Annotated in this window: 201 protein-coding genes and 5 riboswitches (2 of these 206 only partly in view); of the genes, 73 read left to right on the forward strand and 128 right to left on the reverse strand. The window is 68.6% G+C overall.

From position 1 onward, the window contains the following. Together EV655_RS00520 and EV655_RS00525 are read right to left on the reverse strand one after the other, a co-directional pair. A protein-coding gene (locus EV655_RS00520; RefSeq protein WP_132540177.1) for an EI24 domain-containing protein crosses the window boundary here: on the reverse strand, positions 1-101 show its 5' portion. It extends 601 nt beyond the left edge of the window; only the first 101 of its 702 coding nucleotides appear in the window; the start codon lies at positions 99-101; the stop codon falls past the left edge of the window. Beyond that, on the reverse strand, positions 98-676 hold the full coding sequence (locus EV655_RS00525) for a nitroreductase family protein (protein ID WP_132541103.1): 579 nt from the start codon (positions 674-676) through the stop codon (positions 98-100). The genes EV655_RS00520 and EV655_RS00525 overlap by 4 nt, the downstream gene beginning before the upstream one ends. A 95-nt stretch (positions 677-771) precedes the next feature. Here EV655_RS00525 and EV655_RS00530 point away from each other — a divergent pair, with 95 nt between their 5' ends. Further along, positions 772-1,020, forward strand: coding sequence for a DUF167 domain-containing protein (locus tag EV655_RS00530; protein WP_132540179.1), 249 nt, complete (start codon positions 772-774; stop codon positions 1,018-1,020). Between the two features lie 80 nt (positions 1,021-1,100). Here the strand turns inward: EV655_RS00530 and EV655_RS00535 are convergent, their stop codons facing one another. From EV655_RS00535 to meaB, 5 genes are all read right to left on the reverse strand, one after another. Then, complete coding sequence (locus tag EV655_RS00535) at positions 1,101-1,571, reverse strand: copper chaperone PCu(A)C (protein WP_132540182.1); 471 nt, start codon at positions 1,569-1,571, stop codon at positions 1,101-1,103. A 45-nt stretch (positions 1,572-1,616) separates the two neighbouring features. After that, positions 1,617-1,967 carry a hypothetical protein gene (locus EV655_RS00540; RefSeq protein ID WP_132540185.1) on the reverse strand — a complete coding sequence of 117 codons (351 nt, stop codon included), beginning with the start codon at positions 1,965-1,967 and terminating at the stop codon, positions 1,617-1,619. Between the two features lie 126 nt (positions 1,968-2,093). After that, positions 2,094-2,381: a 50S ribosomal protein L28 gene (gene rpmB / locus EV655_RS00545; protein ID WP_132540188.1), complete on the reverse strand. Its 288-nt coding sequence runs from the start codon at positions 2,379-2,381 to the stop codon at positions 2,094-2,096. A gap of 120 nt (positions 2,382-2,501) precedes the next feature. Continuing rightward, complete coding sequence (locus tag EV655_RS00550) at positions 2,502-3,242, reverse strand: glutamine amidotransferase (RefSeq protein WP_132540191.1); 741 nt, start codon at positions 3,240-3,242, stop codon at positions 2,502-2,504. Continuing rightward, positions 3,239-4,222: a methylmalonyl Co-A mutase-associated GTPase MeaB gene (gene meaB, locus EV655_RS00555; protein ID WP_132541106.1), complete on the reverse strand. Its 984-nt coding sequence runs from the start codon at positions 4,220-4,222 to the stop codon at positions 3,239-3,241. Before meaB ends, EV655_RS00550 begins: the two co-directional genes overlap by 4 nt. Before the next feature lie 121 nt (positions 4,223-4,343). Here meaB and hrpB point away from each other — a divergent pair, with 121 nt between their 5' ends. After that, a complete protein-coding gene (gene hrpB, locus EV655_RS00560) occupies positions 4,344-6,785 on the forward strand; it encodes an ATP-dependent helicase HrpB (protein WP_132540194.1) in 2,442 nt (813 codons plus the stop codon). A gap of 229 nt (positions 6,786-7,014) precedes the next feature. Here the strand turns inward: hrpB and argF are convergent, their stop codons facing one another. From argF to EV655_RS00595, 7 genes are all read right to left on the reverse strand, one after another. After that, positions 7,015-7,941: an ornithine carbamoyltransferase gene (gene argF, locus EV655_RS00565; RefSeq protein WP_132540197.1), complete on the reverse strand. Its 927-nt coding sequence runs from the start codon at positions 7,939-7,941 to the stop codon at positions 7,015-7,017. After that, the gene (locus tag EV655_RS00570; protein WP_132540200.1) at positions 7,938-9,128 is read right to left on the reverse strand and encodes an aspartate aminotransferase family protein; all 1,191 of its coding nucleotides are present in this window, start codon (positions 9,126-9,128) and stop codon (positions 7,938-7,940) included. The genes argF and EV655_RS00570 overlap by 4 nt, the downstream gene beginning before the upstream one ends. Before the next feature lie 205 nt (positions 9,129-9,333). Next, on the reverse strand, positions 9,334-10,245 hold the full coding sequence (locus EV655_RS00575) for an N-carbamoyl-D-amino-acid hydrolase (protein ID WP_132540203.1): 912 nt from the start codon (positions 10,243-10,245) through the stop codon (positions 9,334-9,336). Next, entirely contained in the window at positions 10,242-11,504 is a 1,263-nt protein-coding gene (locus EV655_RS00580; RefSeq protein WP_132540206.1) for a diaminopropionate ammonia-lyase, read from the reverse strand. Before EV655_RS00580 ends, EV655_RS00575 begins: the two co-directional genes overlap by 4 nt. 76 nt (positions 11,505-11,580) lie before the next feature. After that, a complete protein-coding gene (locus EV655_RS00585) occupies positions 11,581-12,618 on the reverse strand; it encodes a TRAP transporter substrate-binding protein (protein ID WP_243644934.1) in 1,038 nt (345 codons plus the stop codon). Between the two features lie 32 nt (positions 12,619-12,650). Further along, entirely contained in the window at positions 12,651-13,934 is a 1,284-nt protein-coding gene (locus EV655_RS00590; RefSeq protein ID WP_132540209.1) for a TRAP transporter large permease, read from the reverse strand. Next, positions 13,934-14,467 carry a TRAP transporter small permease gene (locus EV655_RS00595; RefSeq protein WP_165905224.1) on the reverse strand — a complete coding sequence of 178 codons (534 nt, stop codon included), beginning with the start codon at positions 14,465-14,467 and terminating at the stop codon, positions 13,934-13,936. Before EV655_RS00595 ends, EV655_RS00590 begins: the two co-directional genes overlap by 1 nt. 109 nt (positions 14,468-14,576) lie before the next feature. Between EV655_RS00595 and EV655_RS00600 the strand changes: the two genes are divergently transcribed. After that, positions 14,577-15,440, forward strand: coding sequence for a MurR/RpiR family transcriptional regulator (locus tag EV655_RS00600; RefSeq protein ID WP_243644935.1), 864 nt, complete (start codon positions 14,577-14,579; stop codon positions 15,438-15,440). 4 nt (positions 15,441-15,444) lie between these two features. Here EV655_RS00600 and EV655_RS00605 read toward each other — a convergent pair whose 3' ends face one another. The 4 genes from EV655_RS00605 to cobT form a co-directional block, all read right to left on the reverse strand. After that, on the reverse strand, positions 15,445-15,711 hold the full coding sequence (locus EV655_RS00605; RefSeq protein ID WP_132540215.1) for a hypothetical protein: 267 nt from the start codon (positions 15,709-15,711) through the stop codon (positions 15,445-15,447). Positions 15,712-15,808: 97 nt separating this feature from the next. Further along, positions 15,809-16,360 carry an alpha-ribazole phosphatase family protein gene (gene cobC, locus EV655_RS00610; protein ID WP_132540218.1) on the reverse strand — a complete coding sequence of 184 codons (552 nt, stop codon included), beginning with the start codon at positions 16,358-16,360 and terminating at the stop codon, positions 15,809-15,811. Beyond that, positions 16,351-17,118, reverse strand: coding sequence for an adenosylcobinamide-GDP ribazoletransferase (cobS, locus tag EV655_RS00615; protein ID WP_132540221.1), 768 nt, complete (start codon positions 17,116-17,118; stop codon positions 16,351-16,353). Before cobS ends, cobC begins: the two co-directional genes overlap by 10 nt. Then, a complete protein-coding gene (gene cobT / locus EV655_RS00620) occupies positions 17,115-18,122 on the reverse strand; it encodes a nicotinate-nucleotide--dimethylbenzimidazole phosphoribosyltransferase (protein WP_132540224.1) in 1,008 nt (335 codons plus the stop codon). The genes cobS and cobT overlap by 4 nt, the downstream gene beginning before the upstream one ends. A 136-nt stretch (positions 18,123-18,258) precedes the next feature. Here cobT and cobU point away from each other — a divergent pair, with 136 nt between their 5' ends. Then, on the forward strand, positions 18,259-18,804 hold the full coding sequence (gene cobU, locus EV655_RS00625) for a bifunctional adenosylcobinamide kinase/adenosylcobinamide-phosphate guanylyltransferase (RefSeq protein WP_132540227.1): 546 nt from the start codon (positions 18,259-18,261) through the stop codon (positions 18,802-18,804). Positions 18,805-18,813: 9 nt separating this feature from the next. Here the strand turns inward: cobU and EV655_RS00630 are convergent, their stop codons facing one another. Then, entirely contained in the window at positions 18,814-19,470 is a 657-nt protein-coding gene (locus EV655_RS00630; RefSeq protein ID WP_132540230.1) for a TetR/AcrR family transcriptional regulator, read from the reverse strand. A 165-nt stretch (positions 19,471-19,635) separates the two neighbouring features. On the opposite strand from EV655_RS00630, the gene EV655_RS00635 reads away from it, so the two are divergent. Both EV655_RS00635 and EV655_RS00640 read left to right on the forward strand, forming a co-directional pair. Next, the gene (locus EV655_RS00635) at positions 19,636-20,784 is read left to right on the forward strand and encodes an efflux RND transporter periplasmic adaptor subunit (protein WP_132540232.1); all 1,149 of its coding nucleotides are present in this window, start codon (positions 19,636-19,638) and stop codon (positions 20,782-20,784) included. 19 nt (positions 20,785-20,803) lie between these two features. Next, a complete protein-coding gene (locus tag EV655_RS00640) occupies positions 20,804-23,908 on the forward strand; it encodes an efflux RND transporter permease subunit (RefSeq protein ID WP_132540235.1) in 3,105 nt (1,034 codons plus the stop codon). A gap of 18 nt (positions 23,909-23,926) precedes the next feature. Here EV655_RS00640 and EV655_RS00645 read toward each other — a convergent pair whose 3' ends face one another. From EV655_RS00645 to EV655_RS00660, 4 genes are all read right to left on the reverse strand, one after another. After that, positions 23,927-24,958, reverse strand: a complete 1,032-nt coding sequence (locus tag EV655_RS00645) for a diguanylate cyclase domain-containing protein (protein WP_243644936.1) — start codon at positions 24,956-24,958, stop codon at positions 23,927-23,929. Beyond that, positions 24,955-25,542: a heme NO-binding domain-containing protein gene (locus EV655_RS00650; RefSeq protein ID WP_132540238.1), complete on the reverse strand. Its 588-nt coding sequence runs from the start codon at positions 25,540-25,542 to the stop codon at positions 24,955-24,957. The genes EV655_RS00645 and EV655_RS00650 overlap by 4 nt, the downstream gene beginning before the upstream one ends. 111 nt (positions 25,543-25,653) lie before the next feature. Then, positions 25,654-27,426, reverse strand: a complete 1,773-nt coding sequence (locus EV655_RS00655) for a DUF4153 domain-containing protein (RefSeq protein WP_165905225.1) — start codon at positions 27,424-27,426, stop codon at positions 25,654-25,656. A gap of 126 nt (positions 27,427-27,552) precedes the next feature. Then, positions 27,553-28,956 carry a diguanylate cyclase gene (locus EV655_RS00660; protein WP_132540244.1) on the reverse strand — a complete coding sequence of 468 codons (1,404 nt, stop codon included), beginning with the start codon at positions 28,954-28,956 and terminating at the stop codon, positions 27,553-27,555. Positions 28,957-29,067: 111 nt separating this feature from the next. Here EV655_RS00660 and EV655_RS00665 point away from each other — a divergent pair, with 111 nt between their 5' ends. Next, the gene (locus EV655_RS00665) at positions 29,068-29,343 is read left to right on the forward strand and encodes a DUF3572 domain-containing protein (RefSeq protein ID WP_132540247.1); all 276 of its coding nucleotides are present in this window, start codon (positions 29,068-29,070) and stop codon (positions 29,341-29,343) included. A 48-nt stretch (positions 29,344-29,391) separates the two neighbouring features. Continuing rightward, positions 29,392-30,099, forward strand: a complete 708-nt coding sequence (locus EV655_RS00670; protein WP_132540250.1) for an HAD family hydrolase — start codon at positions 29,392-29,394, stop codon at positions 30,097-30,099. Positions 30,100-30,297: 198 nt separating this feature from the next. Here EV655_RS00670 and EV655_RS00675 read toward each other — a convergent pair whose 3' ends face one another. The 4 genes from EV655_RS00675 to EV655_RS00690 all read right to left on the reverse strand — a co-directional run bounded on the left by EV655_RS00675 (position 30,298) and on the right by EV655_RS00690 (position 32,659). Further along, positions 30,298-30,819: a periplasmic heavy metal sensor gene (locus EV655_RS00675; RefSeq protein WP_132540253.1), complete on the reverse strand. Its 522-nt coding sequence runs from the start codon at positions 30,817-30,819 to the stop codon at positions 30,298-30,300. Between the two features lie 2 nt (positions 30,820-30,821). Then, on the reverse strand, positions 30,822-31,178 hold the full coding sequence (locus EV655_RS00680; RefSeq protein WP_132540256.1) for a hypothetical protein: 357 nt from the start codon (positions 31,176-31,178) through the stop codon (positions 30,822-30,824). A gap of 7 nt (positions 31,179-31,185) precedes the next feature. Then, the gene (locus EV655_RS00685; RefSeq protein WP_132540259.1) at positions 31,186-31,770 is read right to left on the reverse strand and encodes an RNA polymerase sigma factor; all 585 of its coding nucleotides are present in this window, start codon (positions 31,768-31,770) and stop codon (positions 31,186-31,188) included. A gap of 73 nt (positions 31,771-31,843) precedes the next feature. Continuing rightward, on the reverse strand, positions 31,844-32,659 hold the full coding sequence (locus tag EV655_RS00690) for an EF-hand domain-containing protein (protein ID WP_132540262.1): 816 nt from the start codon (positions 32,657-32,659) through the stop codon (positions 31,844-31,846). 205 nt (positions 32,660-32,864) lie between these two features. Here EV655_RS00690 and EV655_RS00695 point away from each other — a divergent pair, with 205 nt between their 5' ends. Together EV655_RS00695 and EV655_RS00700 are read left to right on the forward strand one after the other, a co-directional pair. Continuing rightward, positions 32,865-33,263: a DUF983 domain-containing protein gene (locus EV655_RS00695; RefSeq protein WP_132540265.1), complete on the forward strand. Its 399-nt coding sequence runs from the start codon at positions 32,865-32,867 to the stop codon at positions 33,261-33,263. Further along, positions 33,224-33,931, forward strand: a complete 708-nt coding sequence (locus tag EV655_RS00700; protein WP_132540268.1) for an NUDIX hydrolase — start codon at positions 33,224-33,226, stop codon at positions 33,929-33,931. The genes EV655_RS00695 and EV655_RS00700 overlap by 40 nt, the downstream gene beginning before the upstream one ends. Positions 33,932-33,972: 41 nt before the next feature. Here the strand turns inward: EV655_RS00700 and pgeF are convergent, their stop codons facing one another. The 3 genes from pgeF to lgt are packed head-to-tail and all read right to left on the reverse strand — an operon-like array spanning position 33,973 to position 36,679. Continuing rightward, positions 33,973-34,728, reverse strand: a complete 756-nt coding sequence (gene pgeF, locus EV655_RS00705) for a peptidoglycan editing factor PgeF (protein ID WP_132540271.1) — start codon at positions 34,726-34,728, stop codon at positions 33,973-33,975. After that, positions 34,725-35,795: a class I SAM-dependent methyltransferase gene (locus tag EV655_RS00710; protein WP_132540274.1), complete on the reverse strand. Its 1,071-nt coding sequence runs from the start codon at positions 35,793-35,795 to the stop codon at positions 34,725-34,727. Before EV655_RS00710 ends, pgeF begins: the two co-directional genes overlap by 4 nt. Beyond that, positions 35,792-36,679, reverse strand: coding sequence for a prolipoprotein diacylglyceryl transferase (lgt, locus tag EV655_RS00715; RefSeq protein ID WP_132540277.1), 888 nt, complete (start codon positions 36,677-36,679; stop codon positions 35,792-35,794). Before lgt ends, EV655_RS00710 begins: the two co-directional genes overlap by 4 nt. Positions 36,680-36,777: 98 nt before the next feature. On the opposite strand from lgt, the gene EV655_RS00720 reads away from it, so the two are divergent. Further along, positions 36,778-37,020, forward strand: coding sequence for an accessory factor UbiK family protein (locus EV655_RS00720; protein WP_132540280.1), 243 nt, complete (start codon positions 36,778-36,780; stop codon positions 37,018-37,020). Between the two features lie 137 nt (positions 37,021-37,157). Here EV655_RS00720 and EV655_RS00725 read toward each other — a convergent pair whose 3' ends face one another. The 3 genes from EV655_RS00725 to EV655_RS00735 all read right to left on the reverse strand — a co-directional run bounded on the left by EV655_RS00725 (position 37,158) and on the right by EV655_RS00735 (position 40,906). Then, positions 37,158-38,903 (reverse strand): sugar phosphorylase, encoded by a 1,746-nt coding sequence (locus EV655_RS00725; RefSeq protein ID WP_132540283.1) that lies wholly within the window; start codon positions 38,901-38,903, stop codon positions 37,158-37,160. 132 nt (positions 38,904-39,035) lie between these two features. Then, positions 39,036-40,334, reverse strand: a complete 1,299-nt coding sequence (locus EV655_RS00730; RefSeq protein WP_243644937.1) for a glycerate kinase type-2 family protein — start codon at positions 40,332-40,334, stop codon at positions 39,036-39,038. Positions 40,335-40,462: 128 nt separating this feature from the next. Beyond that, positions 40,463-40,906, reverse strand: a complete 444-nt coding sequence (locus EV655_RS00735; RefSeq protein WP_132540286.1) for an RrF2 family transcriptional regulator — start codon at positions 40,904-40,906, stop codon at positions 40,463-40,465. A gap of 211 nt (positions 40,907-41,117) precedes the next feature. Here EV655_RS00735 and cydD point away from each other — a divergent pair, with 211 nt between their 5' ends. The 5 genes from cydD (at position 41,118) to cydX (ending at position 47,470) form a co-directional block, all read left to right on the forward strand. Further along, positions 41,118-42,752: a thiol reductant ABC exporter subunit CydD gene (cydD, locus tag EV655_RS00740; protein ID WP_243644938.1), complete on the forward strand. Its 1,635-nt coding sequence runs from the start codon at positions 41,118-41,120 to the stop codon at positions 42,750-42,752. Further along, complete coding sequence (locus tag EV655_RS00745; RefSeq protein WP_132540292.1) at positions 42,749-44,410, forward strand: amino acid ABC transporter ATP-binding/permease protein; 1,662 nt, start codon at positions 42,749-42,751, stop codon at positions 44,408-44,410. The genes cydD and EV655_RS00745 overlap by 4 nt, the downstream gene beginning before the upstream one ends. A gap of 166 nt (positions 44,411-44,576) precedes the next feature. Next, positions 44,577-46,175: a cytochrome ubiquinol oxidase subunit I gene (locus tag EV655_RS00750; RefSeq protein ID WP_132540295.1), complete on the forward strand. Its 1,599-nt coding sequence runs from the start codon at positions 44,577-44,579 to the stop codon at positions 46,173-46,175. Positions 46,176-46,180: 5 nt separating this feature from the next. After that, the gene (gene cydB / locus EV655_RS00755; RefSeq protein WP_132540298.1) at positions 46,181-47,332 is read left to right on the forward strand and encodes a cytochrome d ubiquinol oxidase subunit II; all 1,152 of its coding nucleotides are present in this window, start codon (positions 46,181-46,183) and stop codon (positions 47,330-47,332) included. 15 nt (positions 47,333-47,347) lie between these two features. Continuing rightward, positions 47,348-47,470, forward strand: coding sequence for a cytochrome bd-I oxidase subunit CydX (gene cydX / locus EV655_RS00760; RefSeq protein WP_132540301.1), 123 nt, complete (start codon positions 47,348-47,350; stop codon positions 47,468-47,470). 79 nt (positions 47,471-47,549) lie between these two features. Here cydX and EV655_RS00765 read toward each other — a convergent pair whose 3' ends face one another. From EV655_RS00765 to EV655_RS00785, 5 genes are read right to left on the reverse strand one after another with little or no spacing between them, the layout of a single operon-like run. Beyond that, complete coding sequence (locus EV655_RS00765) at positions 47,550-48,242, reverse strand: ABC transporter ATP-binding protein (protein WP_132540304.1); 693 nt, start codon at positions 48,240-48,242, stop codon at positions 47,550-47,552. Beyond that, the gene (locus EV655_RS00770; RefSeq protein WP_132540307.1) at positions 48,239-48,994 is read right to left on the reverse strand and encodes an ABC transporter ATP-binding protein; all 756 of its coding nucleotides are present in this window, start codon (positions 48,992-48,994) and stop codon (positions 48,239-48,241) included. The genes EV655_RS00765 and EV655_RS00770 overlap by 4 nt, the downstream gene beginning before the upstream one ends. Then, a complete protein-coding gene (locus tag EV655_RS00775; protein ID WP_132540310.1) occupies positions 48,987-49,970 on the reverse strand; it encodes a branched-chain amino acid ABC transporter permease in 984 nt (327 codons plus the stop codon). The genes EV655_RS00770 and EV655_RS00775 overlap by 8 nt, the downstream gene beginning before the upstream one ends. 1 nt (position 49,971) lies before the next feature. Continuing rightward, entirely contained in the window at positions 49,972-50,880 is a 909-nt protein-coding gene (locus tag EV655_RS00780; RefSeq protein ID WP_424511292.1) for a branched-chain amino acid ABC transporter permease, read from the reverse strand. A 57-nt stretch (positions 50,881-50,937) separates the two neighbouring features. Next, entirely contained in the window at positions 50,938-52,077 is a 1,140-nt protein-coding gene (locus EV655_RS00785; protein ID WP_132540315.1) for an ABC transporter substrate-binding protein, read from the reverse strand. Positions 52,078-52,271: 194 nt separating this feature from the next. On the opposite strand from EV655_RS00785, the gene EV655_RS00790 reads away from it, so the two are divergent. Both EV655_RS00790 and EV655_RS00795 read left to right on the forward strand, forming a co-directional pair. Continuing rightward, positions 52,272-53,135 carry a hypothetical protein gene (locus EV655_RS00790; RefSeq protein ID WP_132540318.1) on the forward strand — a complete coding sequence of 288 codons (864 nt, stop codon included), beginning with the start codon at positions 52,272-52,274 and terminating at the stop codon, positions 53,133-53,135. After that, positions 53,132-54,016, forward strand: coding sequence for an FkbM family methyltransferase (locus EV655_RS00795; RefSeq protein WP_132540320.1), 885 nt, complete (start codon positions 53,132-53,134; stop codon positions 54,014-54,016). The genes EV655_RS00790 and EV655_RS00795 overlap by 4 nt, the downstream gene beginning before the upstream one ends. Before the next feature lie 6 nt (positions 54,017-54,022). Here the strand turns inward: EV655_RS00795 and EV655_RS00800 are convergent, their stop codons facing one another. The 14 genes from EV655_RS00800 to EV655_RS00865 form a co-directional block, all read right to left on the reverse strand. Then, on the reverse strand, positions 54,023-54,880 hold the full coding sequence (locus tag EV655_RS00800; protein ID WP_132540323.1) for a hypothetical protein: 858 nt from the start codon (positions 54,878-54,880) through the stop codon (positions 54,023-54,025). 123 nt (positions 54,881-55,003) lie between these two features. Then, the gene (locus EV655_RS00805; RefSeq protein WP_243644939.1) at positions 55,004-57,271 is read right to left on the reverse strand and encodes a glycosyltransferase family 2 protein; all 2,268 of its coding nucleotides are present in this window, start codon (positions 57,269-57,271) and stop codon (positions 55,004-55,006) included. Positions 57,272-57,275: 4 nt separating this feature from the next. Beyond that, positions 57,276-58,340: a glycosyltransferase family 2 protein gene (locus EV655_RS00810; RefSeq protein WP_165905226.1), complete on the reverse strand. Its 1,065-nt coding sequence runs from the start codon at positions 58,338-58,340 to the stop codon at positions 57,276-57,278. A gap of 55 nt (positions 58,341-58,395) precedes the next feature. Further along, the gene (locus EV655_RS00815; protein WP_132541122.1) at positions 58,396-59,838 is read right to left on the reverse strand and encodes a cobyric acid synthase; all 1,443 of its coding nucleotides are present in this window, start codon (positions 59,836-59,838) and stop codon (positions 58,396-58,398) included. Between the two features lie 16 nt (positions 59,839-59,854). Next, entirely contained in the window at positions 59,855-60,685 is an 831-nt protein-coding gene (locus EV655_RS00820) for an ABC transporter substrate-binding protein (RefSeq protein WP_243644940.1), read from the reverse strand. Further along, on the reverse strand, positions 60,672-62,456 hold the full coding sequence (locus EV655_RS00825; protein WP_132540332.1) for a TonB-dependent receptor plug domain-containing protein: 1,785 nt from the start codon (positions 62,454-62,456) through the stop codon (positions 60,672-60,674). The genes EV655_RS00820 and EV655_RS00825 overlap by 14 nt, the downstream gene beginning before the upstream one ends. Before the next feature lie 143 nt (positions 62,457-62,599). After that, positions 62,600-62,810: riboswitch (cobalamin riboswitch) on the reverse strand. 63 nt (positions 62,811-62,873) lie between these two features. Then, entirely contained in the window at positions 62,874-63,662 is a 789-nt protein-coding gene (locus EV655_RS00830) for a hypothetical protein (RefSeq protein WP_132540335.1), read from the reverse strand. Continuing rightward, the gene (locus EV655_RS00835; RefSeq protein ID WP_132540337.1) at positions 63,634-64,023 is read right to left on the reverse strand and encodes a hypothetical protein; all 390 of its coding nucleotides are present in this window, start codon (positions 64,021-64,023) and stop codon (positions 63,634-63,636) included. The genes EV655_RS00830 and EV655_RS00835 overlap by 29 nt, the downstream gene beginning before the upstream one ends. 150 nt (positions 64,024-64,173) lie before the next feature. Further along, positions 64,174-65,115, reverse strand: a complete 942-nt coding sequence (locus EV655_RS00840) for a dynamin family protein (RefSeq protein ID WP_132540339.1) — start codon at positions 65,113-65,115, stop codon at positions 64,174-64,176. A 26-nt stretch (positions 65,116-65,141) separates the two neighbouring features. Further along, positions 65,142-67,193, reverse strand: a complete 2,052-nt coding sequence (locus EV655_RS00845; RefSeq protein ID WP_132540342.1) for a dynamin family protein — start codon at positions 67,191-67,193, stop codon at positions 65,142-65,144. Positions 67,194-67,346: 153 nt separating this feature from the next. Beyond that, entirely contained in the window at positions 67,347-68,501 is a 1,155-nt protein-coding gene (locus tag EV655_RS00850) for a hypothetical protein (protein ID WP_132540344.1), read from the reverse strand. Then, positions 68,498-69,451 carry a PP2C family protein-serine/threonine phosphatase gene (locus EV655_RS00855; RefSeq protein WP_165905227.1) on the reverse strand — a complete coding sequence of 318 codons (954 nt, stop codon included), beginning with the start codon at positions 69,449-69,451 and terminating at the stop codon, positions 68,498-68,500. Before EV655_RS00855 ends, EV655_RS00850 begins: the two co-directional genes overlap by 4 nt. Next, the gene (locus tag EV655_RS00860) at positions 69,438-70,481 is read right to left on the reverse strand and encodes an FHA domain-containing protein (RefSeq protein ID WP_132540349.1); all 1,044 of its coding nucleotides are present in this window, start codon (positions 70,479-70,481) and stop codon (positions 69,438-69,440) included. The genes EV655_RS00855 and EV655_RS00860 overlap by 14 nt, the downstream gene beginning before the upstream one ends. A gap of 48 nt (positions 70,482-70,529) precedes the next feature. Further along, positions 70,530-71,834 carry a serine/threonine-protein kinase gene (locus EV655_RS00865; RefSeq protein WP_132540352.1) on the reverse strand — a complete coding sequence of 435 codons (1,305 nt, stop codon included), beginning with the start codon at positions 71,832-71,834 and terminating at the stop codon, positions 70,530-70,532. 372 nt (positions 71,835-72,206) lie between these two features. On the opposite strand from EV655_RS00865, the gene EV655_RS00870 reads away from it, so the two are divergent. The 5 genes from EV655_RS00870 (at position 72,207) to EV655_RS00890 (ending at position 77,412) form a co-directional block, all read left to right on the forward strand. Continuing rightward, a complete protein-coding gene (locus tag EV655_RS00870; RefSeq protein WP_341540291.1) occupies positions 72,207-72,968 on the forward strand; it encodes an endonuclease/exonuclease/phosphatase family protein in 762 nt (253 codons plus the stop codon). Between the two features lie 43 nt (positions 72,969-73,011). Further along, on the forward strand, positions 73,012-74,433 hold the full coding sequence (cls, locus tag EV655_RS00875; protein ID WP_132540355.1) for a cardiolipin synthase: 1,422 nt from the start codon (positions 73,012-73,014) through the stop codon (positions 74,431-74,433). 284 nt (positions 74,434-74,717) lie between these two features. Beyond that, entirely contained in the window at positions 74,718-76,037 is a 1,320-nt protein-coding gene (locus EV655_RS00880) for an NAD(P)/FAD-dependent oxidoreductase (protein WP_132540358.1), read from the forward strand. Positions 76,038-76,049: 12 nt separating this feature from the next. Further along, positions 76,050-76,409: a DUF5368 domain-containing protein gene (locus EV655_RS00885; RefSeq protein ID WP_132540361.1), complete on the forward strand. Its 360-nt coding sequence runs from the start codon at positions 76,050-76,052 to the stop codon at positions 76,407-76,409. Between the two features lie 19 nt (positions 76,410-76,428). Further along, positions 76,429-77,412 carry an SLAC1 anion channel family protein gene (locus tag EV655_RS00890; protein ID WP_132540364.1) on the forward strand — a complete coding sequence of 328 codons (984 nt, stop codon included), beginning with the start codon at positions 76,429-76,431 and terminating at the stop codon, positions 77,410-77,412. A 193-nt stretch (positions 77,413-77,605) separates the two neighbouring features. Here EV655_RS00890 and EV655_RS00895 read toward each other — a convergent pair whose 3' ends face one another. From EV655_RS00895 to EV655_RS00905, 3 genes are read right to left on the reverse strand one after another with little or no spacing between them, the layout of a single operon-like run. Beyond that, entirely contained in the window at positions 77,606-78,391 is a 786-nt protein-coding gene (locus EV655_RS00895; RefSeq protein ID WP_132540367.1) for a metal ABC transporter permease, read from the reverse strand. After that, a complete protein-coding gene (locus EV655_RS00900) occupies positions 78,381-79,187 on the reverse strand; it encodes a metal ABC transporter ATP-binding protein (protein ID WP_132540370.1) in 807 nt (268 codons plus the stop codon). The genes EV655_RS00895 and EV655_RS00900 overlap by 11 nt, the downstream gene beginning before the upstream one ends. Further along, on the reverse strand, positions 79,184-79,696 hold the full coding sequence (locus tag EV655_RS00905; protein WP_132540373.1) for a Fur family transcriptional regulator: 513 nt from the start codon (positions 79,694-79,696) through the stop codon (positions 79,184-79,186). The genes EV655_RS00900 and EV655_RS00905 overlap by 4 nt, the downstream gene beginning before the upstream one ends. A 77-nt stretch (positions 79,697-79,773) precedes the next feature. Here EV655_RS00905 and EV655_RS00910 point away from each other — a divergent pair, with 77 nt between their 5' ends. After that, positions 79,774-80,772, forward strand: a complete 999-nt coding sequence (locus EV655_RS00910; RefSeq protein ID WP_132540376.1) for a zinc ABC transporter substrate-binding protein — start codon at positions 79,774-79,776, stop codon at positions 80,770-80,772. A 23-nt stretch (positions 80,773-80,795) separates the two neighbouring features. Here the strand turns inward: EV655_RS00910 and bhcD are convergent, their stop codons facing one another. The 4 genes from bhcD to bhcA all read right to left on the reverse strand — a co-directional run bounded on the left by bhcD (position 80,796) and on the right by bhcA (position 85,210). Then, on the reverse strand, positions 80,796-81,761 hold the full coding sequence (bhcD, locus tag EV655_RS00915; protein WP_132540379.1) for an iminosuccinate reductase BhcD: 966 nt from the start codon (positions 81,759-81,761) through the stop codon (positions 80,796-80,798). A gap of 112 nt (positions 81,762-81,873) precedes the next feature. Next, entirely contained in the window at positions 81,874-83,037 is a 1,164-nt protein-coding gene (gene bhcC / locus EV655_RS00920; RefSeq protein ID WP_132540382.1) for a 3-hydroxy-D-aspartate aldolase BhcC, read from the reverse strand. A 15-nt stretch (positions 83,038-83,052) separates the two neighbouring features. Further along, positions 83,053-84,024 (reverse strand): beta-hydroxyaspartate dehydratase BhcB, encoded by a 972-nt coding sequence (gene bhcB / locus EV655_RS00925; RefSeq protein WP_132540385.1) that lies wholly within the window; start codon positions 84,022-84,024, stop codon positions 83,053-83,055. A 7-nt stretch (positions 84,025-84,031) separates the two neighbouring features. Beyond that, a complete protein-coding gene (gene bhcA / locus EV655_RS00930) occupies positions 84,032-85,210 on the reverse strand; it encodes an L-aspartate--glyoxylate aminotransferase BhcA (RefSeq protein WP_132540388.1) in 1,179 nt (392 codons plus the stop codon). Between the two features lie 186 nt (positions 85,211-85,396). Here bhcA and bhcR point away from each other — a divergent pair, with 186 nt between their 5' ends. Further along, positions 85,397-86,212, forward strand: a complete 816-nt coding sequence (gene bhcR / locus EV655_RS00935; RefSeq protein WP_132540391.1) for an HTH-type transcriptional regulator BhcR — start codon at positions 85,397-85,399, stop codon at positions 86,210-86,212. On the opposite strand, the gene EV655_RS00940 is transcribed toward bhcR, so the two are convergent. Further along, positions 86,209-89,805 carry a hydantoinase B/oxoprolinase family protein gene (locus EV655_RS00940; RefSeq protein ID WP_132540394.1) on the reverse strand — a complete coding sequence of 1,199 codons (3,597 nt, stop codon included), beginning with the start codon at positions 89,803-89,805 and terminating at the stop codon, positions 86,209-86,211. The genes bhcR and EV655_RS00940 overlap by 4 nt on opposite strands. Before the next feature lie 148 nt (positions 89,806-89,953). Between EV655_RS00940 and EV655_RS00945 the strand changes: the two genes are divergently transcribed. Next, positions 89,954-90,439, forward strand: a complete 486-nt coding sequence (locus tag EV655_RS00945) for an Lrp/AsnC family transcriptional regulator (RefSeq protein ID WP_132540397.1) — start codon at positions 89,954-89,956, stop codon at positions 90,437-90,439. On the opposite strand, the gene EV655_RS00950 is transcribed toward EV655_RS00945, so the two are convergent. The 10 genes from EV655_RS00950 to hemP form a co-directional block, all read right to left on the reverse strand. After that, on the reverse strand, positions 90,436-90,873 hold the full coding sequence (locus tag EV655_RS00950) for a universal stress protein (protein ID WP_132540400.1): 438 nt from the start codon (positions 90,871-90,873) through the stop codon (positions 90,436-90,438). The genes EV655_RS00945 and EV655_RS00950 overlap by 4 nt on opposite strands. 22 nt (positions 90,874-90,895) lie before the next feature. Continuing rightward, complete coding sequence (locus EV655_RS00955) at positions 90,896-92,182, reverse strand: TRAP transporter large permease (RefSeq protein ID WP_132540403.1); 1,287 nt, start codon at positions 92,180-92,182, stop codon at positions 90,896-90,898. 3 nt (positions 92,183-92,185) lie between these two features. Next, positions 92,186-92,815 (reverse strand): TRAP transporter small permease, encoded by a 630-nt coding sequence (locus tag EV655_RS00960; protein ID WP_424511290.1) that lies wholly within the window; start codon positions 92,813-92,815, stop codon positions 92,186-92,188. An 85-nt stretch (positions 92,816-92,900) separates the two neighbouring features. Continuing rightward, complete coding sequence (locus EV655_RS00965; protein WP_132540409.1) at positions 92,901-93,923, reverse strand: TRAP transporter substrate-binding protein; 1,023 nt, start codon at positions 93,921-93,923, stop codon at positions 92,901-92,903. A 357-nt stretch (positions 93,924-94,280) separates the two neighbouring features. Next, positions 94,281-95,852 carry a GMC family oxidoreductase gene (locus tag EV655_RS00970; RefSeq protein WP_132540412.1) on the reverse strand — a complete coding sequence of 524 codons (1,572 nt, stop codon included), beginning with the start codon at positions 95,850-95,852 and terminating at the stop codon, positions 94,281-94,283. A 21-nt stretch (positions 95,853-95,873) separates the two neighbouring features. After that, positions 95,874-96,398 (reverse strand): Twin-arginine translocation pathway signal, encoded by a 525-nt coding sequence (locus EV655_RS00975; RefSeq protein WP_132540415.1) that lies wholly within the window; start codon positions 96,396-96,398, stop codon positions 95,874-95,876. 52 nt (positions 96,399-96,450) lie between these two features. Beyond that, positions 96,451-96,846, reverse strand: coding sequence for a VOC family protein (locus EV655_RS00980; RefSeq protein ID WP_132540418.1), 396 nt, complete (start codon positions 96,844-96,846; stop codon positions 96,451-96,453). A 97-nt stretch (positions 96,847-96,943) separates the two neighbouring features. Then, positions 96,944-97,234 (reverse strand): ribbon-helix-helix domain-containing protein, encoded by a 291-nt coding sequence (locus EV655_RS00985; protein WP_132540421.1) that lies wholly within the window; start codon positions 97,232-97,234, stop codon positions 96,944-96,946. Positions 97,235-97,359: 125 nt separating this feature from the next. After that, positions 97,360-97,821: a hypothetical protein gene (locus EV655_RS00990; protein WP_132540425.1), complete on the reverse strand. Its 462-nt coding sequence runs from the start codon at positions 97,819-97,821 to the stop codon at positions 97,360-97,362. Then, positions 97,818-97,967, reverse strand: a complete 150-nt coding sequence (gene hemP / locus EV655_RS00995) for a hemin uptake protein HemP (protein ID WP_207901922.1) — start codon at positions 97,965-97,967, stop codon at positions 97,818-97,820. The genes EV655_RS00990 and hemP overlap by 4 nt, the downstream gene beginning before the upstream one ends. Positions 97,968-98,653: 686 nt before the next feature. Between hemP and EV655_RS01000 the strand changes: the two genes are divergently transcribed. After that, complete coding sequence (locus tag EV655_RS01000) at positions 98,654-101,326, forward strand: Hint domain-containing protein (protein ID WP_132540431.1); 2,673 nt, start codon at positions 98,654-98,656, stop codon at positions 101,324-101,326. A gap of 7 nt (positions 101,327-101,333) precedes the next feature. Here the strand turns inward: EV655_RS01000 and EV655_RS01005 are convergent, their stop codons facing one another. The 3 genes from EV655_RS01005 to EV655_RS01015 form a co-directional block, all read right to left on the reverse strand. Further along, positions 101,334-102,539: a glycosyltransferase gene (locus tag EV655_RS01005; RefSeq protein WP_132540434.1), complete on the reverse strand. Its 1,206-nt coding sequence runs from the start codon at positions 102,537-102,539 to the stop codon at positions 101,334-101,336. Between the two features lie 78 nt (positions 102,540-102,617). Then, the gene (locus EV655_RS01010; protein WP_132540437.1) at positions 102,618-104,531 is read right to left on the reverse strand and encodes a cation:proton antiporter domain-containing protein; all 1,914 of its coding nucleotides are present in this window, start codon (positions 104,529-104,531) and stop codon (positions 102,618-102,620) included. A 127-nt stretch (positions 104,532-104,658) separates the two neighbouring features. Further along, positions 104,659-107,172 (reverse strand): cation:proton antiporter, encoded by a 2,514-nt coding sequence (locus tag EV655_RS01015; RefSeq protein WP_132540440.1) that lies wholly within the window; start codon positions 107,170-107,172, stop codon positions 104,659-104,661. 226 nt (positions 107,173-107,398) lie between these two features. On the opposite strand from EV655_RS01015, the gene EV655_RS01020 reads away from it, so the two are divergent. Then, on the forward strand, positions 107,399-109,564 hold the full coding sequence (locus tag EV655_RS01020) for a malate synthase G (protein ID WP_132540443.1): 2,166 nt from the start codon (positions 107,399-107,401) through the stop codon (positions 109,562-109,564). On the opposite strand, the gene hisD is transcribed toward EV655_RS01020, so the two are convergent. The 6 genes from hisD to EV655_RS01050 form a co-directional block, all read right to left on the reverse strand. Then, positions 109,561-110,892, reverse strand: coding sequence for a histidinol dehydrogenase (gene hisD / locus EV655_RS01025; RefSeq protein ID WP_132540446.1), 1,332 nt, complete (start codon positions 110,890-110,892; stop codon positions 109,561-109,563). The genes EV655_RS01020 and hisD overlap by 4 nt on opposite strands. A gap of 14 nt (positions 110,893-110,906) precedes the next feature. Continuing rightward, on the reverse strand, positions 110,907-111,707 hold the full coding sequence (locus EV655_RS01030; protein ID WP_132540449.1) for an ABC transporter permease: 801 nt from the start codon (positions 111,705-111,707) through the stop codon (positions 110,907-110,909). Continuing rightward, positions 111,704-112,630 carry an ABC transporter permease gene (locus EV655_RS01035; RefSeq protein ID WP_132540452.1) on the reverse strand — a complete coding sequence of 309 codons (927 nt, stop codon included), beginning with the start codon at positions 112,628-112,630 and terminating at the stop codon, positions 111,704-111,706. The genes EV655_RS01030 and EV655_RS01035 overlap by 4 nt, the downstream gene beginning before the upstream one ends. Positions 112,631-112,681: 51 nt before the next feature. Beyond that, positions 112,682-113,767: an ABC transporter substrate-binding protein gene (locus EV655_RS01040; protein ID WP_132540455.1), complete on the reverse strand. Its 1,086-nt coding sequence runs from the start codon at positions 113,765-113,767 to the stop codon at positions 112,682-112,684. After that, positions 113,764-114,897 (reverse strand): ABC transporter ATP-binding protein, encoded by a 1,134-nt coding sequence (locus EV655_RS01045; protein WP_132540458.1) that lies wholly within the window; start codon positions 114,895-114,897, stop codon positions 113,764-113,766. Before EV655_RS01045 ends, EV655_RS01040 begins: the two co-directional genes overlap by 4 nt. Positions 114,898-115,025: 128 nt before the next feature. Further along, positions 115,026-115,796 carry an SDR family NAD(P)-dependent oxidoreductase gene (locus tag EV655_RS01050; RefSeq protein WP_243644941.1) on the reverse strand — a complete coding sequence of 257 codons (771 nt, stop codon included), beginning with the start codon at positions 115,794-115,796 and terminating at the stop codon, positions 115,026-115,028. Positions 115,797-115,971: 175 nt separating this feature from the next. Between EV655_RS01050 and EV655_RS01055 the strand changes: the two genes are divergently transcribed. The 3 genes from EV655_RS01055 (at position 115,972) to EV655_RS01065 (ending at position 118,314) form a co-directional block, all read left to right on the forward strand. Further along, positions 115,972-116,982 carry an NAD(P)H-binding protein gene (locus EV655_RS01055; protein ID WP_132540464.1) on the forward strand — a complete coding sequence of 337 codons (1,011 nt, stop codon included), beginning with the start codon at positions 115,972-115,974 and terminating at the stop codon, positions 116,980-116,982. A gap of 89 nt (positions 116,983-117,071) precedes the next feature. After that, entirely contained in the window at positions 117,072-118,022 is a 951-nt protein-coding gene (locus EV655_RS01060) for a DMT family transporter (RefSeq protein WP_243644942.1), read from the forward strand. Positions 118,023-118,119: 97 nt separating this feature from the next. Further along, the gene (locus tag EV655_RS01065) at positions 118,120-118,314 is read left to right on the forward strand and encodes a heavy-metal-associated domain-containing protein (RefSeq protein ID WP_132540467.1); all 195 of its coding nucleotides are present in this window, start codon (positions 118,120-118,122) and stop codon (positions 118,312-118,314) included. Positions 118,315-118,330: 16 nt separating this feature from the next. On the opposite strand, the gene betA is transcribed toward EV655_RS01065, so the two are convergent. The 3 genes from betA to betI are packed head-to-tail and all read right to left on the reverse strand — an operon-like array spanning position 118,331 to position 122,067. Beyond that, on the reverse strand, positions 118,331-119,989 hold the full coding sequence (gene betA, locus EV655_RS01070) for a choline dehydrogenase (RefSeq protein ID WP_132540470.1): 1,659 nt from the start codon (positions 119,987-119,989) through the stop codon (positions 118,331-118,333). A gap of 9 nt (positions 119,990-119,998) precedes the next feature. After that, complete coding sequence (gene betB / locus EV655_RS01075; RefSeq protein ID WP_132540473.1) at positions 119,999-121,456, reverse strand: betaine-aldehyde dehydrogenase; 1,458 nt, start codon at positions 121,454-121,456, stop codon at positions 119,999-120,001. Between the two features lie 26 nt (positions 121,457-121,482). Then, positions 121,483-122,067, reverse strand: coding sequence for a transcriptional regulator BetI (gene betI / locus EV655_RS01080; RefSeq protein ID WP_132540476.1), 585 nt, complete (start codon positions 122,065-122,067; stop codon positions 121,483-121,485). Between the two features lie 91 nt (positions 122,068-122,158). Here betI and choX point away from each other — a divergent pair, with 91 nt between their 5' ends. The 5 genes from choX (at position 122,159) to EV655_RS01105 (ending at position 127,525) form a co-directional block, all read left to right on the forward strand. Further along, on the forward strand, positions 122,159-123,085 hold the full coding sequence (choX, locus tag EV655_RS01085) for a choline ABC transporter substrate-binding protein (RefSeq protein ID WP_132540479.1): 927 nt from the start codon (positions 122,159-122,161) through the stop codon (positions 123,083-123,085). A gap of 174 nt (positions 123,086-123,259) precedes the next feature. Beyond that, positions 123,260-124,093: a choline ABC transporter permease subunit gene (choW, locus tag EV655_RS01090; protein WP_132540482.1), complete on the forward strand. Its 834-nt coding sequence runs from the start codon at positions 123,260-123,262 to the stop codon at positions 124,091-124,093. Then, positions 124,090-125,112 (forward strand): choline ABC transporter ATP-binding protein, encoded by a 1,023-nt coding sequence (gene choV, locus EV655_RS01095; RefSeq protein ID WP_132540485.1) that lies wholly within the window; start codon positions 124,090-124,092, stop codon positions 125,110-125,112. Before choW ends, choV begins: the two co-directional genes overlap by 4 nt. A gap of 93 nt (positions 125,113-125,205) precedes the next feature. Continuing rightward, the gene (locus EV655_RS01100) at positions 125,206-126,216 is read left to right on the forward strand and encodes a 2-hydroxyacid dehydrogenase (RefSeq protein ID WP_132540488.1); all 1,011 of its coding nucleotides are present in this window, start codon (positions 125,206-125,208) and stop codon (positions 126,214-126,216) included. A gap of 166 nt (positions 126,217-126,382) precedes the next feature. Next, positions 126,383-127,525: an ATP-dependent Clp protease proteolytic subunit gene (locus EV655_RS01105; RefSeq protein WP_132540491.1), complete on the forward strand. Its 1,143-nt coding sequence runs from the start codon at positions 126,383-126,385 to the stop codon at positions 127,523-127,525. A gap of 1 nt (position 127,526) precedes the next feature. On the opposite strand, the gene EV655_RS01110 is transcribed toward EV655_RS01105, so the two are convergent. The 8 genes from EV655_RS01110 to EV655_RS01145 form a co-directional block, all read right to left on the reverse strand. Then, positions 127,527-129,536, reverse strand: coding sequence for a putative 2-aminoethylphosphonate ABC transporter permease subunit (locus EV655_RS01110; protein ID WP_243644943.1), 2,010 nt, complete (start codon positions 129,534-129,536; stop codon positions 127,527-127,529). Next, the gene (locus tag EV655_RS01115) at positions 129,533-130,663 is read right to left on the reverse strand and encodes a putative 2-aminoethylphosphonate ABC transporter ATP-binding protein (RefSeq protein WP_132540494.1); all 1,131 of its coding nucleotides are present in this window, start codon (positions 130,661-130,663) and stop codon (positions 129,533-129,535) included. The genes EV655_RS01110 and EV655_RS01115 overlap by 4 nt, the downstream gene beginning before the upstream one ends. A gap of 85 nt (positions 130,664-130,748) precedes the next feature. After that, entirely contained in the window at positions 130,749-131,768 is a 1,020-nt protein-coding gene (locus EV655_RS01120) for a putative 2-aminoethylphosphonate ABC transporter substrate-binding protein (protein ID WP_132540497.1), read from the reverse strand. A 258-nt stretch (positions 131,769-132,026) separates the two neighbouring features. Then, on the reverse strand, positions 132,027-133,382 hold the full coding sequence (gene pbfA, locus EV655_RS01125; protein WP_132540500.1) for a (R)-1-hydroxy-2-aminoethylphosphonate ammonia-lyase: 1,356 nt from the start codon (positions 133,380-133,382) through the stop codon (positions 132,027-132,029). Continuing rightward, complete coding sequence (gene phnY, locus EV655_RS01130; RefSeq protein ID WP_132540503.1) at positions 133,379-134,824, reverse strand: phosphonoacetaldehyde dehydrogenase; 1,446 nt, start codon at positions 134,822-134,824, stop codon at positions 133,379-133,381. Before phnY ends, pbfA begins: the two co-directional genes overlap by 4 nt. A 10-nt stretch (positions 134,825-134,834) precedes the next feature. Beyond that, positions 134,835-136,085 carry a phosphonoacetate hydrolase gene (gene phnA, locus EV655_RS01135; RefSeq protein WP_132540506.1) on the reverse strand — a complete coding sequence of 417 codons (1,251 nt, stop codon included), beginning with the start codon at positions 136,083-136,085 and terminating at the stop codon, positions 134,835-134,837. 28 nt (positions 136,086-136,113) lie between these two features. Then, a complete protein-coding gene (locus EV655_RS01140; protein ID WP_132540509.1) occupies positions 136,114-137,301 on the reverse strand; it encodes a 2-aminoethylphosphonate--pyruvate transaminase in 1,188 nt (395 codons plus the stop codon). Positions 137,302-137,410: 109 nt separating this feature from the next. Continuing rightward, positions 137,411-139,078 carry a Na/Pi cotransporter family protein gene (locus tag EV655_RS01145; protein ID WP_243644944.1) on the reverse strand — a complete coding sequence of 556 codons (1,668 nt, stop codon included), beginning with the start codon at positions 139,076-139,078 and terminating at the stop codon, positions 137,411-137,413. Positions 139,079-139,229: 151 nt separating this feature from the next. Between EV655_RS01145 and EV655_RS01150 the strand changes: the two genes are divergently transcribed. Then, on the forward strand, positions 139,230-140,102 hold the full coding sequence (locus EV655_RS01150; protein ID WP_132540515.1) for a LysR substrate-binding domain-containing protein: 873 nt from the start codon (positions 139,230-139,232) through the stop codon (positions 140,100-140,102). Between the two features lie 76 nt (positions 140,103-140,178). On the opposite strand, the gene EV655_RS01155 is transcribed toward EV655_RS01150, so the two are convergent. Then, the gene (locus EV655_RS01155) at positions 140,179-140,595 is read right to left on the reverse strand and encodes a nuclear transport factor 2 family protein (protein ID WP_132540519.1); all 417 of its coding nucleotides are present in this window, start codon (positions 140,593-140,595) and stop codon (positions 140,179-140,181) included. Positions 140,596-140,825: 230 nt separating this feature from the next. Here EV655_RS01155 and EV655_RS01160 point away from each other — a divergent pair, with 230 nt between their 5' ends. Beyond that, on the forward strand, positions 140,826-143,285 hold the full coding sequence (locus tag EV655_RS01160; protein WP_132540522.1) for a GcvT family protein: 2,460 nt from the start codon (positions 140,826-140,828) through the stop codon (positions 143,283-143,285). A gap of 111 nt (positions 143,286-143,396) precedes the next feature. Here EV655_RS01160 and EV655_RS01165 read toward each other — a convergent pair whose 3' ends face one another. The 8 genes from EV655_RS01165 to pheS form a co-directional block, all read right to left on the reverse strand. Next, positions 143,397-143,849, reverse strand: coding sequence for a DUF411 domain-containing protein (locus EV655_RS01165; RefSeq protein WP_424511293.1), 453 nt, complete (start codon positions 143,847-143,849; stop codon positions 143,397-143,399). Between the two features lie 157 nt (positions 143,850-144,006). Then, positions 144,007-145,050, reverse strand: coding sequence for a phosphotransferase family protein (locus EV655_RS01170; protein WP_132540528.1), 1,044 nt, complete (start codon positions 145,048-145,050; stop codon positions 144,007-144,009). Beyond that, the gene (locus tag EV655_RS01175) at positions 145,047-146,255 is read right to left on the reverse strand and encodes an acyl-CoA dehydrogenase family protein (protein ID WP_132540531.1); all 1,209 of its coding nucleotides are present in this window, start codon (positions 146,253-146,255) and stop codon (positions 145,047-145,049) included. Before EV655_RS01175 ends, EV655_RS01170 begins: the two co-directional genes overlap by 4 nt. 102 nt (positions 146,256-146,357) lie before the next feature. After that, positions 146,358-146,807 carry a YtoQ family protein gene (locus EV655_RS01180; RefSeq protein ID WP_132540534.1) on the reverse strand — a complete coding sequence of 150 codons (450 nt, stop codon included), beginning with the start codon at positions 146,805-146,807 and terminating at the stop codon, positions 146,358-146,360. Positions 146,808-146,816: 9 nt separating this feature from the next. Next, entirely contained in the window at positions 146,817-147,470 is a 654-nt protein-coding gene (locus tag EV655_RS01185) for a phosphoribosyltransferase (protein WP_132540537.1), read from the reverse strand. Positions 147,471-147,502: 32 nt separating this feature from the next. Further along, the gene (pheT, locus tag EV655_RS01190) at positions 147,503-149,902 is read right to left on the reverse strand and encodes a phenylalanine--tRNA ligase subunit beta (protein WP_132540540.1); all 2,400 of its coding nucleotides are present in this window, start codon (positions 149,900-149,902) and stop codon (positions 147,503-147,505) included. Next, complete coding sequence (locus EV655_RS01195) at positions 149,899-150,321, reverse strand: DUF2513 domain-containing protein (protein WP_165905229.1); 423 nt, start codon at positions 150,319-150,321, stop codon at positions 149,899-149,901. The genes pheT and EV655_RS01195 overlap by 4 nt, the downstream gene beginning before the upstream one ends. Beyond that, positions 150,318-151,391 (reverse strand): phenylalanine--tRNA ligase subunit alpha, encoded by a 1,074-nt coding sequence (gene pheS / locus EV655_RS01200; protein WP_132540546.1) that lies wholly within the window; start codon positions 151,389-151,391, stop codon positions 150,318-150,320. The genes EV655_RS01195 and pheS overlap by 4 nt, the downstream gene beginning before the upstream one ends. A 276-nt stretch (positions 151,392-151,667) precedes the next feature. Here pheS and EV655_RS01205 point away from each other — a divergent pair, with 276 nt between their 5' ends. Both EV655_RS01205 and EV655_RS01210 read left to right on the forward strand, forming a co-directional pair. Next, positions 151,668-152,300: a nitrogen fixation protein NifQ gene (locus EV655_RS01205; RefSeq protein ID WP_132540549.1), complete on the forward strand. Its 633-nt coding sequence runs from the start codon at positions 151,668-151,670 to the stop codon at positions 152,298-152,300. Between the two features lie 59 nt (positions 152,301-152,359). Further along, a complete protein-coding gene (locus EV655_RS01210; protein ID WP_132540552.1) occupies positions 152,360-153,220 on the forward strand; it encodes a hypothetical protein in 861 nt (286 codons plus the stop codon). Positions 153,221-153,269: 49 nt separating this feature from the next. Here EV655_RS01210 and rplT read toward each other — a convergent pair whose 3' ends face one another. From rplT to pyk, 4 genes are all read right to left on the reverse strand, one after another. Then, positions 153,270-153,632 carry a 50S ribosomal protein L20 gene (gene rplT, locus EV655_RS01215; protein ID WP_132540554.1) on the reverse strand — a complete coding sequence of 121 codons (363 nt, stop codon included), beginning with the start codon at positions 153,630-153,632 and terminating at the stop codon, positions 153,270-153,272. A gap of 12 nt (positions 153,633-153,644) precedes the next feature. Continuing rightward, a complete protein-coding gene (gene rpmI, locus EV655_RS01220) occupies positions 153,645-153,845 on the reverse strand; it encodes a 50S ribosomal protein L35 (RefSeq protein ID WP_132540556.1) in 201 nt (66 codons plus the stop codon). Between the two features lie 133 nt (positions 153,846-153,978). After that, on the reverse strand, positions 153,979-154,203 hold the full coding sequence (locus EV655_RS01225) for a hypothetical protein (RefSeq protein WP_132540558.1): 225 nt from the start codon (positions 154,201-154,203) through the stop codon (positions 153,979-153,981). Between the two features lie 32 nt (positions 154,204-154,235). Next, positions 154,236-155,681: a pyruvate kinase gene (pyk, locus tag EV655_RS01230; RefSeq protein WP_132540561.1), complete on the reverse strand. Its 1,446-nt coding sequence runs from the start codon at positions 155,679-155,681 to the stop codon at positions 154,236-154,238. A gap of 142 nt (positions 155,682-155,823) precedes the next feature. Here pyk and EV655_RS01235 point away from each other — a divergent pair, with 142 nt between their 5' ends. Beyond that, entirely contained in the window at positions 155,824-156,564 is a 741-nt protein-coding gene (locus EV655_RS01235) for an N-formylglutamate amidohydrolase (protein ID WP_132540564.1), read from the forward strand. Between the two features lie 15 nt (positions 156,565-156,579). Then, positions 156,580-156,897, forward strand: a complete 318-nt coding sequence (locus EV655_RS01240) for a DUF1244 domain-containing protein (RefSeq protein ID WP_132540567.1) — start codon at positions 156,580-156,582, stop codon at positions 156,895-156,897. Between the two features lie 70 nt (positions 156,898-156,967). Here EV655_RS01240 and EV655_RS01245 read toward each other — a convergent pair whose 3' ends face one another. The 3 genes from EV655_RS01245 to cobO form a co-directional block, all read right to left on the reverse strand. After that, on the reverse strand, positions 156,968-158,422 hold the full coding sequence (locus EV655_RS01245; RefSeq protein ID WP_132540570.1) for a cobyric acid synthase: 1,455 nt from the start codon (positions 158,420-158,422) through the stop codon (positions 156,968-156,970). Beyond that, on the reverse strand, positions 158,419-159,894 hold the full coding sequence (locus EV655_RS01250) for a cobyric acid synthase (protein WP_424511294.1): 1,476 nt from the start codon (positions 159,892-159,894) through the stop codon (positions 158,419-158,421). The genes EV655_RS01245 and EV655_RS01250 overlap by 4 nt, the downstream gene beginning before the upstream one ends. 158 nt (positions 159,895-160,052) lie before the next feature. Continuing rightward, on the reverse strand, positions 160,053-160,679 hold the full coding sequence (cobO, locus tag EV655_RS01255; RefSeq protein ID WP_132540576.1) for a cob(I)yrinic acid a,c-diamide adenosyltransferase: 627 nt from the start codon (positions 160,677-160,679) through the stop codon (positions 160,053-160,055). A 113-nt stretch (positions 160,680-160,792) separates the two neighbouring features. Further along, positions 160,793-161,001: riboswitch (cobalamin riboswitch) on the forward strand. A 157-nt stretch (positions 161,002-161,158) separates the two neighbouring features. On the opposite strand from cobO, the gene EV655_RS01260 reads away from it, so the two are divergent. From EV655_RS01260 to EV655_RS01280, 5 genes are read left to right on the forward strand one after another with little or no spacing between them, the layout of a single operon-like run. Further along, positions 161,159-161,932, forward strand: a complete 774-nt coding sequence (locus EV655_RS01260; RefSeq protein ID WP_132540579.1) for a DUF4198 domain-containing protein — start codon at positions 161,159-161,161, stop codon at positions 161,930-161,932. A 10-nt stretch (positions 161,933-161,942) separates the two neighbouring features. After that, complete coding sequence (cbiM, locus tag EV655_RS01265; protein ID WP_132540582.1) at positions 161,943-162,560, forward strand: cobalt transporter CbiM; 618 nt, start codon at positions 161,943-161,945, stop codon at positions 162,558-162,560. Then, complete coding sequence (locus tag EV655_RS01270; protein WP_132540585.1) at positions 162,557-163,099, forward strand: cobalt ABC transporter permease; 543 nt, start codon at positions 162,557-162,559, stop codon at positions 163,097-163,099. The genes cbiM and EV655_RS01270 overlap by 4 nt, the downstream gene beginning before the upstream one ends. Positions 163,100-163,102: 3 nt before the next feature. After that, a complete protein-coding gene (gene cbiQ, locus EV655_RS01275; RefSeq protein ID WP_132540588.1) occupies positions 163,103-163,870 on the forward strand; it encodes a cobalt ECF transporter T component CbiQ in 768 nt (255 codons plus the stop codon). Further along, positions 163,857-164,504, forward strand: a complete 648-nt coding sequence (locus tag EV655_RS01280) for an energy-coupling factor ABC transporter ATP-binding protein (protein WP_132540591.1) — start codon at positions 163,857-163,859, stop codon at positions 164,502-164,504. The genes cbiQ and EV655_RS01280 overlap by 14 nt, the downstream gene beginning before the upstream one ends. A gap of 15 nt (positions 164,505-164,519) precedes the next feature. Here the strand turns inward: EV655_RS01280 and cobF are convergent, their stop codons facing one another. The 6 genes from cobF to cbiE are packed head-to-tail and all read right to left on the reverse strand — an operon-like array spanning position 164,520 to position 169,633. Next, positions 164,520-165,266 carry a precorrin-6A synthase (deacetylating) gene (gene cobF, locus EV655_RS01285; RefSeq protein ID WP_132540594.1) on the reverse strand — a complete coding sequence of 249 codons (747 nt, stop codon included), beginning with the start codon at positions 165,264-165,266 and terminating at the stop codon, positions 164,520-164,522. Continuing rightward, positions 165,259-165,990, reverse strand: a complete 732-nt coding sequence (gene cobA, locus EV655_RS01290) for a uroporphyrinogen-III C-methyltransferase (RefSeq protein ID WP_132540597.1) — start codon at positions 165,988-165,990, stop codon at positions 165,259-165,261. Before cobA ends, cobF begins: the two co-directional genes overlap by 8 nt. Then, on the reverse strand, positions 165,987-167,303 hold the full coding sequence (locus tag EV655_RS01295; RefSeq protein ID WP_132540600.1) for a cobyrinic acid a,c-diamide synthase CobB: 1,317 nt from the start codon (positions 167,301-167,303) through the stop codon (positions 165,987-165,989). Before EV655_RS01295 ends, cobA begins: the two co-directional genes overlap by 4 nt. Then, positions 167,293-168,072 (reverse strand): precorrin-4 C(11)-methyltransferase, encoded by a 780-nt coding sequence (gene cobM, locus EV655_RS01300; RefSeq protein ID WP_132540603.1) that lies wholly within the window; start codon positions 168,070-168,072, stop codon positions 167,293-167,295. The genes EV655_RS01295 and cobM overlap by 11 nt, the downstream gene beginning before the upstream one ends. Beyond that, on the reverse strand, positions 168,069-168,437 hold the full coding sequence (locus tag EV655_RS01305; RefSeq protein WP_132540606.1) for a cobalamin biosynthesis protein: 369 nt from the start codon (positions 168,435-168,437) through the stop codon (positions 168,069-168,071). Before EV655_RS01305 ends, cobM begins: the two co-directional genes overlap by 4 nt. Beyond that, positions 168,434-169,633: a precorrin-6y C5,15-methyltransferase (decarboxylating) subunit CbiE gene (gene cbiE, locus EV655_RS01310; RefSeq protein WP_132540609.1), complete on the reverse strand. Its 1,200-nt coding sequence runs from the start codon at positions 169,631-169,633 to the stop codon at positions 168,434-168,436. Before cbiE ends, EV655_RS01305 begins: the two co-directional genes overlap by 4 nt. Here cbiE and EV655_RS01315 point away from each other — a divergent pair. Continuing rightward, a complete protein-coding gene (locus EV655_RS01315; protein WP_132540612.1) occupies positions 169,632-170,387 on the forward strand; it encodes a cobalt-precorrin-6A reductase in 756 nt (251 codons plus the stop codon). The two genes, cbiE and EV655_RS01315, sit on opposite strands and share 2 nt — an antisense overlap. Here the strand turns inward: EV655_RS01315 and cobJ are convergent. The 8 genes from cobJ to EV655_RS01355 all read right to left on the reverse strand — a co-directional run bounded on the left by cobJ (position 170,360) and on the right by EV655_RS01355 (position 180,623). Beyond that, positions 170,360-171,112 carry a precorrin-3B C(17)-methyltransferase gene (gene cobJ, locus EV655_RS01320; protein ID WP_132540615.1) on the reverse strand — a complete coding sequence of 251 codons (753 nt, stop codon included), beginning with the start codon at positions 171,110-171,112 and terminating at the stop codon, positions 170,360-170,362. The two genes, EV655_RS01315 and cobJ, sit on opposite strands and share 28 nt — an antisense overlap. Beyond that, complete coding sequence (cobI, locus tag EV655_RS01325) at positions 171,109-171,837, reverse strand: precorrin-2 C(20)-methyltransferase (RefSeq protein WP_132540618.1); 729 nt, start codon at positions 171,835-171,837, stop codon at positions 171,109-171,111. Before cobI ends, cobJ begins: the two co-directional genes overlap by 4 nt. Continuing rightward, positions 171,834-172,463, reverse strand: coding sequence for a precorrin-8X methylmutase (locus EV655_RS01330; RefSeq protein WP_132540621.1), 630 nt, complete (start codon positions 172,461-172,463; stop codon positions 171,834-171,836). Before EV655_RS01330 ends, cobI begins: the two co-directional genes overlap by 4 nt. A gap of 122 nt (positions 172,464-172,585) precedes the next feature. After that, complete coding sequence (gene cobN, locus EV655_RS01335; protein ID WP_132540624.1) at positions 172,586-175,882, reverse strand: cobaltochelatase subunit CobN; 3,297 nt, start codon at positions 175,880-175,882, stop codon at positions 172,586-172,588. A 6-nt stretch (positions 175,883-175,888) separates the two neighbouring features. Then, entirely contained in the window at positions 175,889-176,926 is a 1,038-nt protein-coding gene (cobW, locus tag EV655_RS01340; RefSeq protein ID WP_132540627.1) for a cobalamin biosynthesis protein CobW, read from the reverse strand. After that, complete coding sequence (locus EV655_RS01345; RefSeq protein WP_243644945.1) at positions 176,923-177,303, reverse strand: DUF1636 family protein; 381 nt, start codon at positions 177,301-177,303, stop codon at positions 176,923-176,925. Before EV655_RS01345 ends, cobW begins: the two co-directional genes overlap by 4 nt. A gap of 118 nt (positions 177,304-177,421) precedes the next feature. Further along, a riboswitch (cobalamin riboswitch) is annotated at positions 177,422-177,635 on the reverse strand. Between the two features lie 35 nt (positions 177,636-177,670). Next, positions 177,671-180,202, reverse strand: coding sequence for an FAD-dependent tricarballylate dehydrogenase TcuA (tcuA, locus tag EV655_RS01350; protein ID WP_279389322.1), 2,532 nt, complete (start codon positions 180,200-180,202; stop codon positions 177,671-177,673). A 46-nt stretch (positions 180,203-180,248) separates the two neighbouring features. Next, complete coding sequence (locus tag EV655_RS01355; protein ID WP_132540633.1) at positions 180,249-180,623, reverse strand: hypothetical protein; 375 nt, start codon at positions 180,621-180,623, stop codon at positions 180,249-180,251. Between the two features lie 34 nt (positions 180,624-180,657). Next, a riboswitch (cobalamin riboswitch) is annotated at positions 180,658-180,866 on the reverse strand. Between the two features lie 117 nt (positions 180,867-180,983). Between EV655_RS01355 and metH the strand changes: the two genes are divergently transcribed. The 6 genes from metH to EV655_RS01385 all read left to right on the forward strand — a co-directional run bounded on the left by metH (position 180,984) and on the right by EV655_RS01385 (position 189,876). Beyond that, positions 180,984-184,745, forward strand: a complete 3,762-nt coding sequence (metH, locus tag EV655_RS01360) for a methionine synthase (protein WP_132540636.1) — start codon at positions 180,984-180,986, stop codon at positions 184,743-184,745. A 28-nt stretch (positions 184,746-184,773) separates the two neighbouring features. Continuing rightward, a riboswitch (cobalamin riboswitch) is annotated at positions 184,774-184,954 on the forward strand. 42 nt (positions 184,955-184,996) lie between these two features. Then, positions 184,997-185,683, forward strand: a complete 687-nt coding sequence (bluB, locus tag EV655_RS01365) for a 5,6-dimethylbenzimidazole synthase (RefSeq protein ID WP_132540638.1) — start codon at positions 184,997-184,999, stop codon at positions 185,681-185,683. Positions 185,684-185,762: 79 nt separating this feature from the next. Beyond that, a complete protein-coding gene (locus tag EV655_RS01370; RefSeq protein WP_132540641.1) occupies positions 185,763-187,025 on the forward strand; it encodes an MgtC/SapB family protein in 1,263 nt (420 codons plus the stop codon). Positions 187,026-187,209: 184 nt separating this feature from the next. After that, positions 187,210-188,058, forward strand: coding sequence for an amino acid ABC transporter permease (locus EV655_RS01375; protein WP_132540644.1), 849 nt, complete (start codon positions 187,210-187,212; stop codon positions 188,056-188,058). Between the two features lie 36 nt (positions 188,059-188,094). Next, positions 188,095-188,928 carry a transporter substrate-binding domain-containing protein gene (locus tag EV655_RS01380; RefSeq protein ID WP_165905231.1) on the forward strand — a complete coding sequence of 278 codons (834 nt, stop codon included), beginning with the start codon at positions 188,095-188,097 and terminating at the stop codon, positions 188,926-188,928. Between the two features lie 54 nt (positions 188,929-188,982). Next, a complete protein-coding gene (locus EV655_RS01385) occupies positions 188,983-189,876 on the forward strand; it encodes an amino acid ABC transporter permease (RefSeq protein ID WP_132540647.1) in 894 nt (297 codons plus the stop codon). Between the two features lie 9 nt (positions 189,877-189,885). Here the strand turns inward: EV655_RS01385 and EV655_RS01390 are convergent, their stop codons facing one another. The 4 genes from EV655_RS01390 to EV655_RS01405 all read right to left on the reverse strand — a co-directional run bounded on the left by EV655_RS01390 (position 189,886) and on the right by EV655_RS01405 (position 194,696). Beyond that, a complete protein-coding gene (locus EV655_RS01390; RefSeq protein ID WP_132540650.1) occupies positions 189,886-191,388 on the reverse strand; it encodes a glycerol-3-phosphate dehydrogenase in 1,503 nt (500 codons plus the stop codon). Between the two features lie 2 nt (positions 191,389-191,390). Continuing rightward, complete coding sequence (locus EV655_RS01395; protein WP_132540653.1) at positions 191,391-192,119, reverse strand: class II aldolase/adducin family protein; 729 nt, start codon at positions 192,117-192,119, stop codon at positions 191,391-191,393. Between the two features lie 85 nt (positions 192,120-192,204). After that, on the reverse strand, positions 192,205-192,906 hold the full coding sequence (locus tag EV655_RS01400; protein WP_243644946.1) for a GntR family transcriptional regulator: 702 nt from the start codon (positions 192,904-192,906) through the stop codon (positions 192,205-192,207). A 107-nt stretch (positions 192,907-193,013) separates the two neighbouring features. Further along, positions 193,014-194,696 (reverse strand): glycerol-3-phosphate dehydrogenase/oxidase, encoded by a 1,683-nt coding sequence (locus tag EV655_RS01405; protein ID WP_243644947.1) that lies wholly within the window; start codon positions 194,694-194,696, stop codon positions 193,014-193,016. Positions 194,697-194,947: 251 nt separating this feature from the next. Here EV655_RS01405 and EV655_RS01410 point away from each other — a divergent pair, with 251 nt between their 5' ends. The 18 genes from EV655_RS01410 to EV655_RS01495 all read left to right on the forward strand — a co-directional run bounded on the left by EV655_RS01410 (position 194,948) and on the right by EV655_RS01495 (position 214,710). Beyond that, a complete protein-coding gene (locus EV655_RS01410) occupies positions 194,948-196,495 on the forward strand; it encodes an FGGY-family carbohydrate kinase (RefSeq protein WP_132540662.1) in 1,548 nt (515 codons plus the stop codon). Beyond that, positions 196,488-197,573 carry an ABC transporter ATP-binding protein gene (locus EV655_RS01415; RefSeq protein ID WP_132540665.1) on the forward strand — a complete coding sequence of 362 codons (1,086 nt, stop codon included), beginning with the start codon at positions 196,488-196,490 and terminating at the stop codon, positions 197,571-197,573. The genes EV655_RS01410 and EV655_RS01415 overlap by 8 nt, the downstream gene beginning before the upstream one ends. A 7-nt stretch (positions 197,574-197,580) precedes the next feature. Further along, on the forward strand, positions 197,581-198,669 hold the full coding sequence (locus tag EV655_RS01420; protein WP_132540668.1) for an ABC transporter ATP-binding protein: 1,089 nt from the start codon (positions 197,581-197,583) through the stop codon (positions 198,667-198,669). Further along, positions 198,669-199,544: a carbohydrate ABC transporter permease gene (locus tag EV655_RS01425; protein WP_132540670.1), complete on the forward strand. Its 876-nt coding sequence runs from the start codon at positions 198,669-198,671 to the stop codon at positions 199,542-199,544. Before EV655_RS01420 ends, EV655_RS01425 begins: the two co-directional genes overlap by 1 nt. Before the next feature lie 56 nt (positions 199,545-199,600). Further along, a complete protein-coding gene (locus EV655_RS01430; RefSeq protein ID WP_243644961.1) occupies positions 199,601-200,413 on the forward strand; it encodes a carbohydrate ABC transporter permease in 813 nt (270 codons plus the stop codon). 61 nt (positions 200,414-200,474) lie between these two features. Continuing rightward, positions 200,475-200,876 (forward strand): DUF2160 domain-containing protein, encoded by a 402-nt coding sequence (locus EV655_RS01435; protein ID WP_243644948.1) that lies wholly within the window; start codon positions 200,475-200,477, stop codon positions 200,874-200,876. A gap of 119 nt (positions 200,877-200,995) precedes the next feature. After that, positions 200,996-202,711 (forward strand): ABC transporter substrate-binding protein, encoded by a 1,716-nt coding sequence (locus EV655_RS01440; protein WP_207901911.1) that lies wholly within the window; start codon positions 200,996-200,998, stop codon positions 202,709-202,711. Positions 202,712-202,899: 188 nt separating this feature from the next. Then, entirely contained in the window at positions 202,900-204,687 is a 1,788-nt protein-coding gene (locus EV655_RS01445) for a thiamine pyrophosphate-binding protein (RefSeq protein WP_132540676.1), read from the forward strand. A 300-nt stretch (positions 204,688-204,987) separates the two neighbouring features. Continuing rightward, positions 204,988-206,877 (forward strand): methyl-accepting chemotaxis protein, encoded by a 1,890-nt coding sequence (locus tag EV655_RS01450; protein WP_132540679.1) that lies wholly within the window; start codon positions 204,988-204,990, stop codon positions 206,875-206,877. Positions 206,878-207,391: 514 nt separating this feature from the next. Next, complete coding sequence (locus EV655_RS01455) at positions 207,392-207,823, forward strand: hypothetical protein (RefSeq protein ID WP_132540682.1); 432 nt, start codon at positions 207,392-207,394, stop codon at positions 207,821-207,823. Further along, the gene (locus EV655_RS01460; RefSeq protein WP_132540685.1) at positions 207,820-208,473 is read left to right on the forward strand and encodes a MotA/TolQ/ExbB proton channel family protein; all 654 of its coding nucleotides are present in this window, start codon (positions 207,820-207,822) and stop codon (positions 208,471-208,473) included. The genes EV655_RS01455 and EV655_RS01460 overlap by 4 nt, the downstream gene beginning before the upstream one ends. Next, complete coding sequence (locus EV655_RS01465) at positions 208,466-208,852, forward strand: biopolymer transporter ExbD (protein ID WP_132540688.1); 387 nt, start codon at positions 208,466-208,468, stop codon at positions 208,850-208,852. The genes EV655_RS01460 and EV655_RS01465 overlap by 8 nt, the downstream gene beginning before the upstream one ends. After that, the gene (locus EV655_RS01470) at positions 208,849-209,232 is read left to right on the forward strand and encodes an ExbD/TolR family protein (RefSeq protein ID WP_132540691.1); all 384 of its coding nucleotides are present in this window, start codon (positions 208,849-208,851) and stop codon (positions 209,230-209,232) included. Before EV655_RS01465 ends, EV655_RS01470 begins: the two co-directional genes overlap by 4 nt. Beyond that, positions 209,229-210,062: an energy transducer TonB family protein gene (locus EV655_RS01475; RefSeq protein ID WP_132540694.1), complete on the forward strand. Its 834-nt coding sequence runs from the start codon at positions 209,229-209,231 to the stop codon at positions 210,060-210,062. Before EV655_RS01470 ends, EV655_RS01475 begins: the two co-directional genes overlap by 4 nt. A 360-nt stretch (positions 210,063-210,422) precedes the next feature. Further along, positions 210,423-212,423 carry a TonB-dependent receptor domain-containing protein gene (locus EV655_RS01480; protein ID WP_132540697.1) on the forward strand — a complete coding sequence of 667 codons (2,001 nt, stop codon included), beginning with the start codon at positions 210,423-210,425 and terminating at the stop codon, positions 212,421-212,423. Positions 212,424-212,442: 19 nt separating this feature from the next. Further along, positions 212,443-212,739: an iron transporter gene (locus tag EV655_RS01485; protein WP_132540700.1), complete on the forward strand. Its 297-nt coding sequence runs from the start codon at positions 212,443-212,445 to the stop codon at positions 212,737-212,739. A gap of 20 nt (positions 212,740-212,759) precedes the next feature. Then, positions 212,760-214,361: a PepSY-associated TM helix domain-containing protein gene (locus EV655_RS01490; RefSeq protein ID WP_207901912.1), complete on the forward strand. Its 1,602-nt coding sequence runs from the start codon at positions 212,760-212,762 to the stop codon at positions 214,359-214,361. A 4-nt stretch (positions 214,362-214,365) separates the two neighbouring features. Continuing rightward, positions 214,366-214,710, forward strand: a complete 345-nt coding sequence (locus EV655_RS01495; protein WP_132540706.1) for a DUF3325 domain-containing protein — start codon at positions 214,366-214,368, stop codon at positions 214,708-214,710. A 139-nt stretch (positions 214,711-214,849) separates the two neighbouring features. On the opposite strand, the gene EV655_RS01500 is transcribed toward EV655_RS01495, so the two are convergent. Then, complete coding sequence (locus tag EV655_RS01500) at positions 214,850-216,652, reverse strand: GGDEF domain-containing protein (protein ID WP_165905232.1); 1,803 nt, start codon at positions 216,650-216,652, stop codon at positions 214,850-214,852. Between the two features lie 249 nt (positions 216,653-216,901). Here EV655_RS01500 and EV655_RS01505 point away from each other — a divergent pair, with 249 nt between their 5' ends. After that, positions 216,902-218,440 (forward strand): bifunctional aminoglycoside phosphotransferase/ATP-binding protein, encoded by a 1,539-nt coding sequence (locus tag EV655_RS01505; RefSeq protein ID WP_132540712.1) that lies wholly within the window; start codon positions 216,902-216,904, stop codon positions 218,438-218,440. A 30-nt stretch (positions 218,441-218,470) separates the two neighbouring features. On the opposite strand, the gene EV655_RS01510 is transcribed toward EV655_RS01505, so the two are convergent. The 3 genes from EV655_RS01510 to EV655_RS01520 all read right to left on the reverse strand — a co-directional run. Further along, positions 218,471-219,226 (reverse strand): VPLPA-CTERM sorting domain-containing protein, encoded by a 756-nt coding sequence (locus EV655_RS01510; protein WP_165905233.1) that lies wholly within the window; start codon positions 219,224-219,226, stop codon positions 218,471-218,473. Between the two features lie 46 nt (positions 219,227-219,272). Beyond that, positions 219,273-226,181 (reverse strand): ExeM/NucH family extracellular endonuclease, encoded by a 6,909-nt coding sequence (locus EV655_RS01515; protein WP_207901913.1) that lies wholly within the window; start codon positions 226,179-226,181, stop codon positions 219,273-219,275. Positions 226,182-226,613: 432 nt separating this feature from the next. Beyond that, positions 226,614-226,836: the final stretch of an esterase-like activity of phytase family protein gene (locus EV655_RS01520; protein ID WP_132540721.1), read on the reverse strand. The gene runs 1,934 nt beyond the window's last position; only the last 223 of its 2,157 coding nucleotides appear in the window; its start codon lies off the right edge, out of view — the gene reads right to left on this strand; its stop codon occupies positions 226,614-226,616.

A 226,836-nucleotide genomic window follows, 5' to 3' on the forward strand; every position in this document is an offset into this window, starting at 1 on the left:
GCCAGCAGCAGCACCGACAGCCCGATACCGAGCAGCAGAACCTTGCGGAAGGCACGGTCGCCAAACTGGCCAAGCGTCTTGAGAAAAGCGGTCAGGATCATTCGGACACCCATGTGGTGATCGTGTCGAGATCGGGGCGCGGGCGATCCGGCGGCGCGGCGGTCTCGGTCCCGATATGGATCACGCCCGCCACCCGTTCATGGGCGGCCAGGCCCAGCCCCTCGCCCGCGAATCCGGCGTCATGGGCGGGCCAGCCCGACAGCCAGTTCGCCCCCCAGCCCGACGCAAGCGCCGCGTTCAGCAGCGCAAGGCAGACGGCCCCCGCGGAATAGACCTGTTCGATCTCGGGGATCTTGTCGGATGGTTTCGGGGCCGAGATCACCGCGACCGCAAGGGGGCTGTCCTCGTAGGCCGACGCGGCCTTGTCGATCGCCTCCCGGGTCTGGCCCAGTGCCGCGCCGCGCTGGCGAACCAGCGCCGCAAGGCGCCGCAGCGCGGGCGCCTCCAGCACGATGAACCGCCAGGGTTCCAGCTTGCCGTGGTCGGGGCTGCGGGCGGCGGCGGTCAGGATCGGGATCAGCGCCTCGCGCGTGGGTGCGGGCGGGCGCAGAGTCTTGGCCGGACGCGAGCGGCGGGTCAGCAGGAAATCGAGCACGTCGGGGCGCGGGGCGGGCATCGGCATCTCCTTGGTCCTGCCCTTCATGTCGGCCATTGCCGCCGCGGGTTCAAGCCCGCTTGACGGACCCCGCGCGATGGGCCAGCAAGTTGCCCATGGACCTGACGCATCTTTCTGCGCCCGGCACCGAGATCGCGCTGCGCGTGACCCCCAAGGCGTCGCGCGACCGGATCACGCTGGAGGCCGGCGTTCTGCGCGTCTATGTCACCTCGGTGCCCGAGGACGGCAAGGCGAACGCGGCGGTGCTGAGACTGCTGGCCAAGGCGGTGGGCGTGCCGAAATCACGGCTCGAGATCGTGCGCGGACAGAGTTCGCGCGACAAGCTTGTGCGCGTGCTGGGCTGAGGGCGCGGGGCAAGGCCCCCTGTCGCCCGTCGGGTTTCGCCCCGGCAACAGCAAGGGCGAAACCCTGACATGCCCGGCTGTCAGTTCCCCATCTTCATCTGGCCACCCATCGCGTCGCGGGTCAGGTCGACGGGTATCTCTACCACCATCTCGCCCGCCTTCTCGAAGGTAAGCGTGACCGTGACCAGATCGCCCTGCGCCAGCGGCCGGGTAAGGCCCAGGAACATCACGTGGTCACCGCCACGTTCAAGCGCGCGGTTGCCACCGGCCGGGATCGGGAATCCTTCCTCGACCTCGACCATCTTCATCACGCCATTCGCGTCGGCCAAGTGGGTGTGCAACTCGACCTTCTCGGCGACGTCCGACGCCGCAGCGACCAGGCGGTCGTCGGCGGTGCCGGAATTGACGATGGTCATGAAAGCCGCCCCCGATTTCGACATCATCGTCGATGCCCGGGCATAGGGGGCCTGGATGGAGATGTCGCCGGCCAGCGCCGGCAGGGCGGGAACGAGCGCGAGAACGCCCGCGAAAAGTTTGGATTTCAGGGACATGATGTCCTTCCTTCGGGTGAAAGCCGGTTGGTCGGTGCGAAACGGTCAGGCCGCGCGCCACGGCGGGCCGCGCGCCCGGGGCGCCAGGGCCGTTCGGCCCGTCCGGCACGTTGCGGTGCGCGGTGGCTCCACGCCGGTCCAGCTTTCTGCCGGGCCGGGTAGCACCTGCCGGTCCAGCGCCAACACGGCCAGCGCTGCCAGCCCATCGGGACAGGGATGGGGCGGTCCGACCGGGTTACCCTCGGCATCGACCGCGATCGTCTGAAGCCCCATCCCGGTACAGACCACCACGACGCCCGCGGGCCCGGCCTCGCCGCGCGCGGCCGCAAGGCCCAGCGAAGCGACCGCGAGACCGAGCGCAAGGCTCAGGGCAAGGACAAGGCGCACATGTCGCATCGTCCTTGTTCTAGGGCCAGGATCGCCCAATGGGCAAACGGAAATCACGCCCGACCAGAAATGGCAGAAACGCGAAAGGCCCCGCGCGCATGCGCGGGGCCGTCATGGGATCGGAAAAGGCAGCGGTCAGGCGGTTGCCTGGGCCTTTTCGATATCTTTCTTGATCTTCAGCGCCTTGGGCGACAGTTCGGCATCAGCCGCCTTGGCGAGGAAGGCGTCAAGCCCGCCGCGGTGGTCGACAGTCCGCAGCGCCGCGGCCGACACGCGCAGCTTGAACGACCGGCCCAGCGCGTCGGAAATCATCGTGACGTCGTTCAGGTTCGGCAGGAACCGGCGCCTGGTCTTGTTGTTGGCGTGGCTGACATTGTTGCCGACCATCGGACCTTTTCCGGTCAGTTCACAGAGGCGCGACATGGGCGTGTTTCCTTGTCTCGAATAAAGCAATCGGCGCCGCATGCGCAGCACCGCGAATTCCGTCGCGGTGCAATACGGGCAATCCCGGGGGGCGTCAAGCAATTCATGGACCGCGGCGGCTCAGTCGCGGGCATAGCGCGCCACAAAGCGGTCCAGGATCGTCTCGGGCACATGCACATCCTCGGCCCGGCACATCGCGACCAGATCGGCGGCGGTTTCCGGTGGAAAATAGCCCCGGTCCTTGTAGATGCGGATGCGAAGCTCGAATCCCGCGCTGTCGGCCTCCGGGTGAAACTGGGTGGCGTAGACGTTCCGCCCGTGCCGGATCATCTGGAACGGGCACGGATCGGACGCCAGCAGGTGCACACAGCCCGGCGGCAGGTCCTGCACCGCCTCCTTGTGGCCGACGAAGGCACGGAACGTGCCGGGCAGGCCCGCCAGCAGCGGGTCGGCGCGGCCGGCCTCGGTCAGGCGGCAGGTCGTGGCGCCGACGGGTTCGCCATAGCGGCGCTTGCTGACCTCGGCGCCCAGGTGATGGGCGAGGATACCGATGCCGTAGCAGCAGCCCATGAAGGGCACGTCGCGGGCGGTGATCTCGGGCATGAGGCCCATAACCGCGGCCTCGATCCGCTTTTCGACGGGGGATTTCGCGTCCTCGGAGTCCGACACGCAGCCCGGGCCACCGCCCACGATCACCCCCGAAAAGGTATCGAGGTCAAGCCCCGACGGCAGGCCCTCGCGGTCGAGGCGAATCCGCAGAACCTGATCCGCACCCAGCCCGCCCTTGCGCAGGATCGCGGCGAATTCATCGTCGGAGGCCTCGGCCTCGGGGCGAAGCTGGAGGACCAAAAACGGCCTCAAGGCGCCGTCCCCAGCAGCGCCAGCATCTCGGCCGCGGCACGGGCAACGGGAATCTCGCCCGCCGCCACCGCGTCGCCCATACGCGCCATCCGCGTGCGCATCGCGGCGTCGTGGTCCAGACGGGCGAGCAGGCCGCGGCGCACCTCTTCGGCGAACCAGTAGCGCGCCTGTTCCGCCCGGCGGGCGTCGAAATGCCCGGTCTCCCGGCGCCAGGCAGCCAGCGCCTGCATCTCGCGCCACGCCTCGGCGAGCCCCGCCTCTTGCAGCGCCGAGACGCAGATCGCCTTGGGAAACCCGTCGGGATCCTGCGGGCGGCGGCGCAGCAGTTTCAGCGCGCCCGCGTAATCTGCCCGGGTGCGTTCGGCGGCGGGTTTCAGGTCGCCATCGGCCTTGTTGACGAGGATCAGGTCGGCCATCTCCATGATGCCACGCTTGACCCCCTGCAACTCGTCGCCGCCGCCGGGCGCCATCAGCAGGATGAAAAGGTCGGTCATCTCGGCGACCATGGTTTCCGACTGGCCCACGCCCACCGTCTCGATCAGCACGATGTCGAACCCGGCCGCCTCGCACAGTGTCACCGCCTCGCGGGTGCGCCGCGCGACGCCGCCCAGTGCCGACTGGCTGGGCGAGGGGCGGATGAAGGCGGCCGGATCGCGGGACAGCCGCTCCATCCGGGTCTTGTCGCCGAGGATCGAGCCGCCCGAGCGCGCCGATGAGGGGTCCACCGCCAGCACGGCAACCTTGTGACCCTGCCCGGTCAGCATCGTGCCAAAGCTTTCGACAAAGGTCGACTTGCCCACCCCCGGCGTGCCCGAGAGCCCGATGCGCAGCGCCGACCCGGGCGTGGCCGCCAGCGCATCCAGCAGCGCCTGCGCCTGCGCCCGGTGATCGGCGCGGCCGCTCTCGATCAGGGTGATCGCGCGGGCCAGCGCCCGGCGTTCGCCGGCGCGGATGCGCGCTGCAAGCTCGTCGGTCTCCATCGGCGGCTCCAGGTTGTGGGCGGGCCTGTCATGCCGCGTGCGGACGGGGCTGTCCACCCCTTTGCCACCCCCTTCCCCACCCCTCTGGCAGGTGCTCGCGAATTCGCGCATAACCCGGGCCATGATCCCCTTGCCCATCGACGACGCCCTGCCCGACCTGATCGCGGCGCTTGCCCGCGACCGGCGCGCCGTGCTGCAGGCCCCCCCGGGGGCGGGCAAGACGACGCGGGTACCGCTGGCGCTGCTGGATGCCGGGCTGACCGCGGGCCGGATCGTGATGCTGGAACCCCGCCGGCTGGCCGCGCGGGCCGCCGCCGAACGGATGGCCGAGACGCTGGGCGAAGAGGTCGGCCAGACCGTCGGCTACCGCATCCGCGGCGAAAGCCGGGTGGGCCGCGCGACCCGGATCGAGGTGGTGACCGAGGGAATCCTGACCCGGATGATCCAGTCCGATCCCGGCCTCGACGGTATCGGCGCGGTGATCTTCGACGAATTCCACGAACGCTCGCTGACCGCCGATCTGGGCCTGGCGCTGGTCTGGGAGGTGCGGGGCGCGCTGCGCGAGGATCTGATCCTGCTGGTCATGTCCGCGACGCTGGACGCCGCCCCGGTCGCGGCGATGATGGACGATGCGCCGGTGGTGACATCGCAGGGGGTCAGCTTTCCGGTAGACACCCGCTGGATCGGGAAACCCTTGGCCAAGGGCATGCGGATCCCCGAGGCAACCGCCAACCTGGTCGTGCAGGCGGTAACCGAAACCGAAGGCGGCGTGCTGGTCTTCCTGCCCGGCGAAGGCGAGATTCGCCGCTGTGCCGCGGCGCTTGCGGGCCGCCTGCCGGCCGACTGTCACATCCGCCCCCTGTACGGCGCCCTGCCCTTTGCCGAGCAGCGCGCGGCGATCCGGCCGGCGGGAACCGGGCGCAAGATCGTGCTCGCCACCTCGATCGCGGAAACCTCGCTGACCATCGAGGATGTCCGGGTGGTGGTTGATGCGGGCCGCGCCCGGCGGTCGCGATTCGACCCCAACTCTGGCATGGCGCGCCTGATGACCGAGCGCGTCACCCGCGCCGAGGCCGACCAGCGCCGCGGCCGCGCGGGCCGGGTCGCGCCGGGGATCTGCTACCGGCTCTGGACCCGCGGCGAAGAGGGGGGGCTTGCCCCCTATCCGCCGCCCGAGATCGAGGCGGGCGACCTTGCTGGGCTCGCCCTGGACCTGGCCGCCTGGGGCACCGACGATCCCGGCGCTTTGGCTTTCCTGACACCGCCGAACCCCGGCGCCTTCGACGAGGCGCGCACCTTGCTGGCCGGGCTTGGCGCGCTGGACGGGCGGGGGCGGATCACCGGTCACGGCCGCGCGCTGGCCGCGCTGCCCGTGCACCCGCGGCTTGGCCACATGCTGCTGGCAGCGGGCCGGCAGGCCGCTCCCCTCGCCGCGCTGCTGGAAGAGCGCGATCCGCTAAGGTGTGCGGGCAGCGACGTCGCGCTGCGGCTGCGGGCGCTGGAAGGACGGCGGGCCGATCTGCCGGTTCCGCCCGACCACGGCACCTTGGCCCGTATCCGTGCCGAGGCGCAGCGCCTGGCCGCCCGCGCCCCGGAAAGCCCCCGCGTCATGGGCCCGGGCGAGATGGCCGCGCTGGCCTATCCCGACCGGGTGGGCCTGCGGCGCAAGGGCGAGGCGCCCCGCTACATCTTGTCGGGCGGCAAGGGGGCGGTGCTCGACGAAACCGATCCGCTCGCCGGCCAACGCCTGATCGTGGCACTCGACCTCGACGGCGACGCGCGCGAGGCAAAGGTGCGGCTGGCTGCCGCCCTGACCGAGGCCGAGTTGCGCGCGGTGCATGGGGCCGCGATCGCCTGGCACGAGGTTTGCGACTGGTCGCGCCGCGAGAACCGGGTCGTGGCGCGCCGCCAGGAACGGTTCGGCGCCCTGGTGCTGGAGGACCGCGCCTGGCCGGACGCGCCGCCCGAGGCGCTGGCCCGCGCGGCGCTCGACGGCATCCGGGCACGCGGCCTGCCCTGGACCGAGCCTGCCCGCCGCTTCCAGGCAAGGGTGGAATTGTTGCGCGCAGAGGGGACGGACCTGCCAGACATGTCGGATGCGGGTCTGATGGCGCAGATCGGGGACTGGCTCCTGCCCCATCTCGACGGCGCCCGGACGGCCGAGGACCTGCGCCGCCTCGACCTCCTGCCCGCGCTCGGCGCCCGCCTGACCTGGGACCAGCAACAGACGCTCGACCGGCTCGCCCCGGCACATTTCGAGACACCTCTGGGCCGCAGGCTCGCCATCGACTATTCCGGCGAGGCCCCGTCCATCGCGCTGCGCCTGCAGGAACTCTTCGGAATGACAGACCACCCCACGGTGGGGCCAAGGCGCCTGCCGCTGCGCATCACCCTGCTGTCACCCGCCGGTCGGCCGGTGCAGGTGACCCAGGACCTGCCGGGCTTCTGGGCCAACTCCTATGCCGATGTGCGCAAGGACATGCGCGGGCGCTATCCGAAACACCCCTGGCCCGAGGATCCGACAGCGGCCGATCCGACCCTCCGGGCCCGGCGCCGGACCTGACCGCCGACCATCCGACTGCGCGCCTGCGGTGCAAGCCCTTCCTCTCGGGCCCGGCCCCGCCGGCCGGTCCCTCGGGCGGGCGCGGGCGGTGCCGGTCCGCGCCGTCCGTCCGTTCTTCTTGGCCAAAATACTCCCGCCGGAGGCACGCGCGGCCCTTTGGCCGCGCGCCACGCCCAACGCCGGACAAGCGGGGCGTCAGTCCCGCGCGGGCCGGGGGCGGGAGCGCGCCCTACACCCCCAGGCACCAGCGCAGGATCGCCTTCTGCGCGTGCAGCCGGTTCTCGGCTTCGTCGAAGATCACCGAATGGGGCCCGTCCATGACCGCGCTCGTCGCCTCGTCCTCGCGATGGGCGGGCAGGCAATGCATGAACAGCGCATCGGGTTTCGCCGCCGCCATCAGCCGCTCGGTCACCTGGTAGGGGCGCAGCTGGTTGTGCCGCCGCTCGCGCGCCGATTGCGGATCGTGCATGCTGACCCAGGTATCCGTCACCACCAGATCAGCCCCGGCGACGGCGCGCAGCGGGTCGCGGTCGATCTCGACGGTCACGCCCCTGGCGCGCGCCTCCGCGACGAACACCGCCTCGGGATCGAGCGTCGGCGGGCCGGTGAAGGTGAAGTCGAAGCCGAACTGCCCGGCGGCATGGATGAAGGACGCGCAGACGTTGTTGCCGTCGCCCGACCAGACCACCTTGCGGCCCCGGATCGGGCCGCGGTGCTCCTCGTAGGTCAGGATGTCGGCCATGATCTGGCAGGGATGGGTGCGGTTGGTCAGCCCGTTGATCACCGGCACCGTGGCGTGCTCGGCCATCTCGTGCAGGGTGGCCTCCTCGAAGGTCCGGATCATGATCAGATCGACGTAACGCGACAGCACGCGCGCGGTATCGGCGATCGTCTCGCCATGGCCAAGCTGCATGTCCTGGCCCGACAGCACCATGGTCTGGCCCCCCATCTGGCGCACGCCCACGTCAAAGCTGATCCGCGTCCGGGTCGAGGGTTTTTCGAAGATCAGCGCCACCATCCGGCCGACCAGCGGCTGCGCGTCATCGGGCGCGCCGCGGGGGCGGCCGGCGCGGGCCTCTTTCATGCTGCGCGCCTGGTCGATCATTGCCCGCAAATCGCCCGCGTCGGTCCCGTTGATGTCCAGGAAATGGCTCATGCCCCCGCCTCCTTCCGCGTCACGGCGGCGGCCGCCGCGTCCAGCCGGGCCACGGCCTCGGCAATCTCGTCCTCGGTGATGTTCAGGGGCGGCAACAGACGCACCACGTTGTCCGCCGCGGGCACGGTCAACAGCCGCTCGGCATAGCCCGCCTGCACGAGGTCGGTATTCGGCACCCGGCATTTCAGCCCCAGCATCAGCCCGACACCGCGCACGAGGTCGAAAACGTCCGGGTGGCTAGCCACCAGCCCTTCCAGCCTCTGGCGCAACAGCCCCGCCTTGCGGTTCACCTCGTCAAGGAAGGCTGGGGCGCCGACAATCTCCAGCACCGCCTTGCCCACCGCGCAGGCCAGCGGGTTGCCGCCATAGGTGGACCCATGCGTGCCCGCGGTCATGCCGCTGGCCGCCCCCTCGGTCGCCAGCACCGCGCCCAGCGGAAAGCCGCCGCCGATCCCCTTGGCGATCATCATGATGTCGGGCGCCACACCCGCCCATTCATGGGCGAAAAGCCGTCCCGTCCGTCCCATGCCGCATTGCACCTCATCGAAGATCAACAGCGTACCGGTCTGGTCGCACAACTCACGCAGGCCCTTCAGGCAGGGATCGGGCAGCGGCCGGATGCCGCCCTCGCCCTGCACGGGTTCCACCAGGATCGCCGCCACCGTGTCGTCGATGGCGTTGCTCAGCACCGCGTCATGGGCGGCGAAGGGCAGGTGAACGAACCCGGGCAGCAGCGGCCCGAAGCCCTTGGTCATCTTCTCGGACCCGGCCGCCGCGATCGCGGCCGAGGACCGGCCATGGAACGCGCCCGAAAAGGTGACGATGTTCACCCGGTCGGGCTGGCCCTTGTCGTACCAGTACTTCCGGGCCATCTTGACCGCCAGTTCGCAGCTTTCGGTGCCCGAATTGGTGAAGAACACCGTATCGGCAAAGGTCTTCTCCACCAGCGCGTCGGCCAGCGCCTGCTGTTCGGGAATCCGGTAGAGGTTCGACAGGTGCCAGAGCTTGCCCGCCTGCGCGCCCAGCGCGGCCACCAGCGCCGGATGCGCGTGGCCCAGCGCATTAACGCCGATGCCGGCCCCCATGTCCAGGTATCGGCTGCCGTCCGTCGCGATCAGCCATGTGCCTTCGCCCCGCTCGAATTCCAGCGGGGCACGGTTGTAGGTGGGCAGGACGGACGGGATCATCTGAAAAAATCCTCTTGGGAAGAGGCCATAGGGGTGCCCCAGGCCATCGGTCGAGTCAACGATGTGAGAGAGAGGCGCGTTGGCGCACGCGCGAGCGGCCGTCGGTCAGAGACGGCGGCGGCGTCGGCGCGCGGGGATATGGGCGAACGGCGTCATGGAATGTGCCCTTAGCGTGCTTCGCCGCACCTGTCCAGCGGCAAGGCGCTCAGGACACCGGGGCCACGAGCGCGCCGTATTCCTCGGGGCGGCGGTGCTGCTTGAAGTCGAAGATGTTGCGCCGGATCTCGGCGCAGCGGTCCAGATCAATGGTCGCCGTGATGACCTCGTCGCCCAGTGTCGCGGCGCGGGCAAGAATCTCGCCCGTGGGCGCGACGATCAGGCTGCCGCCGATCAGGTCGCACCCTTCCTCGCGCCCGGCCTTGGCCACGGCGACAGCCCAGAGCCCGTTCTGGTAGGCCCCCGCCTGCACCGACAGCTCGTTGTGGAAATATTGCAGGTGGTCATGTTCGGGCGCAGGCGGATAGTGCAGCGGCGTGTTGTAGCCCAGCACCACCAGTTCCGCCCCGCCCAGCCCCAGCATCCGCCAGGTCTCGGGCCAGCGGCGGTCGTTGCAGATGCACATGCCCAGCTTGCCGCCCAGCGCATCGAAGACCGGAAAGCCAAGGTCGCCCTTCTCGAAATAGCGCTTTTCCAGGTGCTGGAACGGCCGCCAGGGTTCGTGCTCGGGGTGGCCCGGCAGATGAACCTTGCGATACTTGCCGACGATGGCACCGGTTTCATCCACCAGGATCGCGGTGTTGAAGAAACGGCCCTCGGGGGTCAGTTCGGCATAGCCCAGATGAAAGGCGACCCCCAGCCGCGCCGCCTCGTCAAACAGCGGGCGGGTGTCGGACGACGGCATCTCGGTCTCGAACCAGCGGGCAAGCTCGGCCCGGTCCTCGATGAACCAGCGCGGAAAGAACGAGGTGAGCGCGAGTTCCGGGAAGACGACAAGGCGGGCACCGCGCGCGTGGGCCTCGCGCATCAGCGCAATCATGCGCGCGACCGCCGAGGCGCGGGATTCGTCGGCGGCGATGGGGCCCATCTGGGCAGCGGCGACGATGAATCTGCGGCTCATTCAGGGGCTCTCCGGTGGGGTTGGCGCGCGCGGACGGTGGCGGCGTCGGCACCGACCAGTTCGGCGTAAAGGGCAGGATCGGTGTCACCCTCTGTGCCGAAGACGAGCACCCGGGCGGCGGACGTCAGGCAGAGTGCCGCGCGGGCCTCTGCGTCGTCCATCGCGGCGAACAGCGCGGCGAGGCCCGCCACAGCGGATTCCCCGGCGACAAGCGGCGGATCGGCCGCGACGGGGTCGGCCAGCCGGCGCATCATCTCGACGGCGGCCGCGTCGGGCACCGCCATCGCGGCATCGCCATGGGTGGAAAGGATCTGCCAGGCCAGCGCCGAGACCTCGCCGCAGGCCAGCCCCGCCATCAGCGTGTCGAGATCGCCGTGAACGGGCGTGGGCGCGCCCGCCCGGTAGCTGTCGACCCAACAGGCGGACTGATCGGGGTCGGCCAGAACGATCACCGGGCGCCCCTCGCCCCAGCGCCGCTTGGCCTGGGCCGCGACGGCTGCGGCCATGCCGCCCACGCCGGTCTGCAGGAAGACGTGGGTGGGCGGCTCGGACAGCGCCTCGAACGCTTCGGCGGCCATCAGTTCATAGCCCTGCATCACGTCCTTGGGGATCTCCATGTAGCCCGGGTAGGAGGTGTCGGAGACGACGAACCAGCCCTCGCGGCTGGCGGTCTGCTGCGCCTCGCGCACGCTGTCGTCGTAATTGCCCGCGCAGCGGCGGACCTCGGCGCCGTAGGCCGCGATCGCGGCCTTGCGGCCCTCGGAAACGGTGGCGTGGATGAAAATCACGCAAGCACAGCCAAAGGTCTGCGCGCCCCAGGCGACCGACCGGCCATGGTTGCCGTCCGTCGCACAGCAGACGGTAATGCCCGCGACCAGATCGGCATGGGCGCCGGTCACGATCTCGGCCATCGGCACCGGGTGGCCCATGGCGGTTTCCACCTCGCGCTGCAACAGCCGCGCCACGGCATAGGCACCGCCCAGCGCCTTGAAACTGCCGAGGCCAAAGCGGCCGGATTCGTCCTTGTAATGGATCGAGGCCACGCCCGCCGCGCGCGCCAGCCCCGGCAGCGCGACCAGCGGCGTGGGCGCATAACCCGGCCATGACGAGATCGTCGCGCGCGCGGCGCTGAAGGCCGCGTCGCCGAGGATCGCGTTCTGGTCGGCGGTCCACGGCGCCTTGTGCAAGGCCGTGGGGTTCTTCACCAGCGTGAAGGGCCGTGCGACGCCCGGGCCGCGCCGTGAGATTTCGACTGTCATTGCGTCCCTCGTCATGCGGCCGGGGGCAACTCGCCCCCGGCCCTTGTGGTTCCGCACAAGACCCCGCACAAGGGGATCAGAACGCGCCCTTCTCTTCCTCGATCGAGGCCAGCAGCGCCTCCAGCATCGCGATGCCCTCGGCGCCGTACTGCTTTTCGATCAGCGCGCGGACGGCGGGTTGTGCAGCCTCGGCGAACCGCGCCTGCTCCTCGGGGCCGAGGACGTTCACCTCCATCTTCTGGGCCAGGGCGGGCAGCCCGCGGTCCGAGGCCTCGATCACCCGGCTCATCGCACGGCCCGACTCGGTCGCCACCTCGGCCGCCCAGTTCACCAGCGTGCGATGCTCGTCGGACAGGCCGTTGTAGAAGTCGGCGTTCATCGACCAGATGTAGGGCGTGATCACGTGGTTGGTGATCGAAAGGTATTTCTGCACCTCGTCGAACTTGGCAAAGGCGATGATCGGCACCGGGTTCATCTGCCCGTCGGCAACGCCGGTCTGCAGCGCCGTGTAGACCTCGGCCCAGGGCAGCGGCGTGGGCTGGCCGCCCAGCGACGAGACGATCGCCTCATGCGTCGGCAGGGTCATGGTGCGGATGCGCAGCCCCTCCATGTCGGCCACGCTTTCGATCGGCTTCTTCGAATTGGTGAAGGCGAAGAAACCGCCCGAGTCGATCAGGCCCAGGACCTTGAGCCCGGTCTTGCCCTCGAGATCGGCGATGAACTTCTGCCCGAAACTCGAGTCCTTGCTGATCACGCGGCTGGCCACACCGATATTCGGAAAGGCAAAGGGGATGTCGAACACACCCACCAGGTTGTAATGCGTGGCGATACCACCCGCCGACGAGATCGTGCTTTCCACGAGCCCGGTGCGCACCTGCTCGATCACCTCGTCATCCTTGCCAAGCTGACCGTTGGGGAAAAGCTGCACCTCGATCGCGCCGTTAGAGTTCGACTCGACAAGGCTCTTGAACACGGCGGCCATGGTGCCCGAATGGCTCTGGAACGGGTCTTCGGGGTTGAGGTGGGCAAGCCGGATCGTCACGTCGGCGGCAAGGGCCTGGCCCGCCACCAGAACAGCGGCGAGCGTTACGCCCATGGTATTGAAAATATTCATCTTTATCTCCCTGCTGGTTGGATTTGGGCCGCTCAGAGTCCGAACAGCCGTGGAACGAAAAGCGTGAGGCCGGGCCAGAACGCGATCAGCAAGAGGATCGCAACCTCGGCCAGGATGAAGGGCCAAAGCTCGCGGGTGATCGCCTCGATCCGTTCACCGGTGACCGAGGACAGCACGAACAGGCAGGCGCCCACCGGTGGTGTCATCAGCGAGATGTTCAGCGCCAGGATTATCATGATGCCCGCATGCACCGGATCCATCCCGATGCCGAGTGTCAGGGGCGCCAGGACAGGGGCCAGGATGATCAGCGTCGCGTTGATATCCATCACCAGCCCGATCGCCAGCAATAGCAGGACGATCAGCCCGATGATGACCTGCGGGTTGTCCGAGATCGCCAGAAGCCCCTCGGCGATGGCCTGGGGCACGCGGTTGAAGGTCATCCACCAGCCAAGGATCGTCGCGGATGCGATGATCAGGAAGATCACGCCGGTGATCCGCGTGGTGCGCACCGCGACCTCGTACAGATCGCGCCAACTGAGCGCGCGGTAGACCACACCACCCACGAACAGCGCATAGGCGACCGCGATGGCCGCCGCCTCGGTGGGTGTTGCGATGCCCAGCAGGATCGAGCCGAGGATGAAGACCGGCAGAACAGCCGCGAGAAATCCCTCGCGCAACGCGTCGATGACCCCGCGAAAGCTTGGCCGCCCCTCGCCCTTGGGCAGGCCCTTGCGTTTCGCGGTCAGCGCGATCACCGCCATGCAGATGGCGCAGATCAACAACCCCGGCAGGATGCCCGCCGCGAACAGCCCCGCGATCGAGACACCCATGATCGAGCCGTAGATGATGGCGAGGGTGGACGGCGGGATCGTCGGCCCGATGATCGAACCCGCCGCGGTGACCGCGCAGGCATAGGACCGCGAATAGCCCGCCTTCTGCATCGCGGGGACCAGCGTGTTGCCGAAGGCCGCGGCGTCGGCGGTGGCCGATCCGGTGATGCCGGCGAACATCACGCTTGCCACCATGTTGGAATGGGCCATCCCGCCCCGCATCCAGCCGACCAGCGCATCGGCCAGCTTGACCAGCCCCGCGGTGATGCCCGACCGGTTCATGATCTCGCCCGCCAGAATGAAGAAGGGCATCGCAAGGAACGGGAAGAGGTCGAGCCCGGCAAAGACCCGGTCGGGCGCCATCGCCATGAACCTGGGCCCCATGTCGAGGATGCCGACCATTCCCGCGACGCCGATGGAAATGCCGACCGGCATGCCCAGCGCCATCAGGCCGAAGAACGCGATCGGAACGAGGTAGAAACCCATCAGCCGACCCTCGCATCGGGGGTGGGCGCGCTGACCGCCTCGGGCACATCGCGGGCAAAGAAGTCGTGAAGTCCGATCAATGCCAACTGGACGCAGGCCATCGCCGCGGCCAGCGGCACGCCCGCGAAGGCATAGCCCTTGGGCATGGCGTAGATCATCGTCAGCCGCGAAAAACCGCGCTCGGCAAAGCCGAGCCCGTACCAGAACAGCGCGAAGAAGAAGGCAAACCCGATCACGTCGAAGCCGACCGCAAGCCAGCGCCGTGCCGCCGCAGGCAACCGCTCGAACACGAAGGCCACGCCGATATGCTCGCGATGGGCGATACCGCTCGAAACCGCCAGCAGCGCCATCCAGATCATCAGGTAGCGCGCCAGTTCCTCGGTAAAGGTCAGGGGCAGCGGGATCACGTAGCGGACCAGAACCCCCAGCCAGACATCCAGCACCAGAAGCACCAGAAGCGCCACGCAGATCCGTTCCACCAGCCAGTTCACGCGCCGGCTCAGACGTTTGGCGGTGGTGGCGATGTCACCCATCCAGGGCATTTCCCGCTGCAAAAAGGATCGTGGCCTTGATCCCGACGGTGAAAGCAGGTTTTCATTCCGTCAACAAAAACCGAAAATGATTTTTCGCGGAGACCGAGCCTTGCCCGAAATCGAGGCGCCTGGCACATCGCTCGTGCAAAGGATTCACGCGGTCTATGATGCGCTTCCGGCCGGCGAGCGCAGGGCGGCCGACATCGTGCTGGACCGGCCCGGGGAACTGGCGCTCTGGTCGGCCTCGGAACTCGCCGCGCAGGCCGTGGTGTCGAACGCGACGGTCTCTCGGTTCGTTCGGCGGCTTGGCTACGCATCCTACGACGCAGCACGCCGCGAGGCGCGGGCGATGCGCCGGGCGGGATCGCCGCTCGAACTTGCCCGGCGGGTGGCGACGGGCCCCGACAGCGACGATCCCGCCGCCGTGCTGGCGGCCGACACGCAACTGTTGCAGGCCGCCCATGGGCTGCTCGACCAGACCATGACGGCCGAGATCGCCGCGCGGATGGCGCATGCGCCGCGGGTCCGGCTGGCGGGGTTCCGCAACAGCTATATCGCCGCGGAATACGGCCGAACGATGCTGGCCCAGCTACGCCCCGACGTCGAGATGCTGAACGCGCCCGGCCAGACGCTGGCCGAGGGGATCGCGGGCGTCGGACCGGGGGATATGGTGTTGATCGTCGGGCTGCGCCGACGCCCTGCCGGGTTCCGCCGGTTCGTCCGTGCGGTGGCCGGGACCGGGGCGGATGTCGCGTTGCTGGCTGATCCGGGCATCCGTGAAACACCGGCCGAGGCGCGCTGGACGCTGACCTGCCCGGTCGAGGCCGCGCAGGTTCTGGATTCCTATGTGGGGGTTCTGTCGGTGCTGCGCGTGCTGGCGCTGGCGGTCATGCAGCAGCTCGGCCCGGCGGCCCACGATCACCTGTCGCGGATCGAGACACTCCACGACGCGCTGGACGAAATTGGCCGTTAGACCGTCAGATGCCGCGGCGCACCGAACCCGGCCCCGCGGTTTCCCTTGGCGCGGGCGGGGCAGCGGCAAGCAGCGCGAGCGGGCCGAGCAGAACCGTCAGCAACCGGCCATTCTCGCGCCGTGTCACATGCCAGCCGACATAGGGCAGCGTCTGGTTGTCCGACCGCCAGGGATGCGGCTCTGCCCAGTCGTCGGCGAGGCGCAGGCAAAGGAAGACAGGCAGGGTTCCCCGCCGTTCGGGGATCATCACCTTGAAAAGCGTTCTGGGCATCGGTTGGTCCGTTCACTTCGGGGCAGCCCCCGGCTTTGCACAGAAGCTATTCCGACTCAGGGGTTTGACCACAGTCTTTTCGCAGGATGCGGCGTTTTTACGGCATTGGGCGGGCTGCAAGCGCGGACAGATCGCCCGCCGACAGCGCCAGCGTCTGGCCATGGGAAAAGCGGCAGGCCCAGCTTTCGTCCCGGCCCAGCAGGTGCTGCGCGGCCCGCATCAGCCCGGCGTGGGTGACCGCCAGCCAGCCAGCCGCCCCGCCCTGCCCGGCCAGCCAGTCGGCCACCCGCGCGGTGAACATCGCGACGCTTTCCCCGCCATGGGGCCGGGCATTCCAGAAATCAGCGGCCCAGGCATCGAGTTCGTCGCGCGGCACTGCGTCCCAGGCAAGCCCTTCCCACGCGCCGAAATCAATCTCGATCAGCCGGGGCTCGACCTCGACCGGCAGACCGCGCGCCGCGCCGATGTGCTCGGCCAGCGCGCGGCAGCGGATCAGCGGGCTGGTCAGCACGCGGGTCACGGGCGGCATCGCGTCCAGCACCGCCGCCGCCTCGTCCGCAAAGCCGGGCCCCGGCGGCAGGTCGAGCCGGCCATAACAGGTGCCGGGCGCCACGTCGGGCGCGGTGTGGCGCACCAGGATCAGGCCCATGCCAGAAGGCCCAGCAGAATCGCGGTTTCGGAAAGTTGCTGCACCGCGCCCAGCCCGTCGCCGGTATAGCCGCCAAGCCGCCGCCGCAGCATCGCGCCCAGCCAGAGCGTGACCGCAGCGGCGGCAAGCACCGCCGAGACCGCCGCAGCCAGCCCGCTGGCAAGCGCAAGGCCCAGCACCGTCAGGAGGCCGGTGGCCAGCGCGATCCGCATCCCGTCCTGCCCCGGGCCCGCGGTGGAGAATCCCGCCTTGCCGTCGGGCCGGGCATAGGGCATCCGCGCCATGGTCAGCAGAACGGCCAACCGGCTGAGAGCATGCGCCGCGACCAGCGCCGCGACCGCGCCCGCCCCCAGATGGGCAAGCGCCGCAGCCTTCAGCGCGAGCACAAGACCCAGCGCAACCGCCCCATAGCTGCCGATCCGGCTATCGCGCATGATCTCGAGTGCGTGCGCGCGGGTGGTGCCGCCGCCCAGCCCGTCGGCCATGTCTGCCAACCCGTCCTCGTGCAGCGCACCGGTCAGCCGCACCCCCGCGGCCAGCGCCAGCAGCACCGCCACAACCGTCGGCAGCACCAGCGCGGCCAGCGCGTAGACCACCGCCAGAACCGCACCGATCCCCAGCCCCACCAGCGGGAAATACCGCGTTGCCCGGGCCATCCTCTCGGACGTGTATCCCGGATCGGGCGGCACCGGCAGGCGGGTCAGGAACCCGACCGCCAGCAGGATCAGCTGCCGCTCTTCGGCCAGCCGCGTGCTCATGCCGGGCCCGTCACCCCGGCATCCTCGAAGCTGGCCATCTCGGTCAGCATCGCGGCGGCCGCCCTGAGCAGCGGCCAGGCCAGCAAGGCTCCGGTGCCCTCGCCAAGACGAAGGCCAAGCGAAAGCAGCGGCTCGGCGCCCAGTGCCTCCAGCAGCGCCCGGTGCCCCTGTTCCTCGGACTTGTGGGCGAAAACCATCGCGGCGCGTGTCTCGGGCGCGATGCGGCAGGCGGCCAGCGCCGCAGCGGTGGCGATGAAGCCGTCGACGATGACGATCCGGCGCGCGGCCGCCGCGCCGATCATCGCGCCTGCCATCATCGCGATCTCGAACCCGCCATACTCGGCCAGCGCCGCGGCGGGCGCCAGATCGCCCGTGCGCGCCGCCGCACGTTCCAGCACCGCACGCTTGTGCGACAGACCCGTGTCGTCAAGCCCGGTGCCCCGCCCGGTCAGCACGTCAAGACCGATCCCCGTCAGCTTGTGCCCCAGCGCGGCCGCCGATGCCGTGTTGGCGATGCCCATTTCGCCAAAGGCCACCGCGTCCCAGTCGCCGTCCGCGCCCAGCGCCCGGCCTTCGGAAAGCGCCCTGTCGCATTGCTCCGCGGTCATCGCGGGGCCGGTCAGAAAACTCGCCGTGCCCGCCCCGATGCGGCGGTCGATCAGCCCCGCGAGGCCGAACGACGCGCCCGCCACGCCGGCGTCCACCACGCGCAGATCGGCGCCGACACTGCGCGCGAAGACGTTCGCGGCGGCCCCACCCGACAGGAAGTTCAGCACCATCTGCCGCGTCACCTCCTGCGGGAACAGCGACACGCCCTCGGTGGCGACTCCGTGATCGGCGGCAAAGATCGTCAGCTGGCAACGCGCCATCCGCGGCGCTGTGCTGCCCTGCACCAGACCGATCTGCGCGGCCAGCGCCTCGATCCGGCCGAGCGAGCCCGGCGGTTTCGTCTTGATGTCGATCCGGCGTTTCAACTCGGCGGCTAGGGTCTCGGTATCAGTCATGGTCGCTCCGGTCGGTTTGGCCGAGCCGTCATAGGCCCGCCCAACGGCGTCATCAACCGGCAACGGATGCCGCAGGCGGGTGCACCGCCGTTGCCGCATGGCCGCAGTACGATTGATCCCCTTGCCGGGGCGGGCTATGGACCGGCGCAGACAGGCGACAGGGGGCGCGGGCAAGGTGGGACAGGTCATTCTGGTTACCGGCGGCGCGCGCTCGGGCAAGAGCCGCCATGCCGAGGCGCGCGTCCGCGCCCTGCCCGGCCAGCCGGTCTACATCGCCACCGCGCGCGCGGACGACGACGAGATGCGCGCGCGCATTGCCCACCACATCGACCGGCGCGGCTCGGGCTGGATCACGGTCGAGGAACCTTTCGATCTGATCGGCGCGCTGGACCGCAGCGACGGGCAGGGTCCGCGCCTGGTCGACTGCCTGACGCTGTGGCTGTCTAACCTGATGTTCGACGACCGGGCGTGGGAGCCCGAGGCCGAGGCGCTGGTCGCCGCGCTGGCCCGGCAGGCAAGCCCCGTGATTCTGGTCTCTAACGAGGTCGGCATGGGGATCGTTCCGGCGAACGCGCTGGCCCGCGCGTTCCGCGACGCGCAGGGCTGGCTGAACCAGCGCGTCGCCGAGGCCGCGGATGAGGTCGAATTCGTGGTCTCGGGCCTGCCGCTAAAGGTGAAGTAGCCGGGCGCCTCAGTCGCGCACGGCCTCTGGCGGCGCCGCGGCGATACCCCTCAGAAAGACGGTGATCGCCCGGTCGACGCGCGCGCGCGATGTCTCGGGCTGTTCGCCGGCCTTGCCGGCATCCAGCAGCTTGTCCAGCGGGCAGGGCAGCGCCATGGCATGCAGCAGCGCCGCCGCGGTCTCGGTGTCGTCGATGCCGATCTCGCCCGCCGCCACCCCGCGGTCAAGCTCGGCGCGGATCAGGCGGCGGATCGCCCGGGGTCCTTCCTCGAGCATGCTTTCGGCCAGATCGGGATGGCGCGGCGCCTCGGCGATCGCCGCGCGCATCACCTCGAGTGGGACCGATCCCGCGGCGGGCAGCCGGTCGGGCGCCAGCAGCAGACGCAGCCGTTCGGCCAGCGGCCGGGCGGCCTGTGCGGGTGTCAGCGGCGCGACGATTCCCTCGCGCAGCCGCCGAACCAGTGCGGGAAACAACACCGCGCGCCCGTCGAACACGGCGTAGAGCGTGCGCTTGGACATGCCGGCCTCGCGCGCGACGGCGGCCATGGTGGTGCCCTGCAAACCGCGGGCCAGCAGGACCCGCTCGGCCGCGTCGAGAATCATGCGCTCGCGCTCGGCGGGCTGCATCTGGGGCGGGCGGCCCCGGCGTGGCGTGCGGTTGCCCATCGTTGCGGCATTGACCTCTTTTTGTGCGGTTTTGCATCGCCGAGTACCGCGCCAAGCCGATTCCAGCTTGCGCGGAGGCGCCGAAGCGAATAACGAAACGCTTAGGTTTTATAAATGCGCGCGCCGCTCTTTGCCAGAGCTTTCGCCTACCCCAGGAGCCCTGCCATGCCCCGCCTTCTCCGGGTTCTCACTGCCGTCCTGACGCTTTCGCTTGCCGCCGCGACGGCAGCCCCGGCCCAGCAGGGCCCCGCACAGGGTGGCGAGCGACCGCCGACGCCGGTGACGGTGGTCACGCTGCGCGCAAAGGACGTGACGCTTACCACACGGCTGCCCGGCCGCGTGGTGGCCGCGGGCGTAGCCGAGGTGCGCCCGCAGGTCGCGGGCATCATCACCGAGCGGTTGTTCGCCGAAGGCGCCGAGGTCAGCCTGGGTGACGCGCTCTACCGGATCGACGCGGCAAGCTACGAGGCGCAGGTCGCCGCCGCGCAGGCCGCCGTCGCGCAGGCCGAGGCGACGCGGGGCGCCGCCCGGAAAGAAGCGACCAGGCTGCGCGAGTTGCTGGCGCGCAACGTCACCAGCGAACAGGCGGTGGACGACGCCGATGCGGCCCTCGCCGCAGCCGAGGCCGGACTGCAGGTGGCCAAGGCGCAGCTTCTGGCGGCCGAGATCGACCTTGATCGCACCACGATCAAGGCACCGCTGTCGGGCACCGTGGGCCGGTCGCTGACCACCCGGGGCGCGCTGGTCACCGCCGGCCAGGCCGAGCCGCTGGCCGTGATCCGCTCGCTTGACCCGGTTTTCGTCGACGTCACCATGTCGGCCGCGGAGCTGGTGGCCTGGCGGCGCGGGCACATGCAGGCACGGCTGGGCGATGCCGACCGCACCGTCAGCCTGAACTTGCCCGATGGCGGCGGCTACGAGCATACGGGCGAGTTGACCGCGGCCGAACCGCAGGTGGACACGCAAACCGGCGTGGTCGTCCTGAGGATGGAATTTCCAAACCCGGACAAGCTGTTGCTTCCCGGCATGTATGTGCAGGTGGACATGCCGCAGGGCGTGGTCGACAATGCCATCCTGGCCCCGCAGGAAGCGGTCGGCCGCGATCGCAGGGGCCGGCCCACTGCGATGGTCGTGACCCCGGAAAACACCGTCGAAGAGCGCGTGCTGACCGTTCTGAGCGACAGGGATACCGACTGGATCGTGACCGGCGGCCTTGCCGATGGCGACCGGGTGATCGTCGCCGGGCTGCAGAAGATCGCACCCGGCGCGCCCGTCGCGCCCGAGGAACGGGCCGCCCCGGCCCCCGCCAACTGACCCCCGGAGAGACCGCGCCATGGCCCGCTTCTTCATCGACCGTCCGGTGTTCGCCTGGGTCATCTCGATCCTGATCATGGGGGTCGGCCTGCTGTCGATCTTCAGCCTGCCGATCGCGCAATACCCGCAGATCGCGCCGCCCTCGGTCAGCGTGAACGCCTCTTATCCCGGCGCCTCCGCCGAGACGGTGGCCAACACCGTCACCCAGGTGATCGAGCAGCAGATGACCGGCCTGGACGGGCTGCGCTATATCTCGTCCTCGTCTACTTCGGCGGGCCAGGCCTCGATCACACTGACCTTCGAGACCGGCACCGACCCCGACATCGCCCAGGTCCAGGTCCAGAACAAGCTGGCACAGGCCACGCCGCTGCTGCCCGAAACCGTGCAGCGCCAGGGGGTCAGCGTGCGCAAGTCCTCGGCCGGTTTCCTTATGGTGATCGCGCTGATCTCGACCGACGGCTCGCTCGAACAGGTGGACCTGTCGGACTACATGGTTTCGAACCTCGTGGACGCGTTCTCGCGGATCGAGGGTGTGGGCGAGGTGCAGGTCTTCGGCTCGCAATACGCGATGCGGATCTGGCTCGACCCGGCGCAACTGGCTGCCTTCGAACTGACCCCGTCCGACGTGGTGGCGGCCGTTTCGGCCGAGAACGCGCAGATCTCTGCCGGCTCCTTCGGCTCGCTGCCCGCCCCCGAGGGCCAGCAACTGAACGCCACGATCACGGCGCAATCCCTTCTGACGAGCCCGCAGGATTTCGAGCAGATCGTGCTGCGCGCGGAAACCGATGGCGGGCTTGTGCTGCTCAAGGACGTGGCCCGGGTCGAGATCGGCGCGGAAAGCTATGACGCGATCGCGCGGCGCAACGGCCAGCCCGCGGCGGGCATGGCGATCCGGCTGGCGCCGGGCGCCAACGCGCTGGACACCGCCCGGCTGGTCAAGGCCAAGATTGCGGAATTCGCCGAGTTCTTCCCAGAGAACGTCGACTACGTGATCCCCTACGACACCACGCCCTTCGTCGAGATCTCGATCAAGGAAGTGGTCAAGACGCTGTTCGAGGCGATCCTTCTGGTCTTCCTCGTGATGCTGCTGTTCCTGCAGAACATCCGCGCGACGCTGATCCCGACACTCGCCGTTCCCGTCGTCCTGCTGGGCACGTTCGGCATCCTCGCGGCCTTCGGCTTCTCGATCAACACGCTGACGATGCTGGCCATGGTGCTGGCGATCGGCCTGCTGGTCGACGACGCGATCGTGGTGGTCGAGAACGTCGAGCGGATCATCGAGGAAGAGGGGCTTTCTCCGCGCGAGGCGACGCGGAAATCCATGGGCCAGATCACCGGCGCGCTGGTCGGCATCGCGCTCGTGCTGTCGGCGGTGTTCGTGCCGATGGCCTTCTTCCCCGGCTCGACCGGCGTGATCTATCAGCAATTCTCGATCACCATCGTCTCGGCCATGGCTCTGTCGGTGCTGGTGGCGCTGACGCTGACGCCGGCGCTGTGCGCGTCGATCCTGCGCTCGAAGGACGTGGTTCACACCCATCGCGGGCCGTTCGGCTGGTTCAACATCGCCTTCGAAAAGCTGACGGGCGGCTATGCGGGATCGGTCGGCTGGATCGTGCGCCGGCCGCTGCGCGTCGGACTGATCTACGTGATGCTGGCCATCACGATGGGCTGGCTCTTCGTCAAGACGCCCACAGGATTCCTGCCCGAAGAGGACCAGGGCCTGCTCTTCACCCTGATCCAGGCGCCCACGGGCGCGACCGCCGAACGCACACAGGCAGTGGCCGACCAGGTGAAGGACTTCTACCTGAACGCCGAGACCGGGAACGTGAACTCGGTGTTCACGGTCGTGGGCTTCAGCTTTGCGGGCCGGGGCCAGAACATGGGGCTCGGCTTCGTCCAGTTGAAGGATTGGGACGAGCGCGCGCGGCCGGACCAGAGCGTGCAGGCGATCGCCGGCCGGGCCTTCGGCGCGTTCAGCCAGATCCAGGACGCGATGGTGTTCCCCGTCGTGCCGCCCTCGGTGATCGAGCTGGGCAACGTCTCGGGCTTCGACTTCTACCTGCAGGCGCGCGCGGGCCAGAGCCATGAGGAATTGCTGGCCGCGCGCAACCAGTTGCTGGGAATGGCCTCGCAAAACCCGATGATCGGCTCGATCCGGCCGAACGGGTTGCAGGATGCGGCACAGTTCAACCTGGATATCGACTGGCGCGCGGCGGGCGCGATGGGGCTGTCGGCGACCGATGTCGGGCAGTTGCTGTCGATTGCCTGGGCGGGACGGTACGTGAACGATTTCATCGACCGTGGACGGATCAAGCGGGTCTACGTCCAGGGTGCACCCGACGCCCGCGCGACGCCCGAGGACATCGAGATGTGGCGCGTCCGCAATGCCTCGGGCGGGCTGGTGCCGTTCTCGAACTTCGCCACGGCAAACTGGCAGTTCGGGCCGCAGGGGCTGACCCGCTACAACGGCGTGCCCGCGATGCAATTGCAGGGCAGCCCCGCGCCAGGCGTCACCACCGGCGAGGCGATGTCCGAGATCGAGCGGCTGGCAGGCCAGTTGCCGCCGGGCTTCGGCGTGGCCTGGACCGGGCTGTCGCTTGAGGAACGGGAATCGGGCAGTCAGGCGCCGCTGCTTTACGCGCTGTCGCTGGCGGCGGTGTTTCTCTGCCTTGCCGCGCTTTACGAAAGCTGGGCGATTCCCTTTGCGGTCATGCTGGCCATGCCCATCGGGGTGCTGGGGGCGCTGCTGGGCGCGTGGCTGGGGCAGTTCGAGAACGGGGTATTCTTCCAGGTGGCGCTGCTGACCGTGATCGGCCTGACCGGCAAGAACGCGATCCTGATCGTCGAATTCGCCCGCGACCGGCAGGAGGCGGGAGAGGATCTGTTCACCGCCGTCCGCGAAGCCGCGCGGCAGCGGTTCCGGCCGATCATCATGACGTCGATGGCGTTCACGCTGGGGGTGCTGCCGCTGGTGCTGAGTTCGGGCGCGGGCTCGGGCGGACGTACGGCGATCGGCTCGGGCGTGCTTGGCGGCACGCTCAGCGCGACGATCCTGGGCGTTCTGTTCGTGCCGCTGTTCTATGTGGCGATCCGCAAGCTGGCGGGCGGCCGGATGGCCCGGTGATCACCGGACAAACGGGCGCTATCGTCCGGGCGGACAGCCTGACATCGTCGTATCCGTGAAGAAGGACACACAGCCACGGCCACGGCGCTTGGCGTCGTAAAGCGCGACATCCGCTTCGTGGAACAGGCGCACCGGGTCGGAACGGTCGTTCCGCGTCGAGATTGCCACGCCGATGCTGGCCGAGATGCGGCACTCCGTGCCATGCGCGAGGATCGGCCGTTCCAGCCACTCGATCAGCCGCTCACCAATCCGCCGCAGCTGGGCCGGGTCGACGATATCGGCCATGAGGATCACGAACTCGTCGCCACCGAACCGCGCGACAAGGTCCTGGGTGCGCGATTGCGACCGCAGAATCCCGGCGGTCTCGACCAGCACCGCGTCGCCCGTGACATGGCCATGGGTGTCGTTGACCTGCTTGAAGAAATCCAGGTCGATATGCGCCAGCGAAAAGGGCCGCCCCTGCGCGAGGAATTGTTCCAGCGTGGCGTCCAGTCGGCGGCGGTTGGCAAGCCCGGTCAGGGTATCGGTCGCCGCCTCGGTCTCGGCCGAGACGCGGGCGCCGTTAAGCCGCTGGGCGAGGCGCCGCAGCTCTCCCGCGACGGCGGACTTGGCCTCGGTCAGGTACAGCAGTTCGGCCGCAAGTTCGGTCGGGGCGAAGTCCCGAAGCGTCAGGTCGAACCGGCCCACCGCCTCGATCAGCGAGATCCCCATCGAGACGTTGAGAAGCGCGCCGCCCGCGCCGGACAGGCCAACGACCATCCCCTTGAGCGGCAGCGACGGCGCGGCAGCGAGCGATAGCTTCAGCGGCACCCCCGCCAGAGCGAGAAGCCCGGCCATGTCGTCCGCACCGCGTGGGCGACGCAGCGTCACGACATCTGCAAACGGGCGCCCGATCAGGTCGGGCCCGGCCAGCCGCGCAAGCGTAGGCCCCGTGCTGCAGATGCACCCGCACGCGTCGATGCAAAGATGCATCGGCATAAGCTGGCCAAGTGCCAGGGGATCGAACCCGATGGCCTGATCCTCAAGCCTGGTATCGCGCGCCATGTTCATGGGCACCCGGCCACCAGCGAGAAACTGCGCCCCGAATGGAACGTGGCGTCAAGCAGGCTGACGGTCAGCGTCGCACCGTCGCGTCGACGGTCGGTCACGTCGAGCAGCGCCAGCGCGCCGTAATCGTCGGCCATTGCCCGAAGCATGCCCTGGAGGACGAATTCCGCCCCCGGCCAGCCGCCGCGACACTGGATCAGGAACCCCTTCTCCCCGTCCTCGGCGAGTTCCAATTCAGGCATCTCGAGATCGGGAACGGCAAGCCTGGTGCGATCAGGCAGATCCTCGAGTGAGAAAAGAAACTCCAGGAAGGTCTCGCCGCCGAACCGCAACAGCCGGCGCAACGCCTCGTGATCGGAGTGCGAGACGAGATAGGTTCCGAGATCCTCAAGCAGCATCTCGCGCGTCAGGCCCACATGCGCCACCGCGGCGTGGAGAACCGCGTCGGTCAGTGAATCCTCATAGGTCAGCATGGCCTCGAATCCGCCGGGTTCCACCCCGGCGACCCGCGCCACATGCGTCCAGCATTTCCCTCCATAAGTATCGACCAGGAAACACTGAATCGCGCGGTTCAAAAGACCGTGCATAAATGAACTCCGGCAACGGTGTCCTCGTTAACGCGGCCAGATTGCGCAGAAGGAATTAAGAAAATGCAAAATCCGACGGGGAAGCGACGCCTTCCGGTCCGGGAACGACCCTCAGCGGCCGAAAAACAGGCTCCGCCCCTCGACCTCGATCGCGTTCAGCCGCTGCGGCGCAAGGCTGTAGTCGCCTGCGATCAGCGCGTCGATCGCGTCATCCGCGGCACGCCAGAAATCCGTGCCCGCCAGGAATTCGGGGCTGCGCATGGCAAATCCCTCATCCTCGCGGAAATAGGCCCGGACCAGCAGTGCACCGGCCGGGTTGTGGGCGACGATCAGCACCTCGTCGCCCGGCCGGGGTTCCGAGAAATCCGCCAGAACCGCAACACAACCGGGATTGCCGCCCGCGGTACGGTAGTCGCAGGCCCGGCCGATCTGCTGCAGTTCCCACAACCGCAGGCTGGACAGAAGCCCCCCGGGCAACGCCCGGCCCTCGGGCCGTACCGGCAGGCGGGCGGCAAGGTCGGCGGCCAGTTGCGCGACATCGTCGCCCTCGCCCGACCGGTCGAAGGCATAGCGGCTGTCGGCCAGCGCAAGCGCCGCCAGCCGTTCGGCCAGGCGCGCGGCCTCCGGGTGGTCGCCTAAAGCGGCGAGCCGCCCGATCCCGTCCTGTCCGGCCCTGCCCCAGTCCCGCCCGATCGCCCAGAGATCAAGCGCATCGGCCGCCGTGCGGCCATGTTCGAACCGGGCAATCTGGTTGGCCACCGACAGCCGCTGCGGGTCAAGCACCGGCGTGAAGAACGCTGCGATCAGCAGCATCGCCGCCCCCGCCATCGCCACGTTGGCCCGCCGGATGCGCCCGCCCCAGCCCGCGCCCCGCAGAACCGCCAGCGCATAGGCCGCCCCATACCCCATCGCAAGCGCCGCAAGCGCCGCGGCGATCACCCGGTCGGGGCTGAGACCGTATTGCGAAATGCGCATCCAGACCGCGAACCCCGCCAGCAAGGCAAGCGCCGGCAACAAGAGCGCCAGCAGCCGGCAGCACCAGTCGGTCAGCCCGCCCGGCACCCGCCGATCCTCGTCCGCGTCAAGCCCGGTCGAGACCAGCGTCGCCGCGCCGAACGCCATCGCCAGCAGGATGCCCGCCGCCGACAACGTGCCGAACAGGTTCGACAACCCGCGGAACGGCAGCGCCGCAAGGAAGATCGACACCACCACAAGCACCACCGGCAGCAACAGGCGCAACAGCCGGAGTACGAGATCGGGCGAGACATAGTCCGACAGCTCGCCCACCACCGCAAGCGCAAGCCCCAGCGTCACCCCGCTCAGCAGGTAGGGCGCCGCATCCTGGTCGAGCAGCCGCTCGATCACGTCGATGCCGACAAGTTCCAGAAGCGCGTTGGACAGAAACAGCACGCCCCAGACAAGGCCGACGAAAAGCCAGGCCGCGGCAAGGCGGACCACGATCATCCAGGACTGGGTAAACAGCACCCGGTAGTCGCCGATCCGCGTGTCCCGGCCAAGCCCGGCCGCCAGGAAGGGCAGCGCAAGGAACAGCAGGACCGCGAAACCGGCCCCGGGATGGCCGGTGCCCAGGAACGCGGAAACCGCGGCGAAGCGGAAGCTTGCCCAGACCATCAGCCCCGAGAGCGGCAGCGCGGCAAGCACCCCGGCTATCAGCGCGCGGGCAAGCGGCAGGGGGCCGGTCAGCGCAAGCGCCGCTGGGAAGAAGGCCGCCCCGAGGCTGGTCAGGAACAGGTGGCCGCGCGGCGCCGACCCCATCCGGTCGGGCAGCACGTCAAGCAGGAGCCAGGCCGCCAGCCCGGCAAGAAATCCCAACACGCCCAGGGTGATCCGCCCCGACAGGGGCGCCGCCTGTGTCTCGCCCATCGCCCGCCTCCGCCTTGCCTCTGGCGTGACCATAGCCCCGCCCGGCCGGGCGGACCAGTGGCCGGGCGAGCCGATCCCGGGGACAGGGGCGCCACGCAAAGCATCCGCAGACGCCCGATCCCGCGGTCAGGCCGCCGTGCGGCTGATCTCGACGGTGTTGCGTCCCGATGCCTTGGCGCCGTAAAGGGCGCGATCTGCCTGTTCCATCAGACGCTTGACCTCGGCTTCGAGATCGGCGTCCTCCGATGCCGGCGCCCGGTCGCTGCCGAAGGCAACGCCGATGCTGATCGTGACCCCGATCTCGCCTGCCCCATCGGGCAGCACCACCGGGCGCGCCCCGATCTCGGTGCGCAGCCGCTCGGCCGTGGCGCAGGCAAGCTCGAACTCGGTCTCGGGCAGGGCCACCATGAATTCCTCGCCGCCGATCCGTGCCACCAGGTCGACCGGGCGCAGGTTTTCCTTGAGCCGACGCGCCACCTCGACCAGCACAGTATCACCCGCGGCATGGCCATGACGGTCGTTCACCCGCTTGAACCGGTCGATGTCGAGCAGCATCACCGCATAGCCGCGCCCGGTCCCGGCCGCACGCTCGGCGATCCGCGCAAGATGGGGTAGCGCGTAGCGACGGTTGAAGAGCCCGGTCAGAGGGTCGATCAGGGCCAGCCGCAGCCCGTCCTCAAGCGTGGCGCGCAGCCGGTCGGCCTGCTGCTTGCGGCGCAACTGGCTGCGGATCCGGATCGCCAGTTCCTGCGGATCGGCCGGTGCCGACACGAGGTCGTTTGCCCCGAGGTCAAGCGCCATCGCCGCGGTCTCGCGGGCGGTCTCGGGCACCACGACCAAAACGGCGGAATGGCGGGTTTTCGCGTTCGCGCGCAGTTCCGACACCAGGCGCAATCCCGCGCCCTCGGGGGCAAGCCGCGAGTCGATCACGAAGACATCGGGCGTAAGCATGTCCTCGGGCGGGGTCAGCGCCTCGGCCCGGGTGATGGTCGACAGCGCATCCGACAAAAGCGGCGCAAGCGCGGCCCGCCAACTGCGTCCGGTGCGGGGGTCCGCAGAGATCAACGCCACCCGGCCCTGCGGCGCAAATCCCTCGGCCGCCTCGGCAAAGCCGAGCGCACGATGGGTGCCGTTGCGCAAGGCAAGCTCTTCGGCGGTCTCCCGTGCCCGCAGCAGGTTGCGCACCCGCGCCAGCAGGATCATCTCGTCCAGCGGTTTCGACAGGAACTCGTCCGCCCCGGCCTCGAGCGCGCGCATCTTCGCCTCGGTCGAGCGCGCCCCGGTCACCACAATCAGCGGGATGGCGGCGGTTTCGGGATGAGCCTTCAGGCGGCGGCAGAGCTCGGTCCCGTCCATGTCGGGAAGGGTCATGTCCAGCAGGATCAGGTCCGGCCGGTCCCTCCGCGCCGTCGCCAACGCCACGGTGCCATCGCTGGCCTGCAACACCTCGTAGTGCGCCTCGCTCAGCCGGACCTTCATTACGATTCGGTTGGTGGCGACATCGTCGACTATCAGGATTCGCCGGGACATCGGCGCCTCTCCCCTGCCTTGGATCGTGAACTTTTTACCCGTTTTTTCGAGGTTCAGTCTTGGGCAGTAAGTGTTAACAAACCCTTTAACCAACCACGGGAGAAAGCAGGGATGCGAGAATCCGCCGACGTCGTGGCGCTGCGCGCGCTGGCCTGGCTCGTGGGCAATGACGACCTGCTGCCGGTCTTCCTCGGCGCCACCGGCGCAGGAGAACGCGATCTGCGCGAGCGCGCGGGGGATCCGGACTTCCTGGCCTCGGTTCTGGACTTCCTGTTGATGGATGATGCCTGGGTGATCGCCTTCTGCGACGCCGCCGGCCTGAAGGGCGAGGCGGTGATGCGGGCGCGGGCTGCGCTGCCGGGCGGCGCCGATCCGCACTGGACCTGACGGTGCGGGACATCGGGACAACATCAGGCGAACGGAAAAGGGGCAGTCATGGCACGCATCACCGCAATCCTGTTCGACAAGGACGGCACGCTCTTCGATTTCCACACCAGTTGGGGGGACTGGGCCACACGACTCCTCGAAGGGCTCGCCGGGAACGACGGGGCGCGCCACGGGGCGCTGGCCGAAGCGATCGGCTTTGACCGGGCTGCCCGGCGATTCCGGCGCGACAGCGTGGTGATCGCCTCGACCGCCGAGGACATCGCCATGCGCATGCTGCCGCACCTGCCGCCGGACACCGACCTGCCGCGGCTTGTTGCGACGCTGAACGCGGCGGCGGCGGCCGCGCCGATGCAGCCCGCGGTGCCGCTTCAACCCCTGCTGGAGGCGCTGGCGGCGCGCGGGCTTGCCCTCGGGGTGGCCACCAACGACGCCGAACACCCGGCCCGCGCCCATCTCGTGGCGGCGGGAATCGCCGACCGGTTCGACTTCGTCGCGGGATATGACAGCGGGCACGGCGCCAAGCCCGACCCCGGCCAGTTGCTCGCCTTCGCAGTGGCAACCGGGCGGGCGCCGGCAGAGGTGCTGATGGTCGGCGACAGCCGGCACGATCTGAGCGCCGGACGCCGGGCAGGAATGGCGACGGTCGCGGTGCTGACCGGTGCCGCCACGGCTGAAGAGCTTGCCGATCTCGCCGATGCCGTCCTGCCGAATATCGGGCACCTGCCGGACTTCCTCGACCGGCTGGCGCCGGGATAGCCAGGGCCCGGCACGGCGCCCATGCCTGTGGACATTGGCCGCCAACATGACCAGGCGCGTCCTTTCGGACTTCTTCTTGGCGGAAGTACTCCGGGGGGTCGCGGGGGGCAGCGCCCCCCGCGCGGGTCGCCTTGCAAGGCAAGGCGAAACCCGAAGGACCTCCCCACGCATACAGCCGGTCTCCGCCCGGGGGCGCGTTCAGGGCCGCCCGGTGCCGCGCTCCCCATCGCCGCCCCGCGGCGGGCCGCGGCGCAGCACGCGCTCCAGCCGGTCGGCAAAGGCGGCTCGGTCCGCGCCGCTCATCGCGCCGACGCGATCCAGCGTAAGGCTTTGCACCAGTGCCGCCTGGTCCTGCACGCGGGCCTGCTGGGCCTGCACCACCGCAACGACCCGCGCGTGTTCATAGGGCTCGGCCCGGAGCGCCGCCAGCAGGTCGCGGAACCCCTGCCGTACCGCCGCCCGGTTCTCGCGCAGCCGCGGCGCCTCGGCCTTCAATGCGGCGCGCAGGGCCGCGCGGTCCGTATCGGCCAACGCCCGGCCATAGGGCCCGTACTCCCCGGGGGCGAAGGCCGTCCGCGGCGGATGGTCACGCCCCTTGTTCAGCACCGCGCCACCCACGACCCCAAGGATCAGGACATTCAGCGCAAGGCTTGCCACCAGTGCCACGCGCACCCAGGTCCGGGTGCGGGGCGGCACGGCGGTGTTGTCGGTCCCGGCCATCTTCAGCCCTCCGTCAGATATGCATCAAGGCTTGGCACCATGTCGCTCACGTCATAGCCGCCGCCCAGCATCGCCGCGGTCACCGCGTCGAGCCCGCCGGGCGCGGCATAGCCGATCCAGACCCCGACCATGCCGGCCGTGACCAGCCCGCCCATCGCCGGCCAACCGCCCAGCACGGCCACCAGCCCGGCCAGCCCGCCCCGCCGCCGCGGTGCGGCCACCAGCGCCGGGGCGGGCGCGCCACGCGCCTCGGCCTCGGCCATTGCGTCGCCCATCACCCGGGCCAGCAGCGCCGCCGAAGGTTCGGCACGCCGCGCCCGGCCCGCCGTGAACAGCGCCTCGAGTTCCGTATCGCTCATCCGCCGGTCAGACATCCTCGAACCCCAATTCGCTGCGGCGCCCGGCCAGTGCGGCCGAAAGCGCCCTCTTGCCCCGGGCGGTCAGGCTTTCGACCGCCTCGGTGCCAATTTCCATGATCCCCGCGATCTCGGGGTTCGACAGCCCCTCGAGATGGCGCAGGATGACCGCCTGCCGCTGCCGCTCGGGCAGGGCCGCAAGCGCGGTATCCAGCGCCTCGGCCCGGTCCGCCGCGATCAGCCGCGCCTCGGCGCCGGGCGCCTCGTCCACGGGCTCGGGCACCTCGTCCAGACCCGCGCCACGGCGGCGCCGCAGCCGGTCGGTGCAAAGGTTCGTGACGACCCGGTAAAGCCATGTCGTCACCTTCGCCTCGCCAGCCCGCCACTCGGGCGCGATGCGCCAGAGCCGCAGCATCGCCTCCTGCGCCACGTCCTCGGCCTCGGCCGCGTCGCGCAGAAGCCGTGCGGCATAGCCCAGAACCCGGGGCGTCAGCCGCAGTGTCAGGACGCGCGCGGCATGCGCACTCCCCTGGCCATAGGCCACAAGCAAATCCTCGTCGGACCCCTCGTTCTCGGCATCGAAAGGCATCGCCATCCTTCCTTCGGCCTATCCGCCCCCGCCCGACACGGCAATGGCGGCGGGGACGCACCCGCCGCCTGCCCGCGCCTCAGCGGTTGCCCCGCATTGCCCCGAACCGGCCGCCGAACTTCTCGATGGCGGCGTCGAACTCTTCCTTGCTGATCGTACCGTCGCCATCGGCATCGACCCGGTCGAACATCATCTGCGGGCCGGGACGGCTGGCCATTTCCTCGGCGCTCAGCTTGCCGTCGCCATCGGCGTCCAGCATTTCGACAAGGCCCTGGGCGCGGGCCGCGCGATCCTCATCACTCAGGGTCGGATCCCCGAAGCCGCCATAGCCCATCGGCCCCGTGCCCTCCATGCCGCCGAACATGCCGTAACCGCCGCCACGCATACCCTGCCCCATGCCCTGACCGGCGCCCATGCCATAGCCCGGCGCCATGCCATAGCCTTGGCCCATCCCATGGCGGGAACCCATCCCCTGACCGCCCCACTGGCCCTGCATGCCTTTGGCCCCCATGCGGTCGCAATCACGCCCGCCCCGATCGCGGCCCCGTCCGTCACGGTCGCCACGGCCGCGTGCCTCGGCCATGTTGCGACGCCCCGCAGGCCCGAGATTCTGCGCCTCCTCGGCCGAAACCGCACCATCGCCATCGGTGTCGAGTTCCGCGAACCGGGCGCGCGACCGGGCGGTGAATTCCTCGAGGCTGATCGCGCCGTCATTGTCGGCATCAAGCCGGTCGAACAGTGCCGCCCCGCGACCCGTAAGGCCCGCGCCAGCCGCCTGCCCCGCCGCCTGACCGGCCCCGGCATCCTGCGCCGCCACCGGAAGCGCAGTGCCCAGCATCGCGGCCGCGCCGATCGCCAGTGCCGCCATCGAAACGAACCCTCTGTTGCGTGCCATTCTTCGTTCTCCTTTTCCGTCGGTTGTCGTGCGGCCTAGGGGCGGTTCCGCCCGCCGTCAGACCCTGTTACGGACGGGCACGGAACTTCCGTCGCAAATATCCTGCAGCCTTTGCGACATCCCGCCGCAAGGACAGTGCGTCGTCTTTCAACGATTGGCGGATTTACTAGCTTGAACTCGCACGCGACGCCGGAGGCGTGCCCACATGACGACGATTGACCACGCGATGATCGACCTGCACCCGAGGCCCCTCGGCACAGCCCTCTTGCGCGGCTGGTGCAAGCGCTGCCCCAATTGCGGGGCAGGCCCGATGATGTCGGGCTATCTCTCGGTGCGCGAGCATTGCCCCGTCTGCATGGAGGAACTGCACCACCACCATTCCGATGACGGGCCGGTCTATCTGACCGTACTGATCGTCGCTTTCATCGCGGCGCCGCTGATGTTCTGGGCCCATCTGGCCCTGCGGCCCGATCCCCTGGTGCTGACCTCGGTTTTCACCATTGGCTGCATCGCCACAGCACTGTACCTTCTGCCCAGACTGAAAGGGGTGATGGTGGCGTTGCAATGGGCCAAGAGGATGCACGGCTTCGGGGACAGGGGATAGCGGATCCGCCGATCCGGGACGCGGCGACGGTGATCGTCCTGCGCGACGCGCAGCGTGCCCCGAAGGTTCTGATGGGTCAGCGCGGCGCGACCGCGGCGTTCATGCCGAACAAGTTCGTCTTTCCCGGCGGCGCGGTCGACCCGGTCGATGCCACTGTGCCGCTGGCCTGCCCGCTGGGGCCCGACTGTGACGCGCGGCTCAGGGCCGAGGCCGATGCCGCCCTTGCCCCCGCCCTTGTCGCCGCAGGAATCCGCGAATTGTGGGAGGAAACAGGCCTGATCCTCGGCCGTCCCGGCGCCTGGGAGGCGCCCGCGCCGAAGGGCTGGCGCGGATTCGCCGCAACCGGGCACCTGCCCACCGCCGAAGGGCTGCATTTCATCTTTCGCGCGATCACGCCGCCGGGCCGCCCGCGCCGGTTCGACGCGCGATTCTTCCTGATCGAGGCCGAGGCCATCGCCAACGATCTTGACGATTTCTCGCGGGCCGAGGACGAACTTGGCCTGCTGCAATGGATTCCCCTGCCAGATGTGCGCGGCTTCAACCTGCCCTTCATCACCGAGGTGGTGCTGGCCGAGGTGTCGGGCCTGCTGAAATCCGGCCTGTCGCCCGCCAGCGTGCCCTTCTTCGACAATCGCGGCCCCCGGTCAGAGTTCCAGCGGCTGCACTGACGGCGTCAGCAGGGTACGAACGTTCCGGCGGGCGCCCCCGGCTAAAGCCGGATCGCCGAGATCAGCCGCCCGTAGTCGGCCTCGCCCGCATGGACCGAGCGGCGGTAGGAAAAGAACCGCTCGGCATCGGAATAGGTGCAATGCCGCGTCCAGAGCGCCTGGCCGACCCCCGCGGCACGCAGCCGGAACAGGCTGAAGGCCGGCAGATCGAACTGCACCCGGTCGCCCTGCCCCCCGGCGAAGAATCGCGCGTTGTCCGGATCATCCGCCAGAAAGGCGTCAAGGAACTCGGGCCCGACCTCGTAGGCGCGCTGGCTGATCGTGGGGCCGATCACCGCGACGGTATCGGCACGCCGCGCGCCGAGCCGCTCCATCGCGATCAGCGTCGCCTCGAGCACGCCGTCGAGCGCGCCACGCCAGCCCGCATGGGCCGCGCCGATCACTCCCGCCGTGCGGTCGGCGAACAGCACCGGCTGGCAGTCTGCCGTCAGCACCGCCACCGCGAGGCCGGGAACGGCGGTCACCAGCGCGTCGGCGCATGGCCGCTCGGCCAGCGGCCCTTCGACCACGGCGACATCGGCGGAATGGACCTGGTGCGCGGTCATCAGGTGGTCGGGGGCAACGCCCAGCGCCCCCGCGACCCGGCCCCGGTTGATCGCAACCACCTCGGACAGATCGGACGACCCGCCGCCGCAGTTGAGCCCGCTGAAGATGCCGGAAGACGCCCCGCCCCGCCGGGTAAAGAACCCGTGCCGCAGGGGGGAGAGCGCGTCGGAGGTGAGAATCTCCAGCGTCATCGGTCGAATCCTGGCGTGGGCGAACTGCCCTGTCCTGTCAGCGCGAGCGTCTTGAAGAGCGTTCCCATTTCCTGCGGGTGGGTCAAGCGGCGATGTGCGGCAATATGCGACTCTCGCGCCGCCCCCGAGAGGCGGCGCGCGAGCGCCTCGGCTCTGGGCGTGATCCCCAGCCGTTCCAGGAAAACGCCCTGGGGCATCATCGGGCTGGCCGCAACGCCGGCGGCATCGGCGGCACGGACCAGCGCCTCGAAATCGACATGGGCGGTCAGGTCGGCGTCCCCCGGATGGGCGAGCGGCGGCTCGGGCACGTGGCCCCGCACCGCCTGCAACGTGTCGCCGAGCGAGCGCCAGCCGCCATAGTCGACGATCAGCGCCGCGCCGCCATGGGTGGCGATCCGCCCTGCGATGGCGGCGATGATGGTGGCGGCGGCCGGGCAGGTCTCGACAATGTCGCCGGGGCGTGTGTCAGCCAGCCGCTGTTCAAGCGCGGCGAGCGGCGCGGGGGCCGAAAGGCCGAAGGTCAGAGCCCCGTCCCGAAGTCCCACCTGCCTCTCGCGCCAGCCGCCCGGATCACGCTGGAACTGGCGGATCGGCAGCGCGTCGAAGAATTCGTTCGCGACCAGCAACAGGGGCCCCGCTGGCAGCGCGTCCACCGTTTCGGCCCAGGTGACGTCATGCCCCGCCAGCGTCTGGCGCTGGCGGGTGCGCAGCGTGGGCGAGGTTTCGACCAGATGCACGCGCGCCGCATCGAGAAAGCCCGGCACGCCCCGCGTGGCCCGCAGCGCATCGGCCATCAGCGTGCCGCGGCCCGGCCCCAGTTCGGCCAGCGTGAACGGCGCCGGCGCGCCGTGGTCAAGCCAGACCTGCGCAAGCCACAGGCCGATCAGTTCACCGAACATCTGGCTGATCTCGGGCGCGGTGGTGAAATCGCCCGCCACCCCGAACGGATCGCGCGTCGTGTAATAGCCGTGCGCGGGATGCATCAGGCACTCGGCCATGAAATCGGCAACCGTGATCGGGCCAGTGGCGGCAATCCGCCGCGCGAGGACGTCGGCCAGCGGCGTCATGGGTGCCTGCGCGACAGCGCCAGCAGGATCAGTCCCAGCGCCACCATCGGCAACGACAGAAGCTGGCCCATCGTGATCCCGACCCCGCCGCCGTGCAGAACGTAACCCATCGGGTTGTCGGGCGACATGAACTGCGGATCGGCCTGGCGGAAGAATTCGACCGTGAACCGTGCCAGACCGTAGCCCATGAAGAACACCCCCGCCACCCGGCCGGGACGTTTCAGCGCGCCACGCGCCAGCACCAGCCACAGCAGCAGCGCGCCCAGAACCAGTCCTTCGAGCCCCGCTTCGTAAAGCTGCGAGGGGTGGCGCGCGCAAGGGACGGCGTCCCAGCCCGGGCAGTCCTGCGCGCGCAGACCGGGAAAGACGACAGCCCAGGGCAGGTCCGAGGGCCGGCCCCAAAGCTCGGCATTGATGAAGTTGGCGATCCGCCCGAAGAACAGCCCCGGCGGAGTCGCCAGTGCCAGCGCATCCGCCGCCGACAGAAGCGGCACGCCATGCTTCCACGAAAACAGCGTGATCGCCGCGGCGACGCCCAGCAGCCCGCCATGGAACGCCATGCCGCCCTGCCAGAGCATCGGAATCTCCAGCGGATGGGCGAGGTAGTAGCCGGGCTGGTAGAACAGCACGAAGCCCAGCCGCCCGCCGAGGATGATCCCGAGGATGATCCAGGTCAGCAGCTCGTCCACCTGTTCGGCCGTCATCGGCGCGCGGCCGGCGGGCCAGAGCGCGGGGCGGCGCATGGCGGTCACCACGATCCGCCAGCCGATCAGGATGCCCGCGATATAGGCCAGCGCGTACCAGCGCAGCGCAAAGTCCATGCCGAAGAGCGAGATCGAGAAGATCTCGTTCGAGATGTCGGGAAATGTCAGAACGCCCTGCATGCCTCGCCTCTCTTGGCCGGGTGCGCGGCGAAGTCAACCTTGAGCTTGACCCGCCCCCGCGCCATATAGGGGTCGAATGTAAATCCCAGGGGGCCCCGATGCAGACCCGGAACAAGTTTCTCGACGACATGTCGAAGCTGATGACCAACGCGATGGGCGTAGCCCAGGGCGCCAAGGACGAGGCCGAGACGGCAATGAAAAGCATGATCGACCGCTGGCTCGCCGACCGCGATTTCGTCACGCGTGAAGAATTCGACGCGGTGCGCGCGATGGCGCAGAAGGCGCGTGAGGAGAACGAGGCCCTGAAGGCCCGGATCGAGGCGATGGAAGCGCGCCGCTGACAGCGGGCCAAGGCGACGCGCCGTGAACGCGCGGGGCATGGGATCGGGCATCGGGAACAACGCGTCGCCGTGGCGGCGCGTTTTCGTTGCCGGGTCCGCGTCAGAGGAACGGTTCGGTCCGTGACGCTGCGATTTGCTCAGCCCCGGTTCGAGATCCAGCGGCACTGGTAGGGCGCAAACGGTATCCCGGTGCCGGTGGGCGAGATCGTCTCGCCCGACAACAGGTCCACCCAGGTCTCGCCGCCGATCAGGTTGATCGACAGGGGCGAAACCGACAGGTCATCGGCGCTGACATTGTGCAGCGCGAAGATCGACTGATCCCGGTCGGGACTCTGACGCCACAGCCCAAAGAGACGATGGTCGAGATGCAGCGTGAACTGCGTGGCGTTGGGGTGAAAGGCGGGCTGGGCGCAGCGGATCGCGATCCGCCGCTTCATCTGGCGCAGCACCTGCGCCTGCGGGCTGGCCGGGTCGTCGAGCAGGGCGAGAAGTGTCGGATAATCCCAGCGGTGGCGGTTGATCGCGCGCTTGACCCCGGTCTTGCCGACCCCCGCATGATCGTTGGGCGTCGCCAGCAGCGCATGGATATAGAAGGCGGGCACGCCTTCCAGCGCCATCACGATGCTCTGCGAGCAGAGGAAGCGGTCGATCTGGTGGTCATCCTCGCCGGCAAAGGTGCCCTTCATCGCGTCGAACCAGGTGATGTTCAACTCGTAGGGCGCCTCGCCCCCGCCGCCGAGCGTCCGCATCGAGACCTCGCCTCCGAAGGCGCGGACGGCAGCGATGATCTGGCCGATCTCGCCATCGGGCAACAGCCCCTCGACGGGCCGCATGCCGATCCCGTCATGCGACGCGGTGAAGTTCAGGTAGGTGCAGCCAAGCTGGGCGGGCGGCATCGTCGTCTGCCAGCGATGCAGGTGCTCGGCCGTACCAGACAGCAACGCGTGCAGGATCAGTGGCGGCAGCGAGAAGTTGTAGACGGCATGCGCCTCGTTCCGGTTGCCGAAATAGGAGAGGTTCTCGACATTGGGCACGTTGGTCTCGGTCAGCAGGATGACCGGTTCCACCGCGAAATCGCACAGTACCCGCATCAGTTGCACGATGGCATGGGTCTGCGGCATGTGGATCGAGGGCGTGCCGGGTTCCTTCCACAGGAACGCCACGGCATCCAGCCGCACGATGCGGATTCCGTTGTCGACATGCAGCCGCATGATCCGCAGGAATTCCAGCAACACCTCGGGATTGCGGAAATCGAGATCCACCTGGTCGTGGCTGAAGGTGCACCAGACATGGCGCACCCCGTTCGCCGTCTCGACCTGGCGCAGCAGCGGGCTGGTGCGCGGGCGGACCACGGGCGACAGGTCGTCGTCGGGCGAGGCCTCGAAGAAGAACCGGTCGTAGGGCTCGTGCCCTTGCAGATAGGCGGTGAACCAGGGCGACTGGCTGGAGACGTGGTTCAGCACCAGGTCCGACATCACCATGAAATCCTGCGCGATACGGTTGATATCGGACCACTCGCCGAGGCTGGAATTGACCGTGCGGTAATCGGTGACCGCAAAACCGTCATCCGAGGTGAAGGGGAAGAACGGCAGGATATGGACGGAACTGACCGTCCCCGCGAGGTGGCGCCGGAGAAAGTCGTTCAGCAGGTCAAGCGGCTTGTGCTGGCCGTCGACGATGCTGTTGCCATAGGTGATGACCATCGCATCCTGCGGGGACCAGAGCCGGTTGGTCGGCATGCGGGCGCGGCGGCGCAGATGGCTGCCTCCGGGCCAGAACGCCGCCACGATGCCGCTGACAAGATCATCGCGGTCGTGGTCGGGATAGAGGCGGCCGACCAGATCGGCCAGCTTCATGCGCAGGGTCTGCGGTGGGTCGGTCATGGCACCTTGGCAGTTCGCTCACCGCCCAGACTTGCGCGCGGCGCGTGAGGGCGCAAGGCCGGGCGGCGTGGAATCGCACGGGGCCAAGGCCGGGTGCACAGGATTTGGGCGCCCAGCGCCCCGCACGCGCGATCAGCGCGGCGGCAGGATCAGGATCGCCCGGAAATCGTTGACATTGGTCAGCGTCGGGCCGGGGATCACCTGATCGCCCAAGGCGGCAAAGAAGCCGTGGCTGTCATTGGCGGCCAACGCGGCGTCCGCCACGCACCCCGCGGCATGTGCCCGGGCCAGCGTGCCGGGGCCGATCACCGCGCCCGCAACCTCGGCCGCACCGTCCACCCCGTCGGTATCACAGGCGATGGCGTGGATGCCGGGCGCAGCGTTCAGCGCCACGGCAAGCGCCAGCGCGTATTCCGCGTTCGGCCCGCCCACGCCGTCGCCCCGGCGTGTCACAGTACATTCGCCGCCCGACAGCAGAACAAGCGGCGCGTCGCCCCGGGCCATGGCCGCCTGACGGTCCAGCGCAAGCCGGGCATGATCGGCCGCCAGATCGCGCGCCTCGCCCTCCAGCGCATCACCCAGGATCTCGACCCGGCAGCCGGCGGCCCGCGCGATCCCGGCGGCCGCCTCCAGCGATTGCGACGGCGCCGCGATCACCCGGTTCTCGACCCGCGCAAGCCGCGGATCGTCCGGGGCCAGCACGCCGGTCTTGCCCGCCAGAACGCGGGCGACCGCGGCGGGCGGCTCGATCCGCCAGCGCGCGAGGATCGCGCTGGCATCGGCGGGTGTCGTCCGGTCGCCGACCGTGGGCCCCGAGGCGATGAACGCCGGATCGTCGCCCGGCACGTCCGAGATCATCAGTGCCAGCATCCTTGCCGGGAAGGCCGCGGCGGCAAGCTGTCCGCCCTTGACCCGGCTCAGGTGCTTTCTCAGCGTGTTCATCTGCCCGATCGGCGCGCCCGAGGCCAGCAGGTCGGCGTTCACCTTCTGCTTCTCGGCGAGGCTGATCTCGCCCGCGGGCTGGATCAGCAGGGCCGAGCCCCCCCCCGAAATCAGGGCGAGCACGAAATCGTCCTCGCCAAGCCCCTCCAGCAACGCCAGCATCCGCGCGGTGGCGCGGGCGCCGGATTCGTCCGGCACCGGGTGCGCGGCCTCGACGATCTCGACGCCTTGCGTCGGGCGTGCATAGCCATAGCGGGTGATCACCAGCCCCTCACAGGGGCCCCAGGCGCTTTCCACCGCCTCGGCCATCCGCGCCGACGCCTTGCCCGCGCCCAGCACCACCACCCGCCCCGCGGGCCTCGGCGGCAATGCGGCGGGCACTGCGCGCATCGGATCCGCTGCCGCAACGCCGACATCGAAGAGGCAGCGCAGAAACGCCTCAGGGGCATCACTGGGCGAGGGAACGGGATGGGCGGCCGTCTCGGTCACGGGATCGCATGCTCTTGCTTCGGTTGTTCCGTCTTAGCGTTCCGGCCGAAGTCTGCCTAGGGTTCGCGCCCGGCCGGATACGACGGCAGGGACCGCGCCTTACAGAAGACGCGAACCTTTCCCGAACCCTAGTCGGCCTCGGTCAGCATCAGCGCCTTTTCCAGTTCACGGTTGCCTGCAACCAGTTCGGCCAGCGTCACCCCGTCCAGCGTGCGATAGAACGCGTCGATCGCCTGGTGCAGCGTGCCCTTCAGCCGGCAGAAGCACGAGATCGGGCAGGTGTTCGTCTCGGGATCGAAACATTCGGCAAAGGGCACGCCTGCCTCGAGATGGCGAAACACCTCGCCCACGGTGATCTCCTCGGGCGGGCGCTTCAGCGTCAGCCCGCCGTTGCGCCCCCGCGTGGTCTTGACCAGCCCGTGATGCGCCAGCGAGTTGATCACCTGCGCCATGTGGTTTTCCGAAGTATTGCAGGCGCTCGCGATGTCGGACTTGCGCACGGTGCGCTCGCCGTTCACCGCGCAGTACATCAACGCGCGCATCGCGATGTTGGTGCGGGTGGTCAACCTCATGGACGGTTCTCTTTGCCATCCGTCGCGGATAATGATCTATCTCACATACGGGTTCTATCGAGAATAGAGCCTGTTAAAGATCAAGCAAGTCTCTTGCGCCGACGGCCAGGGGATCGATGCAGGCAGTCGGGCGGGGAAGGGTTTGGGCCGAGGACGCGCGAAGAAGGACGACCCCGCAGCGAGGCGGCTGGCCCGGATGACGGCCCCGGTGATGAGCAGGCTCGAACGCGCCGGCGCTCTGGCAACGGGCGCGTCGTTGTTGTGGCTGATCCAGGCGGGTGCGGTTTCACTGGCGATCGGGCACATGCTGGAACCTGACCGCGTGGGCGGCCATGTTGCCGCCTATGCGCTTGTGTTCATTGCGGTGGGGATCGGGCGCGCGCTTCTGGACGACCGGGCAGGTGCGATGGCGTTCCGGGCCGCCGACACGGTTCTGGCGCTGGAACGGGCACGCCTCGTCACCCGCGAATCACGCCGCGCGACCGACGACGCCGCGCGCCCGCCGGCCGCCCGCACCGCCACGCTGGCCGCCGAGAAGCTGGCCGCGATGACGCCTTTCCTGACCCGCTACGCCATTGCCCGCCGCCGCGCCCATGTCGTGCCGCTGGTGATTCTCGCGGTGACCTTCTGGTTCTCCTGGGCGGTGGGTCTGGTGCTGCTGGTGGCGGGGCCGCTGATCCCGGTCTTCATGGCGCTGGTCGGCATCGCCGCCAAACAGGCCAGCGAGCGGCAGATGGAAGAGCTGTCGAACATGAACGTGCTGCTTCTGGAACGGCTGACGGCGCTGGTGGACATCAAGCTGCTGGACGCCTCCGAGCGCACCGTCACCGGTTTCGGTGACGCCGCCGACCGGTTGCGGCGGCGCACGATGGAGGTTCTGCGCATCGCCTTTCTCTCGTCGACCGTGCTGGAACTCTTCGCCGCGATCGGGGTGGCGATGGTGGCGGTCTATGTGGGCTTTTCGCTTCTGGGCGAACTTACCTTCGGTGCCTGGGCGACGCCGCTGACCGTGGCCGAGGGCGTTTTCCTGCTGCTGCTTGCGCCCGACTATTTCCAGCCGCTCCGCGATCTGTCCTCGGCCTGGCACGACAAGGCCGACGCCAGCGCCGTGGCGCGCGAACTGGCCGAGATCGAGGCCAGGGGCGAAAGCACCTTTCTGGGCGTCGGCGCGACGGCAAGGCCGATCGACACCGAGAACACGATTTCGGTGCGCGGGCTGGCCTACCGTCCGCCGGGGGGGCGGCTGATCCGGTTCCCTGATTTCGACCTCGCGCCGGGCGAGACGCTGGCGATCACCGGGCCCAGCGGCATCGGCAAGTCCTCGCTCCTGCGGCTGATCGCCGGGATGGCGGTGCCGACCGAAGGCGAGATCCGGCTGGGCGACATCGTTCTGGGCCCCGAGAATGCGGATGCCTGGCGCGCCCGTCTGGGCTGGCTGCCGCAACAGCCGCGCTTCGTGTCGGGCAGCCTGAGGAAAAACCTGTCGCTCGCGGTGCGCCCCGGCCGGTCGCTGCCGCTGGACGCGGCGCTGGAACTGGCCGCGGCCGACCGGGTGGTGGACACGCTGCCCCGCGGGCTCAACACCCAGATCGGCGAGTTCGGCATGGGCGTCTCGGGCGGCGAGGCGCGGCGGCTGATCGTTGCCCGCGCGGCGCATGCCCACCCCGACCTGCTGCTGGCCGACGAGCCGACCGCCGATCTGGACGAGGAAACCGCCGGGCTGGTGACCGAGGGGCTTCTGGGGCTGGTCGCGGGGGGCGCGGCGCTGATCGTGGCGACCCATGACCCGGCGCTTGCCGGGCGGATGGACCGCCAGATCGCGATGCGCGCGGAGGCCGCGGCATGACTCACCTCCTGCACATCCTGCGGCTGATCTGGCGCGCGCAACCCGCGGCGCTGATCCGCGGCACGGCGCTGGCGGTGACGGTGGTGGCGGCGGGCGTGGCGCTTCTGGGCCTGTCGGGCTGGTTCATCACGGCGGCCGGCGCCGCGGGGCTGGCGGGCATCGGAATCGCCTTCAACGTGTTCCAGCCCTCGGCCGCGGTGCGCTTTCTGGCGCTTGGCCGGACCGCGGCACGCTATGGCGAGCGGATGCTGACCCATGACGCCACGCTGAAAAGCCTCAAGGACATCCGCGTGGGGCTGCTGCGGGGCGTGCTGGACCTGCCGTTCCAGCGGCTTGCCCGGCTTCGGGGCGCCGAGACGATGAACCGGCTGGTGGCCGATGTCGACGCGCTGGACGGGATCGCCCTGCGGCTGTTCATCCCGGCGGTGTCGGCCGCGGTGGTCTATCTTGGCACCTTCCTTGTCCTGTGGTGGCTGACCGACCTGATCCTTGCCGCCTGGATCGTGTTCAGCTTCACCTGCGGCACGGGGCTCGTGCTGCTCTGGACCGGGCGGCACGCACTGGCCCCCTCGCGCCGGGCGGAAAAGGCGCTTCAGGCCTTCCGCATCCGGCTGATCGACCTGCTGCGGGCGCGCGACGACCTGGTGGTCTATGGCCGGCTGCCCGACCAGGCCGAGGCGGTCGGTGCCGCCGAACGCCGCCTGCGCGAGAATCTCGACGCGGTCGACCGGCTGGAACGCCGCGCCGGGATGATGCTGGCGCTGACCACGACGCTGTCGGCGGGCACGGCGCTCTGGCTGGGCGGCGCGCTGGTCGAACGCGGCGCGATCTCGCCCGCGCAGGCGGCGCTGGGATTCTTCGCGGCGCTGGCGCTGTCCGAGACGGTGCAGCCGGTGCGCCGCGGGCTGGCCGATCTGGGCCGGATGCTGGACGCCGCCCGCCGGGTGCGCCGGCTGTTGCCCGAGACCGGCGCCGCCCCCGCCCCGGCCGTCCCCACGGGCCCTGCGCCCCGCCCCGGGACCCCGGCGCTGGAGCTGGACGGCACCACCTACCGCCACCCGGGCGCCGAAACACCGGTGATCGACGGGTTCGCGCTGCGCGTTGCGCCCGGCGAAAGCGTGGCCCTGACCGGCGCCTCGGGCCGCGGCAAGAGCACGGTTCTGGCGCTGGCCGCGGGGTTGATCGCCCCCGATGCCGGCCGCATCCTGATCTCGGGCCGCCCGCTTGCCGATCTGTCCGAAACCCAGTTGCGCGCCGAGGTGACCTATCTGCCCCAGCGCAGCATGCTGCTTGGCGCCAGCTTCTACGACATGCTGGCGCTCGGGGTGCCGGGCCTTGACGAGACGGACGCCCTTGCCGTGCTCGAGGCCGTGGCCCTGTCCAGCACGGTCGCGGGCCGGGGCGGGCTTCATTCGCCCCTGTCCGAAAACGGCGCTGGCCTTTCGGGCGGCGAACAGCGCCGCCTGGCCCTGGCCCGCGCATTGTTGCGCCGCCCGCGCCTGTTGCTGCTGGACGAGCCGACCGAGGGGCTGGACCGGCCCACGGCGATCCGCGTTCTGGCGGGCATCCGCGAGGTCCTGCCGCAGGCGGCGATCCTGACCGCCTCACACCGCCGGGCCGAACGGGACTGGGCGGACCGCCTGATTCGCATGACCTGAAACCTGCATCCCAGATGTCTGATATTGATCTGGGTCAAGGTTCGCACACAAAAGTATACCTATAAAAATTCTAATATGTATTGGTGTCGCAACTTTCCGGTACGCCGGAGCGTGCGACTCGATGCAGATTGAGGGAATACGGGTAACGGCCAAAGGAGGCCCGCCAATGGAACTCGACATCGTCGAGCTGTCCCGGCTCCAGTTCGCCATGACAGCGATGTACCACTTTCTCTTCGTGCCGCTGACGCTTGGCCTGTCGGTCATCGTCGCGATCATGGAGACGGTCTACGTGATGACCAACCGCCCGATCTGGCGCCAGATGACCAAGTTCTGGGCCACGCTGTTCGGGATCAACTTCGTCCTTGGCGTCGCCACAGGCATCACCATGGAATTCCAGTTCGGCATGAACTGGTCCTACTACAGCCACTACGTCGGCGACATCTTCGGCGCGCCGCTGGCCATCGAGGGGCTGATGGCCTTCTTCCTCGAGGCGACCTTCGTCGGCCTGATGTTCTTTGGCTGGGACAAGATGTCGAAGGTCGCCCATTGCGTCGTCACCTGGCTGGTGGCGATCGGGTCGAACTTCTCGGCGCTGTGGATCCTCATCGCCAACGGCTGGATGCAGAACCCCGTGGGGGCCGAGTTCAACCCGATGTCGATGCGGATGGAGATGACCTCGTTCTTCGACGTCATGTTCAACCACGTCGCGCAGGCCAAGTTCGTGCACACGGTGTCAGCGGGCTATGTCACGGCGTCGGTCTTCGTGCTGGGCGTTTCGGCCTGGTATCTCATCAAGGGCCGGCACGAGGCGCTGGCGCGGCGGTCCATCGCGGTCGCGGCCAGCTTCGGCCTGGCGGGTGCGCTGTCGGTCGTGGTGCTGGGTGACGAGTCGGGCTATTCGGCCACCCACACCCAGAAGATGAAGCTCGCCGCGATCGAGGGCATGTGGGAGACCGAAGAGGCGCCCGCGCCCTTCAACCTGATCGGCGTGCCGGACATGGAAGAGCGCGAGACCAAGTACGCGGTCAAGATCCCCGTCGCGATGGGCCTTCTGGGCACCCGCTCGCTGACCGAGGAGATGTCCGGCATCAATGATCTGGTCATCGAATCCGAAAAGCGGATCCGAAATGGTCTGATCGCTTATGATGCGCTGATGGACATCCGCGCGGCCAAAGGCGATGCCACCCCCGAGATGACCGCGCGCTTCGAGGACCACAGCGACGATCTGGGCTTCGCCTTCCTGCTGAAGCGCTATGTCGAGGATCCCCGCCAGGCCACCGAGGACCAGATCGCCATGGCCGCCGAGGACACCGTGCCCGGCGTTCCACAGCTGTTCTGGGCGTTCCGCATCATGGTGGGGCTTGGGTTCATGTTCATCGGCGTGATGCTGTTCTTCTTCATCCGCGCCAACTTCTACCGCATGAGCTTCCCGCGGTGGTCGCTGTGGGCGGCGGTCTTCGCCATTCCCACCCCCTGGATCGCCGCCGAGGCCGGCTGGTTCGTGGCCGAGTTCGGCCGCCAGCCCTGGACGGTGGACGGTGTGCTGCCCACCGCGCTTTCGGTCAGCCATCTCAGCGTGACGCAGGTTGCCCTGACGCTGGCGGGCTTTGTCACCTTCTATTCCATCCTGTTCGTGATCGAGATGGGACTGATGGTGAAATACATCCGCAAGGGTCCGTTCATGGACGTACCCGAAACCGACGCCTGGACCAAGCGGCATGAGGGCCGTCTGTCGGGGCGTGACTTCACCCAACCGGCGGAGTGAGACCGATGATCCTTCATGAATTCCTGGATTTCGAAGTCCTGCGGGTGATCTGGTGGCTCCTGCTCGGCGTGCTGCTGATCGGGTTCGCACTGACCGACGGGTTCGACCTGGGTGTGGGCGCATTGTTGCCGTTCGTTGCCCGGACGGATGTGGAACGGCGGGTGGCGATCAACACGATCGGCCCCGTCTGGGAAGGCAACCAGGTGTGGTTCATCCTCGGCGGCGGGGCGATCTTCGCCGCCTGGCCGCCACTTTACGCGGTCAGCTTCTCGGGCTTCTACCTGGCGATGTTCCTGATCCTCGCGGCGCTGATCCTGCGCCCCGTGGGATTCAAGTACCGCTCCAAGCGCCAAAGCGAGACCTGGCGCGCGGCCTGGGACTGGGCACTGTTCGTCGGCGGCTTCGTCCCGGCGCTGGTGTTCGGCGTGGCCGTCGGCAACGTGCTGCAAGGCGTGCCGTTCCGGCTGACCGAAGACCTGCTGTCGATCTACGAGGGCTCGTTCTTCGGCCTTCTCAACCCCTACGCCTTGCTGGCCGGGGTGGTGTCGGTGTCGATGCTGGTCATGCATGGCGCCGCCTGGCTTGTGCTCAAGACCGAGGGGCTCGTCGCCGATCGCGCCCGGACCTTCGGCGCCTACGCGGCGCTTGCCACAATCGCCACCTATGCGTTGGCCGGGCTGTGGCTGGCGGCAGGCATCGACGGCTATGCCCTGGTGGGCGAGGTCGTGACCGACGGTCCCTCCAACCCACTGATGAGCGAGGTGGCGAAAGGCGGGTCGTGGATGGCGGCCTATTCCGAGCGGCCCTGGATCCTGATCGCGCCGATCATGGGTTTCGGCGGCGCCGCGCTGGCCTACCTAGGCTTCAAGGCGCGGAAAGAGGGCTGGACGATGATCGCCTCCAAGCTGGCGATCACCGGCATCATCGCGTCGGTGGGGCTGACCATGTTCCCGTTCATCCTGCCCTCCAGCATCGAGCCGACCTCGTCGCTGACGGTGTGGGACAGCTCGTCCTCGCACCTGACGCTGTTCGTGATGCTGGTCTCGGCGGTGATCTTCGTGCCGCTGATCCTGGCCTACACCGCCTGGGTCTACAAGGTGTTGTGGGGCAAGGTCACGGCCAAGGACGTGATGGAAAACAGCGACTCGGTCTACTGAGAAAGGAGCCGAAAGATGTGGTATTTCGCCTGGATTCTCGGCCTGCCGCTTGCCGCGCTCTTCGCGGTCGTGAATGCGATGTGGCTGGAACTGCACGAGGACGCGTTGATGGAAGAAGGTGGCGACCGCCGGGACTGAGCCGGCTTGTCCCGGGCGGGTGCCGTGGCGCCCGCCCGCGTATCCGGGTCCGTGCGCATCGCGCGCGGGCCCTTTTTCGTCAGACGCCGAGGAAACGGTCGGCCAGGCCCCGGGTCATCGCGGCCATCGGCCCGGCCCATTCGGTGCGGCCCTTCTCCAGGATCACCGCCCGGTCGGCCACCTGCACCAGTTCCTTGAGCGACTTGTCGACCACCAGGATCGACAGCCCGGTCTCGGCCTTCAGCGCGCGGATCGCCGCCCAGATCTCGGCCCGGATCAGCGGCGCCAGCCCCTCGGTCGCCTCGTCGAGGATCAGAAGCCGCGGGTTCGTCATCAGCGCCCGGCCGATCACCAGCATCTGCTGCTCGCCCCCCGACAGCGTGGCCGCATCCTGCCCCCGCCGCTCGGCCAGCCGGGGGAACAGCACGTGCACGCGGGCCAGGTCCCACGGGCCGGGGCGGGCGGCGGCGATCAGGTTTTCCTCGACGTTCAGCCCCCGGAAGGCACGGCGCCCCTCGGGGACCAGCCCCAACCCCAGCCGGGCCGCACGATGGGCCTGCATCCCCTCTAGCGCCTGCCCGGCAAATCGGATGGCCCCCTCGCGATGCGGGATCAGCCGGGTCAGCGCCCGGATCGTCGTGGTCTTGCCCATCCCGTTGCGGCCCATCAGCGCCACGACCTCGCCCTCGGCAACGTCCAGATCGACCCCGAACAGGGCCTGGCTGTGGCCGTAGAAGGCAGTAACGCCCCGCATCTCCAGCAGCGCGGTCATTCCAGCATTTCCTCGCCCAGATAGGCGCGGCGCACCTCCGGATCTGTCCGGATCTCGGCCACGGTGCCGCTGGCGATGATGCGTCCCGAGACCAGCACGCTGACCCGGTCGGCCAGCGCGAAGACCGCGTCCATGTCGTGCTCGACCAGCAGGATCGGCGCCTCGTGACGCAGGTCGTCCAGCAGCGCCGTCATCTCGCGCGCGCCATCCGGACCCATCCCCGCCATCGGCTCGTCCAGCACGAAGGCGCGGGGGGCAAGCGCCAGCGCCATCGCCAGTTCCAGCCGCCGCCGTTCGCCATGCGCCAGATCGCCCGCCGGGATCGTCCGCCGGTCCGACAGGCCCACGCGCGCGATATGCGCCTCGGCCGCCCCGCGCAGTGCCGCGTCGGCCAATGCGGGCCGGAAAAAGCCGAAGCTCTGCCCCCGCGCGCCCTGAACGGCAAGGACCGCGTTCTGCAACACCGTCAGGTCCGCCGCCACCGCCGAGACCTGGAAACTGCGGGCAAGCCCGGCGCGGGCGCGGACGGCCGCGTCCGCCGCGGTGACGTCGCGGCCCGCCAGCCGGACCTGCCCGGCATCCGGTTTCAGGGTGCCCGCGATCAACCCGATCAGCGTGGACTTGCCCGCCCCGTTCGGCCCGATCAGCGCGTGGATTTCGCCGGGGCAAAGCGTCAGCGAGACGCCGTCCGTTGCCCTGAGCGCGCCAAAGGACAATTGCAGGTTCCGAACCTCCAGCACCGGCTCAGTCATGGGCGACCTCACGCCCGGCTATCGTGCCGATCAGCCCGCCACGTGCGAAAAGGACAATTCCCAGAAGGGCGAGGCCCAGGAAAAGCTTCCAGTATTCGCTGAAACCACCCAGCCAATGTTCGAGAAGGATAAACAGCGCCGCCCCCGCAACCGGTCCGAACAGCCGCGCCACACCGCCGAGGATGACAAAAACCATGATCTCGCCCGAGGTCTGCCAGCTCAGCATCGCTGGGCTGACGAAGCGGTTGAGATCGGCAAACAGCGCCCCCGCAAGTCCCGTGATCGCCCCCGAGATGACAAAGGCCGTCAGCTTGACTGAATAGGGCCGGATGCCCAGCGCGGCGCTGCGCAGGGGGTTCTGCCGCGCACCCGCCAGCGCAAGACCAAAGCGCGACCGGGCCAGGACGCGCGAGAAAAGAAGCGCCACCATCAGCACGCCGTAGCACAACGCAAAGAACTGCAGGGGCTCGAGCGTGTTGAGCCCGGGAAAGCCGTTGCGAACATAGATCGACAGGCCGTCCTCGCCGCCATAGGCGGGCCAGGAGATCGCGAAATAGTAAAGCATCTGCCCGAAGGCGAGCGTGATCATGATGAAGTAGACGCCACTGGTGCGCAGCGACAGCGCCCCGATCGCCAGCGCCGCCAAACCTCCCGCAAGGGTCGCGGCCAGCCAGATGATCGGCATGGACTTGGTGCCCGCGACCTCGACCGGCCAGGTCATCAGCGGCTCGTAGGCCTGCACCGGCGCGGCCAGCACCGCCATCGCATAGCCGCCGATGCCAAAGAAGGCGGCATGGCCAAGCGACACCATCCCGCCCAGCCCCAGCGCGATGTTCAGTCCCACGCCCGCCAGCGCGAGAATCGCGACCTTGGTCGCCAGCGTGATGACAAACGGCTCGCCCATCGCCTGCGCGGCCAGCGGCACGGCAAGCAGCGCGATCGCGATCGCCGCGTTCAGAATGGCCTCGCGCCGCATCTCAGGCGCGACCAAAAAGGCCGCCGGGGCGAACCACCAGCACACCTGCCATCAGGATGTAGATCAGCATCGACGCCAGCGCCGCACCGACCGTCGTGGCCTGCGAGGGCGGCATGAAGGCGCCGAACAGAACCGGCAGCAGGAACCGACCCAGCGTGTCTGTCAGCCCCACCAGAATCGCGCCCACGAGCGCGCCCTTGATCGACCCGATGCCCCCGATCACGATCACCACGAAGGCGAGGATCAGCACGGGCTCGCCCATGCCGACCTGCACCGATTGCAGCGCGCCGACCAGCGCGCCCGCCAGCCCCGCAAGGGCCGCCCCCAGTGCGAAGACGATGGTGTAAAGCCGCGAGATGTCGACGCCGAGGGCGGCGATCATCTCGCGGTCGGCCTCGCCCGCCCGGATCCGGATGCCCAGCCGCGTGCGCCCGATCAGCCAGAACAGCCCCCCGGCGATGGCCAGCCCGATACCGATCAACACCAGCCGGTAAAGCGGATAGTCGATCCCGCCGGGCAGCGTGACCGGCCCGGCCAGCGCGGGCGGAATGTCGAGATAGAGCGGGAACGACCCGAACAGCCAGCGCGTGCCTTCCGAGAACACAAGGATCAGCGCGAAGGTCGCCAGCACCTGGTCGAGATGGTCGCGCGCATAGAGCCTGCGAATGACCGTAAGTTCCACGATGGCGCCCGCGGCGGCCGCGGCGGCAAGGCTGGCCGCCAGCCCCAGCCAGAAACTGCCGGTGGCCGCGGCGACGGACGCGCAGGCGAAGGCGCCCACCATGAACAGCGCGCCGTGGGCGAGGTTGATCAGCCCCATCACGCCGAAGACCAGCGTCAGCCCCGCCGCCATCAGGAACAGCATGACGCCGTATTGCAGGCCGTTCAGAACCTGCTCGATCAACAGCATGGCGGACAACGGGCGGCTCCTTGCCGGGCGGGCGTCAGGGATGCCCGCCCGCGCGGCTTACATCTTGCACTCGTCCTCGTAGGCGTGGCCGCGATCCTCGATCGCGACACCGACGATGCGGTTGGTCAGGATGTCGCCGTCCCGCACCACCTCGCGGACATAGAGATCCTGGATCGGGTGCTGCGAGGCGTTGAAGGCGAATTCGCCACGGACGGAGTCGAAATCGGCCTCGCGCAGCGCGGCACGGAAGGCGTCCGCATCCGTGACGCTGGCCTTGCCCATCGCCGACAGCAGCAGGTTCGCGGTGTCGTAGCCATAGGCGGCATAGACCGAAGGCAGCCTTCCATATTCCTCGGCGAAACCGGCGACGAAGGCGGCGTTGGCCGCATTGTCCAGATCGGGCGACCAGTTCGCACCGTTCAGCACGCCCACGGCCGCATCCCCCATCGCCTGGATGATCGACTGGTCAAAGCTGAAGGCCGGGCCGATCAGTTGCAGGCCGACGCCGGAATCGGCGTATTGCTTGACGAAGGAAATCCCCATCCCCCCCGGCAGGAAGATGAAGACGCCATCGGCGCCGGAGGCGCGGATCTGCGCGATCTCGCCCGCATAGTCGGTTTGGCCAAGCTGGGTATAGACCTCGCCCACCACCTCGCCCTCGTAGAACCGCTTGAAGCCCGCCAGCGAATCCTGCCCGGCGGGGTAGTTCGGCGCCATGATGAACGCCTTGGTGATGCCGGCCTTGGCAGCATAGGCTCCCGCGGCCTCGTGCAGGTTGTCGTTCTGGTAGCTGACCGAGAAATAGTTCGGGTTGCAGCCCTTGCCCGCCAGCGCGGACGGGGCGGCATTGGTCGAGAGGTAGAACTTGCCCTGCGCGGTCGCGGCGGGCACCACCGCCATGGCAAGGTTCGACCAGACGATGCCGGTCAGCAGGTCCACCTTTTCGGACTGAATCATCTTGTCGGCGATCTGTACCGCGATGTCGGGCTTTTGCTGATCGTCCTCGATCACGACCTCCAGGTCGGGGTTGCCCGCCCGTTTCACCGCCAGCATGAAGCCGTCGCGGGTGTCGATCCCTAGGCTTGCGCCGCCGCCCGACAGCGTGGTGATCATGCCCACCTTGACAGGCTCGGCCTGGGCCATCCCTGCCATCGCCAGGGCGGCAGCCGCCACCAGAAGGCTCTTGCTCGCGTTCATCTTCCTCTCCCTTCGGTGTTTTTGGGCGGCGTCAGGGGCGCCCCTTGCGGATTGCGGGCATGCTATGCCGTGCGGCGCGCGGCCCGCAAGCGGCGAATCCGCGCTTTGGCCCTGTCCTTTCGGGCAGGAACGGCGCGCCCTTTACAGGGGGCAGGGCGAGGGCCATTCTGCCGCCAAAGGGCAGGACGGAACGCATGGCCGAAGCGGGCGAAACGCTCTTTCTGGTGCGCACGCAGGGCTTTGGCCCCATGGCGCGGCTGCTGGCCGAACGGCTGGCGGCAACCGGTGTGCCGGTGGTGGCCGTAGTGGACGAACGTGGCGGCACCGCCGATACCGCCCCCTTTGACAAGATCGTGCTGGACGAGGCGCGGCTGGCGGGAATGGGGCTGGCGCCGCTGCCCGCCAACTGGGGCTGGCTGTGCGGCGATCTGTGCTACTACCTTGCCAGCCAGGATCGGCCGGGCTTTGCCCGTTATGCCCTTGTCGAGTCGGATGTCTTCCTGCCCGAGGCAGGGGCGGCGCCGCTGGTGACGGCGCTTGCCAAGCATCCGGCCCCGGCAATCGCCGCGCAACTGGGCGCCTCGGATCGGCGGCGACGGTATTCCCGCGGGCTTGCCCGCTTCGGGCTCGACCCAGCCTGGGGCTGCATCTTCCCGCTCAGCCGCGTCAGCGATGCAGTGGTCGCGGCGATGCGGGCGTTTCGTTCGGAACAGTTGCGCACCGCGCCCGGCGAACGGCTGAACGACGAGGCGATCCTGGCGGGCGCGGTGCAGCGGCACGGTTTCTCCTGGGCACGGCTCGAAGACGTGGTGCCGGACCAGGTGCCCCCCCTGACCTTTGATACGAACCCCCCGCATCTGCTCGAAACCGTCGCGGCCGATCCCGCGGAGCGTCGGCTGTTCCACCCCGTCGTGCCCTTCGAAACGGTGCTCGGACGGGTGCGATCGGGCGAGAAGGCCTATTCGCGCCACCGTTTGCGCCGCGTGTTGCGAACGGTCTCGGGGCCGATGCACGACGCGCTCCTTGCTGCGCTCGACGCGGCCGAGGCGACACCATGAGCCGGGGACGCGACGCCCGGCGGACAGGGGCGCTGATCGCCGCCCTCGCCCCCGAACGGCGCCTTCGAATCCTTGACGTGGGCGCCAACCCGCTGATCGAAGGCGAGGTGAGCTACCGCAAGCTGCTCGACCTCGGCCATGCCGAGGTGGTCGGTTTCGAGCCGCAGCCCGATGCGCTGGCGGCACTCAACGCACGCAAGTCCCAGGCCGAAACCTACCTGCCCCACGTGCTGGGCGACGGCAGCCGGCAAGTCCTGCATCTGACCCGTGCGCCGGGGTTCACCTCGGTCTATCCCGCCGATCCCGACAGCGCGCGTCTTCTGGGCTTCGCCGACGGCATGGCCGAGATCGGCGCCACCGCTGTCGAAACCCGGCGGCTGGACGATCTTCCACAAGTGCCGCGGGTCGATTTCCTGAAGATCGACGTGCAAGGCAGCGAACGCGCCATCCTCGCCCACGGGCGCGACCGGCTGGCCGAGGCGATCGCGGTGCAGACCGAGGTGCGGATGTTCCAGATCTACCGGGGCGAGCCCAGCCATGGCGATCTCGAGACCGAACTGGCGGCGCAGGGGTTCCGCTTCCTGCGCTTTGCCACGCTGAAACACGTGGCCCTGTCGCGGCGGCGCCATGCCAGACGGCTGAAGCGGGCCGAATTTGCCCAGGCCGTGGACGGCGATGCCTTTTTCGTGCGGGATCTCAGGGGCGCGGGCGAGTGGTCGGACGAGGCGCTGAAACGGCTGGCGATCCTCGCTGACGGGGTGATGGACTGCCCGGATCTGGCGCTTTTTGCGCTGGACCTGCTGGAAACCCGCGGCTGCATCGGCGGCACGGTGATCGACGACTACCTGACCGCCTTGCCCGCCGCGCGGCTGCGGGGCTGAGGCGGGTCAGTCGTCATCGCCCTCGTCATTCGCCCCCCCGCGCGGGGACGGCAAGGGCGCGCGGGCAGGGTCGATCCCGTGCCTGGTCAGAAGCCGGCCGAGGAAACTCTTCGGATGCGGCGCGCCGCCCTCCTTTTGCACCAGCCGCGCGCGCATGCGCCGGCCGTAAAGGTGGACCGAAACCGTGTTCCCGGTGACCCAGGGCGAGACATCGAGATTGCGTTTCAGCATCTTGCCCCGGTCACGGAAGGAGAACGGATAAAGTACCTCTTGCGGAAAGGCATGGCGCGCCTCGCCTGTCTCGTGCAGGAAATGGGTGACGGCATGCGGGCCCCAGACGCCCCAGGGCATCTCACTCGCATGCACCGGGGTGCCAGCGGCGCGTTTTCCCTCCAGTTCACTCACGTAGTCTGGCCCATACCAGGGCGGGATGGCGAATTCGTCGCGGGTGAAGGCCAGAAGGGCGGCCAGCGCCGGGCTGTCGGCGGGCAGGCCGAGGACGCCGCCATTGATGTACCTGTCGGATTCCCAGCCGTAGAAATGCCCCGTCTCCGTCCGGAAGGGTCGCAGGCAATAGGCGTCGGTATCGGCCCAGATCGTTTCACGGCTCTTAGCGAGCATCCGGTAGCGGAACAGGTCCGAGTGCAGCGCGGGGCTGCCAGTGCGCTGGTGGGTCAGAAAACCCGTGCGGGGCAGGATGTCGCCCGCGTCGGCCAACTCGATCCCTTCGGGCACGTTTTCAAGCGGCCCGTAATGGTAAAGCACAAGCCTGTGCCCCGCATCGACAAAGGATTTCAGGCACAGCTGTTCGAGAAAGCTGAGCGGCCCCTCGATCCAGAGGGCGGCGATCGTCGGAAGGCTCATCTGCACTGGTCCCGTGGGGATATGCCCCGTTTTCCCGAAGTTATGGGGCGGGCCTGTGCCGCGCCGCAACCGCCGTGACGGCCCCGACCGCGCATTTCGCGCCAGCGTTGCCTGCCTGCGGCGTCAGTGCGCGGTCTCGCCCCGGTCGACGGTGAAGAGAAAGTCCGGGGCGGGGTCGGCGCGCACCACCTCGTCGGGGATACATTCCGGACCGGCAAGAAACACGTTCGCCCCGAAATGGCGATGCATCAGCGACAGCCTTTCCATGCGCCATCCGGTCAGTTCGGCAAGGAAGGCGGCTTGATCGGGCCGCGCCTTCAGCTCGTCGATCCTGGCCCTGTGGGCCGCAACGCAGGCACTGTGCGCCGCGGCAATCCCCGGGTCAGCCAGCAGGCGGGCGCGCTCGGCCTGCATCGCGGGGATCATGCGCTGGATGGACAGATCCTCTTCGGCGTTGTTGTTCATCCGGAACCAGTAGGCCAGCCCCTGATCCCGGTCGACATGGTTCACCCGGCCACGGTCGCGTTTCACGAGGAAGCTTTCGGCCGACCTCACCGCGTAGTGATTGAGTTGCACGAGGTCATAGCCCACCGTCGCCGCCGTCGAGCGCCAGGCATTGCGATACATCCCGGGCGGCATGGGCGCCCCCGAGCCGTTCACCCAGGCGATCCGGTCCCAGAGCTGCGGGTTCAGCCCCTTGGGCCGGTGAACGCCCAGCTTGCGGAACAGGCCGATATTGCGGAACAGCGTCTTGAACCCCCAGGCCTGATGCGGCTTGCGCGTCATCTCGGGGGCACAGCGGGTGAATTGCGCGATCACCGGGGTGTCGGCAAAGTCGTGGATGTCGGAATTGCCGAACAGCCGCCAAGTGCACGAGACCATGTTGGCATCCGCCACCGCCGCGAACAGCGCGTTCAGCGTGCCGTCGCCCGTCCTGATATTGATGTATTCGTCCACATCCATGCAGATCAGCCAGTCGGCGCCCCGGATCAGGGGCTCGGCCTCGGCGGCCTGCAACGCGGCATGCTGGGGCTTCAGGCCCATGCCGCGATACGGGTTGTCGCGATGCTGGACCAGGCCCTTCGCCTGCAGAAGGTTCAGCATCGTATCGGTGCCGTCGGTGCAGTCGTTGGTGTAGATCAGGAAATCGTCGACCCCGATCGCCCGGTGATAGGCCAGCCAGTCGAGGATGAAGGGGCCCTCGTTCTTCATCGTGGTGACGATGGCGGTGCGGGTTGCGGCCGGGTCGATGCGCGGCGGCGCGATCTCCGGTATCCGCACCGGCGCCTTGCCGAACCAGGTCTCGGCCAGCATCAGCAGCGCCGGATCCTCGACAAGGCTAGTCTTGGGCACGATCTGCGACACCGGATGGCCGTGATGGCGAAGCCCCATGCAGCGGTAGAAAGGCGCCGTGTCCTCGGGGCGCGGCCCGGTGCCCACGATGCGGACCATCCGCCAGACCGCGTCCGCCCCGGCGCAGGCCGGGGCCACGCACCAGCGTCGAGCCGTCCGGGGGGTGTCGAACTGCACGCAAAGATGGTCGGCGAAGCCGGGCGCGTCGGGATCGCGCGGCCGCCAGGGAAAGGCGTGCCGACCGATCAGCGACAGCGTGCCCGACGGCGCGGCCGCGGCACGGTCAAAGACCGACGGGCCATCCGCGGGCGCAAGCAGGTCGTAAAGCTCGATGTTGGCGACCGCGCGGGCCTCGTCCAGAAAGGCGTGGCGCAACCATTCGTAGAGCTGAAGCTCGCCCGGCGGCGCGGTCCAGGGATCGGGTGGGGGCAGGTCCATCCGGTCCTTGCCCGGCGCCTCGGCCGCGTTGAAGGGATGGGATTCGGGCGGCAGGCCGGGCTTGCCCAGCGGCTGGTCCAGATCGACAAGCACCAGCCGTTGCAGGCCCGGGATTCCCGCCGCAACACCTTCCAGCGCATCCGCATAGGCGCCGTCGCCCCCGGGGCTGCGGTCGAGGATCAGCGCCGCCTCGGCGCCATGGGCGCGAACGTGATACTCAAGCCAGGCGCCGGTCTGTTCAACCGTCTCGCCGTTTCTCAGGGCAACAAGCGTGGCGAGCCCCGCGAACAGCGCCGTCTCGGCCGCGCGCGGCTCAATCGCGGCCTCCTGCCCGTCGATCCTGAGCACGACAGGCCCCGCATCCCCCGGGACGGCAACGCCCACCACCAGGCCGCCGCCGATCGACCGGATGTCGCGGATCGTCGACGCTGCGGCCGGACCGAACGCCGCGGGCGGAGTGCCGACGGGAAAGACCAGCCAGACGGCGCGGCCCGCCCCCTCGCGCCGGGCCACCGCGTCAAGGCAAAGCCGCTGGCCCAGCCGCCGGGCACGCAGGCTGCGGCGGATCATGCGGGGCTCGGTTTCGGGCGGGACGGGCATCTTTCTAGTCGCCTTTGGCCGATCGCTGCGCGCGGTGATACCACCCCAGCACCCGGTCGCGCAGCTCGCCGGGCAGCGCGCGGCTGCCCCCAGCCAGCAGCAGCCTTGTGTAAAGCGCGTGCTCATCGGGATTCGCGATGATCCGCAGGAACGCCGCCCGGTGCCACTCGACCGCCGCCTCATGCAGGCCGGCCACCCCCGGGATCGCCCTAAGCCGCGCCAGCGCCGCATCGGTCGCAGGCCCCATCGCGGCGATCGAGCGGTCCTCGACACTGTTGAAATTCCGCTCGATCCAATAGGCAAGGTCGATGGGCTTGGATGCCCGGTTCGGCAGGCCCCGGGCCCGCTTGACCATGAAGCTCTCGGCCGATTTCACCGCGTAATGGTTGATCTCGGCCAGCGCCCGCGCCCCCTCGCACCCCATCAGCGACAGCCGCGCGGGGTTGCCTGCGACAGCGTCGGGGAGCGGCTGGCCCGACCCGTCGACCCAGCCGGGCATCCCGGCCCTGCCGGACGCCTTTTGCCGCGGCCGGTGGACGCCCATCTGGTTGAACGGCCCGGCCGTGCGGAACAGCGTCTTGAAAAAGGTCGCCGAGACCGGATAGCCGCAATCGGGCGTCATCGCCGCGGTGAACTGCCCGGTCACCGGGCGGTCATGGAACGCGAAGACACCATTGTCGCCGAAGAACCGCCACGGCAGCGCGACCGCGTCGGTCTCCTCGGGCAGCGCGGCGATGAGATCGGCAAGGCGATGGCCTGGGACGTGAATGTTCACGTATTCGTCGAGATCGATCCCCAGCACCCAGTCGGCCGCCTTGCGCAGCGGATGCTTCCACGCGGCCTTCAGCGCCTGCCACTGGACGCTTTCCCCTGCGGGAGCGGTGTGGGCCACATGGGTCAGCACCCCCGCCCCGGCCAGCGCCTCCAGCATCGCGTCGGTGCCGTCCTCGCAATCGTTCGAATAGACCAGAACGTCGCTCGCCCCCGCACCAAGGTGATGGGCCAGCCATTCCAGCAGGAACGGACCCTCGTTACGGGCGGTCGTGACGATCAGAAGGCGCTGGTTCACCGCTCGGGGCCCTTTTTTCTGCCCTGCCCCATGCAGGCCCCTTGTGGCCCGGCTGTCAAGAGACGGGGGCGGCGGCGGCGAAAAGCGCGTCGAGATCCAGATGGGTTTCCAGATGCGCGGCCAGCGCGTCCAGCGTTCCCTCGACCGCCGCGCCATAGGACAGGGGCCCGCCCGCCAGTCCCAGCGCCTTTAGCCAGGCGCGGCGGAATCCGTCCTCGGTGAACAGTCCGTGCAGATAAGTGCCTGCGATCCGTCCGTCGCGCGACAGCGCGCCTTCGGGCCGTCCCTCCACATGGGCGAAGGGACGGGCGCGGTCGGGGCCCTCGGTACGGCCGATATGGATTTCGTAGCCGCGCAGGGGGGCGCCGGTTGCGGCATGGGTGGCCGTGACACGGGTCAGCGTCTTGGCAGGCTCCATCCGGGTCTCGACATCGAGCAGGCCAAGCCCCTCGGTCTCGCCCGCCGCCCCTTCCAGCCCGTCGGGGTCGACGATCCGCCGTCCCAGCATCTGGTAGCCGCCGCAAAGCCCCAGCACCCGCCCGCCCCGCCGGACATGGGCCTTCAGATCCACGTCCCAGCCTTGGGCGCGCAGGAAGGCAAGATCGCCGCGGGTCGACTTGGTGCCGGGCAGGATCACCAGATCGGCGTCGCCGGGCAGGGCCGCGCCCGGCGGCACCATGGTCAGGCGGATCGCGGGTTCCAGCTTGAGCGGGTCGAGATCATCGAAATTCGCGATCCGCGACAGCATCGGGCAGGCGACGTGGAATCCCCCGCCCGCCGCAGGTCCGCCAAGGTCAACGGCGTCCTCGGCGGGCAGCCGGTGGGCGTCGGCAAACCACGGCACCACGCCAAAGCCGGGCCAGCCGGTGGCAGCCGCGATCATCGCGTAGCCATCGTCGAAAAGCCGGGGATCGCCCCGGAACTTGTTGATCGCGAAACCCCGGATCATCGCGGCATCCGCGGGGTCGAGCACGGCATGGGTGCCGACGATCTGGGCGATCACACCACCCCGGTCGATATCGCCCACCAGCACCACCGGCACGCCAGCCGCGCGCGCAAAGCCCATGTTGGCGATGTCGTTCGCGCGCAGATTGACCTCGGCGGGGCTGCCCGCGCCCTCGACGATCACCAGGTCGGCCCGCCCGGCCAGGCGGCGAAAGCTTTCGAGAACCGGGTCCATCAGCGCGGGTTTCACGCCCGCGAAATCGCGCGCGCGCCAGGTGCCGCGGGCATGGCCCTGCACCACCACCTGCGCGCCGGTATCGGTTTCCGGCTTGAGCAGGACCGGGTTCATGTCGGAATGGGGCTCGATCCCGCAGGCCAGCGCCTGCAACGCCTGCGCCCGCCCGATCTCGCCCCCGTCCACGGTGACGGCCGCGTTGTTCGACATGTTCTGCGGCTTGAACGGTGCGACGGCCAGACCGCGCGCCCGCGCCGCCCGGCAGAGCCCGGCAACCAGGATCGACTTGCCCACGTTCGAGCCCGTGCCCTGGACCATCAGCGCGCGCGCCAAGTCAGTCTCCGTCCATCGCGCGACGGCGGTCGGCCAGCCGCGCGGCGGCGTCAAGCACGTGCGGCGTGCCACAGGTCCAGTCGGGACCGGTGAATTCGGGGCTGCGGGCGGCAGCCGTCCCGCGCAGCGCGGGATGCGCCAGCACTTCCTCGGCACGCGAGGTGGCGGGATAGGGGCGCGCGAGGATCAGAAGGTCGGGTTCGGCCATGACAATGTCTTCGAGCGAAAGCCGCCCGCCGCCCTGGTGCCCCAGCCGCGCGGAGAGATTGTCGAACCCCGCAAGGGCGAGGATGTCGTCCGACAGCGTGCCCGCGCCCTGGGTATAGCCGTTGGGATGAAAGATCGCGGCGACAGGCCGCCCCCCGGCACCGGGGGCAAGCGCGGCGCGGCGCGCTTCGAACGCGGCGACCAGCGCCTCGGCGCGGGCCTCGCGGCCCAGCAACTGCCCGGCACGGCGAAGCTCGGCGGGGATATCGTCGATTCTTTGCGTGATCTCGAACTGTTCCACCCGGATTCCCAGCCGCCGCAGCATCGCGACCGTCGCCGGGTCCGAAAACCGCCCCGCAAGCACAAGATCGGGGCGCAGCGCCACGATCTCTTCGGCGCCGCCCCGGTTCGTGGGCCAGGCCCGGGCCGCCCCGGCCATGGCCGAGGACCGCGGATCGGCCGCCAGCCTGCTGACCGAGACAAGCTGGCCCGGATCCGCCACGAGCATCGCCAACTGGTCGGTGCACAGGTTGATCGATACCACGCGCGCCGGGGCCTCGGCCAGCGCCGCCGCCCCGGCAAGGGCCAGGGCGGCGGCAAGGGATATCAGCCTAGAAGGACGCACGGAGCCCGACATAGACCGAACGGCCCGCCGTGTTGAAGCCGCGCGATGTCTGGTAGTCCTCGTCGAACAGGTTCTCGAGGCGCAGATAGGCTTCGGTGCGGTCGCTGACGGCATAGCTGAGCCCGGCATTCACCACGGTGTAGTCGCCAAGCGACGTGCCGCCGTCCAGTTGGTCGGCGACGTGCTGAAGGGTGACCTGGCCGGTCCATTTCTGTGCAAAGGCCGCCTCGACGCCAAGGTTCAGGTCGTGGCGCGGCACGCGGATCAGCCGTCCGCCGGTGCCTTCGGCATCGGTATAGGTATAGTTGCCGAACAGCGCGGCGGTCGCGCCCAGCGCATAGCGGCCCGACAGTTCGATGCCTTGGCTGCGCGTTGTTCCGGGAACCTGCTCGGTGACGAAGGTCGCGGAATCAAAGCCGATAAGGTCCTCGATCTCGGCGTAGAACAGCGTCGCCTTGGCGAAACTGCCTTCCCCATAGCGCTTCTCGATCCCGATCTCGGCACTGCGGCTTTTCTCGGGCTGGATCGCGGGGTTGCCGTAGGTCGGATCGAACCGTTGATACAGCGAAGGCGCCCGGTAGCCCGTGCCGAGCACTGCCCGCACGATCAGGTCGTCTTGCGGCCGCCAGGCCAGCGCGACACGCCCGGTCATCTGCGCGTCGAAATCCGACGGATCGTCGTAGCGCAGCGAGAAGGACAGATCGAGGCTGTCGCTGGGCGCGTATTGCCATTCTCCAAACAGCGCGGCGCTGTCTCCATCATAGCTGCCGCCGCTGAAATCCGCGTTCTCTTCGATCCATTCCGCGCCGAAGGCCAACGCGGACTGCGCCGCAGGTTCGACGCTGCCGAGATAGGCGAACGTGGTGCGATCGCCCTTGTAGTCGGTGATGACGCCGTCCCGATAGGTTCGCTCGGTCTCGGTATAGGCAATGCTCAGTTCGTGGTCGATCGCACCGCCGGCGATCTGCGCGAAGGCGCGCACGCCCTTGCGGGTCTCGTCCTCTTCGGCCGCCAGGCTGACGAACCCGTCATACTCGCTGGTCCCTTCCGAATAAAGCGCCGAGAACCCGAGGCGCAGGCTGTCGGTGGCGTCATAGGCCGCCGACAGCGTCAGGGCCGTCTGCTCGAACCCATCATCCTCGGTATTGCCGGCCTGGGACGAGAAACCCTCGGTCGACAGCCGGGTCAACGTCATCGCCACCTCGCCGCGGTCGGTCTTCTGGCCGATGCTGAACGTTCCGCTGTAGGTGCCGTAGCTGCCCACCTCGACCGCGGCCCGCCCCGAGGCCCCCGGCGCCTCGGGCCGCCAGGTCGTGATGTCGACGACCCCGGCAATGGCATTTGCGCCGTACAACGAGGATTGCGCGCCCTTCAGCACCTCGACCCGGTCGGCCAGACCGGCGGTGAGGGTGCCAAAGTTCAACTTGGCGTCGATCTGGGTCGGATCGGAGAAATCCATCCCGTCGATGCGCGTCGAGATGTATTTGTCCGACAGGCCGCGAATCCGCAGCGTCGACGATTTCCCGAGGCCGCCATTCGCGCTGAAGGACAGGCCCGGCAGGCGGGAAAACGTCTCGCTCAGGTTGGGGCCACCCCGGGCGATCTCGCCGTAGTCCAGCGTCTCGACCGTGGCGCCGGTGCGGTTCACCTCGATCGGCAACAGGCTGGCCGAAGCGACCAGTTCATCCAGCAGCAGGCTGTTCTGTGCGGTGGCGGCAAGGGGGGTCAGGGCGGTGACACCCAGCCCCAGGGCAATGGTCTTGCGAATCATCTGCGTTTCGTTCCGGTTCTGGGCCACGGCTGCGCGCCGATGGCCCGTTCTGATTGCAAGTCGTTGGAAAGTTGGGCTTTCCGCAGACGGTGAGGCGTCACCACTGCGGAAGGGTCCGCCGCCCGGGCCGCTCCCCGCGGTCGGGCTGGGTGATCGTCCTGGCAGGTCTCCTGGCTCGCGGGTCTTCGCTTGGCTGGCCTTCCCGGGCGCCTTGCCCAGTGGCATCGTCAGCCGCGCTCTCCGCTTACAGTTGCGGGGGCAGCCACGGCATGGGCCCGGGGGCCGCACCGTGTTCCCTTTTCATCACCCGCGCCCAAAGGCGGACACGGATGAACCAAGACGCGACGGGCGTAGTTTCGTTAACGATGCCTGTCAAGGCGTCACCGGATCCTTGCAACACCGTTGCGCCGCGCGGCCTCAGGACCGGTCGGCGGACGGAACGGCCGTGCGGCAGAGTGCGATCAGCCCGGCGCGCGCCGCTGCGGGGGCCAGGATCAGCGCCGCCTCGCCCCGGGCCTCGATCCGGACGAGAATCAGGCCCCCGTCCCCGGCCGGGCCAAGCAAGGTGCAGGACGCGCCGCCGGCCGCAACCTGCCCAAGCCCCGCCGCCCCGCCGCCGGCAAGCCCCTCGAGGCGGGTGACAAGGGCCGGATCGCCGGTGCGCGCGACGATCTCGCCGCCCGCAAGGCGCAGACCGGCGACGGCGTGGCCCAGCCCGGCCGTGACCGGGTCAATTTCTGCCGCCTCGTCCGTGCCGACGGCTGTGATCGCGGCGGCCAGGGTCTCGACCGAACAGCCGATCTCGGTCGGATCGACCCGGTGATGCGGCCGCATGGCGTCGATGCTGATCTCTCGGGCTTGGTCGAGGAAGGTGCGGAAGGGGCCGGTGAAGGCGGCGATCAGGCGCGCAGCGGGGTCGTCCTCTGCATCCGCGACGCCGGAGACCGGGCCGCCGGGCGCCTCGAGATGCACGACCCGCCGCCCCACGACGACCAGCAGCGCCTGTTCGCCGCGTTCATTCGTCAGGACCATATCGCGCGGCAGGATCGTTTCCTCGATCTCGGCCAGCAGCGCGGCGATGATCCCCTCGGTAGCGCCCGTGACGATCTGATCGTCTTCGGCATCGGCGCCCTTGAGCTTGGCAAGCTTGCTGTTCAGCCGGTCCAGCCCGCCCATGTCACTGGCCCCGGTCGGCAGTGGCGGCATGCTCCGTCACACCCGGCAGGATCGCGTCGATCCCGCCGCGCAGCAGAGCCAGTGCCACCTCGGGGTCGGCGGCGGGGTCCAGCACGGCGCAAAGCGCCTCGTCGGACGCCGTTGGCGCGCGCAGGAAAACCTCGATCCCGCCGCCCTGCACGACCACCGCTTCGCCCGGCGGCAGATCGGCCGCCAGCGCCATGCGCGCGGCCTCGGCCACCGGCCCGGTCATCAGGCGCACGGCGCGCAGGCACAGTGCATCCAGCGCCTCCTGCGGCGGGCGCGGAAGGTCGGAATCGCTGCACAGGACCAGACGGGCCGAGAGGTCGGCATAAACCAGCGACCGGCATCCGGGGATCGATCCGCGCAAACTCTGTATTCGCCTGGAAAGCGCCATCGCGCGCAGTCTAGTCGATATTCTGCCGCCTTCCACCGGCAAATGCATCGCCACGCCGCCCGGATGGCGAAAAGGGATCCGGCGTATGGACGATCCCGGCCGCGATGGACGCGGAACCTTCCGTCAGGCCAGGCCGAAGCCCCGGGATGGCTCGCTGCCCGGACGTACCGAACGGCCGCGCTCGCGGTCGATGGTCACCCGGCGCGGGCGTGCACCGTCATCGGTTCCGGCCGCGGGGTCCTGTGTCAGGGGTGGCGCCTCCGGGAACGCGGCGGCGCGCGCCGCGTTGTCAGCCGCTTGGGGCGTGGCGCCCTGAAATCCGTCCAGCAACCCGATGAAGTGCTGGCTGAAGGCCTCGGCCCCGCTCGCGGTCCAGCGATCCCAGTCGTCGCGCCCGGCGACGGCCTCGGTCAGCGAAATCGGCAGGATCGCCGAGAACAGCCCCGCGGCCTCGCGCACGACCCGCTTGAGCACGCGCGCCCGGTCTTCGGCGGTCACCAGCTTGTCCGCCCGCGTCAGCAGCAGGAGACTCGATTGCGCAAGGCGGCCAGAGAGTTCCTCCCAGACCGCGGCCTCGCTCTGGCGCCAGGCCTGGGTGGCGTGGGTACACCAGATCACCCCGTCCGCCTGCCCGATCACGCCCTCCCAGACGCCCGAATCCATGTTCGGGTCCGAGATGCCGGGCATGTCGATCAGGTCGCAAAGCGTCAACAGGTCGGCCTCGACGAAGAGTTGCACGAGCCTTGTGTCGGCGGGCGTGACTTCGGTCAGCGCCTCGATGTCCAGCGGATGGATGCGGCCGTCGTGATCCTCGCGCCAGCCCTGCCCGGTGCCATGCGAGATGCGCACCGGCGGCAGCTGGGTGGCGGTGACCTTGACCGGCAGGGGGCTCTGGCCGATCAGCAGGTTCGACAGCGTGCTCTTGCCCGCGCTGAATTCGCCCATCAGGGCGATGCAGGGCTTGCGCGGGGCGGCCCCGGGCGCGGGGGCGGCAAGCGGCACGTCATCGAGGGGCGGAAAGCCGTCTTCGAACCGGGAATATGCGTCGTGATGGGTCTCGGTCATCGTCTCCAGCCTCTTGCTTCCCGGGGTCAGGCCGCTTCCTGGCGCATCGTGGCGACCGCGCTCTCGATCTGCCGCAGCCGGTCGGCCCGCTCCTGATAGCCAAGCGCAACGCCCAGATCCTCGGCCGTGGGCGCAGTCTTTTCGGCAAGTGCGGTCACGATCTCGCGCTGCTCGTCAAGGAATGTGGCCAGCGTCCGCAGCAGGTCGGCGCGGATCGTCTGGGCGTGGTCCCGACTCAGTTCGTCGAGAATGGGCGATGTCTCTTCGCGGATCATCTTGTAGAACTCGGCCGCGAAGCTGCGATACCCCCTGCGGCGCAGCCACCAGCGGCGCCACCACGTGCCCTTGACGTCCAGCGCGATCGTCTGCGCGATGGCGACCGGCGGGTTCAGCCGCGGCGGCGCCGGCGGCTCGATCGCCAGGGCCTCGTTCAGTCCGAACGCGGCACGATAGGACGCGGCGACCTCGGCGGCGGTGGCATCCAGGATCGCCCGCGCGTCACCCTGCATCCGCTTGCCGAAGACCTGGCAGGCCGAGCGCAACAGGATACGCAGCCCCGTCGGCTCGTAGGACCAGACCGTGCCCTCGCCGTATTTCTCGAGGTGCTCGATCAGCGCCGCGGTGGCACGGTCGAGGAAGTTGTGATGCGACCGGTCGAGACGGACGCAGAACGCCTCGTGCTGGGCGGCGAAGGCGGTTTCCAGCGCGGCGGTCGCACGCTGCTCGATCTGGGCAAGGTCCCGGGTGATCCGGGCCGTATCCACCTGAACCGCATGCCCGCCCGTCACCGCGAGCCCGATCGAGCGCTGGGCCGCGGTCACGCCGCGGGCGAGGTTGCCGACGCTGCGGGCGATCCGGTCGATCGCCTCGCCGCCGACGCCCTCGGCCACCCGCTCGCCAAGCACACGGTAGAGCGCCGGTATGCCCGACAGCGTCCAGGCGTCCTCGGCCGTCGGAGTCTCGTTGCCTGCCAGCATGACCAGCGCCCGGCGGCTTGCCTCGGTCATTCCGGCCAGGGGGCCTTCCAGCGCGTGCTGGCCCCAGAAGGCGCTGCCGAACAGGATGGGGGCGTCGGCCGGGCCCTCGTGCTTTTTCAAAGTGGCGCGGATCGAGTCGCGAATCTCGGCGGTCTGGCTGGCCGGGTCCGACAACTCGTCGATCCGGTTCACGAAGATCACGGCCTCGCGCGCCTTCACCGCCGAGATCAGCCGGATCAGCGCCATGTCGACGGTCGACAGCGCCTGGTGGGCGGACAGAACCAGCACGCAGAGCCTGCTGTCGCGAATCGCGCCGATGGTGATCTGCTCGCGCATCAGGAACGTGTCGTTCACGCCCGGCGTGTCGCGCAGGCACAGCTTGAACGGCACGTTGGCGTGGTCGACGAACAGGTCGGCCGACTTGGTGATGTCGGCGAATCGGCCCCGCATGTCGAAGGGTTCCCCCTCGTCATCATCGAGATCGTCACCAAGGCAGACATAGCGTTCCACCAGCGCCTCGTCGAAGACGCCGTAGCGGTGTTCCTGCCCGAGCAACAGCTCGAACCGGCGACCGAGCCTTCCCTTGGATTTCTCGCGCATCCGCTCGATCTGGCGGCGGACCTTCTCCAATTCCTCTTCGGCGCCTGCGCGACTGGCTAGTTCCCCCATGCGGCCGCCCTTCTCGATCAGGCGATCCCATTCCTGCGGGTCGAAGAAGCGGAAGCTGGCACCTGCGGCGGCGGTCGCCCAGGACGGTGCAAGGTGGATCGAGGTCACCACCGAGGTCCAGGGATTGACGTCGGCGGGCAACAGGCCCGGCCAGCCGGTCATGGCATTGATCAGCGAGGTCTTGCCCGCCTTGACCTGGCCGATGAAGGTGATCGAGGGCTCGACAAGGTCAAGCTGGGCCGACAGCCGGCCCGCGCCCTTGGCAACGGTCGCATCGCCCAGTTCGCCCAGGTCGGCCAGCGCGCGCCGCATCTGGTCCATGCGGTCCACGAAACCGGCAAACCCGTCCATGCCCAGCGCCAGAAGCCCCGGATTGGCGGTCCGGGGGCGGGCCGCTTCGATTGCGGGTGCTGCGCGATCGTCCAGCGTCACAGTGCCACTCCCCTCTTGGCTGATCGAAAACCGGCCGCTCCCGACCGGGGCCAGCTGCGACCGGGCCGGTTGTCGCGGCCGACGAAACAATTTTCCCGAGAAAGATGTCCTGAGCGTGGCACTCCCATGTCGATCCCTTGGCGGTCGCCGCGCTCAGGCCGCAAGCCGCGCGTCAAAGCCGCGCCGAAGCTGCAACAGCAGGGTCACGGCATCGGCCGCGGCGTTCTCGTCACCCTCGAGTCCGAGCAGCAACAGCATCTCGTTGGCTTCCAGCACATCCTCGGCCAGATCGCCGGCCACGCCGGCACCCTCGACGATCTCGGAAAGCGACTCGGCCGTGCGGGCGCAAAGCGACAACAGCGCCGAGACCGCGGCCGGGTCGTTGGCGCCGATCTCGTCGGGGAAATCGCCGCGACATGCGTCGAGCAGGTGAAGCGCCTGCGCAGAGACGGCGACTTCGGCCTGCGGCACCGGCGGGGCGGGGGGTGTCGGGTGACTCTGCGGCAGGGGTGCCGGGGCCTGCGCCCGTTGCGAAAGGTCGGGTTCGGGCTGTGGGACCTTGGCAGCGACGGCTTCTGCAGGTTCGGCCAGGATTGCGTCCGATGGCAGGTCGTGACGGCGCAGGAAAAGGCTCGCCGCGTCCAGATCGGCGCTGCGCCCCTGCTCGATCATGCGGTCCAGCGCCTCGAACAGCGCCGCCGCCCCGCTTCGGGCATGCAGCGCCGCATCGACCACCCTGTTGCCCTCCCGCGCCGCAGCGGCCTGGCGGGTGGCAATCGGCAGCAGGCTGTGGAACTCGACCTCGACCACATCGCGCAGATCGTCGAGCCGCTCGTCCAGCACGCCAAGACGCATCAGGTCGTCGGCCTTGGTCAGCACGAGAAAGGCATGGTCCTTGAGATTGTCCGGCACCCGCGACCAGACCTTCGCTTCGTCATGGGTGAAGCCCTGGGTGCACCACAGCAGAATGTCGGGCGCGGTCTCCTCGATGGCGACCGCGCGGCCGATGGCGTCGGCCGCGGCCGGCAGGTCCAGGTCGACCACCACGAGATTGCCCAGCAGCGTCGACAATGTTTCGACCGGAGGCCCGCCCCGGGACGGCCGCGTTGCCGGACCCCGATCCCCGGCGAGCAGGTGCACCAGGTCCGATTTGCCGCTCCCTGCGGGACCGGTCACCACCAGCCGGACCGGCTTGCGCAACCGGTCAAGCAGGCGCTGGCCATGCGCGCGCACCCGTTCGGGCAGGTGCCCGGACGCGACGGCCCGGTCAAGCCGTGCCAGCGTGTCCCGTTCGAAGATCGCGTTCATTGCACTCGCTTTCCAAAGCTGAAAAGGGACCGCAGGGCGACCGGCAGCGTCCAGCGCGGGCCACCTGTTCCGCGGCGCGCGGCGGCAAGTTCGGGCCGTCTGCGGGCCCGCTCGGCGGGGACCGTGGCGACCGGGCGGCGTGGCTGGACCATGGGCTGCCAGCCATGGGCGACCACGCGGATCACGCTGAAGCAGACATTGTCCTGTTCGGGATCGGCCCGCGCCTCGAGTTCGGCGAGCAGCGCATCGGCGATCTCGGCGGCGCTGCGGCGGCGATGCTCTGCCAGGATCACCCGCAGCCGGTCCCGGTCGATCGAGTCGAGCCCGTCGCTTGCGGCGAGGATGATGTCGCCCACGGCAAGTTCGAGCGGCCGGTCGGGGCAGTCGATCTGCCGGATCTCGGCCCCGGTCAGCGCCGAGGTCAGGCAATGGCGGTCGGGATGGGCCTGCGCCTCTTCGGCGCTCAGCATACCGACACGAACCATCCCGTCGATCTGCGGCGCAAGCGAGTGGTCCTCGTTGATCTGGTGCAACGCGCCGTCGCGGTAAAGCAGCAGCGGCGAATCCCCGACCGAGATCCAGAACAGCCTGTCCCGCGCCACCGCAAGCGCCACCAGCGTGGTGCCCATGCCGCCGGTCTCGGCATGGCCGCGGACATGTTCCGCGATGCAGCCATTTGCCTCGCGCGCGGCCGTCCTGAGGATTCCGGGCGCATAGCGGACAAAGCGATCCAGGTCGTCGCTTTGCAGCTTCAACTCGCTGAACACCTCGGTCACGGCGATCCGGCTGGCCACGTCGCCTGCCGCATGCCCGCCCATGCCGTCGCCCAGCACCGCAAGGCCGATCTCGCCGCCGATCGCGAAATCGGCGATGATCGCGTCTTCCTGATGCTCGCGCCGACCCTGGCCGATGCCGGTGGCGGCGTCGATCCTGATGTCAGTTGCCGTCATCATCGCGCCGGTCCGTCGCCCAGGTGAAATCGGGCCCGCAGAACGCCACGAAGCGCAACGTCGTCTCGCCGATGCGGATCACGTCGCCACCCGCCAGTTCTTCGGTGCTCAGCAGGGGCTGGCCGTTCAGCCGCACGATGTTCACCTTGCCGCCCGAGCCGAGGAAGAACTTGGCCTGCTCATCGTCATAGGCCAGCAGCGCATGGCCCGAGCGCGAGATCGAACTGTCCCCGAAATCAAGGCGAACGGTCTGATCGGCACCGCGCCCGATCTGCGACACACCGTGACCCAGGGCGAAATGCGCGCCGCGGCCGGGGCCGTCGACGACAACGAGCCAGCCGACGGGAAAATCCGGCGCACCGTCTGCGGCCGGGGCGTCGGCCTCGTCGCGGGCGAAGGGATCGGCGGCGGGATCGGCGGGCTGGCCGAAGCCCAGCAGCCGGGTCTTGGTCCGCCCGGCCCGGGCGCCAGCCCGGCCCACGGCGGGCGGCGGCACCTCGAAGGCGGCCATGTCCTCGGCACGGGGTTCGGTCGGCGGCATCGCGGAGCGCAGCGGCGGCGCCACGGTCGGTGCGGGGTCGGGGCCCGACATGGCAGCGGTGGCAGGCGCGGCATCCGCATGGGGCAAGACCGCCTCGCGCCGCTCTGTGTCTTCCGCGATCGGCGGCCGCTGGCGGCGATCGCCGCCGGGGAACAGCACGGGCCGACCATCATCCAGCGCGGGCGCGTCAGCGCTGGGGCAAAGCGGCGCCTGCGCGGTGGTGCCCGCAGCACAAGCCGCAGAGGCGAAGCCATCCGCCTCGAACGGCGCGCCGGCAACCTCGTCCGCGGGATCGTCCTCCCACGCGTCGGGCGGCTGACCGACTCCGTCGCTATCCCGGAACGGCGCGGGGGGGGTGCGCATCGGGTCTGCGACCGGGCCGGACACCGGATCGGACGCCCGGTGCCGCGCCGGGGGGAACGGTGCGACATAATCGTTGAAATCGTCCTCGACGGGTCTGTCGCCGCTCTTGCGTCTCAGGAATTTCATGGCTCTGCCTTCCGTGCTGAACCTTGCTGCGGGTTTCGACCGTCCAGGTTACGGCCGTGCGGTGAATCGCCGGGCAAGCCCCATGAACAGGCCGCCGCGGCCGGGACGGGGCCGCCGGCTGCGCAACTTGGGCCGGCGCGGACAGACCGCGCCATCGGCCTCTGGCGTATGGTCGGGACAGGACGGCCCGGGCACCGGGACGGCGGTGGCCTGATCGTCGTCCTCGTCGTCATAAAGCGACCGCCAGGCGAAGGCGGGCTTGCGCTCGGGTGGTTTCGGCGCCTCGGGCAGGCGCGCGCGCACCTCGTGTTCGGACCGCTGGCGCGCCTCCATCACCGCGCGGTTCGTCTCTTCGACCAGCCGCGAGATCGACACCATCATGTCCTCGTCCGCTTGCAGGACGCGGCCCTCCGCGGCCTGCCGCGGGCCGGTCTCGATCATCGCAAGCCATTCATGCGCGGATTGCGGCCGCTCTTTCGGCACCACGTTCAGCGCCTTGTCGATCGCCCCGAGGAACGCGGACGTATAGCCCGGGATCCGGCCGCGCAGCGGCTGGCAGGGGTCGGGTTCGTTCGCGGCCAGCGCGGCCATGCGCTGCTGGCTGTCGGGTGGCGCCTCGTCGGTGATGAGGTGGTAGAACGTCGCGGCCAGCGCATAGAGATCGCTGGGCGGGCCCTGCCGGATGCCGGCGACATAGAATTCCTGCGGCGAGTAGCCGTCCTTGACCACCTGCAGCCGCGACAGGACCCGGCTGCTGCGGGTGGCCTTTTCGCGCGCGGCCCCGAAATCGATCAGCACCGGGTTGCCGGTCAGGTCGATCAGGATGTTGTCGGGCGAGATATCGCGGTGCAGCAGGCTTTGGTCATGCACGAAGGCGACCGCGTCCAGGACCTTGACCAGGATCTCGCGGATCGCGTCGGGCGAGGGCGTCTCGCGCGGATCCTCGATGATCTCGAGCAGGCTTTTGCCCTCGATATAGTCCAGCGCCATGTAGGCGGTCGTGTTGTCCGAGAACACCTGATGGACACCGACGATGCCGGGATGGTTCAGCCGGGCAAGCCGCCGCGCCTCCTCGATGAAGAGCTGGACGATCGAGTGGAATTCCTGGGTATGGCTGCGCGAACGGGCGCGCACGTCGCAGCCGGTGCGCAGGCACAGCGACTCGGGAAAGCACTCCTTGATGACGACGGTCCGGTCCAGGCTGTCGCGCGCCAGGTAGGTCAGGCCGAATCCGCCCGAGTTCAGGAACCGCTCGATCCTGTACTGGCCGTGCAAAAGCTCGGTTCCGGGCTGCAACTCCTCCACCGGGCCCTCCGGTGTCAGGGTCGTGTTGAAATCGGGTGCTGCGGTCATGGTGCCGGTCTGGTTGTGCGATTGGCGGTGATCCGGCGGACGCCGGACGCACCTTTGGCTTGCGGAGACGTTCATGAATGTTCCCCACAAGTTGGACAAAATCATGTCTGCGCAGCCCGGTATTGCGGCGGAAATCCGGCAGGACCGGCCCAGTCCGCCGCGCCGCAGGGGCCAAACCCGCCCCACGCGCGCAAGGGTTGCGAAAACCGCAACGGCACGTACCCCGTTGCTGCAAGTTCTCCGAAAATTCGCCCGATTTCAGACCGGCCTCCGGGTCCCGGCACAGGCGGGGCGGTTGCCGCCGCGGCCTCGGGCCCCTACCTTCGGTTTCATGCCGCCCCCGCCCGCCCCCGAACCGGAGCCGTCCCGCCCGTGATCCCCCTGCCCGAGACCACCTTGCGCAGCCCGCATCCGGCCCGTGTCGCGCCGGTGCGGCCGCTGCGCGTGGCAAGCTACAACATCCGCAAGGCCGTCGGGCTCGACTGGAAGCGCGACGCAGGGCGCGTACTCGACGTCATCAACGAGATCGGCGCCGACGCGGTCGTGCTGCAAGAGGCCGACAAGCGGCTGGGCGACCGCCCCGCGGCGCTGCCGCGAGCGCTGATCGAACGCGAGACCGATTTCGCCGTCGCCGACCTCGCCCCGAACGCGGTCAGCCTCGGCTGGCACGGCAACGCGGTGCTGCTGCGCCGCAGCACCATGGTCGAGGCGGCCGAACGGCTGACCCTGCCGGGTCTGGAACCGCGCGGCGCGGTAATGGTCCGGATCGGACGGGGCGACGGGCGGTCGATCACCCTGGTCGGTGTCCACCTCGCGCTGATGCGGCGCTGGCGGCGGCGCCAGCTTCAGGCGATCGGCGCCCGGTTCTGCGACACCGAAAGCGCGCGCACCGTGATCCTGGGCGATTTCAACGAATGGTCCGAGGACCGCGGCCTCGAGCCGCTGGCCGGACGCTTCCGCATCGTCGCCCCGGGCAAGACCTTCCATGCCCGCCGCCCCCGCGCCGGGCTCGACCGGATCGCCCATGGAAGCGGCCTGGCGCTGACCGCGGCGGGGGTGCATGAAAGCCCCCGCGCACGGATCACCTCCGACCACCTGCCGATCTGGGCCGAGTTCGGCTTCGTGCAGGGCTGAGCGCGGGCTTGCGATTCGGCGCGGCGCGGGCGAGCATCTTCCCATGTTGCAGATCGTGCTTGCCGCCACGCTGCTTGCGCTCCAGGCCGGGGCGGTCTGGGCGGCGTTGCGCGCAATCCGGAACGCCCGCACGCCCCAGGGCGCGGTCGGCTGGGTGGTGTTCCTGATCGCGGCGCCCTACCTCGCGCTGCCGGTCTTCCTGTTTCTCGGCCATTCCCGGCTGCCGGGCTATGTCACCGCGCGCCGGTCCTCGCACGCCTCGATCGCGACCCAGCCGGATTTCGATCCGGGCTGGCGGACCGATTCGACCCGGCTGCCCGACCGGTTGGGCCGCACGCTGGCCGGGTTCGAACGGATGGCAGGCCTGCCTGCGATGTCGGGCAACGCGTTACGCCTGCTGATCGACGGCCCGGCGACCTTCGAGGCGATCTTCGCCGCGATCGAGCGGGCCGAGCGCTATGTGCTGGTCCAGACCTACATCCTGCGCGACGACGACACCGGACGCGCGCTGCAGCGCCGCCTGATCGACCGGGCGCGCGCGGGCTGCACGGTGCGGCTGCTCTATGATGCCATCGGCAGCCACCGCCTGCCTGACAGCTACCTCGCGCCCCTGCGAGAGGCAGGCGTGATCGCCGCCGACTTCCATTCCTTGCGCAAGCCGCACAGCCGGTTCCAGATCAATTTCCGCAGCCACCGCAAGATCGTGGTCGTGGACGGGCACGCGGCGTTCCTTGGCGGGCACAATGTGGGCGATGAATACCTGGGCCGCGACGCCCGAATCGGCCGCTGGCGCGACACCCATCTGGTGGTGTCCGGTCCGGCCGTGGCGCAACTGCAACTGATCTTTGCCGAGGACTGGGCCTGGGCCACCGAAGAGCGGCTGGACCTCGCCTGGCACCCCGCCCCCGCCGCCGCGAACATGGATGCGCTGATCGTGGCGCCTGGCCCGGCCGACGTGCTGGAAACCGGCAGCCTGTATTTCTGCAACGCGATCCATGCCGCGCAGGACCGGGTCTGGATCGCCTCGCCCTACTTCGTGCCCGACCGCGACATCCTCACCGCGCTGTCGCTGGCGGCGCTTCGCGGCGTGGACGTGCGCATCCTGGTGGCGGCCCGGCGCGACAACCTTTTCGTCTGGCTGGCCGCCTTCGCCTATTTCGACGAGATGCTGGACGCGGGCGTGCGCATCTTCCGCTACACCGACGGGTTCATGCACCAGAAAGCGCTGGTGGTGGACGACGCCTTCGCCTCGGTGGGCACGCTGAACCTCGACAACCGGTCGTGCCGGCTGAACTTCGAGGTGACGGCGCTGGTCTTCGACGACGGCTTCGCCCGGACGGTGGCGGCCATGCTGGACGAGGATTTCACCCGCAGCCAGGCCTATGCCACGCGGCTCGCCGAGGCGCCGGGGCTCTTGCGGCGGAACGGCGCGCGCGTGGCCCGCCTCATGGCCCCGATCCTCTGACCGGCGGCGGGGGCGCGCCCGTCTCGGGCACTGCCCGAGCGCCGATCGCGAAGACATTCCCCGGCATGCTTCTTCTTGGCCGAAATACTCCGGGGGGTCGCGGGGGGCAGCGCCCCCCGCGCGGGTCGCCCCGGCGTCAGCCGGGGCGAAACTCCGGGTGCTGCAATCGACCCCGGGCCCGGTTTCGCAAGGCGACCCAAAGATGACTCTTTGACATAGCTCCGGATTCGGGCGTATACGGGCGCATACACATGCAATTATGCGAATGTTTTGGGAGGAGACCCATGAAGCACCCGGACCGTATCGCCCTCTCGCGGCGGGGATTCCTCGGGATGGCGGCGGGGGGCATGGCGCTGGCCGGCGCCGCGGCGCCCGCACGCGCCCAGAAGGTCGCGACCTCGGCGCGCATCGTGATCCTGGGCGCCGGGGCGGCCGGGACCGCGATGGCAAGCCGGCTCGTCGAACGGCTCGACGGCGCGACGATCACCATCGTCGACGGGCGCAAGCGCCACCTCTACCAGCCGGGGTTCACCCTGATCGCGGCGGGCCTGAAACCGGCAAGCTACTCGGTCTCTTCCACCGGCGAATGGCTGCCCCGGGGCGTCGAATGGATCGAGGAGGCCGCAGCCGAGATCGACCCCGAGGCCAACCGGATCGTTACCACGGGCGGCAAGACCGTCGCCTATGATTTCCTGATCCTCGCAAGCGGGCTGAAACTCGACTGGGACGCGATCGAGGGCTTCGACATGGCCCTTGTCGGCACCAATGGCATCGGCGCGGTCTATGCCGGTCCGGAACAGGCCGCGGCCACCTGGGGCGCGATGGACCGCTTTACCGACGAGGGCGGCAAGGCGGTGTTCTTCCGGCCCGCCACGGAAATGAAATGTGCCGGCGCGCCGCTGAAATACACCTTTCTTACCGACGACTATGCGCGGCGCAAGGGCAGCCGGGGCCGGGTGGAAATCCACTACGCCGCCCATAACAAGAGCTTCTTTTCGGTCCCGATCGTGAACGAGAAGGTGCGGATGCTGTTCGACGACCGGGGCGTGAAGCCCAGCTTCGACCACGTCCTGAAAGCCATCGACCCGGGCAAGAAGATCCTCACCTTCGCCACGCCCGAGGGCGACCGCGAGATGGATTACGACTTCACCAACGTGATCCCGCCCATGGTGGCCCCCGACGTCGTGCGCAATTCGCCCCTGCCCTGGCAGGACGGCCCCTGGGTGAACGAGGGCTGGGCCGAGGTCGACAAGGAGACGATGCGCCATGTCCGCTACCGCAACGTCTTCGCCGTGGGCGACATCGCAGGCGTGCCCAAGGGCAAGACCGCGGCCTCGGTCAAGTGGCAGGTACCGGTGGCCGAGGATCACCTGGTCGCCGATATCGAGGGCAAGCTGAGCCCGGCCGTCTATAACGGCTACACCTCCTGCCCGATGATCACCCGGGTCGGCCGCGCCATGCTGGTCGAGTTCGACTACAAGAATAACCTGACCCCGTCCTTCCCCGGCGTCATCGCGCCGCTGGAAGAATTGTGGATTTCCTGGCTGATGAAGGAGGTGGCGCTGAAGGCCACCTATAACGCGATGCTGCGCGGCAAGGCATAAGGAGGAAGACCGATGAAAGACCTCACTCTCGAAACTTTGATCGCCGTCTTCGAAGAGATGTACGGCCCCCTGCTGTTCTGGACTATGGTGGCCGTCGCCATAATCATTACTCTTGCATTCATCTTTGTTCTGATTCGCGACCGCAGCATCGAGGGCCGCTATCTTGCGCGGGCCGAACTGACGGCGCCGATCGGGGCAATCGCCGCGATCCTGTTCGTGCAGAACATCACGAATTCCGGCTTTTCCGATATCGGGGGGCCGATCGACGTGATCGTCGTCCTGCTGACCGGGGTTGCGGGGGCGGGTGGCCTGATATTCCTGGCCTATGTGGTCCAGGCGTTCATGCGCCAGCCCGGGAACAACCGACACTGACCGAGGAGTCACCGCTGCGATGAGCGCATCCGCCGAAACCGGGCATGGGGCACAGGAAAGCCGCCTGGCCCATTTCCCGATCACCTTCTTCGCCACCGTGATGGGCATGCTGGGCCTGACGCTGGCGCTGCATGCCGCGGAAAATGCCTATGGGCTGACCGTGCATTACTCTCACTACGTGCTGCTGGCCTCGGCGGCGCTGCTGCTGGCGGTGGCCATCCTCTACACCCTGAAGGTCCTGACCCATTTCAGGATGGCGGCCTGGGAATGGCACCATCCGGTGCGGCTGGCCTTCTTTCCGACGATCTCGATCTCGCTGATCCTGATGTCGATCGCGACATTGGGCGAGTATCCGGCGATCGCCGGGCCGCTGTGGATCTTCGGCACGGCGTTGCAGGGGGTGCTGTCGCTGCTGGTGATCTCGGACTGGATCGGGCATCGCGACTTCAAGCCGGGCCACATGAACGCAGCCTTTTTCATTCCGGCGGTCGGCAACATCCTGGTGCCGATCGCGGGGGCGCCACTTGGTTATACCGATATCTCGTGGCTGTTCTTCTCGGGTGGGCTGTTGTTCTGGGTGGTGTTGCTGACGCTTGTGATGAACCGGCTGATGTTCCACGAACCGCTGCCGGCGCGCCTGCAACCGACCCTGGTGATCCTGATCGCGCCGCCGGCAGTGGGATTCATCTCGTGGATGCGGCTCAATGGCGAACTGGATCACCTGGCGATGTTCCTGATCAACTCGGCCTATGTCTTTGCGCTGATCGTGGCGACGCAACTGCCCAAGATCCTGCGCCTTCCCTTTGCGCTGTCGTTCTGGGCGCTCTCCTTCCCGCTGGCCGCGCTGACCATCGCGACCTTCCTGTATGCGGGCACGACCGGATCGGCCTTTCACAAGACGCTGGGCGGCGGGCTTCTGGCGCTGCTTGTCGTCGTGATCGCGGTTCTGGTGGGACGGACCGCGGTGGCGATCGCGCGTCACGAGATCTGCCAACCGGAATAGACCCGGCAGGGGCTGGTTACGGGAAGGGCGGTCCGCAACGGGCCGCCCTTTTCATGCGCGCGGCGGTCGGGGGCTCTCCCGCCCCGCGCCGCGCGGGGCTTGCGCCCCGCTTGCACGGCGTTGGGCCGGGCCGCGCGCTGACGCGCGCGGCGCCTCCGGCGGGAGTATTTGGGCCAGGAAGAAACGGGCGGGGTCAGGCCCGGCGGGGAGCGAGACGGCTGAGCGCGAACAGCACCGTCGCGGCGACCACGATGCTGGGGCCCGCGGGCGTATCGAAGGCGAGCGAACCCCAGAGCCCGCCCAGCGCGGCCAGTGCCCCGAGCGCGGTCGCCAGCAGCGCCATCATCTCGGGCGAGCGGCTCAGCGGGCGGGCCGCGGCCGCGGGGATGATCAGCATCGCCACGATCAGCAGCGCGCCGACGACCTGCAGCGCCACCGCCACCACGAGGGCCAGCGCGACCGTCAGCACAAGCCGTTCGCGGGCGGGATCAAGCCCTGCCGCCTTGGCGAGATCCTCGCTGACGGTGACGGTCAGAAGTGCGCTCCAGCGCCACAGCAAGAGCGCGAGAACCGCCAGCGCACCCGTCCAGATCACCGCGAGTTCGGCCCGGCCGACGGCGAGGATATCGCCGAAGAGATAGGCCGAAATATCGACCCGCACCGCCGGCAGGAACGAGACCGCCACCAGGCCGAAGGCAAGCGCGCCATGGGCGAGGACGCCAAGCGCGGTGTCCATCGCGAGGCCGCGCCCGGCAAGCGCGCTGACCGTCATCGCCATCGCGAGCGCGACCGCCAGGGTGCCCGCGAAAAGCGAGACCTGGAAACCCAGCGCCAGCGCCACGCCCAGGATCGCCGCATGCGCCGTCGCCTCGCCGAAATACGCCATGCGCCGCCAGACGACAAAGGCCCCCAGGGGCCCCGCAGCCAGCGCCACCGCAAGCCCGGCAAGCCCGGCCCGCATCAGGAAATCATCCAGCATGGGCGGGCTCCTCGCGTTCGCGATGCGCGTGGCCGTGGTCGGGATCGTGCCCGGACTCGTGGTCGGGATCGTGGCTGTGGTCGCAGGCGTCGTGGTCGTGGTCATGCGCATGCTGGTAAAGCGCCATGGTGCCATGGGTGCCAAGGCCGAAAAGCGCGCGGTATTCCGGCGCCGCGGTCACCACATGGGGCTGGCCCTGGCAGCAGATATGGCCATTCAGGCAGATCACCCGGTCCGAGGCCGCCATCACCACGTGCAGATCGTGGCTGACCATCAGGATGCCTGCGCCGGTCTCGCGCCGGACATCCTCGATCAGTTCGTAGAACGACGCGGTGCCGGGCTGGTCAAGCCCCTGGGTCGCCTCGTCCAGGATCAGCAGTTCGGGATCGGCCAGCAGCGCGCGGGCCAGCAGCACCCGCTGGAACTGTCCGCCCGACAGCGACGTCAGTTGGCGGCCCTCCAGTCCCGGCACGCCGACACGGCCAAGCATGGCGGAGATCTCGCCCCGACCGCGGCGGTCGGGCAGCGACAGGAAGCGGGCCACGCTCAGCGGCATCCGGTCGTCCACCGCCAGCCGTTGCGGCACATAGCCGATTCGCAACCCCGCGCGGCGGGTGATCCGGCCTGCGGATGGCCGGACCACGCCCAGCAGCGCGCGGACCAGCGTCGACTTGCCCGAGCCGTTCGGCCCGACCACCGTGACGATCTCGCCCGCGTCGATCTGCATGTCGACGTCGCGCAACGCGACAACGCCCCCGTACGAGGCCCCAAGCCCGCGCGCGGCGATCAGCGTCATGGCCTGTCCTTCCGGTGATCGGGCTCGCAGTCCGGCCGGCAGGCGGGACAAAGGCCCACGGCCTCGACGCTCATCCGCTCGATCTCGAAACCGGCGCCCGCGGCGGCCTGCCGCAACGCCTCGGCCACCGCGGCCCCAGGCGCCTCGGCCAGCGCGTTGCAAGCCGAACAGATCAGGAAGGCGGGGATGTGAACCTCGCCCGGATGCATGCAGGCGGCAAAGGCATTCAGCCGGCGGATGCGGTGCGCCAGCCCATTCTCGACCAGGAATTCGAGGGCGCGGTAGGCCACCGGGGGCTGGCGGCCGAACCCGTCCTCGGCCAGCCGGTCCAGCACCTCATAGGCACCCAGCGCCTGATGCGCCTCGAGCAAGATTTCCAGCGTCCGGCGGCGCACCGGGGTCAGGCGCAGGCCCTGTGCCTCGGCCAGCGCCTCGGCGCGCGCCAGTGCCTCGGTCCGGCAGGCGCCGTGGTCATGGCTGGCAAAGGCCAGCGTGCCGTCCGGGTCCATGGGATTCCCCTTGACTTGTTATCTTATAACATATTCTTTATGCGCCGAACCGCAACCCCGAACCGACGGAGCCTGTCATGCGTTCGCTGACCGCCCTTGCCCTTGTCCTGGCCGCAGCCCCGGCGCTGGCCGCACCGCCCAAGGTAATGACCGATATCCCCGCCGTCCATGCGCTGACCGCCTCGGTGATGGGCGATCTCGGCACGCCGGGCATCCTGCTCGACCAGGGGGCCGATGCGCATCACTTCCAGTTGCGTCCGTCGCAGGCCAAGGCCCTGTCCGAGGCGGATCTTCTGCTTTGGATCGGCCCGCGGATGACGCCCTGGCTGGAGCGTGCCGTCGCGGGTGTCGGCCTTGCGGGCGAGAGCGTCATCCTGATCGAGGCCCCGGGCACCTTCCGGCGCGACTTCGACGAGGCGGCCGGGAAGGACGGGCACGCGGACGAGGATGACCACGCCGAGGCGCACGATCATGTCGAGGAAGACCATGCACATGGGCAAGAGGACCATGCCGGGGCCGACGATCACGACCACGGCCACGCCAAGACCGGGCTCGACCCCCATGCCTGGCTCGACCCCGAGAACGCGCGGGTCTGGACGCGGTTGATCGCTGACCGGCTTGCAGCGCTCGACCCCGGGAACGGCGCCGCCTACGCGGCGAACGCCGCGGCGACGCTAGCCGCCATCGACGCGGCCGAGGCCGAGACCCGGGCGCTGCTCGCGCCCGTGGACGATGCCGCGATCATGGTGTTCCATGATGCCTACGGCTATTTCGCCGACCATTTCGGCGTCAATGTCGCCGGCGCCATCGCGCTGGGGGACGCCGCCGATCCGGGCGCGGGCCGGCTGGACGCGCTGCGCGACGAGTTGCGACACGAGGGCGTCGCCTGCATCTTTCCCGAGGCGCAGCACGATCCCGCCTATGTCGCGGCCATCGTCGAAGGCACCGGCACCCGCGTCGGCGCTCCGCTCGACCCCTCGGGCAGCACGCTCGCCTACGGCCCCGATCTCTACCCTGCGCTCCTGACCGGGCTTGCCCGCAGCATCGCTGATTGCGTGACCGGCGCGGGGGGCTGACCCCGCGCCGCCCCGTCGTCGCCTCAGAAATCGATCTCGACCGCCACGCCCTTTGCTCTGGCAAGGTCCACCGCCCTTGAGGCCACCGCAAGGTCCTGCAGCCCCACGCCGGTTCCGTCAAACAGCGTGATCGCGTCGACCGAGGTTCGCCCGGGCGCCATGCCCTCGATCACCGCGCCGATCTGGGTGATGTCACCCTCAGCGATCAGCCCCGCCGCAACGGCGTGCTGCGCTTCGCCGATGCTGACCGACTGCGCCACCTCGTCGGTGAACACCCGCGCGCGCGCCAGGATCGCCGGGTCCACCTCCTGCTTGCCCTTGGTGTCGGTCCCCATGCAGGCCAGATGCGTGCCAGGGCGGATATGGCCATCCTTCAGCTGCGCCTCGAAACTCGAGGTGATCGTCACGATCACGTCCGCCTGCGCGCCCAGTTCCTCCAGCGACACCGCCTCGAAGGGCAGGCCCAGCTCCTCGGCCGTCTCGGCCAGCCGCGGCAACATCTCGGGGTGATAGTTCCAGCCCACCACCCGTTCGAAATCGCGCTGCGCCACCGCCGCGCGCATCTGGAACGCCGACTGGTGCCCGGCACCCACCATGCCCAACACCTTCGCATCTTCGCGCGCAAGGTGCTTGATCGACACCGCCGACGCCGCCGCGGTCCGAAGCGCCGTCAACAGGTTGCCGCCGACCAGCGCATGCGCCCGCCCGGTATCGGCATCGAACAACACCACGGTCGACTGGTGATTGGTCAGCCCCTTCTCGGCATTGCCCGGCCAGTACCCGCCCGATTTCAGCCCCAGAACCAGCCCCGCCCGGTCGAAGCCCGACTTGAACCCATACAGAGCATCCGCATGCCCGATCGCCTCGCGGATCACCGGGAAATTGGTGGCCTCCCCCCGCGCCATCGCAGCGAACACCGCCTCGACCGCATCGAAACATTCCTCGGCCGAGATCAGCCCGGCGATTTCCTTCTCCGGCACGATGATCATGCCTGCCCCTCCTTGTCATGGAAAAGGGCGCCGGGATCGCGCCCGCGCGCCCTCACTTCTTCTGGCGTCAAATATCCCCGCCGGAGGCAGCCGCCCGCAAGGGCGGCCCCGGTCAATACGCCTTGCCGCGCGCCGAGACCGGCCAGACCGTCTCGACCTTGCCCCCTCTGACACCCACGTACCAGTCGTGCACGTTGCAGGTCGGGTCGCAATGGCCTGGCACCAGTTTCAGCTTCTCGCCCACCTTCAGCACGCCCTTCGGATCGGAAATCACGCCATGCTCGTCCGAGCATTTGACGTATTCCACGTCGTCCCGGCCATAGATGACGGGCAACCCGCTATCGACCGACTGCGCCTTCAGCCCCGCGTCGCAGATCGCCTTGTCGGCCTTGGCATGGCTCATCACGCTGGTCAGCAGGAACAGCGCGTTCTCCCACTCGCCCTGGTCGATCCGCTTGCCGTCCTTGTCGAGGATACGGCCGTAATCGGCATCCATGAACGCGTAGGACCCGCATTGCAGCTCGTTGTAGACGCCCGAATTGCCCTCGAAGTAGTAAGACCCGGTGCCACCTCCGCCGACGATGTCGCAGTCCAGCCCCTCGGCCTTCAGCCCCTCGACCGCGTCCCGGACCATCGCCACCGCGATGTCGATCTTCGCCTTGCGGTCCTCGTAAAGGTCCATGTGCTGCATCGCGCCCTGGTAGGCCTGGATGCCGGCGAATTTCAGCCCCGGCGCGGCATCGATCGCCTTGGCGATCTCGACCACCGCCGGCGTCGTCGTCACGCCGCAGCGCCCGGCGCCGCAGTCGATCTCGACCAGACACTCGATCCGGGTGCCGTGCTTGACCGCCGCCGCCGACAGGTCGGCCACGTTCGCCACGTCATCGACGCAGACGATGGTCCGCGCGCCCAGCTTCGGGATCCGCGCCAGCCGGTCGATCTTGGCCGGGTCGCGCACCTGGTTCGACACCAGAACGTCCCTGATGCCGCCGCGGGCAAAGACCTCGGCCTCGCTCACCTTCTGGCAGCAGACCCCGCAGGACCCGCCCAGCTTCTCCTGCAACAGCGCCACGTCCACCGACTTGTGCATCTTGCCATGCACCCGGTGGCGCATGCCGTGTTCCTTGCACCAGTCGCCCATCTTCCTGATGTTGCGCTCCAGCGCGTCCAGGTCCAGCACCAGGCACGGGGTCTGGATGTCGGCCTCGTCCATGCCCGGCACGGCGGGAATGTCATAGCCCACCTCGAGCCCCTGGAAATCGGTCACGTCCTTCATCTGCGTTCTCCCTGTTCAGCCCTTGATCCAGGGCAGCTTGTCCAGATCGACATTGCCGCCGGTGATGATGACGCCCACGCGCTTGCCCGCGAAGACCTCACGGTTCTTCAGGATGGTGGCCAGCGGCACGGCGCAGCTTGCCTCCATCACGATCTTCATCCGCTGCCAGGTCAGCTTCATGGCGTCGATGATCTCGTCCTCGCTGGCGGTAAGGATGTCGGTCACGTGGTGCGACACGAAATGCCATGTGAGTTCCTTGAGCGGCACCTTCAACCCGTCGGCCACCGTGTTCGGCGCGTCGTCGGCGATGATGTGACCGGCCTTGAAACTCCGGTAAGCGTCGTCCGCCTGTTCCGGCTCGGCGGCGTAGATCTCGATATCGGGCGCGATGGTCGACAGCGTCAGGCAGGTCCCCGACACCATGCCGCCGCCGCCGATCGGCGCGATCACCGCGTCCAGCCCCGGCACCTGTTCGTTCAGCTCGCGCGAACAGGTCCCCTGCCCCGCGATCACGCGCGGGTCGTTATAGGGGTGCACGAATTCCGCGCCGGTCGCGGCCTGCACCTCGGCGAACACCGCCTCGCGGCTCGACGTGGACGGCTCGCATTCGGTGATGATCCCGCCATAGCCGCGCACGGCGTCCTTCTTGGCCTGCGGCGCGGTCCGGGGCATCACCACGTGGCAGGGGATTCCCCGCCGTCCGGCGGCATAGGACAGCGACAGCGCATGGTTGCCCGAGGAATGGGTGGCCACGCCCTTCTTCGCCGTCTCGTCGTCCAGCCCGAATACCGCGTTGCAGGCGCCCCTCACCTTGAACGCGCCCGCCTTCTGGAAGTTCTCGCACTTGAAGTAGAGCTCGGCCCCGGTCAGTTCGTTGAAATAGCTCGAGGTCAGGACCGGCGTGCGGTGGATGTAGGGGGCGATCCGCTCATGGGCGGCCACCACGTCGTCATAGGTCGGGATGTACATCGGCTTGTCGTCTTTCATCGCACCCTCACGCCGCCGCCTGCACCGGGGCGGCCTTGTTCGTCCGGTAATAGTCCTGCGCCGCGGCGACCCCACTGCCCAGCGTGACCGGCACGCCCATGTCGGCCATCGCCATCTCGGCCGTGGCGATCCCCAAAAGCGCCATCACGTCGGTCAGCATGCCCAGGTGGCCGATCCGAAACACCTTGCCCGCGACCTCGCCCAGCCCCGCGCCATACGCGACGTGATAGGCATCGGCCGCGTGGCGAACCAGGGCGTTGCCATCCACGCCCTCGGGCAGAACGATCGCCGTCACCGTATCAGAGTAGAGCGCGGGCGAGACCGCGCAAGGCCGCAGCCCCCAGGCGGCGACGGCGGCGCGCACGCCCTCGGCGATCCGGCGGTGGCGGGCGAACACGTTGTCCAGCCCCTCGGCCAGCAGCATGTCGCAGGACGCGCCCAGCCCGTTGATCAGGCCGACGGCGGGGGTGTAGGGCGTACCCAGCTTCAGCATGTCGCGGAAATCGAAGAAACAGCGCGACAGTTTCGCACCTTCCATCGCGGCCAGCGCCTTGGGGCTGACACCGACGACCGCCAGGCCCACCGGCAGCATGAACCCCTTCTGCGAACCGGTCACCGCCAGGTCGACGCCCCATTCGGTCATGCGAAAGTCCATCGAGGCGATGGAACTGACCCCGTCGACCATCAACAGCGCCGGGTGGTTCACCGCGTCCAGCGCCGCACGCACCGCCGCCACGTCCGAAACGACGCCCGTCGCGGTCTCGTTATGGGTGACCAGCACCGCCTTGATCTCGTGGCCCGTGTCGGCGGCCAGGATCTCGGCGAAACGGTCCACCGGCGCGCCCTCGCCCCAGGGGCATTTCACGACCTCGACATCCAGCCCATGCCGCTGGCACAGGTCGATCCATTTCAGCGAGAACATGCCGTGCTGGGCGGCCAGCACCTTGCCACCGGGGCTCAGCGTGTTGGTGATTGCGGCCTCCCAGCCGCCCGTGCCCGAGGCCGGGAACAGGATCACCTCGCCCTCGTCCATCTTCAGCACCTTCCGCACGCCGGTCTTGGCGCGCTCGAACAGCGGCGGGAACGCGGCCGAGCGGTGGTCCATCGTGGGGATGTCGCAGGCCCGGCGGATCGATTCCGGGATGTTGGTCGGGCCGGGAATGAAGACGGGGTTCTGGCTGGACATGGGTTCATCCTTTTCGTGTCGCGCCATGGGGATACCGCGGCGGCGGGGTGCGGCGCAATTTTTTTGAAAAAATCATGCGCTGGATGAAAAAACCAGTAACACCCCTGAAATCGCACCGCTTTTCGGCTTTCATTAAATGAAAAAATATTTCATTTTGCTGCAACGCCGACGGAGGACCCGACTCGCATGACCCAGGCCAGGCCCCGCGGCCGCCCCCGCGCCTTTCACGACAAGACCGAGCAGAACACGATCCAGTCGCTCGACCGGGCGATGGCGCTGCTCAGGGCGCTGGCCAAGACAAACGGGCTGACGCTGACCGAACTGGCCGACCGCTCGGGGCAAAGTGCGGCCACCGTCTACCGCGTGCTGGTCACGCTCCAGGGCCACGAGATCGTCGAGTTCGAGGAGGGCGCCCAGCGCTGGCATGTGGGCGCGGGGGCGTTCCGCATCGGCTCGGGCTTCCTGCGCCGGGCCAATGTCGCCGAACGCTCGCGGGGCGCGATGCAGGCGCTGATGCGCGCCACCGGCGAGACCGCCAATCTGGGCATCGAGAACCGCGACGAGGTGCTGTTCCTGACCCAGGTCGAAACCCACGAGGCAATCCGCGCCTTCTTCCCCCCCGGCACCCGCAGCCCGATGCATGTCTCGGGCATCGGCAAGGCGCTGCTGGCCTACTACCCCGAGGCGCGGGTCGCGCGGATCGTGGCCGAGAAGGGGCTGAACGGCTTCACCTCGCTCTCGATCACGTCCGAGGCCAGCCTCGCCCGCGATCTGGCCCGCACCCGCGAGCGCGGCTTCGCCATCGACGACCAGGAACGCGCCGAGGGCATGCGCTGCGTCGCCGCCCCCATCTTCAACGCCCATGGCGAACCGGTCGCGGGGCTGTCGGTGTCGGGCCCGGCCTTTCGCATGACCCTGTCCGAGGCCACGCGCATGGGCCAGGAGGTGCGCCGCGCCGCCGACAGCGTGACCGCGGCCATCGGGGGCAGCACGCCGGGCTAGCGCGTGCCCCAGCCCCCGCCGCCCGGCGTGCGCAGCTCAAACAACGCGCCCGCGGGCAGCGCGATCTCGTCATTGCCCTTCAGCCGTTCCCGCCGGCCGTCGGGCCATTCCGTCCAGTTCTCGCCCACCGCGCCCGGCGCCCCGCCATCGACGCCGAAAGGCGGGATTTCCCGATGCGAACACAGCGTCGTCACCGTCACGTCGTCCAGGAACCGCAGCCGCCGGATCACCCCGTTGCCGCCATGCCAGCGCCCCGCGCCACCGGACCCGGCCCGGATGCCGAACGCCTCCAGCCGCACGGGGAAGCGTTTTTCCAGCACTTCCGGGTCGGTCATCCGCGTGTTGGTCATGTGGCTTTGCACCGCGTCGCAGCCGTTGAACCCGGGACCCGCCCCGGTGCCACCCGCGATCGTTTCATAGTTCTGAAAGCGGTCGTTGCCCCAGACGAAATTGTTCATCGTCGCCTGGCTGCCCGCGATCACCCCCAGCGCGCCATAGAGGGCGTTGCAGGCCGCCTGGCTGACCTCGGTGTTGCCCGCGATCACCGCCGCCGGATAGGCCGGGTTCAGCATCGAGCCCTCGGGCGCGATGATCTTCAAAGGCTTCAGGCAGCCCTCGTTCAGCGGAATGTCCGCCCCGACCATCGTGCGGAAGACATACAGAACCACCGCCCGGCAGACCGCGAAGGGCGCGTTGTAATTGCCGGCATGCTGGGCCGACGTGCCGGTGAAGTCGATCGCCGCCTCTCGCGCCGCGCGGTCCACGCGCACCGCCACCTTGATGACCGCGCCGTGGTCCATCGGGTAGGTGAAGCTGCCATCGGACAGCCGCCCGATCACCCGGCGCACGCTTTCCTCGGCATTGTCCTGCACATGGGCGGTATAGGCCACCACCACGTCGCGGCCGTACTGTTCCACCACTTTCAACAGCTCGCGCCGCCCGGTCTCGTTCGCGGCCACCTGCGCCTTGAGATCGGCCATGTTGTGCGCGACGTTGCGGCAGGGATAGCGGCCCGAACGCAGCACGGCCTCGGCCTCCGCCTCCAGCAGCCGCCCCCGGTCGACCAGGCGCACATTATCGATCAGCACGCCTTCTTCCTCGATATGGCTGGAGTCGGGCGGCGAAGACCCCGGCGTGCGCCCGCCGATATCGGCATGGTGCCCGCGCGAGCCCAGCCAGAACAGCACCTCGTCACCGACAAACACGGGCGTGACCACCGTCACGTCGGGCAGGTGCGTGCCGCCATTGTAGGGCGAGTTCAGCATGAAGGCGTCGCCGGGCCGGATCGCGCCGGTATTCTCGCGCATCACCGTCTTGATGGAATCGGACATGGACCCGAGATGCACCGGCACATGGGGCGCGTTGGCCACCAGGTCGCCCGCCGCATCGAAGATGGCGCAGGAAAAATCCAGCCGTTCCTTGATGTTGACCGACCACGAGGTATTGGCCAGCGTCGCGCCCATCTGGTCGGCCACCGACATGAACAGGTTCGACATGACTTCCAGCAGCACCGGGTCCGCCTCGGTGCCCAGCGCGCGGGGGCGGGCCTTGGCTTTGACGCGGCTAAGGATCAGGTTGCCGCGCTCGTCCACTTGGGCCGCCCAGCCCGGTTCCACCATGTTGGTGCCGGTGGGTTCGGTGATGATCGCGGGGCCGTCGATCCGCGCGCCCGCGCCCAGCGTCGCCCGGTCATACAGCGGCACCTCGACCGCCTCGCCCTCAAGGTAGACCGGCACGCGGGCCTTGACCTGCGCCGCGGCCTCAGGCGCCATCGCGGCGGGTGCCTCGCCGGTCTCGCCGATCGCCTCGACGTCCAGCATGTCGAAGAACAGCGCGCGTTCCGGCGAGGTGAAGCCGAACCGCGCCAGGTGCGTCTCCTCGAACGCCGCCTGAATCTGCTCGGGCGTGCCGAAGGGCACCTCCAGCGTCTGGTGCGAGCCTTCATAGCGCAGATGGGCGCGCGCCACGCAGCGGATCGCGTCCTCGGGCACGCCCTGCCCCGCCACCTCGGCCACGGCCTTCCGCCGCAACCCGTCCAGCGCGGCCTCGGCCCCCGCGATATCGGCCAGCGGCGCGTCCAGCTGGCATTCCTCCATCGCCCGGATCTCGGCCAGTCCCATGCCATAGGCCGACAGCACGCCCGCGAAGGGGTGCAGGAACACCCGCTTCATCCCCAGCGCGTCGGCGACAAGACAGGCATGCTGCCCGCCCGCGCCCCCGAAGCACTGCAGCGTATAGCCGGTCACGTCATGGCCGCGCTGCACGCTGATCTTCTTGATCGCGTTGGCCATGTTGTCGACCGCGATCTTGAGGAAGCCCTCGGCCACCTCTTCGGGGCTGCGCGGCGCCTCGCCGGTCTCGGCGGCGACCTCCTCAGCCAGCGCGGCGAACCCCTTGCGCACCGCTTCAACGTCCAGCGGCTGGTCGCCCTCCGGCCCGAACACCGCCGGGAAATGGTCGGGGTTCAGCTTGCCCAGCATCACGTTGCAGTCCGTCACCGTCAGCGGCCCGCCGCGCCGGTAACAGGCCGGGCCCGGATCGGCGCCCGCGCTTTCCGGCCCCACCTGGAAGCGGCCGGAATCGAACTTGCAGATCGACCCGCCGCCCGCTGCCACCGTGTGGATGTCCATCATCGGCGCACGCATCCGCACGCCCGCCACCTCGGTTTCGAAGCTGCGCTCGTATTCCCCGGCATAGTGGCTGACATCGGTCGACGTGCCGCCCATGTCGAACCCGATCAGCCGGTCGAAGCCCGCGGCCTCGGCGGTCTTGACCATGCCGACGATCCCGCCCGCGGGCCCTGACAGGATCGCGTCCTTGCCCTGGAACAGCGCGGCATCGGTCAGCCCCCCGTTCGACTGCATGAACAACAGCCGCTCGCACCCCCCCGCGCCCACGTCCAGCGCGCCCGCCACCTGGTCGACATAGCGGCGCAGGATCGGCGAGAGGTAGGCGTCGACCACGGTCGTATCGCCCCGCCCCACCAGCTTGATGAGGCGCGAGACGCGGTGGCTGGCCGAAACTTGCGTGAACCCTTCCTCGGCCGCGATCTCGGCCAGCCGCGCCTCATGCGCGCCGTTCAGATAGGCGTGCATCAATGCGATGGCGACCGCCCGGATGCCACGCGCGTGCGCCGCCCTGAGCGCCGCCCGCGCCGCGTCCTCGTCCAGCGGAATCAGGACGTTGCCTTCGGCATCCAGCCGCTCGGCCACCTCGGCCACGTCCTCGTACAGCAGCTCGGGCCGCTTGATTTCAAGGTCGAACAGCCGCGGCCGGGTCTGATAGCCGATCCGCAGGAGATCGCGGAACCCTTCGGTGATCAGCAGCAGAACCCGCTCGCCCGTGCGCTCAAGCAGCGCATTGGTGGCGACCGTCGTGCCCATCTTGACCGCCCGGATCGCGCCCTCGGGCAACGGATCGTCCGCCTCCAGCCCCAGCACCTCGCGGATGCCCTGCACGGCCGCGTCGCGGTAGCGTTCGGGGTTCTCGGACAAAAGCTTGTGGGTCGCCAGCCGCCCGTCCGGGGCGCGCGCCACGATGTCGGTGAAGGTGCCGCCCCGGTCGATCCAGAATTCCCACGCCGCTCTGCCCATGCCCGCCCCCTGTGCCTGACCGCGCCACCTTGTCCACCGGGCCCGGCCGAGGTCAAGACCGCGAACGCCGTCCCACCGGGACGCGCTTTGCCCTTGCATCCAGAGGATATCGTTCCGAATGTGGCCCCGGAACGGACGGGAGTGAGCGATGGCACGAACTGACGAAGGACCGGCGCTCGACGCGCTCGACCGACGCATCCTGGGTGAATTGCAGGCCGATGCCGGGCAGTCGCTGGACGAGATCGCCCGCAAGGTCGGCTCGTCCAAGACGCCCGTGTGGAACCGCATCCGCAAGATGCGCGAGGCGGGAGTGATCCGCCAGCAGACGGTGATCGTGGACCCCGGGGCGCTGAACCGCGGCACCTGCTTTTTCGTGCTGATCCGCACCTCGGAACACGAGGCCGAGTGGCAGCGCCGGTTCCTCAACGCGATCCGCAACCGCCCCGAGGTGCTGGAGGCGCACAGGCTGGCGGGCGAGATCGACTATATCCTCAAGGTTCGCGTGGCCGATGCCGCGGCCTATGACACGTTCTACCAGGCGCTGATCTCGGATGTGCGCATCTTCAACGTCACCGCCCTTCTGTCGATGGAGGAGATCAAGGCCACCACCGTGCTGCCCGTGGACCAGCCCTAGACCACCAGCACCGGGCAATCGGCCAGCCCCGTCACCTTGTGCGAGACGCTGCCCAGAAGGTAGTTCTCGATCGAGCCCAGCCCCCGGCTGCCGATCACGATCACGTCGTGGCCGTGTTCCTTGGCAAAGCGGATGATGGTCCGCGCCGCGGGCCCGGACTTGACGAAGGCGCGCACGCTCTCCAGCCCCTCCTTCACGCAGATCGCCTTGGCATACTCGGCCACCTCGCGCGCGTGCCCGCGCATCACGTCGTCCAGGTTGCCGGGTTCCTCCTTGCGCACCATCGAGAGCGACGCCTCAAGCATCGAATGGTGGCGATAGACCGTCAGGATTTCCAGCCTGGCCCCGCACAGCCGGGCCAGGTCGATGGCCTTGCCCAGCGCCCGCTCGGCGCCCCGGGATCCATCGAACGGCACCAGGATCGACGTGAACATCTGTCCTCCTTTCGTCGCGGCGTCAGTCGGCAAAGGCGAGGTCACGCAGGAACAGCGCGATCTGAGGGAAGAAGATCAGCAGCACCGACACCCCCAGCAGGATCACGATGAAGGGCGGCGTGCCGCGGATCACCTCCCAATAGGGCCGCTTGAACACCGCGATGGCCGTGAAGATATCGCAGCCGAAGGGCGGCGTGGCCGACCCGATCGCCACCTGCAGCGTGATCAGCGTGCCCACCAGAACCGGGTCAAGCCCCACCGAACTCACCACCGGCGCGAAGATCGGCACCAGGATCAGGATCACCACGATGGGGTCCACGAACATGCAGCCGATGAAGAAGGCGATCGAGATGACGAACAGAACCCCGATCTGCCCCATCTCGTCGATGCCCACCCCCGACAGGATCGCCTGCGGGATCTGGGCGAACGAGATCACCCAGGAAAACGCCGCCCCCGCCGCCACCAGAATGAAGACCACCGCGGTGATCAGGCCGGTGGACTTCGCGGTGCGGTAGACGCCCGCGACATCCAGTTCACGAAAGACCACCATCTCGATGATCAGCGCATACAGCACGCAGGCCGCCGCCGCCTCGGTCGGGCTGAAGATGCCGCCGTAGATCCCACCGATGATGATCGCCGGAAACCCCAGCGGCCAGAGCGCGGCCCGCACCGCGCGCAGGCGCAGGCCCCAGTCTGCCTTGTCCTCGGTCGGCACGCCGGTCCGCGCCGCGTAGATCCAGGCATAGATCGAGAACAGCACCAGGATCAGCAGCCCGGGCCCGATCCCCGCGATGAAAAGCTCGGCGATCGAGGTGTTCGACACCACGCCGTAGATGATCATCCCGATCGAGGGCGGGATCAGGAAGGCGATGTCGGAGGCGTTCACGATCAGCGCCAGAATGAAACTGTCGCCATAGCCCGCCTTCTGCATCCGGGGCCGCAGCGGCCCGCCGATGGCGACCACGGTGGCCTGGGTCGAGCCCGACACCGCCCCGAACATGGTGCAGGCCGCGGCGGTGGAAATCGCCAGCCCACCCCGCAAATGGCCGACAAAGGCCATCACCATGTCGATCAGCCGCCCCGCCGACTGGCCGCGCGTCATGATGTCGGCGGCGAAGATGAACATCGGCACCGCGATCAGCGAGGCGGGCCTTATCCCCGCCATCATCTGCTGGATCATGGTTTCCAGTTGGCCAAGCCCGCCGAACAGCGTGACGAAGCCCACGAAGGCCCCCACGATCAGCGGGATCATCATCGGAAAGCCGAGCAGAAGCAGGACGAGCATGATGGAAAAGATCGTGACCCCCATGGCTCAGACCTCCATCTCATCTTCCTCGTAGCCCTCGAGGACCACGGTGGACAGGTAGATATCCCTGGATATGATGTTCTTGATGGCGGTCAGCAGGTATTGCAGCCCGGTCATGAAGAAGCCCACGGGCACGATGATCAGCGTCGTCCAGACCGGGATCTGCAACGCAGGCAGGACCCGCCCGCGCCCGGCCTGGGTCAGCAGGTATTGCGCCGAATACCAGCACAGAAGGAACATGAACCCGGCGGTCACCAGCGCGATCACGATCATCAGCCCCTTGCGCGCGCGGCCGGGCAGCGCGTCGTAGATCGCCGACATGCGGATGTGCCGACCCTGCCGCGCGGCATAGGAAATACCGGCAAAGGTGATGACGATGATCAGGATGCGATTCAGTTCTTCCGAGAAGAACAGCGAGCTTTGAAAGACATAGCGCCCGACCACGTTGGCGATGGTGTTGACCGCCATGAGCAGCACACCACCCGCCAACAGCACGGACTCCAGCCGCGCGATCCCGACGTCCAGCGTGCCCAGAACCCCCGGCAGGGTCGAGACATAGGCCGTTTCGACCGCGTCATCCGTCGATGTGGTATCGGTCTGGGACTGGGTTTGCGACGAAGAAGGGATGTCCGACAATGCGGTGGTCCTCAGAAGGGCTCGAAGGCGCGGGCACGCCGCCATGGCGCGCCCGCCGATGCACTCTCCGGCCGGGGCCAGGCCGTCAGCTCGAGGATGCCTCCTGCGCCTCGGCAAGGTCCTTCTTCATCTGGTCGAGGATCGCCTGGCCGCCCTCGCCCGTCATCTCGATGAACCGCGCCTCGACCTCCTGCGCGGCCTCCCGGAAGGGCGCGCGCTGCTCCTCGGTCAGCGTGGTGAAGGTCATCGAAGGCTTGGCCTCCTTGATCTTCTCGATCGAGGTCTCGTGCAGCCCCTTCTGGTACTCGATGATATGATCGAAGGCCACGTCGATGGCGTTTTCGATCACCTGCCGATCCTCTTCGGGCAGCCCGTCATAGAAGTCCTTGTTGGCCATCACCGCGGTGGTGAAGTTGTTGTGCCCGATCATCGTGACGTGGTCGGTCACCTCGTACATCTTGGTCGACTCGATGAAGAACATCGGGTTTTCCTGGCCCTGGATGATGTTGGTCTGCAACGCGCCGTAGACCTCGCCCCAGGGCAGCGGCGTGGGCGTCGCGCCGAACGCCTTGTAGCTTTCGACCAGCAGCGGGTTGGTCATGGTCCGCACCTTGACCTCGTCCAGTTCGTCGGGGCTGGCGAAGGGTTCCTTTGTGGTGATCGCCACCTCGCCCTCGGGGAACATCGTCAGCAGTTCCAGCCCCTGCTCGGCGTACAGTTCGGGGAACATGCCGTTGATCGCCTCCGAGTTCCGGAAGAAGCTGGCCAGCGTCTCGGTGTCGGTCGGCAGCAGGTAGGGAACGAAGAACACCTGCGCCTCAGGGATCAGCGACCCGGTGAAACCCGGGCTCTGGTCGACGAATTGCAGGATGCCGGCCTGCGCCTGTTCCATGGTGTCGGCGGATTCGCCCAGCGTGCCATAAGGAAACAGCTGGATCTCGTGGTCGGAATTGGCCTCGACCTCTTCCTTGAACTTCTGCGCGAAGATGCCCTGCACCTCGTCCAACGCTTCTTCGAAGGCATAGCGCCAAGTCTCGGCGCCGGCGGTCGGGGCGCTCAGCGCAAGACCGAGCGCGGCGGTCGCCATCAGGCGGTGGATATGGGTCATGTTGTGTCTCCTCTGGTTGCTGTCGCACGGGCCGGAAAGGCCCGACCCTTCGGCCCGGTCGCGGGCGCCGCAGCGGGCGCCATCTGCTTCATGTGACGAAGGGATTTTCCGATCCAGACAGACCGTGACCGCGCCAGATCGCTCCGGCTCCGGTTATGAAAACAACTTTTTTCATTGCAGCAAGGGTTGCAGCCCACGCCCCGATTGTCAAGCAGCCGCCCCCGGAATCCCACAAATGATTAGTCAATATAAACTATCTTCGCCCGGACGGACCACCGCAACGACAGTCCCGCCCCGAAAGAAAACGCGCGGCGCCCGGTTTCCGGGCGCCGCGCGCGGGATCTGACCGTCCGTCGCTCAGAGGGTCTGCGCGGACATCTCGCGGGCGATGTGGTCGGCCTGCCGGATCGCCAGCGCCACGATGGTCAGCGTCGGGTTCTCGGCCGCCCCCGTGGTGAATTGCGAGCCGTCCGAGACGAACAGGTTCGGCACGTCGTGGGTCTGCCCCCACCGGTTCACCACCCCGTCGCGCGCCTTCTCGCTCATCCGGTTGGTGCCCAGGTTGTGCGTGCTGGGGTAGGGCGGCGTGGGGAAGGTGCGGGTCGCCCCCACCGCCTCGTAGACCGCGACGCCCTGCCTGTAGGCGTGGTTGCGCATCGCGATGTCGTTGGGGTGGTCGCTGAAATGGACGTTCGCCACCGGCAGGCCGAACTGGTCCTTGACGGCGTGGTTCAGCGTTACCCGGTTGGTCTCCTGCGGCATGTCCTCGCCGACGATCCACATGCCCGCCATGTTCTCATAGGCATCGAGCGCACTGGTGAACTCGCGCCCCCAGGCGCCGGGATCGAGGAAGGCCGCCATGAACGGAATGCCCAGCGCCAGCGTCTCCAGTTCATAGCCGCCGACGAAGCCGCGGCTTGGATCGTGCCGCGCCTCGTCCTGGATGATCCCCGCCATGGTGGTGCCGCGCCACATCCTGACCGGCTTGTCGAAGGTCGCGTAGACCGACCCCGTCATGTGCCGCATGTAGTTGCGCCCCACCTGCCCCGAGGAATTCGCCAGCCCATCGGGGAACATCGACGAGGCCGAGTTCAGCAACAGCCGCGGGCTTTCGAACGAGTTGCCCGCCACGCAGACCACCCGCGCGGCCTGCATCTGCAGGTTTCCGTCCGCGTCGAAATACTCGACGCCGGTGACCTTGCCGCTGTCGTCATGCAGGATGCGCGCCGCGTGGCACCGTTCCCGCACCTCCAGGTTACCGGTCGCCTCGCCCCGCGGGATGTCGGTATAGGCCGAGGACCACTTGGCCCCCCATTTGCAGCCCTGGAAACAGAACCCGGTCTGGTGGCAGAAGGTGCGCCCGTCATACTCGGCCGAGTTGATCGCCATCCGGCCGGTATGGACCTCGGTGTAGCCCAGCGCCTTGGCGCCCGCCTCGAACACCTTGTAATTGTTGTTGCCCGGCAGCCCCTCGCGCCCGCCGGTGCGCGTCACGCCCAGCTTGGCCTCGGCCTTGTCGTACCAGGGCGCCATCTCGGCGGCGTCGATCGGCCAGTCCAGCAGGTTCGCCCCCTGCACCGGCCCATAGGTCGTCGCGGCCTTCCATTCATGGTCCTGGAACCGCAGCGAGGCCCCCGCCCAGTGCGTCGTGGTGCCCCCCACCGCCTTGACGATCCAGGCGGGCAGGCCGGAAAAGTCCTTCGCCACGCGCCAGTCGCCGCTTGTCGTGCGCGGGTCCACCCAGGCCAGTTGCCCGAAGCTTTCCCACTCGTCGTTGACGTAATCCTCGGGCAGGTACCGTCCGCCCGCCTCCAGCGCCACGACGCTCACGCCCTTCTGGGCCAGTTCGTTCGCAAGCACGCCCCCGCCCGCGCCGGTGCCGATGATGACGACCACGCTGTCGTCGGTCAGATCAAAAGGTGCAGCCATAGTTCTTTCCTCCCTATGGCCTTACAGCCAGCTGATATCGTCGAAGCCGCGTTCCAGATAACCGCCCTGGCTATAGCTCTCGCCCTCGTAGCCGAAGATCGGCCAGACCGCTTTCTGGTTGTAAAGCCCGGTCACCAGCCCGCCGCGGATCATCTGGAAGAACCCGCTTTCCTCCATGCCGCGCAGGATATCCACGCGGTCCCGCTCCCACCCGGTGCCGAGATAGCCGGGAAAGCCCTTGCCATGCGCCGCGGCATCCAGCGCGGCGATGCCGGCCTCGATCGCGGGCGCGGCCTCGGGCGTGTCATAGCCCTTGACCGCGAGCACGTAGTTCTCGTCGGGGATGCGGTCGTGGGGGTAGATATCGCGCGCCATCTGCACCAGCGTGGCGAAGGCTTCGGGCTTGATATGCGTGGTTTCATAGGCCCAGGCCGCGTCGGGCGCGGCGATGAAGCCCGCCCCCACGACGAAGGATGCCCCCGCCGCGGTGGCTCGCGACAAGAGCTGGCGCCGGGTCATCCCCCGGACGTCTGCGGTGGTTGTCATTGTTTCTCCTCCCTCGAAATGACAGGCGGCCTCCCAACCGCCCGGAAATGCGTTACTTGAACCGTCCTCCGCGCTCCAACACCTCGATCTGGTAGCCGTCCGGGTCCGCGACGAAAAAGAACCGCGCGATCACCTCGCCCGCCGGGGCAAAGGCGACCAGCTTGCGCGGGTTCAGCCCCACAGCCTCGAAGCGGGCATGTTCCGCGTCCAGGTCGTCGACCGACACCGCCAGATGGCCATAGCCGTTGCCCAGGTCATAGGGCTCGGTCCGGCCCTTGTTCACGGTCAGCTCGACCTCGAACTCGGATTCCGGGTTCGACATGTAGACAAGCGTGAATTCGGGAAAGTCGAGCCGGTCCGCGACCCTCAACCCGAACGCCTTTTCGTAGAACGCCACCGAGCGCGCCTCGTCGAGCACGCGGATCATGCTGTGGATCGCCTTGGCCAAGCCTTCCTCCTGCCTGTCGTTGCGGGATCGGAAGGAATCATAGACCGGACGGGCAGGCCCCCGGGTAGTAGCGATCTACTACCCCCGCCGGGGCGCGCTATTCGGCGGCCATGGCCACCCCGCCCCGGCGCCCGGTTTCGATGAAGACCAGGCAGGCGCAGCGCAAGAGCGAGGTGAAGTTCACCGGCTCACCATGCAGTTCCAGAACCTCGGCATGCAGCTTCGACAGGAAGGCGGGCGTGGTCACCCCCTCGGTCGTGGCGATCTCGTCCAGGATCGCCCAGAAGCTGTTTTCCAGCCTGATGCTGGTGCTCTGACCATTCAGGCGCAGCCGCCTGGTGGTACATTCATAGCGGCGCGGATCCTGACCCGCAAAGATCTGGCACATGGGCCTTGTCCTCCCTGTGGGCCGGCGCCGACGCCCATGACGCGCCACCCCGTTCTTCCAGAGGACAAGTCTAACCCGAGTCCGAAGCCCGGACCAAGCGCCTTGGGCCGCGCGCGGGCCGCCGGTCAGTTCAGATGCCGCGCCAGCGGCGCGCCGGGGCGGGCGCGCAGCAGCCCCAGCAGCGCAAGGCCCAGCCGCTCGGCGACGATCACCGCCTCGAACGCGGCCTCGGGGCCCATCAGCGCCAGCGCGAACACCAGCGCCTCGTCGCGCTCGCCGCCGACCGCGGCCGCCACCATCTGGGCAAAGGCGTTCTCGTCACCGCCGACCTCGGGATGATCCGGGGCGTTCCGCGCCAGCGGCCGCCGCGCCGCCCCCAGCACCAGATCCATCAGCACGTCCAGCGCCTCTTGCTGCACGTCGGCGGCGGCGCCGAAGACCCGGGCAAAGTTGCGCCGCATCCGAACCCGCGCCGCCGTCCCGCCGGTCCAGCCCCGCAGGCATCGCACCGCCGCCCGCTCGACCGGTGGCAACTCGTCCAGCAGGGCAACGGGAGCCGCGCCGCGGGTTCGGGAAAGCGCGCTCATTTCGTCAGGATCAGCTTGCCTGCGCGGGTGATGCGCAGGGTGTAGGCGCTGCCATCCAGCACGATCACCGCGGTCGTCCCGCCCCCGGTCAGGATGCGCGCGTCATGCACCGGCGCGGCGGTGTTCTCGCGGATCGACGCGACCATGCTCATCGCCCGCCCCTCCGGATCGCGTTCCGCCCCACTGTACCGCCCACCCATCCGATGCGCCCGCATCCGGTTTCGTTCCGCGTCATTCTCGACCTCCTGTCCTTGTTCCGTTTGTCCCGCCCATGCCGGCCGCACCCGCCCTTCCGGGCCGTGCATTGTTGCGAAGATCGGGGGCAGCCCGTTCGCGGATGCAGCAGCATGGAACCGGATGGAGTCATCCCGACCTCTGTCACATTCACGCAGGGGACCGGGCATAAGGGCTGGGGCCTGGTGTTTTCCGGACGGGCCAACCACAAAGGACCGGCCCGTTACCCGACTCTTTCTATCAACTTTCAATTCGCAGGAAAAGGGCCTTGTCATCCCCGCATGCCGACGACGCAGGGGCACCGGAACGGACCGGCGTCACGGGATTGCCTGCCCCGCGCCATCTCGGGCGCCGCCGTTAAGGCCATATTCATTCTGTCCCGGCAAGCTCCGGGCGCCGCTTCCCTGGCCGACAGAGCCCGCATGGACGTTGGACACAAGCCCGGCCCCGGCCTTTGCGCCGGCAGGCCCCAGCCCCCGGGCGGGCGACGCGCCGACCAACGGGGCCGCGCGCTGCGCTGCCGTGCGACCGCCAGGGCAGGACCGACCGGTACCGGCCAGGACCCGGCCAACGGACGGCGGTGCGCGGGAGATCCCGCATGACCACCTATGCCGTCACGCTCAACACGTGGAATTCCAGCGCATTCTGGGCCGGCATCGCGGAATCCGGGCCGGGCCACACGCTCGACTTCTCGTTGCTGCCGTCGGATTTCTCGGTGCAGTTCGACCCCGGGCTGAACACGATCACCCTCAGCGATGGCACTACCAGCTTTGTCGTCGGCGACGCCGGATATATCGGCAGCCCGGATGCGACGCTTGGCGGGGCGACGCTGCTGTCCTTCTTCCAGACGGTCATCGGGAGCCAGGGCGGCGATTCTCTGGTTGGCACGACTGCGGCGGACAACCTCCTTGGCGGGGACGGGGCGGATACCGTGATCCTAGACGACGGGTTCGGCGCCGACACGATCACCGGGGGCGAGGGCGGCACCGATTCCGATATCGTGGACCTGTCGCTGCTCGGCGGGCGGGTGACGGTCGACTATTTCGGCAACGAGGCCGGGATCATCACCGACGGCACCGATACCGCCACCTTTTCCCAGATCGAAGGGTTCATCCTTACCGGCAGCGCCGATTTCCTGACCTCCGGCGCGGACCTGAGCGGCCAGACGGTTCTGGCGGGCGCGGGCGATGACACGATCTGGGCCGGGCGCGGCAACGACACGATCTTCGGCGAGGAGGGCAACGACGAGATCTACGCCGATCTCGGGAATGACAGCATCGACGGCGGCATCGGCAACGACGATCTCGGCGGCGACGGCGGCGACGACACGGTCCTCGGCGGCGCCGGGAACGACTATGTCGAGGGGGCCACGGGCAACGACCTGCTTGCCGGCGGCACCGGCGCCGACACCATCCTCGGCGGCGCGGACTCTGACACGATCCTGATCGAGGACGGTTTCGGAGCGGACCAGATCACGGGTGGCGAGACCGGCATCGACGACGACCTCATCGACCTGTCGGCGCTGGGCGGCCCGGTCAGCGTCAGCTATACCGGGGTCGAGGCCGGACGGATCACCGACGGCACCGATATGCTGACCTTCTCGGGGATCGAGCGGCTGATCCTCAGCGATTTTGCAGACACGCTGAGCGGAACCGCAGACACAATCGGCATAGATGTCGATGCCGGTGCCGGAAACGACCGGATCTTCTCGGGCAGCGGGGCCGACAGCATCTCCGGTGGGGACGGCAACGACACGATCACCGCGGATTACGGCGATGACACGCTGTCCGGCGGCGACGGGAATGACAGCATCAGCGCCAGTTTCGGGAACGATCTGGTCGATGGCGGCGCGGGCAACGACACCATCTATGACGGCTTCGGCACCGACACGGTCCATGGCGGCGCCGGTGACGACGTCCTGTGGGCGGGCCGTGGCGATCTGGACATGATCTATGGCGACGACGGGGCCGACACCATCAATGTCGACACCGAATTCGGCAGCGACACCATCCATGGCGGCGAGGGCGGAACCGACTCCGACGCATTGAACTTCTACTTCTTCGACTACGTCGACCGCGCGGTGACGGTCACCTATTCCGGCAGCGAGACCGGTACCTTCACCGACGGGATCGACACCGCCACCTTCCACGAGATCGAGCGGTTGTCGCTGACCGAGCAGGCCGACCGCGTCGACGCGACTCTGTCGCTGGCCGCGGTCACCGCCGACGGCCGCCTCGGCGACGACACGCTGCTGGGCGGGTCGGGGAACGACTCGCTTTCCGGCGGCATCGGCGCGGACACGCTGTCGGGCGGCTCGGGGCAGGACACGCTGGCGGGGGGAGGTGGCAGCGACAGCCTGGCGGGCGGATCTGGCGATGACAGCTTCGTCTATGCCGCGGGCGACGGCACCGACACGATCGCCGATTTCAACACCGGCAATTCGGGCACGCTTTCCGATGGCGACGCCTCCAACAACGATTTCATCGACCTTTCGGCCTTCTACGACAACCTCCAGCAGATCTATGCCGACCAGGCCGATGACGGCCTCCTGAACCAGTCGAACACCGTGGATGCCAAGGGCCGGGCGGTCGATTATTCCGACAACGCCCAGTTCGGGACGGGCAGCCTGACCCTGACCGGCGCCACCGCCGACAGCAGCTTCTACACCGAGGAAAACACTGCCGTCGTCTGCTTTACCGCCGGCACCCTGATCCGCACGCCAGGCGGCGAGGTACCGATCGAGGTGCTGCGCCCCGGGCACATGGTGACCACCCGCGACGGCGGCCCGCAGCGGATCGTCTGGATCGCAGAGCGCCGGCTTGGCCCGGCCCAGCTTGCGCTTAACCCGCGGCTGCGTCCGGTGATCCTGGCGCCCGGGCTTCTTGGCGGCCAGTCACCGCTGGTCGTCTCGCCCCAGCATGGCGTCGTGGTGCCGCGGGCGGGCGGCGGCGAGACGCTGGTGCGCGCGATCCACCTGGCCCGGATGAGCGGCGGCAAGGCGCGGGTGGCGAAAGGATGCCGCAGCGTCACATACATCCACCTGATGTTCGGACAGCACCAGATCGTCTACGCCAACGGCACCCCCTCCGAGAGCTTCTATCCCGGCCCCTGGGCGCTGGCCGCCCTCGATCGCGGCCCCCTTGACGAACTTGCCCGCCTTTTTCCCGCGATGTTCCACACCGCACCCGACCGCAGCTATGGACCCACCGCCAGACGCTTTGCACGGTTCGCCGAACTGCCGCCCACGATCCGCGATCTGGCCGGATGGTAGGGGGCCGTCAGCGCACCAGGTCGCCGAGTAGCCGCGCCTTCGCCGGATAGATCGAGGACGCCGCGAACAGCCGCGCGGCGGCCGCGCGCGCGCCCTGCCCCAGCCGCGCCGCCCGCGCGCGGTCGTCCAGAAGCCGCGCGATCGCCGAGGCCAGCGCCTCGGGGTCGCGGTGGTCGACCATTTCGGCCGAGATGCCGGGCACGACCGCCTCGCGCACCGGGGCACAGTCCGAAACCACCAGCGGCGCGCCCGCCGCCATCGCCTCGATCATCGACCAGGACAGCACGAAGGGCACCGTCAGGTAGACATGCACATGCGTCGCCTGCAACAGCGTCCGCCAGGGCCGCCGCGGCAGCAGGCCCGGCCAGTGCAACCGCGTCTCGTCGAGGTCGAGCTCGTCCAGCATGCGTGCCTTCCAGCCCTTGCCGTCCGTGGGCTGCGCGCCATAGGCGACCCGGTCCTGCCCGCCGATCACCACGTGCAGCCTTGGCCGGCGCGCCTGCAGCACGGCGACCGCGCGCATGAATTCCGGAAAACCCCGGGTGGGTTCCATGCCGCGGGTGGCATAGCTGACGATCTCGGCGTCGTCGGGCAAGGCGACGCCCGGCACGTCGGGCCGCGCCCCGGGGTCCGGTGTGAAGAAGTCGGTATCGACCCCGTCGTGCAGCACCGTGATCCGGTCACGCATCCAGCCGGGAAACTGGTCAGCCTGGAACCGCGTCGGGCAAAGCACCAGATCGGCCTCGGCCAGGTCCATCAGCGTGGGCGCGTTCCGGGCCAGCGCCAGCGCCCGGCCGTCGGGGTCGTTGCCCCCCGGCACGGCGCCGACCGCGTCCACCGGCGGGTGGCGGTAGTACCATTCGACATAGCTGACATATTTCACCCGCGGCCAGACCGCCTTGGCAAAGGTGCCCGCGCCCCAGCCGGAATGGGCGACCACGATATCCGGCGACAGCCCCTTGCGCTGCGCCGCCAGCGCGGCATTGGCAAAGGCCTGCCCGTTGATCATCGCGCCTTCCAGCGGCCGGGCAAAGCGGTGGACACCCTCGGTCGGCGCGCGATGCGGCGTCATGCGGAGCACCCGGCACCCGGAGGGCGGCGTTACCCCCTCGCGCTCGGTCACGAAGGTGACCGACCAGCCCTGCCGCGCGAGATAGGCGCCGAAGGCCCCGAACTGCGCCGGGAAGTTCAGATGCGAGAACAGGATCTCCATGGCCGAGGCCTACGCGACGCCGGTGAACAAAGCCTTGCCGGGCGCCCCGCGCGCCCGGAAGGGCGGATCGCGGCGCGGCTATTTCTCGGGGGTGTCTTCGGCGCTTGCGATGATCTCGGTTGGCGAGATCGGCTCGGTATGGCTGCGCGGCGAGGCCTCGCCCAGCGGCGCCTGGGCAAAGGCGTTCTCAAGCTCGGCGTTCAGCACCTTGCTCAGCGCCATGTACTCTTCGTTCTGTTCGATCGGCACGCCGGGCTTCCATACCGTGGCAAGGTCGCGCAGCGCCGCGCGGTCGAACTCGAAAAATGTCTTCTCGGCGGCCTCGGCCTCGAACGGCGTCAGCCCGGTCTGCTCCATCGCGTATCGGCCCGCACGCAGCGCACTGTCGAACAGTTCCCGCACCACGTCATTGGCGCCCGCGCGATACAGTTCGAAGACATGCACCCGGTCGCGGGCCCGCGCGATGATGTGCAGGTCGGGCCGGATGCGGCGGGCATAGGCCACCAGCTTGGTGTTCGCCTCGGGATCGCCCAGACAGGCCACCAGAACCTCGGCCGTCTCGATTCCGGTCGAACCCAGCAACTCGGGCCGCGTGGGGTCGCCGTAATAGGCCTTGAACCCCATCCGGCGCAGCCGCTGCACCGCCTTCAGGTCGTGATCCATCACCGTGGTCTTGGCGCCGGTCATCGTCACCATCCGGTGCACCGTCAGCCCGAACCGGCCCATGCCCGCGATGATCACCGGGTGCTGCTCGTCGATCCGGTCATGCGCGGGGCTTTCGCCATGGGCCCTGGACCAGCGCACCAGCAATTCCTGCAGAATGAACAGCGCGGGCGTGATCAGCATCGACAGCGCAATCACCAGGTTCGACATGTTGGCCACGTCTTCCGGCAGGATCCGCTGCGAGGCGGCAAAGGCGGTCAGAACGAAGCCGAACTCGCCCGCCTGCGCCAGCCCCAGGGTGAACAGCCAGCGGTTGTCGCGGTCCAGCTTGAAGGCGCGGGCGATCACCGACAGCACCGCCACCTTGATCGCGACAAGGCCGACCACATAGACCGGCAGCAGCACCGGCGCCTCGAGGAAGATCGCGAAATTCATCCCCGCGCCGACGGTGATGAAGAACATGCCCAGGAACAGGCCCTTGAACGGCTCGATCGAGCTTTCCAGCTCGTGCCGGAATTCCGAATTCGCCAGCACCACGCCGGCCAGGAACGTCCCCAGCGCGGGCGACAGCCCCACCATCAGCATCAGCGAGGCGATCCCCGCCACGATCACCAGCGCCATCGCGGTATTCAGTTCGCGCAGCCGCGCCGCCTGGACATAGCGGAACAGCGGCCGCACCAGGGTGTGCCCGGCCAGCACCGTGCCCGCGACCGCCCCCAGCGTGACCAGCGTCACGCCCCAGGCGGGCAGCCCCGCGATCAGGCTCATCGCGCCGTGGTGCCCGGCCTCGTCGCCCGCGCCGCCATGCCCGCCCCCGCCCAGCGCGAGAAACGGCATCAGCGCCAGCATCGGGATCACCGCGATGTCCTGCATCAGCAGCACCGAAAACGCGCTGCGCCCGCCGGGCGTGTTCATCAGCTTCTTCTCGGTCAGGGTCTGCAAGACGATCGCAGTCGAGGACAGCGAAAAGATCATCCCCATCGCCAGCGCCGCCTGCCAGGTCTGGCCAAAGACGATCGCCGCAGCCGTGACCAGCGACACGGTGATGAGGATCTGCAATCCCCCCATGCCCACCAGCCGGTCGCGCATCGCCCACAGCGCGCGGGGCTCAAGCTCCAGCCCGATCAGGAACAGCATCATCACCACGCCGATCTCGGCGACATGGCGCAGGCCGTCCATCTCGGCCCCGACAATGCCCAGCACGGGGCCCAGCGCGATCCCGATCAGGAGATAGCCCAGCACCGAGCCGAGCCCCAGCCGCGAGGCGATCGGCACCGCCAGCACGATCGCCCCGAGATACAGCGTGGCCTGGATCAGAAAGCTTTCCATCGGTCCTTCCGCAGGTCTGGGGGGCTGCCGCCCATACACGGGCAGAGTCGCCCGGCGCCTCGGGCGGCGCAACCCTAGCGCACGCTGCGCGCGCGGCAAGCGGGAAACCGGCACGGTCCGCAACCGCTCAGGCCGCTTCCTGCCCCTCCAGCAGCAGGGCCTCGGGGTCGATGCCGCGTTTGCGGGCGCTGTCGCGCACCGCCGCCTGCAGGGTGGGGCTGCGCTTCAGCAGCCGCCGGAACCGCGCCTCGTCCAGCACCAGCAGCGTCGAGGGCGCGATGGCCCTTATCTCGGCGCGGCGCGGCTTTTGCAGCAGGATCGCCATCTGCCCGAACATCTCGCCCCGGCCCAGGCGCCAGCTTTGCCCCGCGCTGTCCAGTTCGACCGCGCCCGAGGCGATGAAGAACACGCTGCGCGGCAGCGAATCCTTGCGGATCACGATCTCGCCCGCATTCGCATAGCGCGTCACCAGCGCCCGGCTCAGGCGCTTTTGCGCCTCGGCGTCGATCCCGGCGAACAGGGGGAAACCGCGTACCAGTTCGGCCTTTTCCACCGCCAGGTCCAGCCGAGGCCGTTCTTCGCAGGCGGCGCGGCGCTGCGCGATGTCCTGCATCAGCGCGGTGTGCAGCTCCGCGCCGATCAGCCCGTCCTCGCGCATCGCGTCGTATTCGCGTTCCTCCAGCCGCAGCGCGGTGCGGCGGATGAAGCGGCGTTCCAGTTCCTCGGCATAGCCCGGATATTGCAGGCGCAGAGCCTCCAGCGCGGTCTCGACCGCCTCGATCCGGCGCGACAGCAATTCCTGCAACAGCTCGGCCACCCGGCGGCCATGGATGCGGCGGATCCGGCCGTCGATAAAGCCCCCGAGGTCGCGCAGGATCAGCCGCTGCGACAGCAGGATCTCGAACCGGTCCGCGCTCATCCGGGCCAGCGGCCGCGACAGGCGCAGCCGGTTGTGCAGCATCACCGCCGCCCGGAAGGTGCGCCCATAGCCCACGCTGGTGCGCGCCGCACGCTGATAGCCCGTCCGTCCGCCCGAACGCGCCCCCTCGATAAGCCGGTCGGCATTCGACAGGATCTGTTCGGCCAGATTCGACGACATCGTGCGGTCGCGGATGCGGGCAAGGATCGCGTCGCGCTCGGCACCGGCCAGCGCGATCAAGCCCAGCGTGATCCGGTCGCGATCCAGGATCTCGGCATTTTCCTCGGCCGCCTTGACGGCGGCATCCAGCCGCTCGCCGAACCGCTTGGCCTCGGACCGGACGATGTCATGGGTCAGTTCGTAATTTTCGGTGGTCCTTGCCACGTCCTCGCGCACGGTCTGCAACGCCACCGCGATCACCTGGTTGGACAGCGCCTGGTTGATCGGCGACAGCCGGTCCAGCCCCAGCCGCGCGATCACCCAGCGCAGCGTCGTGCCCTGCACGATCAGCGTGAACAGCGTGAACCCCGTGGCCAGGATGCCGACCACCCGCTTGACCTCGACCGGCACCCGGAAACTCTCGGTCACCGCCAGCGCCAGCGCCAGCGTCACCGCCCCCCGCAGCCCGCCCCACAGGATCGCGACCCGGTAGGGCCGTTCCACCACCGGCGACAGCCGCAGCAGCGACAACAGCGGCAACAGCCCGAACAGGATCACCACCCGCGCGGCCAGCGCGGCCAGGATCACCACGCCGATCAGCGCGAAATCGCCGGCCTGCACCTCTTCCAGCAGCCGCGGGATCAACAGCGCGGCCAGGATGAAGATCAGCGCACCGGCCCAGTGCGCCAGCAGGTCCCAGACCTCGCGCAGGTTGGCCCAGGCCGCCGGCGGCAACCGCCCCGGCCCCGTCAGGTTCAGCGTCAGCCCCGCGGCGACCACCGCGATCACGCCCGAGGCGCCGATGCTCTGTTCCGCGCCGATATAGGCCAGGTAGGGCAGCGCGACCGACACCGAGATCTGCGCCAGTTCGAAGCGCCCGAACAGCGCCATTATCCAGACCGCTACCCGCGCCGCCAGCCAGCCGGCTGCAACGCCCCCCGCGATCAGCAGCGGGAACCGCGCCAGCGCATCGCCCAGCCGCGGATCCGGCATGCCCAGCATGACAAACCCCATGAAGAGGCCGAACAGCGCGATGGCGGCAGCGTCGTTCAACAGGCTTTCGCCCTCGATGATCCGCGCCAGCCTTCGCGGCGCCGAGATCGAGCGGAAGATGCCCACCACCGCCGACGGATCGGTCGTCGACACGATCGCCCCCACCAGCAGGCAGGCCGCGATCGGCAGCGCGCTTGCCGCGGCCAGCGCATAGCCGACCGAAAGCGTCGCGACCACCACCGCGACCACCGCCAGCACAAGGATCGGCACCCAGTCGTCCAGCATCCGCCGCAGGTTCATCCCCAGGGTCACCTGGAACAGCAGCGTCGGCAGGAAGACGTAGAGGAACACGTTCGACCGGATCGGCAGCCCCAGGATCGCCTCGGCCACCGGATTCAGCGCGTCGGTCAGGTCCGTGCGCAGAAAGAACAGCGCCCCGGCCCCGATCAGAACCCCAAGCGCGGCAAGGATCACGCTGTAGGGCAGGCGCGCCCGCGCGGCCAACGGCTCGGCCGCCCCGATCAACAGGAACAGGAAGGCCGCGATGGTGGTCAGAACGACGATATCCATATCCCTCACATAGCGGATGATGCGGCCCTGGCACCACAACCGACGCGCGACGGCGGCGGGAAAGCGCCCCGCGTGACCGCCCTTCGGGCAGCCGGGCCCGGCGGCGGCGGCATTTGCGGCAGGATCGCGCGCGCGGGCCGCTCTGCCCGCTGCCGGATGCATGCCCTTGCAAAGCGGGTCTAGAATTGCTCTGACAAGGCCGGATCAGGGAACGATGGAGTCGAGCATGTCGAACGGCGGCGTTTACGTGGACAAGGCAGGGCTCAAGGTGGCGGACGTGCTGGCCGCCTTCATCGAGGACAGGGCCCTGCCCGGCACCGGGATCGACGCCCGCACCTTCTGGGACGGCCTCGCCGGGCTCGTCCGCGACCTCACCCCCCGGAACCGGGACCTTCTGGCGGTCCGCGATCAGATGCAGTCGCAGATCGACGCCTGGCACATCGCCAACCGCGACCGGCCCCACGACCACGAGGCCTACAAGGCGTTCCTGGCCGAGATCGGCTATCTGCGCCCCGAAGGCGAGCCGTTCGAGATCGACACCGCCAACGTGGACCCCGAGATCGCCACCGTCCCCGGCCCGCAGCTGGTGGTGCCGATCACCAATGCGCGCTACGCGCTCAACGCCGCGAACGCCCGCTGGGGCAGCCTGTATGACGCGCTTTACGGCACCGACGCGATGGGCGGCCCGCCGCCCGCGGGCGGCTATGATCGCGGCCGCGGCGCCCGCGTCGTGGCCCGCGCGCGCGTGTTCCTGGACGAGGCGTTCCCGGTCCAGGGCACCAGCCACGCCGACGCGCGGCGCTATCACGTCAGGGGCGGCGCGCTGCTGGTCGACGACAACCCGCTGGAACAGCCGGAGAAATTCGCCGGCTTCCGCGGCCATCCCCGCGCGCCTGACGCGGTGCTCCTGCGCAACAACGGGCTCCACGTGGAACTGGTCTTCGACCGCACCCACCCGGTCGGCGCCCGCGACCAGGCGGGGCTGGCCGCCGTGCGGCTGGAATCGGCGGTCTCGGCGATCATGGATTGCGAGGATTCGGTGGCCTGCGTCGACGCCCCCGACAAGGTCGCGGCCTATGCCAACTGGCTGGGCCTGATGGAGGGCGACCTGACCACCGAGTTCGACAAGGGCGGCGAGACGGTCACCCGCACCCTCAACCCCGACCTTGCCTATACCTCCCCCGACGGCAGCCCCTTCACCGTCAAGGGCCGCGCGCTGATGCTGGTGCGCAACGTGGGCCACCTGATGACCAATCCCGCGATCCTCGATGCCGAAGGCCAAGAGGTGTTCGAGGGCCTGATGGACGCCGCCATCACCACGCTGATCGCGCTGCACGACCTGCAAAAGACCGACGGCCCGCGCAATTCCCCCGCGGGCTCGATCTACGTCGTCAAACCCAAGATGCACGGCCCCGACGAGGTGGCCTTTGCCGACGACACCTTCACCCGGGTGGAGGCCATCCTCGGCCTGCCCCGCCACACCGTGAAACTCGGCATCATGGACGAGGAACGCCGCACCTCGGTCAACCTCAAGGAATGCATCCGGGCGGCGAAACACCGCGTCGCCTTCATCAATACCGGGTTCCTCGACCGCACCGGCGACGAGATCCACACCTCGATGGAGGCCGGCCCCTTCAGCCGCAAGGACTTCATCAAGCGCAAGTCCTGGATCACCGCCTATGAAAACCTGAACGTCGATATCGGGCTGGAATGCGGCCTGTCGGGCCGCGCCCAGATCGGCAAGGGCATGTGGGCGATGCCCGACCGGATGGCGGCGATGCTGTCGACCAAGATCGAACACCCCAAGGCCGGCGCCACCTGCGCCTGGGTGCCGTCGCCCACCGCCGCCACCCTGCACGCGCTGCACTACCACCAGGTCGACGTGCTGGCGGTGCAGAAACAGCTCAGGGCGGGCGGCCGGCGCGCCCATGTCGACGGCCTTCTCGACATCCCGCTGGCGGCCTTCCGCAAGTGGTCCAGCACCCAGATCATCCGCGAGGTCGAGAACAACGCGCAAGGCATCCTCGGCTACGTGGTGCGCTGGATCGACGCCGGCGTGGGCTGTTCCAAGGTGCCCGACATCAACGATGTGGGCCTGATGGAGGACCGCGCCACCTGCCGCATCTCGGCCCAGCACATCGCCAACTGGCTGCACCATGACGTGATCGACGCGCAGGAGGTGATGGCGGTGATGCGCCGGATGGCCGAGGTGGTCGACCGCCAGAACGCGGACGACCCGGCCTATGTGCCGATGGCGCCGGGCTTCGACGGCATCGCCTTCCAGGCCGCCTGCGACCTGGTGTTCAAGGGCCGGGTGCAGCCCTCGGGCTATACCGAACCGGTGCTGCACGCCCGCCGCCTGGAACGCAAGGCGGAACGCGCGCGGTCCTAGCCCGCGTTGCCGAACGCCGTGTCGCGCATCGCCGACACGGCGTTCGCATGCGCGTCGAACCCCTCGTATTCGGCGAAGCGCCTGGCCTTGGGCGCCAGCAGGTCATAGCCCTTGCGCGTCACGTAGCCGAGGCCAATGGTCTTGAGGTAATCGTGCACCCCCAGCGGCGAGCGGGTCAGCGCGGCCATGTTGGTCGGCAGCACCGCGTTCGGCCCCAGCGTGAAATTCCCGATGCAGATCGGCGTATGCGCGCCCAGCAGGATCTCGCCCGCGTTGCGGATCGCGCCCAGGTAATCATGCGGCACCTCGGCGTGAATCTGCAGGTGTTCCGGCGCGTAGTCGTTCACGAAATCGCTGGCCGCGCCCATGTCGGGGGCCAGCACCACGCCGCCCCGCGGCCCGCACAGAACCGCCTGCGAATAGCCCACGCGTTCCGTGCCCATCTCGGCCCAGTAGCCGGGGATCGCGGCGATGGCCGCGTCGGCCACGGCGCGGCTGTCGGTCACCAGCCAGGCGGAACTGTCCGGCCCGTGCTCGGACTCGATCAACAGGTCCAGCGCGGCAACCCGCCCGTTCGCGGTGCCGTCCGCCAGGATGATCGCCTCGCTCGGCCCCGCCGGCGTGCCCGGGTCCAGCCGGTCCGCCAGCAGGCGCTTGGCCGCCACCACCCAGGGGCTGCCCGGCCCCACGATCTTGGGCGCGCGCGGCACGGTTTCGGTGCCATAGGCCACCGCCGCCACCGCTTGCGCGCCGCCGCATTTGTAAACCTCTTCCACCCCCGCGATGCGCGCGGCGACCAGCGTGGCCGCATCCACCTTGCCGTCCGGCCCCGGCGGCGTGACGATGAAGGGCCGGCCAACGCCCGCCACCACCGCCGGGATCGTCGTCATCATCACCACCGACGGGAACGACCCCTTGCCGCGCGGCACGTAGCAGGCGACGCTGTCGATCGGCACCACCTTTTCGCCGGCAAAGACGCCCGGGTGCATTTCCTTCCACCACATCTCCTCGGGCATCTGCGCGGCATGAAACCGCCGCACGTTGTCCGAACAGAATTCCAGAACCTCGATCATGTCGCGGTCCACCGCGTCGAAGGCCGCGTCGAAATCGGCGCGGGTCGCCGCGATGGCGTCCGCCGTCACCGGCGCCCGGTCGAAGTCCTGCGCGAACCGCGCCAGCGCCGCGTCGCCCTCGACCCGCACCGCCTCGATGATGGGGCGGGCCTTTTCCATCACCGGGCCAAGGTCGCCCTCGGTCCGTTTCAGCAGGCCCGCGCGGGCGTCCGCATCCAGCGTGGCGAGGTCGTGAAAGGTGATCTTGGGCGACATGGGCGACTCCGGGGTCATTTCGAGCGCAGGAAGATTTCCAGCCCCACCAGCCGGTCCAGCAGGACCACGGCGATGAGCGCAATGGCGATGTAGAGGACCGACACCGCGGCGAGGTCGGGCGTGATCACCGACCGGATCGAGTTGTAGATCTGCACGGGCAGCGTCACCGTGCGGCTGTCGGTCAAAAACAGGCTGACGAGGAACTCGTTGAAGGCAAGGATGAACATCAGGAGGCCCCCCGTGATGACGCCGGGCATCACCGCGGGCAGCGTGACGGTCAGGAAGGTCTGCAGCGGCGGCGCGCCGCAATTCATCGCCGCGTTCTCGATCTCGGGGTCGATGGCGTTCACCGATGCCGCGACCGACCAGATCATGAAGGGCAGGTTGATGATGCAGAGCGCGACGCCGACCGGCCAGAGCTGGCCGAGGATGCGGATTTCCCCGAAGAGGATCATCATCGACAGCCCCGAGACCACCAGCGGAATGGTGAAGGGCAACAGCAGATAGACCTGCACGGCGTTGCGGAACCGGATCCGGTAGCGCACCGTGGCGATGGCGGCCAGCGTGCCGACCGGCAGGCTGACCGCCGTGCAGATCAGCGAGACCTGGAAGGTCCGCGCCAGCGCCGCGCGAAACGAGTCGAGCTGCCAGAGCTCGCCATACCACCTGAGCGAAAAGCCCTCGGGCGGAAAGCGGATGATCTCTCCGGCGGTGAACGACGCCCCGATCACGATCAGCGTGGGTAGGCTGAGGGTGACGAGACTCACCCACACCAGCCCCCAGATCACCAGCCGCTTGCCCAGGCTCCCCCTCATTTCGCGCCCCTCACCCCCAGCGTGCCGGTGCCCGCCACCAGGAACACCCCCGCCACGATCAGGCTGCCCAACGTTACCAGCACCATCGACAGCGCCGCGCCCAGCCCGGGGTTCGAGATCTGGAAGAAACTGTCATAGATCGCCGAGGCGATGAAATCCGACGTGCCGCCGCCCAAAATCTCGGGCATCGCGAAATCGGTCAGCGTCAGCGTGAACACCACGACCGAGGCCCCGATCAGCCCCGGTTTCGCCATCGGGATCACCACGTGGCGAAAGGTCGAGATCCAGCGTGCCCCCAGGCTTTCGGACGCCAGTTCCATGTCCTCGGGGATCGCGGCCAGTGCGGGGACCAGCAGCAGGATCGCAAACGGCAGCATGTATTGCACCAGCCCGAAGATCACCGCCGGATAGGTGAACAGCAGATCGACGGTCGGCAGCCCCATCCCCGCCAGCGCCGAATTCACCAGCCCCTCGCGCCCCAGCACGATCAGCCAGCCATAGGCCCGCACCACCTGCCCGATGAAGAACGGCAGGAACAGCGCCACCAGCAGCGCCTTGCGCAGCGCCGCCGACCGCGTGCGCACCAGCGCATAGGCATAGGGAAAAGCCAGCGCGACCGCGATCGCCGTCACCAGCACCGCACCCAGCAGCGTCCGGCCCAGGACGCGGGCATAGACGGGCCGGTCCAGGATCGTCTGGTAATTCGTCAGGCTATAGGCCTCTGTCAGCCGGTAGGTGGCCAGGTCCAGCTCGTGCAGGCTGTATTCCAGCATGTAGCCCAGCCCGATCACCAGCACGCCGACCAGCACCAGCGCGGGCGCCAGCAAGCCCCACGCCGTCAGGCGCCGCAGCCGCGCGGGCCATAGCACCGCCGCGGCGGCCTCCAGCCCGTCGAGCAGGCGCCAGGACAGGGGGTATTTCATGCGCGACTCGCGGGGGTTGGGCGGGGCCGGTCAGGCCCCGCCGCACGGGGCTCAGCCTTGGAAGATCTCGTTGAACTTCGCAAACCAGATCGGCTGGTTTTCCACCAGCACCGGCGAGGGCACCGAGACGAGACGCGCGAAATCTTCCGGCTTCGTCGGATAGGACGGATCGCCCACCAGGTCCGCGGGCGGCGCGATCCCCGGATAGACGGGCGGCAGGCCCAGCAGCGAACACCACTTCTCCTGCGCCTCGCGCGACAGGGCGAAGTTGACGAACTCCCTGGCCCAGTGCTCCTCGTTCGCAGGCAGGCCCCTGGGCACCCACAACCCGTCGGTATCGACCTTGCAGCCCTCTTTCGGCACGGTCCATTCCACGTCGATCCCGCTTTGCCGCGCGGCGCGCGCGTTCACGGAAATCGTGCAGGCCAGGTCGATCTCGCCATTCTGGAACCAGGTGGTGAAATCGGCATCCTCGCCCAGAAGCGGCGCGTTCTCCTTGAGCTTGCGGTAGAATTCATAGCCCGGCTCCATGTTGCCGGGGATATCCTCGAACGTGCCGCCGCCCGCGATCACCGCGATCGGGTTGAAGCCGATCCCGTCATCGTAAAGCGCCACCCGCCCCTTGAATTTCGGGTCCAGCATGACCGTCCAGCTGTCGGGCGCCCCGTCGGGGAAGGCTTCGGGCCGGTAGGCGCAGACATAGACATAGGCATAGGTGTTCACCAGCGGATAGCCGTCCAGCCCCGTGGGCTTGGCCAGCGGCAGCAGCCCGTCGAGGTTGGACAGGTCGCTGAGGTCGACCGTCACGCCGCGCAGCGCGGAAATCGTGGCGTTGGTGGTGGTGTCCCAGTTGACGTGAATGGGCGGGATGCGCCCCTGGTCGACCGCGGCCCAGATCTTGGGCTTGATCTCGTTATCCTCGGTGAAATCCAGCCGCACGGGGATGCCGGTCGCGGCGGTGAACGGGTCGGCCACGCCTTCCTTCAGCGCGTCGCCCCAGGCGCCGCCCCAGGCCCGCACGATGATCTCGGACGGCTTGTCCTGCGCCCGCAGGATGCCCGGCATGGCCAGCGCGCCGGCCCCCGCCGCGCCCAGTTTCAGGAATGTCCGCCGCCCGGCGAAATCGGTGATCGTCATGTCGTAAGGCTCCCCGTTGGTTTGTTTTCCGTGGTCACGGCAGGGGCGGGCCCCGCCGGAAAGGCGATCAGGTCGCGCGCCGCCCATTCCAGCCGCACCGGCTGGGTCTCGTCGTAAACCGAATGGCTGACCGGATCGTGGTCGAACACGTTCAGCACCGCGCCGCCCAGCCCCGGCACCTCGACCGCATAGACCATCCGCTCGCCCTCGAAGATGCGCTGGCGCACGATGCCGTCCACCGCGTTCTCGAACCGGGGCGCGCCGTCCCGCGGGCCGATGGCGATCTGCTCGGCGCGGATCGCGCATTCGACCGCCGCACCGGCGCCCAGCACCGCGCCGCCGCCGCGGGCGGTCAGCGTGGCCTCGCCCGCCGCCACCGTCACCGCCTCGCCTGTCTCTTTGGTCACCCGGCCCGGGAACATCGAGGTCACCCCGATGAACCGCGCGACGAAGGGCGTTCCGGGCTGGCGATACAGCGATACCGGGTCGTCGGCCTGCTGGATCACGCCGCCCTCCATCACCACGATCCGGTCCGACATCACCAGCGCCTCGCGCTGGTCATGGGTGACGTTGATCGTGGTCACGCCAAGTTCCTGCTGAATACGGCGGAATTCCAGCTGCATGTCCTCGCGCAACTTGCGGTCCAGCGCCGACAAGGGTTCGTCCAGCAGCAACAGGTCCGGGCTGAAGACCAGCGCGCGGGCGATCGCCACCCGCTGCTGCTGGCCGCCCGACAGTTCATGCGGGCGGCGGTCCTTGAAATCGCCCAGCCGCACAAGGCCAAGATACTCGTCCACCAGCCCCGGGATCTTCGCCGGAGCGAACCGTCTCATCTTCAGCGGATAGGCCACGTTCTCGGCCGCCGTCATGTGCGGAAACAGCGCCAGCTTCTGGAACACCATGCCGATGGACCGCCGGTAGGGCGGCACCGCGTCGACCCGCCGCCCGCCGATCCGGATCTCGCCCGCGTCCGGGTGTTCGAACCCCGCGATCATCCGCAACAGCGTGGTCTTGCCGCACCCCGAGGGGCCGACCACGGTCAGGAAATCGCCCCGGTCCACGTGCAGCGTGGCGTCCGACACCGCGGCGACCGTCCCGAACAGCTTCGAGACGCCTGCGATTTCGACCATCCGTTTACTGGAACCCGTGTCCACCGACCCACCCCCGCGCGTGCCCGGATGCTGGTCGGGCGCGCGGGAAGTGTCAAGTTGACCCTTCGGCTGCGACCGGACGGGATGGCCGGAAAATTCCGTGGAGTTCAGATCGACGCCAGATAGCCGCCATCGACGTAAAGGATCTGCCCGGTGACATAGGCCGCCGCGTCCGAAGCAAGAAAAACGGTGGCGCCCACCAGGTCCTCCAGCCGGCCGAACCGGCGCATCGGGATCTTGCCCAGCATGGCCTTCTGCCAGTCCTCGTCCCGGTAGAACACCTCGGTCAGCTCGGTCCGGAAATAGCCCGGCCCCAGCGCGTTGACCCGTATCCCCGCCCCCGCCCATTCGGATGACAGCGCCCGCGTCATTCCCATAAGCCCGCTTTTCGACGCAGTATAGGGCGCCGCCGTCGGCACCCCCACCGCCGAGGTCAGCGAACCAAGGTTGACGATGCTGCCTCCCCGCCCGGCGGCCAGCAGCGGCCGGGCGAACCCCTGGGCCACAAAGAACGCGCCCTTCAGGTTGGTGTCGACGATCCTGTCCCACAGATCGGGCATCACCTCGGCAGAGGGGCAGACCTCCTCGATTCCGGCATTGTTCACCAGGATGTCGGGAGACATTCCAAGACTTTGAATACGTTTGAAAAGTTCGTCTATAGCAGCAATATCCGACACGTCGGCGGCCAGCGGGATCGCGGTCCGGCCCTGCGCCGCGACCGCCTCGCAGACCGGGTCGAGCGTGACCTCGTCGCGGCCCACGGCAAGGATGTCGGCCCCGTGCGCGGCCAGCCCCTCGGCCAGCGCGCGGCCGATCCCCCGGCTTGCCCCGGTGACCAGCGCCACCCGCCCCGTCAGATCGAAATTCGCCCCTGTCACAGCCCCGCCCCGCATTTTCGCACGGCCGCATCAGACCCCGTTCGCGGGCGGACTGTCAAACCCGAACCGCGCCGGGCAGCATCGGGGTCGCGGCCGGGGCGATGCCCCCTTCAGCATCGCGCACGGCTTGACTAAAGTGGCGCCGACCCGCCCAGCCCCGGCAAGGACCACCCCCATGACCACCCCCGTCCCGCCCGCCGCCCGCCCCTCGCCCGCGCCCCGCCGCGTATTCCTGCTGGGGGCCACCGGCACCATCGGCCGGGCAACGGTGACAGCCCTGCTCGAACGCGGGCACGAGGTCGTCTGTTTCGTCCGCCCGGACAGCAAGGGCGCGCGGGACAGGGGCCTGCCGCCGGGGGCGGATCTGCGGCAGGGAGACGTGACCGACCCGGCCTCGCTGGCCCGCGACGGGTTCCGGGGCGAGCGGTTCGATGCGCTGGTATCCTGCCTCGCCTCGCGCACGGGGGCACCGCGGGACGCCTGGGCGATCGACCACAAGGCCCATTCCAATGCGCTGGCCGCGGCACGCAAGGCGGGGGTGGGCCAGGTGGTCCTGCTGTCCGCGATCTGCGTGCAAAGGCCGCTGCTGGCCTTCCAGCAGGCCAAGCTGGCCTTCGAGGAGGAACTGGCCGCCTCGGGGCTGGACTATTCCATCGTGCGGCCGACGGCGTTCTTCAAGTCGCTTTCGGGCCAGGTCGAACGGGTCCGGCAGGGCAAGCCGTTCCTGATCTTCGGCGACGGGCGGCTGACGGCCTGCAAGCCGATCAGCGACGCCGATCTGGGCCGCTACATGGCCGACTGCCTGGACGATCCGGCGCTGAGGAACCGCATCCTGCCGATCGGCGGGCCGGGCCCGGCGATCACCCCGCGCGAGCAGGGCGAATACCTGTTCCGGGCGCTGGGGCGCGAGGCCAGGTTCCGGGCGGTTCCGGTGGCGATGATGGATGCGATCATCGGCGGGCTGGGCGTACTGGGCCACATCTCGCCCCGGATGCGCGACAAGGCAGAGTTCGCGCGGATCGGGCGATACTACGCGACCGAGTCGATGCTGGTCCTCGACCCTGCAACCGGGCGCTACGATGCCGGGGCAACCCCCTCCTACGGGACCGAGACGCTGTTCGACTACTACGACCGGCTGCTGCGCGGCGAGGAACGCGTCGATCTGGGCGAGCACGCGGTGTTCTGACGGCACCGCGCCCGGGCCGTTGGTTGACAGCCCGGCGGCCCGGCCCCTATGCCGGTCGGACACCGCCCCCAACAGCCGAAGGGCCAAGGATGACCCGCCAAAAGGACCGATCCGCCCGGCCCGACCGGCCCGGCACCGCCGGGATCCCCGGCGGGATGGCGGCGATGGCGGTGGCGATGCTGCTGCTGCCTGTGGGCGATGCCTTTGCCAAGCTGCTGACCGGCGCCATGCCGCCGCTCGAGGTGGCGCTTTGGCGACTCGCCTCGCAGGTGCTGTGGCTGCTGCCGGTGGCAGTCCTGCTTCGAGGTCGGTTTCGCGGGCGGATGCTCTCGCCGGTGGTGGCGCTGTCGGGCCTTTTGATGGCAACGACCCTTTTCGGTCTCATCACTGCCTTCGCCGTGATGCCGATCGCGACCGCCATCGCGATCTTCTTTGTGGAACCGCTGCTGCTGACGCTGCTGGCGGGGCCGCTTCTGGGCGAAGTGCCGGGGCCGAAGCGGCTGATCGCGGTCGGGGTCGGCCTTGTCGGCGCGCTGATCGTGATCCGGCCCAGTTTCGCCGCCTTCGGGCCTGCGGCGCTGTTCCCGCTGCTGGCCGCGCTGGCCTATGCGCTGAACATGATCCTGCTGCGGCGGGCCAGTGCCACCCGCTCGGCGCTGACGATCCAGATGGGCGCCTCGATCTATGCGGCGCTTGCGATGGCGGTTCTCGTCGGCGGACTGGTTGCGGCCGGCCGGCTGGAGATGGCGATTCCGGCACTGCCCGGCTGGGAATGGGCTGCGATCCTGGGGGCGGGCGCGACCGCGACCGCGGCCTTCGTGCTGATCGCCGAGGCGTTCCGCCGCGCCGAGGCCAGCAGCCTGGCACCGCTTCAATATCTTGAAATCGTGGGCGCGACCGCGGTGGGGTATCTGGTCTTCGGGGAGTTCCCGGACCGTGTGACCTGGCTGGGCGTCGCGATCATCCTGGGCTCGGGGCTGTATGTCTATCGCCGGGAACGCCAGCAGGACCGGGATGTGGGCCGGCGGGTCGGGCCCTGACCGGCCCGCCGATCCGGCCACGCGCATACAGCCTTGACCTTCCGGTTGCAGGAAGCCGCATAAGGGCGGACAGCGACCAGTCCAGCAAAGGCGCGACATGCGATTTTCCATTCCGGACATGATCTGCGGTCACTGCACCGGCACGATCGAGACGGCTATCCGCGGCCTTGATCCATCGGCCCGCATCGACTGCAACCTCGATGCCCACACCGTGCGCGTCGAAACCGTGCTTGATCCCTCGGTGGTTATCGCGGCCATCGAGGAGGTGGGCTATGGCGTGACGCAGATCTGACCGGCCGGGGCCGTCCTCAGCGTTGCCGGGTCTGCCAGTCAGGGTGACTCCAGGGCACGGCCTCGTCGCGCGGCAGGGGCGGGCGGCCGAGGATATGGTCGCTGGCCTTCTCGCCCACCATGATCGAGGGCGCGTTCAGGTTGCCGTTGGGGATGCGCGGAAAGATCGAACTGTCGGCCACGCGCAGCCCCTCGACCCCGATCACGCGGGTTTCGGGATCGACCACCGCCAGCGGATCGCTTGCCGCGCCCATCCGGCAGGTACCGCAGGGGTGATAGGCGCTTTCGACATGTTCGCGCACGAAATCGTCGATCTCGTCGTCGGTCTGCACCTGCGGCCCCGGCTGGATCTCGTGCCGAACGAACGGGCGGAACGCCTCTTGTGCAAAGATCTCGCGGGTCAGGCGGATGCAGGTGCGGAAATCCTGCCAGTCCTGCGGGGTCGACATGTAGTTGAAACGGATCGCGGGCGGGGTGGCCGGATCGGCGCCGCCCAGCGTGACAGCCCCGCGCGAGGGGCTGCGCATCGGGCCGACATGGGCCTGGAAACCATGCCCCTCGGCCGCGGCCTGCCCGTCATAGCGCACGGCGATGGGCAGGAAGTGATACTGGATGTCCGGATAGTCGACGCCCGCGCGCGACCGGATGAAGGCCGCGCTTTCGAACTGGTTCGACGCCCCCGGCCCCTGCCGGGTGACCAGCCATTGCGCCCCCACCAGCGCCTTGCCGAAGAGGTTCCAGTAGCGGTAGAGCGTCACCGGCTGGCTCGCGGCCATCTGGATGTAAAGCTCCAGGTGGTCCTGAAGGTTCTGCCCGACGCCGGGGCGGTCGGCGATCACCTTGATCCCATGGTCGGCCAGATGCGCCCCCGGCCCGATCCCCGACAGCATCAACAGCTTTGGCGAATTGATGGTCGAGGCCGCAAGGATCACCTCGCGCCGCGCGCCGATCACCTCGACCCGGCCGCCGCGGTCGACCTCGACGCCGGTGGCGCGGCCCGCCTCGATCACCACGCGCCGGGCCAGCGCGCGCACCAGCCCGCAATTGGACCGCCTCAGCGCCGGTTTCAGGTAGGCCGTCGCCGCCGACCAGCGCCGCCCGCGCCAGATCGTGCGGTCCATCGGGCCGAAGCCCTCCTGCTTGGCGCCGTTGTAGTCGGGCGTCAGCTCATAACCCGCCTGCCGCCCGGCCTCGACGAAGGCATGGAACAGCGGATTGCGCCGCGGCCCACGGGTGACGTGCAGCGGCCCCGTGCTGCCCCGCCACGCCGGATCGCCGCCCTGCCCGCCCGCGTGCCAGTGTTCCATCCGCCGGAAATAGGGCAGCACGTCCGCATAGGCCCAGCCCGTCGCCCCCGCCTCGGCCCAGTGGTCGAAATCGCGCGCGTGGCCCCGGACATAGACCATGCCGTTGATGCTGGACGATCCCCCGATCACCTTGCCGCGCGGACAGGCCAGGCGGCGGCCGCCCAGGTGCGGCTCGGGCTCAGTGCGGAACCCCCAGTCGTAGCGGGCCATGTTCATCGGGTAACTCAGCGCGCCCGGCATCTGGATGAACGGGCCCGCATCGGTGCCGCCATGTTCGATCACCAGCACGCTTGCACCCGTCCCGGACAGCCGGTCGGCCAGAACGCAGCCCGCCGAGCCCGCGCCAACGATGACGAAATCGGCCTCCATCCCCGCCCCCTAATACGGCGCCTCAACCCGTCCCATCCGGACGAAGACCGACTTCAACTGCGAATAGTGCTCGATCGCGGCGGCGGCGTTCTCGCGGCCCACGCCCGACATCTTTACCCCGCCGAAGGGCATCTCGACCGGCGCGTCGTTGTAGGAATTCACGAAACAGGTGCCCGCCTGAAGCCGCGCGATCACCCGGTGCGCCCGCGCGATGTCGCGGGTGAAGACCCCCGCCGACAGCCCGTAATCGGTCGCGTTGGCCCGCGCGACGGCCTCGTCCTCGTCCTCGAAGTCCAGAACGCACATGACGGGGCCGAAGATCTCTTCCCGCGCGATGGACATCGCATCGGTCACATCGGCAAAGACCGTGGGCTCGACCCAGAAACCGGGCCGGTCGGGCACGCCCCCGCCCGCGACCAGCCGCGCCCCCTCGGCGATCCCTGCCGCGATATAGCGCGCGACGATGTCGCGCTGGGCGGCACTCGCCATCGGCCCGAAATTCGTGGCCTCGTCCAGCGGATCGCCCATCCGCACGCCCTTGAGCCGCTCGACCAGCCGGGCGAGGAAGGCGTCCCGGATGCCCTTCTGCACGAAGACCCGCGTCCCGTTCGAACAGACCTGCCCCGTGGAGTAGAAATTCCCCAGGATCGCGCCGCCCACCGCGTCGTCGAGATCGGCGTCGTCAAAGACCAGCAAGGGCGACTTGCCGCCCAGTTCCATCGTGACGTGCTTCATCCCCTCGGCGGCCATTGCATAGACCTTGCGCCCCGTCGGAACGGACCCCGTCAGCGAGACCTTGGCCACCCGCGGGTCCGCGACCAGCCGCGCGCCGACCTCGCCTGCCCCCTGCACCACGTTGAACAGCCCCGGCGGCGCCCCCGCCTCGGTCAGGATCTCCGCGATCTTCAGCGCGCAAAGCGGCGTCACCTCGGAGGGCTTGAACACCATCGCGTTGCCGCAGGCCAGCGCAGGCGCGGCCTTCCAGCAAGCGATCTGGGTGGGATAGTTCCAGGCCCCGATGCCCACGCAGACCCCCAGCGGCTCCCGGATCGTATAGGCCCAGTTCTGGCCCAGCGGGATGTGCTGTCCGGTCAGCGTGCCCGCCATGCCGCCGAAATACTCCAGCGCATCCGCGCCGCTGCTGGCGTCCGCGACCAGCGTCTCCTGCAACGGCTTGCCGGTGTCGAGCGTCTCCAGCCGGCTGAGGTCGCGGTTGCGCGCGCGGATGATGTCGGCGGCGCGGCGCAGCACCCGGCCCCGCTCGGCCCCCGTGCGCGCCGCCCAGTCGGCCTGCGCGGCGGCGGCGCCGGCAAGGGCGGCCTCGATCACGGCGGGCGTGGCGGCATGGACGGTGGCGATCACCGCGCCGGTGGCGGGATGGATCACGGGGATGGACGCACCCGCGGTATCCTCGAGATAGGCGCCGTTGACGAAATGGCTGGCCACGGGCTGCACGCTGTCGGTCATGGGTCGGATCCTGTGGTAGGGGGCCGCTAGCGCGCTGCGCCGCGAAGTTCGAGGTCGAGATAGTCCAGCACCTGCGCCGCCGCGGCGGCCCCGTCGGGCGGGCCTTCGCCCAGGCCCTCGTTCAGGTAGGCCCCGTCGATCAGGAAGGCCATCCGCCGGGCAACGCCGGGCGCCCGCACGCCCAGAAGCGGGCGCAACTCGCACAGCAGGTTGGACATCAGCCGCCGCCGGTACAGGGTCAGCAGCCGCCGCGCCGTGGGGTTGGAATGGGCCAGCAGGTAGAAGTTCATCCAGGCGCTGATCGTGCCGCGCTGGAAATGCCGGGCCGAGAAGCTTTGTTCGACGATCCCGCGCAACCGGGCCTCGGGCCCCGCGGCAGCCGCCAGCGCGCGGACCACGTCGGCGCGGTACTGCGCCAGCGTATAGCGCATCGCGGTCAGGAACATCTGTTCCTTGCTGCCCAGGTAATGATGTGCCAGCGCGCTGGAGACCCCCGCCCGCCGCGCGATCCGCGCAACGGGGAAGTCAAGCGAGCCCGCCTCGCCGATTTCGGCGATGGTCGCCTTGATCAGCGCCTCGCGCCTGATAGGCTCCATTCCGACCTTTGGCATGACTTCATCCATCGGGTTGCTTTTGGACTCTAGATTTGTTTTTGATTGATCAGTCAACCAAAAACACGAACCGGAAAACAGGGAGGAAGCGATGCGCTTCAGAACGACACTTGCCGCGGCCCTGCTCGCGGCTGCCGCCACACCCGCACTGGCCGATTGCGACACCGTGGTGTTCTCGGACGTCGGCTGGACCGACATCACCGCCACCACAGCCGCCGCCACCACAGTGCTCGAGGCGCTGGGCTACGAGACCGAGACCAAGATACTGGCCCTGCCGGTCACCTTCACCTCGCTGGCCAATGGCGACGTGGACGTATTCCTGGGCAACTGGATGCCGACGATGGAGGCCGACATCGCCCCCTATCGCGAGGCGGGCACCATCGACACGGTCCGCACGAACCTGACCGGGGCGAAATACACGCTGGCCGTCAACAAGGCCGCCGCCGATCTGGGAATCGCGGATTTCGCCGATATCGCGTCCTTCAAGGACCAGCTCGAGGGCAAGATCTACGGCATCGAGCCCGGCAATGACGGCAACCGGCTGATCATCGAGATGATCGAGCAGGACGCCTTCGGCCTGAAGGGGTTCGAGGTGGTGGAAAGCTCGGAACAGGGGATGCTGGCGCAGGTCGCGCGCGCCGACCGGCGGGGCGAACCGATCGTGTTCCTCGGCTGGGAGCCGCACCCGATGAACGCCAATTTCCAGATGTCCTACCTGACCGGTGGCGACGATGTCTTCGGCCCCGATTTCGGCGGCGCGACGGTCCACACCCTTACGGAAAAGGGCTATGCCGAGACCTGCCCGAACCTGGGCCGGTTCCTCGGCAATCTCGAATTCTCGCTGGCGATGGAGAACGAGATCATGGGCGCGATCCTGAATGACGGGGCGGACCCGGGCGAGGCCGCGACGGCCTGGATCAAGGCCAATCCCCAGGTGCTGGACGGCTGGCTTGACGGCGTGACCGCCAGGGATGGCGGGGATGGCCTTGCCGCCGCAAAGGCCGCGCTGGGGCTTTGACGCGACCGAAGGGCGGCCCGCCGGGCCGCCCTTGCCCACCGGCGGCGCCCGCCGCGATCCGGGCGCAAGACAGCCGACAGGAATAGAGGGTAAGGTCGGTCATCGGACAGCCGGGCAGCGGACTGGCATCCACACTGAAAACGCCCCCCGGACGGGCAGGGATGAAGGAACGGCATGGACTGGGTGGAGCAGACGAAGATCCCCGTCGGCAAGACCGCGGCCGGCCTGTTCGATTGGCTGCAGACGAATGGCGGGTGGGTCTTCGACGGCCTCTCGGACGGGATGGAAGCGCTGATCGAGGCTGTGCTGTGGGTTCTCCAGACCCCGCCGCCGCTGGCCGTCATCGCCGCCTTCGCCGCCCTCGCCTTCGCCCTGCAACGCAGTTGGAAACCCGCCGTTCTGGTCGCGCTCGGGTTCCTGTTCATCCTGAACCAGGGCTACTGGGAAGAGACGACCGAAAGCCTGACGCTGGTGCTGTCGGCCTGCGTCGTCTGCATGAGCGTCGGCGTGCCGATCGGCATCGCGACGGCGCACCGGCCACGGCTTTACCGGGGTCTCAGGCCGATACTCGACCTGATGCAGACCCTGCCCACCTTCGTTTACCTGATCCCGGCCATCGTGTTCTTCGGCATCGGCATGGTGCCGGGGCTGATCGCGACGGTGATCTTCGTGCTGCCCGCGCCAATCCGGCTGACGCATCTGGGGGTCTCCTCGACGCCCGTGGCCCTGCTGGAGGCCGCGCGGGCCTTTGGCGCGACGCCCTGGCAGACCTTGTGGCGGGTCGAACTGCCCTCGGCCTTTCCGCAGATCATGGCCGGGCTGAACCAGACGATCATGCTGTCGCTGTCGATGGTGGTGATCGCGGCGCTGGTGGGGGCGGACGGACTGGGCGTGCCGGTGGTCCGCGCGCTGAACCAGGTCAACACCGCGCTCGGTTTCGAAAGCGGGATGGTCATCGTGGTCGTGGCGATCATGCTGGACCGGATGCTGCGGGTGGACCGGAAATGAGCGCAGTGTCCTTCAGGAACGTGTCGATCGTCTTCGGCGACCGTCCCGAGGCCGCGCTGCCGCTGATGGACCAGGGGCTTGATCGGACCGAGATCCAGAAGTCGACGGGCCAGGTGCTGGGGGTGCATGACTGTTCGCTCGAGGTGGACGAGGGTGAGATCCTGGTACTCATGGGACTGTCGGGCTCGGGCAAGTCGACGCTGTTGCGCGCGGTCAACGGGCTGAACCCCGTGGCGCGCGGCGAGGTGCTGATCGGGCGCGGCGGCGAGATGGTGTCGGTCACGCAGGCCGACCGCAAGACCCTGCGCGACATCCGGCTGAACGACATCTCGATGGTGTTCCAGCAGTTCGGCCTACTGCCCTGGCGCAGCGTGCGCGAGAATGTCGGGCTGGGGCTGGAACTGGGCGGCGTGCCGGCCCGGCAGCGGCGCACGCGCGTCGACCGCCAGCTGGAACTGGTCGGGCTGACCGACTGGGCCGACCGCAAGGTGGGGGATCTTTCGGGCGGCATGCAGCAGCGCGTCGGGCTGGCCCGCGCCTTCGTGACCGACGCGCCGATCCTGTTGATGGACGAACCCTTTTCCGCGCTCGACCCGCTGATCCGGACCCATCTGCAGGACGAGTTGCTGGCGCTGCAGAAACAGCTTGCCCGGACGATCATCTTCGTCAGCCACGACCTGGACGAGGCATTCAAGCTGGGCAACCACATTGCGATCATGGAGGATGGCCGGATCGTGCAATGCGGCAGCCCGCGCGAGATCTTCACCAACCCCAGGAACGACTACGTCGCCGATTTCGTGGCGCACATGAACCCGCTGGGGGTGTTCTGCGCCCGCGACGTGATGGAACCCGGCGAGGCGCCGGGTGCCGCGGCGATCGGCCCCGATGCACCGCTGGGCGAGGTGATCGACCTGTTGGCGCAGAAGGGCGAGCCGGTTTCGGTGGGGACGGACGGCCGCGTTCTGGGGCGGATCTCACGCCAAAGCGTTCTGTCGCGGCTGAGGGGAGAGCGGAGCTGACCGCCCGCTTATGGGAACAGAAGGAAATCCGATGCGACGGGCCCGGCGGCACCGGATAAGCAGGACTGACCCAGACAGCCACCGGGAAAGCCCATGAAGATCGTCCGGACCGACCGCGAGTTGCAGATGCCGCTGGTGGATGCCCGGCTGGTCGAGATGGGGCACGACCTGGTGTTGCTGCCCGACGGGATCGCCGAGGCGGACCTTGCCGCGGCGGTGGCCGGCGCGGACATCCTGCTGATGTGCTACACCCCCGTCACACGGGCCGTGATAGAGGCCGCGCCGCACCTGCGCGGCATCGTGAAATACGGCGTGGGCATCGACGCGATCGACATTCCCGCCGCGATGGAACGGGGCGTGGCCGTGGTCAACATTCCCGAATACGCCGAGGAAACGGTTGCCGAGGGCGCCTTTGCACTGATGATCGCGCTGGCGAAACGGCTGCCCGCGCTGGGCGACCAGATGGCGCGAACCGGCTGGGCCTGGCCAGAGCCGCAGTGGCTTGGCCGCGATATCGCAGGGGCGACGGTCGGCATTGTCGGGCTGGGCCGGATCGGCCAGTCGATGGCACGGATGGCGGGCGCGGGATTCCGGGCGCGGGTGATCGCCTACGATCCGAACGTGGACGCCGGAACGATGCGCGCGGCGGGAGCCGAGAAGATGGACGGCCTGCACGCGCTGCTGGCGCAGTCCGACTACGTGACGCTGCACGCGACGCTGACGCCCGCGACCCGCCACATGATCGGCGCGACGGAATTCGCGGCGATGAAACCCGGCGCGGTGCTGATAAACACCTCCCGCGGCGCATTGGTGGACGAGGCGGCCCTGATCGCCGCGCTGGACAAGGGGCAACTCGGCGGCGCCGGGCTGGACGTGTTCGGCGCCGAACCCCTCGCGCTGGAGGGCCACCCCCTCAGCCCGCTCTTCGGCCGGCCGAACGTCATCCTCACGCCGCACCTGACATTCTACACCGAACAGGCGATGGCGCGGCTGGAGCGTGAAACGCTGGACCGCTGCCTGGAACTGATCGAGGGCCGCCCGGTCACGGTGAAATCCCGCGACCCGCGCCTGCGCGCCCAGCGCCGCGGCGTCATCTTCGCCTGAGGACCTATCCAGCATTGCCCAAAATTTTGCATTTCGCAACATGCTTGAGGGGCATATTATTCACTGAAACGGTTTAACGCCGGTCAACCTCGTGCGTTCGCATTGGTGCGAGCAGTCACGCCGCGGCCAACAGGGCGAGTCGTCGCTTTCAGCTAGGTATGGAATAATGTTTCGCTTTACGATATCGTACACAATTGTTGCACTGGGGTTCATCCTCTTCTCGGCAGTAGGCGCACTTTCCGCAGACATCGAACTGATCCGCGGTGGTCCCGCTGACCGTTCGTTCATCGTCGTCAGCGGGGAAATCTTACCCGGCGATGACGAAAAATTCCATGACGCGGCGGGCAATCTTGAGACCGCGACTGTCATTCTCGAGTCTCCCGGCGGCAATGTCGAGGCGGGCCTCTCGATCGCGGCCGAGACCCGGATGAGGAAATTCTCTACGCTAGTCACCGGCAATGGCGGCTGCTTTTCGATTTGCGCCGTCGTATGGGTATCCGGTACCGGGCGTGCCATGACGACGGATGCGAAGATCGGCGTCCATGCCGCCTATAGCCCGCAAGCCATTGATGGCCTCGGCCCCCTGATGCTTGAATCCGGCATGGCCAACGCCGATATCGGCGCCTTCCTGAATTCAATTGGATTGAGCCGCAAGGCGATCAGGTATTTCACCGCGGCGGGACCGGGCGAGATCAACCCGGTAACGCCGGAGATCGCGCAGGTCCTCGACATCGACGTGGCTCTTATCACGGCGAATGCCGTCATCACGCCGGCGCAGAGACCGACTCCCCGTCGCATTGCCCACCAAGCGGCACGAATATCCGCGTTTGGAAATCTTTGCGCAGGTCTTTTCGACCTCGACCCCGGCTCTTTGCACAAACGCGCTATCCAGGTTCTCGAAAATGGCCATGATCTTTTTGGCGGCGAAATCTTCGTGGAGTCGTTGCCGCTCATCAGTGATGCGGAGAAGCGCAGGCTATCGGAGATCGGAACTATGTCCTATTGCCTTGAGACAGAATATACGTTGCGCGATGAAGGATTCACTACCGAGGTGGCGGGTCCAAGCTTCGACTGCAGAAAAGCGGTCAGTCTCACGGAATACACGATTTGCAGCTCACGGGATCTCTGGGCACTGGATCGAGCAACGGCACATCTATACTTTCTCTTGCGCGCGAGCTACGATCGTCAGAACCGCGCTATCCTCCTCAAATCGCAGCGCGCCTGGATCGTCGAGCGCGATAACTGCGGGCGCGATATCTCGTGCCTCTATACTCGCTACCTCGATCGCATCGCAGATTTCGGATTCTGATCTAGCGCAACCGCCAGGCCTGGGTGCGCCTGAGAAGCCCGCGCGAGGCCGCCGCATGCAGCATGCGAGCCGCGGCATTGGTATAGAAGATCATCATCCCCATTGCCGCCGCCGGCGCCACGTCGCCCGCATCGTCCATGTTCAGCACCGCCACCGAGGCCAGCGCGGTATGCGTCGAGTAGAGGAACACCACCGCCGAGACCGTCGTCATCGCGTTGACGAACAGGTAGATCGAGATATCCAGGATCGACGGCAGGCATACGGGCACCGTGACCCGCGCGAAAAGCCGCCAGAACGGCGCGCGCAGCGAACTGGCCACCGGCTCGAACTCGGCGTCGATCTGCTTCAGCGCGGTCAGCGCGGTCAGGTGGCCGACCGTGTAGAAATGCGTCACCGTCGAGATCACGAGGATCGCCATGGTGCCATAGACGAAGTTCAGCGGATTCTCGGGATCGTTGAAGAAGAAGATGTAGGCCAGCCCCAGCACCATCCCCGGGATCGCCATCGGCAGCATGGCAAGGAACTGGAAGCCTGCGCGCCCAAGGCGAAAGCCGTCGATCTTCTCGACCACATAGGCGCCGGTGAAAACGATGACCGTGCCAACCACCGCCGTCAGCGCCGCCATCCGCAGCGAATTGAAATAGGCCGCCCAGCCGCCGCCATCCATCCGGTCGAATTCGTAGTTCCTGAGGCTGAAGCTGAGGTCATAGGGCCAGAACTTTACCAGCGCGGCGAACTGGCAGATCCCGATGATGCCGACGATGAACAGCGCGACCAGCGAACACCAGCCCAGCATGGCCATGTCGAAGCGCCGGTTCGGCCTGGGCTGGTAGGGAACCGAGCGCGCCGACAAGAGCGAGACCTGCTTCTTCTGCACGATGCGGTCGACCGCAAAGGCGATCACGGCTGGGATCAGCAGCACCACCGAGACCACCGCCCCCATCTCGAAGTTCTGCTGGCCGATCACCTGCTTGTAGATGTCGATTGCCAGAACGTTGTATTGCCCGCCGATCACCTTGGGCAGGCCGAAATCGGTGATGACCAGGGTAAAGGTCACGAAGGCGGCCGAGATCAGCCCATAGCGCGCACTCGGGATCGTCACCGTCCAGAACGTCCGCCATTTCGAGGCCCGCAGCGATTCCGCCGCCTCGTATTGGCGCTGGTCGGAAATCGACAGCGCGGTGGAAATGATGATCAGGGCGTGCGGAAAGGTGAAGAAGATCGAACCGATCACGATGCCCAGCGGCCCATAGATCGACTGGCCCATCAGCAGGGATTTCAACAGTCCCTGGTTGCCGAACAGATAGATCAGTGCGATGCCCGGCAACAGCGACGGCACCAGGATCGGCATCATCGCGATCAGCCGGAACGCGCCCTTGAACTGCATGCAGCTTCGGTTCAGCGCATAGGCAAAGCCGAAGGCCGCCGTGACCGTCAGGACGGTGGAAACCGTTGCTATGAACACCGAGTTGCCGATGGAGGACAGCAGCGTGGGGTTGGTGAAATAGGCGCGATAGTTCTGCAAGCCCGCCGTCGCGACGGGGCGCAGGTTCACCCGGCGAAAGGTATTGCCATCGAATTCGCGCCACTCGGTGGAATTCTGAAGGTCGAGGCCGACCAGATAGGGCGCATCCGCCACCGTGCCGCGCAGGCGGTACTTGACCGGGCTGCGAAAGCTGAACTCGGGAAAGAACCCGGTGACGGCAAGCCGCCCGTTGGTGCTGGTCCTCAGGTCATCGGGATCGAAAAGGTCCAGCCGGGCGTTCAGGTCGGCGGCACTGACAGGATCGGACCAGATCGTGCCGGTCTCGTCGCTGACCTGGAATTCATAGCGCGTCAGGTCGAAGCTGTAGGTGACGAAGCTTTTCGACAGCATCGCGTAAAGCGGCAGCGCCAGCGCGGCGAAAAGATAGGCGGCGATCACCAGCATCAGGCCGCGCTTGATGACACCGTCGCGGTCAAGCTTCAGGCGGGTGGTCCGGCCCGGCGGCAGGGTCGCGGCGTCGGTCACGCCACGCCCTCGCGCGGGAAGACGAGCAGCCGCTCGGGCGGAATCTCGACGGTCATCCGCGTGCCCGAGGCAAGCCCGAAGCGGCGCACCGCGTTGATCGAGAAATTGGCCACCAGCGGCGTGTTCGCGAACTCGGGGTTGTTCAGATGCGCGCGCCAATACGACCCGAGAAACTCCATGTCGGCGATGTCCACGGGCAGTTGGTTGGGTTTCATCTCGGCCTCGTAGCCCACCGCATGCGGCAGCACGTCCTCGGGCCGGACGACCATCACCACGGCCTGCCCGTCCCGCAGCCCGTGGGTTTCGGTCTGCAACACCGCATGGCCCACCCTGACCGCGCCGCCGGTATGGGTCGTCTCGATCCGGTTCGTCTCGCCGATGAAATCAGCGACGAACAGTGTCGCCGGATGGCGGTAGATTTCCGTCGGCGTGCCGACCTGTTCGATCACGCCCTGATTCATCACCGCAATCCGGTCGGCCATCGACAGCGCCTCTTCCTGGTCGTGGGTGACCATGATCGTGGTCACCCCGAGCTTGCGCTGAAGCTCCTTGATCTCGTGGCGCAGATGGACGCGGACCTTGGCATCAAGCGCCGACAGCGGTTCGTCCAGCAGCAGAAGGCCGGGATTGATCGCGATTGCGCGGGCCAGGGCGATGCGCTGCTGCTGGCCGCCCGACAACTGCGCGGGATACTTGTCGGCCTGCTCGGGAAGACCCACCAGATCAAGCAGTTCATCGACGCGCGCCGAGATCTCGGCCCGGGGCCGTCGCGTGTTCTCCAGCCCGAAGGCGATGTTCTTTGCGATCGTCAGGTTCGGGAACAGCGCGTAGGACTGGAACACGATGCCGTAATCGCGTTGCGACGCGGGCATGTCCGAGATGTCGCGCCCGCCCTGGCGGATCGTGCCCCGGCTTTGCGGATCCAGTCCGGCAACGGCGCGCAAAAGCGTTGTCTTGCCACAGCCCGACGGGCCGAGAAAACAGATGAACTCGCCTCTCTCGATGTCGAGGGAAACGTCGCGCAGCGCCACGAAGTCGCCGAACGCCTTCCAGACGTTCTCTATCCTCAGATAAGGCTCGGCGATACCGGTCGCGGCGCGCAAGCCTTCTGCGTCCAGGGCTGTCATGGGCGTATTCCGTGGGCTGGCCGGGTCGGGAATGGCGGACTGGCGAACCGGGGGCACGCAGCGCGCGCCCCCGGCGGAACCGGGATCAGCCCTTGGGTTCGGACTTGGTATCGTAGCGCTTCGTCCACTCTGCCAGGATCGCGTCGCGGTTGTTCGCGGCCCATTCGAAGTCGTTGTCGATCATCTTCTCGGGAATGTTCGGCGGGAAGTGCTCGACCGGCTTGGCAATGCCGGGAATGGCCACGACGGCATAGCCGACGTTGTACATCTCCATCGCCTTGGGCGTGATCGACCAGTCGACCAGCGTCTGCGCGGCTTCGAGATTGTCGGTGCCGGCGACGATCGCGGTCGATTCCATGTCCCAGCCAATGCCTTCCTCGGGGATGATGATCTCGATCGGCGCGCCCTCGGCCTTGGACTTGGCGCCACGGAAGGCGAAAGAGACACCGATCACGGTTTCACCCGCGGCCGCCATCTTGCAGGGCTTGGACCCCGAATGGGTATAGGCGCCGATGTTCTCGTGCAGCGCGTCCATGTAGGCCCAGCCCTGCTCTTCGCCGAAGAGTTGCAGCCAGCTCGACACATCCAGGAAGCCGGTGCCCGACGAGGCGGGGTTCGGCATCACCACGTGGCCCTTGTATTCGGGCTTGGTCAGGTCCTGCCAGCTCGTGGGCGCGGTCAGGCCCAGCTTGTCGCCCTCGACGGTGTTGTAGCAGATCGCCGCCACCCACGCGTCCATGCCGACCCACGAAGGGGGCGTGTCGCTGTCGCGGAACTTGGGGTCCAGCGCGTCCAGCCCGGCAGGGGTGTAGGGTTCCAGCATGTCCTCGCTCTTGAGCACCAGAAGCGAGGTCGCGGCGAGGCCCCAGATCACGTCGGCCTGAGGGTTGTTCTTTTCCGCCAGCAGCTTGGCTGTGACGACGCCGGTGGAATCGCGAACCCAGTTGATCTTGATGTCCGGGTGGTCCTGGTTGAAGGTCTCGGCGTAGCGGGCCAGATCCTCGGCCTCGACGGCGGTATAGACCGTCAGTTCGGTCTCGGCCAGAGCGGCCGAGCCCAGGGCGATTGCGGCAAGGCCCATCGCGAACGGTTTGATCTTGGTCATGTCTTTACCCCTGGTCTGGATTTTATCGTTCAGCCGGTCAGCACCCGAACGGGCGCCGGGTAACGCTGGACGGACGTTGCCGTCGGTAATGGTCCTTGATGACGTTCTTGTGTCAAAGCCCTATCGATCGCAGGCCCATTCCCACCGAAAGTTTCGGAACTCCGGTCTGATAAGTAAAATCTATTTCCCTTATGAAACGGAAAGCAACCGCGATGGACGGTTTGGGCATGTCCTGGCCGCGCGATCGCGCCGCGGTGCCTAGTTTTCCGCCAGAACCGCGGCGGCCACGATACCCAGCGCCCGGTCGAGGTCGTCCTGCGGAATCGTCAGCGGCGGCGACAGCGTCAGAACCGAACCCGCGCTGATCTTGAAGCTGAGACCCGCCGCGAGGCAGCGGTAATAGATGCGCTCGGCCCGCGCCTTGTCGGGGGTGCGGGCCTCGCGGTCGGTGACGATCTCGACCCCGAACATCAGGCCCCGCCCCCGGATGTCGCCCACATGCGGGCTGCCCGCCAGCGTCTCGCCAAGCCGCTCCAACGCATGCGCGCCCAGTTCCGCCGAGCGGTCCACCAGCCCCTCGTCGCGGATGATCTCCAGCGTGGTCAGCGCGGCGCGCGCGGTCACCGGGTTCTTCTCGTGGGTGTAATGCCCGATGGCGAAGTCGCCGCAGACATCCAGGTCGTGCCGCGCCACCACCGCCGCGACGGGCAGCACGCCGCCCCCCAGCGCCTTGCCCAGCGTCACGATGTCGGGCACCACGCCGTCATGTTCGAAGGCGAACATCCGGCCGGTCTTGCCCAGCCCGGTGGGGATCTCGTCCAGGATCAACAGCGCCCCGTGCCGGTCGCAGGCCGCCCTGACCGCCTGCCAGAACCCCGGCGGCGGCACCACCGGCACCGCGCGCATCGGTTCCGCGATCACCGCGGCCACGTCGCCTTCGCGTTCCAGCACGAACTCCACCATCTTCGCGCAGGCCAGCCCGCAGGTCTCGGGCCCCGGGTGGCCATAGGCGCAGCGGTAACAGTTGAAGGGCGCGACATGCTCCGCGCCGGGCAGCAGCGGCCCGGCGATGTGGCTGCGGAACGTCGCCTCACCGCCCACCGACGACGCCCCGAACCCCGCGCCGTGGAACGCGTCCCAGAAGCTGACGGTCTTGAACCGCCCCGTGGCGGCGCGGGCGATGCGCAGCGCCACCTCGTTGGCGTCCGACCCGCCCGTGGTGAACAGCACCTTCGACAGGTCGCCCGGCGCAAGCGCCCCCAGCGTCTCGGCCAGTTCCACCGCCACCTCGTTGGTGAACCGGCGGGGCGAGAAACTCAACTGATCCAGCTGGTCCTTGATCGCCGCCACCAGCCGCGGGTGGCCATAGCCGATGTGGTGCACCGAATTGCCGTGGAAATCCATGTAGCGCCGGCCGGCGGTGTCCTCGATCCAGATGCCCTCGGCCTTGGCGATGGTCGACACGCAGGGCGAGGACAGCGACTGGTGCAGGAAGGCGTCGGCATCGCGGGCCAGCAGGCCGCGCGTCGCCGCATCCGGGTGCCTCGCCGCCCAGGCCCGCCGCGCCTCGGACGTGTTCGATTCCCCCTCGGTATGGGTGATCGGCCCGGTCATCCCCGCGGCCAGGGCAGCGAGTAGGTCTTGACGTTGGTGAAGAACTTCATCGCCTCCATCACCCCCTCCTTCACCCCGTTGCCGGAATCCTTGATGCCCCCGAAGGGCGACATCTCGATCCGGTAGCCGGGCTGTTCCCAGATGTTCACGGTGCCCACGTTCAGCCCCGCGATGAAGGCCTGCATCCGGCGGAAATCGTTGGTGCAGACGCCCGAAGACAGCCCGAACGGCGTGGAGTTCGAAATCCGCATCACCTCGGCATCGTCGTTAGGCACCCGCACGATGGGCACGATGGGGCCAAAGGTCTCCTCCATCACCAACTCGCTGTCATGCGGAACCCGGTCCACCGTGATCGGCGGCAGCAGCGCCCCCTGCCGGCCGGGGTGATAGAGGATCTCGGCCCCGCGTGCCTCGGCGTCGTGGACGCGACGCTCGAAAAGCTCGGCGGCTTGAGCCGAGATCACGCAGCCAAGCTCCGTCGCCGGGTCCATCGGATCGCCGAAGCGGATCGCGCGCGCCCGCTCCAGCACCATCGGCACGAAGGCGTCGGCCACGCTCTCCTGCACGAGGATGCGCTTGACGGCGGTGCAGCGCTGGCCGGAATTGCCCGTGGCGCCGGCCACCGCGATCTGCGCCGCCTTCGCAAGGTCCGCCTCGTCCAGATCGTTCAGCACGATCAGCGGATCGTTGCCGCCGAGTTCCAGCGCCTGCCGCTTGTAGACCGCCTTGGCCGCGATCATCTTGCCCACCGGCACGCCGCCGGTAAAGGTCACGATGTCGATGTTTTCATTGGCGATCATCTCGTCGCCGATGTCCTTGGGCCAGCCGGTGACCACCTGGAACATCTCGGGCGGCAGCCCCGCGTCATACAGGATGTCGGCCAGCGCGATGGCGGTCAGCGGCGTCAGTTCGGTCGGCTTGCAGACCACGCAGTTGTTCGTCGCGATGGCGGGCGCGACCTTGTGCGCCACCATGTTCAGCGGGTGGTTGAACGGCGTGATCGCGCTGATCGCGCGGACCGGCTCGCGCATGGTGTAGATGCGCCGGTCCTTGCCGTTGGGCGTCAGGTCGCAGGAAAAGATCTGCCCGTCATCCATCAGCGCCAGTTGGCCCGCAAAGGTGAACACGTCGCAGGCCCGGCCGGTTTCATAAAGCGCGTGCTGCCAGCAGATGCCCAGTTCCAGCACCAGCCCCCGCGCCAGCGCCTCGCGCCGCTCGCGGATCAGCTCGGCCGCGCGGGACAGGACCTGCTGGCGCTCGTAGCGCGTCAGCCGCGCGGTATAGTCCCCCGCGATCTGGAACGCGCGCCGGGCGTGCTCGGCCCGGCCCGCGGGCACGGTGCCGATCACCTCGTCGGTATAGGGATAGCGGACCTCGATCACCTCGTCGGTGAACACGGCCTCGCCGCCGATCCGCATGCCCTCGTGCCGGATGTCCGCCATCCCCGCCCCCTTACAGCGCCGCCGCCATGCAGGCGTAGTGGAACGCGTCGAAGTTCCTGAGTTCCGGCGCGTTGGGCAGGTCGAGCCTGCGGTTGACGATGAACGGCACCTCCTGTTCGGTCAGCCCGCCATGGCTGCGCAGCGGCTCCTTCAGCGCCGCCAGGTCGTGGCGGTGGGCCGAGGTGCCGATGGTCATGTTTTCCCCGGAAATCATCACGATATCGCCGATCCGGTCGGCGGGCAGCTCGAACCGGCGCACCGCCTCGTCGCGGTCCACGACGCAGATCAGGTCCGGCAGCGCGGCGAGGCGGGCCATGATCCCGGCCCGGTCCGCGCCCTCGGGCAGATACGCGGTGGCGAACCCGCCCAGTGCGCCGTGGTGCACCACGTACGGGTCGGTGATCGGCAGGATCACCCGCGCCGCGCCCGCGCCCAGCCAGCCGTCCAGCAGGTCCTGGACATAGATCACCGCCGGGCTGCCATCGGCCTTGTGCTTGGGCTTCATGCCGTGATCGGCGGTCAGCACCACCGCCGCCCCGCCCGCGTCCAGCGCCCCCAGGTAGCGGTCCACCATCGCGTGGAAGTCCAGCGCCCCCTGCTCCTCGGGGGCGAACTTGTGCTGGATGTAGTCGGTGGTCGACAGGTACATCACGTCCGGCCGCCACTCCGTCAGCAGCTTGACCCCGGCGGCGAAGACGAATTCCGAGAGATCCCCGGAATAGACCTCGGGCACCGGCCGGCCCAGCCAGCGGGCGGCATCCCCGATCCCGTTCGCCGCCTCGGTCGCCTGATCCGACTTCTCGGACGAAAAGCAGATCGCGCGGCCCTCGTCGAATTTCAGCCCCGCGCCCAGCAGCGCCCGCAGCTTGTCCTTGGCGGTCACCACCGCCACCCGGGCGCCCGCGTCGAAAAACGCCTGAAAGATCGTCGGCGCCCGCAGGAAGCGGACGTCGTTCATCATCACCTCCTGGCCGGTCTCGGGCTCGAAAAGGTAGTTGCCGCAGATGCCGTGCACGGCGGGCGGGCGGCCCGTGGCGATCGACAGGTTGTTGGGGTTGGTGAAGGACGGGATCACCGAATGGGCGCGGCGTTCCGTGCCCGTCGCGCGGATGCGGGCGAGGTTCGGCATCAGCCCCCGCTCGATCGCCACCTCCAGGTAGCCCGGTTCGCAACCGTCGAGGCAGATCGCCACCGCGGGCACCTTCGGCCAGGCATAGGTCCGGCCGTTCGCCGTCACGGGGGCGCGGGTCGTCATGTCCATCACAGGTTCCTTGTTCGTCGGGCCGCGCTCAGGCGGCAAGTTTCGCGCGTTCGGCCAGCGCCGCCGCGGGGGGTGCCGCACTTTCCACGCCCATCTCGGCCAGCGCATCGGCGGCGGCCTGAACCACGCGGGCCATGACGTGCTCATCCATCCGCCCGATCACGCCGATGCGGAAGCTGTCCACCACCGTCAGCTTGCCGGGATAGATGATGAACCCACGGGCCTTCATCAGGTCGTAGAAGGTCTGGAACACGAAGGCTGGATCGGCCGGGCAGAAGAAGGTCACGATGATCGGCGACAGCCACCGGTCGTCCAGCAGCGTCTCGAACCCCAGCCCGCGCATGCCGGCCACCATCACGTCGCGGTTGCGGGCATAGCGCGCGCCCCGCCCGGCCACGCCGCCCTCTGCGGCGTGGATCTCCAGCGCCTTGAGGAACGCCGCCACCGCGTGCGTGGGGGGCGTATAGCGCCACTGGCCGGTCTTTTCCATGTAGGCCCATTGCGCGTGCAGATCGAGCGCCAGCGAGTGGCTGTTGCCCTGCGCCGCCTCCAGCGCGTCGCGGCGGGCGATCACGAAGCCGAAGCCCGGCACGCCCTCGATGCACTTGTTCGCGGAACTGACCAGCGCCGCGCAGGGAATCTCCCCGACATCCAGCGGGATCGCCCCGAAGGCCGACATCGAGTCGATCAGCAATTTCCGGCCCCGGACGTGCACCGCCTCGGCGATCTCGGCCAGCGGGTTCAGGATGCCCGACGAGGTCTCGCAATGGATCGCGACGACATGGGTGATGGCGGGGTCGGCGTCCAGCGCCGCGGCCACCTCGGCGCCCCTCGGCGGCAGGTAGTCGCCCTTGTCGATGACCGTATGGGCCCGGCCCAGATAGCGCAGCGTCTCGGCCGCCCGCAGCCCATAGGCCCCGTTCGCCAGCACCAGCACCTTGCCGTCCTTTGGCACCAGGCTGCCCAGCATCGCCTCGACCGCGAACGACCCCGAGCCCTGCATCGGCACGCAGGCGTACTCCCCCGCCCGGTCGCCCGCCAGCACCAGCAGCCGGTCGCAGAGCGTACGGGTCATCGCGCGGAAGTCGGAATCCCACGACCCCCAGTCGCGCAGCATGGCCTCCTTCGTGGCGAAATCGGTGGTCAGGGGGCCCGGGGTCAGAAGGAAGGGCTCGCCCAGGCGGGGGGCGGGAAGAGGCGCGGCGGGCTCGGTCATCGAACGCTCCTGGGATCGGGTGGGGCCGTCTGCGCCCGATGTCCCACATCGGAAAGCATCTGTAAAATCGCTAATTCAGATCACACTATAAACCTTTCCGATAGCTGCCTCACTCCGCCACCTGCGCCAGCCGGCTTTTCAGCAACTGGCCGCTTTCGGCAAGGATGGGGTAGCCGATGGTGACGAGCGCCGAGTTGATCTCCTTCAGCGCCCGGGCGGTCTCCAGGTGCAGGTTGCTGGTCGCGATACTGCGCTCGGCGCCTTGCCGCAGGCGGGCCATGTGGCGGGTGTAGGTGTCGCGTTCGAGCCGCCGCAACTCCTCCTTCTCGCGCGCCAGCGCCCGGGCGCTGGCCACATCGCCCGAAACCAGCACGTTCAGCGCAAGCTGCATGTTGGCCTGTACCCTTGCGTGCAGCGCGCACAGTTCCGCCCAGCCCTCGTCGGAAAAACTGACCCCCTGCGCGGCCTTCTTTTCGGCCAGCACCAGCAGGGTCTTGGCGATCAGGTCGCCGATATGTTCCAGGCTGATCGCGAACTGGGTCAGATCGGTCGCGCGCCGGTTCTCGTCCTCGCTCAGCGGGCCGCGGCGAACCTCGGCGAGGAACAGCTTGATATCGGTATGCAGCCGGTTCACCTGCGCGTCGAGGTCGCGCACGCGGCGGATCTGGGCCGCATCGCCGCCCTCGATCAGGTCCATCACAGGGCGGAACATGATCTCGACGGTTTCGCCCATGCGCAGCAGTTCCCGCATGGCGCTGGCCAGCGCCAGCGGCGGCGCCCCCAGCGTGGACCGGTCCAGCGCGCTTGCGGGCAGCGTCTCGGCGCGGTCGGCCACGGCCTGGGGCGCATCCGGCAACAAAAGCCGCGCCAGCCGCTCGACCGGACCGATCAGCGGCAGCGCGACGCAGACCAGCGCAAGGTTGAACAGGAGGTGGAAGTTCACCAACTGGTGTGCCACGTCCTGCCCCAGCCGCTCGACCGGCAGCGGCACCAGCAGCACCAGCGCCAGAACCGACAACGCCCCCACGCCGCGCAGCAGCAGGTTCGCCTGCGGGATGCGCCGCGCGCACGGCTCCATGCCGCGGGTCAGCCAGACCGCCACCAGCCCGCCGCCCAGGTTGGCCCCCAGAACCATCGGCAGCGCCGCCTCGGCAGGCAGCATCCCGTGCCCCGCGAAGGCCGCCAGCAGCAGCACCGTCGCCACCGAGGAATGTAACGCCCAGGCCAGCACCGCCGCCAGCGCAAAGGCAGTCAGCGGGTCGCCCTGCAGATAGCCGACCACGGCGGGCAACGCGGCGCTGTGCTGCAACGGCGCCGTGGTCTCGGCAATCATTTGCAGCGACAGCAGGATGAAGGCGATGCCCAGAACGATCCGGCCAACCTGCCGGACCGCGCGCCGCTCGAATTTCAGGAACAGCCCGGCGCCCGCCAGCAGCAACACCGGGATCAGCCCCGACAGGTCGACGGACAGGATCCTGACCACCAGTGCGCTGCCGAGATCCGCGCCGATCAGCGCGGCGATGCCGGTTGGCACAGCCAGGATGCCGCTTGCCGCGAATCCGGCCGCCAGCACACCCACCGCCGTCGAGCTTTGCAGCAGGACCGCCAGCACCGTTCCCGACAACACCGCCCCAACCGCGTCGCCGCGCGTCCGCCGCAGGACAGCCTTGAGCCGGGTGCCATAGGCACGCTCGACCCCGGTGCGCACCATGCGCACCGCCCAGAGCAAGAGCATGACCGCACCGGCAAGGTGGATCAGCACGACGAAAGGATGCAAGACCGTCTCCCTGTTCGCGCGAGGCATCCCGGGGGGGGGGTGGCAATCCCCACGGGTATTCAATCTCCTTTCCATGGATAGATCAAATCGATACGACTTATCCCCGAATTGGACAGGCTTATCCTTGGCCGCAAGTCTTGGGGAACGAACCATGCGCTATGTGCAGTTGCGGGCCTTTCACTATGTCGCCACATGCGGCGGGTTCTCAAAGGCCGCCGAAGAGCTGTTCCTGACCCAGCCCGCAATCTCGGACCAGGTGCGCAAGCTGGAGGATGAGTACGACATCATCCTGTTCAACCGCCAGAAGCGGCAGGTCGGGCTGACCGAACCCGGCCGGGCACTGCTCGAGATCACAAGGCGGCTGTTCGACAGCGAACAGCAGGCCCTGGAACTGCTGTCGGAATCGCGCGCGCTGCGGTCGGGAACGCTGCGGATCGTGGCGGACAGCGCGCATCACCTGCTGCACCTTCTGCCCCGGTTCCGCGCAACGTTCCCGGGGGTGCGCATGTCGATCCGGACGGGGAATTCCCAGACCGTGCTCGACAGCCTTTACCGCTACGAGGCCGATCTGGGCGTGCTGGGAGAGATGCCGGCAAGCCGCGATTTCGACGTGCTGCGGTTGAGTTCCGCCCCGATCGTCGCCTTCGCCCCCGTCGGCCACCCATTCGCGGCGCGGGGCCGCGCCGAGCTGACCGAACTGGCCGGCCAGCCGCTGGTGCTGCGCGAACGGGGGTCGAAGACGCGGCGCAAGCTGGAAGAGGCGGCCGCAGCCGTCGGCATCACCCTTGTCCCCGCGATCGAGGCCGAAGGGCGCGAGGCGGTACGCGAGATCGTCGCCTCGGGCGGCGGCATCGGCTTCGTGTCGGCCGCCGAGTTCGGCGAGGATCCGCGGCTGGGCCTGATCGAGATCGGCGGCGTCGATATCGGCACGATGGACGAGGCGCTGGTCTGCCTGCGCGAGCGGCGGTCCTCGAAGCTGGTACAGGCGTTCTTCGACCTCGCCCGCGATGCGCATCCGGCCTGACCACCCCCGGGCGGCCGGATGACGTGCAACCGCGACAGGATCGGCGCAGACGCGAAACCGCCGCCTCCAGGCTGGTTCAGAGCGGCGCCTCGGACAGTCCCGCGCGATCCAGCAGGATCTCGGCGCTGTCGTTCCAGACATCGGTGCTGACGATCCTGCCGTCGCGCACCACGAAGATGTCGATATAGCGGTTCCCGTCAAAGGGCGTGCCGTCGGGCCATTCCCCATAGAGATGGCCGGTGTTGTAGACGCGCACCTCGCCCGTCGCTGCGTCAAGGCAGGCGTCGGTCCTCAGAAAGCGTTTCTTGACCCACTTATAGCGTTTCGCGTTGAACGCCGCACTGTCTGCCGGCCCGCCGAACCGCCGCCCGCCGGTGAAGGTCATCCGGAAATCCGGCGCGAGATGGGCACTGGCAGCTTCGGGATCGGGGATCATCGACAATTCGAGATATGCCTCGACAATCCGTCTGGCTTCGGCGATCGGGTCGGGCATGGAAACGGCCTCGCGTCTGGGGGTGCCGCGCGTGGGGCGGCGGGCAGGCGGGCGCCCGGGCCACGCCCTTGCCTTTCCGATATGCCATCCCGGGCGCCGCGGGCAAGGCACATTCGGGCCGATGCGGCCCCTGCCGTCCCGCATCACTTATCCGAGCATAGGTTTTTTCGATTTGGCGCGGCATCGTCTTCCGTGGGAACAACGGTGCAAGCCCCCGAGGAGCGCCGCCCATGTCCCAAAGCCTTCCCGCACATGCCCGCGTCGTGATTGTCGGCGGGGGCATCGTCGGAGCCTCGGTCGCCTATCACCTGACGAAACTGGGCTGGACCGATGTCGTTCTGCTGGAACAGGGGCGGCTTTCGGGCGGGACGACCTGGCACGCTGCGGGGCTGGTCGGGCAGTTGCGCAGCCATTCCGGGCTGACCGCCCTGATCCGCTACTCGACCGAGCTTTATGCCGGGCTAGAGGCCGAGACGGGACTCGGCACCGGGTGGAAGCGCTGCGGCTCGCTTGCCGTGGCGCGCACCGACGACCGGATGACGGTGCTGCGGCGCAGCGCCGCCTCGGCCCGCGCACAGGGGGTCGAGGCCGAGATGATCTCGGCCCGCGAGGCGGGTCAGATGTGGCCGGTGATGGAAACTGCCGACCTCAAGGGCGCGGTCTGGCTGCCCGGCGATGGCAAGGCCAACCCCACCGACCTGACCCAGGCGCTGGCGAAAGGGGCGCGCAACCGCGGCGCGCGCATCTTCGAGAAGACCCGCGTGACCGGGATTACCGTTCGAGACGGGCGCGCGGTGGGGGTCGAAACGGCGCAAGGCACGATCGCGGCCGAGGTGGTGGTCAACTGCGCCGGGCAATGGGCGCGCAAGCTGGGACAGATGTGCGGGGTCACGGTGCCGCTGCACTCGGCCGAGCACATGTACGTCGTCACCGGCCGGATCGAGGGGGTCAGCCCGGATCTGCCCGTGCTGCGCGACCCGGACGGGTTCATCTACTTCAAGGAGGAGGTGGGCGGCCTCGTCATGGGCGGGTTCGAGCCCGAGGCCAAGCCTTGGGGCATGGACGGCATCCCCGACGAGTTCGAGTTCCAGCTGTTGCCCGACGACTGGGACCAGTTCCAGGTACTGATGGAAAACGCGCTGATCCGGGTGCCCGCGCTGGACCGGGCCGAGATCAAGACCTTCCTGAACGGGCCCGAAAGTTTCACTCCCGATGGCCAGTTCATCCTCGGCGAGGCGCCGGAGTTGCGGAACTTCTTCGTCGGCGCAGGCTTCAACTCCATGGGCATTGCCTCGGCGGGCGGCGCGGGGCGCGCCCTGGCCGAGTGGATCGTCAACGGCGCGCCGACGATGGACCTGTGGCCCGTCGACATCCGCCGCTTTGCCCGGTTCAACGGCAACGCCGCCTGGCTTCACGACAGGGTAAAGGAGACGCTTGGGCTGCACTACGCGATGCCCTGGCCCAACCGCGAATTGCAGACCGCCCGGCCGCTGCGACGCTCGCCGCTTTATGACCGGCTCGCGGCCAAGGGCGCGACGTTCGGCTCGAAGATGGGCTGGGAGCGGGCCAACTGGTTCGCCGGGCCCGGCGGGCGGATCGAAACCGACTATTCGTTCGGGCGGCAGAACTGGCACGACGCGGTCGCGCGCGAGGTGGTGGCGGCGCGGAACGCGGTCGCGGTGTTCGACCAGACCTCGTTCGGCAAGCTGCTGGTGCAGGGGCGCGACGCGGCACGCGAACTGAACCGGCTGTGCTGTGCCGATGTCGACGTGACGCCGGGGGGGACCGTCTATACCGGCATGCTGAACGAGCGGGGCGGGTATGAGAGCGACCTGACGGTGCTGCGGCTGACCCGTGACCGGTTCCTGCTGGTGACGGGCTCGGCCCAGCCGGTACGCGACCGCGACTGGATCGAGCGCCACCTTGACCCAGCGGCCCATGCCGTCGTCACGGACATGACCTCGGCCCATGCGGTGATCGGGCTGATGGGGCCGCGGTCTCGGGATCTGCTGGCGCGGATCACGCCGGCGGATCTGTCCGATGACGGCTTTCCCTTCGCCACCCACCGCGAGATCGACCTTGGCCACGGCATCGGCATCGCCAACCGGATCAGCTATGTGGGCGAACTGGGGTGGGAACTGATCGTGCCCACGGAATTCGCCGCCGGGATCTACGATGCCCTCTGGCACGAAGGAGAGGCGTTCGGCCTGACCGACGCTGGCTATTACGCGATCGAGTCGATGCGGCTGGAAAAGGGGTTTCGCGCCTGGTCGCGCGAACTGACCCCCGAGGTCACGCCGTTCGAGGCCGGGCTCGGCTTTACCGTAGCTTGGGACAAGGGCGATTTCATTGGGCGCGCGGCACTGATGGCCGCGCGCGAGACGGGGGCGCCCCGGCGACGGATCGTCCAGTTCACGCTGGAGCAGGACGGCCCGATACTCTGGGGCGGCGAGGCGGTGCTGCGCGACGGCGTGCCGGTCGGCGCGCTCAGTTCGGCCTTTTACGGCTTCACCCTCGGCCGCGCCGTCGGCCTGGGGCTCGTCGCGGCGGAAGACGGGATCGACAGGGCATATCTCGACTCCGGCCGCTGGGAGATCGACCTCGCCGGAACACGGCTGACCGCGCACCCCCATCTGGTGCCCGCCTTCGACCCCGGCGGCACACGGATGCGTTGCCCGGACGCACGCTGAGGCCGGTGCGGCTCCGGACGGACAAGTCCGCATCGCACACGCACCCGCTTGATCGGGGCGTCAGCGCCCCTTGCGGGTCCGGTGCGCCGCCCCGGGGCGTGGCCCCCAGGGTCAGTCTGGCGGATAGCTGGTGAACAGTTCGGTCGTCCCGTCGCCGCGGATCAGGTGCACCTCATAGGCTTCGCGCCGGCTCTCGGGGCCCATGCCGGGTGAGCCGAAGGGCATGTCGGGCACGGCAAGGCCCACAGCGTCGGGGCGTTCTGCCAGCAGGCGCCGGATGTCGGCGGCGGGAACGTGACCCTCGATCACGTAGCCCTCGACCGTCGCGGTATGGCACGAGGTCATCGCGGACGGAACGCCGCGGGCGGCCTTTTCGCGGACCAGCAGGCCGCCGGGCAGATCCTGTCCCACCGGCCGGAACCCGTGGGCCGCCAGATGGTCCATCCAGGCCACACAACAGCCGCAGCCGCTGGTCTTCATCACCTGGATCGGGGTTTCGCCCGCGGCGCCCGGAATCGGAAGCGCAGCCAGCATAAGGGCGAAAAGGGCCGTGGATCGGTGGATGTGTCGGTGCGGCATGGTCCTGCCTTTCGCGGGTGATCAATGCGCGGCATGCGCCACAGCCGTGGTCTTACGCCTTCCAGCAGGGGGAAGCTCAACCCAGGGGACCGGCCCGGAACCCTGCCTCACGGCGTCGTGATGCCCGCTGCGGAATGACGGATCAGAACCGTTCCGCCCCGATCTCGGGGGAAAGCGTCCGGTCCCCTTCGATCACGTCCAGGGCACGGCGCGCGAAACGGCCGGCGAGGGGGGCCAGCGCCGCGGCCTCTGGACCGGCGGCGTTTCCCGCCCGGGCGCGATCGGCAATACCGTGGAAGATCACCGCGAACCGGAACAGCGCAAAGGCAAGGTGGAAGGGGGCAAGCGGGACCGCGGGGCGGGCGTGGATGGAATATTCCGCGACGAATTCCTGCGGCGTGGGGATACCGCCCGCCTGCCAGCCCGTGCCACGGATGCCGCCATATTCGTCCGGCAAACTCAGCCACGGAATCACGCAAAAGGCCAGATCGGCCAGCGGATGGCCCAAGGTCGACAATTCCCAGTCGAGGACCGCGATCACCCGGGGCTCGGTCGGGTGTATCATCAGGTTGCCCAGCCGGAAATCGCCATGCGCGATCGCCACCGCCCCGTCGTCGGGCGGCAGGTTGGTGGGCAGCCACTCCGCCAGTGTGTCGAGCGCGGGGATGCGGGCGCCAGACGACTCGCCGTATGCCCTGGTCCAGCGCGCGATCTGGCGCTGAAAGTAGTTTCCGGGCTTGCCGAAATCCGCGAGTCCTACGTCTTCGGGGCGCACGGCATGCAGCCGCGCCAGAGTGCGGGCCATGTCGAAATAGATCGCCCGCCGTTCGCCGGGCGCCAAGCCCGGCAGCGTGCAGTCCGAGAACACCCGCCCCTCCAGCCGCTCCATCACGTAGAAGGGCGTACCCAGTACCGCCGCGTCCTCTTCCAGCCAGAGCGTGCGGGGCACCGGCACGTCGGTGGCCGCGAGCGCCCGCAGCACGCGGAACTCGCGCTCGACGGCATGGGCGCCGGGCAGGATCGGGCCAGTGGGCTTTTTCCGCAGCACCAGCCGCTGGTCGCCCCAGGTCACGAACCATGTGGGGTTGGACTGCCCGCCGCCGATCCGTTCAACCGAGAGCCCCGCCTCGCCCGGCAGCCTGCCCGCCAGCCACTCCGCCAGCCGCACTAGGTCGAGATCGCTCATTCCACCCCGGGCTCCCACGCCCAGAAGCCGCGCCCCTCGTCCACCCAGTGTCGGTTGAGAACCATCTGGTGCACCTCGTCCGCGCCGTCGACCAGGCGGGCCTGCCTTGCATAGCGGTAGATCCATTCCAGCACCGTGTCCTGCGAATAGCCGCGCGCGCCGTTGATCTGGATCGCCACGTCGGCGGCCTTGTGCAGCAGGTTCGCCACGTGGATCTTGGCCATCGACACCTCTTTGCGGGCAAAGCTGCCGCGGTCCAGCGCCCAGGCCGCCTTCATCACCAGAAGCCGCCCCACCTCGATGCCCATGGCGAGGTCGCCCAGCTTGATCTGCACGCTTTCGCGGCCGGAGAGCCGCACGCCGAAGCCGTGGCGGTTGGCGGCGTATTCCTGCGCGATCTCCATGCAGCGTTTCGCCAGCCCCAGCCAGCGCATGCAATGGGTCAGCCGCGCGGGACCCAGCCGCATCTGGGTGAGCTTCAGCCCCAGCCCCTCGCCCAGCAGGATCCGGTCGGCGGGCAGTTCGAGCCCGCCGTAGACCAGTTCGCAATGGCCGCCGTGTTCCTCGGGGCCCATCACGGGGATGCGCCGGTCGATGCGCCAGCCGGGGTCGTCGCGGTGGTGCAGGAAGGCCGTGAGCCCGCGGCGCGGATCGTCGGAGGTGCGGGCGAGCAGGATGAAATGGTCGGCCGCCCCGGCCCCGGTGATGAACCACTTGCGGCCCCGGATCACGTAGCGGTCGCCCTGCTTCTTCGCGGTGGTCAGCATCATGCCGGGGTCCGAGCCCCCACCCGGATGCGGCTCGGTCATGGCAAAGGCCGAGCGCGCGCGCCCCTCGGCGATGGGCGCGAGCCAGCGGGCCTTCTGCGCGTCGGTCGCGGCCTGTTCCAGCACCATCATGTTGCCGTCGTCGGGCGCGGCCGAATTGAACACCACGGGGCCGAAGATCGAGCGGTTCATCTCCTCGTAGCAGACCGACATGCCCACCTTGCAGAGCCCCTGCCCGCCGGTTTCGGGCCGCAGTTGCAGGCACCACAGCCCCTCGCCCCTCGCCTTGTCGCGCAGCGCATCGAGCCAGTCGTCGGCGATGTTGCCATGCGCGTCCCACGCGGCGCGGTTCGCCTCGACCGGCAGGATCTCGTCCTCGACGAAGCGGGCGATGCGGAGGCGGAAATCCTCGATGCGGGGACAGATCGTGAAATCCATGGAAAACGTCCTTCGGACCGACAAAGGGACCCACGACATCGTGCGCCCGCGGCACAAGGCTTCCATGCCTGGCGGGATCGGTCAACGCCAAGCGGGGGAACACTAGTCCGGCAGGCCGCCGGTCAGAACGTAGCGCAGGATCTGGACCACCTGCGCAGGGTCATCGGCAACCGCCAGGGCGGCTGCGTCGACCTCTTTCAGCGCGTGGGCGTGCTGGGGGCCGTGAAGGATGATCAGCGACTTGCCCAACGCAGCGGCATAGCCCGCGTCAAAGGCCGCATTCCACTGCTTGTAGTCCTCGCCGAAGCGGACCACCACGATATCGGCGTCCGCGATCCCCTTACGGGTGCGGATCGCATTCAGCTTCGCGCCCTTGTGGTCATGCCAGAACTTGTTCTCTTCGGCCCCCAGGATCGCCACGCCGCAATCGTCGCTGGCCGCATGATCGGTCACCGGGCTGTCGAAGGCCACGTTCAGCCCCTTCGCGCCCTCGACGATCCGCTCGCGCCAGTCGGTGTGGATCTCGCCCGACAGGTACACCTTCAGCGTCATCGTTCCCTCCTATCGCTTGTCTTCGGCCTCCCATGCGGCGCGCAGCATCCGCACCACCTCGTCATCCTCGACCTGGTCGAACTGGCTGTAATGCGCCCCGACCGCCCGGAAATCGCGCGGCGCCTCAAGGAAGAACAGCCGGTCGGTCATGCCCCGCATCTGCCAGATCGTTTCCTGTGGGCCGACGGGCACGGCAAGCCAGGTCTCGATCGGCCCGCGCTTGCGCAGCGCCTGCAGCACCGCGCGCACCGTCGCGCCCGTGGCGATGCCGTCGTCCACCACGATGACCGTGCGGCCCGCGATCTTCTGCGGGGCGCGGTCGCCCAGATACAACGCGCGGCGCGCGGCGATCTCGGTCAGCTTGCGGTCGACCTCGGGGGCGAAATCGGCGGGGGTCAGGCCGGCCATGGCCAGCACGTCGTCGTTGAACACGACCTCGCGGGCATTGCCGTCCACCACAGCGCCCGCGGCCAGTTCGGGGTTTCCCGGCATCCCGATCTTGCGCACGAAGGCCAGGTCCAGCGGCGCGCCCAGCGCCCGGGCCACCGGCACCGCCACCGGCACGCCGCCCCGCGGCAGGGCCAGCACCAGCGGGTTCTCGGGCCCGGCCTCGATCAGTTTCTCGGCCAACCTGTACCCGGCCTCTTCGCGGTTCTCGAACATGCGCCCCCCCCTTTGGCCCCTGCCCCGGCGGCCTAGCCGCGCAGGGTGCCGCCCGTGGCCTTGCCGACCTTCTCCACGATCTTCGCGCTGACCGCCTCGATCTCTTCGTCGGTCAGGGTACGGTCCATCGGCTGCATCCGCACGGTGATGGCCAGCGATTTCTTGCCCTCGCCAAGGCTGCCGCCAACGAACTCGTCGAAGACGCGGACCTCCTCAATCAGCGCCTTGTCGGCCCCCGCAGCGGCGTTGACCACGTTCAACGCATCGACAGTGCGGTCCAGCACGAAGGCGAAATCCCGCTCGACCGCCTGGAAGTCCGACACGCCCAGCGCGTCGCGCGTGGCGCCCGCCTTGCGCGGGAAGGGCGGTTCTTCCAGCCAGATCGTGAAGGCCATGGCGGGGCCCTTGACGTCCATCGCGCGCAGCACCCGGGGGTGCAACTCACCAAAGACCGCCAGCACCTTTTTCGGCCCGAGGCAGATCATGCCGTGGCGGCCGGGGTGCCACCACTCCGAGGCGCCGCGCAGGATCTGGGCGCGGGCCGGTGCGCCGATGGCGGCCAGCACCGCCTCGCAATCGGCCTTGGCGTCGTAGATGTCGACCGGACGGCGCGAGCCGTGCGGGTCGCGGGGGCCCGCCTGCCCGACCAGCAGGCCGGTGGCCAGCAGGTGCTGCTCGCCCGGTTCGGCGCCGTGAAAGGCGGGACCGATCTCGAACAGCGCAAGGTCCGCGAAGCCGCGAGCCTGGTTGCGGGCGGCCGCCTGCAACAGCCCCGGCAGCAGCGCCGGGCGCATGTGGCTCATCTCGCTGGAGATCGGGTTCTCCAGCGCGGTCGCCGCGTCCCCGCCCCCGAACAGCGCCGCCGAAGCCTGGTCGATGAAGGAATAGGTGACGCATTCGTTGTAGCCCAAGGCCGCGCAGGTCCGCCGCGCCGCCGCCTCGCGCTTCTGCAGCGGCGTCAGGATGCCGGTGGGCACGCCGAGATGACTGCGCGGCAACGGCTTGCCCACCAGTTTCGTCAGCGAGGCGACGCGGGCCACCTCCTCGACGAGGTCCGCCTCGCCCTGTACGTCGGGGCGCCAGGACGGCACATGCGCCATGTCGCCCTCCAGCCGGAAGCCGAGTGCCGCCAGCGTCGCGCGCTGCTCGTCCGCGGGGATGTCCATCCCCACCAGCCGCGCCACCCGGTCGGTGTCCAGCCGGAAGGCGCGGTCCAGCGCAGGCGCCGCGCCGTCGGTCACCACCTCGGAGGCCTCGCCGCCGCAGAGGTCCAGGATCATCCGCGTCGCGGCTTCCAGCCCCGGCAGCGTCCAGGCCGGGTCCACGCCCCGTTCGAACCGATAGCGGGCGTCCGAGTTGATCTTCAGCGCGCGGCCCGTCGCGGCGATGGTGATCGGGTCCCAATAGGCGCTTTCGAGGAAGACGTTTACCGTGTCCCCGGTCACGCCCGTCTGCGCGCCGCCCATCACGCCCGCGATGCTTTCGGGACCGGCGTCGTCTGAGATCACCATCATGCCCGGCGCGAAGGCATAGGCCTTGTCGTCCAGCGCGGTCAGCGTCTCGCCGCCTTTTGCCGGGTGGATGCGCACCCCCCCCTTGACCACATCCGCGTCGAAGACGTGCAGCGGGCGGTTCTGGTCGTAGGTGAAGAAGTTGGTGATATCGACCAGCGCCGAGATGGGACGCAGCCCGATCGCCTTCAGCCGGTCCTGCAGCCATTGGGGGCTCGGCCCGTTCTTCACGCCCCGGATCAGGCGGCCGGTGAAATGCGGGCAGCCCCTGTCCTTCAGCGCGGGGTCGATGCTCACGCCGATCGGGCAGGCAAAGGCGCCGGGGACGGGCTCGACGGTTTGCGGCTTCAGCCGTCCGATGCCGCGGGCGGCCAGGTCGCGGGCGATGCCGTGGACCCCCAGCGCGTCGGGGCGGTTCGGCGTGATCGCGATCTCGATCACCGGGTCGACGCGGGCGGGCGCGTTCGCCGCCAGCCAGTCGGTGAACCTCTGGCCGACCTCTCCGCTTGGCAGTTCGATGATGCCCTCGTGTTCGTCGCTGAGCTGCAACTCGCGTTCCGAGCACATCATGCCGTGGCTTTCGATCCCGCGGATCTTGCCGACCTGGATGATCGTGTCGATACCGGGGATGTAGGTGCCCGGATGGGCCACGACGACGGTGATCCCCTCGCGCGCGTTGGGGGCGCCGCAGATGATCTGCTGCTCGCCCTGGCCGGTGGCGACCTGGCAGACGCGAAGGCGGTCGGCGTCGGGGTGTTTCTCGGCCTTGAGCACGCGACCGATGGTGAACTCCTCGAGCTTCACGGCCGGGTTCTCGACGCCCTCGACCTCCAGCCCCAGGTCGGTCAGCGCGTAGAGGATGTCATCAAGGCTCGCCTCGGTCTCGAGGTGGTCCTTCAGCCAGGAGAGGGTGAATTTCATTGACCGGTTCCCAACTTGAGCAATTGAGTTGCGACATGCACGGCGACAGCTTTGACGACATCAAGGGCCGCACCACCGCCAACCTCAGTCAACTTGTCCTTGGTTCGCCTCCAAACGGTGTCATCCCGGATCGCGTCCAGGTAGTCATGTCCGGCATTCGTAAGGCGGAACTTCCTTACGGCGGTAGCGTTTGACGCATCTTCGCGACCTGGTGCGGAAAGATGATCAAACTCTTTCACGAAACCAGCGTCTTTCATCAACTCGAAATGATACTTCTTTTTGTGATCCCAACCTCTTGGGAGAACGTCGATCTCCGTTCGATCTACTTCTACCACTTCGGCATGGACGAACTCACTCCGCCATTCGTCCGCTTCAAGCTCCTGTAGAAAACATCTTATGAAATCTAGGTCCCGCTTCACCTGCTCAACCCCCCATGCAGCGTCGGCATGTCGAGCGCGCTGAACCCGTAATGCCTCAGCCACCGCAGGTCGGAATCGAAGAACGCCCGCAAATCCGGAATCCCGTATTTCAGCATCGCCAGACGGTCGATGCCCATCCCGAAGGCGAAGCCCTGCCATTCGTCGGGGTCGATCCCGCCCGCGGCCAGCACCTTGGGGTGGACCATGCCGCTCCCGAGGATTTCCATCCAGTCGTTGCCCTCGCCGATCTTCAGCGCGCCGCCCTCCCAGGAACAGCGGATGTCGACCTCGGCGGAGGGTTCCGTGAACGGGAAATGCGAGGCGCGGAAGCGCAGCTCGACGCCGTCGACCTCGAAGAAGGCGCGGCAGAATTCTTCCAGCACCCATTTCAGGTTGGCCATGGAAATGTCGCGGTCGATCGCCAGCCCCTCGACCTGGTGGAACATCGGCGTGTGGGTCTGGTCGTAGTCGCAGCGATAGACGCGCCCCGGCGCGATCACCCGGATCGGGGCACCCTGCGCCTGCATCGCGCGGATCTGCACGGGCGAGGTATGGGTGCGCAGCACGTGGGGCGCGCGGTCGTCGCCGGCGGCACGCGACATGAAGAAGGTGTCGTGTTCCTGCCGGGCGGGGTGCTCGGGCGGAATGTTCAGCGCGTCGAAGTTGAACCAGTCGCTTTCGATCTGCGGACCTTCTGCGACCGCAAAGCCCATGTCGGCGAAGATCGCGGTGATCTCCTCGGTCACCTGGCTGACGGGGTGGATCGTGCCGCGGGGCCGCGGCCTGCCGGGCAGGGTGACGTCCAGCCATTCGGCGCGCAGCCGCTCTTCCAGCGCGGCATCGCCCAGCGCGGCCTTGCGGGCGGCCAGCGCCGCATTGATCTCGTCCTTCAGCGCGTTGAGTTTCGGGCCCATGACCTGCCGGTCCTCGGGGGTCATGCGGCCAAGCTCGCGCATCTGCAGGCTGATCTCGCCCTTCTTGCCAAGGGCTGCCACGCGCAGATCCTCCAGCGCGGCCTCGTCGGCGGCACCGGCAATCGCGTCGATGTATTTCTGCCTGAGATCGTCCATTCCCGGGGCCCCTTCGCTGGCATTCGGCGGCGTCGATAACACAGGGGCGGCGGATTGCAAATGCGGGGGATGGCGAGGCAGGCCCTGCCGGTCCGGGCGGCAGCGGCGCGGGCGAGTGCCGAAAAACCGGGCGGCGGGGGCGACAGGCGGGGCACAGGCCGGTCGCGGTGTTGACCGGGCGCGCGGCCGGGCAAGGATGGAATGGCAGGCGGTGGACGCGGCACACCCGGCCGGACCGGGTGTGCCGCGTCAGCCCCTTGCACGAAAGGGGCGCGGATGACCGCAGACGAGGCATATCGCTGGCTGATCGAGGGCACCGCGCCAGGGGCCGACCCGTTCGACGCCCATGTTCTGGCCTCGATCCTCGCGCTTGCCATTGCCGAGGGCGGCACGTCGGGCAACGTCCCCGCCCATGCGGGGCTGGACCGGGCGGCGCTGGCGAGGCTGGCCCAGTCGCTGTTCCCCGGCTGTGCCGCGCGCCTTGCGGCACTGGCGACGCGGGACCCACCCCCGCCCGAGGTCGAACAGGACGCGGTGCGCGACCTGCTTGCCGCCCATGCCACCGGCCAGGGTCCGCTGGGACGCCCGCTTGCAGCGATGATCGCCCGCCGCGCGATGGAGGCCGATCATCTGTGGCAGGATCTGGGGCTGAATGACCGGGACGAGCTTTCGGCGCTGCTCGACCGCCATTTCGCGCCGCTCGCCCGGCAGAACGTGGACGGCATGAAGTGGAAGCGCTTCTTCTACCGCAAGCTCTGCGAAGCCGAGGGGTTCGTGCTGTGCACCGCCCCGGTCTGCACCGCGTGCCAGGATGTCGAGATGTGCTTTGGCGAAGAGAGCGGCGAGGCCCGGCTGGCGCGCGTGGGGCGGGTCGGCCGCGAAGGGAGCGCGCCGCACCCGCGTCGTTGACAGCGGCCGTTCCCGGGGGCCCAATGGCGGGCAGGCCCGGAAGACGAGGGAGAACGGTCGTGCTGCGCGTTGTCCTGTCGGCGGCGTTGCTCTGGGGGATCGGCGGCGGCGCCGCCGTCCCGCAGCAAACCGCGTTCGACACCTGGATGTTCGGCGACGGCGAGTTCCGCCAGAACGCGGCCTGGATCCTCGCGCGGACCGGCCGGTCGGTGGCAAGCCTGACGGTCGAATGCGACGGCGGCATCCCGTATGTCGATTTCGAGGCCGGGTATTTCCCCCAGGGCGCGTTCTCGGGGCAGGTGGTCTTTGGCTTCGCCGAGGGCGGCTTAGCACTGCCCGCCACCTATGACAGCAGCGTGGCCGAACCCGGCTGGCGCTCGGTCTTCGCGCAGGAGCTTTACGACCGTTTCCGGACCGCGACAGGGGTTTCGGTTGATGGCGGCCCGCTCGGGGCAGCGACGTTTCCGCTGGACGGGGCCGCCGCGGCGATCGACCGGGTGCTGGCGGGCTGTGCCGCGACAGCGCGCGCCGCCCCGGCCGGGGCGGCGCCCGATGCGGCCACCCTGACGCTGGCCTTCGTGCAGGGCCGGATCGCCGAGGCCTGTCCCTCGGGGGGCAGCTTCGGGCGGGGGGCGCTGGTTCAGACCGATATCGACGGCGACGGCCTCAACGATTACCTGGTCGACTGGGGCGAGGTCTCGTGCCCGCCGATGGGGCGAGGCGCCGGGTTCTGCGGGGCGGCGCTGTGCACGATCGACGTCTATGCCTCGTCGATCTTCCGCCCGGGCGGTTATCCGCAGGCAATCCTCGGCCTTCACAAGGAGGTGCAGCCCTTCGGCGCCCCGTTCCAGTTGCGCGTCCAGACACGGCACGGACCCGTCGCCTGGCGCTGGACCGGGACAGAGCTGCAGGCACAATAGAAAAAGCCGCCCCATGGGGCGGCCTTCACGGTGCCGATGGGCACGGGGCTCAGGCCAGCGCGGCCTTGGCCCTTTCGACGATGGCGCCGAACGCCTCGGGCTCGTTCACGGCGAGATCGGCCAGCACCTTGCGGTCGACCTCGATCCCGGCAGTGCTGAGGCCGTTGATGAAGCGCGAATAGGTCAGCGCCTCGTCATGGGCGCGAACCGCGGCGTTGATCCGCTGGATCCACAGCGCGCGGAAGTTCCGCTTGCGCTGCTTGCGGTCGCGCGTCGCGTACTGGTTGGCCTTGTCGACGGCCTGGGTGGCGGTGCGAAAGGCGTTGCCGCGGCGGCCGTAATAGCCTTTGGCGGCCTTGATGACCTTCTTGTGGCGGGCGTGGGTGGTCGTACCACCTTTGACTCTGGACATGGCTCGGCCTCCTCAGCGTTCGTAGGGCATGTAGGACTTGGCCAGCTTCTCGTCCGGAGCCGAGAGCGTGCTGGTGCCACGCGCACTGCGGATGAACTTTGTCGTCCGCTTGATCATGCCGTGCCGCTTGCCGGCCTGCGCGGCGAGAACCCGCCCCGTCGCCGTGACCTTGAAGCGCTTCTTGGCGCTCGACTTGGTCTTCATCTTGGGCATTTCCGTCTCCTCTTCGGGCGGTTGAGGCGCGACTCGGCATGCCACCTGGGCCGGCCGCACCGGTAGAGGGCGTCCCTATAAGGGCCATGCCCGCCGCTGGCAAGGGGGAAAGGCGCCCTGAAAGCGCCCTTCCCTATTGGACGTAGCGGTTGATGACCCGGGCAAAGACCCGCGGCACGTCCTCGACGGTATAGCCCTTCGGGTTCTGCATCACCGCCGCCGCGATCAGCCCGCCCGAGATCAGCACCATGATCGCCGCCGCGCGCGGGGCGTGGCCATGGGTAAAGGCGGACAGGATGGCAGGCACGGCAAGAAGGCCCACCACGCAGCCGATCACGAGAAAGAGGTCGGCCTGCATCGACCGTCTCCGACTGGATTAACGCGCCGTCATTATTCCGGCTCGACGTTGAAAATCAACCGTTCCTCACAGGGTGCCACGCGCAGGATGTTGGTCGAGCCGGGTATGTTGAAGGGCAGGCCGGCGATCACGATGATCCGGTCCTCGCCCTCGCCATAGCCGCCCTCGCGCGCCGCGCGCGCCGCGCTGACCACGGCCATCTTGAAACGTTCGACCTTGGAGTTGAAGTAGCAGTTGATGCCCCAGGACAGGCACAACCGCCGCGCGGTGCCGGCATAGGGCGTCAGCGCTAGGATGGGCACGCGGGGCCGCTCGCGCGCGGTCTTGAGCGCGGTTGTGCCGCTTTCCGTGAAGCAGCAGATCGCCTTGATGTCGGTGGTCTCGGCGATTTCGCGGGCGGCCGCGACGATGCCGTCGGCAACCGTGGTGCGGCTGGCCTGGCGGCTCGATTCGATGATCGTGCGGTAGGTCGGGTCGCTTTCCACCTCGATCGCCACGTTGTTCATCGTGGTCACCGCCTCGATCGGATATTGCCCGGCCGCCGATTCCGCCGACAGCATCACCGCATCGGCCCCCTCGTAGATCGCGGTGGCGACGTCCGACACCTCGGCCCGCGTCGGCATCGGGCTTTCGATCATGCTTTCCAGCATCTGGGTCGCGACGATCACCGGCTTGGCCGCGGCCCGGCAGGCCCGCACCAGGCGCTTCTGGATGGGCGGTACGTTCTGCACGGGAATTTCCACGCCCAGATCGCCGCGCGCCACCATGATCCCGTCCGACACGGCGAGGATCTCGTCGAAGCATTTCACCGCTGCGGGCTTTTCGATCTTGGACAGGATCGCGGCGCGGCTGCCGACGATGCCACGCGCCTCGGTCACGTCCTCGGGGCGCTGGACGAAGCTCAGCGCAACCCAGTCGACGCCAAGTTCCAGCACGAAATCGAGATCGCGCCGGTCCTTGTCCGACAGCGCGGCGAGCGGCAGCACCACGTCGGGCACATTGACGCCCTTGCGGTTCGAGATCGTGCCGCCCACCACCACCTCGCAATCGGCGAAGTCGGGGCCACATGCCTTGACCCGAAGGCGGATCTTGCCGTCGTTGACCAGAAGCGAGGCACCCGGCTCCAGCGCGGCAAAGATCTCGGGATGCGGCAGTTGCACCCGGTGCGCTTCGCCGGGGGTGTCGTCCAGATCGAGGCGAAAATTCTGCCCATCCTCCAGCTCCGCCGCGCCATTGGCGAAGACGCCGCAGCGCAGCTTGGGACCCTGGAGATCGGCGAGGATCGCGATCGGCCGCCCGGTATCCTCCTCGATCCGGCGGATGATCGCATGGCGGCGGGCGATTTCCTCGTGGCTGCCATGGCTCATGTTCAGCCGGAAGACGTCTGCCCCCGCCTCGAACAGATTGCGGATCATGTCATAGTCGTCGGAGGCCGGGCCCAGCGTGGCCACGATCTTGAGGTTGCGTAGACGTCTCATCCTGCCTCATCATTTGGCTGACACCCGGCAATGGTGTATGCGCCGGTACACACACTCTCTAGGACGAAACCCGGTCAGGTGACAACTGGTGCTTCTGCCGCGCCTGTCCTATAGGCATGTGACCGTGAAAGATGACACCCGGATGACCTTTCAACCGTTCGAGACGATCGAGGCGGGACGATCGTCCCGCTGGCTTGTGACCTGCGACCATGCCACCAACATCGTGCCACCCACGGTGAATGGCGGCGATCTGGGTATCGCGCCCGCGGACATGGCCCGCCACATCGCCTGGGACCCGGGCGCGGCGGGCGTGGCACTGCGGCTGGCCGAACTGCTGGACGCACCGCTCACGATGACGCGGTTCTCCCGGCTGGTGATCGACCCGAACCGCGGCGAGGACGACCCGACGCTGGTGATGCGGCTCTACGACGGCACCGTGATCCCGGCGAACCGGGCGGTGGACGCCGCCGAGATCGAGCGCCGGCTTGCCGCGTTCTGGCGCCCCTACGACGCCGAGCTTGCCCGGCTGTCGGCACGGCGGCGCGACACCGTCTTCGTCTCGGTCCACAGCTTCACGCCGCGTCTGAACGGCCGCGGCGACCGGCCCTGGCAGATCGGCATCCTGCACGCCGCCGACGACCGGCTGGCCCGGCCGCTGATCGACCGGCTGCGGCGCGAGCCCGATCTGTGCGTCGGCGAGAACGAACCCTATGGCGGCCACCTGCGGGGCGACGCCATCGACCGGCACGCCATCGCCAACGGGCTGCCAAACGTGCTGATCGAGCTACGTAACGACGTGATCTCGACCGAACGGGACCAGATCGCCTGGGCCGAGCGGCTGGCGCCGATCCTGGCCGAGGTTCTGGCCGAAACCGGGCTGTGACAGGGAGGACAGGACATGGACGACGCAACGCGCACCGAGATCGAGGCCGCCGCCTTCCGCCGGCTGCGCCAGCACCTGATGGACGACAGGCCCGACGTGCAGAACATCGACCTGATGAATCTGGCCGGGTTCTGCCGCAACTGCCTGTCGCGCTGGTGGCAGGAGGCCGCCGCCGAGCGCGGCATCGAGATGACCCAGGACGCGGCGCGCGCGGCGTTCTACGGCATGCCCTATGACGAATGGAAGGCCCGCCACCAGACCGAGGCGGGGCCCGACAAGCAGGCTGCCTTCGAGAAGGCCTTCGCCGAGAACGTGGGCAAGCGCCAAGACTGACCGGGTTCATCCGCAAGGCATTGGGCATGGGGCTGGCCGTCGCGCTGTCGCACAGCGCGGGAACAGGCAGCTAGCGCGCCACCGCCAGCAGCGCGTCGAGGTCGAGATCGGCCTCGATCTCGTCGGCAAACGCATCAAGCGCCTGGTCCAGCCGCGCGGCATGGTCCATGGCCGAGGCGGTGGCGCCCAGCGCCATCAGCCAGTGGCCCCGGAAGCCATCCGAGCCGAACAGCCCGTGCAGGTAACTGCCCATCACCCGGCCATCGGCGGACACCGCGCCCTCGGCCACGCCGTCCGGCCGCAGCCACGGGCGGGACATGCCCGTGCCGGTCGTCCGGCCCATGTGAATCTCATAGCCCGTGACCCGCGCGCCGCTGATCGCGTCGGTGGCGTCGACCTCGACCAGGCGCTTGTCGCCGGTCAGCACCGTCTCGACATCGAGCAGCCCCAGACCCTCGGTGTCACCCGCCGGTCCCTCGATCCCATCGGGGTCGCGGACCATCCGGCCCAGCATCTGGAACCCCGCGCAAAGCCCGGCCACCCTGCCCCCGCGGCGCAGATGGGCGCGGATGTCGATGTCCCAGCCTTCGGCGCGGATCGCCGCCAGCGCCGCCCGGGTCGCCTTGGAGCCGGAGAGCAGCACCACGCCCGCCCCGGCCGGAATCGGCTGGCCGGGGCGGACCCAGACCAGATCGACGCCGGGCTCGGCCGCCAGCGGGTCGAGATCGTCGAAATTCGCCATCCGTGGCAGTTCCGGCACCGCGATCACCAGCCCGCCGCCCGCCCCCCGCTTGCGGCCGAGGCCCAGGGAATCCTCCTCGGGCAGGGCGCGTGCCGCCTCGGACCAGCGGACCAGGCCCAGCACCGGCCAGCCGGTTTCGGCGCGGATATCGGCCGCCGCGGGGGCAAAGACGGCGGGATCGCCACGGAACTTGTTGACGATCAGGCCCTTGATGCGGGCGCGTTCAGACGCCGTCCACAGAGTGTGATGGCCAATCGCCGCGGCCGTGACGCCCCCACGCGACTCGTCGGCAACCAGCACCGCGGGCAGGCCGGCGGCCTCGGCCAGCCCCATGTTGGAAATGTCCTGCGGGCGCAGATAGCGTTCCGCCCCGCTGCCCGCGCCCTCGACCAGAACCAGGTCATGGCTGGCGGACAGAAAGTCGAGGCTTTGGCAGACCGCCGCGCGCAGGTCGGGTTTCAGGCGCTGATAGGCCGCGGCGGAATAGCGGCCCAGCACCCGGCCCTGCAAAACCACCTGGGCGTCGATGTCGGTTTCGGGCTTGAGCAGCACCGGGTTCATGTGGACGGTCAGCGGAACACCCGCGGCGCGCGCCTGCAAGGCCTGCGCCCGGCCGATCTCGCCGCCATCGGCGGTGACGGCGGCGTTGTTCGACATGTTCTGCGCCTTGAACGGCGCGACCTTCAGGCCGCGGCGCGCCCAGGCGCGGCACAGGCCCGCGACCAGCAGGCTCTTGCCCACATCCGAGCCGGTGCCCAGCACCATCAGCCGCCGCGCGGTCATCGCGCCAGCGCCAGCAGCGCGTCGAGGTCGAGATCGGACTCCAGCTGATCGGCCAGCGCGTCGAGCGTGGTCTCGACCTGGGCGGCGTGGTCCAGACCCGACGCCCGCCCACCCATCGCGCCCAGCCAGTGGCCGCGGAAGGCATCCGAACCGAACAGCCCGTGGACATAGCCGCCCGTCACGAGGCCATCGGCCGAAACCGCCCCTTCGGGCGTGCCATCGAGGACAAGCCAGGGACGGGCAAGCCCGGGGCCGGTCGTCCGGCCCATGTGCATCTCGTAGCCGGTGACGCGCGCAGCGCTGAGCGTGTCGGTGGCGTCGATCTCGACCAGCCGCTTGTCGGTCGAGATGGTCGTCTCGACATCGAGAAGGCCAAGGCCCGGGGTTTCGCCCGGGGGGCCCTCGATCCCGTCCGGGTCGCGCACCAGCCGCCCCAGCATCTGGAACCCGGCGCAGATGCCGACCACCCGCCCGCCGCGCCGCACATGGGCCAGGATGTCGATGTCCCAGCCCTGCGCGCGCAGCGCCTCAAGCGCGGGGCGCGTGGTCTTGGAGCCGGGCAGCAGCACCACATCGGCCGCGGCCGGGATCGGCTGGCCCGGCCTGACCCAGACCAGATCGACCCCGGGTTCCGAGGACAGCGGGTCCAGATCGTCGAAATTCGCCACCCGGTCGATCTGCGGCACCGCGATCACCAGCCCGCCGCGGGCCGACCGCGCCGGCCGTTCGAGGGCCAGCGCATCCTCGGCGGGCAGCAGCGCTGCTCCCTCGAACCAGCGCGCCACCCCCAGCAGCGGCCAGCCGGTGGTCCCGGTGATGGTCCGGCAGGCGGGTTCGTAGAGCGAGAAATAGCCGCGGAACTTGTTGACCAGAAACCCCCGGATCCGGGCGCGTTCCTCGGGGTCGTGCAGCAGCCACGATCCCACCACCGCCGCCATCGCCCCGCCCCGGTCGTTGTCGGTCAGCAGCACCACCGGCACGTCGGCGGCCTCGGCAAAGCGCATGTTGGCGATGTCCGACCGGCGCAGATGCGTTTCGGTGCCTGCCCCCGCGCCCTCGACCAGCACCAGGTCGGCCTCGGCCGCGACCCGGCGGTAGCTGTCCATCACCGCGGGCATCAATTGCGGCTTTAGGCTGTGATAGTGCCGCGCGGGCCAGTTGCCCAATGGCCGGCCGCGCACCACCACCTGCGAGCCCACCATCGCCTGCGGTTTCAGCAAGATCGGGTTCATGTGGATCGAGGGGGCCAGCCCAGCGGCGCGGGCCTGCAACGCCTGCGCCCGGCCGATCTCGCCCCGCGGCGCCAGACCGTCCGGGCCGGGGGGCAGGTCGCTGTCGGCCGTCACGGCAGCATTGTTCGACATGTTCTGCGCCTTGAACGGCGCGACCTTCAGGCCGCGGCGGGCATAGGCGCGGCACAGGCCCGCGACCAGCAGGCTCTTGCCCACATCGGAACTGGTGCCCTGGATCATCAGGGACCGCCCCCGGCGCGGCGGGGCGGGGTCGAGGATCGGCACCTCGATCACGGGAATCGGCGGGGGGGCATCGTCCGGGGGCAGGTCAGAGGTCATCGCGCATCTCTTTCGGGACCCGCGGGGAATGAGGCCGGCACCGGTTTCTGTCAAGCCGCTCAGAACTCGACCCCCGGCTGGCCCTTGATACCCGACCGGAACGGGTGCTTGACCAGTGTCATCTCGGTCACCAGATCGGCCGCCTCGATCAACGCCTCGGGGGCATTCCGGCCGGTCAGGACCACGTGGGTCAGCGGCGGTTTCTCGTCGCAGAGAAAGGCCACGACCTCGGCCGCATCCAGCAGCCCATGGCGCAGCGCGATGTTGATCTCGTCCAGCAGAACCATGCGGATCGCGGGATCGCGGATCAGGTCCCGGGCCTTTTGCCAGCCACGTTCGGCCGCGGCGGCGTCGCGGGCGCGGTCCTGGGTTTCCCACGAAAAGCCCTCGCCCATCGCGTGGAACTGGCAGAGATCCCCGAAGCGGTCCGTCAGCAGCCGCCGTTCGCCGGTGTCCCACGCCCCCTTGACGAACTGCACCACCGCGCAGGGCATGGCGTGGGCAATGCAGCGCAGGATCATCCCGAACCCGGCCGAGGACTTGCCCTTGCCCGCGCCGGTATGAACGATGACCAGCCCCCTGTCGGCGGTCTTTCCCGCCATCATCCGGTCGCGCGCCGCCTTCTTCCTGGCCATCTTGGCGGCGTGGCGGGCGTTCTCGTCGGCGGCCTGTCCGGTCTCGGCCATGTCCTGTTCCTTGCATCTGCGATCCGGCCCCCAGACTAGGCAACCCGCGCCCCGCGTCAAACGCATCGCACCCGCCGCGCACTTCCCGGTTGACACCGCCGCTGCCGGTTTGACATGACAGCTTCGTGATCGGTTCTTCCGGCCGCCCTGGCCGGAAGTGAAAAGGGAACGCGGTGCGCCCGTCATTCGGGCAAGTCCGCGGCTGCCCCCGCAACTGTAAGCGGCGAGCGCGGCTGATCGTGCCACTGGGGTCGAGACCCCGGGAAGGCCAGCCAAGCGACGACCCGCAAGCCAGGAGACCTGCCGATCGCCCGTGCCGGACCACCCGTGCGCGGTTTCCACCGGACGCCGGGGTGCGCGTCTGGCCCGGATCGGCCAGCACGGGCCGGTCCGAGCCTTTCATCCCCTTCGTCCTTTCCGATCGCGGCCCGCGTGCCGCCACCGAAAGGAGACGACATTTGTTTTTCCACGGCAATCTGATGACGGCCGCACTTGCGCTGACGCTGGTGCCCGGCCTTGCGTCGGCGCACTTCCAGCTGTCCTACACCGAAAACGCGCTGATCGACCGGCCCGGCGACGTGCCGGTCAAGCTTCTGTTCTGGCACCCGTTCGAGAACGGCCATGTGATGGACATGGCCGAACCGCTGGAATTCTACGCGATCCATCGCGGTGAGAAGATCGACCTGAAGGGCACCTTGGCCCGGACCACCTTCACGGGTGCGGCGAACGAGGCGGTGGCCTGGGACGCCAGCCTTCCGGTGAAACGCGCAGGCGACTATGTGCTGGTGACGGTGCCCGCCCCCTATCTGGAAACCTCCGAGGACATCTTCATCCAGCAGATCACCAAGGCCTATCTCAACCGCGGCCAGATGCCCACCGACTGGACCGGGCCGCAGGGTCTGAAGGCCGAGATCGTACCGATGGTGAAACCCTACAACGTGCTTGCGGGGTCGACCTTCACGGGGCGGGTACTGTCGAATGGCGCCCCTGTCGCGGGCGCCGAGATCGAGATCGAATACATGGCAGCCGAACCCGACATGGCCACCGGCGGCGCGCGCCCCGCGACCGCTGCGCCCATGCCGGGCGGCGCCATCGTCGCGATCTCTGACGAGAACGGATACTTCACCTTCGGGATTCCGCGGGCGGGCTGGTGGGGCTTTGCCGCCCTCGGCGTCGGACCGGATACGGAACACCAGGGCAAGGAACTCAGCCAGGACGCGGTAATCTGGATCCGCGCCTTCGACGTGAAGTAGGAGGCGTCAGATGCATATCGTGGACGGAGCACTGGCCAACCCGGTCGTCATCGGCGGTGCCCTGGTGGCGGCGGGCGGCATCGCGCTGGGGCTGCGGCACTTGCCGCTGGAACGGATCCCGGCGGCGGGGGTTCTCTCGGCCGCCTTCTTCGTCGCCTCGCTGGTGCATGTGCCGATCGGCCCGTCCTCGGTGCACCTCATCCTGAACGGTCTGGCCGGGCTGATGCTGGGCTGGGCCGCTTTTCCGGCGCTGTTCGTGGGCCTTCTGTTGCAGGCGGTGTTCTTCGGCTTCGGCGGGTTGACCGTCCTGGGCGTAAACACGGTCAACATCGCGCTGCCCGCGGTGATCGTGCATTACCTCTGCCGCCCCGGTGTGACCCGGGCCAGCGCCCCCGTGGCCGCGATCTGGGCCGGGGTCGGCGGCGCGCTTTCCATCGCGTTGACGACCGCGCTGGTGGCAGGGGCGCTGAGGCTGAGCGGCGAACAGTTCATCCCCGCGGCAAAACTGGTCTTCTTCGCCCACATCCCGGTCATGGTGATCGAGGGGCTTCTGGCGGCGGCCGCCGTCTACCTGATACGGCAGGTCAAACCCGACCTGTTCGACAGCCTGAAGGGAGCCCCGGCATGACCCGCGCGCTTGTCCTTGTCCTGTGCCTTGCCCTCGCCCCGCTGCCCGCCTCTGCGCACAAGGTGGTCGCCTCGGTCTTCGCCAGCGGCGAGGTGATCGAGGGCGAGATCGGGTTTTCCAGCGGCGCGATGGCCGCGAACCAGCCGATCGAGGTCCTTGACGGCAGCGGCAACAGGCTGGGCGCGGCCATGACCGACGCCGATGGCGTCTTCACCTACCGCCCCACCGTGCCGGTGCGCCACGTCTTCCGCGCCGATCTGGGGGCGGGGCATGTGGCCGAGATCGAGATGGCCGCCGACGAGGTCGCCGCGATCCTTGCCGCCGCGGGTCCGGGCGGGATGCCCCTCGCCGGGCCGAGCGATACGGACACGGCCGCCCTCGCCGCCATGCTGCGCGACGAGTTGCGCCCCCTGCGCCGCGAGATCGCCGCCTACAAGGAACATCACGACCTTCAGACCATCCTCGGCGGAATCGGCTATATCGCGGGGATCTTCGGGGTCGGGTTCTATGTCGCGGCGCGGCGGCGGCTGGCGGGCTGAGCGGTGGACCACCTGCTGTCGCCCGCGGTGCCTCGCCAGAGCGCGCTGTGCGCGATCGACCCGCGCGCCCGCATCCTTGGCGCCTGTGCCTTCGCGCTTGTCACCGTCGCCTGTGGCCAGACTCCCGTCCTGATCGCGGCGCTGGGGATGGCGGGGGGGCTGATGGCGCTGTCGGGCCTCGCCGCGGGGCCGACGCTCAGGCGCATGGCGGCCATGGACGGGTTCATTGTGGTGCTCATCGCGCTTTTGCCCTTTACCGTTCCGGGCGATCCGGCCTTCGCGCTGTGGGGCCTGACCGCAAGCTGGCAGGGCCTGCGCCAGGCGCTTGAGATCCTGCTGACCGCGAACGCCGTGGTGCTGGCGCTGATGGCGCTTGTCGGCGGCATGGAGCCGGTGACGCTGGGCCATGCGCTGTTCCGGCTGGGAGTTCCCGCAAAGCTCGTGCACCTGATGATGTTCACCATCCGCTATATCGAGGTTCTGCGGGCGGAATACCTGCGGCTTTCCCGGGCGATGGCGGCGCGCGCCTTTCGGCCGCGCACCGGCTGGCACACCTATCGCAGCTACGGCTATCTCGTCGGCATGGTTCTGGTCCGTGCGGTGGACCGGTCCGAACGGGTTCTGGGGGCGATGAAGTGCCGGGGCTTCGCGGGCCATATCCCGGTGCTTGACATGCTTGCCTACGGGCCCCGCGATGCGATCTTCGCCGCGCTTCTGGGCGCGGCGCTGGCGGCGCTTTGCCTTGCCGAGGCGGCCCATGCCGCTTTTTGAACTGTCGGGCATCCGATTCGGCTATCCCGGCCAGCCGCCCATCCTGTGCGGCGCGGATCTGACCTTGCGGCCGGGCCAGCGGCTGTCGGTCACCGGGGCGAACGGGTCGGGCAAGTCGACGCTTCTGCGGCTGATGGTGGGGCTTTTGCGGCCCGACGCCGGACGGATCACGGCCTTCGGGCAGGTGCGCGTGGCAGAGGCCGATTTCCACGAGGTGCGGCGCCGGGCGGGGCTGGTGTTCCAGGATCCCGACGACCAGCTTTTCTGCCCCACCGTGGCCGAGGACGTGGCCTTCGGCCCGCTGAACCTGGGCAAGAACCCGGCCGAGGCGCTGGCCATCGTCGAGGCGGTGCTGGGGCGGCTGGGCCTGATGCACCTGCGCGACCGGGTCACCTACAAGCTGTCCGGCGGGGAAAAGCGGCTGGTGACGCTTGCGACCGTTCTGGCGATGGACCCCGAGGTTCTGTTGCTGGACGAGCCGACCAACGCGCTGGACGAGGCGAACGAAGCACGATTGTTGGAAATCCTCGACGCGCTGCCGCAGGCGATGGTTCTGGTCAGCCACGACCCCACCCTGCGCGCGCGGCTTGCGCCGGACGCCCTGCGCCTGACCCAGGGGCGGCTGGTGGCCTAGGCGTGAGGCCCGCGGTCAGCCCCGCCGCATCAGGTAGATGTCCATGATCCAGCCATGGCGCGCCCGCGCCTCGGCGCGTGCGGCCAGGATGCGCGGGGCGGCCTCGGCCAGCGGGCCGGCCTGCGTCAGTTCGTGGTCCATCCCCAGATAGGCCCCCCACCAGATCGAGATGCCCGCGGGGTCAAGGCTCTGGAAGGCGCAGGTACCATCCAGCATCACCGCGACGCTATCCACCCCCTTTGGCCAGCCGCCTTCGCGCAAGCGGCGGCCGGTTGTCACGAGGAAGGGCGCGCCGATCCCGTTCAGCGGGATGCGATGCGCCGCGCACAGCGCCTGAAGGGCGGTGATCCCCGGAACCACGGTGATCCGCGGCGGGGGGGACAGCCGCGCCGCGATCCTGAGCGAGCTGTCGTAAAGCGAGGGATCCCCCCAGACCAGCAGCGCCACCCGCCGCGGGGCGGGGCTGGCGGCGGCGACCGTGCCGGCCCAGGCACCTGCGATGGCGTCGTGCCAGTCCGCGACCCCGGCAAGGTAGTCGCCGTCCGCATCGCGCTTCGGCAGGTCGAACTCGGCGATCCGGGTCTGGTGCCCGGCGCCCAGCACGCGGGCGCAGATCTCGCGGCGCAGGTCGGCAAGGTCGGCCTTGTCCGCGCCCTTGCGCGGGATCAGCACCAGATCGGCACCGCGGATCGCCGCAATGCCCTGCAATGTCAGGTGGTCCGGGTTGCCGGTGCCGATGCCGACCAGGATCAGCTCATCCATCGCCTGCCTCCCCGGCCAGCGGTCCGTACAGGATCAGCGCTGGCGCGGGCGACGGCGCCCCCGCCAGCGATTCCGCCAGCCCGCCGATGGTGCCGCGCGTCAGCCGCTGGGCGGGCGTGGTCACCCCCTCGGCCAGCAGCGCGGGCGTGTCGGGCGACAGGCCGCGCGCGATCAGCGCCTCGGCCAGCGCAGGGAAGGTGCGCCGCCCCATGTAGACCACCGTGGTGGCCTGCGGATCGGCCAGCGCGGCGATGTCGATATCGGCGGGCAGATGCCCCGAAACGTCATGGCCGGTGACGAACTGCACGCGCCGCGCGGTCAGCCGCCGGGTCAGCGGGATTCCCGCCGCCGCCGCCGCCGCACAGGCCGAGGTGACACCGGGCACGATTTCATGGCCAATGCCCGCGGCCCGCAACGCCCCGATCTCTTCCTCCAGCCGACCGAAGAGCCCGGCGTCGCCCGATTTCAGCCGCACGACCCGCGCGCCCGTGGCGGCGTAGTCGACCAGCAGCCGGTTGACATGATCCTGTTTCGGCGAGGGGCGGCCTGCCCGTTTGCCGACCCCCACGAGATCGGCCCCGGCGCGGGCATGGGACAGGATCGGTCCCGAGGACAGATCGTCGAACAACACTGCATCGGCACGCTTGAGCCGGTCGACGGCCTTCAGCGTCAGCAGTTCGGGATCGCCCGGGCCGGAACTGACGAAACTGACGAAACCGGTCACGCCGCGTCCTCCGTGATCAGGTGAAAGAAGCTGCCGGTGACGTGATCCCGGGCAGAACCGGTCTCGGCCACCGGGTTGCCGCCGGCATCGGTGACCAGGGCCAGCGGCGCGTCGGGCTGGGCGAGGATCGTGGAATAGTGGAACTCGTGCCCGCGCAGGCAGGCCCCAGGCCCGTGGCCCGGCATCGCGGCCGTCAGGACCGCCCGGCGATACCCCAGATGCAGCCGCCGCCTTTCGTAGCTTGTCACGAGCCCCAGAAGCCCGGCCATGGCATGGCGCTGGCCATCGGCGTCGATCAGCGCCTCGCCCAGCACCATGTAGCCGCCACATTCGCCATGGACGGGGCGGGTTTCCGCGTGGCGGCGCAGCCCGTCCCGGAACCGGCTTGCAGCGGCCAGCCGGCCGGCATGCAACTCGGGGTAGCCCCCCGGCAGCCAGACCAGATCGGCGTCCGGATCGGGCGCCTCGTCCGCCAGGGGCGAAAACGGCAGAAGGTCCGCGCCCGCGCGCCGCCAGCCTTCCAGCAAATGGGGATAGGCAAAGGAGAACGCCGCGTCACGGGCCAGCGCGATGCGTTGGGCGGGCGGTTTCGGCCACGCCACGGGCGCCGCACGGTGCTGGCCGCGGGCCGCGCCCTGAATCGCGGCCAGATCGGCATTGTCCCGCAGAAAGGCGCCCAGCCGCGCGATGATATCGTCGATATCGCCATGCTCTTCTGCCTGCACGAGGCCCAGGTGCCGCTCGGGCAGTTCCAGATCGCTGCGCCGGGGCAGCGCGCCGAGGACCGGGATCGACAGCCGGGCCATTTCCTCGCGGATCATCACCTCGTGCCGGGCGCCGGCGACGTTGTTCAGGATGACGCCCGCCAGCGGCGGGGCCTCGGGGTGGCGGACAAAGCCCAGCGCCGTCGCCGCTGCCGATTGCGCCTGTCCCGCCACGTCCAGCACCAGCACCACCGGCCAGCCGAAGCGGCGGGCGATCTCGGCGCTCGACCCGCGGCCCGAGACACCGGGCGAGGTGGTGCCGTCGAACAGCCCCATCGCGCCCTCGGCAAGCACCAGATCGGCCCCCGCAGCCTGCCCGGCGATGGTCGACAGCAACGCCTCGCCCATCGCCCAGACGTCGAGGTTGAAGGACTCGCGCCCCGCCGCGATGCGGTGAAAGGCGGGGTCGATGTAATCCGGCCCGTTCTTGAACGGCTGCACCGCCAGCCCTGCGTCGCGGAACGCGCGCAAGAGACCCAGCGTCACGGTGGTCTTGCCCTGGCCCGAGGCCGGGGCGGCGATCACGAGGCCCGGCGCTTCAGTCGCCATTCCGCCCTCCCTCGGCCCGGCTGGGGCGGAAACGGCGGTCGTAATCGGGCGCGTAGAGGCAGCTTTCGGCAAACCCCTCGGCCCCCAGCGCCGGGCCCACGAGTATCAGCGCCGTGCGCTTGATGTCCTCGGGCAGCATGGCCGCGATGGTGGACAGCGTGCCGCGGAGGATGCGCTGGTCGGGCCAGCTTGCACGATAGACCACGGCCACCGGGCAATCGGCGCCATGGAAGGGCGTCAGGTCGGCCACCACGCGGTCGAGGCTGTGGATGGACAGGTGGATGGCCAGCGTCGCGCCCGTGGCGGCGAAATTGGCAAGGCTCTCGGCCTCGGGCATCGACGAGGCGCGCCCGGGCGTGCGCGTCAGCACGACCGATTGTGCCAGCCCCGGCAGGGTCAGTTCCGCCCCCAGCGCGGCGGCGGCGGCGGCAAAGGATGGCACTCCGGGGGTGACGGTCACGGGAATTCCCTCGGCCTTCAGGCGCCGGAGCTGTTCGCCCATCGCCGACCAGACCGACAGATCGCCGGAATGGAGCCGCGCCACGTCCAGCCCTGCGTCATGCGCGACCCGACATTCGGCAATGATGGCATCCAGATCCAGCGGCGCGGTGTTCACGATGCGCGCGCCGGGCGGGCAATGGGCCAGGATCGCTTCGGGCACCAGCGACCCGGCATACAGGCAGACGGGACAGGCCGCGATCAGGTCGCGGCCGCGCAGGGTCAGAAGGTCGGGGGCGCCGGGGCCGGCGCCGATGAAATGGACGGTCATGCGGGGTCTCCGGTTGCGATGGCGCAGGTGGCCATCCGGTCGGCGGATATGTGACGGGGGCTTACGAGGCGCGCCCCGGGACCGGCCGCGGCAAGTGCGGCGGCCTCGGCCACCGAGCCGGTGCCGCGGGCGGCGCGCACGCGGGGCGCCTGGGTTGGCGTAGGGGTGGCGGCAAGCCGGTCGGCCGCGATGGCGCGCACGGGCAGGCCCAACCGGGCGGCCAGCGCGGCGAGTGCGGGGGCCGCGGCCTTGTCGGCGGGGGCGGCCAGCGCGCTCAGCCCCTCGGCGCCGCCCGCGCGGACCAGCGCATCGGCGAGGCTGTCGGCCCCGGCGCCGCTGCGAAATCCGAACCCGGCCACCCTCATCGCACCCCGCTCCACTGCACCACGGGATAGGCCGCGCGCCAGCCGCGCCTGCGGCCCAGCGGCTGCGCCTCGGCCAGTTCGATCCTCAGCAGGCTGCCGCCATGGTCGGCCTGCCAACGGGCCAGCAGCGCCTCGGACTCCAGCGTCACCGCATTGGCCACGATCCGCGTGCCGGGGGCGAGCCGCGCCCACAGGTCGGCCAGCAGCGCCCCGGACAGACCGCCGCCGATGAACACCGCCTGCGGCGGGTCAAGGTCGTGCAGGGCCTGCGGCGCGGCGCCCTCGACCACACGCATCCGGTCGGCACCCAGCCGGTCGGCATTGGCCCGTATCCGGGCAGCGCGGGCGGGATCGGCCTCGATGGCGGTGGCGGACAGCGCGGTATGGCAGGCCAGCCACTCGACCGACACAGAGCCCGAGCCTGCGCCGATATCCCACAGGTGCTCGCCCGGCCGGGGGGCGAGCGCGGACAGCGTCAGTGCGCGGATGGGCCGCTTGGTGATCTGGCCGTCATGCTCGAAGAAATCGTCGGGCCAGCCGCTGGCCAAGGGGATCACGGCGCCCGCGCCGGCCATGTCGAGGCCCACGCAGACCGGGTGCGCGATGTCGTCGAAATCGAGCGTCGCGGCGGTCGTCTGCCGCACCCGCTCGCGCGGGCCGCCCAGCGCCTCGATCACAAGGAGCTTGGTCTCGCCAAAGCCGAGACCGGTCAGCCATCGGGCAAGTTCCAGGACCGCGGCTCCGTCGCGTACCAGCACCAGCGCCCGCAACCCCGGAGCCAGATGGGGACGCAGCCGGGCGATCGGCGCGGCGTGCAGGCCAAGGCAGACGGTGCGCTCCAGCGGCCAGCCAAGGCGCGCCGCCGCCAGCGAAAAAGCCGAAGGGGCGGGCAGGGCTTGCCATTCTCCGGGGGCGAAATGCCGTGCGATCACGCTACCCGCGCCGAACCAGAACGGATCGCCCGAGGCCAGCACGACAACGCGCCGCCCGCGCAAGGCGCGCAGCACCGGCAAACCATCAGCGAAAGGCACGGGCCATTCGATCCGTTCGGCAGTGATCCCGGGCAGCAGCGCCAGATGCCGGGGCGGACCCATGACGATTTCCGCCGCCTCCAGCGCCAATCGGCTTGCAGGCGGCAGGCCGTCCGGGCCATCCTCGCCCACGCCCACGATGGTCAGCCAAGGATCCTCAGCCATGCACCCGACCCTTCTGATCCTCGGCGGTACCACCGAGGCGACCGCGCTGGCCGCCGCCGTCGCGGCACGCGGCATCGACGCGACGCTGTCGCTGGCGGGCCGGGTCGAGCGGCCGAAGCCGCAGCCGGTTCCGATGCGGGTGGGCGGCTTCGGCGGCCCTGAGGGTCTTGCCGCCTATCTCAAGGCCCATCGCATCACCCACGTGATCGACGCCACCCATCCCTTCGCCGCACAGATGAGCCGCAATGCCGTTGCCGCCTGCGCGGTGACCAATGTACCGCTGGTCGCCCTGACCCGTCCGGAATGGACGCCGCAGCCCGGCGACGACTGGCACCGCGTGCCGGACATGGCCGGCGCCGTAGCCGCGCTGGCCGGTTCGCCGCGGCGGGTGATGCTGGCGGTGGGGCGGATGCATCTGGACGCCTTCGCCGCGCAGCCCCAGCATTTCTACCTGTTGCGGCTCGTCGATCCGCCCGAGGCGCCGCCCCCCCTGCCCCGCCACCACGCGATCGTCTCGCGCGGGCCGTTCACCGAGCAGGGCGACCGCGCCCTGATGGAAGAGCACGCCATCGACATCGTGGTATCGAAGAACGCCGGCGGGGCGGGCGCGCGGGCCAAGATCGACGCGGCGCGCATGCTGGTCCTGCCGGTGGTGATGATCGACCGCCCCGCGCTGCCCGGGCGGACAGAGGTGGGGACAACAGATGCGGTGCTTGACTGGCTGGCTCATGCGGGCGCCGATCTCGGGGTGTAGACGATGTCCCCCCGCGCGCGCGGAATGATCCGGGTCAGCGACGATCCCACGATCACCACTGTCCGCATGTCGGCCATCTCGGGGCGGGCCCCGGTCAGCGGAACCACGCGGATCGATTCCTCGGGGGTCGAGACCGCGCGGGCGAAGATCACCGGCCGGTCGTCGCCGCAGGCGTCGCGCAGAACGTCGAGCGCGCGCGCGAACCCCTCGGGCCGGGCCCTGGACCGGGGATTGTAGAAGGCCATGGCAAAATCGGCCTCTGCGGCCAGACGCAGCCGTTTCTCGACCAAGGCCCAGGGCTTGAGGTTGTCGGACAGGTTGATCGCGCAGAAATCGTGGCCAAGCGGCGCTCCCGCCCGGGCAGCGGCGGCCAGCATCGCGGTTATGCCGGGCAGAACCCTGATGTCCAGATCGCGCCAGCCGGGCGGCCCGGCCTCGACCGCCTCGAACACCGCCGAGGCCATGGCAAAGACGCCCGGATCGCCCGAAGAAACGACGACCACCCGCCGGCCCGCAGCGGCCATCGTCAAAGCATGCGCCGCGCGGTCGAGTTCCACCCGGTTGTCCGAGGGGTGCAGCACCAGCCCGTCGCGCGGGGTCACCCGCGCCACGTAGGGGATATAGCCCACCACGTCCGTCGCCCCGGCCAGCGCGGCCGCCACCTCGGGCGTCACAAGCGCATCGGACCCCGGCCCCAACCCGGCGATGGCCAGCCATCCGCTCATGGCCGCCGCCCCTGGCCGTGGACAAGCGCGATCGAGAAATAGGGGGCTGTCTCGTCCGGGAACTCGGACAGCCGCGTCACCTTTTGTCCCGGCATCGCGGCATATTCCACCAGCCAGGCGTCATCGGCCCGGCCGGCCTCTGCCAGCGCGCGCCGCAGCTTGGGCAGGTGCCGGCCCATCTTCATCACCACCACCGCATCAGCGGTCCTGATACCGTCCAGCAGCGCCGCCTCGGGCAGGGTGCCGGGCAGCACGGTCAGCACATCATCGCCCCAGGTGATTGGTTGGCCCGTCGCCGTCCAGGCCGCCGACATGCCGGTGATGCCCGGCACCACCTCGACCGGCACCACGCCCAGAAGCCGGGTATAGAGATGCATGAACGAACCGTAGAAGAACGGATCGCCCTCGCACAGCACCATCACGTCCTCGCCCGCCTCGGCCAGCGCGCGCAGGCGGGCGGTACACTCCGCGTAGAAGGCCGCCAATGCCGCGTTATACCGCGGGTCGTCAAAGGGGATCTCGGTCGTGACCGGGTAGTCCATCGGATGTTCGGCGGCGCCCGGCGGGATCAGCCCCTCGACGATCCGGCGCGCCTGCCCGGGGCGCCCGGCCTTGCGGAAATAGGCGACATGGGCGGCGCGGCCGAGCAGTCGGTCGGCGCGCACGCTCATCAGGTCCGCCGCGCCCGGGCCGAGGCCGAGGCCGTATACCGTGCCCGCGCTCATTCGGCGCGGCTCGCGATGGCGTTGATGGCCGCCACGGTGATGGCGCTGCCGCCCAGCCGCCCCTCGACGATGCAGCAGGGCACGGGCTGCGCCGCCCACAGCGCGTCTTTCGACTCGGCCGCGCCGACGAAACCCACAGGGCAACCGATGATCGCAGCGGGACGCGGACAGGCCGGATCCTCCAGCATGTTCAGCAGATGGAACAGGGCCGTGGGCGCATTGCCGATGGCGACCAGCGCACCGGCCAGACGCGGGCGCCACAATTCCAGCGCAGCGGCCGAGCGCGTGTTGCCCATCGCAGCGGCACGCTCGGCGATGCCATCGGCCTGTAGCGTGCAGACAACGTCGTTCTCGGCGGGCAGCCGGGCGCGCGTGACCCCCTCGGACACCATGCGCGCGTCGCACAGGATCGGCGCGCCGCCTTCCAGCGCCGCGCGCGCCGCGGCGACAAAACCGGGGGAAAAGCGGATATGGGGGGCCAGCCCGACCATGCCCGCGGCGTGGATCATGCGCACCGCGACCTGTTCCTCCTCCATGTCGAACCGGGCAAGGTCGGCCTCGGCACGGATGATCGCGAAGGACTGGCGATAGATCGCCGCGCCATCCTTTTCATAGTCGTAGGGCATCGCTGTCGCCTCGTTTCGGTCGTAGTCCGCACGGTTTCGCGTCAGGGCGGGGAATTCCCACGCGGAACACCCCAAGGCAAGGGCGAAACGCGCCGTAGCGTCGCCCGGGAGGGGAGACAAGCCTAGCGCAGACCCACCCCTGCGGCGATGGAATTGCGGCGGGTCTGCCACAGCCCGGCTGCCTGAAGCGCCGCAAAGCAGTCGCGAAGCGCGGCAAGCGCCTCGGGATTCGCGTCGGCCATGAAACCGGTCAGGTCTTCGTCGCCCAGCGTTACCTCGTGGTATAGGTCGAACAGGTGCGGCGGCACGACACCCGCCAGATGCGCGAAGGCCGCCAGATGGTCCAGCGTCGCCGCGATCTCGGCCGCGCCGCGGAACCCGTGGCGGCGCATCCCGGCCAGCCAGGCGGGATTGGCGGCACGCGCTCGGACCACACGGGCCACCTCCTCGGACAATGTCCGGGTGCGGGGCCGGCCGGGGTCGGTGTTGTCGAGGTGGTAAAGCGCGGCCTTGCCCCCGGTGATCTGCTGCGCGGCGGCAAAGCCCGCCTCGTGCGCGGCATAGTCGGCTGCAAGCAGGATGTCCGTCTCGGGCAGGTCCTGGGCATGGACGAAGGCATCGGCCCCGGCGACACGGGCCTTCAGGCCCTCGGCGTCGCGGTGCGCTACACCCCCGTCCAGCGCCCAGGCGCTGGCGGCAAGCCATGCCTCGCCCGCGGCGCTGCGGGCCGCATCGGTGAAGTCTTCGGCCGCAAGCCCCATCCCCAGCCCGAAGCTTCCGGGCGCCGGGCCATAGACCCGCGGCCCCGGCGCACTCCCGACATAGGGGTTCCAGTCAGCCGCCTCGTCGCGGAGCGCCAGCGCGCGGACCGCCTGCTGAAACAGCGCCGAAAGCGTCGGGAAGACGTCCCGGAACAGCCCCGAGACGCGCAGGGTCACGTCGATCCGGGGCCGGTCGAGCATCGCGACCGGCAGAACCTCGATGCCGGCGACCCGTTCCGACCCCTCGTCCCAGACAGGTTTCACGCCCATCAGGTGCAGCGCCATGGCGAAATCCTCGCCCGCCGTCCGCATCGTGGCCGAGCCCCACAGATCGACCACCAGCCCCCGCGGCCAGTCGCCATGGTCCTGCAGGTGGCGGCGCACCAGGTCTTCGGCCATCCTGACGCCCTGCGCATGGGCCGACCGGGTGGGCACCGCGCGCGGATCGGTGGTGAAAAGGTTGCGCCCGGTGGGCAGCACGTCGCGCCGCCCCCGGTAGGGCGAGCCCGAGGGGCCCGGCGCGATCCGTCCACCCGCCAGTGCCGCCGCCAGCGCGGCGCGCTCGGCGGCGATGGACGGGGCGGCGTCGAAGCCGCAGGGCACCGCGGGCAGGCGGCCGAAGACATGCAGCCCATCGCCGAACTGGCTGTCCTTGATGTCACAGACAAAACGGTCGATCCGGGTGATCGCCTCTGCCGGGCAGGCGGCGGCGTCAAGGCCAAGATCGTCCTCGACCCCCAGCGCCTGCGCCTCGGCGCGGATGTCCGTTTGCAGTCGCGCGCGCCGCCTGGGATCAAGCCCGTCTGCGTTGGAGAACTCGTCGAGCAGCGCTTCCAGCCGGGCGAACCGGTCGGGCGTCCCCCCCCGGCGCAGCGGTGGCGGGATGTGTCCGATGGTAACCGCGCCGATCCGGCGCTTGGCCTGGGCGGCCTCGCCGGGGTCGTTGACGATGAAGGGGTAGATCACCGGCAGCGTGGCGATCAGTGCCTCGGGCCAGCAGGCCGCGGACAGTGCCACCGCCTTGCCGGGCAGCCATTCCAGCGTGCCGTGCGCGCCCATGTGGATCAGCGCGTCACAACCGGCGGCCTCGCGCAGCCACAGGTAGAAGGCGACATAGCCATGGCGTGGCGTGCGTTGGAGGTCGTGGTATTCCGCGTCACGCGCGGCGCTGCAGCCGCGTTCGGGTTGCAGGGCGACCAGCGCCGCGCCGCGCCGGGTGGCGGCAAACCGGAACGCGCCGTTTTGAACCGCCGGATCGGCCTCGGGCGGCCCCCATGCCTTGTCCAGCGCCTCGCGCAGGCTTTCGGGCAATCGCGCAAGTGCCGCGCGGTAGTCCGACACCGGCCAGGCAAGCCGGTCCTGCGCCAGCGCGTCGGCCAGGGGACGGCCGGGCGCGACGGGGACACCGCCCTGCCCCAGATCCTCCAGCACCGCCTCGGCCGAGGCCAGCGCATCGAGCCCGACCGCATGAGCCATCTGCCAGGGCTTGCCGGGGTAGGTCGACAGAACGATGGCCGGGCGCTTGTCGGCGGCGGGGCGGCGGGCAAGCCCGACCCAGGCCAGCACCCGATCGACAATGGCAGCGACGCGCTCGGGATGGGCGCGGTGGGCGTGGCGAGCGAATTGCAGGTGCGGATCACGCGCCCCCGGCTCCTTGAACGACGCCACGCCCGCGAAGATACGCCCGTCCACCTCGGGCAGAACGACATGCATCGCCAGATCGGCGGGCGAAAGCCCGCGCTCGGCCTCGGCCCAGGCGCGTTCGGTCGAGGTCGCCAGCGCCACCTGGAAAACCGGCACGCCCGCGGCATCCAGAGGCGAGGCGCCGTCCGCGCCCCGGGCCGAAAAGGCGGTGGCATTGAGGACGGCGGCGGGACGCAGATGCGCCAGTTGCCGTGCCAGCCAGCGCGCCGCCTCTGGCGCCTTGAGCGAGGGCACGAACAGCGCCGTGACATCGCAGCCGCGGGCGCGGAACGCATCGAACAGCGCCTCGATCGGGTCCAGATCGGCCGCCGTCAGGTAGGCGCGGTAGAAGGTCAGCACGATCCGGGGGCGATCGGTCGGCGGGCCGAGATCGGCGAACGGGCAACACACCCCCGGTTCGGGAGCCCAGGCGCCGACCTGCGGCACCACCTTGGCGCCGGTCACCGGCCCGGCATAAAGCCCCGCGGCCAGCGCCATCTGCGCCAGCGCCGCCTGCGCGGCCACCGCACCGCCCGCATCGCACAACAGGGCAAGGCGGCGCAGCGTCGAGATCGGCAGGGTCGAGACCTCGTCAAGCCGCGCGTCGTGCCGGCCATCGGCGGGCAGAACCGCCAGCGCGATTCCCTTGGCCTGCGCCAGCGCCCGCACCTGCCCCAGACCGTAATCCCAATAGGCGCGCCCCCCGATCAGCCGGATCAGGATGCCCCTGGCACCCGACAGCGTGCGCTCGACATGGGTGTCGACCGACAGCGGGTGCCTCAGCGCCGCAAGGTTGGCCAGCCGCAGTGTCGGCATCCCCCCCGCCGGGCCGCCGCCCCGGTGCCAGCCCGCCGCGAACGCGCCAAGATCGCTGTCCGAGAACGACAGCACCACCAGATCGGCGGGATCCTGCCCCAGATCGGTGGGCGTCCCGGTCTCGTCCAGCCCGTGGCTTTCGCGAAAGACGACGTGCATCCGGCCTCAGCCTCCCAGCGCGGCGCGGATTGCGGCAGGGTCGATGTCGTCATGTTCTGCGATCACCACCAGGCGCGTGGTCCGCGGCTCGTCCGCGCGCCAGGGCCGGTCGTACTGGTGACGCACCCGCGCGCCCACCGCCTGCACCAGCAGGCGCATCGGCTTGCCCGCAACCGCGGCATGGCCCTTTACTCGCAGGATGTTCCGCGACCGCGCCAGCGCCTCGATCCGGCCGGTCAGGATGGCAGCGTCCTCCTGCTCGGGCAGTTCGATCACCACGCTGTCGAAATCATCGTGGTCGTGGTCCCCGGCCGAGTCATGGTGGCTGGGGCGCGCGTGCAGGTCGTCTTCGGCCGCGGCCTCGATCCCCAGGATGACGCGCACATCCACCGCACCCTCGGTCACCTCGACGACGGGCAACCTGCGCGGCGCCTCGGCCTCGATCGCGGCGCGCGCGGTGGCCACGCCCTCGGGCCCGGCGAGGTCGGGTTTGGTCAACAGCACGATATCGGCACAGGAAATCTGGTCCTCGAACACCTCGGACAGCGGGGTTTCGTGGTCCAGGCTGTCATCGGCCGCGCGCTGAGCGTCGACCGCGGCCAGGTTCGGGGCGAACCTTCCCGCCGCCACGGCCTCGGCATCGGCGACCGCGATCACCCCGTCCACGGTGATGCGCGCGCGGATGTCGGGCCAGTCGAACGCCTTCAGCAGCGGCTTGGGCAGGGCGAGGCCCGAGGTTTCGATCAGGATGTGATCGGGGCGCGGGTCCAGCGCCATCAGCGCCTCGATCGTCGGGATGAAATCGTCGGCGACCGTGCAGCAGATGCAGCCGTTGGCCAGTTCGACGATGTTCTCGGCCGGGCAATCGGGCAGCGCGCAGGATTTCAGGATGTCGCCATCAACCCCCACATCACCGAATTCGTTGACGACGACGGCCAGGCGCCGGCCGCCCGCGTTCTGCATCAGGTGGCGGATCAGCGTGGTCTTGCCCGCCCCCAGAAAGCCGGTGATGACGGTGACGGGCAGCTTGGAAAGATCGGTCATTCGGGGGCCTCCAGGGGCGGGATGCGGGCGATGCAGTTCCTGCGGAAATGTTCGGGGCGCTCGCGCCAGGGCACGAGGCCATCGGCCGCGTCGCGGTAGCGGGCGGCTCCTTCGGCGACAACGGTGACGAGGCTGGCGTCGAGATTGCCGTAGACATAGGTCCAGCGGCCGGGGCCCCGCAGCACGATGGTGCAGCCCGCAGCGCAGTTCGACAGGCACTCGACAGGTTTCAGGCGCACGTTCTCGGGCAGGCCGTGGGACATGAGCGCGTCATGCAGGACCGCACCCGGCCGGGCCGCCTCGGCGCCGTCGGGCGCATCGCGGCGGCAGGTCGTGCAGACGAGGAGTTCCACCTCGTCCCCGCGCGCGGCGCTCACCCTCGCCCTGCCCGGCGGCGGAAAGATCGCAACATGTCTGGCCCCATTCATCAGGGGACAAGGGCAGATGACGGGCAGAGCCGAAGCCGGACCCGACACCGGAACACCCCGTCCGGTTCAACGTCGTACTCGGCTGGCAGGTCTCCCGGCTTGCGGATCTCAGGGGCATCTGTCCCTGGCGGTTGCCCTGCCTTCCCGGCCTTTCGGCCAGTGGCGGTGGGGCAACCTGTCCGGTCACGGTCGCGGGGGCGGCTGCGCTTCGAACCGTGCGGTCCTTATCACATTCCCTTTTCACCTGCCCGGAGGCAGGCACCAGCGCGGCTGTCATGCCTCCGGGACACGCCCCTTGTCAAGCGGACCGGACGGGCTAGCGGCCGTGGTCCCGCGCGGCCCGCTCGGCCGCGTGGCGCACCAGGGCCGCCGCACGATAGGCCCCGTGCGACAGCTTGCCGAAGGGCAGGCAAAGGGCCAGTCCCAGAACGCTGCCCAGATGCAGCGCCAGCAGCACGCCCATCCCGGCCGTGTCGCGCAGCGCCAGCAGGGCAAGGCCCGTTGCCGCGACAATGGCCAGCATCAGCCGCAACAGGCGGTCGGCGGTTTCCATCCCGGGCGAGGCGGGAGCACGGTCGGCACGGCGCCGGGCGCGGTCTAGCCCCGCAAGACCCGCCAGCATCGCGACCCCGCCCAGCGTGCCCAGCGCCACCGGCAGGCTTGCCACGGAATAGGGGGCAAGGCGGCCGAACCCGTGGTGCAGGACCGCGCCTGCGATCGTCGCAAGGAAGGTCAGGCCGAAACCGTAGGCGACGAGGTGATGGCTCCATCGCCGCGCCCGCCCCGCCGGTCCGTTCCGATCCTCGCATCCGGGCGCCCCGCCGCCAAGGTTGCGCAGGGTCAGGATGTCGGCCAGCGCGCGGACCAGCGGGCGCGCACCGGGGCGCACCCTTGGCCCCGCCGTCGCGCACCAGAACCGCCAGAGCCGGACCGCCAGCACGAGACCCGCGCCGCCGAAGGCCAACCCCGCGCCGCCCGCCATGATCCCATGCGGGATCACCGCATAAAAGCTGCCCGGTCCCCCATGGACGGCGAACAGCGCCTGCGGCGGAACCAGCAGCAGGGCGGCGAGCGGCACCCCGATCAGGCAGGCCGTGAAGACCATGGCGAGGATCCGGGCCCCCTGCGCCCGGGGCAGCAGGCCGCCGCGATACTCCTCGGTCCGCATCGCGGCCAGCGCCGCGGGCAGGTTCACCGCCAGGTCGTGCGGTGGGGCGTACTGGCAGTCGTAGTGGCAGGAGCGGCAGTCATGGCAGAGATGGGCCAGGTGGCGGATATCGCCGCTGCTCAGACCCTCGCGCAGTTGCGCCGCCGGGAAAACCGCGCACAGCCCGGTGCAGAAGCCGCAGGTGTTGCAGATGTTCAGCGCGCGGCGGGCCTCGTCCTCGGGGTCTGCGGCCGGTGTGGGGAACGTCACTGGCGCGGCGGCCGGCGGGACGGCCACCCTGACCGAAGCCGCCTGCCCCGCCAGCGCGGCCGCGTTCCGCCCGGCGATGCGGCCGAAGACGCCACCGATGGTCAGGGCGCTGCCCGAGAGATAGCCCTCGCCCAGCACCGCGCCGCACATCGCCGCCCCGGCCGCGAACATCCGCGGCGCCACCCCGCCCGCGGCAAGGCGCACCCGCGCCCGGTCGTCCACGGCGACCCCGTGCCGGGTAAAGGACAGGCCCGGCCGCATCGGGATCGCCACCAGCGCGCCGGTCAGCGGGACCAACGGCGCAGCCTCGGACACGGTGCGCGGCGGGATCGGCGGCGGGTCGGCGGTGATTTCGGCCAGGGTTGCGGCCAACCCCTCCGGATCGATCCCGCACAGCCGGGCCAGCGCGCCGGGACCATCGGCCGCGATCGGCGGATGGAGCATCGGCGGCAGTCGCACAGCGCCCCCGGCCCCCAGGATCAGCCAGCCGCGGGGATCGTCGCGTGCGGCGAGGATATGCCCCCAGTGGGAATAGCGCGCGGGGCCGGCGACCTCGCCCTCGTCCCGCATCCGCCGACCGTCCGCGCCCACCACCAGGCCCAGATACATCCCGTCCACCCGGCTGACGATCCCCGCATCGTCCATCGGCGCGCGGGCGTCCACCGCCACCAGATGGCCGTCACCGGGCCTGCCTGCCGATGCCGCCCCCTGCGCCAGCAGCCAGAGCAGCGGCCCGCCCCGCTGGTGGGGCGTGCCGCGATTGGCGATGCCATGGGCCCCCGGCCCCAGATGCGCCGCAAGCTGAGCGCGGTCGGCCCCATAGCCACCCGAGGCCAGCACCAGCGCGGCGGCCTCGACCGGCCATGTCCCGTCGGGCGTGTCGGCAACGATCCGCACCGCCGCACCACCGGCGCCAAGGGCAGCGGGGTCGAGCGCCGCGACCTGCCAGCCGTGGCGGATGTCGATGCCCAGCCTTGCCGCCCGGCGGCAGAGCGCGTTGACCATCGCCTGCCCGCCGCCCCGGAAAAAGGCAGTGCGGCGCGACCAGGGCAGGTTGCCCTCGGCCCAGGGTTCGAACGCCACACCCTGTGCGGCAAGCCATGGGCCAAGATCGGCAGACCCGCGGGCCAGAACCTCGGCAAGTGCCAGGTCGGGCGCGCCGATCCGCGCGAGGTCGGCCAGAAAGTCCCCTGCCGGATATCGCGCCCGCTGCCACGGCGTCTCGGCCTCATGCACCAGCCGGATGTTGCGGGAATGGCGGGCATTGCCGCCCCGCAGATGCGCGGGGGCGGCGTCGATCAGCGTCACATGGGCGCCTGCCAGCCGCGCCTCGATCGCCGCGCAGAGCCCTGCGAAACCGCAACCAATCACCAGGACGCCTGTGGTCAGGGGGGCCTTGGCCGTGGCGTCCGGCCCTGCGGCGGCGTTCATCCGCGCACCTTCGCACCGGCGCGCGCCCGGCCCCCGCCCCCCATGGCTAAAGCGGCATCCGGCGGGCGCGGGCGCCGCCGCGGCGGCGGGGTTCCGGCAGGCGCAGGTCAAGCGGCTGCGGCGGCATCTGGACCGACGCCGCCAGAAGCATCCGGAAGGTATCCAGCGCGGGCGTAGCCTCGCCCGCGGCATCGACCCGCGCCAGCGCCGAACGCGCCGCGGCGATGAAATCGCATCCGCCCGGCAGTCCGCCCAGCCATTGCATGAAGGCAAGCTGGCCGATCTCGCGGGCGCGCGCGGAACTGGCGGTCGAGGCCTGCATCTGCATCAGCACCATCTCGAGCATCATCGGCCGCCCCGGCCCGCCGGGCTGGCTGGCGGCGTTGTTAAACGGGCGCGGCGGCACCCTGCGTTGCACCATCATGGCCTCCTTTCCGGGGCACCCCGCCCGGATCCAACAGGTCGTGACGATGGCAGGTCTCCTGACTCGCGGGTCTGGGCTTGCCCGATCCTTCCCGGGCCTATCGGCCCAGTGGTCGCCTCGGGGTAGCTCGCCGCCTACAGTTGCGGGGGCAGTCGCGGAATTGCCGGGGCACCGGCGCACCACATTCCCTTTTCACCCGCGGCATATGGCACCGCGGGAACCATCGCCATTTCGATACCGTATCGCAGCCGTGCCCGTCAATCGCACCGCCCGGCGGCTGAGAATGTGAACAATCCTCATAATCATCGTGACGAAGATGAATTGGACTCCTAGGCGGCGATGGCCCATATGCCGACCATGACGCAGCATGTCCAATCCCCCGCCCATCTTCCCGTGTCGCCGGTATTCGAGGCCATTCGCACCGCCGCACGCGAGCGCATCCTGATCCTCGACGGGGCGATGGGCACGCAGATCCAGAAGCTTGGCCTTGGCGAGGACGACTTCACCGGCTGTGGCGGGGGGTGCGGCTGTCATGTCCACGGCGACAAGCCGCAGAAGGGCAACAACGACCTTCTGAACCTGACCCGGCCCGAGGCGATCGAGGACATCCATTATCGCTATGCCATGGCCGGGGCCGATATCGTCGAGACCAACACCTTTTCCTCGACCGCCATCGCGCAGGCGGATTACGGGCTGGAGGACAAGGTCTTCGCCCTGAACGAGGCGGGCGCACGGCTGGCACGCAAGGCGATGGACCGGGCAGAGGCCGAGGATGGCCGCCGCCGCTTCGTGGCGGGCGCGCTGGGGCCGACGAACCGGACGGCCTCGATCAGCCCGGATGTGAACGACCCGGGCTATCGCGCGGTCACGTTCGACGACCTGCGGATCGCCTATGGCGAACAGTTGCGCGGGCTGATCGCGGGCGGCGTCGACCTGATCCTGATCGAGACGATCTTCGACACGCTGAACGCCAAGGCCGCGATCTTCGCCTGCGAGGAGGTCTTTGCCGAAACCGGCCTGCGCCTGCCGGTGATGATCTCGGGCACGATCACCGACCTGTCGGGACGCACGCTGTCGGGGCAGACGCCCAGCGCCTTCTGGCACTCTGTCCGCCATGCACGCCCCCTGACCGTGGGGCTGAACTGCGCGCTGGGGGCCGATGCGATGCGCCCGCATCTGGCGGAACTGGCGGGCGTGGCCGACACGCTGGTCTGCGCCTATCCGAACGCCGGCTTGCCCAACGAGATGGGCGAATACGACCAGACGCCCGACGAGATGGCCGCGCTGATCGAAGGCTTCGCGAAGGACGGGCTGCTGAACGTCGTTGGCGGCTGCTGCGGCTCGACCTATGACCACATCGCCGCGATCGCGCGGGCGGTGCAGGGCCACGCGCCGCGCGCGGTGCCGCAGATCGCGCCGCGGATGCGGCTGTCGGGGCTGGAGCCCTTCACGCTGACCCCCGACATCCCCTTCGTGAACGTTGGGGAACGGACGAACGTCACCGGCTCGGCCCGTTTCCGCAAGCTGGTCAAGGAAAAGGACTACACCACCGCGCTGGAGGTCGCGCGGGATCAGGTCGAGAACGGCGCCCAGATCATCGACGTCAACATGGACGAGGGGCTGATCGACAGCAGACAGGCGATGGTCGATTTCCTGAACCTGGTCGCCGCCGAGCCCGATATCGCGCGGGTGCCGGTGATGATCGACAGTTCCAAATGGGAGGTGATCGAGGCGGGCCTGAAATGCGTGCAGGGCAAGCCGGTGGTCAACTCGATCTCGCTGAAGGAGGGGGAGGCGGCGTTCCTGCGGCAGGCGCGTCTTTGCCGGGCCTATGGCGCGGCGGTGGTGGTGATGGCCTTCGACGAGGCGGGCCAGGCCGATACCGAGGATCGCAAGGTCGAGATCTGCGCGCGGGCCTACAGGATCCTGACCGAAGAAGCCGAATTCCCGCCCGAGGACATCATCTTCGACCCCAACATCTTTGCCGTCGCCACCGGCATCGAGGAGCATGACAATTACGGCGTCGATTTCATCGGGGCCACGCGGCGCATCCGGGCGGACTGCCCGCATGTGCATGTGTCGGGGGGCGTGTCGAACCTTTCGTTCAGCTTCCGCGGCAACGAGCCCGTGCGCGAGGCGATGCATGCGGTGTTCCTGTACCATGCCATCGCGGCGGGGATGGACATGGGCATCGTCAACGCGGGGCAACTGGCGGTCTACGATTCCATCGACCCCGAGTTGCGCGAGGCCTGCGAGGATGTGGTGTTGAACCGCCGCGCAGACGGAACCGAGCGGCTGCTCGAGATCGCCGAACGCTACCGCGGGCAGGCCGGCGGCCCGGCGCGCGAGAAGGATCTGAGCTGGCGCGAACTGCCCGTGGAAAAGCGGCTGGAACATGCGCTGGTGAACGGCATCACCGAATATGTCGAGGCCGATACCGAAGAGGCGCGTCTGGCCGCCGCCCGCCCGCTTGACGTGATCGAGGGGCCGCTGATGGCGGGGATGAACGTGGTCGGCGACCTGTTCGGTGCGGGCAAGATGTTCCTGCCGCAGGTGGTGAAATCGGCGCGCGTGATGAAGCAGGCGGTCGCCGTGCTGTTGCCCCACATGGAGGCCGAAAAGGCCGGCCAGCGTCAGACCGCCGGCAAGGTGCTGATGGCGACCGTGAAGGGCGACGTCCACGACATCGGCAAGAACATCGTCGGCGTCGTGCTGGCCTGCAACAACTACGAGATCATCGACCTGGGCGTGATGGTGCCCGCCGAGAAGATCCTGAAGGTCGCGCGCGAGGAACAGGTGGACGTGATCGGCCTGTCGGGCCTTATCACGCCGTCGCTGGACGAGATGGTGCATATGGCGACCGAGATGGAGCGCGCGGGCTTTGACATCCCGCTGCTGATCGGGGGCGCGACCACCAGCCGGGTGCATACCGCGGTCAAGATCGCACCCGCCTATACCCGCAACCAGGCGATCTATGTCACCGACGCCAGCCGCGCGGTGGGCGTGGTTTCGGCGCTGCTGAGCGACAGCCAGCGCCCCGGCTATATCCAGGGCATCCGGGACGAATACCGCGACATCGCCGAAAAGCATGCAAGGGGCGAGATGACCAAGACCCGGCTGCCGCTGGCGGCGGCGCGGGCAAATGCGCTGCGGCTCGACTGGTCGGGCCATCGTGCCACGCGGCCCTCGTTTCTGGGCACCCGCGTGATCGACGACTGGGACCTGGCCGAGCTTGCCCGCTATATCGACTGGACGCCGTTCTTCCACGCCTGGGAAATGCGCGGCGTCTATCCCCGTATCCTTGACGACGCGGAAAAGGGCCCGGCGGCCCGCGCCCTGTTCGATGACGCGCAGAAGATGCTGGCCCGGATCGTGGCCGAGGGCTGGTTCCGCCCGCGTGCCGTGGTGGGGTTCTGGCCCGCCAACGCTGCGGGCGACGACATCCGGCTTTACCGCGACGAGAATCGGCGCGACCGGCTGGCCACCTTCCACACCCTCCGCCAGCAGACCCCCAAGCGGGACGGGGCGCCGAACCTCGCGCTGGCCGATTTCGTGGCGCCCGAGGGCAGCCTGCCCGATTATGTGGGCGGCTTTGCCGTGACCGCCGGGGCCGAGGAAATCGAGATCGCCAAGCGGTTCGAAGCGGCGCATGACGATTTCAACGCGATCCTCGTCAAGGCACTGGCCGACCGTTTCGCCGAGGCGATGGCCGAACGGCTGCACGAAAAAGTGCGACGCGAGTTCTGGGGCTATGCGGCGGACGAGGCGTTCGCCCCTGCGGACCTGATCGGCGAACCCTATGCCGGAATCCGCCCCGCCCCCGGCTACCCGGCCCAGCCCGACCATACCGAAAAGCGGACGCTGTTCGACCTGCTCGATGCGGAAAACGCCACCGGCATCCGGCTGACCGACAGCATGGCGATGTGGCCCGGCGCGTCGGTCTCGGGGCTGTATCTTGGCCATCCCGAGAGCCACTATTTCGGCGTCGGCAAGATCGAGGCCGACCAGGTTGCCGACTACGCCGCGCGCAAGGGGATCACCATCGCCGAAGCCGAACGCTGGCTGGCGCCGGTGCTGAACTACACGCCCGCACCGGGCGGGGCCGAGGCCGCGGCCTGACACCGGCTTGCCGCGGATCGCGGGAGGAGTATAAGCGGCCCCGCCGGGTGCCCCGTTCGCGGGGAGAATCGGGAAGCCGGTGCAAGACCGGCGCGGGCCCGCCGCTGTGACGGGGATGCCGCAGGCACAAGGCCACTGGAGCGATCCGGGAAGGCGCCTGCCGGCAGACGACCCGAAGCCAGAAGACCGGCCCGGCAAGATGGCCGCCCCGCGTGGAACCCGAGGCGGCGCTGTCCAGCAGGAGGGCCATCATGCCCGACACCGCCCCCGCGGCGCCCGTTTCCGCGCGCCGTTTCACCCCCGAGGAACGCGACACGATCCACGAGGTCATCCGCAGCCGCCGCGACGTCCGCGACGAGTTCCGCCCCGATCCGATCCCCGACGACGTGCTCTGGCGCATCCTCGACGCCGCGCATCACGCGCCCTCGGTCGGATTCATGCAGCCCTGGAACTTCATCCTGGTCCGCGACATCGACCGCCGCCGCGCGGTGCATCGCGCCTTTCAGGCCGCCAATGCCGAGGCCGAGGCGATGTTCCCCGAGGAGACCCGCAGCACCTATCGTGCGCTCAAGCTGGAAGGCATCCTCAAGGCGCCCCTGAACATCGCCGTCACCTGCGACCGAAGCCGCTGCGGGCCGGTGGTGCTGGGCCGCACCCACAATCCCGAGATGGACCTCTATTCCTCGGTCTGCGCGGTGCAGAACCTGTGGCTGGCCGCCCGGGCCGAAGGGGTCGGCGTCGGCTGGGTCAGCATCTATAATGAACCCGACCTGCGCGCGATCCTGGGCGTACCCGACCGCGTGGCGATCGTTGCCTACCTGTGCGTGGGCTTCGTCGACGCGTTCTATGCCGAGCCGGAACTCGCCCTGAAAGGCTGGCGCCAGCGTCTGCCGCTGGACCAGTTGGTCATGCACGAAGGCTGGCAAGAAGACGGCTGAGCACGCCTGCGCGGGCGCGGCCGTCGCCCCTGACCAGAGCACTGGCCAAATTGTCCGGCGCGGCGCATAAATCGGGACGATGGAGGATATCGAGCTTTTCCGGCGTCTCGGGCTTGCGCTGGCCATCGGCCTGCTGTTCGGCCTCGAGCGCGGCTGGCACACCCGCGACGAGGCCGAGGGCACGCGGGTCGCCGGCCTGCGCACCTTCGGGCTGACCGGGCTGCTGGGCGGGATCTGCGGCTGGCTGGTCCCGTTCACCGGACCGACCTTTCTTGGCCTGGCCTTCCTTGCGGTGACGGTGCTGGTCGCGGTGACCTACTGGGCACAGCTTGGCGCGGACGACGACCTGGGCCTGACGACCGAGATGGCGCTGGTGCTGACCTTCGCGCTGGGGGCCGCGGCGCTGCTGGGCGACATGGGGGCGGCCGCGGCCTCGGCCGTAGTGGCAACCGCGCTGCTGTCGCTCAAGCGGGTGCTGCACGGCTGGGTCGCACGGATCCGGCAATTCGAACTGGCCGCGCTGGTGCAACTGGCGGTGATCTCGGTCGTGGTACTTCCATTGCTGCCGGATCGGCCCTTCGGCCCCGGCCAGACGCTGAACCCCCACGAATTGTGGTGGGCGGTGGTCGTGGTGGCGGGGCTGTCGTTTCTCGGCTACGCGGCGATGCGACTTGCCGGGGCGGGGCTTGGTGCGGTGATCACGGGGCTTTTCGGCGGGCTGGCCTCGTCGACCTCGACCACGCTGGCCCTGTCCCGGCTGGTGCGCGAGGATGCACGGCTTGGCCCGATGTTGGCAATCGGCGTGGTTCTCGCCGGCTCGGTCACCTTCCTGCGCGTGCTGGTGCTGGCCACGATCTTTGCCCCCGGCCTGCTGGGGCCGCTTGCACCGCCGCTTGTCGCGATGGCCGTTACCGGGTTTGCCGGGGCGGGGTTCCTGGCGCTTTGGGCGGGACAGCAACGCAAGTCCGCCGCCGACCTGGATGGGCTGACGAATCCACTTGCCCTGGGAACGGCGCTGTCCTTTGGCGCGGTGCTGGTCGTGGTGCTGATCGGCACCCACTATTTCAGGCTCTGGTTCGGCGAGGGGGGCGTCTATGCCGCCGCGGCGCTGTCGGGGCTGACGGATGTCGATGCGCTGACGATCTCGGTCGCGCGGCTGTCGCGCACCGATCTCGCCCTGCCCGCCGCCGCGGTCGCCATCGTTCTGGCGGTCTCGGTCAACACCGCGGTCAAGACCGGCATCGCCTTCGCGGTCGGCGGGCGGGCGTTCGGCCTGCGGATCCTGGCAGTCCACGGCACCGTTCTGGGGGTCGGGGCAGCGGTGCTCTGGTTCAACGGATAACTGCGGCCGCCCATGCTCCGGCAGGCGGGCCAGCGCCAGACCGAGGCGATCCAAGGCAACATGGCCTGCATCGGAGCACGGGAAACGGGCGCCCGCCCCTTTGGTCCCCGAGGCGGGCCAAGGCGGGTTGTAATTTCCGCCCGCGGCAATAGCGTTGGCAGGTATCAAGCGGGAGTTGGTTTTCGTGCGCCAACCACAACAGGATGCGCGGCTGGAACGTTACAGCCGCGCGGCCAGGCGCGACCTGCGCCGGCGCAACGGTCTGGACTGGGCGATCTTCGCCCTGGGCGCGGGGCTGATCCTGTGGGGCGTGATCGAGGGCGCAAGCAGAATGCCCTATAACTGGCAATGGTATCGCATCCCGCCGTTCTTCTTCCGCATCGTCGAGGGCGAACTTGTCTGGGGCCCGTTCGTCCGCGGCCTGCTGGTCACGCTGCAGATCACCTTGTGGGGCGCGCTGCTGGCCTTCGCGATCGGGCTTGCGACTGCACTTTTGCGCCTGTCGCGTTCTTTCACGGGACATGCGCTGGCGACGGCCTATCTGGAGCTTGTGCGGAACACGCCGCTTCTGGTGCAGATGTATCTTTTCTACTTCGTGCTTTCACCGATCCTGGGGATCGACCGGTTCTGGACCGGGGTGCTGGCGCTTGCCGTGTTCGAGGCGTCCTTCATCTCCGAGATCATCCGGGGCGGCATCCTGTCGGTGCCCCGCGGCCAGTGGGAGGCCGCCTCGGCGCTGGGCCTGCGCCCGCTTCCCGCCTATGCGCGCGTGGTGCTGCCGCAGGCCGTTCCGCTGATGCTGCCGCCGCTGACCTCGTCGCTGGTGAACCTGATCAAGAACTCGGCGATCGTGTCGACCATCGCCATCTTCGACCTGACGAACGAGGGGCGCGACGCCATCGCGGCCACCTTCCTGACCTTCGAAATCTGGCTGACGGTGGCTGCCGTCTACCTGTCCCTGACCCTGACCCTGTCGGCTCTGGCCGGCTGGCTGGAACGCCGCGCGCGACGGCCCGACCGGCGCGCAGCCTGAGCCCTTACGACCCCCCAACCACAGCAGGAGAGAGCCGTGAAGACCCTACATATCCTGATCCTCGCCGCGGTCGCGGCGCTGAGTTTCATCAAGGCGCCCCCCGCGCTCGCGCAGGACGCCGCCCGGGCGCTGTCGTCGGAAAGCGTGATCGAGACGATCAAGAAACGCGGCGCGCTCAAGGTGGGGCTGTCGACCTTCGTCCCCTGGGCGATGCGCGACACCAACGGCGAGCTGATCGGCTTCGAGGTCGACGTGGCGACCCGGCTGGCCGAAGACATGGGCGTGGCGGTCGAATTCGTGCCGACCGCCTGGGACGGGATCATCCCGGCGCTGCTGTCGGGCAAGTTCGACGTGATCATCGGCGGGATGACGATCACGCCTGCGCGCAACCTGACGGTCAACTTCACCGACCCTTATGCGGGTTCGTCGCTGGGGGTCATGGCCTCGATCAAGGCGGCCGCGGGGCTGGCCTGGCCCGAGGGCTATGACACCCCCGCCGTCACCTTTGCCTGCCGCCGCGGCAGCACGCCCTGCGAATACATCCGCGCACGCTTTCCCAACGCGACCCTGCGCCAGTTCGACGACCAGAGCCAGGTGATCCAGGAGGTGATGAACGGCAATGCGCACGCGATGATCTCGTCGCAGCCCGAACCCGCCTTCCTCATCTACGACAATCCCGAGACGGTCTTTTCACCGACCGACGAGCCGATTCAGCCCTCGGCCGAGGGGTTCGCGCTGCGCAAGGGCGACCCGGATGCGCTGAACTTCTTCGACAACTGGATCCGCGTGAACACCGCCAACGGCTTCCTCGCAGAGCGGCACGCGTACTGGTTCGGCGGCCGCCCCTGGGCCGACCGCGTCGCGCAATAGCGATCGGGGGCGGGCGGCGCCGGGCGCCGCCCCCCGCAGACCGAAAGGCCGCCGATGTATCCCGACCCCGACCGCAAGCGGCGCTTCGGCCCCGTCGACGCGCTGGTGATTGCCGCCGTGCTGGCCTTCGCGGCGTATCTCTGGCACCGGCTCGCGGACGTTCTGGTCTACAAATGGGACTGGTCCTTCCTGCCGCGTGTTCTGCTGCGCCCGACCGACAGCGGCTGGTGGGAGCCGAACATCCTGCTGGAAGGTTTTCTGACCACGATCCGCCTGTCGATCTGGGCGATGCTGATCGCAAGCCTTCTGGGCCTCGTCCTCGGAGTGCTGGCCACGCGGACGCGGCTTTTGCCGCGGCTGACGACGCTGGCCTATGTCGGCGTGATCCGCAACGTGCCGCCGCTGGTATTCCTTTTCGTCTTCTACTTCTTCGTCTCCTCGCAACTTCTGCCGATGCTGGGGCTCGACACCTGGGCGCGCGGGCTGGGGCCATGGGGACACGCGGCGGTGAACCTGCTGCTCGGCCCGCCCGAGTTGTTCGAGAACCTGCTTGCGGGGGTGTTGAGCCTTGCGATGTTCGAGGCTGCCTATATCGCGGTCATCGTCCGGGCGGGAATCCTGTCGGTACCGGACGCCCAGATCGAGGCCGCGCGCAGCCTTGGGCTGCGCCCGTTGCAGGTGTTCCGGCTGGTGGTCTTTCCGCAGGCCCTGCGCGCGGTCACGCCGGCGCTTGCCAACCAGTTCATCATGCTGGTCAAGGACAGTTCGATCGTCTCGCTGATCTCGGTGCAGGAACTGACCTTCGCAGGCACCGAGATCGCCAATTCGACCCAGCGCCGCTTCGAAACCTATATCGCCGTCGCCGCGTTCTATTTCGCGCTGTGCTTCGCGCTGTCGCGGCTTTTCGCGCGGATGGAGCGCCGCGCGCGGTTGCGCGATGCGGGCTGACGCCGGGCGTCACGCCACGGTGTTTGCCGCGACCCAGTCCGCGACACGATCACGCTCGGCGGGGGACAGGAACACGCCGTGCTTGGTGCGGCGGAACAGCATGTCCTCGGCTGTCCGGGCCCATTCCTGGTCGATCAGCCAGCGGGCCTCGCGTTCGTGGAACAGGCCGCCGAGGCAGGCGCCCAGGTCACCGATGCCGCCCGCGCCCGCCAGCAGCGCATCCGCCTCGGTGCCGTAGCAGCGTGCGTAATGCCGGGCGAGCGGCAGGGGCAGCCAGGGCCAGCGGGCGTGGAACCCGGCGAACCAGGCCTCGAAATCCGCGCCCGGCATGTCCCCGCCGGGCAGCGGCGCGGTGGCCGTCCAGGGCCCGCCCATGCCCGGAAAGCGCGGAACAAGGCGCGCCAGCGCCGCCTCGGACAATGTGCGATAGGTGGTCAACTTGCCGCCGAAGGCCGACAGGATCGGCGCCCGCCCCGGCCCACCGTCCAGTTCGAACGTATAGTCCCGCGTGACCGCCGAGGCCCCCTTGGCGGCATCGTCGTCGAACAGCGGCCGCACGCCGGAATAGGCCCACTCCACGTCAGCCGGGGTCAACGCGGTCTTGAAGTAGCTGTTGAGGATGTTCAGCAGATAGTCGACCTCGTCCCGGCCAACCGCCACGTCCTCGGGCCGGCCCTCGAAAGGGATATCCGTGGTGCCGATCAGCGCAAGGTCGTCGAAATAGGGATTGACGAAGATCAGCCGCCGGTCCGGCGCCTGAAGGACATAGCCGTGATCGCCTTTCCACCAGCGCCGGGTGACGATGTGGCTGCCCTTGACCAGCCGGATGCGCTTGGACGAATTGACCCCGGCGACGTTGCCCAGCACCTCCTCGACCCAGGGACCGGCGGTGTTGACGATGGCACGGGCGCCGAGGTCCCGCGTGGTGCCGTCCTGCGCCTGCAGGACCGCGACCCAGTGATCGCCCTCGCGCCGGGCCGAGACGACGCGGGTGCGCGGCAACACCTCGGCCCCCCGCCTTGCCGCGTCGCGCGCGTTCAGCAGCACGAGGCGCGCATCATCCACCCAGACATCGTGATAGGCGAAGGCATGGGTATAGGCGTCGCGCACGACATCCCCCTCGGGCGCGCGGTCGAGCCGGACGGCCCTGGTGCCGGGGATGCGCTTGCGCCCGCCGAGATGGTCGTAGAGAAACAGCCCTAGCCGGATCAGCCAGCGCGGGCGCTGTTCGGGGCTGTGCACCAGCACCAGCCGGATCGGCCACGCCAGTTGCGGCGCCGCTTCGAGCACCACCTCGCGTTCGATCAACGCCTCGCGCACCAGCCGGAACTCGTAATACTCCAGATAACGCAGACCGCCGTGGATATACTTGCCCGACCGCGACGAGGTTCCCTGGCCCAGATCGTCCTTTTCCGCCAGCACCACCGACAGCCCGCGTCCGACGGCATCCCGCGCGACGCCGGCCCCGTTGATCCCACCGCCGATCACCAGAAGATCGACCATGCCGGTCATGCTCAGCCCTTCTTCCCGCTCTTCTTCGCCCTGGCCGGCTTGCCCGCTTGCGGTGGTCCGGCGGCGACATCCTTGTAATCGTCCTGGACACCGTACGAACTGAAGCCCTGCATCGCTTCGGCGATCTGGGCATCGCTCAGCAGCACCGGCCCCCCGATACAAAGCGACAGGTAGTATTGCCGCGCGAGCGCCTCAAGCTCGACGGCGCGCCACATCGCCTTGTCGAGATCCTCGCCAAGGGCGATCGAGCCGTGGTTGGCCAGCAGGCAGGCGGTCCGGCCGTGCAACGCCTCGATGGCCAACACCGACAGCTCGGCGGTGCCATAGCGCGCATAGGGCGCACAGCGCACATTGGTCCCGCCGAAGGCCGCGATCATGTAGTGGCAGGCCGGGATTTCCTTGCGCGCGATGGCCAGCGCCGTGCAATGGGTCGGGTGTGCGTGCACCACCGCGCCCATGTCGGTGCGGGCCTTCAGGATGTCGAAATGAAACCGCCATTCGGTCGAAGGCTTCAGCGGCCCCTCCCATGTGCCATAGTCGGCGTCGAAGGGCATCGCGGCGATCATCTCGGGCGTCATCCTGTCATAGGGCGTGGCCGAGGGCGTGATCAGCATCCGGTCCTCGAACCGGGCCGAGATGTTGCCCGACGTGCCCTGATTCAGACCGCAGCCGTTCATGAACCGGCACTGGTCGATGATCGCCTGGCGAAGGTCTTTTTCGGCTTTCTTCATTGGAACTCCTGTCGAAAGAGGGGGGCGGGGGGCGCGTTTCCAGGCCCCGGCCACGGGTATCGGCGGCACGCGCGCCGACACGGTTTCAGGACGGCCCGGACACGACGATCCGCAGCCGCGAGCGATCGGTCAGGAACAGCGCGGTGTAGTATTCGATCGCGGTATGCAGGTCGCTGGACCCCACGGATTCGACACATAGCGCAGACTTGCCCTGCCGTACCGCGAGAAGTCCTGCATCGGTGCGCGACAGCGACACCGCCTCGATCCACCGTTCGGCCCGCACAAGGCGAATTCCGTACTGGCGCGAGATCGTGTCGTAGAGCGAGCGGTTGTGCAAGGGAAGGGAATCGAGCCCGGGAACCACCCGCTCCAGCATCGCCCAGCGCACGATGGCGCGCGGAACACCCTCGACGCTCATCACCCGGTCGACGGCGACCACGCGTTCGTCCGGGCCGATCTGCAGGAAACGCTGCATCCGCGGGGTTGGCGCGATCAGTTCCTGCCGCAGCACGCGGCGTGTGACCGATCGGCGTTTTTCCTCCAGTTCGCCGCTGAATCCGACGGTCGATGCGGCAAAGCTCTGTTCCTCGCGATAGCCGTGGACGAAGGCACCCTTGCCCTGAAGGCGGTAGATCATCCCCTCGTTGACAAGTTGCGCCAGCGCTTCGCGCACCACCGTGCGCGAGACGCCGAAATGCCGGCACAGCTCGGCCTCGGACGGCAGGCGGTCATGTTCGGACAGGCCGGTTTCGCGGATCATCGCCGTCAGCGCCTGCTTGACCTGCATCCAGAGCGGAACGGCCGCGCCGCGATCCGTCCGCAGCGGGGCGCCAGGCGGCGGCCTGCCCGCGATCCGATCGGGAAGGGGGGTTTTCCCGGTTCCGGCCTGTCGGCTCATGTCACGGCGACCCGGTGTTCATCCTGCAACAAGGCCACCACGTTCGCCACCTCCCTGTCGCGGCGCACATTGTCCCAGCCAAGCGCCACCGCCGCGATTTCCGCCACCTCTTCGAGCGCGGCGCGCCCGGTGCGGCCTTCGAACGCCATCAGCGTGCGCCGCAGGACCACATCCTCCAGCCGGGATACCCGCTCCGACCGGCAGATCAACCCGATTTCGGCGGGGGTATAACCCTTGAGTGCACCGAAGGCACGGGGATCGCCGCGCTCGGCCTCGGCAAAGGCGCATGCATGGCTGCCGTAGCGCCCTGCCAGTTCCGCGCACCGGTCGGGGCCAAGCCCGGTCCGTGCGGCCAGCGCCCGCGCCCAGTCGCGGCGCCCGGACGGGTCCTGCGGGAAATCCCGCGCGCCGCCGATGGCCAGCGCCCGGGTGGACCGCTGGCGCGGAGTGCCGAGATGCGCCAGCACCCTGTCCGCCGCCTGCTCGGCAAGGGCGCGGTAGGTGGTCCACTTGCCGCCGACCAGCGTGAAGGTCTCGAACGGCCGCCCGGCAACCGCAGGAAAGCCGTCGACACGGTGATCCCGGCTGATCGCGCCCGCCGCCTTGACCCCGGCATCCTGAAACGGCAGCGGCCGGACCCCGGCCATCACGAAGACGATGTCCTCGGGCCGCCAGTCGACATCGGGCAGAACCGGTCTCAGCACGTCGAAGATGTAGTCGATTTCCGCCTCGGTATAGCGCCGGTCGTCCGGGTCGTCGGTCCGGATGTCGGTCGTGCCGACATAGACATGCGCCGCGTCCAGCGGCAGCGCGAGACAGGCCCGATGGTCGCTGGTTTCGAAATAGAGCATCCGCCCGCCGAGATCGCGCGACAGCGCCGGATTGCGCATCACCAGATGCGTGCCGCGCGTCCCGCCCATCAACCGCCCCGGGATGCCCAGATCGCCCTGCACCCGGTCGACCCATGCGCCCGAAGCGTTGACGACGACACGGGGCGCAACGCTCAGGCTCTGGCCCGTCAGGCGGTCGTGCAGCGTCACGTGCCCGTCCCGCTGCATACCCGCCGCAAGATAGGGAATGGCCATGGCGTCCGGGCAATCCGCCTCGGCATCGGCCACCAGTTCAAGGACCAGCCGCTCGGGATGGCTGATCCGGGCGTCGTGGAATTCCGCCACGGCCTTCACCCCGGGCGACAGCGCGGGCACCGCCCGGTGCGCCTCGGCGGCGCCGATCATCCGATGGGTCGGCATGCTGCGCAATTCGCGCCCGAAGAGATCGTAGACCATCAGCCCGATGGCGACCGGAACCGCCCCCTTGCGCCCCGGGGTCTTCTTCAGCCGCGCCAGCCGCGCGGCGGCCGCGAGGCTGCCGCCGAACCAACTGCGCAGCGGGATCCATACCGGCTGGGGGTGGACCACGTGGCGCGCGTTCCGCAACAGCAGATTGCGTTCCAGCAGCGACTCGCGCACCAGCGCGGCCTCGCCGGTTTCCAGGTAGCGCAGGCCGCCATGGATCAGCCGCGATGGCGCGGCGCTGGTGCCGGACGCGAAATCGCCGGCCTCGACCAGCAGCGATGGAACCCCCTGGGCCGCAAGATCGCGAAACGTGCCCACCCCGTTGATGCCCCCGCCGACAATCAGGATCCCGGGCGCGGGCCCTGTCCGCAGACTTTCGAGCAACTCCGCCCTCATTCGCATGCCAACCCTCCGATGGCCGGGCGAATCCCTGCCGCCCGCCACAGCTTGCTTACGCAATGTTGTAATTACAAGTTTGCTGCAGAAGCCAACGAAATTGCCGCGCCGCAGCAGCATCACCTTTGATTTTTTGAATATATTCACATGCTTGACATGTTGAAAGCGACCCCTAACCTCCACTCGTAATAACAAGTTGCCGAGTCGGCGCCCGCGAACTCGGCCACAGGGAGGAGACAATGGGTGATTGCGTGATCGGCATCGACGCCGGTGGCACGATGACGAAGGCTGCGCTCTTCGATCTGTCGGGCCACGAGAAATCCTGCGCGCGCAGCAGGAACGTGACCACCTTCCCGCACCTCGGATGGACCGAGCGTGACGCCGACGGCATGTGGCGCGCCGCCTCGGACGCGATCGCCCATGTGCTTGAACAAAGCGGCACCGATCCGGGCGACGTGGCCGCGATCAGCGTGTCGGGATATGGCAGCGGGCTTTACCTGCTTGACCGCGGCGGCAACCCGGTACGCCCCGGGATCGTCTCGACCGACGGCCGGACGGCGGCGATGCTGGCGGAATGGACCGCGGATGGCCGCGCCGCAGACGCCGCGCAACTGATCAACCAGATCGTCTGGCCGGGCCAGAGCCTCGCGCTGCTCGCCTGGCTGCAACGGCACGAACCCGAGGTGCTGGAGCGGACGCATACCGTGTCGTTCTGCAAGGATTTCCTGCGTGGACGGCTGTGCGGCGACCTGTCGACCGATTTTACCGATGCCGGCAGCGCGGGGCTGATCGAGGTGGCCACAGGGCGCTATGCCGAAGAGGCGCTGCGCCTGCTCGGAATGGAGGCGTGGCTGCCCCGGCTGCCCGAGATCGGCCCCTCGGATGAAGTGGTCGGCCATGTCACGGCCGAGGCGGCCGCGCTGACCGGGCTGCGGCAGGGCACGCCGGTGGTGCGTGGCACGGTGGACATGGCGGCCTCGGCCATGGCCTCGATGGTCACCGACCCCGCCCAGATGAGCGTGGTCGCCGGGACCTTTTCGATCGCCTCGACGCTGCACCGGGACGCGCCCAAGATGGACGCGGTCCCGATGCTGCAATTCGCCTATCCGCTGGGAGGCTGGCTGGCGGTGCAGGGCTCGGCCACGTCGGCCTCGAACCTCGAATGGGTGGTCAAGACGCTGTTGCAGCATGGCGGCGGGCTGGAAACCGGCGGCGACATCTACGATGTCGTCAACTCGGCGGTCCGGCGGGTTCGCGGCCAGCACACCAATGCGATGTTCTTCCCCTATCTCTTCGGCGGGCCCGAAGGCGCGCCGGCGGGGCTTGTGGGGATGACGGCCCGGACCAGCTTCGACAAGGCGATGCTGGCGATCTTCGAGGGCATCGTCTTTGCCCACAAGGCCGATATCGACCTCGCGCTGACCGGCGCACAGGCCGCGCGCCCCGAGGTGATCCGCCTCACGGGGGGCGCCTCGCGCAGCGCCCACTGGTCCGAGATGTTCGCCGATATCCTCGGCCTGCCGGTCGAGGTTCCGGCGGGCTCGGAATTCGGTGCGCTCGGCACGGCGATCTGCGCGGCGACCGGGGCGGGCGCCCATGGGTCGCTGGCCGAGGCGATCGCGGCGATGGCCGGGATCGCGCGGCGCCACGAGGGTGACGCGGCGCGCGGCGCGGTGCATCTGGCGAAATACCCCAAGTACTGCGCCCTGCGCGACGCGATGGCGGCGGTCATGACCACCCCTGCCCCGCACGCCGCCACCACGGCACCGGAGTCCGCCCATGCTTGAGCTGCGCGGCGTATCGAGAAGCGTGCGGGGAAGGGTCCACATCCAGTCCACGGACCTGACGCTGCAGCCGGGCACGATGAACGTCCTGCTGGGGCCGACCCTGTCGGGCAAGACCTCGCTGATGCGGCTGATGGCAGGGCTCGACATCCCGACCGAAGGCCGGGTCTTTGCCCATGGCCGCGACGTCACCGGCATGCGGGTGCAGGACCGCAAGGTGGCGATGGTCTACCAGCAGTTCATCAACTACCCCTCGATGACGGTCTACGACAACATCGCCTCGCCGCTGCGCCTGATGCGCAAGAGCCGGGCCGAAATCGACCGGGCGGTGCGCGGCACCGCCGAGATGCTGCGGCTGACGGCGCTGCTGGACCGCAAGCCTCTGGAACTGTCGGGCGGCCAGCAGCAGCGCTGCGCGCTGGCCCGGGCGCTGGTCAAGGACAGCGACCTTGTCCTGCTGGACGAACCGCTTGCCAATCTCGACTACAAGCTGCGCGAGGAACTGCGCGCCGAAATTCCGCGGATCTTCCGCGAAAGCGGCGCCATCTTCGTCTACGCCACCACCGAACCCGAAGAGGCGCTGCTGCTCGGCGGCAATACCGCGACGTTGTGGGAGGGGCGGATCACCCAGTTCGGACCGGCCCCCGAGGTCTATCGCCGACCGAACGACGCGATCACCGCCCGGGTCTATTCCGATCCGCCGATGAACTTTGCCCCCTGCCGCAAGCAGGGCCATTCGCTGACCTTCGGCGAGGGCATCCACGCCCCGGCGGACGGCGCCTTTGCCGGCCTGCCGGACGGGCTATACCGCGCGGGGTTCCGACCCAACCACCTGCGCTTCGAGGCACATTCGGGCGCGGCGGTGGCATTCCGCTGCACCCTCGGCATCGCCGAGATCACCGGGTCGGAAACCTTTCTGCACCTGACCCACGGCGCGGACAACTGGGTCGCGCTGCTGCACGGCGTGCACCATTTCGACCCGGGCACCGAGATCAGCCTGATGCTCGACCCCGCGCATGTCTACCTGTTCGAGGCGGACGGGAGGCTGGCCCTGCCCGCCTCCTATGCCGCTGCAGCCTGAGGCGCCCATGGCCCGTATCGAGCTTTCCGATCTCGCCCACAGCTACCTGCCCCGGCCCGGAGGCGAGGCGGACTATGCGCTCAAGACCATCGACCTGGCATGGGAGGACGGCGGCGCCTATGCCCTGCTCGGCGCGTCGGGCTGCGGCAAGTCCACGCTTCTGAACATCATCTCGGGGCTGGTGCACCCGACCCGCGGACGCATCCTATTCGACGGGCGTGACGTGACCTCCGCCCCCACCACCGAGCGCAACATTGCGCAGGTGTTCCAGTTCCCGGTGGTCTACGACACGATGACGGTGCGCGAGAACCTGGCCTTCCCGCTGAAGAACCGCGGGCGCGATCCGGCCTACATCGCCCAGCGCGTTCAGACCATCGCCAGGATGATCGGGATGGAGAACCAGCTTGGCCGCAAGGCGCGGGGGCTGACCGCCGACGAGAAGCAGAAAATATCGCTGGGCCGCGGCATGGTGCGCAAGGAGGTGAACGCCATCCTCTTCGACGAGCCGCTGACGGTGATCGACCCGCACATGAAATGGGAGCTGCGCACCCAGTTGAAGCAGCTTCACCGCGAGTTCGGACACACGATGATCTACGTCACCCACGACCAGACCGAGGCGCTGACCTTCGCCGACAAGGTGGTGGTGATGCATGACGGCCGCGTCGTGCAGCTTGGCACGCCCGACGAGTTGTTCGAGCGTCCGGGCCACACCTTCGTGGGTTATTTCATCGGATCGCCGGGGATGAACCTGCTGGATGCCGAGATCACGGGCGACACCGCGATCGTCGCGGGCCATGCCGTGCCGCTGGGCGACCGCTACGCGACCCGGGCCGGGCGGACGCAGATCGGCATCCGACCGGAATTCGTCAGCTTCACCGACGAGGACGACGGCCTGCCCGTCACCGTGCAGCGCATCGAGGATGTGGGCCGCCACCGCATCGTGCGCGCCGATCTTCGGGGCTTTGCGGTCAACGCCGTCCTGCCGGAACGGATGCCGTTGCCGGCGGATGCCGACCGCGTGGTGTTCGCCCCCGAACAGATCGGCGTCTTTGTCGACGACTGGCGCGTGGAACCCGCAAGCACAGGGGCAGCCTGATGGAGAAGACCCAGAACAACCGCGCCTGGTTCATGGTCCTGCCGGTCCTGGTACTGGTCGCCTTTTCCGCGATCATCCCCCTGATGACGGTGGTGAACTACGCGTTCAACGACACATTCGGCAACAACGTCTTCTTCTGGGTCGGGCTTGAATGGTTCGAAGAGATGCTGGGCTCGGACCGGATGTGGGAGGCGCTGATGCGCCAGTTGATCTTTTCTGCGGCGATCCTCGCCATCGAGGTGCCGCTGGGCATCGCCGTGGCGCTGTCGATGCCGAAAAAGGGGCTTTGGGCCTCGATCTGCCTGGTTCTGCTGGCCCTGCCGCTGCTGATCCCCTGGAACGTGGTCGGCACGATCTGGCAGGTCTTCGCGCGGGTCGATATCGGTCTTCTGGGCAACACGCTGGCCGAGTTCGGGATCGACTTCAACCTCGGCCAGAATGCCGGCGCCGCCTGGGCCACCGTCATTCTCATGGATGTCTGGCACTGGACCTCGCTGGTCGTTCTGCTGGCCTATGCCGGGCTCCAGTCGATCCCCGAAGCCTATTACCAGGCCGCCCGCATCGACCAGGCCAGCCGGTGGGCGGTGTTTCGCCATGTCGAACTGCCCAAGCTGAAGGGCGTGCTGCTGATCGCCGTCCTGCTGCGGTTCATGGACAGCTTCATGATCTACACCGAACCCTTCGTCGTGACAGGCGGCGGCCCGGGCTCGGCCACCACCTTCCTGTCGATCGACCTTGTCAAGATGGCCCTTGGGCAATTCGACCTCGGCCCCGCCGCCGCCTTCTCGATCATGTATTTCCTCGTGATCCTGCTGGTCAGCTGGGCCTTCTACACGATCATGGTGAACCTTGACCGCGAGGAGCGGACCGAATGACCGACATCCCCGCAACCGCCGCCGCGGGCCGGGCATCGCGCGCCGGGGGCACCGACATGGCCGGATTGCGCCGGCTGGTCTCCTACGCGGTGCTGATCGGCTATCTGCTGTTCCTGCTCGTGCCGATCTACTGGCTGGTGAACATGAGCTTCAAGGGCAACCTCGAGATCCTGAACACCATGACGCTGCTGCCGGCGGATCCGACGCTGGCCAACTATGCCAGGATCCTTGGCGATCCGACATGGTACATGGGCTATGTCAACTCGCTGATCTACGTGGTGATGAACACGGTGATCAGTGTCACCGTGGCCCTGCCCGCGGCCTATGCCTTTTCGCGCTACAGCTTCATCGGCGACAAGCACCTGTTCTTCTGGCTGCTGACCAACCGGATGGCGCCGCCCGCGGTCTTCGCGCTGCCGTTCTTCCAGCTTTATTCCTCGATCGGTCTGTTCGACACCCATATCGCGGTGGCGCTGGCGCATTGCCTGTTCAACGTTCCGCTGGCGGTCTGGATCCTCGAAGGCTTCATGCGCGGGGTACCGAAAGAGATCGACGAGACCGCCTATATCGACGGCTATTCCTGGGGCCGCTTCTTCGTGCGGATCTTCATGCCGCTGATCTCGTCCGGGATCGGGGTGGCGGCATTCTTCTGCTTCATGTTCTCCTGGGTGGACCTGCTGCTGTCGCGCACGCTGACCTCGGTCGAGGTCAAGACGATCGGCGTGGCGATGACGCGCACCTCGTCTGCGACCGGGCTCGACTATGGCACGCTGGCGGCTGCGGGGGTGCTGACCATCGTTCCCGGGGCGCTCGTGATCTGGTTCGTGCGCAACTACATCGCCAAGGGCTTTGCCCTGGGGCGGGTGTGATGGCGCCGCGCCGCCGCATGACGCGACACGCGCCCCGCCCCGCAGCCGGAGGGATGACGCCATGACGCGCAACCGCTGGACCCTCGTCTCGGCCGCAACGGCCCTTGTGCTTCTGGCGATCCTCGGCCTGCTGCTTGCGGCCGTGCCCCGGGAGGGCGGCGAGTGGCTCTGGACCGACCAGATGACCAAGGGCGGCTGGATGGCCTGGTCTTTCCCGGTCGCGCTGTTCTTCTGGGTCATCGGCACGATCCTCGTGGTCTTCACGTTGCTGGCGATCCGGTTTCCGGAAACACCCCGGGTCGGCGTGCTGGGCATCGAGACGACGCGCGGCGACCGGCTGTTCATCACGCTTCTGGGATCCGCGTTCATCAACATCGCCTGGCTGGGCCTCGACATCGGCCCGCAGCCATGGGCGTTCGCCGCCTGCGCCCTCTACGCGGCGCTCGTCTTCTGGAAGGTCTGACGCATGCGCCCCGCCCCCGGCCGCCGTCAGCCACCACGCGAGGCACACGTCCGCCGCCCCCGGGAACGGCGCGCCGCGGACGGCTGCAAAACCGAAGTCAAGGTCAAGGGAGGACCAGGATGAAACGACTGATGATGACGACGGCGGCGGTTTCGCTGACGCTCGGCATGCCGGCCTTTGCCGGCATGGAAGAGGCGATGGAGTTTCTCGACTCCGAGATCGGGGGGCTCTCTGTCCTGTCGCGGGAGGACCAGGAAGCAGAGATGCAGTGGTTCGTCGACGCCGCGGCGCCGTTCGAGGGCATGGAGATCAGGGTCGTCTCCGAAACCATCACCACCCATGAATACGAGGCCCAGGTCCTGGCGCCCGCCTTCAGCGCGATCACCGGCATCAAGGTCACCCACGACCTGATCGGCGAGGGAGACGTTGTGGAACGCCTGCAGACCCAGATGCAGTCGGGCGAGAACATCTACGACGCCTACATCAACGACAGCGACCTGATCGGCACCCACTGGCGCTATCAGCAGGTCCGCAACCTGACCGACTGGATGGCGGGCGAAGGGGCGGACGTGACCAACCCCGGTCTCGACCTCGACGACTTCATCGGCACCCAGTTCACCACCGGGCCCGACGGCAAGCTCTATCAACTGCCGGACCAGCAGTTCGCGAACCTCTACTGGTTCCGCTATGACTGGTTCACCGATCCCAAGACGATGGAGGATTTCAAGGCCGCCCATGGCTACGACCTCGGCGTGCCGGTCAACTGGTCGGCCTACGAGGACATCGCCGAATTCTTCACCGGCCGCGACATGTCCTATATCGGCGGGCCGGACTCGGTCTATGGCAACATGGATTATGGCAAGAAGGATCCCAGCCTCGGCTGGCGCTATACCGACGCGTGGATGTCGATGGCGGGCATGGGCGATGTCGGCGAGCCGAACGGCCTGCCGGTCGACGAATGGGGCATAAGGGTGAACGAGAACAGTCAGCCGGTGGGCTCTTGTGTCGCCCGGGGCGGCGCGACGAATTCGCCCGCCGCCGTCTACGCGATCCGCAAGGCGGCGGAATGGCTGGAGAAATACGCCCCACCCGCCGCCGCCGGCATGAACTTTGCCGAGGCTGGCGCGGTGCCCGCCCAGGGTCAGGTCGCCCAGCAGATGTTCTGGTACACCGCCTTCACCGCCTCGATGGTGGCGCCGGAACTGCCGGTCATGAACGAGGACGGCACGCCGAAATGGCGAATGGCCCCCAGCCCGCACGGCGTCTACTGGCAGGAGGGCATGAAGGTCGGTTACCAGGATGCCGGGTCGTGGACGCTGATGAACTCGACCCCCACCGACCGCGCCAAGGCCGCCTGGCTCTATGCCCAGTTCGTGACCTCGAAGACCGTGGACCTCAAGAAGTCGGATGTGGGCCTGACCTTCATCCGTGAATCGACGATCAACTCGGATCATTTCACCGAGCGCGCGGCCAAGCTTGGCGGGCTGATCGAGTTCTACCGCTCGCCCGCCCGTCTGCGCTGGTCGCCCACCGGTACCAACGTGCCCGACTACCCCAAGCTCGCGCAGCTTTGGTGGCAGAACATCGGCGACGCGCTTTCGGGCGACAAGTCCCCGCAAGAGGCGCTGGACGCACTCTGCGCCGAGCAGGAGCGCGTGCTGGAACGGCTCGAGCGGGCCGGAGTGATGGGTGATCTCGGACCGAAGCTGAACGAGGAGCAGGACCCGGAATACTGGCTGGGCCAGCCGGGCGCGCCCAAGGCCATGCTTGAGAACGAGGAGGAAGAACCGATCACCGTGTCCTACGACGAGTTGATCAAGTCCTGGAACCAGTGACCGGACCGGCGGAGGAGCACGCCTGCCCTCCCACGCGAAACGATCCCGGAGCGGCGGAGCGATCCGCCGCCCCGACAAGGGGCGGCCTGCCATGCCGCCGGGCCGCGCAACCACCGGCCGCGCCCGATGCCGGGCCAGGCACAACAAATGCCCCGGGGCGGGCGATGCAGGATCAGGAGGACAGGGGAATGGCCAGGCTTCATGCGGGGGATCTCGTGGTCGAGATGCTGATGGAGTTCGGAGTGGAATACGTCTTCGGGATGCCCGGGGGCCAGACCACCGCGCTGCATGACGCGATCTCGCGCCGCCAGGACCGGATCCGCCACATCCTGATGCGCGACGAGCGCAACGCGGCCTATGCCGCCGATGGATACGCCCGCGTGACCGGCAAGGTCGGCGTGTGCGACGCGACCGTGGGCCCCGGCGCGAACCTCTTGCCCGCGGGCTTTCTGGAGGCGTTGAACGCCTCGATCCCGATGGTCGGAATCCTGGGCGACGTGCCGCTTGACTGGCTGTCGCTCAAGCAGAAGGGCATCGCCAGCCAGGGCTTCGACCAGGTCGCGTTCTTCAAGACATGCTGCAAGGACGCCTTGCAGGTGCCGACACTGGCCGCGCTGCCCGAGATGGTGCGCACCGCGTTCCGCATCGCCACCGCGCCAAGGCCCGGCCCCGTGGCGCTGGTCATCCCGCACGACATTTTCGATGCCGACTGGGATCCAAAGACCCTGCGGGCCACGACCGATGATCGCACCGTGCGCAGCCCCTACCTGCGCTCGGTTGCGCCGCAATCCGAGATCGACCGGGCCGCCAGGCTGATCCGCAAGTCCAAGCGGCCGGCGCTGGTCTGCGGCGGCGGGGTGCACGGTTCGGACGCGGCGGCGGATGTGACCGCCTTTGCCGACCGGCTCGGCGGGCTCGTGGTGACATCGCTTTCCGGCAAGGGCTCGGTGCCCGAGACGCGCGAGTATTGCGCGGGCGTGCTGAACCCGCTGGGGGCCGAGGCCGCCATCGAGCTGATCATCGAGGCCGACCTGGTGATCTGGTGCGGCTCCAAGGTCAGCCAGAACACGGGCATGAACTGGACCCTGCCGACACCCGAGCAGGCGACCATCACCATCGACTGCGATCCCCTGGAACATGGCCGGACCTTCCGGCCGACCGTGCCGCTTCTGGGCGACGTGCGCGAGACGATCCGCGCGCTCGATGCCGCGATGGGCGACAGCCGCGCCGGAAAGCACCGCAAATGGCAAAAGCGGATCGCCGAGGTCAAGGCCACGTGCGACGCCACAAGGCAGGACGAGATGGCCTCGAACCGGATCCCCGTCCAGCCGCCGCGCATCATGGCCGAGATCGCCGCACGTCTGGGCGAGAAGGACATCGTCGTGTCCGACGCTTCGTTCGCGGCGGGCTGGATCTCGGGCTATCTGCTGGCGAAGGAACCCGGGCGCAAGTTCATCTTCGCCCGGGGCCAGGGCGGGCTTGGGTATTCCGTGCCGGGGGCGATCGGCGCGGCAACGGTCGCGCCGAAGGGGGCGCGGATCGTCACCGTCGCGGGTGATGGCGCATTTTCCTACACGATCGGCGAACTGGCCACCCAGGCCCAGTACAACCAGCGCATCGTCAACGTGGTCATCAACAACGGCAAGCTCGGCTGGATCAACTTCTGGCAGAAGTTCTACTTCGGCAAGACGCAGTCGGTCGATCTCGAGACCCAGAGCACCGTGCCCGGCTATGCGGCGGCGGCCTCTGCGCTGGGCCTCAAGGGCTTCTATGTCGAGAAGCCCGACGAGATCGGCCCCGCGCTGGACGCCGCCTTTGCCCATGACGGCCCATCGGTCGTCGAGGTCCGTATCGACGAGATGGCCACGCCGATCCACTCCTTCAAGCGCCGCCTGAAAGAGCCCGAGGACAAGGAACGCAAACGCCCCGGCACCGTCTACAAGCTGCGCGAGTGGAAGGTCTCGCCGGACCTCTAGGCGATCAGCACACCTGCTGTGACCATTCCGGCGCGCGGTCTTGCGGCAAGCGCATGCAAGGCGAGTCCCCGGATGGGCGATTGCGCGATGAACTGGGGGCTGGGGCGCATTCAGGGGCCGATGCAAACCGGGGCGGAATTTGGCTCCGGTTCTGCCAATTGTGCGATCCACAAGGCTGCCCCGATGCCGGGACTGGCCTGATCCATGGGCACGGGCGGCGGCGTGGCATGGCCGCGGAAACGCCCTGTTAGTGAGTCGTCCCTATGAATTCGAAGGGCTGATTGCGCGAAAGGATGAGTCATGCCCGAAGCCCTCTACAAGATATCCACTCGGATCTACGCCATCGTCGTTCTGGCGCTTGGCCTGACCGCTTTCCTGTCCGTGTTCCTTCTGCTGCGGGCCGTCGACAACGCCTATGACATGCGCGCCAAGGAATTACATTCGCTGACCGAGACCGCGATCAGCCTGCTTGCCGAACTGGACGGCAAGGTCCAGGCGGGCACGCTTGACCCCGAGGAGGCCAGGGAGCAGGGGCGCATCCTGCTGTCGACCTTCCGGTTCGGGCATGACGGATATTTCTTTGCCTTCGACGAGGCCATGGTGTTCCGGGCGCATCCCTTCAGACCTGAATGGGTTGGCACGGACCAGTCCGGTTTCGAGGACATCAACGGACTGAAGCTGATCCAGGAAATGAACCAGGTCGTGCGGACCAAGGGGGCGGGTCGCGTCGACTACTGGTTCAACAAGCCCGGCAGCGACGTGCCCGAGATGAAGATGGGCTATGTCATGGCGTTCGACCCCTGGGGCTGGCGAATCGGCAGCGGAGCCTATGTGGCGGACATCCGGGCCGATCTGGCCAGCATGCGCAATGCCGCAATCCTGACGCTGGTGATCAGTCTGGTGCTGCTGTCGGGGGCGTCCTACCTGCTGGTGCGCAGCGTGACGAGACCGCTTTCCGCCATCGTGGCCTCGATGGACGACGTGGCCCATGCCCGCTACGACACCCGGATCGAGGTCGCAGACCGGCGCGACGAGATCGGCGTTCTGGGCCGCAATCTTGCGGCCTTTCGCGATCAGTTGGCCCGCGCGGACGAGATGGCCGCCGCGCAGGAACGCGACCGGCTCGACCAGGAGCGGGTGGTGCGGGAATTGCGAACGGCAATGCGAACGCTGGCCGAGGGCGATCTTACCGCGCCGCTGGAACAGCCGTTCCCCGCCTCCTACGAGGAACTGCGCGCGGATTTCAATTCAACGGTGGACACGTTGAACGATCTGATCGGCGCCCTGATCGAGAACGCCCGCGAGATCCACGCACGGGCCGACGAAATCGGGTCGGCCTCGGACGAACTTTCGCGACGGACGGAAAACCAGGCGGCGACGCTTGAGGAAACCGCTGCGGCCCTGGACGAACTGACCACGAGCGTGCGCGCCGCGGCCGAAGGCGCCTCGGAAGTCGAAAAGGTCGTGAAAGAGGCCGGCAAGGATGCCGAGGGCAGCGGCCAGGTGGTTGAGAACGCCATCGGCGCAATGTCCTCGATCAAACGCTCGTCGGACGAGATCACCCAGATCATCGGGGTGATCGACGACATCGCGTTCCAGACCAACCTGCTGGCGCTGAACGCCGGCGTCGAGGCAGCGCGGGCCGGCGAGGCGGGGCGCGGCTTTGCCGTCGTCGCGTCCGAGGTGCGCGCGCTGGCGCAGCGGTCCTCGGACGCGGCCAGAGAGATCAAGACGCTGATCGAGGCGAGTTCGGAACACGTGGATTCCGGCGTGTCGCTGGTCAATCTCACCGGCGAGGCGCTCCGTCAAATCGTCCAGCGGGTGGGCAACATTGCCCGGCTGGTGACCGACATCGCCACCGGCGCGCAGGAACAGTCGGTGGGCCTGGGCGAGATCAACGTGGGCGTGACCCAGCTCGACCAGGTGACCCAGCAGAACGCCGCCATGGTCGAGGAATCGACCGCCGCAAGCGCCACGTTGCGGGACGAGGCCGATGCCTTGCAGCGGATGGTCTTGCGGTTCCGGGTCAGGCGGTCGCCGGGGACAGGCAGATCTTCGTCCGCCCTTCCGGCCCCTGGCGCACGCGAGTTCGAGCCGGTCGCATTGCCGTCCGGAACCCCGGACCGCGCGACCAAGAACGCAGGGTTCTCGCCGAAGCAGGCAGTAAACGCGGGCTGGCAGGACTTCTGAGGAAGTCCGCTCCCGCCCCTGCGCAGACAGGGGCGGGACAAAGGCAACCGCGCGAAAACACAGCCTGAAAGCGCCCGTGCCCCCGCGCTCGGCCACGGCTGGCGAATCAAACGTCACGTCAGGGTCCGGACCGATCCGGGACATCGCGGTGCCAGACGACGCCTTGTCCGAGGTAGCGTCCTATATTTCGCGCCAGCCGCGCGGGCGCTTTACTGCGGCCCCACGGACCCCGCCGACTCCGGTCACCCCACCAGGCCACGATGCCGGAACGGGCGCCCATCTGGTTTTTCACAACCGCCCCGCTGGCCCTTGCGCGGCGCATCCCCGCATGGGGGTGTGCATCTGCTCTGGCCGGGTGCCGGGCGTCGATGGCTGCGGCCACCATCCGACAATTTCAGTAAGGTATTGCGCATAGGGGTCGGATGTGCTGTCTTTGTGAATGTTCGATCCAGCCACACGGCGCCTCCGCGGCACCGCGCCAGGCGAACCCAAGTCAAGTCCCCGGGGTGCGAACATGATCCTGAAAACCCGAGTCCTGCTGTTGGCTGCCGGGCTTGCGGCGCAAGCGCAGCCTGCCATGGCGGACGATCCGCCGGCGGCGCGGCTGTCGCTGGAACTCAATGCCGTTGCCGAGACCGAGGGCGGCTGCCTGCTCAGCTTCGTCGCCACGAATGGACACGGCACCGACATCGACTCGGCGGTGTTCGAGACGGTGCTGATGGATGGTGGGGGCCGGGTCGACCGGCTGACGCTCCTTGATTTCGGCGCGCTGCCAGCAGGACGGCCGCGGGTCCGGCAGTTCGTGGTGCCAAACCTTGCCTGCGGCGATCTGGGCCGGGTGCTGGTCAACGGGGCAAGTGCCTGCGCAGCGGGCGATCTGGGCGAGGCGGCCTGCACCGAGGGCTTGATCCTCACGACACGGACGGATGTGGAGTTGGTCGGATGATGGACGCGCTGACCGAGACGATCCGGCGCGGCGCCGATCTGGGCGGGCCGGTTGTGGTGGTGCTGGCCCTGCTGTCGGTCGCGGCGCTGGCGGTGATGCTTTACAAGCTTTGGCAGTTTGCCGCGGCGGGGGTGGGGCGGCACCGGGCGCTGATGGATGCGGTCGCGGCCTGGGACGCGGGCGACCGGGTCGGCGCGCGACTGGCGCTCGACGCCTCGTCCAGCTATCTCGCCCCGGTGGTGGAAATGGCGATGACGGGCGGGGCCGGGGCCGAGCGGCTGGAGGCCGAGGCCGAGGCCCGCTTTGCCCGGCTGGAACGGGGCTTTCGTTTGCTTGACTCGGTGGCGCAGGTTTCGCCGCTTCTGGGTCTTTTCGGCACGGTGCTGGGCATGATCTCGGCCTTCCAGGCGTTGCAGGACGCGGGCGCGCAGGTCGACCCCGCGATCCTAGCGGGCGGTATCTGGGTGGCGTTGCTGACCACCGCGGTGGGGCTGGCTGTGGCGATGCCGACCGCGCTGGTGCTCAGCTGGTTCGAAAGCCGGATCGACGCCGAGCGGGTGCTGGCCGGTCAGGCGATCCAGACCGTGCTGACACCCACAGGCCGGCGGACGGCGGCGGACGGCGTGGCGGGCGCCCCGGTCCATGCGTAGGGCGGCGGGGCGACGGCGGCTGTCGCTGACGCCGCTGATCGATGTGATTTTCCTCCTGCTTCTGTTCTTCATGCTCAGCTCGACCTTCACCCGATTTGCCGAGGTAGACCTGTCCGCCGCGGGCGCAGCCCGTCCCGCCGCACCCGACGCCCGGCCGACATTCCTGCAGCTCGAACCCGAGACGGTACGGCTGAACGGCACCGCGTTGTCGCTGGACGACCTGCCCGCAGCTCTGGCCGAGGATGGCGCGATGGACGGGGGGCCGCAGCCCCTTCTCGTCGCGCTGAAGGGCGGGGTGACCGCGCAACGCCTGACCGATCTCCTGGTGGTGCTGCGCGGGTTGACCGGGCTCGAGGTGACCGTGTTGGGGGCGCCATGAGACGGCACGCAAAACGGGCCCCGCAGGAGCCGACAATCGCGTTGATCAACGTGGTCTTCCTGCTTCTGGTCTTCTTCATCGTCGCGGGAACGCTGGCCCGCCCGCTTGATGCCGACCTGCGGCTGGTACGTACCGCCGGGCTGGACGGTGCGGCGCCGCCGGATGCGCTGGTGCTGCACCCCGACGGGCGCGTGACCCATGCGGGCGCCGGGATCGACCCGGCAGCCCATGTCGCGGCGCTGGACGAGACCGCGCGTGCGGTGCTGCGGGTGGTGCCAGACCGAGAGGCACCGGCGGCGGACCTCGTGGCGCTGGGTCGAACGCTTCGGTCGGCAGGCGCCGGACGAGTGGTGATCGTGACCGAACGGGGGCTCGAATGATCCCCTCCTCGGCAACGGGCAGGATGCTGGCCGCCGGCCTCGCGCTTGCAGCCCATGGCGCGTTGGCGCTGGCGCTGGTGCCGCCCGGCAAAATCGACATCGCAGGGAGCGCCGGTTCGGTCGAGGCCCGGCTTGGCGCCAGCTTCGCAGACATGGCGGCAGGGATGCTCACGGCGCTTCAGACCGAAAAGACGGTCGCGGCAGTACAACCACCGCCCGCGCCGCTGCCACTGCCGGTGGCGCCACCGGCCGCAATGGTGCCTGCACCCGCCCCCGATCTGCTGGCCCCCCTGCCCGCCATGACCGTCCGGGCACCTGATCCCGGCCGGGTCGAGAGCCCACCCGCCGAGGCCGCGAAACGGCCCGCACCCCGGCCAGAGCCGCGCCCCGAGCCCGCACGGATAGAGGCGGAACCGGAGCGGGACCCTGAGGAGACACCCCGCAAGGCGGCCCGTGCAACGCCCCGCGGCAATGCCGATCGCGACGCCCGCGCGGGGCAGGAAACCGGCCGCGAGCAGGCGAAGGCCGCGACCAGCGGCTTGGGCGGCACCACGGGCGAAACCGGCAACGCGGCAGTCAGCAACTATCCCGGACTCGTGATGCGCAAGCTGGCCCGCGTGCCGCGGCCGCGCCTGGCCGCGCGCGGTGCGACGGTCGTGGCCTTCCGGATCGCCGACAATGGCAGGCTTGCCACGGCATCCGTCGCCCAGAGTTCGGGAGCGGCCGCGCTCGACCACGCCGCCCTTCGTCTCGTACAGCGCGCCGCCCCCTTCCCGCCCCCGCCGAGCGGCGCCCAGCGCAGCTTTTCGATCCGGATCGAGGGGCGTTAGGGCTCAACCCAACCGGGGCGAAGCGAAATCCATCCCGCCGCCTGTTCGCCGGCCCGGCCCTCAACGAGGCCGGGACCGGCACCTGAAGCTTCGCGTCGCGACATCGCGGCGGCATGGGGCCGCGCGGCCAGCGCCCGGAACCGCCTTGCGCGCCGGCGGATGCGCCAGATCAATGGTTGACCGTTATAGTAAGATAAATTATCCGGATAGTGTCCGGGGCCGCGCAAGCAGGCCCGAGGCATTGCCAGGCTTCGACCCAGCCAGATCATCCAGAAAACCGAAGAAACAACCGCAAGTGCGCGGGCGGCGGCCGTCTTTTCGGCCGTGCCGGGCTGGCGCCCTGTTGCGAGGGGGACAGACATGATCGGGCAACCGAACAAGACGGGATTGCGCTCACTGGCCGGGGTCGCGCTTGGCGCTTTGGCCGGGACCCAGGCACTGGCGCAGGAGGCGGCAGCCAAGGACAGCTATCTGGGCGAAATCGTCATCTCGGCCACCGGATTCGAACAGCAGATCGCAGACGCGCCCGCGACAATCACCGTGATCTCGGCGGACGATCTGGCGGGCAAGTCCTATGCCGGCATCACCGATGTTCTGGACGACATTCCGGGCATCTCGATCGAGACCACCGGCGCGGGCAAGCTGCCCGGCACCAGTTCGATCAACATGCGCGGCCTGGGCGAAAACTATGTGCTGTTCCTTGTCGATGGCAAGCCGGTGGGCGAGTCGCAGGACGCCTACTACAACGGCTGGGGCGGCGGCCAACGCATCCAGACCCTGCCGCCGCCCAGCGCGATCGAGCGCATCGAGGTGGTACGCGGCCCGATGTCGGCGCTTTACGGCTCCAGCGCGCTGGGGGGCGTGATCAACATCATCACCAAGCGGACGGCAGATGTCTGGAGCGGCAGCCTGACCTATGGCCACACCCTGAACGAGAACGCTGTCGAGGGGAACTCGGCCCAGATCGACTATTACCTGACCGGGCCGCTGATCCGCGACCGGCTGGGCCTGACCTTCTACGGCGGGCGCAACAAGCGCGACCCCGACGATTTCCAGGGCGGCCGGTCCGGGCGCGAGCGCGACTCGAACGGGATCAAGCTGAGCTGGGTGATGACCGAGGCGCAGGATCTCGACCTGGAATTGCGCAGGACCGTGCAGCGCACGACCAACGACCTGGGCAACGCGACCAGCGATAAACTGGTCAGGACCACCCGCGACGACCTGTCGCTGACCCACCGTCTGCGCTGGGATAACGGGTTCGAGACGACCTCGTTCCTTGCCCGCGAGAACGTCGATATCGACGAGGGCAACAACCTGTCCTCGCACAGCATGCTGACGCTGAACAGCCGCACGCTGATGCAGTTCGGCCGGCACACGGCGACGGCGGGTCTGGAATACAAGCTGGAACAGACCGAGCATGACGCCGACCGCTTCCCCGCCGGGGTCAGCGACCCGGAACGCTGGCACCTGTCGCTGTTCGGCGAGGACGACATCGCGCTGACCGAGGATTTCACCCTGACGCTGGGCGCGCGATTCGACGACAACGAGAATTACGGCGAGCATGTCACGCCGCGCATCTATGGCGTCTACCACCTGAACGACGCCTTCACGCTCAAGGGGGGCATAAGCGGTGGCTACCGCGTGCCCTCGCTCAAGCAGGCCGACAGCAATGTGGGCGAGCAGTCCGGCGGCAACGGGCTGTCGGTCGACCAGGGCAACTCGGACCTCAAGCCCGAGGAAAGCGTCAACTACGAGATCGGCACGATCTGGCAGCCCCGCAGCGACCTTCAGATCGGCCTGACGGCCTATCGCACCGACTTCAAGGACCGCATCGGCAAGACGCTGATCTGCGACTCGCCGCTGGCGGCAGACCGCAACGACGTGGCCAATTTCGCCTGCCTCTTCGAGGGCGAGTTGCGCTACCGGATCAACCAGTACACCAATATCGACCGGGCCGAGATCAACGGCATCGAGGCGACGCTGGACTATCGCCTGGGTCAGGTCGACATCAGCGCCAACTACACCTTCTCCGACAGCGAGATCACCCGGGGCGCCAATCTCGGCGAGCCGCTGAACGCGCTGCCTAGGCACATGTTCAACCTTGGCTTCGACTGGGATGCCACAGACCGGCTGAACCTCTGGACCAAGGCCAAGTACAAGAGCGAGACGAACGAGGTTCTCAGCGCGGACCGCACGCCGGGCTACACCATCGTCGACATGGGCGCGCGGTATCGGGTCAACGACCGCGTCGACGGCTTTCTCGGCATCTACAACGTCTTCGACAAGAAGATCACGAACGACACCTACGGATCCTTGCTGGACGGGCGGCGGTACTACCTCGGCCTGACGGCGACGTTCTGAGCGGGCGGAGACGGGAGAGATGGCACATCCGCCCCCCGAGGCCCGCCACCGGATCGCAATCGCCGTCAGGGCGGCAGCCGCAATTCTCGGCGGTTACCTCATGGCGAATCTTGTCGTGGTCGTCGTCCAGCGCGCGATGCCCGAAAGCGGCACCGACGCCTCGCGGCTGGGGGCGATGCTGGGCTTCATCCTGTTCGCCGTGGTGGCGATCTGGGCCTTTTCGGCGCGCAGCACCTGGGCCGCGGTCACCGGGATCGCCCTGCCCGCGCTGCTGCTGACCCTTGTCCTGTTGGTCCTGCCCGGAGGTGGCGCATGAAGGCCGGTTTCAGACAATCCATGGCGTGGCTGCACACCTGGACGGGGCTCCTGCTGGGGTGGCTGCTGTTCGCGGTCTTCCTGACCGGGACCATTGCCTATTTCCGCGAAGAGGTGACGCTCTGGATGCAGCCCGAACTGCACGGCTCGGTGCCCGGCCCGAACAGCGCGGCGCTGGCGATGCAGCGGCTTGCCGACATCGCCCCCCATGCTGACAACTGGACCATCGCGTTGCCCTCGCCGCGCAGCACCACCATCGACCTGCTCTGGCGCAAGCCCGGGGAAGAGGGCGGGCGGCGCAGCGGCGAACGGGCGGTGCTGGACGCCACCACCGGCGAGGTGCTGCACCCACGCGAGACGGCGGGCGGTGATTTCCTCTACCGCTTCCATTTCGAACTGCACGGCCTGCCGCGCGAACTGGCGCGCTGGATCGTCGGGATCGCGACCATGGCGATGTTCTTGGCGATCCTGAGCGGGGTCATCACCCACAAGAAGATCTTCAAGGATTTCTTTACCTTCCGCCCCCACAAGGGGCAGCGGTCATGGCTGGACATGCACAACATGACTGCGGTTCTGGCCCTGCCCTTCCACGTGATGATCACCTTTTCGGGGCTGGTGCTGTTCCTCTACACGCTCTACCCCTTCGTGATCGAGGCGCCCCGGCGCGGGCAACCCCCACAGGCGGCACAGGTTCAACCGCAGCAGATGGAGGCGCCCCCCGGCCAGCATGGCCCGCGCATGGGCCAGGTGGACACGGCGCCCGCCGACCTGGTGGCGATCGGGCCACTGATGCGCGTCGCCGAAGAGCGGTTCGGCCGCCCGGTCGGCCGTATCGCCGTCGAAAAGCTGCAATCGCCGCGGCCCGAGATCGTTTTGTCCGCCCGTGGCGCCGACAGCCTGATCGCGCAGGGCGGCGGGGGTGGCGGGGGCGGCACCGCGCTGCGCTTCGACGGGACGACCGGCGCGCTGATCGGCGCCCCCCCGCCGCGCGAGCTGTCGGCCGTCGCCGCGGTCAATGCCGCGCTCGGCACCCTGCACCGCGCCCGCTTTGCAGATACGTGGCTGCGCTGGCTGTTCTTCCTGTCGGGCATCGGCGGCACCGTAATGGTGGGCACGGGCCTGTTCCTGTGGGTATCGAAACGCGCGGCAAAACATGCCAGGGCGGGGCGTACGCCGTCTGGCTTCCGGCTGGTCGAGCGGCTGAACGTGGGCGGCGTGGTGGGCCTGTCGGTGGCGATCGGGGCCTATTTCTGGGCAAACCGTCTCTTGCCGGTCGATCTGACGAACCGGGCCGACCAGGAAATCCGCGTGTTCTTCGGGGTCTGGGCGCTGGCCTGCCTGCATGCCTTCCTGCGCGGCCCCGCGCGGGCCTGGCCCGAACAGCTTGGTCTTGCCGCGATCCTGTTCGCTGGCATGCCGCTTCTGAATGCGGCGACCGGCGGCGGCGATCTGGTCCACACGATCCTGCAGGGCAACTGGATTCTGGCCGGGGTCGATCTGGCGGCACTGCTGGGCGGCCTGGCCTTCGCCTATGCCGCCCGGGCCACCGCCACGCCCGCCACGGCCAGAACCGCGCGTCCGCCACGCGCCCCTTCCCGCCCCGACGACGTGCCCGGAGAATGAGGCGATGCTGTCCTGGTTGTCCCTGACCTTGGCCTATGCCGGCTTCGCCGCGCTGGCGCTGTCGATGCCACGGCATTGCGCGCAGCGTCACCCGGGCAAGCCCACCCGCCTTTCGCAACGCCTGTTTCAGGGGCTTGGCTGGGGCGGGCTCGGGCTGTCACTCTGGCCAGCCATCGCGCATTGGGGCGTTTCCATCGGCCTGACCGCGTGGCTGGGTCTTGCAACCGTGGCGGCCTTCGCCCTGGGCATGGCACTGAGCCTTGTCGAGTCCGTCGCACCACGCGGTATCATCGCGCTTCCTGCCCTCGCGGGGATCACCGCGGCGTGCGCGGCAAGCCTTGCCGGCTGAACGCCGACAGGGCAAGGCGACGCGGGAAGAGGAGGCCGCCGACAGGAAGGATTGCCGCCTCAGACGCAGGTGGCAGCGCCGTCCGCGAGGCCCGGCGCCGGTTCGAGTCCCGATCCGGCCCTATGCGCCCAAAGATGGATCACAAGGCCGGCGCCCGTGCGTCCGGCCCAAGGGCCTCCAGCAGGAAATTCTTGCCCTCGTACCGCGCCTGCGCCTTGAGCTCGGTCATGCGCGACGTGATCTCAAGGGTCGATTGGGGGCGATAATCCGCGGGGATGCGGATTGCGGCAACCGTACAGGACAAAAGCGGAAACCTGCGAACGGTTCCGTCTCGCGCCCGCCCGACGATGTACCCGGCCTCACGATCCTCTGGGCTGTAAAGGCTTTCGGCGACATGGCGGAACCGCTCTCCGATCTCGGCCAGCAGCGCCTCTGCCTTGGCGCAGGCAGACCCCTCGCTGCCGATGAAGAAATCGTCGCCACCGATATGGCCAACAAAAACCGCGTAGTCCCGCTCCAGTGATTTCAGGATGGAGGCGATCATCAGGATCGCGCGATCCCCCATCTCGAACCCGTACTTGTCGTTGAACGGCTTGAAATTGTCGATGTCCAGATACGAGGCGAGACGGCAGGTATCAGCGTGCTCGACGCAGTGGATCAGAAAGTCCTGGATCGCATTGTTGCCGGGCAGCCGGGTGAGCGGATTCTGCGCGGCGGCCTGCCTCAGACGGATTTCGTTGGCAAGCTTGAGCAGCGACGTCGATGAGAGATATCCGTGGTATTGCAATGACTTCGTGACGATCACCCCATCCCCGGCACGATCCGCGATCAGTTCCAGCCGCGGGGCGAGCGGCGTGGTGCTTTCGAGGGTCGCAATGGGCCGGACAAAGCTCTTGACCGTGAGCCCGATCGACCTGTTCCTTGCAAGGTCAAGCCCGAAATGGGAATAGATCAGCGATTTGACTTCCCTTTCGCGGACGGCGCCGCGCGGCAGGCCGCCCTCGTCGATCGTGGGGAACACGCTTTGTTCGGGTTCCATCGCGATCAGGTCGAACAGGTCGCGCAGCGTCGAATCCTCCGTCAGGACAGCGACGTCTTCCATGAAGGTGTCGATCGCCAGGTCATCGTTCTGCGACCGCCTGCCGGGTGCCTTCGCCATCAATTCGGAATAGGCCGGCTCCAATGCGGTAACGTCGACAGACGGACGGGCGATCAGATACCCTTGCACGAGATCGCAATTCGCCTCGCGGCAACTGACCAGTTCTTCGATCGTTTCGACACCTTCGGCGATCACCCGGCTGCCAAGGGTATGCGCGAGATCCACGATCGAGCTGACCAGCAAGCGCTTTTTCGCATCGCTTGGCATCGACTTTATGAAGAACCTGTCGATCTTTATGAAATCCGGGGACGCTTGATAAAGCATCTGCATCCCGGAACTGCCGGTCCCGAAATCGTCGATCGCAATCAGGAAACCGGCGTTGCGCAAACCTTCGACCGCCACCTCGAAGGCATCGGGTTCAAGCGGCTGGTGCGCCTCGGACAGTTCAATGCAGATGTCGCGGGCCCGCATGTCCAGCAGGTCGCACCGAAGGTCGAGGAACGCGCGCAGGTCCCGCCAGCGTTCGAGATTTCGGCCATCGAGATTGATGAACAGCAGCGGGCTGCCGCTGTGCGGCAAGGCGGATTTCGCGGTCATCGCCTTGGTGATCAGGCAGGAATCGAGTTCGAACAGGCGCCTGATCGAAGCGGCGTGATCGAGCAGCGCGGCGGGATGGGGAAAACCGAGGTCGTCGAATCCCCGCACAAAGGCCTCATGCGCGAGCACCTTTCCGGAATTGGCGTCGATGATCGGCTGCAGCGCCACGCGCAGCAGTTGGTCGGCACCCTCGACAAAGCGTTCGGCCTTGAAATTCCTCAGCCAAACCGGTTGTTCCATACCCATGGCGGCTCTCGTCGCGTATGCTTGCCCCATGGAATAGTCCGGCAGGGCTTAAATCGCGATGAACGACGCAAGGGGTGCGAGACAATCGTGTCGTCGCATCGGCTTTTCCGGGAAGGTCACGACGATGACAGGCTGGCCGCGCCGGTCGATCCGCGCTTTGCGCCAGTCGGGCGGCCACGTCCGACGACAGCGGCACGCAGACGGATGTGACGGCACCGCCGCATCCTGCGCGCGGAGGGGAACCGCCCGATGACAGACGAATCCCGGGATCCGGTCACCGCCTTCTTCTCGGATCTGGCCAGCCGGGTCATGCCGGGGCAGGTTCAGGTGATCGAGACCCACATCTCGCGGGTCTTCCTGATCGGGGATCGTGCCTACAAGCTCAAGCGCCCAGTTCGGCTGCCTTATACCGACGGCTCGACGGCCGAGCTGCGCCTTGCCACCTGCCGCAAGGAATTCGATCTCAACGCCCGCACGGCGCCCGGCCTTTACCTGGGCGTGCGGCGGATCACCCGGGCCCCGGACGGCACCTTGACCTTCGACGGCGGCGGGCCCCTCGTCGATGCCGTGGTCGAGATGGTGCGCTTCGATCAGGAGGCGCTGTTCGACCGGATGGCCGAAAGGGGCGCGCTGACCGAGAGCCTGATGGCCGCGCTCGCGGAGATCATCGCGCGGTTCCATGCCGAGGCGCCCGTGGTCCATTCCGGGGCGGGCGGCGCCAACATCGCGGGCGTTCTTGACATCAACCGCGCGGGGTTTGCCACAAGCGACGCCTTCGCCGAGGCCGAGGTCGCGCGGCTGGACGGCGCGTTCCGGCGCAGGCTGGACGAGCTGCGCGCCACGCTGGACAGCCGCGAGGCGGCGGGCAAGGTGCGGCGCTGCCACGGTGATCTTCACCTGCGCAACATCTGCCTGTTCGCGGGGCGTCCCACCCTCTTCGACTGTATCGAGTTCAACGACCAGATCGCCACGGTGGACGTGCTTTACGACCTTGCGTTCCTGTTGATGGATCTGTGGCATCGCGGGCTGCACCGGCTCGCCAATCTCGTGGCGAACCGGTATTTCGACACATCGGCCAGCGACGACGGGTTCGAGTTGCTGACCTTCTTCATGGCGCTCAGGGCCGCCGTGCGCGCCCATGTGACCGCCACCTTCGCGATGGGCGCAGGGGTGGATGCGGACCGGCAGCGCGCCATCGCCCGGGACTATTTCGACCTTTCCATTGCGCTGCTGGATCACTGGCCAGCCCGCGTCCTTGCGATCGGCGGGCTGTCGGGCAGCGGCAAGACCACGATCGCCGAAGCCCTTGCGCCGCATGTCGGAGCGCCTCCGGGCGCGCGGCTGGTGGAAAGCGACCTGACGCGAAAGGCGCATTTCGCGGTGCCCAGCGACGCGTGTCTGCCGCCGGAGGCCTATCGCCCCGAGGTTTCCGACAGGGTCTACAGCCAGCTTGCCACACGCGCGCGGACCATCGCCGCAGCAGGGGCAAGCGTGGTCGTGGCCGCCGTGTTCGACCGGCCCGACCGCCGCGCCGAACTTGGGCGCGCACTGGCGGACCATGCCTTTTCAGGCGTCTGGCTGTCCGCCGAGCCCGAGACCCTGCGCGCGCGGGTTCGAACCCGCCCCAGGGGCGCCTCGGACGCAACCCTGGACGTGCTGGAGGCACAGTTGTGCACCGATCCCGGCCCTATCCGCTGGCCTCGCGTGTGCAGCGAGGGCAGCGTCACGGAAACCGCCGCGGCCGTTCTGGCCGCGGCGGAATCCACCTCGGACGGCGCGGCGTCCTGAAACGAGCCGCACGCGCCGCTGGGCCGATGCTCAGGCGCGGCGGCGCAGCAGGGCCAGCCCGCCAAGCCCGGCCAGAAGCATCGGCAAGGCGGCCGGCAGAGGGACCGGCGCGGGGGCTGAATCCCTGACACCCACGACCGATACCGAGGCGTCCGCGAAGGCGAGGAACGCCCCCAGCGGGCCGAACCCCGCATCGGCGAAACCGCTGGCATCGACCAGCAGGCCGAGCGCGACGCTTTCCGACGGCGCGAGGGCGAGATCGAAGCTCCACGATCCCGAACCGCCTGCAAAGGGATCGTTCAGGTCAGCCACGACATTGCGTTCGAACAACTTGTCAAGCGGATCGTAGCTGAACAGCGACGCGCCTCCGGTGCCGGCGGCCAGCGTCAGACCCGCCCATGCCTCGCCCCCATCAAGGGCAGAAACATCGAGAAACCAGTCCAAGACATAGCTGACGACGATCTGGGTGGTGCCGGTATTCGCGACCGAAAGCACACTGGTCGTCGCCCCGCTGGAGAACGCAGTTCCCTGGAACCCGCTGTCCCCGGTCGCCGAAATGCTGCCCGCGATTGCCGCGCCCGCTCCGATAAGGTCAACGATATCACCGCTGTCCGGCGCGGCGCTGTCCGGCGTCGTGACAACCAGTGCATCGGCATACGCATCCCCCTGTGCGTCGGCGTATTCATCGTCGATGAACCCCTCGGCCAGATAGGTGGCAGCCGAACCCGCCACGGGCGCCGCCACCAGCAGGACGGCGAGCGCCCCGATCCCAAGATAACTCTTCACGTGGTTTCCCCTTTCACTATTGCACAGGTCGGACATGCGCTTCTCATCAGGCGATCATGTCCAGGTGGTCGACGAAGGTGATGTCATCCAGGCTGTCGATACCGCGGATCACGATCCTGTCGCCGTCGCCGTCCATCGTCAGGTAGACGGCATTCGCGGTTTCGCTGACCAGTGCAGCGTCGAAGCTGCCGCCGCCCAGATCGACCATGTCCTCGCCCGCCATGTAGTCGCGGATCTGGACCAGGCCACGCGTGCCGTCCTCGAAGGCCGCGGCGTCGAACAGGAAGATGTCCGCCCCGCCAAGCCCGGTCGCCATCTCGCTGCGGAAGCTGCCGATCTCGAAGATGTCGGCCTCTTCGGTCCCGGTCAGGCGGTCGCGGTCGCCCTCGCTGACAATCAGGTTGCGCTCGACCTCGGTTTCGAGGTTCAGCCCGACGATGACCGGATCGTGGTCCGAGGACCCGAACGGCGAGGCCGGGTCGCCCAGCGCGTCGAACCGGGCGTCGCTGTATTGCTGGGCATAGGCTTCCAGGCTGTTGACGTTCCAGATTGTCGCGCCCGCCACCTGGCCCGCGAGGCTTTCGTTGGCGAAGGCGTAGTCCAGCGTGCCGAGGCGTCCGTCGAACTGGTAGGACGTGGCATCCGCATCGGCGAGATTGGTGAAGCCCGCATCCTCGATCGCCCGGATCGCGCGTTCCATCGCGTAGGAATTGAAGTCGCCGATGGTCAGGTGATCCGCATCGCCCGAGCCGGTCGGGTCGGTCGCCAGCCATTCGGCCAGTTCCTTCACCGCCTCGACGCGGGTCAGGGCCGCCGAGCCCTCGACATCGCTGTCGTCGCCGGCCACACCGCTCGCGCTGCCCTTGGACTTGAGGTGGTTGACCGAGACGGTGAAGACCTCGCCGGTGGCCACCTCGGTAAAGGACTGCGCGACCGCCGGACGGCTGAGCGGGCCGCCCGAGGCCAGCGGATCGGTGAACTCGACCGTATCCAGCACCGCGAAGTCGCCCTTGGGCGCGACCGTCGCGGGCTTGAAGATGATCGCCTGCTTGATCGCGTCGGTCCCGATCTTGCCGGTGGCGATGTAGTCGTAGGTGCCCGCGCCCATCTCGGCGTTGAGCGCGGCGACCAGGGCGGCCACCGCCTCGTCCGGGGCGGACAGGTCGTTCTCGATCTCGATCAGGCCCACGATGTCGGCGTCGATCGCCTTGATCGCGGCGACGATCTTCGATGTCTGGTCGGCCAGTTGGTCCGCCGTTGCGGCCCCGCGCGCCGCGCTGTCCTCGGAGGTCAGCGTGGTGAAGTAGTTCAGCACGTTGAACGAGGCGACCTTGAGCCGGCCCTCGATGTCCTCGGGGGCGTCGGTCCGCGGGAAGGGGTTGACCGACGTATCGAACGCGACCGCGCCCTGGGTCTCGACCTTGTACTCGTCGAAGGTGAAGTGCATCACCCCGTCGATCCGGTTGCCGACGATCCCGTCGCCCACGCGCGGGGCAGAGGACAGGCTGTCATCCTCGGCATTCTCGAACAGCAGGAAGTCGCGCGTGTTCGCCTCGGCCAGCGCCTCGGCCTCGGCCGAGAAGCTTTCGAAGGCCTGGGTCGGCTGGACCAGCGGCGCGCCCGAGGTCACGCCCACCTCGCCGAAGCGGGTGAAGGTGTCGGTGACGCTCAGCACCTCGCCATCGGCCGCGACCACGGTCACGCGCATGCCTTCCACGCTTTCGTAGAAGGTCGCCGGATCGGTGCCGCCCGGCAGCGGCAGCGAGACCGTGACCGATGTCGGAAGTTCGACCCCCTGCGCCTCGACCACCAGGCTCTGGATGGTCTTGAGCTGGGTGTTCTGGAAGTACTCGTCGACGATCGCCTCCAGCGTCACCAGATCGCCCACCTGAACCGAGGGATCGGAGCCGGTGTAGACGAACACGCCTTCGGAGGTGGCGGCATCGCCATCGGCGTCACCGTCCTCTTCCTGCAGGAAGAAGCCGTTGAGCGCATCGCTGACCACCGTCACCACCGCCTGCACCGTCACCGTCTGGCCGACGAGGCCGGACGAGAAGCCCGCGCCCTGGATCGTCGAGATCAGGGTGTAGTCGGGTGCGGTGCGCTCGGTCGGGATGTAGCCCGGCGAGGCGATGGCGGGCTCGGTGCCGTCGGTGCCGCCAAGCTCGGTGGTGGCCGACATGTCCTCGAAGCCCGCAAGCGACGAGAAGCTGGCGGACGGCACGTCGTAGGACCGCCCGCTTGCCGCGGCGCCGCCATCGGGGTAGCTGGCGGTGGCGATGGGCGTGTCGGTCAGCGCCAGCCCGTCGCCCTCGGCATCGAGGAAGAGGCCCGCGGCATCGCCGCCCGCGCCCAGCCCCGCGCCATCGGCCCAGCCGATCTGCACGTCCGAAAGGTCGGCGTCGTCGCCCCAGACCGCGGCGAACGCGGCCGCGTCGGCGGCCTGGCCGATCACGATGATCGCGCTTTCGCCGGGGGCAAGGCTGTCGACGCCCTGCACCTGGTCGGCCACGGTCGGATCGAGGCTTTCGTCGTCATAGAAAAGCGCGCCGTCGGTCGCCGCCGTCCAGGCCGCGGTGCCGGTGTTGGTCACCTCGATCCAGTCGGCGGTCAGGTCGGTGCCGTCCTGGCCGAACCACAGTTCGGTGATCTGCAGATCGGCCGTGCCGCCCGCGCGCGACGGGTTGACCGCGCCGAAGCTGTCGGTGCCCACGGTCGGGTCGGTGTCGAACTCGGCCGGGTCCACCGTGCTGCCATCCGCGGCATAAACCACGGCATCGCCCGGCGCATTGACGGCATACCAGTCGCCGCGGCTGGCGTCGCGGAACATCAGTTCGGGCTCGGTGCCGGTATAGGCGAAGGCCACCCCGCCCAGCGCGGCATCGTCGGCGTAGCTGTCGGCGAAATCCGCGGCGCTGTCGGCGCTGCCGATGGCGTCGAGAATGGTGCCGAAGGCCGACAGGTCGTCCACCACGCCGTCATTGTCGGTGTCGATGTCGGTCACGGCTGCGGCGCCGGTGAAGGCGTCGGTCAGGATGAAGGTGAAGGACGGATTTTCCAGGTCTGCCACCTCGACCGTGGCGATGCCGTTGGCATCGAAGCTGCCGGTGACGTTCTCGGCGCGGTCCACCCGGCCGTCGACGCCATCGTTCTCGACCGAGACCAGCCACAGATCGAACATCGCCCCGGCCGCGCCCGACAGTTCCACGGTCTGGGTCACGGGGTCGGTGCCGTCCGGGTTCGGCTGGAACTCGGCGATCAGGATGGGTGTCGGCGGCGCGATGAAGTCGCCGAGGTCATAGACCACCGTATCGCCCGAGATTTCATAGGCCGCGACGATCTGCGCCACGCCCGACAGGCTTTCTGCCGCAGGGATGAAGGCAATCGTCTCGGGGCCGATGAAGTCGTCGATGCCCGCGCCCAGGTCGTTGCCGAAACCGGGGATGTAGTCGACGAAGTAGGCGGCCGTGGGCTCGGAGATGTTGTAGATCACGATGCCGCTGTCGCGCTCGAGCCCGATGAAGGCGTAAAGCGCGCCGTTCACCTCGCCGGTGACGACCGCCTCGGGCTCGGGGCCCTTGGCGTCGGACCGGTTGTCGTCCTCGGTCGCGATGGGTTCGCCGTCGTCGTTGTTGAACCGCTCGGGCGCCACCTCGGACAGGATGCGCTCGAACTCGGACCCGCTGTCGAAGACCACGTTGCCGTCGGCGTCGAAGATCGTGAACGACCGCGAACCGAAGGCGTGCAGGACGTCGATATCCCCGTCGCCATCGGTGTCGCCGTCGATGGTCGAGATCACCAGCCGTTCCAGCCCGGTGGTGTCGACCGAGGCGTCGATGGCGAGGCCCGGGATGTCGCCATCCAGGATGTCGCCCACGCGGGCTTCGTCGCCGCCCTCGTCGCCGTCGCCGCGGCCGTCGCCTTCGTTGGCGGTGATGATGTAGGTCGCGCCGTCCACCTCGAAGGCGTCGATCGCGTCGGGCATCCGCAGGCCCACGAGGTTATCGTAGGTGCGGATCGAGATCAGCCCGTCGTCGTTGGCGTCAAGGCCCGACCCCTCCTGCGAATGATCCACCGTGCCCAGCGGGATCAGGTCGATCGCGCCGGTGGCAAGGTCGATCTTCGCGAAGGCGTTCGCCTCCTGCAGCGACACATAGGCGGTCGTGCCGTCATCGGTGACGGCGATGTATTCGGGCTCCAGCCCCTCCAGGTAGGAGGCCCCCGGCGCCAGCCGCACGCCCTCGACCGCCGCGAGCGACCCGAAGGTCAGGGTCTGGACGGTCGGGTTGACCAGGTTCGACACGTCGATGATCGAGACCGAGCCGACCGGATCGACAGTGATGTCGCTTTCGGCGTTGAACTCGCCCTCGTTGGCGACAAGGATCTTCGTCCCGTCCGGGCTGAAGGTCACCATGTCGGGCAGGTTGCCCGTCACCACACGGTCGATCACCAGCCCCGTGGCGCCGTCGATCAGTGCGACATAGCCCGACTGGCCCAGCACGTCCGCGCCGGACACGATGTCGGTAGACGAAACCGCGGCCGCGATCAGGCCGTTCTTGACCGCAACCGACTGCACACCGGCAAAGCCCGGCAGATAGGTCAGGTCGATGCTGGCCGACAGCGAACCGGACGCGATGTCCCAGACGTCGATCCGGCCGAGCGCGCCGTTGGTCACGTAGGCCTTGCCATCCTCGGTCGCCACGACCTCGGATCCGCCTTCGCCCGCACCGCTGTCGAACACCGCGGCGATGCCGATGTCGCCCAGTTCCCCGGTCGCCTCGGGGGCGTCGAGGTCGAAGCCCTCGAACACCGCATCGTCGCGGAAATTCAGGTTCTGGATCCGGGTGTCGCCGTCGCGGCCGGTTTCCCCTTCGGCGAAGGGCGTGTCCTCGTAGTTGTCCTTCAGGTATTCCGCCAGCGCATCCTGTTCGGTGCCGTCATTTGCGAAGGTCGCCTCGCCGGTCTGGACGCCGTCCTCGGCAAGGAAAACCTTGTTCACCCGCGCGATCACGTCCGCGTCGCCCACCTCGCCCACAGTCGGATCGGTATTGGTGTTGGGGAAGGGATAGCCGTCACCCGCCCCGATGAAGGCGCCCGCCGCGTCGAAGCGGGGGGCCGACAGGAAGTCGAGCGTCACGACGCGGAATTCCTCGGCCGGGTCGCCCGCGATCTCGCCGCTGCGGACGAGTTCGGCGATCAGGTCGCCCGCCTCGGTGAAGATGCCGGCCTCGAGCACGCGGTCGCCCGCAGGCAGGTCGGGATCGTACGAGAGCCGCAGGCCGCCGATCTGCGGGAAGGCGCCCGCCGCGGCAGGGATCGCGCTGACGCCATGTTCCAGCAGCCCGACCAGTTCCGCCTTGGTCAGCGTCAGCAGCACCAGACCGTTGTTGAAGGCCAGCGAGGTCTGGATGTCGTTCTGGCTGATGCCGCCCGCGGGTTTGATGAGGTTACCGTCGCTGTCGACCACCGCCTCGTTCGGCAGGCGGACCGGGGCGCTGCCGCCCGGCGGCACGATGGTCTGCCCGATCGAGGCGCGGATGCCGCCGCCGTTCTTGATCGAGACCACGACGGTCGAATCGATCTCCTGTGCGGCGGCGAGGTTCGCGTCCGCCGTCAGGTTGCCGAGGTTGGTTTCCTGCGTCCGCACGCCGTCCGGGTTGGTCGCGGTATCCGCGCCCGAGCGGTTACCGTTCAGGAACACGTCCGACGCGCCGAAGACGTTGCCCTCGGTGGCGAGGATCTGCGCCTCGATGGCATCGGCGATGGCCTGGATTTCGGGATCGACCAGCCCGGCCGCGCCCAGATCGGCCACGCCCTGCGCATCGGTCGCGTAGGCGCCGGAGATGGAGGAATCATAGCTTTCGGCGATCACGTTGCCGTCGGCGTCGAAGTCCAGCACCAGCCTGCCCACATACTTGTAACTGCCGTCAGTGTTGACGACCGCGGTCACGCTGCCGCCCGCGTTGGTGACGAATTCGGGATAGCCGCCCTGCACGCTGTCGCCGTCGCGCACGCGGTCGGTTTCGTCGAAGAGGCGCGTGTTGGACCCGCCCGCGACGATGATGTCGACATTCGCCAGACGCCCGGCCAGTTCCATCTCGATGCCGATCTGCTGCATGTGGGCCAGCAGGATCACCTTATTCATGGCCGGATTGGCGGCGAGCAGCGCATCGACCTCGGCCTGGATGATCGCGGCCAGCGCGTCGAGCTCGGCAGGAGTGGGGTTCGTGCCCGCCCAGCCCGGCGAGATGGTCACGCCGCCGGGGCTGGAGATCGAGGCCAGCGTCGGCGTGGTCGCGCCGACGACGCCGATCAGCTCGCCATTCACGTCGATCACGGTGGACGAGGTCACCGAATTGCCCTGCGGCGCCTGCCCGCCCGCGATTTCCAGCGGCGCGAGGTTGGCGTCGGTCGAGAAATCGAGGTTGGTCGACAGATACGGCATGTCGGTGCCGCCGAAATCGAGTCCTTCAAGCGCGGTGCCCACCAGCGCCGAGAAATCGCCCGTCGCGGTGCCCGCGATCAGCGCGGCCAGCGACGTGGTGTTGAAGTCGAATTCGTGGTTGCCGAACGCGATCGCCTGGAAGCCAAGCTCGTTCTGGATCTGGATGTCCGCGATCCCGGCCGTCCCGAAGGCCCCGGCCGAGGCGTCGTAGAACAGGCCCGGGATGAACGCGTCGCCCGAGGACAGGACGATGGTGTTGTCCTCGACACCGTCCGACCCCAGGTCCTGCGCCTTCAGCGCGTTCAGCACCGCCGAGAAGCGCGGCGCATCGAGAATCGCGGCCGCCCCGGCTTCCTGGTCGGCGGCATGCAGAAGTTCCAACGTGAAGACCGCGGATTCGGCCATCGCCGCGCCCTCGGCGAACGCACCAAGTTCGGGGGCGATATCGATGCCCGCACCGGCCTCGGCGGTCTGGTTGCGCTCGGGATGGGACTCTTCGTCGTAGGTCATGTCATACGTTCCTGTTCGGCGAAAATGGCAAGGAAAACAGTCCTGATGATCGTTGCAGGGGAAATGGGCGCTCGCCGCATGCGCGCGCGGCATCGTCACGGGCGGCCCCACCGGCATGACGATAGCCATGGAAAAGAAATGCGCCGGATTCCGCGCTCAAGCTTCGACCCCCAACCTGCACCTCGGAATCAGGGTTAACGGCCTTGTGTTACAGACCGACGACAACGGACCGACCTTGGCGGCAGGTTTGCGGGGCGAGACCTGGAGAAGGGACAGGGTGCCGTGATGGGCGGGGCGTCGAACGCAGGCCGGATCTCGCCGCCGGGCCGCAAGACGTCGAAGGCAGCGCCGTTGCGGGCGCTGCCTTGTTCACTCCCCGGATTACGCGCCCGCCGCGCGGGACCGCCGGTCCCGCGTCCGGGCACCGTGATGTCAGGGCCGGACCGCGAAGAACATCGTCTCGCCCGAATGGTCGTCGACGCCGTCATTGTCGGTCGCGATCCACATCGTGCCGTCCGCCGCGATCGCCAGCCCCTCGACCTTGTCGAGCACATAGCCCCCCGTCGCGGTCAGGTCGGGGATCAGGTCGCGCACCTCCTGCTTGGCCACCAAGGGCAGGTCACCGCCCAGCGCCGCGGGCTGCATGTCGGACAGC

It is taken from the genome of Rhodovulum euryhalinum (assembly GCF_004342445.1).
Lineage (GTDB): Bacteria > Pseudomonadota > Alphaproteobacteria > Rhodobacterales > Rhodobacteraceae > Rhodovulum > Rhodovulum euryhalinum.

Excerpts from the sequence above, each read along its gene's own strand:
- EV655_RS00525 (WP_132541103.1), bottom strand. The coding sequence starts at position 676 with ATGCCCGCCCCGCGCCCCGACGTGCTCGATTTCCTGCTGACCCGCCGC.
- EV655_RS00530 (WP_132540179.1), top strand. The coding sequence starts at position 772 with ATGGACCTGACGCATCTTTCTGCGCCCGGCACCGAGATCGCGCTGCGC.
- EV655_RS00535 (WP_132540182.1), bottom strand. The coding sequence starts at position 1,571 with ATGTCCCTGAAATCCAAACTTTTCGCGGGCGTTCTCGCGCTCGTTCCC.
- EV655_RS00540 (WP_132540185.1), bottom strand. The coding sequence starts at position 1,967 with ATGCGACATGTGCGCCTTGTCCTTGCCCTGAGCCTTGCGCTCGGTCTC.
- rpmB (WP_132540188.1), bottom strand. The coding sequence starts at position 2,381 with ATGTCGCGCCTCTGTGAACTGACCGGAAAAGGTCCGATGGTCGGCAAC.
- meaB (WP_132541106.1), bottom strand. The coding sequence starts at position 4,222 with ATGGAGACCGACGAGCTTGCAGCGCGCATCCGCGCCGGCGAACGCCGG.
- hrpB (WP_132540194.1), top strand. The coding sequence starts at position 4,344 with ATGATCCCCTTGCCCATCGACGACGCCCTGCCCGACCTGATCGCGGCG.
- argF (WP_132540197.1), bottom strand. The coding sequence starts at position 7,941 with ATGAGCCATTTCCTGGACATCAACGGGACCGACGCGGGCGATTTGCGG.
- EV655_RS00570 (WP_132540200.1), bottom strand. The coding sequence starts at position 9,128 with ATGATCCCGTCCGTCCTGCCCACCTACAACCGTGCCCCGCTGGAATTC.
- EV655_RS00575 (WP_132540203.1), bottom strand. The coding sequence starts at position 10,245 with ATGAGCCGCAGATTCATCGTCGCCGCTGCCCAGATGGGCCCCATCGCC.
- EV655_RS00580 (WP_132540206.1), bottom strand. The coding sequence starts at position 11,504 with ATGACAGTCGAAATCTCACGGCGCGGCCCGGGCGTCGCACGGCCCTTC.
- EV655_RS00585 (WP_243644934.1), bottom strand. The coding sequence starts at position 12,618 with ATGAATATTTTCAATACCATGGGCGTAACGCTCGCCGCTGTTCTGGTG.
- EV655_RS00590 (WP_132540209.1), bottom strand. The coding sequence starts at position 13,934 with ATGGGTTTCTACCTCGTTCCGATCGCGTTCTTCGGCCTGATGGCGCTG.
- EV655_RS00595 (WP_165905224.1), bottom strand. The coding sequence starts at position 14,467 with ATGGGTGACATCGCCACCACCGCCAAACGTCTGAGCCGGCGCGTGAAC.
- EV655_RS00605 (WP_132540215.1), bottom strand. The coding sequence starts at position 15,711 with ATGCCCAGAACGCTTTTCAAGGTGATGATCCCCGAACGGCGGGGAACC.
- cobC (WP_132540218.1), bottom strand. The coding sequence starts at position 16,360 with ATGGGCCTGATCCTGGTGCGCCACACCGCGCCCGACGTGGCGCCCGGC.
- cobS (WP_132540221.1), bottom strand. The coding sequence starts at position 17,118 with ATGAGCACGCGGCTGGCCGAAGAGCGGCAGCTGATCCTGCTGGCGGTC.
- cobT (WP_132540224.1), bottom strand. The coding sequence starts at position 18,122 with ATGACTGATACCGAGACCCTAGCCGCCGAGTTGAAACGCCGGATCGAC.
- cobU (WP_132540227.1), top strand. The coding sequence starts at position 18,259 with ATGGACCGGCGCAGACAGGCGACAGGGGGCGCGGGCAAGGTGGGACAG.
- EV655_RS00630 (WP_132540230.1), bottom strand. The coding sequence starts at position 19,470 with ATGGGCAACCGCACGCCACGCCGGGGCCGCCCGCCCCAGATGCAGCCC.
- EV655_RS00635 (WP_132540232.1), top strand. The coding sequence starts at position 19,636 with ATGCCCCGCCTTCTCCGGGTTCTCACTGCCGTCCTGACGCTTTCGCTT.
- EV655_RS00640 (WP_132540235.1), top strand. The coding sequence starts at position 20,804 with ATGGCCCGCTTCTTCATCGACCGTCCGGTGTTCGCCTGGGTCATCTCG.
- EV655_RS00645 (WP_243644936.1), bottom strand. The coding sequence starts at position 24,958 with ATGAACATGGCGCGCGATACCAGGCTTGAGGATCAGGCCATCGGGTTC.
- EV655_RS00650 (WP_132540238.1), bottom strand. The coding sequence starts at position 25,542 with ATGCACGGTCTTTTGAACCGCGCGATTCAGTGTTTCCTGGTCGATACT.
- EV655_RS00655 (WP_165905225.1), bottom strand. The coding sequence starts at position 27,426 with ATGGGCGAGACACAGGCGGCGCCCCTGTCGGGGCGGATCACCCTGGGC.
- EV655_RS00660 (WP_132540244.1), bottom strand. The coding sequence starts at position 28,956 with ATGTCCCGGCGAATCCTGATAGTCGACGATGTCGCCACCAACCGAATC.
- EV655_RS00665 (WP_132540247.1), top strand. The coding sequence starts at position 29,068 with ATGCGAGAATCCGCCGACGTCGTGGCGCTGCGCGCGCTGGCCTGGCTC.
- EV655_RS00670 (WP_132540250.1), top strand. The coding sequence starts at position 29,392 with ATGGCACGCATCACCGCAATCCTGTTCGACAAGGACGGCACGCTCTTC.
- EV655_RS00675 (WP_132540253.1), bottom strand. The coding sequence starts at position 30,819 with ATGGCCGGGACCGACAACACCGCCGTGCCGCCCCGCACCCGGACCTGG.
- EV655_RS00680 (WP_132540256.1), bottom strand. The coding sequence starts at position 31,178 with ATGAGCGATACGGAACTCGAGGCGCTGTTCACGGCGGGCCGGGCGCGG.
- EV655_RS00685 (WP_132540259.1), bottom strand. The coding sequence starts at position 31,770 with ATGGCGATGCCTTTCGATGCCGAGAACGAGGGGTCCGACGAGGATTTG.
- EV655_RS00690 (WP_132540262.1), bottom strand. The coding sequence starts at position 32,659 with ATGGCACGCAACAGAGGGTTCGTTTCGATGGCGGCACTGGCGATCGGC.
- EV655_RS00695 (WP_132540265.1), top strand. The coding sequence starts at position 32,865 with ATGACGACGATTGACCACGCGATGATCGACCTGCACCCGAGGCCCCTC.
- EV655_RS00700 (WP_132540268.1), top strand. The coding sequence starts at position 33,224 with ATGGGCCAAGAGGATGCACGGCTTCGGGGACAGGGGATAGCGGATCCG.
- pgeF (WP_132540271.1), bottom strand. The coding sequence starts at position 34,728 with ATGACGCTGGAGATTCTCACCTCCGACGCGCTCTCCCCCCTGCGGCAC.
- EV655_RS00710 (WP_132540274.1), bottom strand. The coding sequence starts at position 35,795 with ATGACGCCGCTGGCCGACGTCCTCGCGCGGCGGATTGCCGCCACTGGC.
- lgt (WP_132540277.1), bottom strand. The coding sequence starts at position 36,679 with ATGCAGGGCGTTCTGACATTTCCCGACATCTCGAACGAGATCTTCTCG.
- EV655_RS00720 (WP_132540280.1), top strand. The coding sequence starts at position 36,778 with ATGCAGACCCGGAACAAGTTTCTCGACGACATGTCGAAGCTGATGACC.
- EV655_RS00725 (WP_132540283.1), bottom strand. The coding sequence starts at position 38,903 with ATGACCGACCCACCGCAGACCCTGCGCATGAAGCTGGCCGATCTGGTC.
- EV655_RS00735 (WP_132540286.1), bottom strand. The coding sequence starts at position 40,906 with ATGAGGTTGACCACCCGCACCAACATCGCGATGCGCGCGTTGATGTAC.
- cydD (WP_243644938.1), top strand. The coding sequence starts at position 41,118 with ATGAGCAGGCTCGAACGCGCCGGCGCTCTGGCAACGGGCGCGTCGTTG.
- EV655_RS00745 (WP_132540292.1), top strand. The coding sequence starts at position 42,749 with ATGACTCACCTCCTGCACATCCTGCGGCTGATCTGGCGCGCGCAACCC.
- EV655_RS00750 (WP_132540295.1), top strand. The coding sequence starts at position 44,577 with ATGGAACTCGACATCGTCGAGCTGTCCCGGCTCCAGTTCGCCATGACA.
- cydB (WP_132540298.1), top strand. The coding sequence starts at position 46,181 with ATGATCCTTCATGAATTCCTGGATTTCGAAGTCCTGCGGGTGATCTGG.
- cydX (WP_132540301.1), top strand. The coding sequence starts at position 47,348 with ATGTGGTATTTCGCCTGGATTCTCGGCCTGCCGCTTGCCGCGCTCTTC.
- EV655_RS00765 (WP_132540304.1), bottom strand. The coding sequence starts at position 48,242 with ATGACCGCGCTGCTGGAGATGCGGGGCGTTACTGCCTTCTACGGCCAC.
- EV655_RS00770 (WP_132540307.1), bottom strand. The coding sequence starts at position 48,994 with ATGACTGAGCCGGTGCTGGAGGTTCGGAACCTGCAATTGTCCTTTGGC.
- EV655_RS00775 (WP_132540310.1), bottom strand. The coding sequence starts at position 49,970 with ATGCGGCGCGAGGCCATTCTGAACGCGGCGATCGCGATCGCGCTGCTT.
- EV655_RS00780 (WP_424511292.1), bottom strand. The coding sequence starts at position 50,880 with ATGCTGTTGATCGAGCAGGTTCTGAACGGCCTGCAATACGGCGTCATG.
- EV655_RS00785 (WP_132540315.1), bottom strand. The coding sequence starts at position 52,077 with ATGAACGCGAGCAAGAGCCTTCTGGTGGCGGCTGCCGCCCTGGCGATG.
- EV655_RS00790 (WP_132540318.1), top strand. The coding sequence starts at position 52,272 with ATGGCCGAAGCGGGCGAAACGCTCTTTCTGGTGCGCACGCAGGGCTTT.
- EV655_RS00795 (WP_132540320.1), top strand. The coding sequence starts at position 53,132 with ATGAGCCGGGGACGCGACGCCCGGCGGACAGGGGCGCTGATCGCCGCC.
- EV655_RS00800 (WP_132540323.1), bottom strand. The coding sequence starts at position 54,880 with ATGAGCCTTCCGACGATCGCCGCCCTCTGGATCGAGGGGCCGCTCAGC.
- EV655_RS00805 (WP_243644939.1), bottom strand. The coding sequence starts at position 57,271 with ATGCCCGTCCCGCCCGAAACCGAGCCCCGCATGATCCGCCGCAGCCTG.
- EV655_RS00815 (WP_132541122.1), bottom strand. The coding sequence starts at position 59,838 with ATGGTCCAGGGCACGGGCTCGAACGTGGGCAAGTCGATCCTGGTTGCC.
- EV655_RS00825 (WP_132540332.1), bottom strand. The coding sequence starts at position 62,456 with ATGATTCGCAAGACCATTGCCCTGGGGCTGGGTGTCACCGCCCTGACC.
- EV655_RS00830 (WP_132540335.1), bottom strand. The coding sequence starts at position 63,662 with ATGCCGCCACTGCCGACCGGGGCCAGTGACATGGGCGGGCTGGACCGG.
- EV655_RS00840 (WP_132540339.1), bottom strand. The coding sequence starts at position 65,115 with ATGACCGAGACCCATCACGACGCATATTCCCGGTTCGAAGACGGCTTT.
- EV655_RS00850 (WP_132540344.1), bottom strand. The coding sequence starts at position 68,501 with ATGAACGCGATCTTCGAACGGGACACGCTGGCACGGCTTGACCGGGCC.
- EV655_RS00855 (WP_165905227.1), bottom strand. The coding sequence starts at position 69,451 with ATGACGGCAACTGACATCAGGATCGACGCCGCCACCGGCATCGGCCAG.
- EV655_RS00860 (WP_132540349.1), bottom strand. The coding sequence starts at position 70,481 with ATGAAATTCCTGAGACGCAAGAGCGGCGACAGACCCGTCGAGGACGAT.
- EV655_RS00865 (WP_132540352.1), bottom strand. The coding sequence starts at position 71,834 with ATGACCGCAGCACCCGATTTCAACACGACCCTGACACCGGAGGGCCCG.
- cls (WP_132540355.1), top strand. The coding sequence starts at position 73,012 with ATGTTGCAGATCGTGCTTGCCGCCACGCTGCTTGCGCTCCAGGCCGGG.
- EV655_RS00880 (WP_132540358.1), top strand. The coding sequence starts at position 74,718 with ATGAAGCACCCGGACCGTATCGCCCTCTCGCGGCGGGGATTCCTCGGG.
- EV655_RS00885 (WP_132540361.1), top strand. The coding sequence starts at position 76,050 with ATGAAAGACCTCACTCTCGAAACTTTGATCGCCGTCTTCGAAGAGATG.
- EV655_RS00890 (WP_132540364.1), top strand. The coding sequence starts at position 76,429 with ATGAGCGCATCCGCCGAAACCGGGCATGGGGCACAGGAAAGCCGCCTG.
- EV655_RS00895 (WP_132540367.1), bottom strand. The coding sequence starts at position 78,391 with ATGCTGGATGATTTCCTGATGCGGGCCGGGCTTGCCGGGCTTGCGGTG.
- EV655_RS00900 (WP_132540370.1), bottom strand. The coding sequence starts at position 79,187 with ATGACGCTGATCGCCGCGCGCGGGCTTGGGGCCTCGTACGGGGGCGTT.
- EV655_RS00905 (WP_132540373.1), bottom strand. The coding sequence starts at position 79,696 with ATGGACCCGGACGGCACGCTGGCCTTTGCCAGCCATGACCACGGCGCC.
- EV655_RS00910 (WP_132540376.1), top strand. The coding sequence starts at position 79,774 with ATGCGTTCGCTGACCGCCCTTGCCCTTGTCCTGGCCGCAGCCCCGGCG.
- bhcD (WP_132540379.1), bottom strand. The coding sequence starts at position 81,761 with ATGATCATCGTGCCGGAGAAGGAAATCGCCGGGCTGATCTCGGCCGAG.
- bhcC (WP_132540382.1), bottom strand. The coding sequence starts at position 83,037 with ATGAAGGACGTGACCGATTTCCAGGGGCTCGAGGTGGGCTATGACATT.
- bhcB (WP_132540385.1), bottom strand. The coding sequence starts at position 84,024 with ATGAAAGACGACAAGCCGATGTACATCCCGACCTATGACGACGTGGTG.
- bhcA (WP_132540388.1), bottom strand. The coding sequence starts at position 85,210 with ATGTCCAGCCAGAACCCCGTCTTCATTCCCGGCCCGACCAACATCCCG.
- bhcR (WP_132540391.1), top strand. The coding sequence starts at position 85,397 with ATGACCCAGGCCAGGCCCCGCGGCCGCCCCCGCGCCTTTCACGACAAG.
- EV655_RS00940 (WP_132540394.1), bottom strand. The coding sequence starts at position 89,805 with ATGGGCAGAGCGGCGTGGGAATTCTGGATCGACCGGGGCGGCACCTTC.
- EV655_RS00945 (WP_132540397.1), top strand. The coding sequence starts at position 89,954 with ATGGCACGAACTGACGAAGGACCGGCGCTCGACGCGCTCGACCGACGC.
- EV655_RS00950 (WP_132540400.1), bottom strand. The coding sequence starts at position 90,873 with ATGTTCACGTCGATCCTGGTGCCGTTCGATGGATCCCGGGGCGCCGAG.
- EV655_RS00955 (WP_132540403.1), bottom strand. The coding sequence starts at position 92,182 with ATGGGGGTCACGATCTTTTCCATCATGCTCGTCCTGCTTCTGCTCGGC.
- EV655_RS00965 (WP_132540409.1), bottom strand. The coding sequence starts at position 93,923 with ATGACCCATATCCACCGCCTGATGGCGACCGCCGCGCTCGGTCTTGCG.
- EV655_RS00970 (WP_132540412.1), bottom strand. The coding sequence starts at position 95,852 with ATGGCTGCACCTTTTGATCTGACCGACGACAGCGTGGTCGTCATCATC.
- EV655_RS00975 (WP_132540415.1), bottom strand. The coding sequence starts at position 96,398 with ATGACAACCACCGCAGACGTCCGGGGGATGACCCGGCGCCAGCTCTTG.
- EV655_RS00985 (WP_132540421.1), bottom strand. The coding sequence starts at position 97,234 with ATGTGCCAGATCTTTGCGGGTCAGGATCCGCGCCGCTATGAATGTACC.
- EV655_RS00990 (WP_132540425.1), bottom strand. The coding sequence starts at position 97,821 with ATGAGCGCGCTTTCCCGAACCCGCGGCGCGGCTCCCGTTGCCCTGCTG.
- hemP (WP_207901922.1), bottom strand. The coding sequence starts at position 97,967 with ATGGTCGCGTCGATCCGCGAGAACACCGCCGCGCCGGTGCATGACGCG.
- EV655_RS01000 (WP_132540431.1), top strand. The coding sequence starts at position 98,654 with ATGACCACCTATGCCGTCACGCTCAACACGTGGAATTCCAGCGCATTC.
- EV655_RS01005 (WP_132540434.1), bottom strand. The coding sequence starts at position 102,539 with ATGGAGATCCTGTTCTCGCATCTGAACTTCCCGGCGCAGTTCGGGGCC.
- EV655_RS01010 (WP_132540437.1), bottom strand. The coding sequence starts at position 104,531 with ATGGAAAGCTTTCTGATCCAGGCCACGCTGTATCTCGGGGCGATCGTG.
- EV655_RS01015 (WP_132540440.1), bottom strand. The coding sequence starts at position 107,172 with ATGGATATCGTCGTTCTGACCACCATCGCGGCCTTCCTGTTCCTGTTG.
- EV655_RS01020 (WP_132540443.1), top strand. The coding sequence starts at position 107,399 with ATGTCGAACGGCGGCGTTTACGTGGACAAGGCAGGGCTCAAGGTGGCG.
- hisD (WP_132540446.1), bottom strand. The coding sequence starts at position 110,892 with ATGTCGCCCAAGATCACCTTTCACGACCTCGCCACGCTGGATGCGGAC.
- EV655_RS01030 (WP_132540449.1), bottom strand. The coding sequence starts at position 111,707 with ATGAGGGGGAGCCTGGGCAAGCGGCTGGTGATCTGGGGGCTGGTGTGG.
- EV655_RS01035 (WP_132540452.1), bottom strand. The coding sequence starts at position 112,630 with ATGAAATACCCCCTGTCCTGGCGCCTGCTCGACGGGCTGGAGGCCGCC.
- EV655_RS01040 (WP_132540455.1), bottom strand. The coding sequence starts at position 113,767 with ATGACGATCACCGATTTCGCCGGGCGGCGGACATTCCTGAAACTGGGC.
- EV655_RS01045 (WP_132540458.1), bottom strand. The coding sequence starts at position 114,897 with ATGGTCGAAATCGCAGGCGTCTCGAAGCTGTTCGGGACGGTCGCCGCG.
- EV655_RS01055 (WP_132540464.1), top strand. The coding sequence starts at position 115,972 with ATGACCACCCCCGTCCCGCCCGCCGCCCGCCCCTCGCCCGCGCCCCGC.
- EV655_RS01060 (WP_243644942.1), top strand. The coding sequence starts at position 117,072 with ATGACCCGCCAAAAGGACCGATCCGCCCGGCCCGACCGGCCCGGCACC.
- EV655_RS01065 (WP_132540467.1), top strand. The coding sequence starts at position 118,120 with ATGCGATTTTCCATTCCGGACATGATCTGCGGTCACTGCACCGGCACG.
- betA (WP_132540470.1), bottom strand. The coding sequence starts at position 119,989 with ATGGAGGCCGATTTCGTCATCGTTGGCGCGGGCTCGGCGGGCTGCGTT.
- betB (WP_132540473.1), bottom strand. The coding sequence starts at position 121,456 with ATGACCGACAGCGTGCAGCCCGTGGCCAGCCATTTCGTCAACGGCGCC.
- betI (WP_132540476.1), bottom strand. The coding sequence starts at position 122,067 with ATGCCAAAGGTCGGAATGGAGCCTATCAGGCGCGAGGCGCTGATCAAG.
- choX (WP_132540479.1), top strand. The coding sequence starts at position 122,159 with ATGCGCTTCAGAACGACACTTGCCGCGGCCCTGCTCGCGGCTGCCGCC.
- choW (WP_132540482.1), top strand. The coding sequence starts at position 123,260 with ATGGACTGGGTGGAGCAGACGAAGATCCCCGTCGGCAAGACCGCGGCC.
- choV (WP_132540485.1), top strand. The coding sequence starts at position 124,090 with ATGAGCGCAGTGTCCTTCAGGAACGTGTCGATCGTCTTCGGCGACCGT.
- EV655_RS01100 (WP_132540488.1), top strand. The coding sequence starts at position 125,206 with ATGAAGATCGTCCGGACCGACCGCGAGTTGCAGATGCCGCTGGTGGAT.
- EV655_RS01105 (WP_132540491.1), top strand. The coding sequence starts at position 126,383 with ATGTTTCGCTTTACGATATCGTACACAATTGTTGCACTGGGGTTCATC.
- EV655_RS01115 (WP_132540494.1), bottom strand. The coding sequence starts at position 130,663 with ATGACAGCCCTGGACGCAGAAGGCTTGCGCGCCGCGACCGGTATCGCC.
- EV655_RS01120 (WP_132540497.1), bottom strand. The coding sequence starts at position 131,768 with ATGACCAAGATCAAACCGTTCGCGATGGGCCTTGCCGCAATCGCCCTG.
- pbfA (WP_132540500.1), bottom strand. The coding sequence starts at position 133,382 with ATGACCGGGCCGATCACCCATACCGAGGGGGAATCGAACACGTCCGAG.
- phnY (WP_132540503.1), bottom strand. The coding sequence starts at position 134,824 with ATGGCGGACATCCGGCACGAGGGCATGCGGATCGGCGGCGAGGCCGTG.
- phnA (WP_132540506.1), bottom strand. The coding sequence starts at position 136,085 with ATGGACATGACGACCCGCGCCCCCGTGACGGCGAACGGCCGGACCTAT.
- EV655_RS01140 (WP_132540509.1), bottom strand. The coding sequence starts at position 137,301 with ATGACCGAGCCCGCCGCGCCTCTTCCCGCCCCCCGCCTGGGCGAGCCC.
- EV655_RS01150 (WP_132540515.1), top strand. The coding sequence starts at position 139,230 with ATGCGCTATGTGCAGTTGCGGGCCTTTCACTATGTCGCCACATGCGGC.
- EV655_RS01155 (WP_132540519.1), bottom strand. The coding sequence starts at position 140,595 with ATGCCCGACCCGATCGCCGAAGCCAGACGGATTGTCGAGGCATATCTC.
- EV655_RS01160 (WP_132540522.1), top strand. The coding sequence starts at position 140,826 with ATGTCCCAAAGCCTTCCCGCACATGCCCGCGTCGTGATTGTCGGCGGG.
- EV655_RS01170 (WP_132540528.1), bottom strand. The coding sequence starts at position 145,050 with ATGAGCGATCTCGACCTAGTGCGGCTGGCGGAGTGGCTGGCGGGCAGG.
- EV655_RS01175 (WP_132540531.1), bottom strand. The coding sequence starts at position 146,255 with ATGGATTTCACGATCTGTCCCCGCATCGAGGATTTCCGCCTCCGCATC.
- EV655_RS01180 (WP_132540534.1), bottom strand. The coding sequence starts at position 146,807 with ATGACGCTGAAGGTGTACCTGTCGGGCGAGATCCACACCGACTGGCGC.
- EV655_RS01185 (WP_132540537.1), bottom strand. The coding sequence starts at position 147,470 with ATGTTCGAGAACCGCGAAGAGGCCGGGTACAGGTTGGCCGAGAAACTG.
- pheT (WP_132540540.1), bottom strand. The coding sequence starts at position 149,902 with ATGAAATTCACCCTCTCCTGGCTGAAGGACCACCTCGAGACCGAGGCG.
- pheS (WP_132540546.1), bottom strand. The coding sequence starts at position 151,391 with ATGGACGATCTCAGGCAGAAATACATCGACGCGATTGCCGGTGCCGCC.
- EV655_RS01205 (WP_132540549.1), top strand. The coding sequence starts at position 151,668 with ATGACCGCAGACGAGGCATATCGCTGGCTGATCGAGGGCACCGCGCCA.
- rplT (WP_132540554.1), bottom strand. The coding sequence starts at position 153,632 with ATGTCCAGAGTCAAAGGTGGTACGACCACCCACGCCCGCCACAAGAAG.
- rpmI (WP_132540556.1), bottom strand. The coding sequence starts at position 153,845 with ATGCCCAAGATGAAGACCAAGTCGAGCGCCAAGAAGCGCTTCAAGGTC.
- EV655_RS01225 (WP_132540558.1), bottom strand. The coding sequence starts at position 154,203 with ATGCAGGCCGACCTCTTTCTCGTGATCGGCTGCGTGGTGGGCCTTCTT.
- pyk (WP_132540561.1), bottom strand. The coding sequence starts at position 155,681 with ATGAGACGTCTACGCAACCTCAAGATCGTGGCCACGCTGGGCCCGGCC.
- EV655_RS01235 (WP_132540564.1), top strand. The coding sequence starts at position 155,824 with ATGACCTTTCAACCGTTCGAGACGATCGAGGCGGGACGATCGTCCCGC.
- EV655_RS01240 (WP_132540567.1), top strand. The coding sequence starts at position 156,580 with ATGGACGACGCAACGCGCACCGAGATCGAGGCCGCCGCCTTCCGCCGG.
- EV655_RS01245 (WP_132540570.1), bottom strand. The coding sequence starts at position 158,422 with ATGACCGCGCGGCGGCTGATGGTGCTGGGCACCGGCTCGGATGTGGGC.
- EV655_RS01250 (WP_424511294.1), bottom strand. The coding sequence starts at position 159,894 with ATGATCCAGGGCACCAGTTCCGATGTGGGCAAGAGCCTGCTGGTCGCG.
- cobO (WP_132540576.1), bottom strand. The coding sequence starts at position 160,679 with ATGGCCGAGACCGGACAGGCCGCCGACGAGAACGCCCGCCACGCCGCC.
- EV655_RS01260 (WP_132540579.1), top strand. The coding sequence starts at position 161,159 with ATGACGGCCGCACTTGCGCTGACGCTGGTGCCCGGCCTTGCGTCGGCG.
- cbiM (WP_132540582.1), top strand. The coding sequence starts at position 161,943 with ATGCATATCGTGGACGGAGCACTGGCCAACCCGGTCGTCATCGGCGGT.
- EV655_RS01270 (WP_132540585.1), top strand. The coding sequence starts at position 162,557 with ATGACCCGCGCGCTTGTCCTTGTCCTGTGCCTTGCCCTCGCCCCGCTG.
- EV655_RS01280 (WP_132540591.1), top strand. The coding sequence starts at position 163,857 with ATGCCGCTTTTTGAACTGTCGGGCATCCGATTCGGCTATCCCGGCCAG.
- cobF (WP_132540594.1), bottom strand. The coding sequence starts at position 165,266 with ATGGATGAGCTGATCCTGGTCGGCATCGGCACCGGCAACCCGGACCAC.
- EV655_RS01295 (WP_132540600.1), bottom strand. The coding sequence starts at position 167,303 with ATGGCGACTGAAGCGCCGGGCCTCGTGATCGCCGCCCCGGCCTCGGGC.
- cobM (WP_132540603.1), bottom strand. The coding sequence starts at position 168,072 with ATGACCGTCCATTTCATCGGCGCCGGCCCCGGCGCCCCCGACCTTCTG.
- EV655_RS01305 (WP_132540606.1), bottom strand. The coding sequence starts at position 168,437 with ATGAGGGTGGCCGGGTTCGGATTTCGCAGCGGCGCCGGGGCCGACAGC.
- EV655_RS01315 (WP_132540612.1), top strand. The coding sequence starts at position 169,632 with ATGCACCCGACCCTTCTGATCCTCGGCGGTACCACCGAGGCGACCGCG.
- cbiE (WP_132540609.1), bottom strand. The coding sequence starts at position 169,633 with ATGGCTGAGGATCCTTGGCTGACCATCGTGGGCGTGGGCGAGGATGGC.
- cobJ (WP_132540615.1), bottom strand. The coding sequence starts at position 171,112 with ATGAGCGGATGGCTGGCCATCGCCGGGTTGGGGCCGGGGTCCGATGCG.
- cobI (WP_132540618.1), bottom strand. The coding sequence starts at position 171,837 with ATGAGCGCGGGCACGGTATACGGCCTCGGCCTCGGCCCGGGCGCGGCG.
- EV655_RS01330 (WP_132540621.1), bottom strand. The coding sequence starts at position 172,463 with ATGCCCTACGACTATGAAAAGGATGGCGCGGCGATCTATCGCCAGTCC.
- cobN (WP_132540624.1), bottom strand. The coding sequence starts at position 175,882 with ATGCACGTCGTCTTTCGCGAAAGCCACGGGCTGGACGAGACCGGGACG.
- cobW (WP_132540627.1), bottom strand. The coding sequence starts at position 176,926 with ATGACCGATCTTTCCAAGCTGCCCGTCACCGTCATCACCGGCTTTCTG.
- tcuA (WP_279389322.1), bottom strand. The coding sequence starts at position 180,202 with ATGAACGCCGCCGCAGGGCCGGACGCCACGGCCAAGGCCCCCCTGACC.
- EV655_RS01355 (WP_132540633.1), bottom strand. The coding sequence starts at position 180,623 with ATGGTGCAACGCAGGGTGCCGCCGCGCCCGTTTAACAACGCCGCCAGC.
- metH (WP_132540636.1), top strand. The coding sequence starts at position 180,984 with ATGACGCAGCATGTCCAATCCCCCGCCCATCTTCCCGTGTCGCCGGTA.
- bluB (WP_132540638.1), top strand. The coding sequence starts at position 184,997 with ATGCCCGACACCGCCCCCGCGGCGCCCGTTTCCGCGCGCCGTTTCACC.
- EV655_RS01370 (WP_132540641.1), top strand. The coding sequence starts at position 185,763 with ATGGAGGATATCGAGCTTTTCCGGCGTCTCGGGCTTGCGCTGGCCATC.
- EV655_RS01385 (WP_132540647.1), top strand. The coding sequence starts at position 188,983 with ATGTATCCCGACCCCGACCGCAAGCGGCGCTTCGGCCCCGTCGACGCG.
- EV655_RS01390 (WP_132540650.1), bottom strand. The coding sequence starts at position 191,388 with ATGACCGGCATGGTCGATCTTCTGGTGATCGGCGGTGGGATCAACGGG.
- EV655_RS01395 (WP_132540653.1), bottom strand. The coding sequence starts at position 192,119 with ATGAAGAAAGCCGAAAAAGACCTTCGCCAGGCGATCATCGACCAGTGC.
- EV655_RS01400 (WP_243644946.1), bottom strand. The coding sequence starts at position 192,906 with ATGCAGGTCAAGCAGGCGCTGACGGCGATGATCCGCGAAACCGGCCTG.
- EV655_RS01410 (WP_132540662.1), top strand. The coding sequence starts at position 194,948 with ATGGGTGATTGCGTGATCGGCATCGACGCCGGTGGCACGATGACGAAG.
- EV655_RS01415 (WP_132540665.1), top strand. The coding sequence starts at position 196,488 with ATGCTTGAGCTGCGCGGCGTATCGAGAAGCGTGCGGGGAAGGGTCCAC.
- EV655_RS01420 (WP_132540668.1), top strand. The coding sequence starts at position 197,581 with ATGGCCCGTATCGAGCTTTCCGATCTCGCCCACAGCTACCTGCCCCGG.
- EV655_RS01425 (WP_132540670.1), top strand. The coding sequence starts at position 198,669 with ATGGAGAAGACCCAGAACAACCGCGCCTGGTTCATGGTCCTGCCGGTC.
- EV655_RS01430 (WP_243644961.1), top strand. The coding sequence starts at position 199,601 with ATGGCCGGATTGCGCCGGCTGGTCTCCTACGCGGTGCTGATCGGCTAT.
- EV655_RS01435 (WP_243644948.1), top strand. The coding sequence starts at position 200,475 with ATGACGCGCAACCGCTGGACCCTCGTCTCGGCCGCAACGGCCCTTGTG.
- EV655_RS01440 (WP_207901911.1), top strand. The coding sequence starts at position 200,996 with ATGAAACGACTGATGATGACGACGGCGGCGGTTTCGCTGACGCTCGGC.
- EV655_RS01445 (WP_132540676.1), top strand. The coding sequence starts at position 202,900 with ATGGCCAGGCTTCATGCGGGGGATCTCGTGGTCGAGATGCTGATGGAG.
- EV655_RS01450 (WP_132540679.1), top strand. The coding sequence starts at position 204,988 with ATGCCCGAAGCCCTCTACAAGATATCCACTCGGATCTACGCCATCGTC.
- EV655_RS01455 (WP_132540682.1), top strand. The coding sequence starts at position 207,392 with ATGATCCTGAAAACCCGAGTCCTGCTGTTGGCTGCCGGGCTTGCGGCG.
- EV655_RS01460 (WP_132540685.1), top strand. The coding sequence starts at position 207,820 with ATGATGGACGCGCTGACCGAGACGATCCGGCGCGGCGCCGATCTGGGC.
- EV655_RS01465 (WP_132540688.1), top strand. The coding sequence starts at position 208,466 with ATGCGTAGGGCGGCGGGGCGACGGCGGCTGTCGCTGACGCCGCTGATC.
- EV655_RS01470 (WP_132540691.1), top strand. The coding sequence starts at position 208,849 with ATGAGACGGCACGCAAAACGGGCCCCGCAGGAGCCGACAATCGCGTTG.
- EV655_RS01475 (WP_132540694.1), top strand. The coding sequence starts at position 209,229 with ATGATCCCCTCCTCGGCAACGGGCAGGATGCTGGCCGCCGGCCTCGCG.
- EV655_RS01480 (WP_132540697.1), top strand. The coding sequence starts at position 210,423 with ATGATCGGGCAACCGAACAAGACGGGATTGCGCTCACTGGCCGGGGTC.
- EV655_RS01485 (WP_132540700.1), top strand. The coding sequence starts at position 212,443 with ATGGCACATCCGCCCCCCGAGGCCCGCCACCGGATCGCAATCGCCGTC.
- EV655_RS01490 (WP_207901912.1), top strand. The coding sequence starts at position 212,760 with ATGGCGTGGCTGCACACCTGGACGGGGCTCCTGCTGGGGTGGCTGCTG.
- EV655_RS01495 (WP_132540706.1), top strand. The coding sequence starts at position 214,366 with ATGCTGTCCTGGTTGTCCCTGACCTTGGCCTATGCCGGCTTCGCCGCG.
- EV655_RS01500 (WP_165905232.1), bottom strand. The coding sequence starts at position 216,652 with ATGGGTATGGAACAACCGGTTTGGCTGAGGAATTTCAAGGCCGAACGC.
- EV655_RS01505 (WP_132540712.1), top strand. The coding sequence starts at position 216,902 with ATGACAGACGAATCCCGGGATCCGGTCACCGCCTTCTTCTCGGATCTG.
- EV655_RS01515 (WP_207901913.1), bottom strand. The coding sequence starts at position 226,181 with ATGACCTACGACGAAGAGTCCCATCCCGAGCGCAACCAGACCGCCGAG.